Genomic DNA, 230,686 nt, shown 5'->3' with positions numbered 1-230,686 from the left:
GTGTATCGACCGACCGGTGGCAGCGATGTCGATAGCGATGTCCGGGCAGCTTCGATCGAGGGCTGCAGTCCGCGTGACGATGGTTCAGGTCTTTGTATGCAGAAAAGCGAATTATTGCAATCAGTATCGAGAAATTTCGGCTGATTGTGTACAATTTGACCGAGCGGAGGCCTGGATGTACCTCGTTATGGTCTTGGTCGATGCATGGCCCGTTTCATGGGCCTCGCGGGCGATTGGACGGACGTCACCTCGGGTATTTTTTCTCGTCAATCGCCGAAACTGGCTCGGCTTCGGCGCCGGTCCGACCTCGTTCATTCCGCGTGCCGTACCTGCGTGTTCGGCAGAACATGTCTCTGCAGAGAGAAAGTTTCTACTATTAGTGCAGCTTAAGAGATTGCGTTTCTGGCTTAGCGATCGATAGATTGCCCTTGACTCGACGCCATGTATGCCTGTTCAATGCTCAGGACCACAGTTTCAATGTGGGTCAGGTCACAACCCCGAAGGGACGTACTGAAGATGTTGAGGAAAGCTGCTCCAGCCCTCGCAATCGCCACAATGCTCACGTTGACTGCTTGCGGCGGGTCGGCCAGTGGAGACTCCGCAAGTGCGGATGGGGTCAAGACCGGAAAGGGCGTCAGCGACAGCGAGATCAATCTTGCGATCCTCACCGACTACTCCGGTCCACTTGCCCAGCCCGCAACCTCGGGTTCGATCGGCTTGGAAATCAAGCTGGACCAGGTCAACGCCGCGGGCGGGATCTGCGGGCGTCAACTCGTCCTGCACAAGATGGACACCAAATACGACCCTCAGGTCACCACCCAGCAGTATCGCGCCATCGCGAACAAGGTTGTGATGATCCCGCAGCTGATCGGCACGTCCTCGCTGATGGCGGTCAAGGACAGCATCGCGAAAGATGACCTGCCGACCTTCTCGGCATCGCTCAACACAGCAGCGCTCAAGCTCGAGGATGTCGCGATCTACACCCCGCCCTTCGAGGTCGAGCTGATCAACGGCCTGGTCTGGGCCGCGCAGAAGGCGGGTGCAAGCTCTACCAACCCGCTCAAGGTCGCCGTCGTCGCACCGGCGGACGAGTACGGCACGGGATACGCAGACTCCGTCAAGTTTGCCGCGGAACAGATCCCCGGCGTCGAGGTCGTCGCCAGCCCGACGTACAGCCCCGCTGACAACGACTTCACCGCTCAGGCCACCGAGTTGAAGAACTCCGGCGCCACGGTCGTGATCCTGGCCAACACCATGGCCCAGACCGCGGGGCTGGTGGGACAGTCCGCCCAGCTCGGTTATTCGCCGCAGTGGATCGGTTACTCGGGCGCCTGGAACGCCGCGCTGGCAAAGCCGCTGGCCGGCTTGACCGACAACTTCTACGTTTCGGCGAGCTACGGAGCGCTGAACGATGACGTTCAGGGCATCAAGGACATGAATGCCGCTCTGGCGCAGTACGCGCCGAACGAGAAGCCGAGCAACTTCCAGGTTGCCGGTTGGTTGAGCGGCACTGCCACCGCGGCTGTGCTGGAAAAGGCCTGCGCGAACAAGGATCTCACCCGTGAAGGTGTTCTGGCCGCGATGCAGGATCTCGACATCGACTTCGGTGGCATCCTGCCGACAGTCAACCTCGGTACCGGCGACTCGATCGTCAGCTACCAGAGCCGGATGAACACCGTAAATGCCGATGGTCTGCTGATCCCCACCACTGACTGGGCCGAGACCGATCAGGCTCGCGCCTGGGGCGAGGCAAACGGTTTCTGATCGACGCACTTCGGCGCCCGTTACAGGACGGCGGCGGGCGCCTTGGCGGCGCATCAGGACAATTATTGTTCGACTAAAGGAGTAGAAGGGGCTATGGCGCTCTTCTTGCAGCTCGGCTTCCAGGGGATAGCCCTAGGAATGGTCTACGGACTGATCGCCCTCGGGTTCGTGATCATGTACAAGGGCTCACACACATTCAACTTTGCCCACGGAGAGATCGTGGCGCTAGGCGCCTACACGGTGCTGGCCTTGATGGCCTTCATGCCCTGGGGGCTGGCGTTCCTCTTCGCGGTCGTCATCATGGTGGTTCTCGCGGTCCTGATCGAGGCGGTCTTCTTGCGCCGCATGGTCGGAAAATCTGTTACCACCGTGGTTCTCGCGACGCTGGGTATCTCGATCATGCTTCACCAGGCGATCTTGATGATCTGGGGCGTCGGCACACATGGCTCGGCCGGTCCTGTCGGTTCAGGCACGGTGACTGTCGGCTCGGTAGTGCTGCCGTGGAGTGGCATTGCGACAATCGGCACCTCCGTGGTGGTTCTCGCGGGGCTGGCCTATTTTTTCCAGAAGACACCGTACGGTCTGGCGCTTCGTGCGACCGCCAGTCACCAGGAAGCGGCACTGGCGCAGGGAATCGATGTGCGACGGATGTTCGCACTCTCGTGGGGACTTGCGGCGTTCCTTGCCGTGGTGGCCGGTGTCTTCTTGGCGTCGTTCCCTCGGGTTGTGTCTCCGGCATTGGGTATCGTTGCGCTGCTTGCTATTCCCGCGATCGTGATCGGCGGCATGGACTCGCTGGTAGGTGCGATTGTCGGCGGCCTGATCGTCGGACTGATTCAGGTGATGGGTTCTTACTACCTGTCGGACATCGGGGGCGGCCGACTCCATGAGGTCTTGCCCTACATCGTCATGTTTGCCGTGCTGGTGGTCCGGCCCTACGGACTCTTCGGCAGTAAAAGCATTGAAAGGGTCTGACCGATGACAACAACTCTCGAACCCGCACCCATCGACGACGACACCGCAGGTGTTCCCGCCGAAGTCGTGCGGACCAAGAAGCGAAGCACGCGGGTGTGGGTTGCCGTGTGGGTCGTGGCGATGCTCGTTGTGCCGTGGGTGGTGCAGTCCGATCTCTGGATGGGCGTGGGAATCTTTGCGCTGATCGCGGCGGTCGGCGCACTCGGCATGCAGGTCATCACCGGATTTGCCGGTCAGATCTCGATGGGCCACGCGGTATTCATGGCGATCGGCGCTTACACCTCGGCCTGGCTCGGAGTCGACGAGGGACTCCCAGTCTGGGTGTGGTTGCCCGCAGCCGCTGTAGTTGCCGGACTCGCCGGTGGGGTGGTCGCTCCGGCGGCAGTCCGAATCCGCGGGCTCTACCTGGCGGTTGCGACGTTGGCCCTGATTTTCATCGGCACCTATGTCTGGGAAACCTGGACCAGCCTGAGCGGCGGAGTCAATGGTCGGACGGCCCCTGCGGTGGAGATCAACGGGCAGGACCTGCTGGACGGCTACTGGTCGTCGGGAGGCGAGGAGATCCTGACCTCGTTCCAGGCGTGGTGGTATTTCGCCCTGGCAGTGCTGCTCATCGTCACTGTGCTGACGTGGAACCTCAAGCGTTCGCGCCTAGGTCGCGCCTTCATGGCGGTCCGTGACCGGGACATCGCGGCGGGCGTTGCCGGCATACCTGTGACCAGAACCAAGGTCGTGGCCTTTGTCATCTCTTCGGCGTTCGCCGGTGTCTCCGGTGCGCTGCTCGTGTCCTACATGGGCTACTTCACGCCGAGTCAGTGGACGATGATGGTCTCCGTCGACTTCATCGCGATGGTTGTCATCGGTGGTATGGGCACGGTCGCGGGCGCGATCCTCGGCGCATTCTTCATCAAGGCGATGCCTGAGATGGTGAATGTGCTGTCGCCGTACCTTCCGTTTGTCTCGAAGGACGCGAGCGCCGACGGCGGCGTTACCGCGCCTCTGCTCTCACAGTTCTTGTACGGCCTTGTGATCGTGCTGGTCCTCATCTTCGAGCCCAAAGGATTGCTCGCGCTCTTCAAGCGGCCCATCGACTGGATCCGAGCCCGAATCTCCGGAGGTAGCAAATGAACTCGCTGGTCATCGACAGCCTCAGTGTCCGCTACGGCGCAGCCTCGCTGGCCCTCGAGGATGTGAGCCTGACGGTTCCCCAAGGCCAGATCGTCAGCCTCCTCGGGCCGAACGGTGCGGGCAAGTCGACGCTGATGCGGGCGGTGTCGGGTCTGCTCGGCGTGCACGGCGGCACCGTTGCCTCGGGCAGGGTCGAACTGCTGGGCAACGACGTCACCAACGAGCGCTCGTCGAAGCGCGTGAAACTCGGCCTCGCGCAGGCCCTCGAGGGTCGACAGGTGTTCCCTGGACTCACCGTTGCCGAGAATCTCGCGAGCGGCGCTTTCGTCCGTCGCTATCGCAAGGCCCAGGAACTCGAAGCGCGTGAGCGGGTGCTGCACCACTTCCCGCGTCTGGGTGACCTGATGCAGCGCAAAGCCGGTTACCTCTCGGGCGGAGAGCAGCAGATGCTCGCGATCGGTCGGGCGATGATGTCCCAGCCGAAGGTGCTTCTGCTCGACGAGCCGAGCCTCGGCCTGGCACCGAAAATCGTTGCTGATGTCCGAGACGTGATCGTCGACATCAACAAGGAAGGGACCTCCATCCTGTTGGTGGAACAGAACGCGGCAATGGCGATGGCAATTGCGCAGTACGGATATGTCCTCGAAGGTGGCCGCGTCGTCAAGGAGGGCAAGGCGGAGGACCTGCGCGGCGACGCAGAAATCGCAGAGCTGTACCTGGGTGCTTCGGCAGTGGGCGCAGCTGAGCCGCCGGCACAGGCCACGGGAATCGATACCGAAGGGGTGATCCAGCATGTCTGATCCGCGTGCCGATCTGTTGGAGATCAACGATCTGTCCCTGAGCTTCGCCGGGGTAAAAGCCATTGACGGCGTAAGCTTTTCGATCGCCGAGGGCGAGCTGTTCTCCGTCATCGGCCCGAACGGTGCGGGCAAGTCCTCGCTGTTCAACTGCATCTCCGGTGTCTACGCACCACAGTCCGGTTCCGTGCGCTTCGCGGGAGCCGAAATCCTGGGCTTGCAGGCTCACAAGATCGCGAAAAAGGGCATCGCCCGGACCTTCCAGAACGTGGAGGTCTTTCCCGCGATGACGGTGCTGGACAACCTCTTGCTTTCGCGGCACAACGCGATGCGCGCGGGAGCCTTGGAGAACATGCTGTGGCTGGGCCGCGCAGCGCGGGAGGAGAAGGCCGCGGTGGAAAAGGTTCGCGAGGTCGCTGCGCTGATGAACATCGAGCACCTGGCAGACACCCCTGTCGGATCACTACCGCACGGCACGCAGAAGCGAATCGAGTTGGCGCGGGCACTAGCGATGGAACCGCGGCTGATCATGCTCGACGAGCCCGTCGCCGGCATGAATCACGACGAGTCCGCCGAGATGACGGAGACCATTGTGCAGGTGAACCGAGATCTCGGCGTTGCCATTTTGCTCGTCGAGCACGACATGAAGATGGTCATGGGCATCTCGAACCGCGTCTGTGTTCTCAACTTCGGTCAACGAATCGCCCTCGGCAAGCCCGCCGACGTTATCCGCGACGACGCTGTCGTCGCGGCCTATCTGGGAGCTGCATGATGAAAGACGGAAAATTTGTAATCTGCGCGATTGCAGGCAGTCTCCGCGCAGACTCGTGGAATCGCAAACTTCTCGAGGCGACGGCGGCAATGGCGCCGGTCGACGTCGAGGTGCGGATCACGAAGCTGCTGGGCGAGATCCCGATGCTCAACGAAGACGATTTCGGTAACGAGGCGAACAGCGTCCATGCTCTGCGCGCCGAGGTCGAAGCCGCTGATGCCCTGCTCATCGCGACACCCGAATACAACGGCGGCATCCCTGGTGTTCTGAAGAACGCACTCGACTGGCTCTCACTTCCACTCGGACGCTCGGTGCTCGAGCGTAAGCCGGTGGCGCTGATGGGCGCGACGCCTGGCCGCCTCGGCACAGCGCGCAGCCAATTCGAACTGCGTCACACCTTCGTCTTCTCCCGGTCCCCAGTGTTGCCCGGGCCGGAGATTCTCCTCAGCTTTGCCCCCAATCACTTTGACGAGCAAGGCAGATTGACGGATCCCATCGTCCTCGAGGGGGTCGAGTTGATGTTCACGCACCTGAAGAAATACGCAAGTCTCAACGAATACGAGGTTGTCTAACCATGACCGGCACCACCAGCCCGACCGTCCACAAGGAATTTGTCAGCAGCGAGTCACCAGGCGCTAAGCGCGCGGGTGCCGGCGGCTACCCGTGTCAGGGCATTTACTACACGCCGGCCGGTAAGAAGCCGCGCATCGCAATGATCGCTACGCATTACCAGATTGATTTCTCGGAGCATTACATCGCCGAGTTCATGGCTGCGCGAGGTATTGGATTCCTGGGTTGGAATACTCGCTACCGCGGTTACGAGGAGCTGTTCAATCTCGACCAGGCTTTGGTCGACATCGGTGTGGGTGTGCGCTGGCTCGAGGAGCACGCAGGTGTGGATCAGGTTATCCTGCTCGGCAATTCCGGAGGCGGCTCGCTGATGGCGGCCTACCAGGCGCAAGCGACCTCGCCGTGCATCCGTCCCGCCCGCGACATGGAACCCGCAGTCGGAATTAACGACCTCATCCCCGGAGCTGCCTACATCTCCCTCGCCGCGCACGGCGGTCGGCCCGACGTGCTGACCGCGTGGCTGGACGCAGCAGTCGTCGACGAAAACGACCCGACTCTGACCGACCCCGAACTTGATCTGTTCAACCCCGAGAACGGTCCGCCGTACTCCGCGGAATTCATCGAGCGGTACCGCGCTGCGCAGGTTGCCCGCAACCACCGGATCACCGCATGGGCGCAGGAAGAGCTGGCTCGGATTACCGCCGCGGGTTACAACGACCGGCACTTCGGAGTCCCGCGTACGTGGGCTGACCCCCGGATGGTGGACGCGACGCTCGAGCCCAGCAGTCGGCCGGCAGGCGAGTGCTACCGCGGCCCGACTTCGGTAGCCAACCGCGAGGACCGCGGCATCGGTGCCGGGAGCACGCTGCGGAATTGGCTACACATGTGGAGTCTCGAAGAATCGCAGTGCCGTGCGGAAATGCACATGGAGAAAATCACGGTGCCTTCGCTTGTCATCAACCCTGACGGGGACTCGGGTGTGTTCCCGAGCGACGCGGACGCGCTGTTCAATGCCCTCGCGAGCGAGGACAAGTCGCGCAAGGACCTGCCCGGTGATCACTATTTCCAGGAGCCCGGGGCCCGCGCCGCCGTTGCCGATGTGATGTGCGAGTGGATTGCGGACCGTTTCCCCAAGGCGCAGTGGTGAATACGAGCGTGGACATGGATGACCTGACGCGTGCCCGCCAGCAGCACTGGGTCAGTCAGGTCGCGCGGCATGCATTTGAGCGCGGTGAACAGACGGCCGTCGTCTTCGGCGACCGCCGGATTACCTGGGCAGATCTTCAGCAGCGAGTGGATTCCGTCTCCGCCGCCCTCGCCGAGCGCGGCGTGGCGCACGGGGACCGCGTTGCTTTGCTGATGGGCAACCAGGCCGAGTACATCGAGATCATGATCGCCGCCAACCGGATCGGCGCTATCGCCGTGCCGATCAACTTCCGGCTGAGCGTCGGCGAGGTGGCGTTCACGCTCGACAACAGCGGAGCCGTCGTTCTTTTCGTGGACGAGCAGGCAAGCGCCACCGGGATCGCTGCGGTCGCGCAGGCCGCGGGTCCGGTTCAGGTCTTCCAGGTCGGCAGCGAGGGCTCTGACGGCGCATCGGCCTACGACGTTCTCCTCGCACATTCCGGTTCGGGCGGACTGGTCGCGACGATCGACGAGTGCGAACCAGCGCTGCTCATGTACACGTCGGGAACCACCGGACGGCCCAAGGGCGCCGTGCTGACGCATCGCAACTTGGCGGCGCAGTCGGCCACGAATGTGATGGCGTTCCGGTTCGAGATGTACGACGAGGTAAGCCTGTGCGCCGCACCGCTGTTCCACATCGGGACTCTTGGCCTGGTGGCGCCGGCAATCCTGATGGGCGCCACCATGGTTGTCCTTCCGAGTGTCTCGTTCAACGCCGGGGCACTCCTCGACGTCGCCGAATGCGAGCAGGTCACTTCGACATTCCTCGTACCGACTCAGTGGCAGGCGGTCTGCGACGAGCAGGAGCGGTCGCCGCGCGATCTGTCTCGGCTTCGCGTCAGTTCCTGGGGCGCAGCGCCTGCCACCGATTCGCTGCTTCGCAAGATGAGCGAGGTGCTTCCCGGTGCGTCGAGCATTGCGCTGTTCGGGCAGACCGAGATGTCCCCAGTGACATGTGTGCTCGAGGCCAAGGATTCTCGCCGTAAGTTGGGTTCCGTCGGACGCCCGGTACCCGGTGTCTGGGCACGCATAGTCGACGAAAACATGGTGGATGTGCAACCCGGTGAGGTCGGCGAGATCGTCTACCGTGGGCCGGGACTGATGACCGAGTACTGGAACAACCCGGAGGCAACGGCGCAGGCCTTCGCCGGAGGCTGGTTTCACTCCGGTGACCTGGTACGCAAGGACGCCGAGGGCTTCATCTACGTCGTAGATCGTGCGAAGGACATGATCATCTCCGGCGGCGAGAACATATATTGCGCCGAGGTAGAGAATGCACTGGCCGGCCACCCCGGCATCGCCGAGGTTGCAGTGATCGGCCAGGCTCACGAAACATGGGGCGAGACCCCGGTCGCGGTGGTCGCACTGAAACCGGGTGCGGCGGAGTTGACCATCGAGTCGCTGCGCGCCTGGGCCGGGGAGAGGTTGGCGCGCTACAAGCTTCCGACCAGCCTCGTGCTGGTCGATATGCTGCCGCGAAACGCGTCCGGCAAGGTCACCAAGAATGTTCTGCGCGCTCCTGCCGTTACGCTACCTGCGTGACCGCAAAGGAAGATACAACTGCGAACCGACCGCAGTACCCGATCGAGTCTGTCGACAACGCCCTGCGAATCCTGCTGCTGCTGGGCGAGCGTCGCAGTATCCGGCTGACCGAGGTGAGCGAGTACCTTTCGGTTGCCTCGTCGACCGCGCACCGACTGCTGGCGATGCTTCAGTACCGCGGATTCGTCCGTCAGGTCGAGGGTTCACGGGCTTACGAACCGGGCCCCGCCCTGACGACGATCGCGTTCGCGGTCCTGCGCCAAACAGACGTCAGGGCCCGTGTACATCCAGTGCTCGAACGGCTTTCGGCCAGCCTGGGTGAGACGGTTCATCTGGCTCGCCTCGACGGGAACACGGTGACCTTTGTGGACTCGGTCGAGAGTGCACGAGCGGTGCGCGTGGGGTCCCGCATGGGGATGACCATGCCGGCGCACTGCACATCGTCCGGTAAGGCGCTGCTCGCTACGCTCGATGACCGTGCGGTACGCGAGCTGTACCCCGATGAGAAGCTGAAGGGCCTTACGTCACACTCGATTACCAAGCGGTCGGCGCTTCTGCGCCAGCTCGCGGAGGTTCGCCGGGTCGGGTTTGCCACTAGCAACGAAGAGTCCGAGGATGAAGTTACGTCGGTGTCGGTCTCGCTCGGCGAGTACGGCGGGGCGCGCTACACGTTGAACGTGTCCACGCCCAAGAGCCGGATGTCCGACGTGACCCGTGAAGAGATCGCCGCCGCCCTGGCCCAAGCAGTAGACGAGGTTGCAGCATTCTTCCTGTGATCTCTGCACGGAGCGAATCTTCCTGCGCAGCAGGGTAGACCAAGGAGTGCAGCCCCGCCGATCCAATCGATCGGCGGGGCTATTTCTTGTGATCAGAACCAACCCGGCCCTGCCACTTTGCTTTTCGGTAAAGGTGACAGGGCCCGCGAAAGGTTACGCCCTAGTCCGAGATCCAGACCTTGTCGAAGAGCGTCAATCCATCCATGCCCGACTTTGCGTCGTGGACGTTAGGTGCCCAGGTAATGAAGTTTGCGCCCGAACCCAAAGGCAGGATCGGCACATCCTCGTTGAGGATCGTCTGCATCTTCTCGAATCCAGCCCGGCGCTCGTCTTCTGTGCCGGCAGTTTGAATCTGAAAGATCACTTCATCCATAGTGGGATTGCTGTAGCCACTGACGTTTTGACTGGATCCAGTCGTGAGCAGGCCTTGAAGGCGCAGGAGCGGGGCGGAGTCGGGCACCGCTGTGCCGGCGACGCTCACGTCGAAGTCATGGGTGACATAAAAAACTTTGGCGATGTCGTTCTTTGTTGCATTGGGCTGGATTTCGACTTCGAAGCCGACATTTTGGAGCAGCGACTGCATCGCCAACGCCAGGTCGGTCGATGCTGGATCTGACAGCGCGGCGAACGTCAGTTTTCCATCGTATCCGTCTGCTTTTGCCTCATCAACGAGCTTGCGAGCGGCCTCGATGTCCGGAGTAGGGCCCGGGATCGACCCATGCATAGTGGACCACTCCTGGAACATTTCGAGTCCCGGCGAGTTCAGGCCCTTCCTGGACCGTTCATTGATCACGGTGGGGTCGATCGCTTTCGCAATTGCCTGTCGGACCCGGATATCGTGCGCCGCACGACCTTCCCTGATATTGAGAAGTCCGTTGTCGACCATGCTTACCGGCTCGTAGTAACCGGGGAAATCGGCCCGCATCGTGTCGATGGCCTCGCCTCCCCTCAGATACGCCATCTGCACCTCACCAGCCTTGAGCGCGTCGACCATCGGCTGCTCGCCTTGAAGGTCTACAAACTTGAGTTCGCCAATTCGCGGCTTCCCGCCCCAATAGTCTTCGCGTGGCGCAAGAACGAGTTCAAATCCGGGATTGACGGACTCAACAGTGAATGGACCAGCTCCGATCGGTTCGACAAATTTCCCGTCTCTGAACGAGTCGGAGTGGGTAATCATGCCGAAACCTGAGGTCAGGAGGGTCGGGAAGTCACTCCACGGATTCTTCAGGTTATACGTCACGGTACTGGGGTCGGGCGCCTCGACAGACCGCACGTTGGCCCGGAACTGATCGCTGTTCGTGGCATTGCCCTCGGTCATACGATTGGTGCTGGCAATAACGGCCGACGCGTCCAGAGTGTCGCCATTGCTGAACGTGACCCCGTCACGAAGTCTGACGGTCCAGGAGAGTCGATCAGGAGCCTCTGTGATCGACTCGGCTAGCTGAGGCACAATTTCTGCGGATTCTGGATCCCATCGCACCAGGACGTCGTAAATGGCAGCCATTTCCGTACCTCCGAGCCAGGCAGACGTCCTGCCCTTGATCGGGTCAAGGGTATTGGTCAGCGAATGCGATGCATAAGTCAAAGTCGCACTTTCCATAGCGCGTCCCGGATCCGACTGCTCGCCAATCACCCCAGCCCTCACGAGCTTTGGCGCGCCAGTGGCATCCGATGAGCCGGCGGAGGACGCGCATCCGGCGGCTAGGAGCCCGCAAGTCGAAATGAGGGCCAAGGCGGTTAGCGTCCGCCGATAAGTTATTCGCTTCATTGCCATCCTTCGGAGGGTGTGTCTACAGATCTGACTGCGCGTTCACGCTGAGGCTGGGAATTGGATGCCGTCGGCCCCGACGAACCCCAAGGGAGACTCACATCACGTCGAACTTAGCAGAAGTAAGTTCTTTCTGAGAGAAAAATGGGGAGCTGGAGGGGTCTCAGCGGCCTTTGTGATCTCGGTACCGAATGAATCTTCCTGCGCAGCAAGGCAGGACACGAAACAGCCCCGCCGAGGGGATTGGATCGGCGGGGCTGTTTCGTGTGATCACGTTCTTTCAGGCAAAGACCTTGCGGAGTTGGCCTGCGTCCAAATACTCCTCGATACGGCGAACCTTTCCGCTGTCGACAAATACCCGGAAGACCGTGGGGACGTTGACGGTCTTGTCCCCGATAGTCGCCCGGATGACGTGTTGACGCAGGAAGCCGTCCTCGAGGACAGTGCAGCGCGGGTTGTCATAGTGGAACTCGTCGTAGCGGGTGGGAATGCCGGAGAGGATGCGCAGATTGTCCTCACGGGACTGCTCGGCGTTGTCCCAGTTGTGCCAGATTTTCACGTCCGAGTGATAGATCTTGTCGAGGACGGCGACATTGCCGAGAACCAGGGCTCCGAACATCTTGTCGGCGAGATCGAGCATCTCGCTCATTTGGCGGCGCCAACCGGGGCGCCGAGGCCGCCGTCGGCGGTCCGGGGCGCGTGCTTGACGTCGTCCTCGCGCAATTCGCGAGTCCAGGCCGCGAATTCGAGCAAGATCCCGTCCGGGTCGAAGAAATAGATCGACCGCACGAAGGTCGAGTCGCTCTCTCCGAAACTGATCCCACGCTCGGACATGTCGTGGTTGAGCATCGGTCCGGTCTGGACGCCCTTTGCTTCGAGCTTGGCCTTGTACTCGTCGAACTTGTCGAGCGGGATCTTGAACGAGACGTGATTCATCGAGCCGTGCGCCGACGCGATTTCCTTGCCGATGCCGGGAATGGCCGCGGGCGCCGCGATGCCGGGAGCGTGGGGGGCGGCATCGGCGAACCAGAAGAACGCGATGAACTGGCCGCCGCCCATGTCGAAGAAGAAGTGCTGGCCACCACCAGGCAGGGAGAGCGTCATGGACAGCTTCATGCCCAGGACGTTGGTGTAAAAGTCGACGGTGCGCTCCATGTCCTGGCACACCAGCGCCAAGTGACATACGCCGCCGAGTTCAAATTCTGTATTTGTCATTTCACACTCTCTTTGCTTTGTGACGCGCATCGCGCCGCTGCCTCGATTCGACAGTATTCCCAAGTGTTCGGTTCGTCAAGATCTATCGATCGCTAGATGACGAACAGATGGCTGATCGTGATCAACGCTTGCGTGATATTCCTTCGAAGGCCTTGTCGCGGTTCGCATCAGCTGAAGACGACGTCAAGCTGGCCACGGTCGAAGTACTCCTCGATGCGGTGGATCTGCCCGCCCTCGACGTACACGCGTAGGACCGCGGGGACATTGACGGTCTTCTTGCCGACAGTCGCCTTGATGACGTGTTGGCGGAGAAATCCGTCTTCGACAGCGGTGTGGCGGACGTCCACATAGGCAAAAGCGTCGTAGCGGCCGGAGATTCCGGCGAGGGTTGCGAGGTTGTCGTCCCGGGATTGGTCCAGGTTGTCGAAGTTGTGCCAGACGGTCACGTCGTCGCGATAGAAGCCGGCCACCGCGTCGATGTCACCACCCTCGACGGCGTTGAAGAACCGGTCTGCGAACTCGAGGATGTCGCTCATTGCGGTGCTCCTGACTGGACGCCACGGAAGGCGTCGAACTTGCGAACAGGGGAAGGGGGGACTGTGACGTACATCGCTTATGCGTCCCAGGAGGACCGTATTACCAGCTGTTCGGTTCGTCAAGATCTACCGATCGCTAAATTTCGAACGTCAGCTGACGGATGCGTGCGACAGTGGTTCTATCTCCATGTCATGACAGATCGTCGTCCGCCATAACGGCCGTCCAACCAGGTGGTCGAGTGTCGGCGGGATAGCGTGGTACTCATGGTGCAGGCGGGACGAATCGTTGGAGACGGGCTCGGAGCCAGGATGCGCGCGGCGAGAATCGAGCGCAAGGTCGGGCTCCGTCAGCTAGCTCAACAAATAGGCATGAGTGCGTCCTCACTGAGCGAGTTCGAGAACGGGAAGAGCCTGCCGGGTGCGGAGCGTCTGGAGGCACTCGCGAAGGCGCTCGGGGTAGAGCTTGATCTGCGTCCACCTGAGCCCACCGGACCGCGGTTCGAGGACTGGCGAGACTTTGAACGGTTGGACCTCACCCCGGTCTTTCGGGCGGCGCTGGATGTCTTTGTGGAAGTGGGCTACCACGCTGCGACGGTCAGGATGATTGCCGACCGGTGTGGCTTGTCGATGGCTGGCGTCTACTACCACGTGGAAAGCAAGGACGCTCTGCTCACCGAACTGCTGCAGGGCGCGATGGCAGAGCTCATAAGCCGATGCGTGGCTGCAGATGCCGAAGCAGAATCGCCTGATCAGCGTGTGGCCAATCTTGTCGAGTGCGTAATCCTGTTCCACACCCACCGACAGGCCTCGGCCGTGCTCGCGTCCACAGAACTCCGTTCGCTCGACGAGCCTGGCAGGTTGATGCATCTGCAGTTACGACGGCAAGTTCGGGAGATCGTCCAGTCGGCCGTGGAGGCGTGCCGTGATGCGGGGCGAGCCGGAACCGTCCCGGCGACGTCAACCGCCACAGCGATCGTCACGATGTGCGTTGCCGTTGCGGATTGGTACCAACCGGGGATCAGCCCGTCGCCGGTCGAAATCGCGAGGGAGTACGCCGATCTTGCACTGGCCATGGTTGATGCAAGATCTACCGGTGCTCGATGACGCATTCGCTCGCCACCTGACGAGATGGTTGAGAGTGTCGTAGCTGCTTCAGGTTTCGGGCTCATTCCTTGACTAACGCACTTGGCCTATGCAATTCTAGGTGCAGAGAGAGCTTCTGCATTGCAGAATAATGCAACTGATGGGCGTTAAGCCTCACCAAATATCAAGTCCAGGCGGCACGTTCAGGGCTCACGACAACCCGGGATGCGGTTCGCGCATGGAGTCAGCATCCGGACCCTCCTAGGTCGCCCGCACTAGCACTGGACCCGAGGAGTGAATAATGACCACAATTGTCAAGGGACACCCGTCGACGAATGACGACTCGTATCAGCTCAACACGACTACGCTGATCCGCCACTCGGCACGTAACTATCCTGAGCGGGAGATCGTCTACCGCACCGGCGACGGCGGATGGGATCGCTACACATACGCCGACGCCTATGCGCGTATTAAGCGGATTGCGAACGCCCTGACCAATCTGGGTGTAGCACCCGGCGATGTGGTGGGGATCCTGGACTGGAACACCAAGCGGCACTTCGAGCTTTACTGGGCCATTCCCGGCACCGGAGCGGTGATGCTGCAGATGAACCTGCGCCTGGCTCCCGAAGATGTGGGTTACGTCGCGACGCACGGCGGCGCGTCCGTCGTCCTGGTTGACGAGAGTCTGCTGAGCGTCGCGGAGTCGGTGGCACCGTTCGCGCCGGAGATTACCTGGGTGGTGATGTCCGACAAGCCTCTCGCAGAGGTTGTCACCACGTTGCCGAATGTGCGCCATTTCGAAGACCTGGTAGCGACTGCGTCGCCGGAGATCGACTGGCCGATGATCGACGAGAGCTCCGCCTACAGCGCCTGCTACACGACCGGGACCACCGGTCGGCCAAAGGGCGTCTACTACTCGCATCGAGCGATCTACCTACACACTCTGACGCAGGCCTCGTCCTACGGGATGAGCGCCGCTGACGCGGTCATGCTGATCACGCCGATGTTCCACAGCCAGTCCTGGGGTCTGCCGCAGTCCGCCGTCTACGTCGCAGCCAAAATTGTTCTCCCCGGACGCTATTCGGCAGGGGACACTGACATGCTGGCGGACGTGATGATCGCCGAAGGTGTGACCGTAGCGAACGGTGCGCCGGCGATCTTCCAGCCGATGCTCGACTACATCAAGACGCTTGACGTCAAACCGGACTTCAGCCGGACCCGTCTGCTTTCCGGCGCTACCGAGCCGGCGCTCACACTCATGCGCGGGTTCTACGACTTGACCGGTGCCGACTTCATTCATGCGTACGGGGCTACCGAGACTGCCCCGATGGCTTTCGTGAACTACGGCCGTAAGGTCACCTTGCAGGGCAACGTCACGGAAGACGAATGGTGGAACATCAAGCGCTATCAAGGTCTTCCCGCGGGTGGTGTCGATGTGCGAATCGTCGATCCCGAAGACAACGACTTGCCGCACGACGGCAACAGTCAGGGCGAGGTCCTGCTGCGGGGACCGTGGATCACCGCGCGATACCACAAGCTTGATGACGACGCCGACCGATTCCTGGACGGTTATTGGCGAAGCGGCGACATCGGGACTATCGATGAAAACGGCTATCTCAAGCTAGCTGACCGGCTCAAAGATGTCATCAAGAGTGGCGGCGAATGGATTTCGTCGATCGATATGGAAAACGCGATCATTGCCCACCCCCGGGTCGCTGAGGCCGCAGTGATCGGTGTCGAGCATCCGAAATGGCAGGAACGTCCAGTCGTCATCATGGTGACCACCGACGGTGAGGACGTCGCGCTGGGCGAGGTCCACGCGCTGCTCGAAGGCGCATTCGCCAAGTGGCAGCTTCCCGACACGATCCTGTACGTCGACCAACTCCCACGGACCAGTGTCGGCAAGCTGGACAAGAAGGTCATGCGCGTTCAGCACGGTGACCTCTATCGGAGCGTCTAGACGCTGTTGAAGCCCGGGCAGTGCGATTTTTGCACTGCCCGGGCTTTGTTGTATTTGTCTGTTACGCAATATTTTTCGCTGTTCTAAAATGTCGGAGTCTATTCTTCACAGTAGAAATGCTTTCTGATAGCCTCGTCACACGAGTCGCCGGTAGTGCCTCACATCACCCATGAATCAAGGAGCGTCAGTTGACCAAGCGGATTGCCTACGTGGAGTTGAAAACCAGTCAGCAGACGAGTCCGGTCCCCGAGCATCTGATCGCGCCCGGCTACGCCGTCGACTTGGTGCAGACGGAAATCCGGGTAACCCCCGTTGACGCAGCAGACCTACTGCTCTCCGATGTCGCCTACGGGGAGGCCGCGATGCGGGCCGCTCGCAACGGGTACGACGGCGTGCTGATCGGCGGCGTACCGGACTACGGTCTGGCCGCCGTACGCGCGACTACCGACATTCCGGTGGTCGGCAGCGGCGAGGCCAGCCTACTGGCAGCAGCGGCGCTCGGCGAAAAGTTCAGCATCGTCACGATCTGGCCGGAAACGATGGACTTCGTCTACGATCGCCTCCTTCGTGATAATCCCATTGGGCGGCAGTGCATCTCGGTACGTTACGTCTCGACGCACGCCGAGCAGAGCACTCTGGCCGAGGACGACAACTTCCTTACCCAGATGAAGGCCGGGCGCGAGCACATGATCGAGCGCATCCTTGCCGAAATCGAGCTTGCGGTGAAGGACGGCGCCAAGTCGGTCATCCTGGGCTGCAACTGCATGAGCCCGGTCGCCGAAATCCTCGCTGCCCGCTCGAGTGTCCCCATCGTGGACCCGACCACGGCCGGCTACCGGCAACTCGAGACGATGATCGCGCTCGGCTTGCGCCCGGCACGGGACCCACGGGTGTCACTATCGGAGCGAGCGGATCTCTTCGCCGAGATGGTGCAGGCTGCGGACCTCTCGCTCGGGGCAGAGCAGGAAGACTGCCCCGTGTGTGTCCTTCACGACGATGGCACCGCGTCGTGTGACCTGCCGGCAAACGTGCCCGCCGAAGTGTAGGGCGGAACCTGAATTCGACGCGGCTTTCCTCGCAGCGGACCACCTGCGGTCATATTCGACCGCAGGTCTTCCGTGGTTCGGGCACACCTCGAGGTCCTGCACACCGAGTTCTACTGAGACCGCGGCTGTCGGGGGGCTATGACAAGATCGGTGACATGACTCAATTCAGGCGAGCGTGCATGGTGCGGCGGGCGGTGGGCGCGGAGCACCAACCGTCGCCCCGGTCCGTCCTCATTCGGGGGTAGCGGTCGGGGCGCACGAACGTGAAAGGCGCTGCCTTGTCCCGAACTGATTCACACGCACCGCTGTGGGTTCGCATCACTCGCCGTGAGTTGGGTGTCGAACCCGCCCACGATCACCGCGATGGAATCTGCGATCTGCCGCCTACCCCTTCATCCGATTGGTCGCCGCGGTCGCCGGGCACTTGCTATTGGACATTCGCATACACCGGAATCCGGATCTGCTCCTGTTCACTCTGCTACGACAGTGCCGGCCGCCGGAATGATCTCCAGCGGGAACGGCGCAGCGCGGCATCTCGAATCTCGGCTGATCTGCGGCGTTGGCAGATCGGAGATGCCGCCGCATTCGACGACGTCTCCACGCCTCATCGCCGCCGCGATTGGTGGTGACGGTGCGACCGTCAGACCAGTGAACCCTGGTTGTTGAGAACCAGACCAGCTCGGGGCCAGTCGAATCGGAGCAATTTTCCGGTACTCGACGCGGTCACGAATGCCGTGCGCATGTCCTCTCCGCCCCAGCAGATGTTGGTGATGCCCGGGTCGCCGTCGGTGTCGATGCTGAGGAACTCGACCAACTCGCCGTCCGGACTGATCACGCAAATGCCGGGCGTGGCGAGAGATGCGACGCAGATATTGCCATTGGCCTCGACTCCGAGCGAGTCGAAGTAACGGAAGTCGGGTGATCCCCAGAGGAAGTTGCCCCCGCCGGAGCCGGCGAGCGTACGGCCACCGACGATCTCGCCGGGAGCGGTAACGTCCCACCACCAGACCCGCGCGGTGAACGTCTCACTGACGTAGAGGCGTGTGCCGTCGGGGGAGAGGCCGATTCCGTTGGGGCCATGCATTTCTGAAGCAACGAGGCGGATCGACGAACCGTCGCTCGTGCCGTAGAAGAGGCGGCCGTGATCGTTGCCTCGGTCGTTGCTCTTGCCGTGGTCCGTGAAGTAGAAGCCGCCATGCGCGTCGAAGACGATGTCGTTGGGGCCGCGGAGTGGGATGCCGTCGCACTCGGTGTACAGGGTCTCGACCTCGCCGGTTTCGAGATCGACAGCTTGAATGCTGCCGCCCGTGTAGTTCTCGGGGGTGCCGCCCGCGAAGACGTAACCATACGCCTCCGTGGCGATCATCCCTCCGCAGTTGGCGATGTATGCGCGGCCGTCTGGGCCGATAGCGGTGCCGTTGGGGCCGCCGCCGACCTCCGCGACCACAGTGTTGGTGCCGTCCGGGGTTACTCGCGTGAGTGTTCCGCGGTGAATCTCGACGACTAGTGCGTCGCCGTTCGGCAGTGCAACCGGGCCCTCCGGAAATTTCAGTCCGGTGGTGACAACTGTGAAAGACATCGGGTGCTCCTCGGTTCGTGTACTGCGGGAGTTGTTGTGCTGCTGGGGTGTTGGCGTCAGTTGGATGCGAACTGATCGCGCAGGACGTTCTTGCGGATCTTGCCGCTGACGGTTTGCGGCATTTCGTCGATGAAGATGACCTTGCGGGGCTGCTTGAAGGCGGCGAGTTGCGAGCGGCAGCTGCTGACTACGTCGTCCTCGGTCAGCGTGGTGCCGGGCTTGCGGACAACGACGGCAGTGACAACTTCGCCCCACTTGTCGTCGGGAGTTCCGATGACTGCGGCCCCGAGCACATCGGGGTTGGTGTAGATCGCGTTCTCGACCTCGCTCGAGTACACGTTCTCACCGCCGGAGATGATCATGTCCTTGGCTCGATCGACGATGTAGAGGAACCCCTCGTCGTCTTGACGGGCGAGGTCGCCGGTGTGGAACCAGCCGCCCTCGAATGTCTGCGCGTTCGCCTCGGGATTACCGAAGTAGCCCTTGGTTACCTGGTCGCCCTTGACGACGATCTCACCGATCGTGCCTGTGGGGCAGTCGTTTCCGAGCGGATCGACGACGCGTACATCTACCAGGGACATCGGCTTGCCGACGGCATCGAGCAGGTGCTCTTCCCCGTGTGCCGCCCTGATGTGTGCAGCCTTGTCGAGCGTGAGCATATTGCCGCCGAGTTCTGTCATGCCCATGCCGGCGTAGACGACGGGCCCGAACCGGTCGATAGTCTGGCGCAACACATCTGCCGGGATTTTCGACGCCCCGTACCCCATCCACTCCAGGCTGCTCAGGTCGTAGTCGTTGATCTTCGGGTGTGTGAGCAGCATTTGCATCATGGTCGGAGCGAATCCGCCACTGGTGACGCGGTTGTCCTGCACCAACTGCATCCATCGCTCCGGGTCCCAGCCCGACATCATCACTACCGAGCCGCCACGGAACTGGTGCAGCGGGGTCAGGTAGCCCGCGATGTGGCACAGGGGCATGGCGTTGAGGAAGCAGGTTTCGGGCTTCGGGTCGTATTCGATCGCCGACTGGATCAACGCGGTGTTGAGGTTGCGATGGCTCAGCCGGGCCCCCTTGGGCTTACCCGTTGTTCCGCTTGTGTACAGGATCCACGCATCATCGTCTTCGCTGATCTGCAATTGCGGGGCAATGGTCGACGCGGACCGGAGGACGTTCTCGTAGGCCGTGAAGCCTGTGGCGGGCTCGCCGATCACGATAATGTGCTCGACGCTCGTGAGCTCGGATCGATAGTCGGCAATTACCTCGAGATACTTCGACTCCACCATCAGCACTCGGGCCCCGGAGTCGTTGAGGATCCAGACCCACTCTTTTGGGTGCAGGCGGTAGTTGAGCAGAGTCAGGACCATGCCTGCAGTCGGGACGCCGTAGTAGGCCTCGATGTACTCGAGATTGTTTTCGGACAGCAGCGCAACTCGATCGCCAGGGGCTGCGAGGCCGCTCAAACCGTTCGCCAGGCGCAGGGCGCGCTGGTGGAGCTCGCCATAGGTCCGGCTATCGGATCCGTCATCCATCGCGAGTGCAGTCTTGTGGGGAAAGCGAGCGGCGTTCCGCCGTAGAAGATCGCTGTACAGCATGTGGGGCTCCAGTCGAAACGAGGCCAAGCGGCCAGTAATTGCACACAATCTAACTCAAGAGTGCCACAGATCACAAGTATGTGCACCATGCGGTCGAAACAAGATGTCCGATAGTCGACAAGTTGAGCGAGGGGCGACTTGAGCGATGATTCCCGTGGTCCGACACTTGAAAAGACATAGCCGAGCAAGTGCATTGCCGCGACTGTCAGCCACGACGGATTGCTTGTGGGTGAGGTTCCGGTCAGGTCCCGATCCATTACCTCGCGGTCGTGCACACTTGTTTGTATACAATAATCGTGGTCGGTGCAGATTTTGCCGAGCAGTGTTCAGACGAAAGGGATTTGCCGTGGAGATCGTGGAGGTGAGCCCGCGCGACGGGCTGCAGAACGAGGCGGTGCACGTTTCGACTGCGGACAAGATTGCGCTGATCGAGCGCGCCATCGCTTCCGGTCTGCGGCGCATCGAGGCCACCAGCTTTGTGCATCCGGCTGCTGTACCGCAGATGGCCGACGCGGAGGCTGTCATGGCAGGGGTGCCGCGTCGTGCCGATGTCTCGTACAGCGGCCTCGTACTCAATCGCCGTGGCTTTGATCGTGCCGTGGCTGCGGGCGTGAACGAGGTGAACTGCGTCGTGGTGGCGTCGGAGACTTTCAGCGAGCGCAATCAGCGAATGTCGGTCGCGGACTCGGTGCATATTGTGCGCGATCTTGTCGACGATGCCCGCGTCGCCGGTGTTGGGGTATCGGTCACCATCGCAACCGCATTCGGTTGTCCGTTCGAGGGTGAAGTTTCCGAATCTGCAGTTCTTGCCCTGGTCGAGCAGATAGCTGAGTTGGGAGTGGACGAGATCGCGTTGGCCGACACGATCGGGGTGGGTGTACCCGCCCAAGTCGCCCGACTGTTTTCAGGGACCGCGGCGATCGCGCCGGGAATTCGGTTGCGCGCCCATTTTCACAACACTCGCAACACCGGATATGCCAACGCTGTCGCAGCTATCGACTCGGGGGTGACGGTGCTGGATTCCTCGATCGGCGGGATTGGCGGATGCCCCTTCGCGCCGGACGCCACCGGCAACATTGCGACCGAGGATCTGGTTTATCTCCTCGATCGCAGTGGTATTGCCACGGGCGCTCTGCTGCCCGAGTTGATCGAGGCGTCAGACTGGCTCGGCGGGGTACTCGGCGCTCAGGTTCCCGGCCAGCTCGCCCGGGCCGGCGGTTTCCCAGGCTGAGACGCCGAACAGCTCGTCCACCTCGTCACTGCTGGTTGCTGCGAGGTGGGCGAGAAGTACGTCGCGCCCCTGGAGGACGTGTTCGTGCATCAAGGCGGACGCCCGGGGGCCATCGCCGGCGACAATCGCGTCGCGTATGAGCTGATGGAACAAATGTGACCGCTCGGTCTGGGCGCGATCGTATTGGCGGAACGCCTGGAAGACCAACGGAACGTCAGTGGTTCGTTCAAGCAGGCGGCTTAGCCGCTCATGCTTTGCCGCGGCCATGATGGCCCGGTGGATTTGGCTGTTTGCCGTATCCACCGCCCGAACCCGTTCAACGGCGTCGACCGAAGTGAGTGTCAGTGCGAGTGCAAAATCCTCGATGCCCGCGTCGAGAATCTTCTGCGTGGCAGGGTCGATGCGCTCGGCCGCCAATTCAGCGGCGTACGCCTCGAGGCGGGCGCGAAGTCCGTACAAGTCAGACACATCTTCCATCGACAGGGTTCGCACGATGGCTCCCCGGTTTGGCTCGCTGAGCACAAGCCCTTCGGCTTCGAGTCTGCGAAGTGCCTCGCGGACAGGTGTGCGGGACAGCGAGAACTGCTCGGCGATCCGCTGTTCGATCAGGCGCTGGCCGGGCTTGTAGCGTCCTTCGACGATCGCCTGGCGGATTTGAGAGTAGGCGGCCTGACCCGGTGCCTGCGGTGTGGTTGCCACGGTGCCTCTTCGTTGTATGTGGGGTTGATGCACAGCAAAGCCTATCCCGTCGACAATACGATTTTTGTATGCAGGAGTGGCGAGTTCCGGGCATATTATCGATTGAATGTCGCAGATTGTGTACAATTTTGCCATGACTACAACATCCGGGCCGCTCAGCGGCCTGCGCGTGCTCGAACTGGGAAACTTCATCGCCGGTCCCTTTGCCGGGCAACTCATGGGGGACTACGGGGCTGAGGTACTCAAGATCGAAGCGCCCGGGTCCGGCGACTCGATGCGGCGGTGGGGTGTCACGATGGAAGGCGAAAGCCTGTGGTGGCCTTCGATTGCGCGGAACAAGAAGTCGGTTGCAATCGACCTCCGTCAGCCCGACGGTCGCGAGTTGGTGCGCAAACTGGTCGCCGAGGCCGACATCGTCCTCGAGAACTTCAGGCCGGGCACGCTTGCGAAGTGGGGGATGGACTACCAGTCACTCGCGGAAATCAACTCACGCATCATCCTTGTTCACGTCTCGGGGTTCGGTCAGAACGGGCCACGCTCGACGGACGCCGGTTTCGGCAGCGTCGGTGAAGCGATGGGCGGAATCCGCCATACGACGGGCAATCCCGGACTACCCCCGACCCGTGTGGGCATTAGCCTCGGCGACTCGTTGGCGGCACTGTTCGCGGTGATCGGGACCCTTGCCGCAGTCCACGAGCGCTCGGTCAGTGGCCGAGGTCAGGAAGTGGACGTAGCGATCTACGAGGCAGTGGCTGCCCTGATGGAATCGACAATGGCTGACCATGAAATCGGTGGCATCACCCGTGGACGCACCGGATCGGTTCTGCCGCGCGTTGCACCGTCGAATGTGTATCCCACGTCGGACGGAGCCGAGGTGATCATTGCCGCCAATGCCGACACCGTTTTCCGCAGGCTTTGCACTGCAATGGACCGCGCCGAGTTGGCCGATGATCCGAAGTTCGCGGAACACGGGCCGCGAGGTGAGAACATGGCCGAGATCGACGCCATCATCGGTGCTTGGACATCGACGATGAGCGGCGATGTGTTGTTGAAGACCATGGAGGACAGCGGAGTTCCGGCCGGCCGGATCTACACGGCCCCGGACATGCTCGCCGATCCGCACTATGCCGCGCGAGAGATGGTAGTCCGCCTCGTCAACCAGTTCGGTGTTGCAGTTCCCGCCGCAGGCGTTGTACCCAAGTTTTCCCGGTCACAGACTGCAACTCCCGAGCCCGGGCCGGGTTTGGGCGAACATACCCGCGAAGTTCTCGCCGCACTGGCCGGTATCGATGACGGCGAATGGGCCGACTTGCAGTCGGCTGGTACCGCTGTTCAGGCGCGCAGCTGACATGAAGTTCTCGTCCACGCCGTAGACGTGTGGGTGGGCCTCGAGCGTAATCGCTCGAGGCCCACCCCGTATAAGTCCATCCGGCTAGGGCAGCGCTGCGAGCGCTTCCTGCAGGCCCGGGTAGGTGGGATCTTCGGCGAGAACTCTCTCGATGCTCTTGCGCGCGGCGGCTTTCCGATTCTGGGAGAGATCGACTTGCGCTCGTTCGAGCAGCGCACGGTGCCGTACTTCGGAAGCGCGGGAGCGCACCCGCAGTGCTTCCTTGAAGCTTTCGCGTGCGGCCTCGTTGTATCCGAGTTGTGCGAATGCTCGCCCGCGCAGCGCGAACAGCAGTGCGGTGGCGTCGTCTTCGTTGGTGACGCCGTTGGTCAGATCGACGACGTCCTGGTGCCGGTCGGCGGAACTGTAGAGGTCCGCCAACGAAAGTGCTGCGTGGGCTGTGGGGGTCGCGTATTCGACGGTCCAGATCGCGGCGGGGAGGTCGCCGGCGCTTTGGTGCAGTTCGGCGGCGGCGAGGATAAGTACGTCGTCACTGATGCGCAGGGCAGCTGTGACGCCGTGGACGATCTGTACCGGCCACCTGCGTTCGGCGAGGTATCGCTGCACGAACGGATCCGCGGACAGGTCGACATGTTGGGCGACGACCCACCCGAGTAGCGAACGCGCTCGTTGGGCGGCGGCAGGGTTGGTGTCGGCGAATTCGAAGTGCAGCAACCCTTCCAATGCTGCGGCGAGGATCCGTATGTTCGGGGCTACGTGCTTGTGGCGTTGGGCAACGCCGACGTAGTCGGCTGGTGTCCGAGAGTGCAGGATCTGGAACAGTTCGCGCTCCCAGGCCGGTGCATGCGGAGGCGGCATCAGTGGTGGGGGCGGTACGGGTGGGAGCTGGGGAACCGGAGCTGCCGCGGCAGTAGGGGTTCGGCGGCGGGGTGCGGTCGACGTACTTGTCGATCGAGATCTGTTGCCGCCGACCGTCGATTGATGCGAGAGCCCAGTACCTGGCACCGACAGGGTGCGGCTGACGCGGCCGTTGGCGTGCTTGGTGATTCGGGCGCCCTTGACGCCTGCGGAGTAGCCGATGCCGCTGCGACTGACATTGACGCGGACACCGGGGACGATCTGGATGCTTTTGCGGAATCTGAAACCCATGATCGGCTCCTACAGTTCGTATCCGGCAGGGACCGGTGGGTTGGACCAGTTGATGGTCGGCGGGCCGTTGACTACCGGTGCGGCAGCGGGCTGCGATGTTTGGGCGTCGATGTTGTCGTCGACGGTGACACCGAAATCGCGGGCCAAACCGGCGAGCCCGTCGTGATAGCCCTGACCGACCGCGCGGACCTTCCAGTGGTGGTCACGGCGATAGATTTCGACGGTGACAGCGGCGGTTTCGCTGCTCCAGTCGTCGATGGTGAAAGCGGCCAGTGCGCTGCCGACTGCGTCGTAGACGGCGATGTCGGCTTGTCCCAGGTCGGCGAGGGTTGCCGGCGCCGCCGCATCGAGACTGAGGACGATCGCGATGCGCTCGATCTCCGGATCGAGGCGCTGCAGGTCCACGGTGATGCAGTCCTCGACGGAAGTTCCCGCACTTCGTTTTCCGGCGTAGTGGGTGGAATCGTCTCGCGACTCGGCCTGGTTGTAGAACACGAAATCGAAGTCACCACGCACCTTCCCGTCGGGGGTGAGCAGGAGTGCTGATAGGTCGGCGTCGATCGCTGGTCTTTGGTGCCATGTGCAGCGCACAGTGACGTCGGCCTGATCGAGTGGGGCATTCTGTCCCTTGCTCAACTGCACGTGATGCGCACCCTGGTCGTACCGGCTTCAGCTACATCAAATCAGGGGGACCGTCATGATTGCTAACGGGTCGCCGCACGACGACGAGGGTCTCCGGTCGTGATTTCACGACCGGAGACCCTCGTCGTCCGGCAATCTGAGCCCGAGTTTCGATCACACCTGCGGGTCGACGGTTCCCGTCGTCAATGACGGTGCACCTGCGAGCAGCGGGCCGAGATCAGTGATCGCTCCCTCGCCGGCGCGGAACTTGCGGTACTCGGCGTCATGATCGGCCGATTCCCAGGTTTCGATAAATCGCCACGTGGTGGGATTCTTGCTGTCGACGACTGTCTTCACGGAAATGCAACCGGGGAATGCTCGCGTTTCCTCGAGCACTCGCGTCATCACCGTACGTGCGGAGTCGAGGGAATCCGGCTTGAATGAAAGTTCCAGGATGGCAACAAGTTCCATGTTCAGTCCTTACCTAGTAGATGTCCTTGATGAAGACTAGCGGGTCATTCTCCGGCAAGGTCGGCAGAGAGGTCGGCGACTACGACGCCCTCGGGTATTCGGACTTCTTCGATGAGTTCGGGGCGGTCGTCGAATTCGAGTTTCAGAGCCCGGCAGATGGTGGCGTGCATGTCGTACATGCAGGTGATGTACGTCAGTTCCATGATTTGCTTGTCGGACAGGTGCGCCTTGAGGACGGCAAAGACCTCGTCGGGTACGCGGCCGCCGTCGTAGACGAGTCCGTCGGTGTAGGCGAGGACGGCGCGTTCGATGTCGGTGAACAGGTCGCTGATCTGCCAGTGGGGTAGGGCCGCGATTTTCTCTTCGGTCATGCCGAGTGAGCGCATCTGCTTGCAGTGCTGAGAGAAGACGAACTGGCTGCCCCGTGCGTATCCGGCGCGGGCCTGACCTAGTTCGCGCAGCAGCGGGTCGAGGTCTGCGTTGCGATACAGGGCGAATCCTCGTACCGCGTGGCGGAAGACGTCAGGGGATTGGGCGAAGACGGTCCACCAGTCGCCTGGGGTGGCGTGGATGGTGCCGTGATCGACCGCGGGGTCTTTGTCGGCGCCGAACAGGCGGTCGTAGAAGAAGAGGATCTTCTCGTCGGTGACCTCGGCGCGGGGGATTTCACGAAGGCGGGGCATGAGTGGATCCTTTCGGGATGATCAGGAAGCGCTGGGAACGTTGCGGTCTGCGGCAGTCTTCGGCGTGTGTGCGACGTCCGATTCGGTGAATTCCTTGGTCCAGCAAGCGAATTCGAGAAGTACACCATCGGGGTCCTGGAAATAGAATGACCGGACGAAGGTGCCTTCATGGATCTCTCGCGACGCACCCTCCGGGCTGTCGTCGTGGTTGAGCGTGATGCTCAGTGGCACGCCGTCGGCCTTGAGCCGCTTGCGGTACTCGTCGAACTTCTCCGGTGGGACGGCAAACGCGACGTGATTCATCGACCCGACAGCGCTGACGAGCTCGTCCCGGTCAGGCAGTCCGGCGGGGGCGGAGATTCCGGGAACTGCGTCGGGTGCATCCGCCAGCCAGAAAAACGCCAGCGTGTCGCCGTTTCCACAATCGAAGAAGAAATGCTGTCCGAGGTTGCCGGGAAGATCGAGCGTCTTGACCAGCGGCATACCCAGAGTTCCCGAGTAGAAGTCGACGGTGCGCTGCATGTCCGAGCACACAAGCGCGAGATGGTTGATTCCGCGGAATTCGAACTTCGGATTGGTGACGGTCATTGCGGGCCTTTCTGGGGTGAATCGGTGAGAGCGGGACCATAAAGTGACTTGACAGTCATGTCATGTTCTTGGATAGTTTGTCCATGAGTAAGTCATCTGTCAACACCTCACTCCGGGCGGGCGAGGTGGGAGGCCGTTCGGATTTCTCCGTCCCGGTTATGGCTTGCGTGTTGTAACTGCCTCGAGGAGAATCATTTTCGCATGAAAGACTTCGCAGATCGGTTCTTCGCCGCAGTCTCCGGCGGCGATGAAGCGACACTCACCGAACTGTATGCGCCGGACGCGCGCATCTGGCACAACGACGACGGACAGGAGCAGACCGTCGAGGAGAACCTCCGAACGTTGCGGTGGCTCTCCCGTACTCTCGCAGACTTTCGCTACGAGGACGTCCGACGCTACGTACTGCCAGACGGATTCGCGCAACAGCACGTCGTACGCGGCCCCCTCCCCGGACACGGCCCCCTCGAGGTGCCGGCCAGTCTGTTCGTCCGCGTCGAGAATGGGCGGATCTCTCGGATCGACGAGTACGTCGACTCGGCCGCCACCCGGCCCCTGCAACTCGCTGCTGCCACAAGGAGGCACCCATGACTGTGAACCAACCCGAAGGCGATATCGCCGAACTGCGCACTCGGTTGCGCGCATTCATCGACGACGAGGTGATCCCCGCAGAACCCGTCCTCGCGAAAGAGGACGAGGTTGCACACAAAACACTCGGGCAACTGCGCTCGCGCGCAAAGGAACTGGGCCTGTGGGCGCTCGGGCACCCGGCAGACGTCGGCGGTGGGGGAGTTCCCTTCCTCGACTTCGTGTTCCTCAACGAAGTCATCGGCAGATCCGAATTCGGCCAGCTGGCAGTCGGCTCGGTGTCGATGCAGGACACTCTGATGCTGCACAAGCATGGAACCGAAGAACAGAAGCAGCGATGGATCCCGCCGATCGTCGCGGGGGAGTTCCTGCCGTCGGTCGGTTTGACCGAACCGGACACTGCTGGCTCCGATCCCACGCTGATCGAGACCCACGCGGAACTCGACGGCGACACGTGGGTCATCAACGGGCACAAGTGGTTCACCACCGGGGTGGCAGATGCGGGGTACTGCTCGGTATTCGCTCGAACCGAGCCGGATTCGACGCCGCGGCATTCCCGGATCAGCGCGATCATCGTGCCGACCGACACGCCAGGATTCGAGATCGTCCGCTCGATACCGACCATGGGGCACGATCCAAGCGATCACTACGAGGTTCGTCTCACCGATGTCCGCGTTCCGTCGGCCAACCTCCTCGGTGAACGGGGTAAGGGGTTTGTCGTCGCTCAGGACCGACTGGGCCCCGGCCGGATCTTCCACTGCATGCGCTGGCTCGGCCAGGCGCAGCGTGCATTCGAATTGATGTGTGAGCGCGCGAACACCCGCTACGTACACGGGTCACTGCTCGCCGAGAAGGGCGAAATTCACCGGTACATCGCGGAATCCGCAGCGCAGATACACGCAGCCCGCCTGATGACCCTCGACGCGGCCCGTGTGATGGATGCCGGCGAGGATGCTCGCATCCAGATCGGTCTGGTGAAGTTCTGGGGTGCTCGGATGCTGCACGACGTCGTCGATCGCGCGATCCAGGTGCATGGCGCACTCGGACTGACCTCCGACACACCGCTCGAACGGATGTACCGACAAGCACGTTACGCGCGCGTCTACGACGGTCCGGACGAGGTGCACCGCATGTCGACCGCACGTCGACTGCTGCGCGATCCAGGCGCAGCGCCATGGCTGTGACTCATGCCGCCAGCAGCCTTGGTGACGGAATCCGCGTCGCACTGAGCGACTCCTTCGGCGACGAGATCACTGTCGGGGAACCCCGACAGTTGACCGGCGGTGCGAGCCGTCAGATCTGGGCGGTCGACGTTCGGGGCGTAGATGGTCAATCGCAGGACGTAGTGCTGCGCCGGGACCCACCCGGGCACGGCGACGCAGACCGGATGCGGGCAGAGGTGGCATGCCTGCGGGCGGCCTCCGCAGTCGGGGTTCCGGTTCCCACCGTCCTCGCATCAGGGGACACGGCACCGGGCATCGATGCTCCGTATCTGGTAATGGACATGATCGTCGGTGAGTCGATCCCGCGTAAATTGCAGCGGGATTCCGCGTTCGACGAGGTGCGGTCTCATCTCGCTGAGGACATGGGTTACGTGCTCGGACAGATTCACCGTGCGGACACCGGCACTCTCGGGATGCTCGACGCCGGCGACCCGCTGGACGCGATCGAGGCCGTGTACCGGGATTTGGAACAACCTCGCCCAGCCGTTGAGGTCGGACTGCGCTGGCTTCGGGAGAATAGGCCTGCCAGGCGCCCGAATGCTCTGGTACACGGTGACTTTCGACTCGGGAACGTGCTTGTCGACGGCGGGGGAATCCGCGGCGTGCTGGACTGGGAACTCGCCCATCTGGGTGATCCGATCGAAGACCTCGGCTGGCTCTGCGTGCGTGCGTGGCGGTTCGGCGCGGAGCCGCCGGTTGCGGGCATCGGTACGCGCGAACAGTTGCTCGACGGTTATGAACGCGCCGCGGGAATCCGGCCGTCCGAAGCTGAACTGCACTGGTGGGAGGCGTACGGCACGCTGCGGTGGTTGGTGCTGAGTCAGTTTCAGTCGCAGCGGCATCTGAGCGGCGCCGAGAACTCGATCGAACTGGCCGCGATCGGGCGGCGAGTGTGTGAGTCGGAGTACGACCTGCTCCTGATTCTCGGTCTGCTCGACAACATCGAGTCGCTACCGGACGACACGGCGCCGTCGGTGCACGACCGTCCGAGCATGTCGGAGATCCTCGAACTGGTCACCGGCACTCTTCGCGATGACGTCGCCCCAGTGCTTGACGGGGCGCATGAACGGGAGCGGTACCTGCTCCGCATCTGCGTCAACCTGCTGGGGATAGCGGGACGGGAGCTCAGTGCCGGAGATCGCACAGGCGAGGTGACGGAATTGCTTGCAGCACTCGATTGCACATCGGAAGCAGATCTTGCCGATCGAATTCGTACCGGCGTCGTCTCGTACGCGGATACTGCCGTCCGCCAGTTGATCTCGACTGCCGTGCTCACTCGGCTGCGGGTGGCGAACCCCCGCCACGTGCTCCGTCCGTCGCAGACTTGATCCCGGACCAGGCTCGCCCCCTCCAGTGCTACGTGTCTACGCTGGCGGGGGGGGGCGAGCGGGTGTGTCCACCGAGGGAACATGACTTGACAGTCATGTCAGTTTATTGGACACTCACGAGGGTGAGCAAGTCATCTGCCAGTACACCTTCCGTACCGCCACCCGCTGACACCCTGACCGCGCGGGGTCGAAAGACGCGCGACGGTTTGCTCGATGCAGCGCGCAAGGTCTTCGAAGAGGTCGGGTTTCTCGATACTCGAGTCGAGCAGATAGTCCAGGAAGCCTCCGTCTCCTACGGGACGTTCTACCGGTACTTCGAGTCGAAAGACGATGTGTTCCAGGAGCTGAGCATCCGGCTCTTCGAGGACGTACACCGCCGTGAACCTCTCGACTCCGACCTGTCGCCGGCCGCCAGGCTCATCGCAACCAACCGGTTGTACTACCAGGCATATCGCAGAAACGCGAAGTTGATGGCCATCGTCGAGCAGGTCGCGACCTTCAATGCCGAATTTCGCGCACTTCGGCACGAGCATCGTCGACAACTGATCGAGCGAACATCCCGTGCAATCGCTCGGTGGCAGGTCCAAGGCCACGTTCGTGAGTCACTCGATCCGGTGATGGCCGCCCGCGCCATGTCCGCGATGGTCGACCACACGCTGTATTTGTGGCTCGTTCAGGGCGACGAAGCAGATGAGGAGATCTTGCTCGATACCCTCGATCAGATGTGCATCGGGGCGCTCGGCCTCGATGTTGCCTCCACATAGCCCTCCACATAGCCCTCCACATAGCCCTCGCGCATCGATCCTCACGGTGTGGATTCACCGTGAGGATCGATCCGTGGTCACGTGAGCGTCGTGCGCATCAGTCGATCTCGTTGCGGGACAAGGTGTCACCGAAACTCTGCGGCGATGTCCCGGCCGATGATTTCCTTCATGATCTCGGTAGTGCCGCCGTAGATGGTCTGGATCCTGGAGTCGACGTAGGCGCGGCCGATCGGGTACTCCATCATGTACCCGTACCCACCATGCAACTGCACGCAGCGGTCGACAACACGCTTCTGAAGTTCGGTCGCCCACCACTTGCTCATCGACGCATCCACTGCCGTGAGCTCACCGGCATTCAGTGCGAGAACGGCGCGGTCGATGTGCGATTCGGTGACCTCGATCTCCGTGCGCATCTCCGCAAGGGCAAACCGGGTGTTCTGCAGATCGCCGATCGGCTTTCCGAATGCCTTTCGCTCGAACACGTAGTTCTTGGTCCACTCGTAGGCAGCACGGGCAGCCACGATTGCAGACACTGCAATGGAGATCCGCTCGAGCGGAAGGTTCTCCATCAGATGAAGGAATCCCTTTCCTTCGGTACCGAGCAGGTTGTCGGTGCGAACGCGCACGTTCTCGAAGACCAGTTCTGCAGTGTCCTGAGCAGCCAGTCCGACCTTGTGGAGCTTGCGCCCGCGGGTGAATCCGGGAGTGTCACGTTCAACGGCAATCAGAGAGAAGCCCCTCGACCCCGCCTCGGGGTCGGTCCGGCACACGACGATCACAAAATCGGAGTGGATCCCATTGGTAATGAACGTCTTCTGGCCGTTGATCACCCACTCGTCGCCGTCCCGTACCGCAGAAGTCCGAACTCCTTGCAGATCCGACCCAGCACCGGGTTCGGTCATCGCGATTGCGCCGATCACCTCACCACTCGCCATCCGGGGCAGCCAGCGGGCCTTCTGCTCTTCCGTGCCCAGATGCAGGACGTACGGGATGACGATGTCGTCGTGCACGCTCAACCCGGAGCCGAACGATGTAGTGGCCGTGCGGGCGATTTCCTCGAAAACAACATTCCGGAACCGATAGTCGGTGACGCCCGCTCCGCCGTACTCTTCGGGAACGCTGAGGCCGAGGATGCCGGAAGCGCCGGCGGCGAGCCACGCACTGCGGTCGATGAGCCGATCCTCTTCCCATTTCGCGTAGTGAGGTTCGATCTCACGGGCCAGGAATTCGCGGACGGTTGCGCGGTAGTCCTCATGATCGGCTTCGTAGTGCTTGCGTTGCATCGGGTATCTGCCTCAGTCTCGGTGTTGACACGTAGGGTGTTGCTGAAACCCGGCCTGGGCCGGCCGGGTGATTGCGTTGTAGCGGAAGGTAACTCGAACAAGGTGGTACGGACAGCAAACCGAACCCCCGTTGAAAGTTCGGGCCGACTGATCGGCACATCCTTACCTGGGGTCGGCCATGAATCTCATCCAGTCACGGCCACCCTATCTAGCGCACGCTAAGTGATTCTAGCGTGCGTTGAATTACTCCGTCGACGCAGTCGGTGGCCCGCCGGCAATCGGACAGTGTCGACGCGCCACGACGCTGAATGTCACTCGCGACTCTCCCGAGACGAGATGTCGGTAGAAACGAAACTGCCCGGCGACCGTCGGATTCGACGGTCACCGGGCAGCGACGCAATACGTAAGGGGTGGGGATCAGCGCAGGTACTGTCCGCACACCGGCCATGCGCCGGCACCCTGACCTGCGAGGACGTTCTCCGCGACACGTTCCTGTTCTGCCTGGCTGGCGGTGTGTGCACTGCCCGAGCCGCCGTAGGCCTGCCACGTGCTCTGGCTGAACTGGAGTCCGCCGTAGTAGCCATTGCCGGTGTTCGCGCCCCAGTTGCCCGACGATTCGCATTCTGCGACGCCCGACCAGTCGTGGCCGGCAGCAGATGCGGTGCCGGTGCTCAGGCCGAAGACTCCGGCAGTGAGTGCGCCGGCGGTAGCGACGGAAGCAAGGACGCGAGTAACAGTGTTGTTCTTCATGTAAATGAATTCCTTTCAATTTCCGCCAGCGGAGGACGGTGACCGTCTCAGCTCCCACCACAAAGGGATGTTGTCGAATCCGAATCACGGGGTGGGGCTGGCGGTGGCGATCCGGTAATGCCCGGCTGCTTGGGCTCACTCCAAGGTAGGGGACTATCACGGATTGGTCACGGGTAGGCGTGTCGGTGCCTGTTTGTGCAACGTATGTGCATCAGAAGGTGTTATTGCAGGTCGATCGCCGTTATTCGGGCCCGCAAAGCGTTACAGAATCAACCTGAAATGTGATGTATGTCATAACGATGACGGTCTTCAATGGCCCGAAATATGCCCGTTGAGGGTGAGAAATGACGCGGAATCGACTGTTTCGAGGTTCAAATTTAGTCGACCGACCGACCAGATTTTCGTTGCAGGACAGAAGAATTGGCATGGATCGATCACGTGCGTCCGCAGATGCTTTGGTACGAAGTGTCGCGGCGGCGGAGATTCTCTCGCGGCGACAGGGGCGTGTCCTCGACAGCCGACACGGCTAGAGTTCGTCGCGATCGGTCGATCCGGTCTACCCGTCGACACATCTTTGTCGGACACTAAATCGCACAGATCTGCTGAAATATCCCCAAGGAATGTTGTCAGTTTTCAGAAGACGACTGCACGCTCGGCGAAAGCGTGATCACCGAGTCGTTCCCCTGTCTGACTGCTGAACCTGGAGTCCGGGAATTGACCGGTGTTCCTTTCGAAGCCACTGCGTCCATTAATCGTTTCTTCCTGAGCCACTTAGTGTTGAGACACTTCGTTGATGTTGTGCGGGGATGACCAAGGGGGATGAAGTGTCGAAGATCGTGCGGTTGCTCGACAGTGAGGTCGTTCAGCGATGGGCAGCTACGGTCGCCACAATCGGATTCTCCCTCTCTGTTCTTCCTTCCCGCGTGGGTCAGGCTGCCGAACACCCCTCGGTGTGGAACTGGGTTGTCGTCGTAGTCGTAGTGGGAGGCATCGTTTCCTTCGCGGTTAATGCCGTCGCTATGTGGCGCAAGCGTTTGGCCCGAGGAACCAAGCCTGATCACACGTTTGTTGCACCCGAGGATGTTCCGTTCTTGGATGTGGAGTCGGCGATCGAATCGGCAACGGACCGGATCTCGGCGATCAAGGCGTTGCGTGAACAACATCGGGGTCTCGGATTGAAGGTCGCTGCGGATCTCGTCGACGCAGCTCTCGATGAACGAAGCGAATGACCGGAGCAGCACTCGGTAGCCGCCCGCCGAGCTGACTCGTCCCAGATTCGTTCGGTTCTGGTGCAGTGATCAGTGAGACAGTCCCAGATTCGATCTTGGTCTCAACAGATCAACGCATCGATGGGGCCTTCCATCCTTGTCAGGTGTAAGGCCACATCGTCAGTATGGAGGCGCAGACAGATTGGTCAGCTGCCGAATCAGAATAGGTGGAGTGATCCGAGGGAACCGGTGACGGTGAAGGTGCCCAACCCTGTCGAGGCGTATCTAGTGTCCGTCGACGGCGAAGCGGCGTTCGTTGTTACCCAGGGAGCGGTATTGATGGGCGAACCCGACCTAAGGGCAGCGGCACCTGGCCCTCGATATAGTCGTCATTGCTCTGACCGGGCACGAAGATGTGCGCGCTCACCTTGCTGGCCGAAGAGGATGATCAGCTCAGCAGATGCGTCATCTGCGGTCGAAAACCAGTGCGGGACATGGGTATCGAACTCTGCTGCTTCGCCCGGGGTGAGGACCAGATCCTGGTCTCCGAGAACAAGTCGTACCCGCCCGTTGAGTATGTACAGCCATTCGTACCCTTCGTGCGACGCGAGGGTAGGTGTATCACCGAACCGCGCCGCCGGAATGATGAGCTTGTGGGCCTGTACTCCTCCAGCGCGGCGAGTGAGCGGTAGCCATGTCATCCCGTATCGGGTCACCGGCTGCAGATGAACCCGCGGATCGCCTGTCAACGGGCCGCCGATCAGTTCGTCTACCTGCATCCGGTACGTCCTTGCCAGAGCGAGTAAATGTTCAAGTGTCGGTTGACGATGTCCAGACTCCAGCCGAGAGAGGGTGCTCTCTGAGATCCCGGTGGCTGCGGAGAGGTCGGAGAGAGTGGTTTCGCGTTGCTTGCGAAGGACACGTAGCCGGGGTCCGACCGCGCTGATGGTCTGCTCCAAGTAGGTGCTCAGGTCGGAGTTCATGCCTACATCTTGACAGATCGGCAAGGGAAGTTGTCATCAAGGATCCGGGCAGTTCATATTCATCGTGGAGGTACTCACAATGAACGGACAAAAAATGAATAATCGATCCCGTACCTGGGATGTTGCAGTGATCGGTGGCGGTGCAGCCGGGCTGAGTGCAGCGGTCACACTGGCGCGTTCTCGCCGCTCGGTGATCGTCGTCGATACCGGACGCCCCCGCAACGCGCCTGCTGCGGGAGTGCACAATTTCCTGACTCGGGACGGCATCTCGGCGACAGAGTTGACCGCTGTCGGTAGAGATGAACTGACGTCTTACGGCGGTACGGTGATCTCCGGAAGTGCTGTTGCCGCCGAGCGGACCGATATTGCCTTCACCGTTGATTTGGCCGATGGGCAGAAGGTGAGCGCCCGGAAGCTTCTGGTCGCAACCGGACTCGCCGACACACTGCCCGACATCGCTGGTCTGCGTGAGCGGTGGGGCCGTGAAGTGCTGCACTGCCCGTACTGCCACGGATGGGAAGTGCGAGACCAGGCCATCGGGGTCCTCGGCACTGGGCCAGGCGCCGTGCACCAGGCACTGATGTTCCGCCAGTTCAGCGAAGACGTCACTTTGTTTCTGCACACAGCTCCGGAGCCAACCGAGCCGCAGTGGGAAGCGCTCGCCGCCCGCGGAGTCTCGGTTGTCGACGGCCACGTAACCGACGTACTCGTCGACAACGATCGCATGTCGGGTGTGCGGTTGGGCTCGGGCGACTCGCGCACCCTCCAGGCATTGGTGGTTGCGCCATTGTTCTTCGCGCACTGCAAGGTGCTCGAGTCACTTGGGCTCAAACCAAGAGAACAGAGAGCGGGTGAGGCGCTCCTCGGTGCCGTATTCGACGCGGATTCGAGCGGAGCTACGGAGGTGCCCGGCGTCTGGGTGGCCGGAAATGTCACCGATATGTATGCCGGAGTTGTCAATTCGGCAGCGGCAGGATTCACTGCAGCGGCGGCGATCAATGCCAACCTCCTCGACGAGGACGTGCGTCGCGGCGTCGGCGATCGTGGTGCCGCTGCCGCCAACTCATCCTCCAACCAGACTGCCCCCACAGCACCTGCTGCATTTTCCGCCGCGGCGGAAGCGGAAGTGTGCGAACGAGTCCTCGGCGAACGACGACACGGATTGTTCACCGAACCGAAGGCATGACAGTGACCAAGCATGTAGATAGCGCTACCGCCCCACACTCCGCAGATGCGTCCGAGTCGTTTTGGGAACCGCACTACCAGAAGAATATTCGACCGTGGACGGGTTTACCCAATGCCGCCCTCGCCGATATCACCGCCGACCTGACTCCTGGATCGGTACTCGATATCGGCTGCGGCGAAGGCGGGGACGCACTCTGGCTCGCAGGCAGAGGGTGGACGGTCACGGCCATCGACGTTTCCGCCACTGTTCTCGAACGTGCGCGCGCCCAAGCTGCCGAACGTGGCCTCACGGCCAACGTGACCTTCGAGAAATACGATGCTTCACAGTCCTTTCCGGACGGATCGTTCGATCTGGTGTCCGCACAGTACTTCCACACCCCGATTGGCATCCCCAGAGAACAGGTCCTCGCCAGAGCAGCAGTGACCGTCGCACTGCAGGGTGTGCTTCTGATCGTCGATCATGCCTCGACGGCCCCCTGGTCGTGGAACCAAGACTCAGACACTCGGTTCCCGACACCACAAGACACCCTGGCAAAGCTCAACCTCGACAACAATCACTGGCAGCCGATACGCGTCGAAGCAGCACAGCGAACTGCATCAGGGCCTAACGGGCAGACGGCCACCGTTACCGACAACGTCATCGCACTCCGCCGTGTCGACCGTTAGAACTCACCACTCACACATCGGACTCAGTTCACTCAAACACTGGAACCAGGAACACATCTGGTCGGATGTCGATACGCCACACGCCCCGGGTCGAACTCCCGCATTCTATGGAAATGGAGGGTGTCGCGAGAGATGCGGGCGATCGCGGTCAGGAGTACCTCTTGGAGCTCCGATGGGGGCGCGAATGTGAATCTGACATCCATGTTCCGGTGCGGGTTGTGCGTACCGTCCGTTTGTAGGTGGAGGCTCGGAAGCGGAAGTCGCACTGGACGACTCTCCGCTTGCTGAAGTCCCGGTCAGCAAGCGGAGAGTCGAGCGCTGGGCGTATATGCGATCAGCGTCCGCGGCTGGGGAAGCGTGGGGATTCGCGGTTGGCGAAGGCCGCTAGGCCGGCGCGGGCGTCGGCGGAATCGAATGCTTGCTGCCCGTACAGTGCTTCGGCATGAAATGCCGCTTCGAGTGGCATGTCGCCGAGCTGGAGTACGGAGCGTTTGACTACATCGAGTGCGTTGCCGGACAGTGTCGCGAGACGGTCCGCCCACCGCATCGCGGCATCGAGAACATCGTTGGGCTCGACTACCAGGTTCACCAGACCCATGCGGTACGCCGTGCCAGCATCGACACGGTCGCCGAGTAGAAGCAGTTCCATAGCGTGTGCGTATCCGATTTGCCTGGTCAACCGTGCGAGGGTGCCGCCGGCGGGTACAACGCCGATCCCAACTTCGGGCAATGCGAACTGTGCAGTGCGAGAAGACACCCGTAGGTCTGTCGAGAGCATGATCTCGAACCCACCACCGAGCGCGAGTCCATTGATCGCACAGATCACCGGTTTGAACAACCGGGTGTGCTTCTGATGCGCGCCGTCCCAATGCGAGATGTCGAAATAGCCCTCTGCCAGGGCGGGGATCGATTCTGAGAGGTCGGCACCGACGCAGAAGGCCCGATCGCCGGCGCCGGTGAGAACCACCGTGGCGACGGAGTCGTCACACCTGGCTGACTCGAACGCTTCGGCCAGTTCGTCGTACATCGTCAATGTCAATGCGTTGAGCTTGTCCGGGCGGTTGATCGTGACCAGTGCTGTGGGTCCATGTTTTTCATACGTGATCGACATCAGAGTGCTCCTACTGATCGGAGTTTCTCGATGTGCTCGGGACTGTAGCCGGCGAGTGCTTGAAGGACCGGATCGGTGTGTTCGCCGACGAGATTGGCACGACGAGCGGGGGTTGCCGGTGTGACGCCGAGTTTGATCGGTTGCCCGAACATCCGAAGGTGTCCGAACTTGTCGTAGTTCACATCGACGATCATTTCTCGCGCAGCAGTCTGCTCGTCGGTGACGACCTCGTCGATCGTCTTGATCGCCGTCATTGGCACCCTCTCGCCTGCCATATCCTCAAGCTCGCTTCGTGTCCGATCGGCGAACCATTTGTGTAGGAGCGGGCGGACGCGACGCTCGTAGGTGTCGCGGTCGAAACGTTTGACCATGGTGTCGATTTCGGGATCAGTCGCAGCTTCGGGCTCGTTGAACATTTCGCAGGTGATCGCCCAGAACTTGTCAGTGTATCCGCCGAAAAACACATCGCCGTCCTTGCAGGGGAACAACTCGTACGGACGAACGAACGGATGCTCATTGCCGAGACGACCTGCGATCTCCCCGTCGACGGTGTAGTTGACGACAGCTGTTTCGGTCATTGCCACCACACTGTCGACCTGTGCGACATCCACCAACTGCCCCACTCCGTGCTGTTCGGCGTGCCGCAGTGCAGCGAGTGTTCCGATGACACCGAACATGGTCGCCGACAGGTCGCCGATGATGGTGCCGACCCGCAGTGCAGGACGATCGGATTCACCGTTCATCGACCACAACCCGCCAGCGGCTTGGGCGGTGTTGTCGTATGCGGGGCGGCGGCTGAGGGGGCCGGTTTGTCCGTAGCCGGAGATTGCGGTGTACACCAGTCGTGGGTTGATCGCTTGCAAGACGGAGTACCCGAGGCCGAGCTTTTCCATGGTTCCGGGTCGGAAGTTTTCCACGAGGATATCGGCTTTGGCCACGAGATCTTTGAGGACCTGCTTGCCCTCGGGTACAGCGAAGTCGACGGTGATCCCGAGCTTGCCTCGGTTGTATTGCGCGTAGAAGGCGCTGAGTTCCTCGTCCTCGTGTTTCAGGAACGGTGGGAAGGTGCGCGTGTAATCAGGGTCGCGCGGGTTCTCGACCTTGATAACAGTCGCTCCTAAGTCCGCCAATATCTGCGAACAGTACGGTCCTGCAACTACTCTGGAGACATCAAGGACCACCACACCTGAAAGCGCACCGTTTCCTACTTCGCCAGCCAGTAGGGTCTCGGGTGTGCTCATTGCTATGCTCCGATCTTCGACAGGGTGACGCCTTCGACCTTGATCCGGGCGTCGAGTTGGGTGCCGCAGTCCGGGCAGTAGAGCTCTTCGAGGTTCACAGTGCCGATCTCGTTGTTGCGGTGCCGGATACGTACTCCGAGGGCTTCCATGGATTCGGCGGCCACAGAAGTTCGAGCGTGGCAGCCATCTCGCCAGGAGTCAGCCGATCCGAGGTTACCGGTACACGACGGACATTCCCAAAAGCTTCCGTTGCGTGTGGGCGAGACGGGGCCGGAGATCAGATCGTCGCGGACGCTTCGTGTCGGCGTGGTGCCGATCCGTGCAGCGCGCATCTGACTGCGGAGTTCGATCGTTGCGGTGTCGTCAACATTGCCATCTACATTGAGGCCCACACCGTAAACGTCGTGTGCAGCGGCGGCCGTGATGTAACGATCGCGTACGTCCTGCGCCACGGTAGTGGCCGAACGGAGGAGTGGATCGCCGTATCCGCCGCCGCCGGCGCACCACTGCACGAACACGTCGCTCTGATGGACTGTCAGACCAGTGTGGTTGATGTCGAGGAGTTGGCGTTCGTCGGAGACGAGGTTGGTCTCTGTAGGGACTACGCCCTCGTCGATGAGCGAGTTGGCGTTGGTGCCGCGCCAGATTTCGTGTCCGCTACCACCTCCGGGAAGTCCGCCTCCGAATCCGTCGGCGGGTACCTGGGCGGTCGGCGAAAACACTGTTTGCACAACCTCTTCGGCTCCGCGAAGCGTCCACGCGAACTCGGCTCCGAGGCCGCCGCGGGTGCGGCCGTGTCCGCCACTGGGCAGAGACAGTCTCTTCCAGAGGTAGTGCACCGGGTAGAGCATTTCGTTCATCTCCACGTCGGGGAGCATGTTGTTGACCTGGGTCATCATGCCGGCGCAGTCCAGGCCGTCCGATTCTGGTTGGGCACCGGCGCCCACGGCGCCGCCGTCCATGTTGAACAGCACGGTGTAGTTGCCGTCGTCGGTGTTACCTGACGAGATGCCTCCGGTCCAGGAGTCTGCCCACACACCCTGGGTGCGATTGCGGATGATCTCGTCCTCGCTGAGGCGGCAGCTCTCGTTGAGCAGTTTCGTCACCACACGGCTGACACGAGCTCCCGTGGTGAGGTGGCCGTTGCTGATGGGGGCGGGAGGAACCGGGTCAACGATACTGCCCCGTCGGGTCTTGACCTCGAATGCGGCGACGACACCTTCGTTGAAGGGAACGTTCCACGCCAGGATCGGGACGATCGCGCTGGCGACGCTGCCGAGCAGTGCTCCGTAAGAGCAGTTGACGAAGCCGCCGGTTTGGTCGCTGGAATCGGTGAAGTCGAACGTGACCTGGTCACCGGACTTGGTCATGACGCAGTGCACGCGGTACAGGTCGTTGTCGTGGCCATTGTGCTCGGTCCACTCTTCCGCTTCCCACCGTCCGTCGGGCAGCTTGGCGATGCGCTCGCGCATCACCTGTTCGGAGAGCTGGAAGCTGAGTTCGGAGTACTCGTGGAAGGTGTCGAGGCCGAACTCGTCGATGGCCTCGAGCATCCGTTGAATGCCGGTGTTGTTGCTCGCTACCAGGCTTCGGACGTCATTCCAGTACAGGACCGGCACACGCACGTTGTTCAGAAGTAGCCGCTTGGTGGACTCGACCGGAGTGCCGGCCTCGAAGACCTTGACTCCTGGTGGAATGCGGACCGCTTCGCTGTAACAGTCCAGTGCGGCGGGTGCGAATCCGCCCGGTGTCATACCGCCGACGTCGACGAGGTGTGCTTGTGACTGCGCCCAGGCGATCAACTGGCCCTTGTAGAACACGGGGGAGATGACGGTGGTGTCCGGCGGATGGCTGGATCCGGAGGTGTGGGGGTCGTTGCAGATGAAGGCGTCGCCCGGCTGCAGTTGCTCATCGCCGATGGTGGCGACCAGGTTGCGGACTGCTACGCCGCCTGAGCCGATGTGGAACTGGACGTAGTCGGAGTAGCTGTAGATGCGGCCGTCCGGGGTGAACAGTGCGGTGTTGAAGTCGCCTGCTTCGGTGATCACAGGTGATCCGCTCGAGCGGATCATCGCGATGCCCATCTCCTCGACAATGGAGTCGAGTCGCATGCGAATCACTTCGAGCGTGACGGGGTCGTACGTGGGCAGTGACGTGTTTGCGTCATGTGTCGTAGTCATGTCAGGTGAACTCTTCCTCGTCAGTTCGAAGCCAGGCGGATCAACAGGTGGTCGGCGCCGTTTTCCACGACTGCGCCTTGCGGGATGAAGATGGTGGTGTCGGGTTCCTCGAGAATGCAGGGACCGTGGAATGGTTCGGTCAGTGCCGTGGCGTTGCGGTGTACGTCGACGGTGATCCGTTCACCGGTCATGGGGTCGACGATCTCGCGTGAATACGCGCTGTGCACGCCTTCGTTCTTGCTCGCCTGTACGTCGAGGACTTCGCTGACGCCAACTGCTCGGACGCGAGCATTCATCAGGACGACTTCTGCTTCCGCCCACGCGGTGCCCAGCCCGAATTCGGCTTCGTAGTCCTCGATGAACCGCTGGCGCAGGACGTCCTTGTCGCTCTCGGTGAAGGCTTCGGCGGGCAGTTTGGTGGTGACCTCGAAGATCTGGCCCGCGAACTTCATGTCGGCTTCGCGGTACAGTTCGCGGCGATCCGCGGCGATACCTTCGGTTTCGAACCAGGCCTGTGCGCGTTCTTCGAGAGCTGCAAATGCGCCTTCGAGTTGGGTGGCGGGCATACCGAAGTCCCACGGTGTGGTCTGCACGATCGAGTAGACGCTGTCGGCGTGCATGAGTCCGTAGGCGGAGAAGACCGCAGCATTGCGCGGAACGATGACCTCGTGAACGCCCGCTTCGGCTGCGATGGCCGCTGCGAAGAGACCGCAGGCGCCGCCGAACGCCACCAGGGAGAAATCTCGAGGATCGTGGCCGCGGTTGACTGTGATCTTGCGCAACGCGTTCGCCATCTGCGAGACGGTCAGGCGGTAGATGCCGTGGGCCGCTTGATCTGTGGTCAGGTGCAGCGGCTCGCCGACCTCCGCATCGATCGCGGCGCTCGCCTTTGCGGTGTCGAGTTCGACGGTGCCGCCCAGGTAATAGTCCGGGTTGAGCAGCCCCATCGTCAGCGTCGCGTCGGTGACGGTGGGTTTGAGGCCGCCGAGTCCATAGCACGCGGGCCCGGGAGTCGATCCTGCGCTGTGCGGACCCACTCGCAACAGCGCTCGTTCGTCGACCCAGGCAATAGAGCCGCCACCTGCGCCGATCGATTCGATATCGACAGCTGTCAGGCTGGTGGGCCACTCGCCGACCTGCGCCCGAGGTGAGACCCGGAACTTGCCGTCGACGATGGCTGCCGCGTCGAGGCTGGTACCGCCCATGTCGGCTGTGAGGATCTTGTCGCGGCCCAGTTGTGAGCCGAGCAACCGCGCCCCGGTCACACCGCCGACGGGACCACTGTTGAACATGGCGATGGGAGCTTTGTTGGTTTCTTCGACAGAGAGGAAACCACCGTGGACCTGCATGATCTGCACTCGGCACTGAAGTCCTCGCGCCTTGAGATCCGCTGCAAGATGCCCGAAGTGCGAACTGACAATGGGTTTGACTGCGGCGTCGAGCGTGGTGGTAATCATGCGCTCGTACTCGCGGTACACAGGGGTTAGATCACTCGATGTCGAGTACGGAAGATCTGGATGGTGCTTGTCCAGGTAGCTTCCGACGGCCTGCTCGTGAAGGGGGTTGCGGAATGACCACAGGAAACACACCGCGATCGCTTCGACGCCGGCGGCCAACAGTTCCTCGACTGCTGCTGCGATGTCTTCTTCCTTGATCGGTGCGACGACGACGCCTTGAGAGTCCACTCTCTCATCGATCTCGTAGATGTTCGATCGCGGGAGGATATCGGCGCGTGGGTGCAGTTCGTGGGGATCGCGTTCACTGCCACGAGCTGAGCGGCTGATCCGGAGAGTGTCACGAAATCCGGCTGTGGTCAGCAAACCGACCGGGGCGAATTTGTACTCGTCGACCGCGTTGGTGACGATGGTATTGCCCAGCGCGAACCGGGTGATCTGCGCGAAGAAGTCCGATTCGGAAAGACCCAGACGCTCGCGTAGGACGGCGAGCGCGTTCAAAATTCCGGTGGTGACATCGCGGGTAGAAAAGGCCTTACCCCGAACCGTCCGACCGTCGGCGATGGCAACCGCATCGGTGAACGTTCCACCGACGTCGATACCGACATGTATCTGCATTGCTACTCCTCGTGCATTGGAAAAGATGAGGTGTGGATGTGGATGGGCCCGGGTCGCTTTCGCCTCGACAGAAGAGGGCCGATAGCTGTGTGTTACCCATCACAGTAGGATCAAGCCGGCAGCTAGTCGATGGGGGTTCAACCCACAAACTGATGCAATAAGTGGGGCAATGACACAGTGGGTGAATATTTGCAATATCCGCTATCTTCAGGAAACCGTGGCTACGTCACGTGTTGGACGCAGCATCGGCCTCCGGGGAACCTGGACGGATGCCGCTGCATTACCGGCGGGACCTCGATTGCATCGCGGTTCTGTGTCGATTGGGAGAAACACTGGTGATGGATTCTCGGACCAAGCCCCCTGCACTGGGGATCCTGATCGATGTCGTAGTCGGCAACCTCGCCATCGATTCGCCCGAGGTCGGTGCGTTGTTCGAGCGGTTCCGCGTTCACGCGCCGGAGCGGGCAGCATTCGCCGAGAAAGTACGCCACCATCAAGGGGAGCTCACTCGCCTACAACGGCGAGAACGTGAACTCGGAGTGTTGTTCTCGAGCGCGCGTGAACTCGCCGAACTCCGTGATATCGACGCGCTCCTCGAGCGGTTGGTGAGCCGCGCCCACGAGATGATGGGCACCGATGTCACCTACCTGTCGGAATTCGATCCGGCGACCCGAGAGCTGAACGTACGCAAGACAGTCGGCTCGGTGACGGCGCAGTTTCAACATCTGCGCGTTCCGCCCGGTATGGGATTGGCCAGCCAGGTCGCGAATTCCCGTTCAGCGCAATGGGTTCACAACTACCAGGAGTGGGTCGAGGGGGAACACGAAACGCGCATCGACGACGCGGTCTCGGCCGAGGGAATCGTGTCCATCCTCGGGGTGCCCATGCTGACCGAAGGGCAGGTTCTGGGAGTGCTGTTCGCCGCCACCAGAACTGAGCACACCTTCACGCCGGAGGAGATTGCCATGTTGTCCGCACTCGCAGATCATGCGTCGGTGATACTGCAGACCGCGAACACGCTCGAACGGATCCGCCGTTCCGAAGACGAGGCCCGCACGGCATTGGACCGGCTTACCGAGTACCTGGAAGTGCGGGATCGGTCCAATGTCGTGCACCAGGAACTCATCGACGTACTTCTGGTGGGCGGCGGGTTCGAGCAGGTTTCGGGCACTCTGTCCACTGCGCTCGGTCGCACGGTCACGATCGTCGATCGAGATCTGCGCCCGGTCGCGGCCTCGGTGTCGACCTCGACCTCGACCCAGGATTCACTGTCCTTGCCGTCGAGACATTCTTTGCCGTCGAAGGTTCTCGACGCTGTCATGACCAGTCGTACAACCGGGCATTGCGTTCGCGTCGACGACACCAGCACACCGATCGTCGCTGCTATCACCGCAGGCAAACTGTATTTCGGCGCGGTACTGATCAGCGGCGGTGAATCCGATCTCGGGCCGGTCGACGAACGAACTATCGAACGTGCCGCCCAAGTGGGAGCACTGTTGGTGCTGCAGCAGAATGCCGTTGCCGACGCAGATCTGCGTGCCCGCGTGGAGTTGGTCGCCGACCTTCTCGACCCCACACCGGAGCGGCGCCGCGACCTGGATCGGCGTGTGCGTGCACAGAACGTCACTCTCGGCGCGCTCGACTCGGTCGTACTTCTCTCCGTCCCCGCCGACGACCGCGGCGCCGCCGCCCGTGCCGCAACAGGGTTCGTCGGCGATCACGGTCTGGTCGGTGAACATGCCGGGATGGTCGTGGTCATCCTTACCGCCACCTCTCCGTCCGGGATCGCCGCGGACCTGCGTAATTACCTACGAGATACGCTGCACAGTCCGGTGCTGGCGATCACGACACCGACCGCGTCAACCCCGGAGTCCCTTCCTGCCCGCTTCGAATCCGGGCTTCGCACCGCACGTCTGCTTGCGGCACTCGGGACGACAGACGCTGCGGTCAGTAGCAATGCGTATTTGCCGTACGCGCTGTTATTCGACACAGATGCACGGACCTTGAATGCGTTCATCGACGAGACGATCGGCCCTGTCCGTGACTACGATTCGCGCAAGGGCTCCGACCTGCTCTCGACCCTGCGGGCATTCGTGCGCAACGAAGCTAGCCCCACCAAGACCGCGAGGGCGCTCAACTACCACACCAACACAATTCTGCAGCGTCTTGATCGATTGAAGTCGCTCCTCGGCGACGACTGGCGAAGCGACGAGCACCTGTTTCGGATTTCTGCGGCGGTCCGTCTCGACGAGCTACGTAGGCAGTGATGATCACCCATCAAGTCAGTGAATCTATGGGTTTTCGGTACATACCTGCACGCCGAGAACCGTCCTACTGTGTGAAGCGAAGCACATAACAGGGTTGACTTCGGAACAGACAACGTCCGAGCGCCCGCGAGTACGTGGAGGAACGCCAGTGCCCGTCAACAGTCGCATCCCCGGCTTGAAGGACTCGAGCGCGCAGGAGCGCCGCAAGGTTGTCGCCGAGCGGACAGGCCTGTCCGACCTCGACGTCGCCGTCTTCGATCCCGAACAGGGGCTCGGTGTCGAGCAGGCCGATCACATGATCGAGAACGTCGTCGGTGTCATGGGGATCCCGGTGGGTATTGCCACGAACTTCACTGTCAACGGGCGTGACTACCTCGTGCCGATGGCTACCGAGGAGCCGTCGGTGGTTGCGGCCGCCAGCAACGCCGCCCGAATGGCGCGAGTACACGGTGGATTTCACACGTCGAGCACTGATCCGGTCATGCAGGCTCAGATCCAAATCCTGAACTGCCCCGACCCTGAAGCCTCCCGGCTTCGGGTGCTCGAAGCCGGTGCGGAGATCATTGAACTGGCCAATGCCCAAGACCCGATGCTGGTGCGGTTCGGTGGCGGCGCCCGTGAACTCACCGTGCGACTGGTGCCGACCCGCACCGGGGTGCACGTCGTGGTGCACATCCATGTCGATGTGCGAGATGCCATGGGCGCCAACGCCGTTAACACCATGGCCGAGGCAATCGCTCCGCGGCTGGCCGAGATTTCCGGAGGTCGCACGTTGTTGCGGATCCTGACTAACAAGGCGGATCTCCGCATCGCCCGGGTACGAGCAATCTTCGACAAGGAATTGCTCGGCGGCGACGAAGTAGTCGATGATATCGTGCACGCCTCTGCCTTCGCCGAGGCTGACTCCTACCGGGCCGCGACCCACAACAAAGGGATCATGAACGGCATCACGGCCGCCGTGTTGGCCACCGGTAACGACACCCGAGCCGTCGAGGCAGGCTGCCACTCGCATGCCATCTCCGCCGACGGCCGCTACACGGCACTCTCGCACTTCGAGAAGACTGCGGACGGCCATCTCGCGGGCACTCTCGAAGTGCCGATGGCCGTCGGGTTGGTCGGAGGCGCCACCAAGGTCCATCCCGTCGCGCAAGCCGCGGTGAAGATGCTCGGCGTCTCCACCGCCTCGGAGCTGGCAGACGTGATCGTCGCCGTCGGACTCGCACAGAATCTAGGTGCCTGCCGCGCGTTGGCAGCGGAGGGAATCCAACGCGGTCACATGAGCCTGCACGCTCGCACCATCGCCGCGTCCGCTGGCGCCACCAGCGACGAAATCGATCTCGTGGTCAAGAGGCTCATCAACGACAAGAGCATTCGCGTCGAACACGCCGAAAAAGTCCTCGCCGATCTCCGATCCGGGCACTGACATGACTACCTCGTCAGCCGATGGCGATACGGTGTGGCGGCCGGTGCCCCACGAATTCACCGACCCCACACTGCCCAGCGCCGTCCGAGTGTATGAAGTCGGACCCCGCGACGGACTACAAGCCGAATCGGCCACCGTCCCTATCGAGGTCAAGGCCGAGTTCTGCCGTCGCCTGGTCGTTGCCGGTGTCCGATCGCTCGAGGTGACGAGTTTCGTTTCCCCGAAATGGATCCCACAACTCGCCGATGCGGAAGAACTCATGGCGGAACTCGACTTACCGGACACTGTCCGTCAGGTCGTACTGACCCCGAATGTGCGCGGGCTCGAACGTGCGCTCGCCTCAGGTGCTAAAGAGGTCGCCGTATTCGTCAGCGCCACCGAGACTTTCGCCCGCAAGAACCTGAACACCACTATCCTCGGCGCGCTCGACAATGCGCACCGGGTAATCGCAGGTGCGCAGTGTGCCGGCGTCGGCACCCGCGGATACATCTCGATGTGCTTCGGGGACCCATGGGAGGGGAAGGTCGATCCTCGCCGCGTCGCCGATATCGCCGCGGAACTGATGGCCATGGGATGCTCGTCGATCTCGCTCGGCGACACGATCGGTGTCGCCACCCCAGGGCATGTCCGTGCGGTGCTCGACGCAGTCTTGGAGAAGGGAGTTCCAGTCGACTCGATTGCGGGGCATTTCCACGACACCTACGGCCAAGCGCTCACCAATGTCTATGCGGCATTGAGGTTGGGGGTCACTGAATTCGACACTGCAGCAGGGGGTTTAGGTAGGTGCCCGTATGCTCGCGGGGCGACGGGCAACCTCGCCACCGAAGAGTTGGTGTGGATGCTCCACGGTCTTGGCATCCGTACAGGTATCGACCTCGATGTACTCACGGACACCTCGCAATGGATGGCCCTGCATATCGGGCATCCCAGCCCGTCTCGCGTAGCAACCGCACTGACCGCAGCCCGCTCTTAGTGTCGTCCTCGATGTCCTCAGGTCACTAATATGCGGGTACAAGGGAGCATCGAATGAGTTGTAGGAGCTCCTGAACGGGTTCCCTTCGGGCGCGACGGGTGTGTACACCGAATACTTGTCGGGACTCCTATAGATTGGCCCTGCCATTCCTCGACCTTCCGTCGCTGATCACCGATGGGGTGTCGTGCCGAGTACACCCCATCGGTCAGTCGAAGTTTGGTCGGCGCATTGCTTGGGTCTCCTTTGGTGGAGGCAAGTCCGATCCGCAGCGTTCATCCGAACGTGCAATGGTCCATCGGGAACGCATTCTGGCGCTTGAAGATGTTGTTGTACAGCCTGATTCAAGATAATTCGCAGACTCCGATTCGTTGCAAGACCGTAGCAACTCTGACTGCTCTCGGTCCGCTCCACTCAGATCGAGTTTCTCGAAAAGTACGTCGCCGCAGCCTTCGGGCTGTGCCCACAGACGGTGATGGTCACGGCATAACGGCCTGAGGCCCTCGCTGTGCCTGCTTCGACCGCACACCCCAACGTTCAAGGTTTGACGAACCTTCTTTGCAGGATGCAAGTTCGAAGTGTTGATCATCTCCGTTAGTCCGACTTGACGACAGCAGTGGCACAGGACGTTGGCGTTGCCGAGCGGTGATGAACGGCCGAGTCAACTCGACATAGCAACGGGTGCCTTCGAATGCGCAGCGCGGAAGGAAACACGCTGTGCGAGTTCGTGACGAGAACAATTCGAGGGCAATCGCATGATTCCTTTCGGATAGCGGATGTAAAGACCGTTCTCCAAAATTGCTCTACGCGAGGGATGTTCGAAATCGCATCTCGGCTTCATCGTCGACGCCAATATCCTCGCGCGCAGTTTCTCCGCCCATTGATATGAGCATGAATGACGCTGGAACATCCTGTCCACCAGCCGGACTCCCGAGCGTGGACGTGTTCTGATGACCATACGGGGCAGTGTGAGATCTACCCATTTTCTGTAGCAATTGACGTGCGAATCGCCCGTTCCAAGGGGTGGTTGCCGACCGTAAAGTGACCATTACCACACGGCGGGTGGTCTTCATCGTGACTCATCAAGGTAAATAGACCCAGATGGCCGTACCCCTGCCCCTTGCCAGGAAGTAATTACATGGATGCGACACCGTTGTCCGAGCAAGTCCCTTCATCAGTCGGGAAAAATCAACAGACCGAGACGAACTCTCAGCCGAGTCGTATGCGCGCGATTGTCGCGTCTAGCTTGATCGGTACGACGATCGAGTGGTTCGACTTCTTTGCCTATTCGACCGCTGCGGCGCTGGTTCTGAATGCTCTTTTCTTCCCTACCTACGATCCAGTTGTCGGCACCGTTCTGGCGTTCGGTGGTATCGCAGTCGGCTACTTCGGTAGGCCCCTCGGTTCTGTCGTGTTCGGGCATTTCGGGGACAAGATCGGACGCAAATCAATGCTTGTCATCTCACTTATTGCGATGGGTGGGGCGACGTTTGCGATCGGACTATTGCCCACCTATGAGGCAATCGGTGTTGCAGCACCGATTCTGCTCATGGTCTTGAGGTTCGTTCAGGGATTTGCGCTGGGCGGGGAGTGGGGTGGTGCTGTCTTGATGGTCGTCGAGCACTCACCTGAGAAGAAACGAGGACTGTTCGGTAGTGCTCCACAGTCAGGTCTCGCACTCGGTTTGACCCTGTCGACGCTAACCTTTCTGGCGCTCGGGCAACTGCCCGATGATGACTTTGCGAGTTGGGGTTGGCGAATTCCGTTCCTGCTCAGCGCCACACTGGTTATCGTGGGGCTTGTTATTCGACTCAAGATCTCAGAAACCCCAGCCTTCAAAACGCTTCGAGAGTCGGGCACACGAGTCGACATGCCCATCGTTGAGACGCTTCGGAACCATTGGAAGCCGGTTCTGCTTGCCGCGCTGTGTTTTGCCAATGTGGGTGCGATTTTCTACGCGCTGTTCACATTCAGTATCACCTACGGCACCACATACATCGGGCTCTCCCGCAACACGATGCTCCTGGTCGCTGTCGCCTGCTCGGTCGTGGCTTTCTTCGGGATTCCAGTAGCCGGTGTGTTGTCCGATCGGTTCGGACGTAGGGCTGTGTTCATGACTGGGATCGTGCTAACCATCGTGATCGCCTTCCCCATGTTCTGGCTGATCGACAGTGGAAGTGTTCTATTGACGGTGACCGGTTATTTGCTGGCCACGGTCGGGTTCTGTGCGTCATACGGAACTTTAGGCGTCTTGTACGCGGAGGCGTTCACTGTATCGATTCGCTACACAGGTATGTCTTTGGCATTGGGCATCGGAACGGTTCTCGGATCTGCATTCGTGCCGATCATCTACCTTGAGCTGTTGTCGATCTTCGATGGCTCGTGGGCAATCAGCCTCTATATCGTGTTGACGGGCGTGATTTCGGCGTTCGCGGTTCGAGCTTTGACTGCCGATCAAGGTTGAACCGACGTGGTACGGATGGGCGGTTCGGGCTATCGGATTCCTATCAAGGGGCAGTCGCTCCGTTCTTGGGATAGTAACTTCGAACCCCGGTTAAATCTCCGTGCGACGGTCTTTCTCAGCGGAAAGACGCGATCATGCGCGTCGGTTCCATTCAGGGACGGATGCCTCTATGACGGGTCGGGCGTCGGTGCTGCGAGGTTTCCGCCGGCGCCGACTCGTTCGGTGCCGTTGGGCCCGAGTATCGCTGCGGCCCCGAATCCCATCACAATGACAATCAGATAGAACATGCTGCACAGTCCGACTGTCCAGCCGATCGAATTCGGGCTGTGCCGGCATCCGGGACAGTGACGAAGCGGATCAGGATGTGTGGCCATGCCGGCGGTGCCGAGTGCAAATGCCAGTGAGTAGGAGACCAGGTTGAGTGCTCCGGTCTGGCCAGAAATCAGACCAGGGGAGAGGATCGCGTCGCCCGCTGCCGCATTTTCAGTGGCACCGGAGAGCATTCGGGGCAGGCTGAAACCGAATTTGGTGAGGCACGCCTACGCCGACTCGGTCGCCCTGCGGATACAACCCGGCGATGGCGCCCTGTGTATTCTTCCCGTCTCAGATGTATTCGGATTCAACACGGCGCTGGCGGGTGTACCCGTCGTCAGAGGCCGACAACGAGTGGGGCGTTCACGTCGAGCACCCATTCGTTGAGCGACCCGTCGTACACCCTCACGTTGCGGTACCCGAGCAAAGTGAGGGCGAAGGCGTCCAGGCTCGCCGAGATCCCGCCACCGCAATAGGTGATCACCGGCTCGTCCTGGTCGGCTAGTTCGTCGAATTGTGTTGTCAGTGCAAGAGTTCCGGTCTGAGGGGAGAGCATGTCGGCGGCGGGCACCGAGACAGATCCCGGTATGCGACCAGGACGGCCACGAAAACCGCTGTCTACCTCAGGGTTTTCCGGCGGGAGGGCGCATACGAGCGTTCCGCGTAGTTCTCCGTTGACGACGGCCAGGACATCGGCGCGCTCGACGAAGAACCCGTCGCGTGGCTCTGCGACAAAGATCCCGGCGTCGACCGGCGCTGCGAGCCCTGATTCCAGGGTGTGGCCGGCCGCCTTCCACGCCTGTAGGCCGCCGTCGAGCACTGCGACTCGGTCGTGGCCGAATGAGCGGAACAACCACCACAGGCGTGCAGAGAACGCATTGATGGCATTGTCGTACAGTACTACTCGGGAGTCCGGGCCGATTCCGAGTGCGCGTGCTGCAGTCTGGAATCCGTGGGAATCCGGGCGCGTGAACACCAACTGCGCGTCAGGGGAGGAGAACGCTTCGAGCAGGTCTGCGAATCTTGATCCCGGGATATGCTCGTGTTCGAAGCTTTCTCGGCCGCTGCGCCATTCGACGCCACCGCCGCTACGGGCGACGCTCAGCACAGTGGTGTCGATTGTGATGATATCGCCTTCCGGCAGTGTTGACGCAAGCCATTCGGCGTCGACGAGTGCGGGTAGTTCGTTGACGCTCACGCTGTTTGTCCCGCTAGGTTGTGGGCGCGGCGGCCTGGATGGTCGATCGGCAGCTGGGGGCCGGTGCCGGTCAGTTTCTCGCGTAGCGTCCTCGCAATTGAATGGTCGGTGGCGGGGATTACGAGTAGTCCGCGTGCGCGTAACTCTGGCACGACGTACTGCACGAAATCGTCCAGGCTGTGCTGGCGCAGCATGTATGCGACGTTGAATCCGTCGACTCCAGTCTCGTCTCGGAACCGTTCGAGCTGGTCGGCGATCTCGGCACCAGTTCCCAACTGCACGTTTCCTTCTCCGCCGAATGCATAGGCGCGTAACAGGTCTCGTTTGGTGAAGCGGCGCCCGGACCGGCTCAGTCGGCGCAGGTAGTCCGCTGTGTGCTGGGATGTCTGTCCCTTGACAGGCAGGTCGTCGAGATTGATCTCGCCGGTATTCGGCAGCGCATCCACGTCGATGCCTGCCCATTGTTTCAGCACGAACGCGGCGCTCCCTTCGTCGTGGTGATCGACGAAGTCCTCGTATTTGCGTTCCGCATCGGCGCGGGTTGGGCCCACCACCGGAATGATGCGAGGGAGGAAGCGCAGGGATTGGGGGTCGCGCCCGTGCTTCTCGGCGCGATTGCGTATGTCCGACACAAGGAACGAGGTTTCCTCTGCGCTTGCGGCGTTGAGGTATACGACCTCGGCGTGAGTCGCCGCGAACTCGCGGCCTCTCTCACTGGATCCGGCTTGGAACAGCACCGGTGTACGTTGCGGAGACGGTGCGAATACGGGAATCCCCTGAACCGAGAATCGAGGGCCGCGGTGGTCGACCGGTCGGACCTTGTCGGAATCGATGTACACGCCACTGGCCGCATCACGGCGCACGGCGTCGTCATCCCAGCTGTCATTCCACAATGCGTAGGCGACGGCGAGGAACTCGTCACCTCGGTCGTAGCGATCGTCATGTTCGAGTAGGTCTGCGAGTCCGTGGTTGAGCGCTGCCTGACGGGCGTTGGTGGTCACCATGTTCCAGCCCGCACGGCCGCCGGTGAGGTGATCGAGCGTTGCAAACTTTCGGGCCAGCCGATAGGGGTGGTCATACGTGATCGAGGAGGTGACGACGAACCCGAGTCGCTCTGCTGCCCGCGACATTCCCGGAATCAGGTAGGTCGGGTCGATACGTGGCCCGAACCCCTGACGCAACTGATGTTCGTGTTGGGAGGGTATGTCCGAGCCGACCGAAGGCATGTCGGCGATAAACAGTGCTGCGAAGCCGGCGTCTTGGAGTTGTCGTGCCAGGGCGTTCCAATAGCTGGGCTTCTTGAACAGTTCCGGCTCGAAGTCCGGGTGGTTCCACAAACCGCTGTCGGCGGCCGGGCCGGCCTGCTCGACGTAGGTGAGAATAAACGGTTTGGTCATGGTGTCCTCACTGCTGAACTCGCCCGGCGCCCCGGGTGGTTGTCGGGTAGGCCCGGACCCCGGCCGGTGAGCTTCTCACGCAGGGTTCCAGCGGCGTATTCGGTCTGCACTCTGCCTCGCTTCTGCAATTCGGGAACGACGTGGTCGACGAAGTCGTCGATGGTCCCGGGTTGGACGACCGATGCCACATTGAATCCGTCGGCGCCGGTGAAATCGATGAATTCTTCGAGTTCGTCGGCAACCTCTTCAGGTCCACCGATTGTCAGCGCACTGGTGCCGAATGCGAAAACCTGGGCGAGTTCGTCACTGGACCAATCGCCACCAGGCTTCTGACGCCTTAGTGATTCGACGAGACCGCGCGTATCGGACTTGGACGCAATTCCCAGTAGTTTGTCCTCGCCGGCTTCGGCGAAATCGATGCCGGTCCATGCTCCGAGTAACGTGAAGATGCCGTCGGTGCTGGAGAAGCGCAGAAAGTCCCGAAAACGACGGTGCGCGTCAGCTGTATCGGCGCCGACGATCGGTGTGATCTTGGGGAAGAACAACACCGAGTCGGGATCGCGGCCCAGTTTTTCAGCCCGCTGACGGACGTCGTCGACGATGAATTTGGTGGCCTGCATGGTCGGTGTATTCAGGAAGACAGCTTCGGCGTGCGCTGCGGCGAATTGTCGCCCCCGCTCAGAGCTTCCGGCCTGAAAGAGAAGCGGAGTGCGTTGGGGCGTCGGATCGATGGTATGTACACCCGGCACTGAAAACCATGTGCCGCGGTGCTCGATTCCCTGCACGAGTGCGGGGTCGGTGTACACACCAGCGGCCTTGTCGATGACAACCGCGTGATCTTCCCAACTGCGTTCCCACAGTTCGTATGCGACGTCGAGAAACTCTTCGCCTCGGGCGTACCGATCTTCGACGTCAACCTGTGTGGAATGCCCGTGCAGTCGGGCCGCACTGTCGAGATTCGAGGTCACGATGTTCCATCCGACGCGACCCTCGGTGAGAAGATCGAGCGTCGAAAGGGTTCGGGCAACGGTGTACGGGTTCTCGTACGTCGTCGATACCGTGACTGCAAACCCGAGGTGCTCGGTCACTTCTGCCATCGCCGGCACCAGATAGGTGGGGTCGTGGATCGGTACCTGGATCGCCCCGGTGAGCGCCGGCGCCGGGTTCCCGTGGTACACGTCGTAGAGGCCGAGCATGTCGGCGAAGAACACGGCGTCGAACCGGCCGCGTTCGAGGGTTCGGGCCAATCGAACCCAGTAATCGAGGCTGGTGAATTCGTGCGCATGGTCGTCGGGGTGTGCCCAGAGCCCGGGCGAGACGGTGGGTCCATTGACGGTAACCGCGTTGAGGCGGATGCGTTTGCTCATGACGCGGGCAGGAAATCGGTGGTCCATGCGCCGTCGAGGGCGCTACGGTCGGTGACCGTTCCTTGCCTCAACTGCAGCTCGTAGATCGCGTCCCAGCGTTCCTGGGTCTGCCAACCGAACTGGTGCGTGTCGGCGTCGCCGCTCCAGATGTACGGAACCTGTGCTGTGAATTCGGCGACGATGTCCTCAATCGAGCTGTCCTCGATGTAGGCGGAGAGGATGTCGGCGGCCTTCTGCGGCTCGTCCCGAATGAAGTCCCAGCCCTTGACTGTGGCAGCGACGAACTTCTCTACCAGTTCCGGATTGTCGTCGATCAGTTTCCGTGTAGTGAAAAGAACACTGCCGTAATCATTTTCGGATATCCTCGGAATCGTTCCCACCGTGATGCCCTGCGCTGTGAGGGTTGCCGGCGTCGATGTTGCGTAGCCCTGCGCAACAGCATCCGTATCGGCTGCGAACGGCGCGTAGCTGCCCTGGAACTGCACCGGGCTCACCTTGTCGAGATCGAATTCCTTGACGGTGAGTTCCCAGTCACCCGAGGACGGCTGGGTGTAGACGGTACGCCCGTTGAGGTCCGCGAGGGTCTTGATGTCTGCTCCGGCGTGGTACACGTACACAGCAGGACTCTTTTGCAGGGTCGGCGCCAGAGCGACGACGTCGATCCCCTTCTCCCTCGCCTGCAGGAGCGGGCCGCCGTATTCGAGGCCGAAGTGCGCGCCGCCACCGGCGACGATCTTGACGCTCGACGCCTCGGTGCCACCGGGTTGCACGGTGACGTTCAGACCCACGTCGTCGTAGTAGCCGTTTTCGAGGGCGATGTACGCGCCGGCATTAGTGGGTTGGGCGAGCCAGTCGAGGGCGATGGTGACGTCAGTTTCGGAGTTATCGGCGGTACCAACGGCGTTGGAGCAGGCGGACAGCGTGAGTGCTGTTACGAGTACGAGCGGAGCGAGCAGACGTGTGCGCTTCATGAGAGTTCTTTCGGAGCAGTGGGTGACGGATGTAGACCGGCAATGAAAGAGGCCGGTCAGGAGGCGGAGGACATTTCCGATTCGTGCCATGACGAAAGGAGGAGTCGGCCGAACCATTGGACGATTTGGAAGAACACGATTCCGAGTGCGGCACACGCGAGGCCTGCCGCGAAAAGTAGCGGTGTTTCGAATCGGCTGGCCGATTTGGTGATCAGAAAACCGAGGCCTGCTCGGCCGCTTCCGATTCCGGAAATGTATTCGGCGACGATGACGCCGATGACCGACATAGTGCTCGATACGCGCAGGCCTCCGACGATGTACGGCATGGACGCGGGGATCCGTAGCCTCACCAGGGTTTGCCACTTCGACGCATCGAGTAGCGCGAACAACTCGACCATCCGCCGGTCTGCGGAACGTAAACCGATGAGCGTATTCGACAGCACGGGTACGAACGCCATGATCGTGGCAATGATAACCACCGAGGTCTGGGTGACTCCAAACCAGATGATGATCAGAGGTGCCGTCGCAATACTCGGGATCGTTTGCAGCAGAATCGCATAGGGGTAGGCGCTGAGTTCGATTATGCGGTGACTCGATAGCAGGAATGCACCGAGAATCCCCACTGCGGCACTGACCACGAATGCAACCACAGCTTCGGTTCCTGTGATGACGAACGCGGACAGGATCAACCCGGCATTCTCTGTCGCCGCGTCAAGTACGTCCGACGGGGCGGGGAAGAGGTACTCGGGAATCTCGCGAACCGTGCATACGACCTGCCAGAGAGTGATGACCAAAACAGCCAACAGAAGCGGAAACACTATGGGAGCCAAGTTGATACGCCTCGATGTACGTCGACTGGGGCGCGCGTGTTCGGACTGCGAGGGTTCGATCGAGTCCGCGATGTCAATGCTGATGGTCATATCGCTATCCGTCCGGCATTGTTCTCGAGCGCTGCAGAGATACGGGAAACGCTCGCGGTGTATTCGGAATCGCTGCGCACCTGATCGGCAGGAAGCGCACCAACCGGATTGTCGAATTCGGCGACGACGCGGCCGGGCCGGGAGCCGAGGACAGTGATCCGAGTGGACAGGAACGCCGCCTCGAAGACGTTATGGGTCACGAAAACGACAGTGAGACCAGGGGTGTTCTGCCAGATCTTCTTGATTTCGGCTTGCAGGTCTTGACGTGTGATTTCGTCGAGCGCTCCGAAAGGTTCGTCCATGAGCAGCAAGCTCGGATCGAGGGTGAGTGCGCGAGCAATCGACACACGCATCCGCATACCGCCCGAGAGGTGGCGAGGCAGGTCACGCCTGCGGTCCGCGAGGCCGACGACGTCGAGGGCACGGTCAACCGCTGCATTGATCTCCTTGCGTGGGCGGCCGGCCAGGCTCAGGGGTAAGGCGACGTTCTTGTGCACGGTAGCCCACGGCAAGAGCGTTGCGTCCTGAAATACGTAGGCAATTCGGCCACTACGTCGAGCCTGCTCAGGCGCGGTGCCGAAGACCGAAACGTCACCTGCAGTTGCGGTGTCGAGAGCAGCGATCAGTCGCAGGACAGTGGACTTGCCGGAACCGGACGCGCCCAGCAACGACACGAATTCCCCGGCCGCGATATCGAGGTCGAGGCGCTCGAGTGCTGTGGTGCCGGTGGAGAAAACCTTCTCCACACCGGACATGCTCACGACATGACGTGTGTGGGCGTAGCTGTCTGTAGTCACCGGTTGCTCCTCTCTCGTCCACGTCGGCTCGCATTCGATGCACGAGACGGTCCTCCACCCGAATGTAGGTGGAGCACAGTGGTGGTCACGCGAGAGTGTGTAGCTCTTGCCCCCTCAGTCCGGTTGTCGACCGAGAGCTGGACACGCACTGGTGGAGCGCGCATCGGAGTAACGTCACCGTAAATTCCAGCAGGCATCGAACCTACGAGGCCTACTGGAAGAAAAGAATAAACGGGTGGTTGCCCGAATGTAAGCTCTGAAATCAGGCTGATTGGAAAGCTGGCCGGATTCGGAGATCTCAGCGTCTGCCAAGTAACGCTCCCCGATTGAGCCTCACATTCCCCGGGGCAGCAGCGGGGTATTCATGAAACGTGGTACCGGATCGGTGAACTCAACGTCTGCACGCGTCTGGTGCTGCCGGAGGTCGGCATGAACTCAGCACGGCAGAAACCGAAAACTCGGCGGAGGAAAGAACAGCCGTTCGTCCCCGACACCAATCATCAACTCTCGAAAAGTTGTTCAGACAACCCGCCGATCGTCGTTTCGAGACAGAAAACCTCTGAACGGATCGGGTATGGCGTGGAAAGAAACACCTTAGGCAACTCGATTGGTGGGAAACGCCCAACTGCGGGGCTTCGTCACCTACAAAGCGAGAAAGCAAATCGGATCTCGCAGTGCAAAATTCCGCCGCCCACTGGTCGCGGACGGCTCATGGGGAACACGACGCAGCCCGCAATATTGCTTCGCTCGCCCCCGTACGGTCAGGGCGCATTGTCAACCCGTTTACCGCACCGCGCCTCTCGCCGCCGGTAAGAAGGTGAGCATCAAATCCGGCCCTTTAGATCCGAGCAGTCGATCCTTGAGCCAGTTACTCCTAGGAAAGAAGTCTCCTTCCTGATGGATTCGCAGAGCGACGAACGGTGTAGCTCCTCAGAGTGAGGGTTCTTCGTCACCACATAGTTGACGAGTCAGTCACACCAACGGGCTCGCTTCACCGAATCATCACGTCAATCTTGTCACGCTCGAACGCATTTTAGATTGAGGAGATCACATGGCGAAAACAGATCACGGCGACGACGCCCCGAAGGCTGGGCATCCGGGCCCGACAGACAAGGGTGGGAACGGAGGTATGGCTACGCGCGAGCAGGCGGCTGACTCGGTTCCGAATTCAACTGATGAAAAGGACGAGCGTCAGACGTAGTTCGAATCGATCAGTTGCCTTGAATCTCGACTTTCGTTGTGGCGGTGCGCAAGAATCGCCGGTTGTATGCCGGTGTTGGCGTCGCACTGAAAAGAGTGCGCCTCGGTGGGAGCAATTGACGGGTCATCACACCCACCTGTGGTCGAAGACTTGATTGGTCAGGCGTTGGAGTGATCGGGTTTCCCGTCGGCGGGGTAAACCCGAGAGGATTTCGCGACGCTGATTCTAGCGTTTTGAGGGAGCTCACCGGTGCTCGTGGTGGACCTTTTGCGCGCCGGTGGGAGAAGATCGACAACCCGCGTCACGAGGCGAAGGATCGCGTCCGGATGGCGAAAGCGCAACGAGCGCTGGCGAAAAAAGAGAGAGGGGTCCGCAAACCGGGCGAAGGCCCGGTTCAAGGTTGCGAAAATCTATGGGCGCGTTGCCGATCGGCGACGCAACCATCTGCGCACACTCTCCACTCGACTGGTGCGCGAAAACCAATTGATTGCCGTCACGAGGTTGAGCCTGCGGAACATGCTGAAGAACCGCAGTTTGTCTCGGGTGATTTCGGATGCGGCGTGGTCAGAGTTTTGGCCGATGCTCATATACAAGGCTGGTTTGTATGGCTTCGTTGCTCCGTGGAGTCACTAAACGGTGGCGGTCTGAGAGAGGCACCAGGGCGGTCTCTTGTGAAGGGAGCACCACCGTCGATAGCAGTTCACACTGCGAGCAACCCTGATACGCCAGCCGGGACAGTTCAGTCAACCTGTGGGCAGCGCAGCGACTGCGGGGTTAGATTTGACTCCAATTGAGGTCAGTCATTGGCGCCGGACTGTCACCTGAAGGGTCCACTGGCGGTCCTCCCGACGGATGGGGGAGAGCATGGATGAAGCAAAGAAGATTCTTCGCGACGATGCGGTGAACCGGGGAACTGCATTCACACAAGAGGAGCGTGCATCACTTGGCCTGGTAGGGCGGTTGCCATCAGCGGTCGAGCCCCTTGATCAGCAGGCGAGACGCTCATACGCACAGTTGCAAAAGCAGTCAACGGATCTCGCGAAGTACATCTACCTTGATTCGCTCCACGAGCGCAACGAAGTCTTGTACTACCGCGTGATTGCGGATCACCTCTCGGAATTGCTGCCCGTCGTGTACGACCCGACCATCGGGGACGCGATCGAGCAGTGGTCACAAGACTACCGCCAGTCGCGTGCAGTGTACCTGTCGATCGATCACGTCGACGACATCGAAATTGCCTTCGCCACAATGGAATTGGGTCCGGATGATGTGGACCTGATCGTCTGCTCCGACGCTGAGGAGATCCTCGGGATTGGGGACTGGGGCGTCAACGGTACCGACATCGCCGTGGGGAAACTGGCGATCTACACCGCCGCAGCCGGCATCAACCCCAGCCGCGTCATCGCGGTGAATCTAGATGTGGGGACAAGCAACGAAGCGCTCCTCAACGACCCGTTCTACCTTGGGAACCGACACAGTCGCGTCCGGGGGGAGAAGTACGACAAGTTCATCGGAACCTACCTAGGGACAGTGGAGAAGCTCTTCCCGAAGGCACTGCTGCATTTTGAGGACTTCGGCCCCTCCAATGCCCGCCGTATCCTCGTAGACCACGCCGACAAGTACCGCATTTTCAACGACGATCTTCAGGGAACCGGCGCCATCGTCATGGCGGCGGTCATCTCGGGGCTGAAGGTCACCAAACAGACGTTCGCGGATCAACGACTTGTCATCTTTGGCGCTGGCACCGCCGGCACGGGCATGGCCGACCAGATCTCCGCCGCGATGAGCCGCGCCGGGCTCAGCGATGACGAGGCCCGCGCTCGAGTGTGGCTTATCGACCGCGACGGCTTGGTCACCGACGATATGCAGGACCTGCCCGACTACCAGCAAGCCTATGCCCGGCCAGCACACGAACTCGCCGATTGGGGCGGGCGCCCTATCGACCTTCTGACGGTGGTCCAGCACGTCAAACCCACCATCCTGATCGGCACTTCGACCGCGCACGGAGCTTTCACGCAGGACGTCGTAGAAGCGCTCAGTGGCGGGGTTGAACGCCCCATCTTGCTGCCGCTCTCGAACCCGACCAGCCGTATAGAGGTCATGCCCCAGGACGCCATCTTGTGGTCCAAAGGGCAGGCGTTGATGGCGACCGGGATACCGATCAAACCGGTCGAATACAACGGCGTCACTTATCGGATCGGTCAATGCAATAACGCTCTGCTCTATCCAGGCCTAGGCCTTGGCACGATCGTGTCCGGTTCTCGTCACGTAACCGATGGCATGCTCCTTGCAGCTGCGGTCGCGGTCGCCGGTCAGGTGGATGTCTCGGAGCGGGGAGCGTCCCTCCTCCCCGACGTCGAAAACCTTCGTGCCTCGTCCGCGACGGTGGCTGTGGCGGTCGCGAAGGCAGCAGCCGATGACGGCGTCGCCACCGTGACCCACGACGACTTGGTACAGGCCGTTCAGGATGCGATGTGGCTGCCTGTGTATCCGGCCACCCCTCAAAACAGCTGATCCTGGACAACTCAGATAGGCAGGTTGCCGATTTCTCCTAATGGCGAAACAACGCGTCGAGATGCTGCGTTAATCGGTTGGCTATGGGAGGTGAAGTTGCATCCGGGTGGCGGCCACACCGCCTCTCGGCGCGAGGCTCGGCGTGTTGACTACCTGGCACGTTGTCGCTGTTGAGGCATGGCCTGGTGTCAGTGCCGTTAGGCCGGGCTACGCAGGTATCCGTCGATGAGTATGTCGAGACCTTCGAGATAACCATCGGTCGTCGTCCCGGCCGGCCAGTCTTCGAGCACCTCGTTGAGTACGGGTAGTTCCGCGGGCCCGATTTCTCGGATCTTGATCGCAAGAGGTGACACGCTGCCTTCGGGTCGCGCGCTGTCGTCATAGTTGTTGAGCAGTGCGCCGAGCGTGTAGTTCCACAGCGCTCGGTAGACCAACAGTGCGCGGCGTGGAGACATGCCCAGTTCGACACACGCGGCCATGGCTCGATCGACCAGGACGACGGCGCCGCTCCCGCCGCGCCCGCCGCGCTGAAGCAACTCGATGATCCAGCGCTCCGATGCCAGCGTTTCGAAGATCGCGGTGAAGATCAAGCGAATCCGCTCGACCTGATCCTGTGGCAGGACCAGCGAACCGAGGTCTTGTGAGTACGCATCGAGAACCGCGCTGATCAGCTGTTCCTTGTCGCCCACGTGCCGGTACAGCGCCATCGGTGTGGTGCCGAGCGACGTCGCCAACGCTCGCATGCTCAATGCGTCGGCGCCGCCGGACTGAAGTTGCCGTTTCGCCTCTTCGACTATCTGCTCCGACGTGATCGTCGGGGGACGTCCGAGCCGCGGCGATCTCGGTTCCATCTTTTCGGCCATGCATCGATTGTGCGCGCCCCTGCTACGGCGCTCTCGCCCGGGGAACCTCTTGCATCTCGGTCGACAGCAAGGTAAACCTAACTACTTATGAGAACATGTATACAAATGAGGTGCCTGCAATGACAACATCAACACGGGCGGTAGCCGCGCCTGCCCTGGTCCTCACAGCCGCCGCGGCAGCACAGTTCCTGGTCGCCTTCGACATGTCGGTCATCAACGTCGCGCTACCCGACATCCAGGAATCACTGAACTTCTCCGACGCCGGGCTGTCCTGGGTCGTCAACGCGTACGCCCTCGCCTTCGGCGGATTGCTGCTTCTCGGCGGCCGACTGTGCGATGTGATGGGCACTCGCCGGGTTCTGGTCGCCGGACTTCTGCTGTTCGCCCTCGTCAGCATCGTCGGCACCTTCTCGGTGTCCGCCGAGATGCTTGTCGGCGCTCGGGCACTTCAAGGCGTCGGCGCTGCGATGATCGCGCCGGCCGGGCTCGCCGCCCTCAGCCAGGCCTTTCCCACCGGACGCGCCAGGGCCAAGGCATTCGGCATCGGCGCAATGTCATCAGCACTGGGCGGTGCACTCGGTGTAGTACTGAGCGGCATTTTGACCGAAGGACTCAGTTGGCGATGGGTGATGTTCGCCGGCGCACCGGTGGCCCTGATCGCCGCAGTTGCCGGTACCCGCGGCCTGCCTGCCGGCCAAGCCGCTAGAGGCGGCTCCCTAGATCTCCCCGGCGCCATCTTGGCGACGGCCGGAATCACCGCCCTTGTCGGCACCGTCATCGCCACTGAATCACATTCCTGGACTTCGGGTTACGTGCTGGGTGGATTCGCTCTCACGATCGCCCTGCTGACCGCCTTCGTCGCGGTCGAAAGCCGCTGCGCCACACCACTGGTACGACTGTCCACCCTCCTTCGGCCCCGAATCGGACTGGCCAACGCCATCATGTGCCTGGTGTGCGCGGCACAGTTCAGCGCGTTCTTCTTCGTCTCGCTATTCCTGCAACGCGGACTGGGCTATTCGCCGACCACCACCGGTCTGGCGTTCCTGCCCTTCTGTTTCGGCCTGGTCATCGGCATCCTCGCATCCACCAAACTCCTTCCACGCTACGGAGTTCGGCCGCTACTCGTAGTCGGAACAGCGGTCGCAGCACTCGGGACTTTCATCTTCTCGACCATGAACCTCGACAGTCCCTTCTGGGCTGTCATCCTGGTGCCTTCGCTTCTGGCGAGCATCGGCATCGGCCTGTCGTTCATGCCGCTCAGCAACGTCGCCACCGCCGACGCTCCTCCCGAAGAAGTCGGCATGGCATCCGGGCTGCTGAGCACGTCGCGTCAGATCGGCGGTTCACTCGGACTAGCCGTTCTCGTGAGCGTCGCCGCGTCCTCGACGGCACGCTCGGACAGCGCGCCGACCGAAGCACTGGTTTCCGGATACTCCCAAGCCCTCTTCGTTTGCTCCGGCCTACTGCTGGCCGGCACCCTCCTGTCCTTCTTCTTCCCACGAATGGATCGTTGACCTCAGATGTTCACCACCCGAACCGCATTCGGCATCGTCTCGGCGCTCCTCCTCGCCGTTGCCAGTGCAAGCGCGTGCAGCAGCTACTGAGAACTTGATCGACGACGACCTGAGGCTCGAGAACTGACTTCACTTCCCGGCGAGTGATCTAACATGGCGTGGGAACCGATCAACAGTAAGTCCGAGGCATCCCAGCGCGGGGACGCAACTGAACGTTGTGTTGACGAATTTATGAAGATTATGTCCTGCGGTGCGGTCAGGAAGAGGGTGTTGGTTGCTTTGAGGATTGTTGGAGGAAGGGGCGCGGCCAGGCACTTAGAGCAAGCACGGCGAGGGTTGTCTGAATGATGCCGGTGGCGAAGTAGATGCCGTGCAGCGGCGACCAGACGAGGATGATGGCGATTTCGACGAAGACCCAGATCATCATGATTAGGCCGGCCGCGGCGTGTAGACCCCACGCCAGTGCGAACCTGCCGTACTGAGCAACGAGCGTGGTTGCCTGGCTTCCGCCGACGATCACGCCGAGGATGATGCCTGGCCAGAAGTAGGAAGTGAAGATGGTTCCTTGGATCCATTCCGGAGGGAGGCCGAACCCGCCACCAATGGTTAGTCCAGCCATTCCGAGGAGGGCGGAGAGCAGGTTGAACCATGCGACGACGGACAGGCTGATTCGGAGCGGGCGCGGAGGGAGCGGCGCTGGTTTCATGACTGTCACGATAGAATAATGCCGCTCATGCGACGCATCCGCTATTTAGTGGGTTGGTTAAGTTGCCGTGGCTGTAGCTCATGTTCCGATTGATCCACTGGTTTTTATTGCCGCTCAGGGCATTTCGGGTGTCCGGCAGGAGAAACTATCCAGTTTGTCGATGGTCAAAACGAACACCCAAACCCGTAGAAATGATCTGAGAGCGATCCGGTTAAACAGGCCAAAACGTGGTGCCGTGGCTGTGGCTTCACAATGTTCGGGGCAGATTGTGCGCTTGCTCGTCCGGCATCGTCAGATTCGTGATTGCCACGTAGGTGTCGGGAGCGTAGGTGTCGGGCAGCGGGTTTCCGCACGTCCCGTCAACGGGAAGAGCGGCCCTTGCTGAGTTTCCTGCGTCATCGACCAGCCACATAACGGGAGTGGGAATTGTGCCGTCGGTAGGGCATTCGCCGAACCACGGTCATTTGGTCGAAGCGCGACTAAGTTAAGTTGCTCGACTACCGCGACGAAGTTGCCGAACCCGCTGGTCTGGCGCATAAGTGCGCAGCGGCAATCGTCGGTGTACCCGCTGAATTCGCACACCACTGCCGACGTCGGGCTCAGCGAGGACAACACTGCGGATGCCATGCATGTGGGCTGTCCGATCGCCACTCCAAGCGGTACTGGTGCCGGATTTCGTCGTTCGTCGAGCACTCCGAAAAACATTGCTCCAAGAGCAAGGAGATTTGCACAGGTCCCGGGCGCTCTCAACCACGTACGCAATCGCCGCATAGCTCACACTATGGGCAACTACTGGCATTGAACTGATATCCCGAACGCCACACCAGGGGAGTGCTAATGACTGAGACGGTAGGGGGATTCGGCTATGTGCCGAATCCTATTTTCCAGCTGATGCAACGTCATCGTGAGCGAGGTCCTCATGTGTGGCCGCGGGGTAGTACACGGATGCTGCGCCGAAGGAAATGGCTGAGATTGTCAACGCAGGCCAGGCGATACTCCACCCATCGGCTCCTGCAACGGAGAGCGCAGCAGTGACGATCATCGCGACCACCACAGCCGTCGACGTTGCGAATGCGAGCCGCCACGTCGTCGGTGCCGCGGCGCGGACGTGTCGCTCGCCGACCGCGAGGACGCCCTTCCCCGTCATGATTGCTGCCATTCCCAACAGCCCGCCGGCAGGCAGCGAGCACAGCGACCCCAGGCAGATCGCGGTGAGAACACTACTGACATCACTGGAATCTGCGAAGAGAAGCGCGAAGTAACTTCCGAATACAGTTCCCACGACCAGCGGCCACGCCATCGCTCGGCTCTGCCAGGAAACGTCGGAACGAGTCATACCGCGACGATACCGATCGGGTGGCAACGTCCACCTCGAATCACCTGACGATCAAGCCGCGTGCCAAATAATTCGGTAAAAAACGTGCCAAATAATTTCGGGAGTCACAGGTAAATAGGGGTTTCCGGGACCGATCACGTCCTCGATTTGCAGAGTGACGCTCTGGCGGCCATTCGATGTGATCGAGGGTGGGAAGAAGCGGCGAGTGGCGCCAAGGACGATCGCCCGGTCCTGCTCGATCTACTCAGTCACCTTCGGGCCGGTGACACCCTCGTCGTCTGGCGACTGGACAGGCTAGGTCGGTCACTCAAGCATCTGGGCGAAACTGTCGAGGACTTGCAGCGGCGCGGCGCGGCTTTCCGCTCGTTGACGGAGTCGACTGACACGTCATCGGCCGGCGGAATGCTCATCTTCCAAATCTTGGGCGCCTTAGCACAATTCGAGAGGACGCTGATCCGGGCGCGCACGGCGCAGGTTTGGCGCCGGCTCGCGCTCGTGGTCGTATCGGCGGGCAGCCCAAGCGAATTGACCCAGCGAAAGCTCGTATCATTCGTCAGGTGATCTGGATTGGCACACCCAGGATGGAGATCGCGAAGGTCCTTGAGGAACGCGACCACGTCAGGGTCGGCGTTGCCGGGGTTGGCCAGGTTGGTGCTCACTCAGCTCACTTGGTGGTCCCGTCGCCTCCACGCTGTCGACCCCTATCAGGGTTGATGTGGAGTCGAACGCCCTTATAGGCGACTGTGTACGGCACATCGTCGTCGTTGTCCGGGTCGCCGGAGCCCGCAGGGTCAGGCAGTTCCGCGATCTGCTCGATGACGATCTGTGCTCGCGCCGCACCGGGATCGAACATCTCCTGAAACGGCCCGACGAACGACCCCCCAAGGCCGCGGCTCTTCGCCCGGACCGCCGCCCACCAGAGCAACGGCAACGGGCCGAACATGGCAAACAGCAGTAAAAACCCCAGTCCCATGTCCACGAGCGTACCGACCGACCGCTATCAAACGGGCTCACGTCAGTGCGACAATCCCGGTACGGTTCGGTGTCCGCATGGTGTCAGGAGGAATGTTTCACGTTTCGAATACTGCACACCGCCAATCGACCTCTTAAGTCGTCACTGATCAGTTCAGCCTGGAAGTAATGACTGATGATCGCAGGTCGCTGGATCTGGTTCTTCCGTTGCCGTGGGAATGGCGAATAGCGTTGTCGAAAGCAATCCCTTGCGAACTCGTCGGCGTACAGCGCCATCGGGTTCTCTCTGACTGGTACACGACGAAGCCCGCCGACACCCGGAGATATCGAGTGGCTTCCAAAGAGTCGGTGGCCGTCTTGCGCCTCTCGGCACCCCGTCGAGGTGCCGCTATTCGATACAGATGCATCAATGTTGTATCTGACTGAACGGGAACCGAGTCGGGTTAACGGCACACTCGATAGACGGTTTTGCGCGTCGATGTTGGTCAGACTGATTCTGCGCTGTTTGCTGACTCGACGAACCGCGACCAGTACGGGACGCTGATAGTTCGGGGGGAGAGTGCCTTTCGGCCCTGTCCGGACAGCAACTCGTTGGTGAGGTATTCGAGTAGGTTGGCCCCGTAGTAGATGATGTCGGTCTGCCACACGGAGAACACCGGTGATTCTGACGGTGAGGGCGCGGCGGGGGTGAAGCGGTGCGCGTAGATCGGAATGAGGCGCGGCCACCCCCTGAGTTCTCGGCGCACCGTTGTGGCTATGTCCTCGGTTGAGGAGGGCAATGTGCCCCACGATGGCGGCCAGAACGGCGGACTCTGATGCAGTGCATCCCATATGAATCCTTCGGCAACACTATCTAGCCATGTCTCCAGCTCGAGGTCGTCGCCGTTTCGCCAGTCCGGCCAGCGGTCACCGAGCGGTAAGGCAGTGGCGAGCAGGCTACGGTGATCCGGATTGAAGTGAAATCCGAAGCGTTCGTGGACAGAGTCGAATTCAGATTCGGTTAATCCGGGGCCGAGTTCGATTCCGGCGTCGTTGAGCAATGCCGCTGCTTCGCGCCCGATGAGTGCCATCCGAGGAGTTTCGCAGATATCCACGAAGACCGGGAATACTGCACGTTTCGAATGTGGCACCTCCTCCAGTCACAGTGGAGGTAATCCGCTCTATAACCAGTCAGTCATCCTCGACAGACGGTTGATCTGCTTCCTCAGTGATGCGGGTACTCGCGGACAAGTTCTGGATGTTTGGCACGCAGATAGTGGCCGCTCAGTGTGACGCGTTCTGCTGCCAACCACGCCCATGCCGACCTGTCCCACTCGGCCAGTTCGGTAACAATGTCCGCGACAGTGACTGTGCCACTCTCACTTTCGCGCAGAACGACAGTGGGATCGTCCCAGTCGATTTCTGCGGCCTCATTGTCCAGTGTCCCGTGCGCTGCGATGACGGCGAGGTCCATATCTTCCGAAAACGTTCCGAATTGGACTTGGCGCTGAAAGTCGTTGTCCGCGACCATATCAAAGTCCAGTGCCGCGACTAACCAGCGGCGAGGATGGAAGAGCTTGGTTCTCACGAAGACTTGATCGCAAGAGATGGAAAGTATTCGAATCTGTGGTCCGAGCGCTGCGGCGCGGTGGGATGGCGGATCAACACGGCTCGACCGAACAACGGCAAGCCGACGTCAGAACAACGTCGATCCTCGGGGAATCCCGCGCGACGATCGATGAATTTCGTGTCGATCACGTCACGCCCTGGCGCGAGGGCAGTTCGGCGACCGTGACTGTGCGCGGGCGATCGTCGATCGGCTCCCGTTCGGCGGCAACATCATCGAAACCGACTCGCGCATGGCCGAGCTCAGCAATCCGCCTGATCCATGCACCAAGGGGTCCAGATCAAGCCGCCTTACCGGATCTGAATGAGATTGACATATTTCCTGAGGCGCCACCTAGCGTTGAAGCTATGTTGCATCCTGCCGTTCCAGCCAGTTCAAGATTGCTTGGTTAGTTTCCTTGGGCCTTTCTTGTTGGATCCAATGACCGCAGTCAAGATTGACTACTTCTACGTTGGGCACGAACTCTGTCAGTTTTTCAGACTTCGCGATGGCGTCGCGGTCGCCGTAGATCATGAGTGTGGGCTGTTGGATGATTGGGTTCACGTCTGCCAACACATGCCAGTTGCGGTCCAAGTTTCGGTACCAATTGATACTGGCCGTGAATCCTGTCGATTCGAAGGCGGAGACGAAAACGGCCAATTCGCTATCGCTCATCAGAGGCTCACCGAGCGGCGTCTCTGCTCTGGCGAGATCGATCAGCGCCATACCCGGCTGAGGCTCCCTGAGGGGTTCGTTCTTCCGGTACATGTTGCGGAGGAACCGGAAGGTGTTGTCTTCGAACACGGCGTCCGCGACGCCCGGCTGTCGATTGAAGTGGACGAAGTAGAAGTCACCGCCAAGCACGGCTTCCATGAACTCAATCCAGGGCTGCTCTCCGCGATCCTGGTAGGGCAAGCTCAGGTTGATCACTTTGTTTACCCGGTCCGGGTGCAACAGGGTCAGGCCCCACACGACAAAGGCGCCCCAATCGTGACCGACAAAGGTGGCATCTTCGTAGCCGTAGTGATCGAGAAGTGCGATGAGATCACCCGCCAAGTGTTCAATGTCATAGTCCGTCACTTCGATCGGACGTGATGAATTGCCGTAGCCGCGCTGGTTCGGGACGATGACGTGGTAGCCCGCCTCGACAAGGGCGGGCACCTGGTATCGCCAAGAATAGGCGTGCTCTGGCCACCCGTGACACAGCACGATGGGTTTCCCGGCATTGTGTCGCCCTGCTTCGAAGACTTCGAGTTCCACGCCGTTGACTGGGATAAGGACGGGCTTGGGGAAGTCGGATGGATTCACGGATTCTCCTTTGGGTTGATTACCGATCGTGTGTGTGGAATGACCGGTTGCCCCGACGATAGGGAACATTGCGGACACATCGTGTCCTCGATTGTTGGCACACTGAAGAAATGCGGAACGATCCAACAGGTAGAGCGCTGCAGCTGCTGTCGCTCCTGCAGACTCATCGTTTCTGGCGCAGCGCCGAGCTCTCCGCACGACTCGACGTCACGGAGCGAACGGTGCGCCGCGACGTTGATCGCCTCCGCGACCTCGGCTATCCGGTCGATTCCACGTCGGGAAAATATGGGGGCTACCGACTTGCAACAGGCGCACACGTGCCGCCCCTGGTTCTCGACGATGACGAGGCCGTCGCGGTAGCCGTCGGGCTACGCTACGCCGCTGAGGCAGCCATCGACGGCATCGAAGAAACGTCGCTGCGCGCGCTGACGAAAATCGAAACACTCCTGCCTCATCGCCTGCGCCGACGTGTGTCGGCGCTACATTCGAGCGTCATTTCGATGCGGCGGGTGGACGACAACGACATCGTTGATCCCGAAGCACTCAGTGTGCTCGCCGCGGCATGTCGCGACCATGAGCATGTGCGTTTCGACTATCGGCGAGGTGATGGCGAGAGCAGCAGACGGTTGGTCGAGCCGCACCAACTTGTCACGGCAGGACGACGTTGGTACCTCCTGGCATGGGACCAACATCGTGGTGACTGGCGAACTTTTCGGCTGGACCGACTCTGGGAGCCCCAGCTGGCGGGCAGTCATTTCACACCACGCGAGATTCCGGGTGGTGATGCGGCTGGCTTCGTCGCGAGCTCACTCGGCTCGTCGCCCCGTCACCTCGATGCGAAACTCGTCATCGAAGCCACGTTCTCCGAACTCGAGGGTGTGCTCCGATGGATTGACCACACACCAATCGAGTTGGGGCCGAACTTCAGTGTGGTCGAGATCCGCGGTGAAGATCTCGGCCGGCTCGCCATGACGGTTGCTCGCATTGCGCTCACCGCTCCAGTGACAGTCATCGAACCAGCCGAGCTCGCCGACACCGTAAGGCAGCTCGCCATTCACCTCAGAATCTCGCCACCATGCCGGTCCCTCGTCTATCGAGATACGTGTCCGTTTCGCTCTGAGCCAGGAGGATAAATGACCACTTCGAAATCGCCGCCACCGGTCTCCGCCCACCCCCCAACGTGGAAATTCGACTACCCGATCATCCATGCCGAGACTCGGGAACAGTGGCGAACTTGGCTGACGCACAACCACAAATCGGCCCGAGGTGTGTGGTTGTGCTCCTGGCGCAACACCGCCGGCCGTCAACGCTGCCCGTACCCCGAGGCCGTCGAGGAAGCCATCTGCTTTGGTTGGATCGACTCCACCAACACCATCCTCGACGAAGAGCGTGGCTTGCAATTGTTCACGCCGCGCAGACCCAAGAGTTCTTGGACCCGGCTCAACCGCGAACGCGCAGCCGATATGGAGGCGCGCGGTCTCATGACCGACGCTGGGCGCCACGCCATTGCTGCCGCGAAAGCCAACGGCTGGTGGACGATTTCCGACCAAGTAGAAGACCTCGAGGAACCGTCTGACTTGAAGGCGGCGCTGGATCGAGACCCGCGAGCTCGAAGCAACTGGGACGGTTTTCCGCCCAGCGCCCGTAAACAGATGCTGTGGTGGATCGTCAGTGCCGCTCGAGACGCAACACGGGCAAGTCGAATCGCCCATATCGTCTCCGAAGCGGCCATCGGTCAACGTGCCCGCGGCTGATCCGCAATTCGCTCGTGCCCGGAGCGAAGCCGTAGCGAGCTTCGGATCACTCGGCGACGCAACAGGTAGCGCCGCACAAGTCCTGGTGCCCGGAGTCAGTCAACCTGTGGGCCTGGCAACGCCGAGGGACAGCGCGCCCATGATTTTTGGTACACCCTTCTGATAGAAGGTGTCGAGGGCGTGGATCTCGAAGCCCGCGGTTTGCACGAGCGTCGGGATCTTGCGCGTGAGATGGCAGCCGCCTGCGACTGCTTTCTGGATCGGTTCGAAGCGGTGCTGCCAGCGTTGCACTTTCTCGTCCGGGGCAAGACCGTGTTCAACGAAATGCAGGGTTCCGCCGGGCTTGAGAACCCGTCGCACCTCGCGCAGCGCGGCGCCCGCGTCGGGGATAGTGCACATCGTCCACGTGGAGAGTGCGGCGTCGAAGGTGTTGTCGGGGAAGGGAAGTGACTGCCCGTCGAGTCCGGAGCGCTCGACGGGCACGGGTGACGCAGCGAGCCGTGTGTCCGCTAGTTTCCAGCCGAGGTCGGCGGGTTCGACGGCGCTGACCGAATCGATGGAGTCTGGGTAGAACGGGACGTTGAGACCGGATCCGAACCCGATCTCGACAACGCGACCATGCAGGTCGGCGCAGACTCGCTTGCGCGAGGGTTCGGTCAGCGACATCCCGCAGGTTGCGTTCACCAGTCGCGGAACGATGTGATCCTCGTAAAACCTCATGTCAGCCTCCCCGTTGTGTGGTTGCTGTACATCCAGCATTCCAGAATCCCGACGAATGTTGCACTGGCGACTTTGCAACGCGCTGGTGCCGATGTTGAAACGGGGTAACCGTCGAACGGGGACGGATTCGGAGAGGACAGATGATGACTGACAATCCACGATCAATTGCTGAACGCACCAGAGAGGTTCCCCCGGGTGACGGACAGGAACGATTCGCCGGCTACGGGGTGATGGGACAACCATTCGCTAGTGGCCACTACTTGGCGATGCGGCATTTTCCCGCCAGCTCGGTCGGTGCCGGGTACGACTCGGTGTGGCATCGAGACCCCGACGGACGTTGGATCATTTACAGCAGCAACTCGCCCGAGAACAGTTGCGCCCGATACTTCGGCTCGGATCTCGCCGACGCGCGAACAGCGGACATCAAGGTGACGTGGACGGGCCCGTCCGCCTTCACGGTCAGGGTGGACGAGACACTCGTGTGGGAACTCGACGTGGGCCGATCTGCGGCAACCGCCGTGATGACGGGCATGGGCAAGCTGATGCCTGGCGCGATGTGGCGCAGCGATGGCGTGATGTCCGCGATGGGACGGGCCGCTGGACCTGCGCTGGGTGTCGGCCGGGTGAAACTGACCGGGACCACCTCGAACGGTCAATGGTTCCGAGCGAATCCTCGGATGTTGTGGACCGTCGACCGGAGTCGAGCGAGTTTCGACGGGGTCGATATCGGACCGCCAGGTCCGCTACCTGTGCAGGCACGTCTCGGAGATTTCTGGCTGCCGCAGAAGGGGATGTTCGTCGTGGGCGAATCCTACTTCGAGCCCTACGACGCCACTCGACATCTGCCGGCCCATCCGAAAGGCTGAGTCGCATCAGCCCGGTCGGCCCGATAGGTTTACGCGGTGCCTATCTCCGTGCTGATTGTCGATGACCAGGAACTCATGCGTATGGGGCTCAATATGGTCCTCGCGGCACACGAAGATATTTCAGTGGTCGGTGAAGCCGGGGACGGAGCGGCTGCGCTTGCCTCGGCGATCGCACTGAAGCCGGATGTCGTGCTGATGGACGTCCGAATGCCGATTGTCGACGGCGTCAGTGCAACCGAGCAGATTCTGGCGTCGGGGATCGAATCGCGTGTTCTTGTGATGACGACGTTCGATCTCGATGAACATGCACTCGGTGCGTTGCGGGCAGGTGCCAGTGGGTTCCTGCTCAAGGACACTCCACCCGAGGACCTCGTGTCCGCAATCCGCAGTGTTGCGGCCGGCGATGCTGTTGTGTCACCCAAGGTGACGCGAAGATTGTTGTCTCGCTTCATCGTCGACGGTCCGGCGCCACGGCGAGATCCGATCGTTCTGGACGTGTTGACCGAACGTGAACGGGAAGTGCTCAGCCATATCGCGGCGGGGCGATCCAATACGGAGATTGCCCAGGAACTGTACTTATCGGAGTCGACGATCAAGTCTCATGTGGGACGCATCCTCACGAAGCTGGATCTTCGCGACCGCGTGCAAGCTGTCGTGCTGGCCTACGAGACCGGGCTGGTGACTCCGGGCTCGTAGGCCGATACGAACTCAGGCGTCGAAGGAGCCGACCGTCGGAAGCACGATGCAGGACTTTCCGTCGGTGTAGTCGACCTTGCCGAATATCGCGGCCAGGACCTTGCCGTCACCGGTGTCGACGACCTTCGACAACAGGGGAGTGTCCACGACCGGGAGGGTCTCGTCCAGAGGAACAATTCCGCCCTTGAATGTGCTGGTGTTGATCCACGCGACACTCAACTCGGACGTTTTCGGAATCCCCACGTATGCGGGAATGGCCTGGAAGCGAAGCTGGTTGTCTTCCACCCACGGTGGCAGCGGGTAGTTGGGGCCGGATTGTGCCGTTGCCAGCGTCACCGTCGCCATCTGTCCGTCGAGCCCGCAACCAACCGTCGGTGCGGGATACATGAACGGCGCCGGTGTCGTGAAGCCGAGATCAACGCCCAATGCGTCAGCGATCTGGTCAGCTGCCGCCGTGCCGATCAATTGATTCAATGCAGCGGTTGCCTCGGGCGAGATTGCGCCGGCTTGATCGATCAGTGCCGCGAGGTCGGTGGGCACATTGATCTCGATGGGCACCGTGAACTCGGCAGGTGCCTGCGGATCTGCCGCCGCAGAACCGGCTCCGACCAGGGCAGACCCTGCAGTCAGGGCTACGACGGCGGCAGCGCCGGCCAGCGCAGCGGGTAGACGCCGGGAAAGTCTGTTGCCGGGGAGTCGGCTCATGTCGGGCTCCTTCACGTTCACTAGGTCCGCTGGAAAGCGGGTGAAACGACTTGACCACACACAGAGTCTAAAGGTCAACTTTAGGGTTAGATCGTTAGCGGAGCGTTAGTTAACGTCGCGCACACCCGGCGTGGTGGGGAAGTGACTCACTACACAGGCAATGTCGGGCGCTCGGGAGAAAAACCGAACCGTCGTGCGTTGTAGTGGTAGACCGTCTGAAAGGGGACGTCATGATCGCCGCCATGTTCCTGCTTTACGTGATCGTCGAGATCGCCGCACTTGTCATCGTGGGCAACGCCATCGGCATTGCCTGGACAATTCTGCTGTTCCTGGCCGGTTCACTGGTCGGGATGGTGCTCATGCGTTCGCAGTGGCGAAAAGTCATGGACGGATTCCGCAAGGCAACGCGAGGTGAAGGTTCACCGTCGCTCGCCGTGGCAGACGGCGCGCTCGTTGCTACTGGTTCCGCGTTGATGTTCGTTCCCGGTCTTGTCACATCGGTCCTGGGTCTGCTCCTACTGATTCCCCCGACCCGTTGGGCACTGCGTCCTCTTGCTGTCCTCCTGGCAGGCCGGCGGGCAGCGGCGTTCGCAGCGGGCGGTGACGCCTTTGCAGGCACCGTCGGATACGCAGCCCGGATGCGTGGAAACGGTGAGGTCATCGACGGCGAGATCATCGTCGAAACACCTACCGCGACCACCGAATATGTGGCCAGCAACGGCAAGGAACTTGTCCTTGAGGGTGAGATTCTCGACACGGATACACCCACCCGTTCGCGGGGGCCGCAGTACTAACAGGCAGACTTGGCGCTCGTGACTACTCGATTGCTGGTCAACGGCCGGATCTACAGTTCCTTTGCACCTGACGCGACTTCGCTCGCCATCACCGACGGCACCGTCGTCTGGGTAGGTGACGAACGCGCCGGACGCGCATTGCATCCCGGCGCCGAGATCGAAGATCTGGACGGTGCGTTTGTCACTCCCGGTTTTGTCGATACTCACGTCCACATCACTGCGCTCGGATTGTCCATAGTCGGACTTGATCTTGTCGGCGCACAGTCGCTCGACGAATGCCTTTTGCGTGTAACGGCATTCGCCGACGCCAATCCCGACGCCGTCATCTGGGGGCACGGTTGGGACGACACCGAGTGGGCCGATCAGACTGCGCCCTCGACGGCTGACCTTGATGCCGCAGCACCGGGGCGCAAGGTGTACCTCTCCAGGATCGACGTGCACTCGGCAGTGTGCTCGAGCACGCTGCGGGACGGGATCGATGGACTGGCAAACGAGGCCGGTTACTCCGCCGACGGCCCGCTGACTTTCGAAGCCCACCATCTCGCCCGCGCCGCCGCACGCAACCTCCTCACGGCAGATCAGCGCGCCGCCGCCCGCACCGCCGCTCTCGATCTCTGCGCCTCACGCGGAATCATTGCCGTGCACGAGTGCGGTGGCCCGGATATCTCCGGCCTCACCGATTTCCAGGAACTCCTCGCCCACGATCACGGCGTCGAGGTCCGCGGATACTGGGGTGAGCACGTCAGTACCGCGGAGGACGCTCGAGCGCTCCTCGACAAGACCGGCGCGCACGGACTCGGCGGTGACCTCTTCATCGACGGTTCGCTGGGATCGCACACTGCGTGGCTCGCCGAACCCTATGCAGATCAACCGGATTCGACCGGAAACGCCTACTTGGGCGTCGACGCCATCGCGGCGCACGTACGGGCATGCACCCTCGCCGGAATTCAAGCCGGGTTCCATGCAATCGGTGATGCCGCCGTCTCGGCCGCTGCGACGGCATTTCAGCAGGTTGCCGACGAACTCGGCGGACCCAAGGTCGCCGCACTGGGTCACCGTCTCGAGCACGCCGAAATGATGTCTGTCGCCGACGCCGAAACCTTTGCCGCGCTCGGCGTCATTGCCAGCGTCCAGCCGGTCTTCGACGAATTGTGGGGCGGCACCGACGGCCTGTACGCGACGCGACTGGGCGGCGAACGTGCCGTTGCACTCAACCCGTTTGCCCCGGCCGCATCCAAGGGCGTATCCCTCGCATTCAGTTCCGACGCACCGGTCACTCCGGTGGAACCGTGGGCTATGCTCCGCGCCGCAGTGCATCACCGCACCGACGGAAGCGGCATCTCACCTCGAGCGGCCTTCTCGGCCGCAACCCGCGGCGCCTGGCGCGCCGGTGGAGTCCGCGACGGCGCGGCCGGAACACTCAACCCGGGTGCGCCGGCGTCGTATGTCATCTGGGAAGCGGGAGACCTCGAGGTAAGCGCGCCGGCCGACTCGGTCCAGCGATGGTCGACCGATCCGCGCTCGCGTGTCCCGGCGCTACCGAGTCTCGACGCCGACGCGCAGGCACCGGTGTGTGTTCGATCGGTGCATCGTGGACGCGTCGTTTATGAGCGTTGAGTCACCCGCCGGGCAGCGGTCTCGGATAACCGAGATTCTGACCCGTTCGGTGTGGTTGCGGTCGCTGTACTCGGCAGCGGGTGGATATCTGATCTTTGTGGGGTTTCCGCCGCGGCCTCTGTGGTTTCTCGCACCGGTGGGCATTGCACTCCTCACGTGTGTGCTGACGAACTTCGGCCGCGGGGGACTGCGGCTGCGAGCTGGATTCGGATACGGCTACCTGGCAGGTCTCGGCTTCCTGATTCCACTACTACCGTGGATCGGGGTATTTGTCGGCGCAATGCCGTGGATCGCCCTTGCCGCCGTGGAGTCACTGTTCATCGGATTGTTCGGGCTCCTGGCAGTTTTGGTGTCTCGGTTACCGTGGGCTCCGCTCTGGATTGCCGCAATCTGGTCATTGACCGAATGGCTGCGCTCCAGTGTTCCGTTTGGCGGATTCCCTTGGGGCAGGCTTGCTTTCGGCCAGTCCGAAGGTTTACTGCTTCCGCTGGCCAGCCTCGGCGGAGCGCCGCTGCTCAGTTTCGGGGTGGCCCTGACCGGCACCGGTTTGGCTGCCGTAGCTATTGCCGTTGCAGGCAAACGCTGGGACAGGGGATTTGTCGGAGCGGTTGCCGCATCCGTCGTACCTGTTCTGCTGGCTGTTGCCGTGGCGCCGTTCCTCGCAACCATGGACTCCGGCGAGAAGACGATCACCGTCGCGGCAATTCAGGGAAGCGTCCCGCGGTTGGGGTTGGACTTCAATTCCCAACGCAAGCAGGTGCTCGACAACCATGTTGCCGAAACTCTGAGGCTTGCTGACGAGGTCGACGCCGGACGCGTCAAACAACCCGACATTGTCATCTGGCCGGAAAACGCCTCCGACATCGATCCGCTGCGCAACGTGGACGCAGCAGCCGACATCACTCGCGCTTCCGTATCGATCGGTGCGCCGATCCTGGTCGGTACCGTGCTGGTCAACGCCGACCGGACAACCACGAACTCCGTGATCGTCTGGGACGGAAACAAGGGTCCGCAGGAACAGCACGACAAGAAGATCATCCAACCGTTCGGCGAGTACCTGCCGTATCGCGATTTCTTCCGGAAGTTCTCCGAGTACGCCGACCGCGCCGGCAACTTCGTACCCGGCGACGGCAATGGCGTTGTCCACGCCGCGGGTGTGCCCATCGGCATCGCCACCTGCTACGAAGTGGCATTCGACCGGGCATTCCAGGAATCAGTGCGCAACGGAGCGCAACTTCTTGCCGTACCGACCAACAACGCCACTTTCGGCGATACGGAGATGACGTACCAACAGTTGGCGATGTCGCGAGTTCGTGCTGTCGAACACGGCCGAGCCGTGGTCGTCGCAGCTACCAGCGGTGTCAGCGCCATCATCTCGCCGGACGGTTCCGTCACGTCGGAAACCGACTTGTTCGTACCCGAGTATCTGGTTGCGGATGTGCCGCTGTCGACCGACACCACCCTTGCAACGAAGCTTGGCCCCGCGCCCGAGGTCGTCCTGTGCCTCCTCGCTGCGGGCTCAATAGTGATAGCAGTAATTTCCCGACGACGTGAACCCTCCCTTCCCGAAACAGGAGAGAGCAATGACTGACGTAACCAAGGGCTCGAAAACCGATCTGGTGGACGCGAGCTACACCATCGCGCTCGACACCGGAAGCATTCGTGGTGTGGTGGATATCGCGGCAGTTCTGCTCGGCGCCGACGGGAAAGTCCGAACCGACGACGACTTCGTTTTCTTCAACAACCCGAAAGCCCCCGGCGTTGCACTCGTTTCGGACGAGACGATCACCATCGACCTCGCCGCTCTGCCTGCTGATGTTCACCGCGTGTTGATGACCGGCAGCACTGAAGCGCAGGGAAAGAACTTCTCGGATGTCACTTCCCTCCGCGTCGACGCCCGTGGATCGTCGCAGCAGTTGTCTTTTGTGCCAACAGGTTTGACTACCGAAACGGTGCTGCAGTTGGTCGCCTTGTATCGCCGCGGCGCGGGTTGGCGTCTCGACGCCGTCGGACAGGGATACAGCGCCGGATTGGCGGCCTTTGCCGCTGAACACGGTATCGACGTCGATGACGACGAGCCCGCTACTGTTGCGGCTCCTGAAGCACCCGTAGCCGCTCCCGCCCCCACCATCAGCTTCGAGAAAGTCTCCGTCAGCCTCACCAAGGATTCACAGGACAAGACAGCGCGCATCGACCTGCGTAAAAGCCAAGGCGATCCCAGTTGGGTGTTGACTGTCGGCTTGGAATGGGATGGGCGCGGGGCGACGTACGACAAGAACGGCAAGGTCAAGAAGTACGGCGAAGGAGACCTCGACGTCTACTTCTTCTGCCGCAACGAGGAGACCAACGACTACGTCGTCATCAGCGGTGAGCCGAACCATCGAGGTGGACTCGAAACCTGGCCGCACATCTACCACTACGGAGACAGCGCCGGACCGGGCAAGGGGAAGAAGCCGGCCGTCGAGCAGGTTCGTGTGCTGCCCCACGAGAACGGCGATCTGCTGGTCAACGTTTATCAGAGCGTGGACAACGGGGCCGGTGCAATCGATTCGTTCGGCAATCCTCGCGTCGCCATTCGGTACGGCAAAGCCGGTAAGGACGGACTCCCTGGTTCGGACGCCGACGAGATCCTCGTGTACGTCGGCAACGGCAAGAACTCGTTCTGGGCGACCGTCGCGCACATCGATGTGCAGGACGGTGTGCTGACCGTCGACGGGGAGACGCGCTACAGCCGAACTCTCAGTGAACGCATGCCCGGTCTGGACGCCGACGGTCAGTGGGTGCAGCGCCCCAAATCAGGCCCGACCGGACGCAGCAAGAAAGCGAACAAGGGCGTCGGACTGGACAAGTACTCCGGGCCGTGCGATTCGGGGCGTAAGAAGCGCCGTTAGGGGCAAAGCCCCTGTGCGCCTTTCTGGTAGCCCCCACTACCAAAAAGGCGCACAGGGGGCTTCGCCTCCTTCATTATCGGGTATTCGCCTTGACACCTAGTCGAGCAAAGGGCGTTTCCTATGATTGAAGATCAGAGTGTCAGCCGTAAGACGAGCGTTGTCGATGCTGTTCTACGGTCTCCACTTGCGGGATTGTCCCCGTGGATTCTGCTCTCGCTATTGTCCGGACCAGGACGATTCGAGGAATCCGCTGCAGCGGCGCTCGGACTATCTCTGCTGATACTGGCCGCAAATCATCGGCGGGGCGGCACTCTGAAACTGCTGGAACTGTTCGATGTCCTCTTCTTCGGCATACTCGCAGGAATTGGACTGTTCGCATCGGCAAATACGATCGAATGGTTCGAATTGTGGGGCGGTGAGCTCACCAATATCGCGCTTGTTGTCTTCGCTTTCGGATCGATACTGCTGCGCAATCCGTTCACCATGCAATATGCAAAGGAATCCACTCCGGAGGAGTACTGGACCACTTCGCTTTTCTTGCGGATCAATTACGTCATCACCGCGGTCTGGGCGCTGGCCTTCACCTGGTCTGCGATTGTCGGACTGATCGGTGACGCAGTGCTGGGCGACAGCGGCAATTTCTGGACCGGTTGGATTCTGCAGTTGGCTGGCACGTTCTTCGCTATCTCGTTCACCGAGTGGTACCCGAGCTACGCCCGGAGCAAGGCCGGCCAAGCACTCGGGTTTCCGGTCGAGCCGCCGGAATCGATTGCTCGACTGTTCGATTTCGTGCCAGTTTTCGTAGCAGTCACCGGCATGGCGGGACTGGTGACGGATTCGACGACGGTCGCTCTGGGCGTCGGGTTGATCGTGGTGGGGGCGGCGGGATACGTGGCGATGCGTCGCTGGACCGCGTAGGCGCAATCGGCGAAGGAGCTGGGCCCCTTTTCCTCGAGTGAGCATGGTTTTCTGGGCGCTGGAGCCTGTGCTCACTGAGCAGAAACTGTGCTCACTCGCATACCGGCCGTACTCCATCCGTGACGTTTGGCAGCCGAGCCGTCAGGGGATACAGCAAACACTGGTACAGATATCCGTGCCGATGGCTTTCCCTGCCGAACAGTGCGAGGAAGGCTACCGGCACGGCGCTTGTCTGATCGATGAAAACTGCTGAGCGGGAACGCTTTCGGATGACATCGGCGTCGAAGAAGGGTTCGTGGACAATGACTGCAACACAAGGACCACATCGGCATCGAATGCAACGAGAAAGACCGCCCGGCACCTGGCCGGACGGTCTTCGACGTGCACATTGTGGTGCTAGTGCATCACGCTCCGCGGCGCTTGGCCTTCAGGAGATCGAGACGCTCTTTCAGAAGTTCTTCGAGTTCTTCGACGGAACGACGCTCGAGCAGCATGTCCCAGTGGGTACGCGGCGGCTTGACCTTCTTGGCTTCGGGCGCAGTGCCCTCCATAAGGGAACCCTCGAGGCCGTTGCGGCACATCCACGTACCGGGGATCTCGGCGTCGTCGGCGAACGGGATGTCAAAGATCTCACCGTTGTCGCACTTGTACTTCGCCATACGACGGGGGGCGAGGTCATGGTCACGGTCGGTCTCGTAGCTCACAGCTCCGAGTCGGCTACCTCGAAGTACGCGATCTGCCATGGTGGTGTCCTCTCTTCGTTCGTCACCGCTGGTGGGCGCCCGGTGTTGGGGAGTAGACGCTCACACTCATCTACAACGCCACGAGCACCGGATTGGTTCCCGTGTGGCGAGAAGACGCAACCTCCCCATCTTACCGGGTCCCGCGCGCTCGCATCCGAGCGGACATCGAGGGCGTCTGAATCTCGAGTAAAGTGTCATCTCATGACCTCGAGCACGCGCCCCAGAAGCGCCGGTAGTCCTTGCGCGTGGTGCGGTCGTGGCGTAGCGGCAGTCGGCGTCGGCCGTCGCCGCCGGTACTGCTGCCAGTCGTGCCGCCAGCGTGCGTACGAGCAGCGTAATGCGGTGAAGGGCACCAGCGTTCCCGCGGACGCGGTCATCCTGACGGCCACCGAGGCCGTCGAGTTGGTGGACCGAATGTTCGAAGTTCGTTGCGCTGCTGAAGACGTTGCCACTGCTGTCGCTGAGGGCGCCGATACTACCGAGCTACTCGCCTTGTGTGAGCAGCTGACGGTGCTCGCACGCGAGGCCGAACGTTTTCGATGAACGCCTGATTTCTTTCGATCGACGAGGTGTTTCGATCCTCCCCGTCTGGGCAATCACTTTGTAGCTGTGTGCGCGCCGCCGTGAATATGCAGTGGGCGCACGAGGCGACACAACTTCAATCCTTCAGTTCGGACCTTCGGGGAGGTTCGAACTCCGAGCCGACCCATTAATCGCGATCGACGCGATGTGCGGTGGCTCGAACAGGGTCGTTCATGGTTTCCACTCTCGATATCGAGGCGGTGCGATGTACTTCTTCAATCCCCGAACCACACCTTTCGATCGCCACTCCCGGCGAAGCATGCGGGGGTGGTTGTGATGGGTACCGACAATCGGGATGAGCAGTCGCGAACTCTGCCTGCCGGGGCGTTTCCGTTGTCCGCGGTGCAGCGGAGCATGTGGTTTGCGCAGCAGTTACACCCGGCGGTTCCGTATTTCATCGCGCAGTACATCGAGATACACGGCGACCTGGACATCGACTTGTTGTCGCGGTCTGCGGTGGCGGCGGCGCACGAGTTCGAATCACCGTTCCTGCGGTTGATGTACCCGGATGGCGAGCCGTGCCAGATCGTCGACCCCACAATCGGCGCGGAGATCGACTACTTCGACTTTCGAGAATGTGACGATCCGCGCGAAGCTGCTGCGGAGTGGATGGACAACGATCACGCAACACCGCTCGATTTGACGCGAGACCGTCTGGTCGAAATGACGATCCTGCAAACGGGGGATCGAGATTACCTGTGGTACACGCGAATTCACCACGTAGCGCTCGACGGATACAGCGGCATGACCATCGTCAACCGCATAGCGGCGCTCTACACCTCAGAACTCGAGGGGCGTGAGCCCGCGCCCAACAAGGCGCTCGATGTGGTGAAGCTGTCGGAATTGGACCAGGCGTATCGGGCGTCGAGTCGATTCGATGCTGATCGGCAGTACTGGGCCGAGCGCATCGCGGGCGTGGATCACGGATCGACACTCACGGGCCGGGAAGCACCACCTCGCGCGCATTCTCGGATTGTGACGGATGCGCTGTCGGAAACGTCCGTCGCAGCTCTGGACGAGTGGAGTGCACGTTCGGGTGCAACGCCGGCGGCTGTGCTGATTTCGGCGTTGGCCTGCTACCTATCGCGTCGTACCGGTTATCGGGACGTGTTGATCAACTTGCCGGTCTCGGCTCGCACCACAGCGCCGTTGCAGCGCTCGGGCGGCATGTTGGTCAACGTGGCTCCGCTGCATATCGAGGTGCTCCCGGGTGACACTGTCGATGATTTGGTGGGGCGAGTGCAGCTCGAGCTACTCGGCGCGCTTCGGCATCAGCGGTGCAGCCTCGAAGACATTCGCCGGGATGCCGGACTGTCGATGGAGGATCAGCGACTGTCCGGGCCGATGATGAACGTGATGCTCTTCCGTCAGGAAATCACCTTGGGCCCGATGGTCGGCGAGTACCACATCGTGACGTCGGGTCCGGTGGAAGACCTGCTGGTCAACATCTATCAGAGCGGTAGTCCCGTCAAGACGCTGATCGAGTTCCGCGCCAATCCGGATCGTTACGAGCGCACCGAACTCGAAGAGCACCACGCAGATTTTGCGGAGTTGATTCGTGAGTTGATCGCGGTTGGTCCCGGCACACCGCTGGATCACGTACATCGCAGGACGGCTGAGATCGGTAGGGAGCGCGCGCGGGCTCGTGAGCTCGAGCAGTTCTGGGCCAGGGAGATGACGGACGCCCCCGAAGGCGCGTCGGTGGTGCTTGATCGTCCACGCACCTCGGATCACCGCGAGGAGATCGGAACTCTGCGCACCCCGATCGCACCCGAGTTGCACCAGCGCATGCGGGCAGCGGGCACAGACGTGTTCAGTCTGGTTCACGGCGCCCTGGCCATCGTGCTGTCTCGGCTGACAAACACCGACGACATCGTGATCGGTGCTCGATTTGCGCCGGGCGCACCCGTAGTGCCGCTCCGCAGCGCAGTCGATCAAGCGCATTCGTGCGCCGATGTATTGAATGATGTTGCAGACCATGATGTTACGGTCCGCGACTACAGCCAGGGCGTAGTGGACACCGCCGGACTGCATGTCGTCCTGACCGACGGTCCTACCAACCGCACAATCGAGGGCGCAGACCTTTCCATCGGTGTGGTCGACGACGCGGGAACGTTGACGTTGGACGCCGCCTACGACCAGGATGTCCTCGACGAGCGCTCCGCGCAGCAGGTGCTCACGCGAGTGCTGCGGGCATTGGGCCGGGCGCTGGAATCTCCCGGCATGGCAGTGGGTGATCTGCCGATACTCGACGAGGCCGAAGGGGAATCGCTCCGCGCAGTTCCCGGTCCCGCAGCGGCGTCCCCTCGCACTCTCGCGCACATTCTGTGCACCGCTGCACAAGTGAATCCGGACGCCGACGCGGTAGTCGTGGGCGATCAGGCACTGACGTACCGAGACCTCGATGCCCAGTCGAATGCGCTGGCGCGAGAGTTGATTGCGCGCGGAGTCGGCCCGGGGACGTATGTTGCGCTCGCACTGGCACGTTCACGAGAATCGGTGATCGCTACCTGGGCTGTGGCGAAGGCCGGTGGCGCATTCCTTCCCGTCGACCCGCACTATCCGTCCGACCGGATCACGCACATGCTGACCGACTCCGGGGCGACACTCGGGATCTGCACCAGTGATGTCCGGGGCGGATTGGGGGACACTGTCGACTGGCTGGTGCTCGGCGACCTGGAGCACCGTTCGAGCGCAGCTATCACCGACGCCGATCTGCTGAGGCCGCTGCGACTCGACGATCCGGCCTATCTGATCTACACCTCGGGTTCGACCGGCGTGCCCAAGGGCGTTGTGGTCACGCATCGCGGTGTGAGCAGTTTTGCCGAGGAACTACGAATCCGTTTCGGTACCAGCCCCGACGCACGGACCCTGCACTTTTCTTCCCCCAGTTTCGACGCGTCCGTTCTCGAACTCCTGCTTGCGTTCGGAGCCGCGGCGACGATGGTGATCGCACCGCCCACGGTCTACGGCGGTGAAGAACTGGCGGAGGTCCTGCGCGCGGGCAAAGTGACGCACGCATTCATCACCCCGGCTGCCCTCGCGACTGTTGATCCGGACCACTTGCCCCTGCTGCGTGTGATCGCCACGGGCGGTGACGCGTGCTCGTCGTCGCTTGTCGAGCAATGGTCCGGGCACCGGTTGATGTTCAACGCGTACGGACCGACCGAGACGACTGTTGTCGCCACCATGGCCGGTCCGCTGCGCAGCGACGTTCCGGTCACGATCGGTCGACCCGTGCGGGGAGCGTCGGCGATGGTGCTCGACGCACGGTTGCACCCCGTGCCGATCGGGGTGGCCGGCGAGTTGTACGTCAGTGGTGTCGGCCTGGCCCGCGGCTACCACGGACAGGGCGCCACGACGGCTCAACGTTTTGTCGCTGCCCCGAACGGGGAAGCCGGCGAGCGGATGTACCGGACGGGTGATCTGGTTCGTTGGACTGCCGACGGTGAGTTGGAATACCTCGGCCGCAGTGACTTCCAGATCAAAGTCCGCGGATTCCGGATCGAACTCGGCGAGATCGACGAAGTGCTGCGTCAGCATTCGAGCCTCGACGACGTGGTGACTGTCGGGGTGAGCGGCAGCAGCGGACAGACAATGCTGGCGTCGTACGTCACGGCAGCGCCGGGGATGCGTATCGAAGTGCCGGAGGTGACGGCGCATGCTGCGGCATCGCTGGCACCGCACATGGTGCCCTCACGCATCGTGGTGCTGGACGCGATTCCCCTGACACCCGCCGGGAAGATCGACCGCAACGCCTTGCCGGCAATCGACGAGGCGTCGGGGATCGGCGAGTACCGCGCACCGGAAAGCTCTACCGAAAAGCGCGTCTCGGCTGTGTACTGCGATCTCCTCGGCATCGCCCGCGCCGGCACGAATGACAGCTTCTTCGACCTCGGCGGCGACTCGCTGATTGCCACGCGGGTGGTGGCGCGGGTGAACGGTGCGCTCGGCACGTCCCTGAGCGTGCTCGATCTGTTCGAGGCGCCGACCGTGTCCGGGTTGGCTGCGCGCGCGGATTCCTCGGATTCACGTGAGACTCTCCTCCCGCCGTTGACGAGGATCGAGCGTCCCGAACCGATTCCGGCGTCACTGGCGCAGCAGCGCATGTGGCTGATCAACCAACTCGACCCGGCGTCGCCGGCGTACAACATTCCGATCGCCGTCCACTTGACGGGTCCTCTGAATGTGGCGGCATTGTCGACAGCCCTGCGGGATGTCCTGATCCGCCACGAGTCCCTACGCACGGTGTTCCCGGCCACTGCGTGGGGTCCGGTGCAGAAGGTGCTCGACGTCGCCGATGTGAATCCGGAACTGACCGTCGAGACGACTTCCGCCGGCGCGATGCGTGCCCGAGCCGAAGAGCTGGCGCGGCTGGGGTTCGACGTCACGTCGGCGCCCCCGGTGCGTGCAGTGTTGCTCGAAGCCTCCGAACACGACCACGTGCTGGTTCTGGTGGTGCACCACATCGCCGCCGACGGTCTGTCGATGACACCGTTGGCCCGCGACGTCATGGTGGCGTACTCGGCCCGGGAGTCCGGACGGGTTCCGGCGTGGTTGCCGCTCGAGGTGCAGTACGGCGATTTCAGCGAGTGGCAACGCCGTGTGGTCGGTGATGCGGCAACACCCGATTCGATACTCGGCTCGCAGTTGAATTTCTGGCGCGGGGAACTCGCTGCCCGCGACGACCTTCCGGAACTTCCGATGGATCATCCGCGCCCGGCGCGTGGATTCCTGCGCGCCCACGACGTGAACTTCACGGTCGATGCACCGACCTATCGCCGTGTTGCGGCTATCGCTGCCGAGCACGATGCCAGCGTGTTCATGGTGGTGCATGCAGCGTTGGCGGTCCTCCTCGCTCGGGAGTGCGGCGGGAACGACATCGTCATCGGCACACCCGTAGCGGGGCGAAGTGAGCGTGCGCTCGACGACGTCGTCGGCATGTTCGTCAACACGTTGGCCCTGCGCACCGTCATCGACGCGGCCGCGAGTTTCGAAACCGTCGTATCCCGCACGCGCGCCACCGATGTGGCAGCACTGCGGCACAGCGACGTTCCCTACGACGTGCTGGTGGACGCTCTGAGCGGTGACTCGCCGCTGTTCCAGGTCATGCTTGTCATGGAGGGTGCAACGCCCACCGAGGTTGCTCTGCCGTCCCTGACCGTCTCGGTGGACGAATTAGACACCGGCGCAGCAAAATTCGATCTCCAGGTCATGGTCACCGAGCGCGGTGATCACCTGGAGGGGAGATTGAACTACGCAAGTGATCTGTTCGACTCCGACACCATGTCCGGATTGGCAGATCGGTTTGTCTCTCTTCTCGACACAGCGACTCAGAAGCCGGATTCCGTCGTCGGAGACATCGACCTGTGCGCAGTAGGCGAGCGCACGTTGGTCCTCGAGCGGTGGAACGCGACGTCGCGACCGCTCGAGGCACTGCCCCTGGACGATCTGACACGCGCCCAGGCCGAGCGAACTCCCGAAGCCGTCGCTCTGCGCTTCGGCGACGCCGCTCTGACCTACGAACAGTTCGACAATCAGGTGAACGCACTGGCTCGGACGTTGATCGCCCGCGGCGTCGGGCCTGATCAGCGCGTGGCGGTGGCGCTGCCGCGCTCGCTGGAACTGTTGGTGGCGATCCATGCGGTGATCCGCAGCGGCGGCGCATACGTCCCGGTGGATCCGGACCATCCGGAGGAGCGAATCCGGTACGTGTTGTCCGTGGCATCACCGGTGTGTGTCCTCGGCAGCAGTGGACATCACGGGCACCTCCCGACGGATATAGACGTCCTCGACGTCGACCTCGAGGCGTCGCCGACCCCTCCGGTCACCGACGCCGACCGGATTGCTCCGCTCCACCCGGACAACATCGCTTACGTCCTCTTCACGTCCGGATCTACCGGTCGTCCGAAAGGTGTTGCGGTATCGCATCGTTCGATAGTCAACCGGCTGAAGTGGATGCAAGGCGCCTACCCACTGGAACCGTCGGATGTCGTGGTGCAGAAAACGCCGATCACCTTCGACGTCTCGGTCTGGGAACTGTTCTGGCCCCTGCAGACCGGTGCGGAGTTGGTGATCGCGGCGCCGGACGGTCACCGCGACCCGACCTATCTCTCGACGTTGATCGCCGAATCTCGGGTCACCGTGGCCCACTTCGTTCCGTCCATGCTCGCCGAGTTTGTTGCCGTCGCATCGCGCGGCGACTGCGCAACTCTGCGCCACGTGTTCAGTAGCGGCGAAGCACTGCCTCCGGCCACGGCGATGGCCCTGACCCGCGTGAGTGACGGCGCCCTGCACAATCTGTACGGCCCCACAGAGGCAGCTGTGGACGTCACCGCGTCCGAATACCTGCCGGGCCCGGGAGCGTCGGTTCCGATCGGCGCACCGGTCTGGAATACCCAGGTCTACGTGCTCGACTCGCGCCTGCATCCGGTTCCGGTCGGCGTTCACGGCGAGTTGTACCTCGCCGGCGTCCAGTTGGCGCGCGGCTATTTCGGCAGAAGTGAGCTCACCGCCGACCGTTTTGTGGCCGATCCGTACAGCCGAACCGGGGCCGCCCGCATGTATCGCACGGGCGACATCGTGCGGTGGCGGGTGGACGGTCAACTCGACTACATCGGCCGAAAAGATTTCCAGGTCAAGATTCGTGGTCTGCGGATCGAGTTGCCCGAGGTCGAATCGGCGATACTGCGCACCCCGGGGGTAGCGCAGGCAGCGGCCCGTGTTCATCACGACGACGTGCTCGGCGATTCTCTTGTCGGATACGCGATCGGCGACAAGGGGGCTGCTCTCGACCCGGATCGGATCCGGCAGGTGCTTCGGGACGAACTTCCGGCGTACATGGTGCCGTCGTCGATCATCACGATGGACGCTTTTCCGCTCGGTTCCACCGGAAAACTCGATCGAACGGCGTTGCCGGATCCCACCTTTACGAGCACGCGTGCATATGTCGCACCACGGACGCCGCTCGAACAGACCATCGCAGACATCCTCGCTGATCTTCTCGGTACCGACGAGATCAGCGTCGACGACAACTTCTTCGACATCGGCGGCAACAGCCTCATCGCGGCCCGCGCGATTGCCCGTATCAACGACGCGTTGGGGGTGAGCCTGTCGATTCGCAGTATCTTCGACGAGCCCACAGTCGAAGGCTTGGCAACAAACTGCGAGAGCGCGGCGCGCGCAGCGACAACGCTTCCACTGGAACCGCAGGCGCGTCCGGACCGAATCCCGTTGTCGCTGGCCCAGAAGCGGATGTGGTTCGTCAACCAGTTCGACATCAGCTCGTCGGCGTACAACGTGGCCATCGCGATCCGGATGCGCGGCGACCTCGATCACGGTGCCCTGCAGAATGCGCTCGGCGACGTACTCGATCGGCACGAATCGCTGCGCACGTCGTTCCCGATGGTGGACGGTGTTCCCGCTCAGATCGTCGTTCCGGCAGGCGATGCGTTGCCGTCGCTACCACTGCTCCGCTGCGCGCCAGCAGAGCTCCGCAGCCGGATCAACGACGTGGCCACGGCAGGATTCGACGTCACCGCCGCACCGCCGATCCGGGCGGAACTGATCCAGGTTTCGACCGACGAACATGTCCTCGTTGTGGTCGTGCATCACATCTGCGCGGACGGTTTCTCGATGGCGCCGCTGGCAATCGACGTGATGACCGCGTATTCCGCGCGCACTCGGGGATTCATGCCGAATTGGGCACCGCTGCCGATCCAGTACGCAGATGTTGCGTTGTGGCAGCAGAGCGTTCTCGGCGACGTCACCGAGAGTGGAAGCGAACTGTCCCGCCAGCTCGACTACTGGACACACCGACTCGAAGGGCTCCCCGAAGTACTGCAACTGCCGACGGATCGACCCCGTCCGCGCGTTCAGGATCTGTCCGGCGCCGTTGTACGGTTCGAGATCGACGCGGACGTGCATCGACGGTTGCTTGCCACCGCGCAGAATTCTCGCAGCAGCCTCTTCATGGCGATGCACGCGGCATATGCGTTGCTGCTGGGACGACTGTCCGGGATGGACGACATCGCGATCGGTTCACCGATTGCCGGCCGAGGTAACGCGCTGCTCGACCCGATGGTCGGCATGTTCGTGGGAACACTGGTCCTGCGCACCGGGTTCGACCCCGCTCGTTCCTTTGCCGACGCTCTCGAGCAGGTCCGCAGTGTCGACCTGGACGCCTTCGACAACGCGGACATCCCGTTCGAGCGCGTCGTGGATGCCCTGGCGCCGCAGCGGTCGACGTCGCACTCTCCACTGTTCCAGGCGATGCTCGAGTTCAAGAACACCGAGCGGCCGACATTGACTCTCGACGGCCTGGACGTGGACATTCTCGACCTCGAAACAGTGGTGTCCAACTTCGATCTCCAGTTGACGCTCGCCGAGAAGTTCGACGAGCACGGCGAACCGGCGGGGATCGAGGGCGGATTCACCTACGCGAGCGCATTGTTCGACAGCGCCACCATCGAGCGCTTTTCCGAGTACCTGCTCCGAATCACCGACGCGGTCACCCGGGATCCACATGCGCCCGTTGGCGACATCGACTTGCTCGGCAGCGCCGAGGTGCGCGCCGCCGACACGCGAGCACTTCCCGAACCTGCGCTTCTGCCGGACTTGATCTCGGCGAACTACCGTAGCGATTCGATCGCGCTGGCCTTCGATGGAATCGAGATCGCCTACGAGGCTGCCGATCGGCACGCCAATCAACTTGCGCGAGTGCTGATCTCGCACGGAGCAGGCCCGGAGACCGTCGTGGCGCTTGCCTTGCCGCGATCGGCGACGTCCGTGCTCGCGATCTGGGCGGTCGCTCGAACCGGTGCAGCGTTTGTTCCCGTCGACCCGTCGTATCCGGCAGACCGGATCAAGCACATGATCACCGATTCCGGCGCGTGTGTAGTCGTGACCACCACGGCCGACACACACACCATTCCGGCGGACGTGAGCACGGTTGTTCTCGACACGATGGAGGTCCGCGCAGAATGCGCTGCCGCATCGGACGCGCCGATCCGCGATTCCGAACTCCGCGGGCCCCGATCCCTCGACCACGTTGCCTATGTCATCTACACGTCCGGCTCGACCGGACTGCCCAAGGGCGTCATGGTCACCCACCGTGGCCTGGCAGCACTCGCGGAGCAGGAACGCACCACGTTCGGGGTCGATGCACACTCGCGGACTCTGCATTTCAGCTCACCGAGCTTCGACGCTTCGGTCCTCGAACTGCTGCTCGCGGTGTCCGCGGGCGCAACAATGGTGATCGCACCGCCCTCGATCCTGGGCGGCGACGAACTCACGGCTCTGCTGCGCGACGAGCACGTCACTCACGCGTTCATCACACCCGCCGCTCTGGCAACCGTCGACGGAAGTGTCCTGGGCGAACTCGAGGCTGTCGGGACCGGCGGCGACGTCTGCCCGCCCGAACTGGTAGCTGCCTGGGCACGCCAGGGGCGGATCATGATCAACGCCTACGGGCCGACCGAATCGACCGTCGTCGCGAGTATCACCGAACCGCTGACGCCGTCGCGGCGCGTCAGTATCGGACGGCCGTCGCTCGGGATCACCGCATCCGTCCTCGACGCGCGACTACACCCCGTGCCGATCGGTGTGGCCGGCGAGCTGTACGTCAACGGCGACGGTGTGGCCCGCGGGTACCGGAACCGAACCGCCGTCACAGCCGAACGCTTTGTCGCCGATCCCGCCGGAGCCCCAGGCAGCCGGATGTACCGGACCGGTGACCTGGTCCGCTGGAACGGTGAAGGGGAACTCGAGTACCTCGGTCGCAGCGACTTCCAGGTCAAGATCCGCGGCTTCCGCATCGAACTCGGCGAGATCGAAACGGCACTCACAGGGTGCCCTGGTGTGGCTCAAGCTGTCGCGACCACGGTCGAGCGTGACGGCGGACCGGCACGGATCGTCGGATATGTCGTTGCCTCGGATACCGACGTCTCGCTTCTGAGTCCGGATGACGTCATCGCGGTGGTCAGCACCCAACTGGCCCCGCACATGGTGCCGTCGACGGTTGTCGTCCTGGACGAATTGCCGCGCACGTCCAACGGAAAGCTTGATCGCCGCGCACTCCCGGTCCCGGACTTCGCTGCCGCCCGAACGCATTCGCGAGCAGCGGAAACCGAACTCGAGACGGCTCTCGCCGCATTGTTCGCCGACGTTCTCGGGCTGGATTCGGTAGGCGTGGACGATTCGTTCTTCTCACTCGGCGGCGATTCGATCATGTCGATCCAACTGGTGGCTCGCGCTCGCACGAGCGGCATCGTGTTCTCGCCGCGTGAGGTGTTCGAAGCCAAGACCGTCGCCGCACTTGCGGCAGTGATCGAGCTCGCCGAAGACGCCGCACCGCTCGTGCTGGAGGAACTGCCGGGAGGGGGAGTGGGTTCGATGCCGCTCCTGCCGGTTGCGCACTGGTGGCTCGATCGATTTGCCGTGAACACGGCAGGACTGGACTCGTTCTCGCAGTCCACTCTGCTCAACGCCCCCACTGCTCTGCATGGCATCGAACAGCTCACTGCCGCAGTACAAGTCGTTCTCGACCGCTACGGAACGCTGCGCGCTCGACTCGAACTGCAACCGCACCGGGCGCTGGTCGTCGGCGAGATCGGGAGCATCGACGCGGCCCACGTGTGCCGACGCGTTCAGGTGGACGCCGAACCGGGAACGTCGGAGTTCGACGAGGCGATCGTCACCGCCCTCGACGACGCCCGCGACGCGTTGGATCCACGAAACGCGTCGATGATCAAGGTCACCTGGTTGTCCGGCCCCACCGGCGCCGGACGCTTGCTCCTGGTCATTCACCATCTTGCAGTGGACGGTGTCTCCTGGCGGGTACTGGTACCCGAACTCGCGGCAGCCTTCCATCAACTCGACGCCGGACTCACCCCCGCCTCGACGTCGACCCCCGGTGAGACGTCCCTGCGGCGGTGGGCAACCGCCCTCGCGGAGATCGCCCCGACCCGTCGCAGCGAGATAGACCTGTGGCGTTCCATGCTGGCCGGAGCGGACCCGCAAATCGGTTCGCGGCCGCTGGACCCGCACCTCGATACCGGCCGGGCGTTGGCGCGCGTAGCCGTCGAGGTTCCGGTGGACGTGTCCGAGACCGTGCTGACCGCCTTGCCCGCGCTGTATTCGGGCTCGGTCAACGACGGACTGCTCGCTGCGCTGGCGCTGGCGGTGACGCAGTGGCGATCGTCTCGCGGAGTTCGGGCCGACGACGTGCTGGTCTCGTTGGAGGGACACGGTCGCGAGGCGCACGTCGTCCCCGGTGCCGATGTTCTGCACACGCTCGGCTGGTTCACCACCGTGTTCCCGGTGCGGGTGGATCTATCGGCAGTCGATACCGCCGCACTGCTGTCCGGGCAGGAAAATGCCGGACCGCTTCTCAAATCGGTCAAGGAACTGCTTCACACAATTCCCGACAGCGGCATCGGATACGGACTGCTCCGCTATCTCGACGATGTCGGGCAGCAACAACTGTCGGGACCGGACTCGCCTCAGATTTCCTTCAACTACCTGGGCCGATTCGGCGGCTCCGAATCTTCTCACGACGGCGACTGGGCGTTGGCATCGGACGTCGATCTGGAAGCATCCGCGCGGGGATCCGACATGCCGCTCGCGGCCGTCCTGGACGTCAATGCCGTCGCCACCGACATCGACGGGCGACCACAGTTGTCGGCTACGTGGGCGTACCCGTCCGGCGTTCTGTCAGACGGCGATGTCCGGGAGATCGCGGACTTGTGGGTATCGGCGCTCACCGCACTGGCCGCCCACGCCGAGAATTCCGAACGCGGCGGGTTCACCCCGTCGGATCTCCCGCTGGTGGAACTCGATCAGAGCGCTATCGACCGCTTCGAGGAGCAGATCCCCGATCTGGCCGACATCTGGTCACTCTCACCCCTGCAAGCCGGGTTGCTCTTCCACGCGCGGTACGCCGAACACACCGTCGACGCGTACACCGTGCAGTTGACCCTCGACCTCGAGAGCGTCGAACCCGCGCGTCTCCATCGCTCCGCGCAGGCACTGCTCGATCGACACGACAACCTCCGCACCTCGTTTGTCACCGACGAGGCCGGCAACTCCGTGCAGATCGTCCACGCGAATGCGGTTGTGCCGTGGACCGAGATCGACATCTCCCCGCTGCCGCTCAGCGAGCAGGACACAGAATTCCGCGAACTGCTCCGAGCAGATCGCGTCCGCGGGTTCGACATGGCCACCGCGCCGTTGCTGCGTTTCCTGCTCCTACGTACGGGGGAGACAACCTACCGACTCATTCTGACCAACCATCACATCCTCCTCGACGGTTGGTCCATGCCGTTGCTGCTGCGGGATCTGCTGACGCTGTACGCGACGGACTCCGACCAAAGTGCCCTCTCACGCGTCCATCCGTACCGTGACTATCTCGAATGGCTCTCACATCGCGACACCGAGTCGGCTTTGACAGCCTGGTCGCACGCCCTGGCCGGGATGGACGAACCGACCTTGGTCACGCATGCCCACACGGCCGAAGAACTGACCACTACATCGCGTGACACCTTCCTCGAACTCGATGTCGCGCGAACCGAAGCCCTGCGCGGGTTCCTTCGATCCCGCGGACTGACCATGGCATCACTGATCCAGGTGGGCTGGGGACTCGTGTTGAGCGAGTTGCTCGGCCGCGACGACGTGATCTTCGGCGGCACGGTGTCCGGGCGTCCACACGAGGTGCACGGTATCGAATCGATGATGGGGTTGTTCATCAACACCGTTCCCATCCGGGTGCGACTCGACGCACGAGAGTCTTTGGCCGAGTTGTGCATTCGCGTGCAGAGTGAGCAAACTGCGCTGCTCGACCACCATCATGTCGGTCTACCGGACATCTCGGCCGCAGTGGGCAGCGCAGCCACGTTCGACACATTGACCGTCTTCGAGTCGTACCCGGTCGATCGCACCGGGTTGTCCGCCGGAATAGACATCGCCGGAATGCACGTACTGGACGTGCATGACGCGCAGGACGCCGCGCACTACCCGTTGGCCGTCATCGCGTCCACCGACGGCGGCATGTTCAAGCTCAAGTTCGAGTACTTCCCGGGTGCACTCGCCGATCGGGACGTCGACGCGGTAGCCGACCGGTTGATGCGGACCCTCGAACTCATTGCCGCGCATCCCGACTTGCCGCTGGCTCACCTGTCCCTGATGCCCGAGCAGGAAATGCGCGAACTGGTTCCGGCGTACGGGACGCCGGGCGGGTCGAATCGCACTCTTGCCGAACTGTTCACCGACGCCGCGGCCCGTTTTCCGGATCGGATCGCACTGACCGCCGGCACGCGCCAGGTCACCTACCGCGAACTGGACAACGCATCCGATCGCCTTGCCCGGATGCTCATCGCCGATGGTGTCGCGGCTGAGGATCGGATCGCGATCGGCGTCAGCAGGTCCGTCGAATCCGTCGTCGCGATGTGGGCGATCACGAAGGCCGGCGCCGCCTTTGTTCCGGTAGATCCGCGCTATCCACGTGAGCGAATCGAGTTCATGCTCGCCGACTCCGCTGCACACATCGGCATCACCACCACCGAGCACTCCGGTGACCTACCCGCCGCTATCGGATGGATCGAACTGGATTCACCCGAAACGCAAGCGCGTCTGGCCACCTTGGCATCGGGCCCCAGCGTTACCCCCACGCGCTTGGGCAACGCGGCGTACGTCATCTACACCTCGGGATCGACCGGACAACCCAAAGGCGTACTTGTCACGCACTCCGGCCTCGAGAACTTCGCCGACGAGGAACGTGAGCGTTTCGGGATAGACGAGCAGTCCCGCACCTTGGCATTGTCCTCGCCCAGTTTCGACGCTTCCGTTCTCGAATACCTCCTCGCGTTCCCCAACGGTGCCACCATGGTGATCGCGCCGACCACCGTGTACGGCGGCGAGGAACTCGCCGCAGTCCTGCGCGATGAGGCGGTCACCCACGGATTCATCACCCCGGCCATGCTCACCTCAGTGGATCCCAGCGGCATCGACGCGTTGACGTGCGTGATCGTCGGCGGTGAAGCGTGCCCACCGGAACTGCTGCACACCTGGGCACCTGGGCGCTCCTTCCACAACCTGTACGGGCCCACCGAAACCACCATCGGCGCCAACATCAGCGACCCGATACCCGCCGACGGCACCGTCGTCCTGGGTGGACCGATCCGAGGCGTGCGCGAACTGGTCCTCGACCGACGCCTCCAGCCGGTGTCCGTTGGAGTGCCCGGTGAGTTGTACATCGCCGGCGCCGGACTGGCGCGCGGCTATCACCAGCGTGCCGGGCTGACCGGCGAGCGCTTTGTCGCCGACCCCTACGGGGAACCAGGGGAGCGGATGTACCGCACCGGCGACGTCGTACGCTGGCGCGCCGACCGTACCGTCGAATACCTCGGCCGCAGTGACTTCCAGGTCAAGATCCGCGGCTTCCGCATCGAACTCGGAGAGATCGACACCGCCCTCGCCGCATTGCCTGGCGTCGAATTTGCCGTCACCCTCGCCGTTCACGGACCGGCCGATCAACAGGCACTCGCGTCGTACGTCCTGATCGACAGCGATGCTGCGGTGACCGTCGCCGACGTCCTCGCACACGCACGTGAGCACCTGCCCGCGCATATGGTCCCCGCCAGTGTTGTTATCCTGCACGACATCCCACTGACCGGCACCGGAAAAGTCGACCGGGCGGCCCTACCGGAACCGCAGTTCGACACCGCGGGCGGAGAATTCACGGCCCCGACCACCGAGTTCGAACGACTGATTGCCGCAGCATTCGACGAAGTCCTCGAATCGGGACCGATCGGTCTCGACACACACTTCTTCGACGCCGGCGGAAACTCGCTCACCGCGACTCGCGTCGTCGCACGGGTGAACGCCGCGCTGGGCTGCGACATCGGCGTCCGGACCCTGTTCGACGCCCCGACGGTACGGGCACTGGCACACGCCGCCCAGAACGCCGGCCGCGACCTCACCGCGCGAGTGCCACTCACCCCGATCGAGCGCCCCGAACCCATCCCGGTATCCGTCGCGCAGAAGCGCATGTGGTTCCTCAACCAATTCGACATCAGCTCACCGGCATACAACATCCCACTTGCCGTCACCCTGACCGGAGAACTCGACCACGACGCGCTGACCCGCGCTTTCGACGACGTCCTTGACCGCCACGAAAGCTTGCGGACGATGTTCCCCGCCACCGCCGGAACACCGACGCAACGCATCGTCCCCGTCGATGACGTTCCACTGAATCTGGAACCGGAACCCGTCGCCGAGCAGGATCTGATCAACCGCATCCTCGAATTCGGATCAGCAGGCTTCGACGTCTCACGCGCTGTCCCGATTCGCAGCACACTGCTCGAGATCGCCCCGGATCGCCACGTTCTTGTGGTCGTGGCTCACCACATCATCGCCGACGGGTTCTCCATGAGCCCCCTCGCGCTTGATGTTGCCACCGCCTACGCCGCACGTAGCACCGGCAGCGCGCCGACCTGGGCCGAACTACCCGTCCAGTACGCGGACTTCACGCTGTGGCAGCAGGCGAACCTCGGTTCGGAGGAGGACGCGGACTCGGAGATCTCCCGTCAACTCGACTACTGGACACACCAACTGGCGGATCTGCCCGACCCTATCAATCTGCCCACCTCGCATCCCCGTCCGGCAAAGCAGTCGATGCAAGGCGCCGTGGCGGCGTTCGAGATTCCGGCGAGCACCCACCGACTCCTCTCCGATGTAGCCCGCCAGCGCGGCGTCACCATGTTCATGGTCCTGCACAGCGCTTACGCGGCACTTGCTGCCCGACTATCCGGCCAGAGCGACATCGTGATCGGAACACCCATCGCCGGACGCGGTGAAGCCGAACTCGATCACCTCATCGGCATGTTCGTGAACACCCTGGTCCTGCGCACACCGCTCTCACTCGACTCCACCTTCGCCGACCTGCTCGATCAGGTGCGCGAGATCGACCTCGGTGCGTTCCAGCACGGTGACCTACCGTTCGAGCGACTGGTCGACACACTGGACCCTGAGCGCTCCACATCGCACACTCCGCTGTTCCAGATCCTCCTCGAATTCCGCAACAACGTGGTGCCGACACTCGAACTTCCCGGACTGAGTGTGTCCGGAGTGGACATCGAACTCCCTGTCGCCAAATTCGATCTGCAACTGTCGGTCACGGAACGGTACGGGGAACACGGCGCTCCCGACGGCATCGACGCCGAGTTCATCTATGCCACAGATCTTTTCGATGCCGATCTCATGGAAACCTATGCTCGCCGGTTTGTCGAACTGCTCACCGCCGCCGCACAGGAGCCGACAACCAGACTCGGCGACCTCGACATCCTCGACGACAACGAGCGCCGCACAGCGCTGACCGAATGGAACACCGCAGGATATGCGTCGCTCACCGCAGACGACACCATCGCAGATCGCTTCTACGCGAGCGTCGCGGCGCATCCCAGCGCCGCTGCGGTCGGTGACGGCACCACGTCACTCACTTATGCCGAACTCGACGGCCGCGCGAATCGACTCGCCAGGCTGCTGATCGCCCAGGGGATAGGACCGGAATCCGTCGTCGGCGTCGCACTGCCCCGCACCACCGAACTGGTGGTCGCGCTTCTTGCCGTGATCAAAGCGGGTGGCGCCTACCTGCCCATCGACGTCACCTACCCGGAAGAGCGCATCCGATTCCTCGTCGCCGACGCACAACCCGGTGCCCTGATCACGTCCGACGAGTTCCGGCGGATGTTGCCCGACGGCCTCACAGACGGTTACAGCCTCCCGGTGATCGAACTCGGGACACCGGAAACAGGCCTGCGTCTCGAGCATCTTGCGCCGTCCCGGATCACCGACGCGGACCGCCTGGCTCCACTGCGCGGCGGCTCGATCGCCTACATCATCTACACCTCCGGATCGACCGGACAGCCCAAGGGCGTGCTCGTCTCACACCGCAACGTCCTCACCCTCATGGACAACGCGTCCCCGACATTCGGCTTCGACCACACCGACGTGTGGACGATGTTCCACTCCTACGCCTTCGACTTCTCCGTCTGGGAACTGTGGGGCCCGCTCCTGCACGGTGGCCGCCTCGTTGTGGTGGACTACTACACAACCCGCTCACCGGACATGTTCGACGAATTGTTGCGCCGCGAAGGCGTCACAGTCCTCAACCAGACACCCACCGCGTTCTACCAACTCGCAGAAGCCGACCGCGGTCATCACCCAGCACCGGGCGAACCAGACCTCGCACTGCGCTACGTCATTTTCGGTGGAGAAGCACTCGACCTCGGTCAACTACGAAAGTGGTTCGACCGCAGACCCACAACACCTGCACTGATCAACATGTACGGCATCACCGAGACCACCGTCCATGTCAGTCGCATCGCCTTGACCCGCGACGACGCGCATCGCGGCTCCGCCAGCATCATCGGCCGCGGACTACCGGGAATGAACGTCTACGTCCTGGACCAGCGACTACGCCTGGTACCGCCCGGCGTCGTCGGAGAAATGTATGTATCCGGTGACCAGATCACCCGCGGGTATCTCGGCAAGCCCGCATTGACCTCTACGCGGTTCCTACCCGACCCTTTCGGTGGCTCGGGGGATCGAATGTATCGAAGTGGGGACCTTGCGAAGTGGAACGACGCGGGGCAGCTGGAGTATGTGGGACGCAGCGATTTCCAGGTGAAGGTGCGTGGTTTCCGCATCGAACTCGGTGAGATCGAAGCCGCCATGCTCCGCTGCCCCGGCGTCGCGCAATCCGTTGCCATCGTGCGCAGCGACAGTGGCAGCTCGAGAATCGTCGGATACGTTGTGCCCGAAGCTGGAGCGAGCATCGATTCCGAGGCAGTGACCGTCTCCGTGTCCGCCGAATTGGCGTCGTACATGGTGCCGACGGTGATAGTGGTCCTGGACGAGCTTCCGCTGACCGTCAACGGGAAACTTGATCGGGGACATCTCCCGGCTCCCGATTTCACCGTGCTCACTCTGGGGCCGACGTCTAATCGAAGCCCTTCCACCACAACAGAATCCATGCTCGCCGATCTGTTCGCCGACGTTCTCGGCCTACCATCGGTCGGCATCGACGATTCCTTCTTCGGCCTCGGCGGCGATTCGATCATGTCGATCCAATTGGTCTCGCGGGCCAAGGACGCCGGACTGGCCTTCACTCCGCGCGACGTGTTCGAGGCAAAAACCGTGGCCGGACTCGCGCAGGTGGTCCGCAGCGAACCCGTCGAAACCGCACCCGCACTGGAGGAACTACCCGGCGGCGCAGTCGGAACAATGCCGCTTACCCCGATCATGACATGGCTCCTCGAGCGCAGTGGTGGTGATCTCGAACTGATCCGCAGCTACAGCCAGAGCGCGCTGCTCTCTCTGCCTCGTCACACCATCGCCCGTGCACTCGATGACGCCCTGCAATCCCTGCTCGACCATCACGATGTGCTGCGAAGCCGACTCGACACCGGCACACACAGCCTGATCGTCGCCGAACCAGGAACTGTGCGCGCATCTGATGTACTGCACCGCCTGGAGATCAGTGCAGATCAAGGGCCGCAGTTCCGCCGCACCGCCGAAGAAGCAATGGCATACGCGTCGAGTCGCCTTGATCCCGAGAACGGAAAGATGATCGCAGCGGTGTGGCTCGATCCTGTCGGAGCCAGCGCCCGTGGCCGGCTACTCCTGGTGATTCACCACCTCGCCGTCGACGGTGTGTCGTGGCGTCTACTCGTCCCCGATCTTGCGACCGCGTACGCCGCTGCCGAAGCTCGCACTCCGGTCACGCTGCCCGCAGGTGGGACGTCGATGCGCCGGTGGGCAACCGGCCTCGCCGAACAGGCACCCGCGCGCCGCGCAGAACTCACGCGCTGGGAAGCCACCGCCGGCCGCGACGCACTGCTGGGAAACCGGGCACTCGACCCGGCCGTCGACCTCGGTTCGACCGTGGAAAAGATCACCGTCGACATCGACTCCGCGGTCACCGACAACATTCTCACCGCCGTTCCGCACCTGTTCGGCGGCTCGGTGAACGACGGCCTGCTCGCAGCACTGGCACTGGCCGTGACCGGGTGGCGTCACTCGCACGGCAAGCGCGGCACCGATGTCCTGATCAATCTCGAAGGCCACGGACGTGAGGAAGCCGCTGTACCGGGAGCTGACCTGTCCCGAACCGTCGGCTGGTTCACCACCATCTTCCCGGTACGACTCGACCTCGCCGGCATCTCCGTCATCGACGCTCTCTCCGGCGGCGACGCCATCGCGTCGGCAGTGAAATCGGTGAAGGAAACGCTGCTCGCCGTACCGGACAACGGCATCGGGTTCGGAATGGCCAAGTACCTCGACGACGCCCGATCACTGCATGAACTCCCGGCGCCGCAGATCTCGTTCAACTACCTCGGACGACTCGGTGGTACCGAGACCGGCAGCGAGGAAGTTCCGTGGTTGCCAGTGCCGGGAGTAACCCTCGACGAACCACACAACGGACAACTCCCGGCCGCGTCGGTGCTCGACATCAACACCGTGGCCACGGACAGCGGCAACGGTCTGGTCCTGTGCAGCACCTGGGCGTTCCCGGGAGGAATCCTCACCGCTACCGACGCGTCGGAGCTAGCTGAACTGTGGACCCGCGCCCTGACCGCGCTCAGCAACTACGTCGAGCAGACGCACACCCGGCAACTCACCCCGTCGGACGTCGACCTCGTCACTCTCGATCAGCCTGCGATCGAACACCTGACCACACGATTCCCCGATCTTACGGACGTCTGGTCCCTCTCGCCGCTGCAATCGGGGCTGCTTTTCCACGCGCAGTTCGACGACACCGGCATCGACCCGTACATGGTGCAGTTGACGCTCGAACTCGGCGGCCGCATCGATCACGGGCGGATGCAACGCGCCGCAGCGGCATTGCTCGACCGTCATCCCAGCCTGCGAGCCGGATTCATCGCAGCGCCCGGCGGGCGCGCGTTGCAGATCATTCGATCCGACGTGACGGCGGACTGGACGGATGCGGACCTGTCACATCTCCGGCCTTCCGAGATCGAAGCGGAGTGGACACGCCTCCTCGAGGCCGACCGCTCGCAGCGTTTCGATATGGAAACAGCGCCGCTGATCAGGTTCATGCTCGTCCGCATCAGTGACGACTCGGCCCGACTTGTCATCACCAACCACCACATCCTGCTCGACGGATGGTCGACGCCCCTCGTGCTGCGCGACCTGCTCACGCTGTACGCCACCGACGGTGACCCCGAGATCCTGCCCCGCGCACCGCACTACCGTGACTATCTCGCCTGGCTGACCACCCGCAACAGCAACACATCGCTCGAAGCCTGGCGAGGCGCTCTGCAGGGGATCGACACACCAACGCTGTTGGGCGCGTCCACCGACGACCCCGAGCAGACAAGTGAGGTGTGCTCGGTCAGTCTCTCGCCCGAACGCACCGATGTTCTCCGCACCTTTGTCCGCTCGCACGGACTGACCATGGCAACGGTCGTTCAGGCCGCGTGGGGAATTGTGCTGGGGGAGTTGCTCGGCCGCGACGACATCGTATTCGGTGGAACCGTCTCCGGGCGCCCACCCGAAGTGTCGGGCGTCGAGTCCATGGTGGGCCTCTTCATCAACACGGTGCCCGTACGCGTTCAACTGAACGCACGAGAATCACTGTCCGAGTTGTGCGTTCGCATCCAGGGCGAGCAAGCTGACATGCTCGATCACCACTACGTCGGACTCACCGACATATCCGCAGCGGTGGGCCCTGCCGCCTCCTTCGATACCTTGACGGTCTTCGAGTCCTACCCGGTCGATCGCGCCGGACTGTCCGCCGGTACCGATATCGCCGGCATGCATGTCCTGGGAATCGACGGACGTGACTCCGCCCACTACCCCCTGGCAGTGGTCGCCTCCGAAGATCGAGCCCTCCACATCAAGATGGAATACCAGCCCAGCCAGTTCACCGAGCGTGACACCGAGATCATCGCCGAACGCATACTCATCGCGATCGAACGTATCGCGGCGACGCCGGACGAACCACTGTCCTCGATGCACATCCTCACCGAATTCGAGAGCCGCGACCTGGTCCCCGTCTTCGGCGCCCCCGGGCGATCCACTCGAACACTCCCCGAGATATTTGCCGACGCCGCCGCAACGTTCCCCGAACACATCGCACTCTCGGCCGGCGAACGCGCACTTACTTACCTGGAACTGGACCGCAAATCCAACCAGTTGGCCCGCGAACTCATCAAGCGCGGCGCCGGCCCCGAAACCGCCGTCGCGATCGGTATTGCCCGCTCGATCGAATCGGTACTCGCGGTATGGGCCGTCACCAAAACCGGAGCAGTTTTTGTTCCCGTCGACCCCAACTACCCAGCCGACCGCATCGAACACATGCTCACCGATTCGAAAGTCCTGCTCGGCCTCACTGTCAGCGAGTCCGTCGACTCACTCCCACCCGCGGCGCCGTGGCTCGTCCTCGACGAAGAACCCTTCATCCGGGACGTCTCCCTCGCCTGCACACTCCCGATCAGCCAGGACGAACGACTGGGTGCAATCGACCTGAACAACGCCGCCTACATCGTCTACACCTCGGGTTCCACCGGGAAACCGAAAGGCGTCGTCGTCACCCATTCCGGCCTGGACAGCTTCGCGCTCGACCAACAACGACGCTTCCATGCCGACCACACTTCGCGCACATTGCATTTCGCGACGCCCAGCTTCGACGGCGCGATCTTCGAATACCTCCAGGCATTCGGCGTGGGAGCCACGATGGTGCTGGTGCCCACCGATATCTACGGCGGCAGCGAACTTGCCGAGCTCATCAAAACCGAACACGTCACACACGCCTTCATCACCACGGCCGCCCTTTCCACCGTCAACGCCGAAGGACTCGACGAATTCCGGCACGTTGTTGTCGGGGGAGAGGTCTGCCCACCGCACCTCGTCACGCAATGGGCCCCTGGACGTGAGCTCGCCAACGCGTACGGACCTACCGAAACCACCGTCATGGCCGACATCAGCGAACCCATGACCGTCGGCGCACCCATCACCATCGGCGGCCCCATCCGAGGCGTCAGCGAAATCGTCCTCGACAGCCGTCTCCAACCCGTACCTGTCGGCGCGCACGGCGAGCTGTACATCGCCGGCGTCGGTCTCGCCCGCGGCTACCACCAGCGCACCGGGTTGACCAGCGAACGGTTTGTGGCCAACCCCTACGGCAAGCCAGGGGAGCGGATGTACCGCACCGGCGACATCGTGCGCTGGCGCGCCGACCACACCATCGAATACGTCGGTCGCAGCGACTTCCAGATCAAAGTCCGCGGCTTCCGCATCGAACTCGGCGAAATCGACACCCAGATAACGTCCATCGACGGTGTCACCAACTCCGTCACCCTCGGCGTCGAAGGACCAGGGGGAGCGACCGTCCTCGCGTCGTACCTCACCGTTTCCGAAGGATCCGACCTCAGCCCCGCCGCCGTCGTCGCGCACCTGTCCGGACGTCTGCCCACCCACATGGTGCCGACCAGCATCACCATCGTCGACGAACTACCACGCAACGCCGTGGGAAAGATCGACCGCAGCGCACTACCCGCTCCGGACTTCACCGCGCCGGCCACGGAATTCCTGGCAGCCCGGACACCACTCGAACGGCAGATCGCAGCAGTGTTCGCCGACATCCTCGACCTGGACAAAGTTGGCGTCAACGACAACTTCTTCGACCTCGGCGGCAACTCGCTGATCGCCACCCGCGTGGTATCCAGGCTGAATACCGCCCTCGAACTCGACCTCGGCGTGCGGACGATCTTCGAATCACCCACCACCTCGCAGCTGGCAGTACTGATCTCCTCGCAGCGGGAAGAGGGACCGTCGACCAGCATCCACGTCCCACTCGTTCCGTTCGAACGGACCGGCAACATTCCGCTCTCGCTTGCCCAGAAGCGGATGTGGTTCCTCAATCAATTCGACACCAGCTCAGCCGCGTACAACATTCCGTTTGCCGTGCGATTGACCGGTGACCTCGATACAAATGCCATGAAAGCCGCGATCGTCGACGTCGTCGGACGCCACGAAAGCCTACGAACCGTCTTCCCGACCGCGAACGGCGAACCGTTCCAGAAGGTGCTCGACGTCGCCGACGCCCTACCCGCCGTCGCTACGGCAACGGTCGGACCCGACGATCTCTTCAGTCGCATCAGCGAGCTCGCTCAGGAAGGGTTCGACGTAGCCAACGAACTTCCGCTGCGCGTCACGCTGTTCACGGTCGACACCACAACCGACGAGGCCGAACACGTCCTGTTCGTCGTGGTCCACCACATCTGCGCGGACGGGGCATCCATGGCTCCACTCGCACGCGACGTCATGACCGCCTACCTGTCCCGAACAGCCGGCATCGCACCGGCCTGGGAGCCGCTACCGGTCCAGTACGTCGACTTCACACTGTGGCAGCAACACGTCCTCGGCTCCGAATCCGATCCCGAATCGATCATCAGCAGCCAAATCGCGTACTGGGACGCACAACTCGCCGGGCTCGACGACGTCATCGCGCTACCAGCCGACCACCCCCGGCCGCTCCAACAGACTTTCCACGGTGACCGCTTCGACTTCCAGATCAACGCGGACACCCACCGTGCACTCACCGCGCTGACTCGTGAACAAGGCGTCACGATGTTCATGGCACTACACGGCGCGCTTGCCGTGCTCCTGGCAAAACTCTCCGGAGCTGACGAAGTCAGCATCGGCACACCCATCGCCGGACGAGGAAAAGACGAGCTCGAGAACCTCGTCGGAATGTTCGTCAACACACTGGTCCTGCGCACCCCCGTGAATCAAGATCAGACGTTCACCGAACTCCTCGACGGCATCCGCGACACCGATCTCGCCGCCTACCATCACTCGGATCTGCCATTCGAACGACTCGTCGACGTTGTCAATCCCACCCGGTCCACGTCGTACTCACCACTGTTCCAAGTCGCACTCGAACTGCAGAACAACGAGACGGTGGCGCTCGAACTACCCGGACTCACCGTCGAAGCACTCGGAACAGAATCCAAGACCGCAAAGGAAGACCTCGAACTGGTCGTCAACGAATCCTTCGACGCAGCCGGACAACCTGATGGAATGTCCGCGGCCTTCATCTTCGCCGTAGACCTCTTCGAACCCGACACCATTCACGCGTTGGCGCAGAGGCTCCAACTGATCCTCGACACCGTGGTCGGCAGCACCGACATCCACGTCGCCGACATCAACATCCTCGGCGCCGACGAGACCGAATCACTTGTCCCCGCATTGGGCGCCGACGCGACCCGACCGCGCACCTGGCCCGAAATCCTCGAGACCGCTGCCGCACTGAACCCCGACGCGCCGGCAGTCTCCAGCCAGGAACGCACCATGACCTACCGAGAACTCGACACCGAAGCCAATCGACTGGCACGAGTGCTCCGCGCCCGGGGAATCGGTCCGGAAGATTACGTTGCACTCGCGCTGCCACGATCGGCCTCGGAAGTCGTCGCGATCTGGGCCGTCGCCAAGACCGGCGCCGCCTACCTGCCCGTCGACCCGAACTACCCGCACGAACGCATTACCCACATGCTCGACGATTCTCAGGCGGTCCTCGGATTGACCGTCGCAGCACAGCACGCGAAGCTGCCCCCGAACATCGACTGGATAGTCGTCGACTCCGAACAGACCGCCCGCGAACTCACATCTCGGAGTCCCGCCCGATTCACCGATGCCGAACGCACCATGCCTCTACGCCTCGGGCACCCCGCGTATCTCATCTACACCTCCGGATCGACCGGAAAACCGAAGGGCGTCATCGTCACACACCTCGGCCTGTCCAACCTCAACGCCGAAGAGCACCAACGCTTCAACGTGCAGACCAACTCGCGCATCGCGCACCTCGCATCCCCGAGCTTCGACGCGTCGGTCTTCGAACTGATGATGGCGTTCGGCAGCGCCGCGTGCCTCGTCATCATCCCGCCGGCCGTATTCGGCGGATCCGAACTTGCCGAGATCTTCTCGGGCGAACACGTCTCGCATGCTTTCATCACGCCTACCGCGCTGAGCTCGATCGAAAGCTCGGCACTACCGGAGCTGCAGGTACTCGCAGTCGGCGGCGAAGCGTGCCCCACCGAACTCGTCGACACCTGGGGACGCGACCGGCGGATGTTCAACGGTTACGGACCCACCGAATCCACCATCCAAGCCGCCGTCAGCACGCCCATGCGGCCGGGGAAGAACATCAACATCGGTCGCCCCGCCATCGGTTTTGCCGGACTGGTACTCGACACTCACCTGCGGCCCGTCCCCGTCGGCGTCATCGGTGAGCTCTACGTCACCGGCCCAGGTCTCGCGCGTGGCTACCACCGCCGCCCCGGACTTACGTCCGACCGCTTTGTCGCGGACCCGTACGGCGAACCAGGCCAACGGATGTACCGCACGGGCGATCTGGTTCGCTGGAATGCCGATCACGCCCTCGAATACATGGGACGAAGCGACTTCCAAGTCAAGGTACGCGGATTCCGCATCGAACTGGGGGAGATCGACTCCGTTCTCACGTCACACCCGTCCGTGTCCTTCGCCGCAACCCTCGGCCAGGAAACACCGTCCGGCGACACCATGCTCGCGGCGTACGTTCAGCCCGTCGACGGACACACCATCGCGGAAGCCGAACTGCGGCATCATCTCTCGTCCAGACTTCCCGCACACATGGTTCCCGCGGCAATCATCGTCGTCGACAAGATCCCGATGACGCCGGTCGGCAAACTCGATCGCCGCGCACTCCCGACACCCGATTTCGAGAACCGCAACGTGCCGTACGCACCGCCCACAACCCACACCGAGGAAGTTGTGACCGAGGTCTTTGCATCCGTCCTCGGCGTCGACCGCGTCGGTATCGACGACAACTTCTTCGACCTCGGCGGCAACTCCATCGTCGCAACGAGGATCACTGCCGAACTCGACGAACGAATCGGCCGACGCGTCCGCCTGCAAGCACTTTTCCTCGACCCCACACCCGCAGGCGTTGCCCGAGCCGCAGACCAGGCGAATCAACCCGCCGACACGTCCGCCTTCCTCGCTCCGGTTGTCACTCTGCGCGCAGGCGGCACCAAACCTCCGCTGTTCTTCATCCATCCCGGCATCGGGTTGGCTTGGGGATACGCAGGATTCGCTGCGCATGTGGACCCAGATCGCCCTCTCTACGGCCTCCAACTGCCGTCCCTGAGCGGAGGACCCAGCTTCAGCACCCTCACCGAACTCGCTCAGAACTATGCAGACCGCGTCCAATCACTTGCACCCAGCGGGCCCATCCATCTGGTCGGGTGGTCACTTGGCGGCGTCATCGCCCACGCGGTGGCCCACGAACTCGAGAAGCGACACGCGGACGTCTCCACTGTTGCGATCCTCGACAGCTACCCATCCGCGGACAACGATCAACCTGTCGACCTCTCCGTCGCCGAATTGGTCGCAGGACTCGGATTGCCGCCGGGGGAGACAAACGTCGCGACGTTCGACGACGCTGTCGACCTCCTCGAGCGAACACTCGGGCCCGGCACCGGTATCGAGGCCGATCACCTCGCCCGGATCAGCGACGGCTATTCCCGCTCGGTCGCACTGGTGAATGCTCACCGTCCGCCGTATTTCGGTGGCGACATCGCATTTTTCATAGCCGGACAATCTAGTGAAAACGGTCATAGTGTCGACGAGTGGCGCGCATATGTGGGCGGTGCGATCGCAGCCGACACCGTTGACTGCGCACACAACCAGATGATCGACGCAGTGCCGTCCGCATACATAGCGGCAGCGTTGCGAGAGCATCTCATCTAGGACGATGCATGAAACTGGTAGCCGCTGGGTACTACTACGCACTAAGGTGCAAAGTGGCACCTACGGGGGAGTTTGTGCCTGCTCGACAAACAGGTAGAGGGGAAACAATTGAAATTCAGGACTCGACGGATGCTTGCTGGACCGATGCTGGCGACGGCGCTCGCAGTGCTTACGCTCTCCACGACACCGATAACAGCGTCCGCTGCGCCGGCCTCTCTGGATCCAGATCCGTTCTACTCACAAACCGAAGCCGCAACCGGTCCCGTCGGCACACCCATCTCCGTCCGACGAGCCCCTGACCTCTTAACCTTCCCAGGATCCGCAGTCTGGCAGGTGAACTTCAGATCGCTGAACTCGGCAAACAATCCGATCGTCGCGGTCACCACCGTCATAATCCCTCCCAACCACACACCAGACGGCCCGCTGTTGTCGTATCAACACATCGTCAACGCACTGGGCACTGAATGCGCACCGTCACGAGCGCTCTACAGCTCTGACCCCAGGAGCACCTACCGTGAAGCCGTAGCGCTGAACATCGCCCTTCAACGCGGCTGGGCAGTTGCGCTTCCTGACCATCTGGGTCCCACCAGCGCGTACGGCGCCGCGCGACTCGGCGGACAGATCACTCTCGACGGAATCCGCGCTGTGCAGAAGTTGCCCGAACTCGGGCTCACATCCAGTCCCGTGGGAATCGCGGGATACTCGGGTGGCGGTATGGCAACAGCGTGGGCCGCAGCGCTTGCACCGACATATGCCCCTGAAATCAACATCGTCGGCGTTGCCGAAGGCGGTGTACCCATGAACATCACCAAGATGGCAAACGCCCTAGGCCGCGATCCTCACCCGGCATTCGGTCTCGCATTTGCAGCCGCACTGGGTCTCGAACGCGAATACCCGACCGAACTGCCACTAACCAGCCAACTCAACGGTCTAGGACATGCTCTGGCTACAGACTTGACCAACGCCTGCACAACCCAACTCCTCATCACCGGAGCCGGGCGAAGCGCCCTCGACGTAGCGCTGTCGACATCGATGCTGGACAACCCCGACGCCATCAGCGTCATGAACGACAACAGCGTGGAACTCTATCCCGGAGTTCCGACGGCACCGATATACGAATGGCACAGCGCCACAGACAATCTCATTCCGGTCGACTCCGTCGTGGCAACCATGGCCCGATACTGCGCAGCAGGCGCGACCATCCAAAGCGTGTTGGGCCCCAATCTGGATCACCTCACCGTGGGAGCCATCGGGCTACCGGCCGCGGTCGACTATCTGCAAGACCGATTTGCCGGCCGACCGGCACCGAGTAACTGCTGACATGAGCGTTCCGTGGCCAAATCTCGCTCGCGGTGGCATCGTGAAGTCATGAATGATGCGGACGATACCGGCGCAGCAGCCGAAGGTAACTACAGCCTCGATCCAGACGACCAACTGCAACCAGAAGACACTCTGATCGACCGAGGCGTTGACGACATCCTCGACGAAGGGATTTCGCCGCCTGAGCGTCCCTATGCCCTCGGCGATTCGGAAACGGGGGAGACCCTCGACGAGCGTCTTGCCGAAGAAGAACCCGACCCTGCGGCCAAGCTGGGAGATCCGTTATTCGAGCAAGGGGACGCGGAAGACGCTGTCCGCGAAGCGGAATTCCCACCGGACCGTGAAGTGGGCACACGCCGTGCGGGACGCCTTGTTGCCGAGGACGAAGGGCGATACGAGGACGAGGAAAGCAACTTGGTCGCCGAGGACGTCGGTGTTGATGGAGCGGCCGCCTCTGCGGAGGAAGCTGCGATTCATATCATCGAGGACTAGGTTGTTCGAGGGTTGACGGCTACGGCGACGTCATCACGATTGTGTGGACGTGATTTCCGCCCAGTCGTTTGCTCTCGTACATCGCGGAATCGGCGAGACGATGAAGCGCGTCGATTCCGGCTTCCTCGGCGTCCGAATCCAGCCAACTGCCATTGTGGATCGCGATCCCGATACTTGTAGTCGATCGTGGTTCGACAATCGGTGTATTCATTGCGGGGTGGATTCGCGAGATCAGATCACCGACATCAGAGAGCGGCATGATCTGAACCACGATGAATTCGTCACCGCCGACTCTGGCAATTGCCGCATCTGCTCGCGCCCACGCGGTCAATCGATTTGCCGTTCGAATGATGACGCGATCACCGACATCATGTCCGAAAGTGTCGTTGAATTGCTTGAAATTGTCGATGTCGATGACAACCACCAATAGTGACTGGCCGATGCCGGACTTGGATCGAATCAGCTCCGCTGTGCGACGAGCAAGACCGCGGCGATTGAGAAGATCTGTCAGGGGATCGAGCTCCGACCCTTGGGCGTCGTTACTCAGAAGGATCAATGCAATCTGCGTCAGGAACGGAACAACGCTGATGACGCTCACCGCAAAGAGAATTCGCCCAAAGGTATCGAAGAATGTCGTCGGTTCTTCGGTGAAAACACCGCAGCATGCTGCGACGACGATTGTGATCGAAAACAGCAGGTGAACCAGGTGAGCACGCATGTTGTGGAAGAAAGCGATATACGTGCCCATCAGCCCGAACACCAGTGATCCGAGAAGTCGCTGATCAAGATCCGCTTCGGTGAGCACGATAATGGCGATCGACACATCGCTCGCGATGACAAATTGAAGCGAACGGTTTCTGGTAGTCGTGAATACCGGGTATGCCAATCCGCCTATCAGCGCGAGTACACCGATCATCAAGTCAAGCGGAATGCTGCTTACTTGATCGGATGCCGTTCCCAGTCGTTTTCCCACAACGGTGACTCCCATGGAAAAGACCATGAGGCCGATAAGTATTCGTGTGGCCTCGAGGAATCCGTTGCCACGAAGCAAACGGGTAAATCGATCAAACTGGTCAGGCATAGCAAGCCAGCGTTCGACCACTTCACGTATGGGGTTCACTGAGGACGTAAGCCTCGCGAACTCGTGAGCGGAAATTCAGGCATGCTGACAAGTTTAGTCGGTTATCGAATTTCTTAGAGCTTTCTGATCACCCACCAGAAAAGCTCAATATGTCACAGTGACGTATTGAGCTGGGGGACGCGGACCTTGGCAGCTGCCGACCACTAGCCGGAATCCCGCCCAGGCCCGTCAGTATGCCTAGGTCTGGGCCAGACGGCGTTGGTTGCCGTGGGCCCGTGGGGACGGGGCGTGGCGGCGCCGGCAGATCCGAGTCGGCGACCGATTCCACAGGGCCGCGGCCAGTCGGACGCGCGGATACTGACGGGATGAGTGCGTGTCCGTATAGGCACACAGGCATGACGAGAGATTGGGTTCATTCAGGCCATCCGACACATATCCGCAGGTCGGTAATTTGCCGATAATCTACATTATGTCAAGTAGTAGGGATCTGAGTACCTGAAGGACCTTCCCCGTAGATCAGACGTAGATCGAGCACGACGGTTCTGACACGCTCGTTTCCACATCTCGACCTGGAGTCGACGCAGCAACGACGGATGTTGCAGCGGACGGTCCAGGATCTTGCCGCGCGCATCGCGGCGTATTCGGATGAAGGAACTGCAATCCCACAACGCGAGCGCATCACCGTCGCCATACGCCGTTCGGTAATGAATCCCGCTGACGGAATCGCCGGCCGGTTGATCTTCGAATATCGCGCGAGCCCATTCCTTGAGTTGATGCTCTGGGTTCTGCGCCCTGAGCGCGCCCATCCGGATCCAGCGCCCCGCGGTGGTGGACACGACACCACTGCCACGGCTCCCCTGGTCCTGATCGAACCCATTGCCACAGAACGCCACCTGGAGACATCGGCCGCTGCGGCGACTCGAGGGATTTCACCATGCAGCGGCAGTCATTCAGCCTCGGCAAGATCTGCGACCAGATGCAGGCGTGCGCGCCGCGCTTTTGGGGTGGAACCACCGGCACTGTGCTTCCGTGTGGCAACCATCAGACCCTCCCTGCACAAGTTATGAAAGTTAACCGTGTTGTGAACTACGCCGCGCCGGACCATCAGCGCACGACTACGCGGTTACAGGCGACTAGCTTTGGTACATGGATACGGTTTCGATGATGCTGGGCTCGCCTCGTGGTCGGTTTTTCTGTGCAAATATCGGATACGCCTGCAGTACGCACGAGTTGGCGTCGCGTTATGGTCTGCACTCCACACTCGGCGACGTTGTTGATGTCCTCGCTAACGTGGACTTCGGAGCCGTTGCCGCACTGTCCGAAATCGAAATTCTCGACCGGTTCGCCTATGCCGTGGATTTTGCACGCTACTGGCAGCCGCCGGACGAAGAGGACATCGTGTTGGTTGTCCCCCAGGTTGTCGAGCTTCTCCGACCCATCGCGCATGCAGTCTTGGCGTCACCGCATACCCAGTGGTGGGCCGAGCCCGTCGACCTCGTCAACCAACGAATGGTTCAGAAGTACGACCGTACCGATGACCCAGACGTGACGCCCCTGCACATCCGGAAGTTCGAGGACGGACTGGAGCAGTGGCGAGCGCACACGCTGGACTATGAAGCGACGTTCGTCGAGTATCTGAAAGCGGATCCTGACAGGCAGATCGGCGGTGAATGGTGGTCGATCCCAGCCGCGAACGGGGCTTACGACACCACTCGCGCCCAGGACGTCCTCGGAGCCGTCGAGTTGATGCTCGTTGAGGACAGCCCGGGATGGAGTTTCGCTCACGTGTGGCCGGTGAGCATCGACAGAACATCTCGGGTGTACGAGATCTCGAGTCCTGCGGACTGGGCTCACCTCGTCGACACCTATCCCCTCGCTGTACCGGCATCGCGTCGTTCCGTTTGGTACGACACCACGGGCGAGTATCACGACTGGTTCATTCCGGATTGGAGCAAGGTAGTCAACGACTACGACGCAGTTCACCTGAGCATGATCGGCTATCTCACCACTCCGGGTATCACGATTCCTCTGTCCGCCCGCTCAGGTGCCACCGTACTTGCGGGCTGGAATCCCGATACCACATTCTGGCTGAACACCAGTTTTATCACCGTCGACGGCAACATGACCGCCTGGCGCCCGAACTCTGAAAATCTCTGGGAGCCAGTCTAATCGGCTGGTGCCTGCGATCCTCGGGCGACCTCGACCGCAGCACTCATTTTCGTCAAGAACTCGCCTATCGTCGTCAATTGCGTCGGCGAAAAGGATTCCAAGACGTCGGTGGCCTGGCCGATCAGCGGTCCGAAAAATGACCATCCCAGATTCTTGGCGCTATCGGTGACATCGATAATCACGCGTCGACGATCACTCATGTCTCGTTCTCGAACCACCAGGCCGCGTTGTTCCACACGGTCGATCAATGCTGTTACCGACGCGGAGTTCAAACCCAGTTGCTGCCCCAGCCATCCCGGCGTGGCTGGTTGTCCCGCGCGTTCAGCGTCAAGAAGGCTGATCAGCGCTCGCACATCTGTGGAGTGAAGTTGATGCTGCGCTGCGAAGTTCGCACCGAACAGATCCAGCTGCACGACCAACGCCCGCAGTAGATGCACCATCTCGTGACCGCTGGTAGTCGACTTATTCGTGTCGGTCACTTCCACTCCTCCGCTCGACGCAATTAGTTCCATTGTCTATTATCTCGACTATCGAGATAAATGAGGATGGAGTTCTCAATGCCTGCATCATCGATCGATCAGTTCGCGGCAACCGATAGCGGTGTGGCCTTCTACGCTGCCTACGATTCGGTACTGTCCACCTGGCCGGACGACACAACTTCTATTGAGATCGAATCCGACTACGGCACAACTCATGTCAATGTATGCGGCCCTGAATCAGGCCCTCCGGTCGTTCTTCTACCAGGAGGTGGAGCAACATCGACCGTGTGGTTTGGCAATGTGACTGCGCTCAGCGGACAGAACAGAGTCCATGCAGTGGATCTGATGGGAGATGTCGGACGCAGCACCGCCCACGGCAAACCGATGAAGACTGTCGATGACCTGCGTGACTGGCTGAAGAGCGTCATAGACGGGCTAGACCTCGACTCCCCCAGCATCATCGGCCACTCGTACGGAGCCATGATCGCCTTGGCCTACGCGCTACACAATCCCGACAGAGTGAGTCGGCTCATATTGATCGACCCCAATTCCTGCTTTGCCGGCATGAGGATGCAATACCTGGTGCATGCACTACCAATTCTTTTGCGCCCGAACGAAAAAAGGGAACGGACGTTCATCGAATGGGAAACCGGTGGTGCATCGCTGGATGAGGACTGGATGTCACTCCTCACTCTTGGGGCAGCACACTTTCCAAAATCGAAGACGATTGTGCCGAAGCGCCCCGGCAGGAAGAAGTTGGCGGGGTTTTCCGTCGACACCACGGCCATCCTGGCGGGACGAAGCAAAGTTCATGACAGCAGCCGAGTTGCGGCTTTGATACGTGCATCGCTCCCCCACGCGAAGACTCTGATTCTCGCTTCGGCGACACACCACGCACTTCCGATGGTGCCGGCACAAGAGCTGAACGCCGCACTGTGCTCCGCACTGGGGCGCTAGTCAGTCAGTGCTTGTGCTCTTTCACCGTGGAACAAGACAGAATATTCGCAGATCGCGGTCCGTACGATCTCGATATCTCGCATAGGCCTCACCGATTGCAACGAACCTTTCGAAGGTGCACTCTTTCTCCGCGCCTAACAGCGGTGTCGCTTCCACCGGTACATCCACACCGCCAATGGTGACGGTGGCATGGGTGTTGACCAGCAGGTTGTTCGACCAGGCCGGGTGATGGTCCTGACCGAAGTTGCTTCCCACGACAAACAGTTGACCGTTTTCGCGGACGTATGTCAGCGGAGTTGTGTGAGGTTGCCCGGTCTTTCGGCCGACTGTCGTCAACAGCAGAAGTGGCAATCCGAGCGGCCCGAGGATCGTGTACCGACTCTTACTGCGTTGCAAAATCCACCGATCCAACGGTGTTGCAGTACGAATGAGCCACGATCCGACCTTGCTCGACGCGAAGACAGTGACGGGTTTACGCAATATGGGCCTGTCATGGCTCCACCTGACGTCAGGAAACGAATCTGCCGGGTGGCTCGGATTGTCGCGATTCTTGTCCACAATCGTTCCTCGGTTCGGAATAATTCGCGCCGCTAGACGCGCTCTCCCCCGGATCCAGCTTCCTCAATTCCATCGCAGCCGATGTTTACGCACAAGGGTTCGTCAAACATGCGAAATCGTGACAGGTCGAACCCTGTTGTCTGTGCGTTGTGCCCGACTTTTTTGTGGGTTGGTGAGGTGTGCGTGGACTTGTGTTGTGGTGTTGTGCACGTTATTGACCACATGCATTCGGGAAATTAGGTGGTTCCGTCACCGTCCGATATAAGGCAATCGGAATAAAGAAATCAACGACAAGACGCCAATTTTTTAGCGAGCTGTCCTGTTCGATCAGCCAACCGCGATCGAAAACCGCACTATCACATGGGTTTTCTCGGAAATTGGGCCGACTGCCACTCCCCCCTGAGCGCTGCACGACACTACCTCAATCACTCCCCCAGGCTTGCCGGCGCCCGGTCCACGAGTTCCTCCCCTTCCCCGTGAACCGGCCCGACTACCCTTCAGTTGGCCGGCATCTCCCAGGGCGTGTCAGGCAGTACGTGCCCGGTCTCGAGCAGCGACTTGAGGTTGGACAGAATTGCCGGCCAGCCCCGGGAAATACTGCTGTGTGCTTCCTCGTCAGCAAGGTTTTCGTGCACTACGGTGAGGCGAACAATCGAGCCGTACGGTTCGATTGTGTACGTCACCCGGGAGGTAGTGTCCTCGCTGGGATTGTCAGGAGACGCCCATGATGTAACCAGCCGGCTCGGCGCGTCACTTTCGATGACAGTGCCCACGACATCAGCGATACCGGAACCATCGGCGCGGCGGTGCTCCCACGAGGATCCGACATTCCAGTCGGAGACGTTCTGGTGCCCCCAATACGCCGCCGTGAGGTCAGCGTCGGTGAGTGCTCGCCACACCGCTTCCGGTGTGCTCTCGATGTAGGTGACGTATTTGTAGGTGGGCTTGACGGTCATTTCTGCCTCCGCATGTCGTTTGATTGCACTCAGCGCCTGAAGTCGCGAGTGTTCGAAAGTGTCAATCCATCGTTCGCGAATCTCCTCGAGTGGAACAGGATTGAGATAATGACGCTTCTCTCGACCATGGCGCACGTGGCTCACCAGATTTGCCGCCTCGAGCACGGCCAGGTGTTGGGTTGCAGACTGACGTGTCATCGTCACGCGCTCACATAACTCCCCCAGCGTCTGACCATTGTCTTCGCGCAGGCAGTCGAGAAGGAACCTGCGCGTTGGATCAGCCAGTGCTTTGAAAACCAGGTCGGTAGATGACGCCATGGACACATGATATGCAGGCAAATGACTGCATGTCTAGCGTTGCACAACAAACCAATCAGTTCGAATTTTCGAATTTCGGCAAACCACAAGGCCAAATCGAGGCCGACCGTCGAAGGCTTGAGCACTAGCGTGGAGGTAGCAACCGAAGCTTCTGTTCAGCGCCGCAGCGCTGCTGCCGAAATCGGAAGACCCGTTGCCACAAGACGGTCGCACACATCCGCTGGCGTCCCCGGAGGATTTCGTCATCCCGCTGCAGTCGCACTGACCGCCTGATGAACCCGCACCCCGTCGAGGTTGAACAAATCCATCACGAACTCGTCCGGATGCTTGGCCTCGACGCCGAATTGGGCGAGTTCGGATTCCGGAAAGTCCCGCAGATTCGCGGTGACAATGACCTGGGCTCCCGCTCGGATCGCTGCGGCAAACACATGCCGATCATTGACATCAGGCAGCGTCAGGGCGGGGATGAGTTTTTCGTAACCAGTGATCAGACAGTCCGGAACCGCGACATTCATCAACTCACGCAACTTGTCCAGTTTCGCGATCGGGATGTCCGGACGGTCCTGCGCCAAGTTCCCGAAAGCTTCGTCGAGAATGCGGTCTGTCCAACGGGCAAGAACAAGCCCGGTCTACGCGAGCCGTATCAACACATCTCGTAGAACATTGGGGTACAACACGTTTGCGTCGTACAACACGGTGAAGGTCACGTCAGTACAGCCCGAGCTCTTCCGTGTGAGCTGCCAACTCGTCGGCGGCACTGCGCGCGGCGCCAAGCTGAGACCGCCGATAGGCAATCAGCGACGATGCGAGGATCCGGCGATGACGCCCGACCAACCGATACTCGATCTGTCGTTCGTCGAGCAGCTTGATCACATGTGGGCGAGAGACATTGAGCATCTCGGCGGCCTGCTGCGTGGTCAACTCGCCATGCGCCGGGACGACCGTGACACCTTGCCCGGCAGCCATATTCGCCAACACATCCCGGATCAACTCGAATGCTGCACGTGGCAAATGTAGCGACTCCGCAGTGCCCGCAACCTTGAGTTCAAGCGTCTCCCCCACGTCGGGTTCGACACCGCGCAGCACCTGCAACGCCTGACGCGCCTGTTCCTGCTCGATGACACTGGAACCATCGACACCTCGAGGCTCCGGTGGTCGACTGATCTTCCATATCCTCGGCTGACGTCGAGAGGGGGTCTTCTTAAGGGTGACCGGCCCCATTCGTGAGTCGGGACTGGCTCACCACCCTGAACTCCCAGGTGATCCGAAGTTGCTGGGCGTTAAGGAGAAATTACCCGCAGCCAGAACGAAACCCAGAACGAAGTCCAACGAGGTGCCCACAAAGGAGTCGCCAAAGGAGTCGTTGACCGCTTGAGGGGCCGAGGCGCGCGCCCCGATCGGCGGGATCATCATCCCTATCGGGAGGGTGCCCGCAGGTAGGTTGAGGACGGCGTTGATGTCGTAGACGGTGTTGTCGGCAGTGTTGGTCACCGAAAACGAGACGCTGCCGAAGTCGGTGACCGGACTATCTGCTGACGCGGTACCAACTGCACTGCCGAGGGTGATCCCGACAGCAAGTGCGCCGGCTCCAAGCAACGAGGTGGTCCGGGACCAACGAGCGGGCGTTTCGAGACCATTCACAGATGTACTCCTTTTCGTGGTGACAGCTTCCGTGCACGCGAGGCGGAGCAGCCACGAGATTGCAACCATTACCGAGGAAGATAACGGACATTCACCTCATAGCGGGGTAGTTCAACACGAAGTGTTCCGCCACTGAATGCGAAGCTGCTGCACGCATCAGGTGGCGATGGGAGCGCCGTGGCGGCTACGACAGGTACGGCACCAGCGGCAGGTTGAAGAACCAGTTGGCCAGACCGACGAAGATCGGCTCGAGCCACGGCCGGACCTGCGGACCCATCCACCAGTACGGGTCCGGTCCACCCGGCGAGGCGGCAGCGAACCCACCGCCGAGGAACAGTGCCAGGACAACAGTGGCGACGACAGTCAGAACCCGCGCTCGTGTCATACCTGGGGTATCGCGCGGCAGTCCTCTGTCCGTTACCGGCGCGCCCACCGGTAACTCTAAGGCGGTCGGTTTCGAGTCCTTCTGAACGCAGATCTGTCTAGCGGAGCTGCTGTACATGATCAACGAGAAAGCTGAGAAAGTAGAGAACTTCCCTAAGCATGCGCGGAGGTGCGCTGCGCGTCACCGAGTGCGGTCCGCGCGCGGCGGGTGAAATACGTCAGTCGGGCGCGTGCCAGCGAAATTCCGCGCAGCTCCTGTCCTGCCCTGATCGAGAGTCGATCACGATCGAGGAACAGCGGAACCATGACCAGATCCCGGTAGAGCGAGTGCATGCGCGGGTGATCCGCCAACCACAGCGTCCATCGCCACCACAGACGTGCCGACGCAGTTACGCCGACAACGCTTGTGCCGAAGACTGATTCCACGGCTGCCAACTGCACGGTGACGGCCCGGCGAACGTCGCGCGCCATCCGGCGGCTCGCCAATGCGTGGCCGATCGACGGATCATGAGCAAGTAGATATCCGACGTCGAAAATACTGTTCAGCGCTAGATCAGCGCGTACCAATGCCCGGTCGGCAAGGCGGGCATGGGAGATAACGTGCAGGGCCACATCGTCAAGCGCGAGTTTCGGGCCGGCCGACGACACGATGTTCTGCACCGCACGCTCTCGGGTGAGCGCGTGTCGGGCAAAGCGCGGCAGAAGGTGTGCGTGGATTTCGACGGAACCATGTCGATCGTCTCGAAGCAGCGCTGGTTCCTGATGGTCGTCGTGATCGATGGAATCTGCGGACACCTCGTCGGAGCGCACCATGCGGTATCCGTGGTTGATGATCGCGTCGTTGGCGGGGACCGCGTGAGCAAGGTCCACGACAAGCAGATCTATGTCGGTCATCCGCCGCGCCGCGGGATTGGGCCAGATGTTGCGTTCGAGTAACGCCGCGCCTTTGAGTGCAACAGTGGGAAACCCCTTGTCGCGCAGCATCTCCTGAAGTTCAGCCCGCTGAGATTCCAGATCGGCGATTCGCAGCGTATTGCGATGATGCACCAGGCTCAGTGTCAATTGTGGGCTGGATACGTCGGCGGTCGATGTTGCCAGCATCGTTGCAAAACTCGGAGACAGAATCGAGGCGAACTCAGCGTCGACAGCGGCCGCGGCGAGTAGCGGTAGCGCCTTGTGCCGCGCGGCAACGTCGATAAGACGCGGCCAGTCGTCATCACTACATGAACGGATGACCTCAGCGCCGTCCTCGGCGTCGAGCATCGCGATCAGATACTGCGTGTCACGCACGACGCCACCAATTCCTCGACGGCCGCGATCCCGGAATCCAGGTGCTGGCGGGTCAAACTGAAGCACGCCGTATTCGACAACAGCGCTGCGATGTTTCGGAGCGTCAGCCGGTGATTGTCTGACCACAGTGCGGATTGTTCGGCCAACGATTGCAAAGCTACGGCGGTGGGCACTGGCTCAACACGCGTCGTGTCGCTCCACCCCTCGAGGATCAACAGCACATCGATCCCCCGCAACCCGGCCACGACGTCAGGTGGCGTGGGCAATGATGTCGGGTCAAGTGCCCACACCGGGGGTTCATACGGCAGATGCAGCAGCTCGCGGCTGCTGATCTCCGGCAATACATCGAACGTGCCCGCCTTGACGTGGACGCGGCGCGGTAGACCGACAGCTTCTTCACCTCGGATGAAGACGCCCTCGTCCGCGTGAAGCTGTGCGCCCCGCAGGGCGAGCGCCAACGAAAGCGTGGTCTTCCCTGCCCCCGAGTGCCCGGCAATCGCCACCCGCACGCCGCCACAATCCACCAGAGCAGCGTGCAACCGCGTCCACTGGTCGATGCGAGCCGCGGTCATGACATCGCGGTGCACGGTGCGATAGATACTCTCGGCGGCCTGCAGACCGTCGAGTCCGACCAGGTTTTCACGGGTCGCATCGATTGTGGAGCGGATGGTCGCATCCCATCGCCCTGGCACCGATTCGCTGGGCACAACGTGCGCGTCTACCCGGTGGTTCGCAGACCACGGGCTGGCAACCTTGTGTTCGACGACGCGAACTTCGGGAACCGCGGTGCCCGTGACGTGTGCGTCGACCCATAGGTACTGCGAACGGATGTTCTCCGCACCGCCAGGTGTCACCTAGGACCTCACACCAACAACCGTGACGTGTTCAGCTGTCCGTAAGTTTCAACGACAACGGATTGCGCTTCAACAGTGGGGATTTCGAGGACTTCGGCGACAGCGTCGACTATGTCGCCGACAGTCCGCCCGTCGCACAGTTCCCAGACCAAGGTCGCAACGGGATTGAGGTGATGCGCTACCTCACTGGAGCTGTCGTAGAGAACAACTCCGTCAGCAAGATCATTGCTTTCCACGCTGTGTGCGCGCTGCGGCCGGGTGTCTACGAGCAATTCGGTCAAGGGAGCCTCCCGTGGATGTGTTGTGCAATCAGAGTGTGAAGCGTCGTGAGTATTCGGATTCGAGTGCGCCTGAACGGAGCAAGGTCCGGTTGGTGGCGATACCTGGCGACAACGACAGGCAGGTCAGCATGCCTGACGCGCCGGCATCCACTACAAACTCAGCGAGGGAACGATATCGACCAGCCCACTGCGCAAACTCGGCGGATTGCGATTCAGGATCGGGAATGGCGACAAGTAGCGTCTCGTACGCACGAGAATTCACAAGTACCGCATGCACCCCACGGTTTTCCGCGCTGACTCGAATCAACGAAGAATCACCAAAAAGGGTTCCGTCGTGTGACTTCGGATCATGGCCGAGATGCACCACGTCCCACTCGAGATTGTCGAGTTCAGTGCGTGCTGAGTCGAGTATCAACGACGACACATCGAGCAGATCGAGATTGTCGGCCGCGACGAGAACCGAACCCCATTCTTTCTCTGCTGCCCGTGTGATGGCACGACGCCAGGAGACCGCAAATCCGATTGCCGGGTTCGCGCGGTCCTCGTACGCCGAAATTCTCTCTACCCCAGCGATGTTCGCGAGTCGATTGAACTTCCGCCACGAGTGCGACCAGCTTTCGCGGTCCGTATCGAGATTTACCAGGGCCACTCCCATGGTGGCCACCGAATCATCGCCGGAGGTTGCCCGGCGGCGTGCCAGATCCTGTTTCAGCGTTACAGCGCTCGCCCCCTCAGAGACGAGCCAAACCGGCAGGGAGAACTCATCCTCACCCATGCGGGTGATGCAGTCGGACAGCCGGTCACGCAAACGCTCGTAGGCACTACTGCGCACGATCAACACCGCACCGGACACGTCATTTTCGGCCCCGTTGATAACTGCACAATCGACGTCTTCGGCGAGATCGATCATGACGTTTCGAAGTTTGTACGGCAGCGCACCGTCGATGACGTTGTGTTCCGACAGGAAGACCACGGACTTCCAGCCCAACAGAATCGCCTTGTCGATTCCTGCGACAAACGCACTCGCCGGTCGCCACGGATCCTCGGTGTCTTCCGCTGGCACGACTCGGTGCACTGCAACATCGACCGACTCGGCCTCGGCTAGGCACGACCGCCATGGCGCGACGCGGCAATCGTCACTCAGGACGAGCAGACCACCGAAGATCAGCTCGGGCTTCTGCACGCTCCGCTCGGCGCGCTCACGAATGCACGGGTACGAGTTACCCAGATGTTTGGAGAACTGACGGTGTACAGACTCGACATCCCAACCGATCTCCTGCCAACCGAGGAGGTAATTGTGAATCCGGTCGTCCCAGTTGATGCGATACGGCACCCCGGCCGGGCGTTCGAATCGGTGCAACCAGCCGAATGACGGCAAGCACACCACTTTCCCGCCGTTGATCCGGAATTTTTCGTGAATATAGCCCTCTTCACCACCAAACCCGGTGAAGTGCGAGTTCAGTCCGGGCCACGCCTCACGTCGACACGCAAACGACCCCAAACCTTGCATGGGGATCTCGAATGGAACGTCGGGGTTTTCCTTCGCCCGCGGATCGACACCCCAGGCGCCGAACATCCCTCGCCGCCAGACCGGCTCCATGTGTGTGGCCGCGATGTGTGACGAGTCCTGCGACAGCATCGGGCCCTGGATCAGATCATCTGTTTCCGGATGCGCGTCGAAGTAGTCCAGCAGCGACTCCAATGACCCAGGAGACAGGATCACGTGGGAATCGAGCACTAAGACGTACTTTCCAGTTGCCTTGCGGAACAGCACATCCCGAACGGCAGTCGAACGTACCTCGGTGAACGGTATATACCGGAACCGGTCCACGTACTTCGCGAAGGATTCGAGCATCGGTGCCGGCAACCCCTCGGGGAAATTGTCCAACAACACGAACTCGACTCGATCGAGGACTTCACGATGGTGAGTCAATATCGAGTGGATAGTGAAATACGCGCCATCGAAATCGTCATACGTCGCAATTGCAATCGTCAGATCCACTGGATTCCCGTGAGGCGGTGTCTCCTTCACCTTCACGGTGCCCGCGCTCTGAAGTTTTTTCAGAGCGCGGTGCAGCGCGGCATCGAACTCACTCATCGTGTGGGTAGCCCCTCGTAATCGACAAGGATCAGGTCGGCTCGGTGGGATTTGTGGGTACTGTCGGGATTGTAGGTTCGGTCGGGTCAGTCGGAGCTGTTGGCTCGGTGGGGTTGGTGGGTCCCGCCGGGATGGTGGGTTCCGTCGGCACCGTGGTGGTTGTTGTGCCGCCCGAACCCGAGGAACTCCCCGACGATCCCGAGCTACCCGAACTGGATCCCGATGAGCCGGAAGATCCGGAACTACCTGACGAACCTGATGACCCCGAAGAACCAGAGCTACCCGAAGATCCCGAAGACCCGGAACTGCCGGGCTGACCGGATCCGCTGTCGCCCTGACCCGGCTGGCTGCCTTGACCGCCTTGGCCGTTCTGTCCTTGCTGACCACGATTCGGCAGACCCGACAAGTTCGGTGTGTCTCCCGATGCAAATGCCGGTGCGGCACCACCCAGGCTGATGGACGTCACTACCGGAACTGTGACCGCAGAAGCTGCAAGCACAGTTTTCACAAATTTCCGTCGATCTACCGGAACAGTCTGAAAAGCATCGCCACCCACGGGTGTCCTCCCGAATCCATTCATTCACGCTCAATTGACCTGTTTGCGACAAAGCTAGCATCCATCTAGCGAACAAACCGACCCAAAACGCTGATTTTGGTCGAATTCAGCAATCTTTTCTAATCCCTCTGCGGGTTTCGTTCGATTACCGAACCAATCCTCATTTCTCCCTATGTCGTAATTGTCCGATTCTGTAAATGGGGATTCCCTGGACGCCGATTGGACGTTCGGGCAGATTCTCATGATCGCGAATCACCCTTGTAGATACTCTGTTTCAGGCAGGATGCCGTTCCAACGGTGGACCAAGAGGGGCGTCACCTCGGCCGAACAGTCGAAGCGCTTACCGCGTCGCGACAAGAATCATGCGTTCGGTACACCGGACCGCCACGGCACATCTGTGAGGACTGCATACTTTCGGCAACGCCGACGGCAAACCATCAGCGATAACTGACCGACCAATACGATAGCTGGCCCGTCGCGATCCGCGCTTCCAATCGGACCGTAGGCGGAACCCGTAATTCACAGTGCGCTCCGGCGCGCCACGACGGGGTTATGCCGACGAATCCACGGCACATCAGTACCGTGATGTGAGCGAGCCAACTTTTGGCATTAAAAGGAGAGGGTCAACACATGGACTTGGCAGCAATTGGTGTGGGCGTCGGGTACGCGTCTGTCGCGTTGTCGATCTTGGTTTTCGTAGGCGGTTGTATCGCCCTGTTCATCCTGTCGATTCGGCAGTAAACCGGCGCTCTCGCGCTCGGCGCGATCATCCAGCCGTTCCTACTTGTCCGATGCGGCAAGTAGGACCCTGGGGACACTTCACTTGATCGATTCCGGAAGAGTCGGACATCTTGCGGACTCGCAGAGAACCTCAGCGTAGGTGGGACTACCGTAGAACCGTCGTCTACAACTCGAGGAGCACGGAATGAGCATCCAGTCGGTTGAATCGCACCGCCACCGCGTCGTGGTGATCGGTTCCGGCTTCGGTGGATTGTTCGGCACACAGGCTCTCAAAAAAGCCGATGCCGAAATCACGATGATTGCGCGCACCACCCATCATCTTTTCCAACCCCTTCTCTACCAGGTAGCCACGGGAATTCTGTCCGTCGGCGATATCGCGCCGGCAACCCGATTAGTACTCCGCAAGCAGAAAAATGCGCAGGTACTGCTCGGTGAGGTCGAGACGATCGACTTGGAGAAGAAGACCGTAACTTCACGGCTGTTGGAACGGGTTACCGTGACGCCGTTCGACAGTTTGATCGTCGCTGCGGGCGCCGGACAGTCGTATTTCGGAAACGATCACTTTGCCGAATTCGCGCCAGGTATGAAAACAATCGATGACGCGCTCGAGTTGCGCGGTCGCATTCTCGGCGCGTTCGAGCAGGCAGAACTGTCGGACGATCCCGCCGAGCGCGCGCGCCTGCTCACGTTTGTTGTTGTCGGCGCAGGCCCGACGGGTGTTGAGCTCGCGGGTCAGATCGCGGAATTGTCGCGTCGCACCCTCGATGGCGCATTCCGGAAGATCGATCCCCGTGAGGCTCGGGTAGTTCTCCTTGACGGTGCGCCCGCTGTGCTTCCGGTCTACGGCGGCAAGCTGAGCCGCAAGGCCGCAGAAACGCTCGAGGGCCTCGGCGTCGAGATTCAGTTGGATGCCATGGTCACTGACGTCGACAACGACGGACTGATCATCAAGGAGAAGGACGGCACACTGCGCCGCATCGAGTCGCAGTGCAAAGTGTGGTCGGCCGGTGTTCAGGCGAGCCCTCTCGGCAAGCAGCTGGCAGAGCAGAGCGGCGGCGAGACAGACCGCGCCGGTCGGGTCATGGTCAACCCGGATCTGTCGCTGCCGGGTCATCCCAACGTGTTTGTTGTCGGCGACATGATGTCGCTGGACAAATTGCCGGGCTTGGCGCAGGTTGCGATGCAGGGCGGCAAGTACGCTGCCAAGCAGATCAAAGCCGAGATCGACGGACAGGCACCCACTACTCGCGTTCCGTTCAAGTACTTCGACAAGGGAAGTATGGCCACCATTTCGCGATTCAGCGCGGTGGCAAAGGTGGGCAAGCTCGAAATCAGCGGTTTCATCGGCTGGGTGGCGTGGTTGGCCATCCACCTGTTGTATCTGGTCGGTTTCCGCTCACGTGTGTCCACGATCCTGTCGTGGACGGTGACGTTCTTCGGCCGTGGCCGTGCTCAGATGGCGTCGACCGAGCAGCAGGTGTTCGCGCGAAATGCCATGGGCGAGTTGGAGAAACACAACAAATCCAAGGCGGCGGTCGAGAGCGGAAAAGGCAAACCGGAACAGGCTGCCGGCTGAGCCTCTCGATTGACACGGAAAACGGCGGTGGAATCTGATTCCACCGCCGTTTTGTTGTCCTCGGACCTCGCCGTCGTCAGTTGCCGATCGCTGAGGTGTCCGTGATGTTCGCAAGGCGCACCTGCCCCTTGGACACCAGTCGACCTTGCTCATCGGTGATGCGCACCTCCCACAACTGGGATGTACGACCGCGATGAATCGGGTTGGCCTCCGCGGTCAGCGTCCCTTCGCGTGTCGCGCGCAGGAAATCGGTGTTGTTGTTGACGCCGACAACGTGTCCGCGCTCCCCCAGCCACACCGTGCCGCCGATGCTGGCCAGTGATTCCACTACGGAGCAGTACACGCCGCCGTGCTGGATACCGGCCGGCTGGTGAAGCGTCGGCTTGACCGTCCACTGAGCGCGAACTCGATCTGGTGTCACGTCGGTGTATTCCAGCCCGATGGTGGCGTCGAAACCGGTTCCCAGCAAGCTCTTCATGTCTGCGATGTCAGCTGTGTCGGACATGCCTTCTCCATCTGTGTTTCCCGTGGCGCCGGTGCGGCGGCCGCTGACTACTTGCCTACACCAGCCGTAACTCGAGCGACGATTCAGGTCCGTAAAGACGAACAGGCGGGTTCCGCATCGTGACGATGCGGAACCCGCCATGGGAAGGACCGGGAGTCTCTGCAGCCCTCAGGACTCCGGCGCGGTCCGGCAGTTTCTTGAACTCGGCGGGTTGTTCTCCCCGCTTTGCATTGCTCAATCATAGGCAAGGTTTACCTAATTAAGCAAGCGTTTCGTCAAATTGATTCCAACGGGGGCGCACTGCGATCTTCCGACGAGACCGCACCGGCACTCCGGCGCCGACAAATGCGTCGAGCAGTCCCTGACCTCGGCGCTGCGCTGCCGTTTCGCCGCCACCCGCGAGAATCGGGACGTACGCAGTTGCTCCCAGGATGGCTTCGCCGACCAAACCCCAGAATCGATAGGGATCTATCGGCGCGCAACGAGATACAGCGGCGAGCACTGCATGCAGGGCTCCAAGGCACCTGTGCGCGGTCCAGACGAAAAGCGCTTCCTCACAGGGCATGCCGACAACGCCATCCCGGCCGTACTCGGTACCGCCCGGCGCCACGCGCAGCGTTTCGTCAACCACGCCTGCCCAGTCGATACCACTGTCGCTGTCCATATGTATCCAGAGGTTCTCGAGACCTGGATCCCACGCCGAGCCCTCCGCCACAATGGAAGCGGTTACCCTGCCGACAACGGCGTGGATCAAGGACGTCGCAACCTGGATTGCCGCGGCCTCCGGATTGTCCAGGTCCTGGAGAGATCGCAAATACAGCTGTTCGACTCGTTCACTGTGCAGACCGGTGCTCAGTTTCCACCATCGGCGTTTGCCCTCACCAGCCATGGCAGCAACTGCATACACGCGCGGGTAATCGGGGTTGAGCCCCCGTAAGCGTGTGCAGGTGCGGCTGAATGCGTCAGTCCGGAAATCCAAGTCACGAATCTGCACATGCTCGGTGGTGAGGGTCATGGTCACCATGCACTCCAATCGGCCGTAGGGGTCTTACACACTCAACATAGGTTAGCCTCACCATAATTCAAGAGTAAAGATCTGTGAGCCTCAGCACGCATATTCGGTCCGGAAACCAACCCGCGCGAGGTTCCCGGGGATAGGGTTCCGTAACCTAAGATCTGAAATCCCTGCGAGCCAAGACCAGGAGTTCGATCCACCAGTGACCATGACCGACACGCCCGGGAGCGAACATCCGCGCGGGCCCAGCGAGAACTACGGACGACGTGTCGTACCCCGAGGACCGGCGCCCGTCCGATTGCGCATCCTTGCCGGACTGTTCGACGTCGCAATCATCGCGCTCCCTCTCGTGATCGGCTGGTACATAGTCCAGTCCTTGCAGGACGACAACGGCGGCGGTGAAGCTGATCGCGCAGTGTTCGGCGGGACAGCAATCGCCATCGCTATCGGGCTTCTCATCTGGAACTTCGGATTCCGTGAGGGCACGAATGGACGAACGTCCGGAAAAGGTTGGGTCGGCCTGATCACCCGGGATGCACAGAACAAGCAGCCCATTGGCGTCAGACGCGCACTCTTGCGCCCGATCAACCGATCCGGAATCGACGTTGTCCGCGAAAGCACCGCTCGCGACGAGGGGTTCGCCGAACTCGAGCGCGACAACTCGGTATCAGCCACCCGCAGGCGTCGTCTCATCGGTCTTGCAGTTCTGACCGTCCTTCTGGTGTTGGTCATGCTTGCCAGCATCGCGGTCGGTGCGCGTCCGCTCACTTTTGCCGAGATCTTCCATGCAATCTTCAACTCCGACGGATCGCAAACCGACATCATCGTGCGAACTCTGCGCGCGCCGCGAACAATCCTGGGCTTGGTTGTCGGCATCGCGCTGGGAATCGTCGGTGCACTCATTCAGGGGCACACCCGAAATCCCCTTGCCGACGCCGGCCTCCTCGGCCTCAATGCCGGCGCTGCGTTCTTGGTTGTCATGTCGATCTACCTGTTCGGGTTCACCGCACCGAGTCAGTACATGTGGTTTGCATTCGCTGGTTCGTTCATCGCGAGTGTTGTCGTATTCGGCTTGTCATCCATCGGCAACGGAGGTTCCAGTCCGCTCAGCCTGGCTCTCGCCGGGGCCGCTGTCGCGTTCTTCCTCCAGGCCATGACCAATGCGGTGATCATCCTCGACCAGGCAAGCCTCGACGCGTACCGATTCTGGGTGGTCGGCTCGGTGTCCGGACGCGGATTCGACGTGTTGTGGCAGGTGCTTCCCTTCCTGGTCGTCGGTCTCGTCATTGCTCTCGCGAGCACGCCAGGACTCAACGTCCTCAGTCTCGGCGACGACGTAGCCAAAGCGCTCGGAACCAACATTGTCTTCAGTCGCACTCTCGGCATTGTCGCGATCACCTTGCTGACCGGCGCCGCCACCGCTGCCTGCGGACCTATCGCCTTCATCGGCCTCGTCGTGCCACACGTTGCCCGGGCCATCACCGGCCCTGATTACCGTTGGCTCGTCCCGTACGCGGGTCTGCTCGGCGCGATCATGTTGATAACCGCCGACATCATCGGACGCGTTGTCGTCCGTCCGGGTGAACTTCAGGTCGGAATCATTCTGGCGATCTTCGGTGCGCCGTTCTTCATCGCTCTCGTACGGCGCAGGAAGTTGGCAAGTCTGTGACCATCACACAAGGCAAGGTTCTCCGGGGTGAACCTGGTGCGCTCCCCCGAACTGTTCCCTCCCGCAAAGCGATTCGTGTCGGTTCGTTCTCGCTGGTGTATCGCCCGCTGGCGGTGTCGGTGTGCGTTGCACTGACTGCCGCACTGTTCGTGCTGATCTGCCTGAGCGTCGGACGCGGCGACTACCCGATCTCCATCCCCGATGTGATTTCAGTTCTGTTCGGCGGCGGCACAAAAACCCAGAACCTCATCGTCTTCGATCTCCGCCTGCCCCGGTCACTGACAGCTCTGTTCATCGGTATGGCACTCGGCATCGCCGGCGCGATCACGCAGACCATCGCCCGCAATTCACTCGCCAGTCCGGACATCCTGGGTATCACCGCCGGTTCCAGCGCCGCCGCTGTCGCACTGATCGTTCTCGGTGGTGGCGGATCGTTTGTGGGTCTGCTTGCGACACTCGGCATTCCGCTGGCAGCGCTGGCGGGCGGGCTACTGACCGCCGTGGTCATCTACACGCTGGCGTGGCGCAAAGGCGTCGAAGGATTCCGTCTGATCCTGATCGGCATCGGCGTCAACGCGATGTTGGTGGCAACTACCGGGTGGCTCCTGATTTCAGCCGATATCAACGATGCGTCCCGGGCCCAGGTATGGCTGAACGGCTCGCTGAACGGAGCGACCTGGAACCAGATGTGGCCGGTTGCCGTCGCGGTGGTAGTTGTCGGTGGATACGCCGTGATCGCGTCGTTCACCATGGGTGCACTGCGATTGGGCGAGGACAACGCGACGTCACTGGGCGTGCGCCTTCAGTCGTCACAGGCCAAGCTCCTGCTCTCGTCCGTCGCATTGGCTGCGATCGCCACCGCCGCTGCCGGGCCTGTCGGCTTTGTCGCCCTGGCTGCTCCGCAGGTAGCGATGCGCTTGGTGCGATCTGCCGGCCCCCCGATCGTCGCGTCCGCGCTCACCGGCGCTGTGCTTGTTGTCGGCAGTGACGTGATCGCCCGCACGGTTCTTCCCGTCGAATTGCCGGTCGGCATCGTGACATCAGCGCTCGGCGGACCGTTCCTGCTCTACCTCTTGGTTCGTAACAATCGGAAGGTCACAGCATGACCACGTTGTCCCAGTCCGTCGACGCCCCCGCACGTCTCGTCGCAAAGGATCTCACCCTGGGTTACGGGGATCGCATCATCGTCGACGGTCTTGATCTCGAAATCCCGACCGGCGTGATCACGACGGTCATCGGACCGAACGGCTGCGGTAAGTCGACGCTCTTGCGTGCTCTGGGACGACTGCTCAAGCCCAAGAGTGGGTCGGTTGTGTTGGACGGCAAGGCAATCAGCTCGATGAAGACCAAGGACGTCGCACGAGTGCTTGGCATGTTGCCGCAAACTCCAGTCGCTCCCGAAGGGTTGACCGTCGCCGATCTGGTTGCGCGTGGCCGCCATCCCCACCAGTCGTGGATCCGTCAATGGTCGGCAGACGACGAAGGCGAAGTAGCTCAGGCGCTCGAGTTGACCGGGGTATCAGATCTTGCAGATCGTCCGGTCGATCAGCTGTCCGGCGGTCAGCGGCAGCGGGCGTGGATCTCGATGGCGCTGGCGCAGGGCACAGATATCCTTCTGCTCGACGAGCCAACGACCTACCTGGATCTTGCGCACTCCATGGAGGTTCTCGACCTCGTTGATCAATTGCACGAGGAGATGGGCCGCACTGTGGTCATGATCCTGCACGATCTCAATCTCGCGGTGCGCTACAGCGACCATTTGATCGTGATGCGGGACGGCGCCATCGTCGCCTCGGGAGTTCCGAAAGACATCATCTCTGCGGAACTGCTCCTCGAGGTGTTCGGTCTCGAAGCCGCTGTCATCGACGACCCGGTCTCGGATCGCCCGCTGATCGTGCCCATCGGAACTCGACATGTTTTCGGTACCGTCGGCGGGCCGGCCGCACAGCCTTCCTGACGGCATTCGCTCATCGACCGATGATCGTCCGCACCAACTTCACTCCCTGACCGAGCGACACGGTAGGCAGGTACGCCCGCCCTACTGCGTTGCCGATACTCGGCAGCGCGGCAGGATCGGCGAACACCATGTGCATGGGCACATATCGCGGCTGGAACTTCGATTTGAAGGCCAGCAGCGAGCGGAAACCGTACACGGGTTCGAGGGTGCGCCCCAAGAATTCGAGCACGTTGTCCATCACGCCGGACAATGTCATCGCTTCCAGCTCAACCGAATCCGAGCCGTCATCCGTCGCGACCTTCGCCAGCGGGGCACCCGAGAGACTCAGGAATTCGACTCCCTCGGATTCCAAACTCAGGGCAGCCGACGCGATCAGGAACTCCATGGTCGGCCTGAAACCCTCGGAACGGCGCCGCATGAAGTCGAGAGTCCAGCCCACGATTCGGCCGTCCCGGTACACGGGCAGCCATGATGTGACACCGTGGACCGTGCGTTCCTCGTCGATCGCGATCAGGCATCGCACGTTGTCGTCGTCGATTTCATTGAGTCCGCCGAGCGTGAAGCCCATTTCCGGCATTCCCTTGTCTGCGACCCATTCCTCGGAAATCGCGACAATCTGATCCTTGACGGCGATCGCGGCGTGCGGATAGTTGATCCATTCGGCCGTGATGCCGGACTTCTTCGCCCGATTCAACGCCGTTCGAATGTCCTGGAATCGTTTACCGGTGAACGCGATCTCGCCCAGATCGAGAATCGTTTCCTCGGCAACCTGCAGGCCGCTCCACCCCATCGAATCCGTAATCGCTCGAACGTCGTCGGTGACCGAGTAGAAGCACGGGATCCAGCCGTTTTCCGTAGCGAATTCTGCAAACTCGCCGATGGTGTCTCGCAGGTGACCGGGTGGCCCCACCGGGTCACCGGTAGTAAGAGCCACCCCGGAAATAACGCGGTACGCAACGTAACTCGAGCCGTCCGACGAAAACCAGAAGGTATTTCCCGTCCACGTCGTCATCCACGACAGCGGGCTTCCGGTTCCGGCGATCAGCATCGCTCGGGCGCGCGCGGCGTCCCGCGGATCAAGTGCGTCGACGGGTTTGCGGAACGTCACGAACACGAGAATCGATGCGGCCATCCAGAACACCACACCTGTCCATTCGAACAACAGAGTCGCTTCGATGTCGACGGGCAGAAGCCGCGGATCAACCAGTTGCAGATAGACAGGCGGCACCAACCGTTGCGGAAAATCAGCCAGAAGTAACGCGACGCTCGGTTCGCGGTCGAACCCGTGGCGCGCAACCATTCCCCCGCCCACGTACACCACGATCAGACCGGCGAGTAGCGCTAAGAGTGACACTGCCAGTTTCCGATAGGTTCCGGCCGGAGCGGACACGTCGAAATATCGCCGCGTGAGGATCAACATGATCAGGACGAACAGTGGGGTGAGGAACGGCACCAACGTCCGATACACGTTGGGGTCACCGATGCCGTAGAACAAACTCTCGCTGTCTGCTGCATCGACGAACCGGATGACGAAGTTCCCGATCGAGAGAATCAACAGGATCACCTGCGCGCACACCGTGGCGATCCAGGCGAAGCGCCGGCCGCGCCGCAAACCGTCGCTGAGCACGAGCACGAAGATCGAGGGCATGAGCGAGAGCAACGTCGGCCCGATCCCGGACAAGCGCAGTTCCAACAATCCGCGTCGGCAATCCGGGTCGGTCGACGACTCGGCACACAGGTCGCGGACCTCGGCCACTGTCCAGGGAACACCGCGGAACAGATCGCGGAGAACAGCCAAGGGTCCCACTGCCTCCGGGGAGAGTGCCGCGATCATCGGCCCGATCGCACTCGCCGCGACAACTATGGCCACCAGCACGCGGCCTTCCCGCTGAGTCCCGACGATTCGGTCACCGCGCGCTGACCTACCGACGATCCACGCACCGATCACCAACCCGACCACACCGGCGAAGAGGCGGATGACGTCCTGAAGTTGCCCACTGAACAACGCGAGCGTGATGGTGAGAGCGAGAACGCCCACGCGGATGCGTCGACGCCACAGCGTTCCCATGTTCGCGGTGGCGACCATCAGAGCCCCCACGACCCAGGCGCTTGCGCCCACCGCGGCTCCCGAGTGGAGGCGAAACCCCCAGCTGGCGTCGACAACCTTGGCCAGCGACGCCCACCCCAGCCCAAGGATCACGCCCAGTATCTGCGTTGTGACCGCCGCGATCGCGAGTTTCACCGTGCCCATGCGTCGTTCGAGGGGTGCGGCGACAACGAGCAACAGCACGGTCGCGCCGATGTACCGCAGAAGGTTCCCCTCCCACAGCGCAGATGTCAGTGGTGTCCATAGTCGCCCGTGTTGCAGCGAACCCATTCCGACGGCAATCTGGTGAGCCAGCGATCTCGACGGCCCATGCACAAGGCTTCCCGTCGCCGCACCCAGAACCCACGTGATGACCACGATCGACGTCGTCATCGGGGCATCCCGAATTCCGAAACGAACAAGCTCCCGGGCTTTACCCCCGTACGCCGACAGTCGGGTCGAGAGAGGCGTGGACTCAGAGGAACTGTCGATCTTCATCTGCGCGCGACTACTTTCTACTGATCGACTCTGCTCTGACGTGGCCACGGTCTCCATCCACGTTATCTGTCCTACAGCTCACTATGTCCAATACCACACTGATTGATCCGCCCTTACTACTACCAGTAGTACGTATTTCGTCGTGGAAGTCCGTAGAATCGAAGAATGGCAGGTCTAGGTGAACTCGAACGCGCGGTTATGGATCATTTGTGGTCTACAACCGAACCCCAAACTGTGCGACAGGTGCATGAAGCACTCGCAACACATCGCGAACTGGCGTACACGACGGTCATGACCGTCCTGCAACGACTCGCGAAGAAGCACCTGGTGATTCAGCAACGTGACGATCGCGCACATCGCTACCTCCCGGTGAACAAGCGTGAAGAGTTGGTCGCGAGCCTGATGGTCGACGCTCTGGCTCAAGCGCCGGAGTCAGACGGTCGAGCCGCAGCCCTGGTTCACTTCGTCGGCCAGGTCAATGCCGACGAGGCTGACGCTTTGCGCGAAGCACTTGCCGCTCTCGAGGTGCGCGAATCCGCGAAAAAAGATGTGCGGCCGTAGATTTTCTAGGCCTAACTGATTTCTTCGTGCATGATGACTAGGTCATGAACGCCACCACTGCACTGGTTTTCGGAATCCTCGCGTTGTTGCTAGCGGGTCCGGTACCAGCACTCCTGAGCCGCTCCACGTGGCCGTACCGGGCGCCGCGTGCGGCTCTCGTCCTGTGGCAGGCCATCGCGCTTGCCGCGGTGTTGTCAGCTTTCAGCTCGGGCTTGGCCATTGCCAGTCAGCTCCTGGTTCCAGGACCGGACGGACGACCGACCACTGCGCCGACCGCTGAGATCGACGCTCTTGGTTTGCCACTGTGGATTCTGTACGTCGTGGTATTTGCGCTCACCTTGCTCATCGGCGCGAAACTGATTTTTTCGATCCTGCAAGTGGGTGTACGAACTCGGCGGCGACGCGCACGCCACCGCATCCTCGTGGATCTACTCGACGACTGCGCCATGCCCGCCGCGGTGGAGCGCACCCCGGACCTGCGCGTTCTCGATGTCGAAGAACCCATCGCGTACTGCCTGCCCGGAATACGTCAGCGGGTGGTCCTGAGCCAAGGAACGTTGCAAAACCTCGATCATGCCGAGGTCAAGGCAATTCTCACGCACGAGCGTTCACACCTGCGCGCGCGTCACGATCTGGTTCTCGAAGCATTCACCGCGGTCAACCATGCGTTCCCCCGGTTCGTCCGTAGCAAGTCCGCCCTCGGATCCGTCCAATTGCTGGTCGAATTGCTGGCCGACGATTCCGCGGTTCGCGTCACGGGCCCGACTCCCTTAGCCCGGGCACTGGTCGCGTGTGCAGGTTCGACCGCACCGCGTGGCGCCATGGCAGCCGGCGGTCCGTCGACGTTGATCCGCGTCCAGCGACTCTCGACAGACGCTGCCGATCCCCGTGTTGCGGTATGTGCCTACCTTGCCGCCATCACGATTCTGGTTGTCCCCACGGTCGCCGTCGCAGTGCCATGGCTCACCGAACTTCGCTTACTTCTCAACGCGTACTAAGGTCTTGACCAGCAGAACGCGCTGTAGTAGTACAGGTCACACGCGGGGTTACCTGACTTCCCGGCAGCGAGTGGCGTACAGTAGAGCCCGGCCACCATCGTGGTTCATCAACATTTAACGGCACACAGCCCAATTCCCCGCAGTATGCGTTCGGATTGCCAGGTGACATGTGCCCTGGCTCGTCCCTTTGCGAACTGTGTCGTGTGTTCAAGCATGACTTCTTCCGCTCCGCGACGTGCCCGTAGTCCGGAGAGGTTTCCGCGTGACCAACGCTGTCCAAATGTCGTCTTCTGAGAACATCGCAGAAGATGTCGTAGTAACACCCGCCGCTGAAGACAAAGCCGCCACCGGGGCCGTCTCAGCTGAGCCCACCATCACTTTTGCCGAAATCGGCCTGCCCGAGCAGCTTGTTGCCGCCCTGGCCCGCAACTCCATCACCAGCCCGTCGCCCATCCAGGCTCAGTCCATCCCGGACGCGCTTGCCGGCACCAACGTTCTGGGCCGCGCACAGACCGGATCGGGCAAGACCCTGGCCTTCGGTCTGCCGATGCTGACCCGCCTGTCACGCCACGAAGATCGTCCGGCCGCGAAGCGTCCTCGCGCACTCGTGCTGGTCCCGACCCGTGAACTTGCATTCCAGGTGGTCGACTCCCTGAACTCCTACGCCGGTGCTCTCGGACTCACGGTCCGTCCCGCCGTCGGTGGTACTCCGTTCGCCAAGCAGGTCGATCAGCTCCGCCGCGGCGTCGACGTCCTCGTGGCTACGCCGGGTCGTCTGGGCGATCACCTGCGCCAGGGCACCTGCATCCTCGACTCGGTGGAAATCACCGCACTCGACGAAGCCGATCAGATGGCGGACATGGGCTTCCTGCCCGAGGTTCGCTCGATCCTCGGTGAGACCCCGGCCGACGGACAGCGTCTGCTGTTCTCCGCAACTCTCGACCGTGAGGTCCAGTCGCTGGTTCGTCAGTTCCTGGCCAACCACGTCACCCACTCCACCGAAGACGGCCGCGCGAGCGTCGACACGATGGAGCACTACGTACTCCTCGTCGATCGCGGGCAGAAGGACTCTGTTCTCGCTGAGATCGGCGCCCGTGACGGACGAACCATCATGTTCGCCCGCACCAAGCTCGGTTGCGAAGGCATCACCGATCGCCTCCGCGCAGTCGGAATCGCCGCAGAGTCCCTGCACGGCGGCAAGGCACAGAACCAGCGCACCCGCGTCCTCGAGCGTTTCAAGAACGGCCGCACTCCCGTCCTTGTTGCCACCGACGTCGCAGCCCGCGGCATCCACGTCGACGGCATTGACCTCGTCGTTCATGTCGACCCCCCGGCCGATCACAAGGATTACCTTCACCGCGCAGGCCGTACGGCTCGCGCCGGTGAGAAGGGAACTGTCGTTGCGATCGTTCTGCCGAACCAGAAGCGTCAGTTCAAGCGCCTGACCGGAATGGCGGGCGTCAACGCCGCAGCCGTTCCCGTCACCCCGGGTTCCGCCGAGCTCGCTCGCATCACCGGAGCCAAGAAGCCCACCGGAGAACCGTTGCGCGAGAGCTCTTCTCGTGGCGAGCGCTCCTTCGGCGACCGCGGTGGTTCACGCGGTTACCAGGGCAACCGTGAAGGTGGTGGCTACCAGGGCAACCGCTCTTCCGGTGGTTACCAGGGAAATCGCTCGTCGGGTGGATACCAGGGCAACCGCGACAGCAGCGACCGTGGCGGATACCAGGGCAACCGCTCCTCGGGCGGCTACCAGGGTGATCGTTCCTCGGGTGGATATCAGGGCAACCGTGACGGCGAAAGCCGCGGCGGCTACCAGGGCAACCGCTCTTCAGGCGGCTACCAGGGCGATCGTTCTTCCGGTGGATACCAGGGCAACCGCGACAGCAGCGACCGCGGCGGATACCAGGGCAACCGCTCCTCCGGCGGCTACCAGGGCAACCGCGACAGCCGCCCTTCGTACGGAGACCGCGACAGCCGCCCCTCCACCGGCTACCAGGGAAATCGCTCGTCGGGTGGATACCAGGGCAACCGTGACGGCGAAAGCCGCGGCGGATACCAGGGCAACCGCGACAGCCGCCCGTCCTACGGAGACCGCGACAGCCGCCCCTCCACCGGATACCAGGGCAACCGCTCGACGGGTGGATACCAAGGCAACCGCGACAGCAGCGACCGCGCAGGCTCGACCAGTGGCGGCGGATTCCGCAGCCGCACCGACCGTCGTAGCTACGACGGCTTCGACGGACCGAAGCGCGATCAGCGGTAATACACTCGCTGAGCTGCGGCTCACCAACTGAATATTGATCACACTCCGGCCACGCCGGAAGCTGTATCGAGACGGATGCAGGTCACTGCAATAAAGTGATCTGCATCCGTGTTTTGTATGCACGGTCTGATGTTCACGCGCGTCGCGGCCGCACAGTTTTTCGGCTGCGCCAGGCGCAGGATTTCACAGCCGCGGACCGAGAGGGAAAGCTGTAAGCATGTCAACCACTAGCACCGAATCACCCCGGGCACAGATCGGCGTCACCGGACTGGCCGTCATGGGTTCGAATATTGCCCGCAATTTCGCCCGCCACGGTCACACCGTTGCCTTGCACAACCGCAGCATCGCGAAGACCGATGCGTTGATCGCCGACCATGGTTCCGAGGGCGACTTCGTGCGCACCGAGACTGTCGAGGAATTTGTTGCCGCGCTGCAGAAGCCGCGTCGCGTGCTGATCATGGTCAAGGCCGGCGCGCCGACCGACGCTGTGATCGAAGAGCTCGCCAATGCGATGGAGCCGGGCGACATCATCATCGACGGCGGCAACTCGCTGTACACGGACACGATTCGCCGTGAGGCCGCTATCCGTGCGCGTGGACTCCACTTCGTCGGCGCTGGTATCTCCGGTGGCGAAGAAGGCGCGCTCAACGGTCCCTCGATCATGCCGGGCGGTCCGAAGGAGTCCTACGAGGCTCTCGGCCCCCTCCTCGAATCCATCTCCGCTCACGTCGACGGCACCCCGTGCTGCACGCACATCGGTCCGGACGGCAGCGGTCACTTCGTCAAGATGGTGCACAACGGCATCGAGTACGCCGACATGCAGCTCATCGGCGAGGCGTACAACCTCTTCCGTGACGCTCTGGGTTACGACGCCGGCCAGGTCGCCGACGTCTTCACCGAGTGGAACAAGGGCACGCTCGAGTCGTACCTGATCGAGATCACAGCCGAGGTTCTGCGTCAGGTCGACGCCGAGACGGGTAAGCCGCTGGTCGACGTCATCGTCGACGCTGCCGAGCAGAAGGGCACGGGCCGCTGGACGGTCAAGTCCGCTCTGGATCTCGGAGTACCGGTTACCGGTATCGCCGAGGCCGTGTTCGCTCGCGCACTCTCCGGTAGCCGCACGCAGCGCGCCGCAGCTCAGGCTCAGGGCTTGGCTTCGGGTTCGCTCGGTGACAAGCCTGCTGATGCCGAGCAGTTCGCCGCGGACATCCAGGCAGCGCTGTACGCCTCGAAGATCGTGGCATATGCGCAGGGCTTCGACCAGATCGCGGCCGGTAGCGCCGAGTACAACTGGGACGTCAAGCCTGCGGATCTGGCAACGATCTGGCGCGGTGGTTGCATCATCCGCGCGCAGTTCCTCAACCGCATCAAGGACGCGTTCGACGCTGATCCGTCGCTGCCGAGCTTGATTCTCGCTCCGTACTTCCGTGAAGCCATCGAAGCAGGAATCGACAGCTGGCGTCGTGTTGTCGCCACCGCGACGATGCTCGGCATCCCAGTGCCGGCATTCGCGTCGTCGCTGTCGTACTACGACGGACTGCGCGCGGAGCGTCTCCCGGCTGCGTTGACTCAGGGTCAGCGTGACTTCTTCGGCGCTCACACCTACGAGCGCATCGACAAGCCCGGCAAGTTCCACACGTTGTGGAGCGGCGACCGTAGCGAAATCGAGGCCTGATTCACACCCGGTATCGGTAGACGCGGTCACCTGCGTCTACCGATACCCGGTAGCCTGGACAAATGCCGAAATCGACGATCGACTCGCCCACATCAACCGAAGGGCGCTCGTTCATCGACCTCGGAATCCCCGCTGTGATGGTGCACGCACTGCGCCGACACGGGATTGATGCTCCGTTCCCCATCCAGGCTGCCACGATTCCCGATGTGCTGGCAGGCCGCGACGTTCTGGGGCGTGGCGCGACAGGTTCCGGCAAGACTTTGGCTTTCGGGCTTCCCATGCTGGTCCGCCTCAAGGGCGGCGCAAGCAAACGCAATCGCCCCCGCGGATTGGTGCTCGCTCCCACCCGCGAACTGGCAATTCAGATTCACAAAGCGCTCGACGACGCGGCCACCGAGGTCGGCTTGCGGGTAGCGAGCGCGGTGGGCGGCGTCCCGATCAAGCGTCAGGCCGACATTCTGGCTCGCGGGGTCGATCTGCTGATCGCCACGCCTGGCCGGTTGCTCGATCTGCTCGAGCAGAAGTCGGTGATCCTCGACGACGTTGTGATCACCACGATCGACGAAGCGGACCACATGGCAGACATGGGCTTCATCGACGAGGTTGCCAAGATTCTCGACACGACTCCGAAAGATGGTCAACGCCTTCTCTTTTCGGCAACGTTGGACGGCAAGGTCGACGATTTGGTCGCAGGCTACCTGCGCAACCCGGCATCGCACGCCACCGCTCCCCCGGTTGCGACGGTCTCCACCATGGAACATCACCTGCTGTTCGTGGACCAGGTGGACAAGAGATCCGTTGTCGCACATATCGCTTCGCGTGCGGGACGAACCATCATGTTCGTCAAGACGAAGCACGGCGTGGATCGTCTTGCGCAGCAACTGCATTTGATCGGCGTGTCCGCCGGAGCCCTGCACGGCGGAAAGACGCAGAACAACCGGACCAAGACCCTCGCGTCGTTCTCCGACGGCACGACGCCGGTCCTGGTGGCTACCGACGTCGCCGCCCGCGGCATCCATGTCGACGACGTGACGCTGGTTGTCCATGTCGATCCGCCCGCCGAGGCCAAGGATTACCTGCACCGCGCCGGTCGTACGGCCCGCGCAGGTGAATCGGGTGTTGTCGTGACGATCGTGACCGACGAGGAACGCGCGGGGGTCGAGAAGCTGACCAAGGCGGCCGGCGTGAAGGTTCACAGCGTTCGGGTCCGTCCAGACGATCTGGAACTCACCCGCATCACCGGAGCCATGGAACCGACGGGAATCCCCGTCGCAGCTCCCGATACGACCATCGAGGTCACACACACGGCCAAGCGTGGGCGCCAGGAACACGACACTGCTGGCCGCACAGCTGCCGGCGGCCGGATGAAGAAGGACGGTGACAAGCGCGCTGTTGCGTCGCGCCGGGTCACCGATCCCAAGACGGTGAAGAAGATTCGCGCCGACGGCACTCCCGTCCCCACACGTTCGGAGCGCCTCGCGTCCAAGGGGCTCACGCCGCGCCGCGGAACAGGTACACCGAATTCGGGTCGCCCGTCTGCCGGAAAAGCCGGAGGCAAACGCGCACACTGAGATCTATGGGCGATCTTCCACTGATCTCGATCATCTGCGCACTCGCTGCCGCACTGCTCTTCGCGTGCGCGTCGGTAGCTCAACAGCGGGCCGCGTCGTCGGTGCCTGAGGGCGGCGCGCTGGTGGCGTCGTTGATCCGAAGTCCCCGGTGGTGGGCCGGCCTGATCGGCGACGGCGGCGGTTACGTCATGCAGGCCCTCGCGCTGGCACTCGGTTCGGTGTTGGTGGTGCAGCCGTTGATCGTGTCGTCCTTGTTGTTCGCGCTGCCGCTTTCGGCAAAGTTCTCGGGGATCCGGATCACTCGAACGGCTTGGACGTTTGCGGTCATGCTTGCCATTGCCCTGGCCGTCTTCCTGGTAGTCGGTGATCCCACCGAAGGCGACAGTAATGCTCCGTGGTCGGACTGGGCGGTGCCGCTGGCGATCACGGTCGGAGTGGCCGTCGTTGCCACCATCGGCGGCTTGTCCAAACTCGATGCCGGATGGCGCGCGCTGCTTCTCGGAGCCGCAGCGGGCATCTACTTCGGTATAGCCGTCGCATTCACGAAATACGTGACCGAGCTTCTGGAGCACGGTTTTGTCGGCGTAGTGAGCGCGTGGCAGACCTGGGCTCTCATCGCGTCGGGTGCTATCGGCGTGTATGTGCAGCAACGAGCGTTCCAGGTGGGTCCGTTGTCTGCGTCGTTGCCGGCCTTGACCATCGGCGAACCGATCGCGGCAGTGTTCCTCGGTATGACGGTTCTCGACGAGCGACTACGAGTCGAGGGCCTCGGGATTCTCGTCATCGGTTGCGCGGTGGCCGTCATGATCGTCACCACCATCGCGCTCTCGCGGTCGCAAGGACGCGAAACAATCGGCGTAACTGCGCCGTCGCCGGTAAGCTCGTGAAACGTGCAGTTCCTCGAAGGGCAACGCCCCCCATACGACCTGACCTACGACGATGTCTTCCTCGTCCCCAACCGGACTGACGTGACGTCCCGGTTCGACGTCGATCTTGCGTCGGCCGACGGCTCGGGAACCACCATTCCGGTTGTCGTCGCCAACATGACCGCAGTCGCCGGTCGCCGAATGGCCGAAACTGTCGCCAGGCGCGGCGGGTTGGTCATCATCCCGCAGGACATCCCCACCGAAGCGGTCGCCGAAACGGTGGCGTTCGTGAAGAGCCGTCATCTCGTCGCCGACACTCCGGTGACCCTGAGCCCCGAGGACGCTGTCTCCGACGCGTTGGCCTTGCTGCCCAAACGGGCGCACGGCGCGGTTGTCGTCGTCGAGGACGGCAAGCCGCTCGGCGTGGTCACCGAGGCTGCCTGCGCGGACGTCGACAGGTTCACTCGCCTTCGTACCGTCGCGATCACCGACTTCGTCACAGCACCGGTCACCGCAACAACGCGTGAGGTGTTCGAACTACTCGAAACCAAGCACGATCCGCTTGCCGTCATCGTCAACGACGACGGCACACTCGCCGGAGTCCTGACTCGTACCGGTGCAATTCGTGCCGGGATCTACGACCCCGCCGTGGATGCCAACGGCGCGCTGCGCGTTGCCGCGGCGGTCGGGGTCAACGGCGATGTGGGTGCCAAGGCCAAAGCGCTGGTCGACGCCGGCGCCGACGTCATCGTCGTCGATACCGCCCACGGGCATCAGCAGCGCATGATCGACGCACTGACCACGCTCAAAGCTCTGGATCTCGGTGTGCCTCTGGTGGCCGGAAACGTGGTCTCCGCGCAGGGCACCCGTGATCTCATCGCCGCGGGCGCCGACATCGTCAAGGTCGGTGTCGGACCAGGCGCGATGTGCACAACACGCATGATGACCGGCGTCGGACGACCGCAGTTCTCGGCTGTTGCCGAATGCGCCGCGGCAGCACGCGAATTGGGCAAACACGTGTGGGCTGACGGTGGAGTGCGCCATCCGCGCGATGTAGCGCTGGCTCTGGCTGCGGGCGCGTCGAATGTCATGATCGGCTCGTGGTTCGCCGGCACGTACGAGTCGCCGGGCGATCTCAAGGTCGATCAGGCCGGCAACGCGTACAAGGAGAGCTTCGGTATGGCGTCCAAGCGCGCCGTTGCTGCGCGCACCGCCACCGAGACGGCTTTTGATCGCGCCCGCAAGGGTTTGTTCGAGGAAGGCATCTCGAGTTCACGCATGCGACTTGATCCCGAGCGTCCCGGCGTCGAGGATCTGATCGACCAGATCTGTTCCGGTGTCCGCAGTACCTGCACGTATGCCGGGGCGCGTTCACTCGAGGAACTGCACGACAAGGCAGTCCTCGGCGTGCAGTCTGCAGCCGGATTTGCCGAGGGACGGCCACTTCCCGCCGGCTGGTGAATCGGTAATTGTGACGAACGGCGGGTGCTCGGCTCCCAAAGCCCGGGCACTCGCCGGTATCATCGAACTTGGAAACAACAAATGAAACTCGGTCGGGTGCCAATCGGCAACCCGACCGAGCCCGCTAAAGCCGAGAAGTCATCGGCCCGACGAGAGGAACCCGGTGCCCGAGGCACCCACACACTTACCCGGCGCAACACCCGTCGTCATATCCGAGGAATCATCTGATTCCGCTGGTTCGGAGGGCTCCTCTAGCGAGCCGGGAGACAAACCCGGCGCACTTCGCTCTCCACTTGGGTGGCGATGATCGATGGACATCGCATTCACCATTCTCAGCCTGCTCGGCTTCATCGCACTGACCGCAGGCACCGCCCTCTTCGTGGCGGCAGAATTCTCACTTACCGCGCTCGAGCGCAGCACCGTCGACGAAGCTGCTCGTGACGGCGACCTCCGTTCGCGTCAGGTCCAGCACGCACACAAGACGCTCTCGTTTCAGTTGTCCGGTGCGCAGCTCGGCATCACGATCACCACACTCATCACCGGTTACCTGGCCGAGCCTGTTCTCGCCCGGTTCATCACTCCGGTCGCGAAGGCCGTCGGGCTGAGCGAATCAGCAGCGTCCACAACGTCATTGATCCTCGCCTTGGTTATCGCGACCTCGTTCTCGATGATTTTCGGTGAGCTTGTCCCCAAGAACCTGGCGATTTCCAAGCCGATGCCGACAGCCCGCGCCACAGCCGGTTTGCAAGCCGGTTTCTCGCTGGTCTTCAAGTGGGCGATCAACGGTCTCAACGGAACCGCCAACTGGATCGTCAGGCGCCTGGGCATAGAGCCTGCCGAGGAACTGCGCTCGGCACGTTCCCCGCAGGAGCTCGGCTCGCTGGTGCGCACGTCGGCGCAGCGTGGTTCCATCGACGCGGGCACTGCGCTTCTGGTCAACCGGTCGTTGCAGTTCGGTGAGCGCACAGCGGAAGAACTCATGACACCCCGCGTGAAAATCGAATCACTCGAGTTGTCGGATACCGTCGCCGATCTCATCGTGACGGCATCCCGTACCGGCTATTCACGGTTCCCCGTTGTTCGCGGTGACCTCGACGACACCGTCGGGGTTGTCCACATCAAACACGCGTTCACGGTTCCCGCCGAGCGACGACGCACGACGCGAGTCGACAGCCTCGCGCAGCGCGTGCCGGTTGTCCCGTCGAGCCTCGACGGTGACGCCGTCATGGAACGCATCCGCTCGGACGGCATGCAGGTCGCACTCGTGGTCGACGAATACGGCGGAACCGCCGGCATCGTCACCATGGAAGACCTCATCGAGGAAATCGTGGGCGACGTGCGCGACGAGCACGACGAACCTGAACTCGACGTCCAGCGCGTCGGCGACGGATGGTCCTGCTCCGGGCTCCTGCGCATCGACGAAGTCACCTCAGCTACCGGGTACACCGCACCCGAAGGCGATTACGACACCCTCGGCGGCTTGGTGCTCACCGAATTGGGACGCATCCCCGACGAGGGCGACGAAGTGGCATTGCCCGACGTCGACGCGTCCGGCGATCACCGTGGCAAATGGATTGCGCGAGTCACCTCGATGGACGGCCGTCGTATCGACCGCGTGACCATCACTCCGGTCCCCGCCGATGTCGAACCCGAATCAGCAGCAGAGCGCACAGAGGAGTCCGACGATGAATAACCTTCTCGGCGTTCTCCTCACCGTAGTACTGCTGGCAGGCAACGCGTTTTTCGTCGGCGCGGAATTCGCGCTGATTTCTGCTCGCCGCGACCGACTCGAAGCGTTGGTCGCCCAGGGCAAGAAGCGGGCACTCACCGTCATCAAGGCCGGCGAGAATCTGTCGCTCATGCTCGCCGCGGCGCAGCTAGGCATCACGATCTGTTCGATCCTTCTCGGTAAGGTCGCCGAACCCGCAATCGCGCATCTCCTCGAGGTGCCGATGGAAGCGGCCGGCCTGCCGGACGGATTGCTGCATCCGATTTCGTTTGCGATCGCACTGTCGTTGGTGGTTGTGCTGCACATCCTGCTCGGTGAGATGGTGCCCAAGAACATCGCGCTGGCTGGTCCGGAGAAGACTGCGATGCTTCTCGTGCCGATCCACCTGGCGTTCATCAAGATCGCGCGCCCGATCATTGCGTTCTACAACATCTGCGCTAACGGGATTCTGCGTCTGTTGCGAGTCGAACCGAAGGACGAACTCGATGTCACCGTCTCGGCGGTGGAGTTGTCCGCGATGATCGGTGAATCCCGCTCCGAAGGGCTTATCGACGCCGAAGAGCACCGCCGGTTGAAGCAGGCCCTCGAATCGACCGATCGCACGGTGTCGGAAGTGCTGATCACTCTCGACAAGGTGCGGACCATCCCGCTGACCCCGACCGGCACCACGCTGGGCGACATCGAGCGGGCCGTCATCGAAACGGGCTACTCGCGCTACCCCGTCCGAGCTGCCGACGGCACTCTGGCCGGATACGTGCACCTCAAGGACGTGCTCGACGAGGTTCTCGACGAAGCTGCCGGGCCGGATACCGTCGTACCCACGTCGGATATCCGTCCGTTGCCCGTCGTTCCGCTCAGCACGCCGCTCGCCGAAGCGTTGGCAGGCCTGCGTCGCGCCAGCTCACACCTCGGTGCCGTCACCGATGCCGACGGCGTTGTCATCGGCATCGTGGCATTGGAAGACCTCCTCGAGGAGTACGTCGGCACCGTCCGCGACGGCACTCACCGCGGAACCGATGCTGTTCCGGGACAACGGAACAACTGATCCATGACACGTTCGGTGGAAACACTCGCGCTCGCACATGGCGAGTGGACGGCTCGGCAAGCTCTGCACTTCGAAAAAGTGGAGCAGCTTGTCGGGCCGCACCGGGCGCGTCGCAGTGCCGGTATTTCTCACCCGGTGCATGATTTCCTGTTCACGTACTACAACTTCAAGCCCGCGCAGCTTCGACGCTGGCACCCCGGATACGGCGTAGCGCTGGAGGCCGGATCCGAGTACGCAGAGTTCTCGGGGTATCGCGTCGACGAATCCGGTTGCGCGAGCGTCGATCGATCCGTGCTCGAGCGTCGACTGCCCACGGTCGAATTCGTCTGGAATCTGTTGAACCAGACCTCTTCGCGCCCCGCGGTGCTCGGTTGCTTCGGTTTGCACGAGTGGGCAATGGTGTACCGGGGCGGCGAGGAAGCGATCCGCCATCAGTCTGTTCCCCTGCGACTGGGATTCGCGGGTACCGACGCCGTAGTGGAATCCTTGCCCCTCAAATGCACTCACTACGACGCGTTCCGCTTCTTCACTCCGGACGCGGCTCCGAAGAATGCGCTCAACCTGATTCGCGACACGCAGATCGACTACGAGCAGCCCGGATGCCTGCACGCCGGGATGGATCTCTACAAATGGAGCTTCAAACTTCTGCCGCTCGTCGATTCCGATCTGGTGATGGCCTGCTTCGAGCACGCACTCCTGGCGCGTGAACTCGACATGCGCGCCAGTCCCTACGATCTGCGCGACTACGGATACTCCCCCATCGCCATCGAAACACCGGCTGGCCGTGCCGAATACGTGCGGCAGCAACAGCAGTTGGCGGAGAGGGCCGCCCCGCTGCGCGCTACGCTGGCCGAACGGTGCCGGGACCTGCTCGGTCGCTGACCTCCCGAAAGGCATCGAATGGAGCACGGTTACGGGTTCTATCTGGACGAGTACCAGCGCGATGTCGGAGCGCACGTCCACTCCTCGATCACCTGTCCCGAGTCCGGGGGTTACCTCTCGGCGCACCTACCGGTGTTCGACCTCGCCGCCGGATCAGTGGCCGCTTTTGCGTCGGCGATAGACCGCTCTCCCCTGGTTGATCGCACGCCATGGACCCTCGATCCCGAACGCATCGCCGCGTCCTTCTCCAGTGACCGACTACTGCGGATAGGCGGACAACCCGTCGACGCGTTCTCGGCGTACTCGGGCTTCTTTGCCGCCCGCGACGGCTGGGTGCGCACCCACGGCAACTACCCGCACCATCGCGACCGACTACTGTCCATCCTCGAACTGGGTTCCAGCGCAACCAAAGACGATGTAGTGCAACGGATATCCGCGATCGACGCCATCGAGATCGAACAGCGCGCCGCAGACGCCGGGGCTATCGCTGTCCGTGTCCGTACCGAGAACGAATGGCGTCTGAGCGAGCAGTACGCCACAGCGCGGTCGGCGCCGCTCGTAACCATCCGAGTCCGGGACACCGAAGGATCACCCACGCATTCGCCCCGATTGCGTGTTCTGGACCTCACCCGCGTCATTGCCGGACCTGTCGCAACACGCGCGCTGGCTCTACTCGGCGCCGACGTCCTGCGCCTGGATCCCCCAGGCATGCCGGAGATCGAATGGCAGCACCTGGATACGGGGCAAGGGAAGCGTTCGGCACTTCTCGACCTGAAGAGCGAAGAAGGCTCCGCACGTTTCCGCGGACTTCTCGACGCCGCCGACGTGCTGGTGACCGGGTACCGGCCAGGCGCCCTCGAGGCACTCATCGGGCACGAACTCCCCGCGCACCTGATTCACGGACGGGTCAGTGCGTGGGGCTGGGACGGACCGTGGGCAGATCGACGCGGATTCGACTCCATCGTGCAAGCCGCGTCGGGGATCTCGTTCCTCGAAGGTGGTGACAAGCCTGGTGCGCTCCCGGCCCAAGCGCTCGATCACGCAACCGGATACTTCCTCGCGGCCGCCGTCGTGGACGCGCTGACCTTGCGGAGACAGGACGGGCTCGGTCGCGATGTCGACGTGGCACTAGCTCGGACCGGGGTCCGACTGCTCGATGCTCCGGGCCGAACCCTGCAACCTGGGCCGGCCAGGATGCCAGGGCCAGATGTTGTTGTCAGTCATGGTGAAGTCACCACCGCGCGGCCGGCGCTGGCCGAGTTCGACGACTATCCGCGACCAGCACAGAAGTGGGGCAACGACGTTGCCGCGTGGGCGCGCTGAGATAGTGACGCATACAGGGCAAGATGGACATGTGAAGTCGCATACGTACACCCTGGATCTGCAATGGACAGGCGATCTGGGAACCGGAACATCCAGTTCACAAGCCTATTCGCGGGACCATTCCGTATCAGCTGCGGGCAAACCCGAACTCCTCGGCAGTTCCGATCCCGCTTTTCGTGGCGACCCGGAGCGGTGGAACCCCGAAGAACTGCTGGTCGCATCGCTCGCTCAGTGCCACATGCTCTGGTATCTCGGACTGGCGGCCGCTGCCGGAGTCGTTGTGCTCGACTACACAGATCAGCCGGTCGGCACGATGATCGAGGAGGCGGATGGTGACGGCCAGTTCATCGAAGTAACCTTGCATCCAACGGTTTTGGTGTCCGACGCATCGATGGTCGACAAGGCTGAGGCTCTACACGGCCCCGCTCACGCGAAATGCTTCATCGCGCGGTCCGTGAACTTCCCTGTCCTGAACGCGCCTACCACTGTGGCGGCTACTGATGAATAACCGTCACAAGCTGATTGTCGACATCGACACGGGCATCGACGACTCGCTGGCCCTGCTGTATCTGCTGGCCAGCCCCGAAGCCGAGATTCTCGGGATCGCGAGCACCGCCGGAAACGTCCCTGTGGAACAGGTCGCGGCAAACAATCTCAATTGGCTCGAGCTGTGCGGAGCCCCCGACATCGAGGTTGCCCTGGGCGCCACCGTGCCCCTGGTGATCCCGCTACGGACCACCGAGGAAACCCACGGACCGCAAGGTATCGGTCATGCGGTACTCCCCGATTCCGGGCGAGAGTTGTCGGTACGTACCGCCACCGAATTGTGGGTGGACCTGGTTCGTGAATATCCCGGTCAGATCACAGGTCTGGTGACCGGTCCCCTGACGAACCTTGCCCTCGCGATCCGGATCGAGCCCGACCTCCCACGTCTGCTGAATCGATTGGTCGTGATGGGCGGATCGTTCAACTACCCGGGAAACACCACGCCTACCGCCGAATGGAACGTCTCCGTCGACCCACACGCAGCGAAGGAAGTGTTCGACGCGTTTTCCGGTGTCCCGGCGCACCGGCGTCCGATCATTTGTGGACTCAATGTCACCGAGTCGATCGAGATGTTCCCGGAACACGTCCGTCGGCTTGCCGAAGCGGCTGGGAGCACCCCGGCCGAGATCATTTCCCCGGACGACGGACCGGACGTCCGCAGCGCCGCGTCCAACAGCGTCATCCGGCACCTGTCCGACGCCATCCGGTTCTACATGGAGTTTCATCGGGAGTACGACCAGGGATTCCTCGCGCACATGCACGACCCGTTTGCCGCTGCGATTGCCCTGGACCCGACGATGGCCACACTGAGGCCGGCAACCGTGGATGTCGAAACCGAGAGCCCACTTCTGATCGGAACCACCGTCGCCGACTGGGTCGGACACTGGAAACGTGACCCCAATGCGGACATCGCCATCAGCACTGATCCGGTGAAGTTCTTCGATGAACTTGTCCAACGGGTGGGACGGTTCGCTCGCGCCGTGGGTTGAAATTCGCTGTCAACGGTTATGCTCGCTAGGAACAGAACCCACAAACGAGATAAAAGGACCCCACCGTGCAGATATCCAGCTCCGATGCCTCGCCGGCATTCGCGCTCGGATTGATGGCGTTCTGGCCCACTCGTCGTAGCGCATGCTTCGATCAGGCGTGTTGCTGAGCGGCGATTTCTCGCTGCCTGCACCCCTGACTTTGTCGCTTCTTCGCTCGGAGTCTGTCTTCTCATGTTCAACCTGCTGTTGTTCACACTTGTCGGTGCCGGCGCTCAACTTGTCGACGGCGCACTCGGAATGGCGTTCGGTGTCACCGCAACCACCCTGCTGATGATCGGCGGGCTCGGGCCTGCCCAGGCCAGTGCCGCTGTGCACCTTGCCGAGGTCGGAACTACCTTGGCTTCGGGTCTGTCGCACTGGAAGTTCCAGAACATCGACTGGAAGTTGGTCGCCAAGCTCGGTGTTCCGGGTGCAATAGGCGCATTTGCCGGTGCGACGGTTTTGTCCGGCCTGTCTACCGAAGCAGCGGTCCCCATTACGGCGACAATCCTCCTCGCGATCGGTGTCTATGTCGCGCTGCGTTTCTCGGTCCGCCCACCCGCGACCGCCCATGCTCGCAGTACACCGCACACTGCTCGGTTCCTATCCCCGCTCGGTCTGTTCGGAGGATTCATCGACGCCTCCGGCGGCGGCGGTTGGGGCCCTATCACCACCAGCACCCTGCTCTCGCGTGGCAAAACTGCTCCGCGCACCGTGATCGGTTCGGTCAGCGCGTCGGAGTTCCTGGTCGCATCAGCAGCGTCGTTGGGCTTCCTCGTCGGGCTTGGCCGCGAATCTGCCGGTAATCTCCTGGTTGTCGCCGGCCTGGCACTCGGCGGAATCATCGCAGCTCCAGCCGCCGCCTGGCTGGTCAGTAGAGTTCCCGCCACCTTGCTCGGCACTGCCGTCGGCGGTGTGATCGTGCTGACCAATACGCAGAAACTGTTCAAGTCCTTCGACATCACCGGCGCTGTGACGGTGCTCGGATACGTCGCAATCATCGGCGCCTGGGCCGCGTTGCTGGTCTACGCGTGGCAGCGGTCCAAGCTCACCGCAGCCGAAGCCCAAGGCGAGTTCGCCGGTATCGAACTGGCCGTCGAGAAAGAAATCACGGAGCCGACGGTCGCGCCCGAGAAGCGATAAGTTCAGCTGCCGAAGAGCGATCCCGTCTACGAACCGGCATTCTACGAAGAAAGACGACGAAGTCGGAATATCCCTCGTTCACCCGATTAACACCGGCTAGGATCCTTGTGAACAAACGGCAGTAAACGACAAACCGTTCACATGGCGCGAAAGCTGCCGATATAAGGAGTCCGCTCTGGTGATCGGTAAGGACCGCCACAATTGGTCGTCAATTCCTGACCGGCGCGCCCACCCCGAGTCGATTTCGCACCAGCCGCAATTCACGAAACTCGATAAATATGCCGCGCTGACCATTATTCGCGCACCGATCGGTTACGGGAAATCCACCCTGGTCGCCTCGTGGTTGCGCACCATTCGCGCGACTGAGCGCATTTCCGTCTGGATCCCTGAGCCCGCTCCATCCATGACGGCTCGTGAATACTGGGCACACGCGCTGCAAAGGTTCGTCAGCGCCGGAATTGTCTTGCCGAATCCTGTGATCGAGCAAGAGCAAGACCCATTCACCGCGATAGTTCGGATGCTCCGCGACAACTCGCGCCCGGTCATTCTTGTATTGATCAGGCCGGACAAAGTGGATGGCAAGTTGGACGAAAGCCTCGCCGACCTCGTCAAGTATTGCCGATGCGTCAATCTCGTTGTGACCTTGACGGGGCGCACCGTGTTCCCCGAACCTCATTTGCTCGATCTCGATCAGGAATCGATCAGCGCGCACGACCTTCTCTACACGCTCGAGGATACGACGAGCGTTCTCGAAGGTTCCGGTGCACATATCGTTCCCGGCGAAATCGAACATATTTACTCAATGACCGGCGGGTTGCCAGTTTTGGTACGCCGTTCGATTTCGGTACTCAAAAACCTTCCAACGCAGGTCGGACGCGAACACCTTCTCCGGCATAACCTACGACGAGTAATCCAGCACTACACCCAGGAATCTATCGCGGCCGAGGCGCACCTGGTCGGACACTACGATCTTGTCGTCGCTACGGCAGCAGCCCGTGAGCTCACCGTTGATACCGTCATGCACTTGCTCGAATCTTCCGAATCCTCTCAGCGCATTCGGGATCGACTCATTGCGCTCGAAGCTGCCGGGGTTCTCTCGTATGTCGACACCGAGGTCGTGGAAACCTGGAGACTGGCACCGGCGATCCGACAATCCATCCTGACGTCCCAACCCTCCGGGGGAAGTGATCCGGCCGCTCGCCTGTCATACCTATCGCGCGCTCAACTCGATGCCGGACAACACGCGTCTGCGCTCGATTATGCAGTCGAGGCACAGGACTGGGCGCTGGCAATCGACATTCTCGACAAGCACTGGGCGACGATGATCGCGGACAATCTCGAGTTGGTTCGCTCTGCCTTCCAGCAGATTCCGCCCGAGTCCACCGACAAGCACTCGAGCTTCCGGGCCGCACGCAATCTGTACCTGCAACATCCCGACGAGCAGGTGACCTTCGGGACCTCACTCCCCGATTCGGCTGATGAGTTACGCGAACTCGGGGCGAGTGCCGATGCCGTGTCAGCTCTCACCATCGGTTGCATCCAGGCTCTGATGCTCATGCACGTCGGCGAATACGATCGCGCTGCAGATGTCACCGTGCGTCTGATCGAACTGAGCCGCTACATCACTGAGACCGATCGGCACGACATCAGCGATCGGCTTTCCACCATGCGAGCGCAATGGGCAATCACCTTTCAACTGAACGGCCGACTTGCCGAATCGACAGGCCTAGCGCGAATGGCCTACTGGAGCGGGAAATCGCAGCGCATCGACTACATCGCGCGAAGCGCCGCCGGCACAGCGGCACTGAACTGGGCGGTAGTCGGTGAACTACGCCGCGCACGGCAATGGTTGGATCTCGAAAACCAACATCGAAACGTCGAGATAAAGATGCAATCCCAGGTCAAGGTTGCCGGATTAACGGCCGGCGCCTTGGTGTCCCTCGATTCACTCGATTTCGAAGATGCCGAACGGGCACTGACCGAACTTGGGCACCCCACCGAGAACGATGCACTCTATGCGGACGAATTCTGGGCGTTCACCGTCTACGCCCGCAGTCAGTTCGCCCTCAGCAACAGTGACGCGTTCTCAGCGTTGTCGTTGCTGCGCAGAACAGTCGCTGCCCACTCCGCGCAGTGCAATCCGACGTCCATTGCCGAGCCACTGATGCTGTCCACCGAGATCGATCTACTTCTAGCCCTCGGCGAAGGAAACCAGGCCGCGTCACTTGCAGAGGGCATCGCCGATCCTGGAAGCAGCCCGTGGACCCTGGTGTCGGTCGCACGCGTGCGACAGCGTATGGGCCAGAACAAATCGGCGATCATCCTGTGCAATCAGTACCAGTGGAATGGCGAGCCGTGCCCGCGCGCACAGATGGAATCCCTTCTGGTTCAAGCAGTTGCACATTCGGAACTCGGTGAGCATCATCGTGCAATCGAGGCGTGGTCCTACGCCTGCGCTATCGCAGACCAGACCGGACTGTTGCGCCCCTTCTCGACCATCGCCGCCGAAGATATCGAGAAGCTGGAAGCGGCCGCATCCACGCGATCGAAGGCACTCGAGAAATTTACGAATGTCGTTACCCCGGAATCGTTTCCGAAGTCCGTGCACATTGTCATCCTGACCGGTGGAGAACAACGGGTCCTCGCACTACTTGCCCTCGGCATGACCTCCGTTTCGATGTCCAGACAACTTCATGTCTCCGCCAACACGATCAAGTCGCAATTGCGTTCCCTGTACAAGAAACTGGACGCACACAATCGCGACGAGGCACTGGCGAAGGCACATGCATTACAGCTCCTCTGACGTTCGACATCGGTCGTCTCACGGACTCTGTTGTGCACCGCACCTGCAGAAACAGCACGGTCGTTGCACCTCCTCGAAAATGAGGAGTCGCAACGACCGTGCCTGACTTCTAGTGCTACTTGTCGCTTCCGTCGAATGCGTCCAGAATCCGTTGAGCAGCCAACGCCGCAGTCAACGATCCTTCGCGTACGCTTCGTTCGACATCGGCACGAATCGCGCGAACGTGCTCGTTGGCCGAAAGTCGGCGCAGCAGTTGGTCGTTCACCATCGTCCAGGTCCAGTCGACCTGTTGCTTCCGACGCTTCTCCTCGAACTGACCCGCCTCGGTCAACACCTCACGGTGCTTGGTGACAGTTCCCCAGAACTCGTCCAGGCCAAGACCTTCGAGACCGCTCATCGTGATGACGGGCGGCTTCCAGATAGCGTCGTGCGGGTAGATCAGACGAAGCGCTCCCGCAAGTTCGCGGGCAGCGCCCTGCGCCTCGCGCTCATGCTTGCCATCGGCCTTGTTGACCGCGACCAGATCTGCGAGTTCCAGAACACCCTTCTTGATGCCCTGCAACTGATCTCCGGTACGAGCGAGGGTCAGGAACGTGAAGCAGTCCACCATGTTGGCAACAGTGACTTCGGACTGCCCGACACCCACTGTCTCCACCAGGATGACGTCGAAACCGGCAGCTTCGAGAAGCACGATGGTCTCGCGGGTTGCCTTGGCAACACCACCGAGCGTGCCGGACGTCGGTGATGGCCGGATGTACGCGTTCGGTTCGACGGTAAGCCGAGCCATGCGCGTCTTGTCGCCGAGAATCGAGCCGCCGGTGCGGGTGGACGACGGATCGACCGCCAACACCGCAACCCGATGTCCCTTGCCCAGCAAGTACATTCCGAGCGCGTCGATGAACGTCGACTTGCCGACGCCGGGAACGCCGGTGATGCCGATGCGGTGCGCTCCCCCGGCTTCGGGCAGCAACTTCAGCAGTAGTTGCTGCGCGAGCGCCCGATGATCGTCGCGTGTGGATTCGACGAGGGTGATCGCCCGGGCGAGGCCGGCGCGCTGATTTGCGCGCACGGCCTCGGCAAGGGAATCAACAGATGGCCTAGCAGCCTGCGTCGGCGTGTCGATGGGCTGTGCCATCTTCAGTCAACCCCTTCTCAGCTGCGATCGTGGCCCAGTTGGACGGCCAGCTTCTCCAACAATCCGCTGGCAGCGTCGGCGATGACGGTTCCGGGCGGGAAGATGGCAGCAGCGCCGGCTTCGTAGAGTTCGTCGAAGTCGCCGGGCGGGATGACTCCGCCGACCACGATCATGATGTCGGGGCGACCGGCCGCAGCCAGCGCTTCCCGCAGTGCCGGCACCAAGGTGAGGTGACCGGCTGCCAACGACGACACACCGACTACGTGGACGTCGTTGTCGGCCGCCTGATTGGCGACCTCTTCGGGGGTCTGGAACAGCGGTCCGACGTCAACGTCGAATCCGATGTCCGCGAAGGCCGTGGAGATGACCTTCTGGCCACGGTCGTGACCGTCCTGGCCCATCTTCGCAACGAGGATGCGGGGACGACGCCCCTCGTCCTCGGCGAACTTCTCGACCAGTTCCATCGCTTTGCTGATGTTGCTCACCGATCCTGCCTCGTCTCGGTACACACCACTGATGGTGCGGATCTCGGCCTGGTGGCGTCCGTACACCTTTTCGAGGGCGTCGGAAATCTCGCCGACGGTAGCCATAGCGCGAGCGGCAACAACTGCGAGGGCGAGGAGATTGTTCTCCATGCCGCCTTCGGTGGATGCTGCGGCGCGGGTGAGGTTCGCGAGTGCGGCCTCGACGGCTTCCGGATCACGTTCCGCGCGAAGACGAACCAGCTTCTCGAGCTGTTCCTTGCGCACCTTGGAGTTCTCGACCTTGAGGACTTCGATGGTGTCGACCTCGTCGGGAACGTACTTGTTGACGCCGACGAGCGGCTGCCGACCGGAGTCGATGCGTGCCTGGGTGCGGGCGGCAGCTTCCTCGATCCGCAGCTTCGGGATGCCTTCGTTGATGGCCTGAGCCATTCCGCCGGCTTCCTCGACCTCTTCGATGTGCTTACGTGCCCGGTTGGCGAGCTCGTTGGTGAGCCACTCGACGTAGTACGAGCCGCCCCACGGGTCGATGGGCCGAACCGTTCCGGACTCCTGCTGCAGCAACAACTGGGTGTTACGGGCGATACGCGCGGAGAAGTCCGTCGGCAGAGCGATGGCTTCGTCGAGTGCGTTGGTGTGCAGCGACTGGGTGTGTCCTTGGGTGGCAGCCATGGCCTCGACGCAGGTTCGCGGAACGTTGTTGAAGACGTCCTGCGCGGTCAGCGACCAGCCCGAGGTCTGCGAGTGGGTACGCAGCGAGAGCGACTTGGCGCTCTTGGGATCGAACTTGGCAACAAGCTCGGCCCACAGGAGGCGTCCGGCGCGGAGCTTGGCGACCTCCATGAAGAAGTTCATGCCGATGGCCCAGAAGAAGGACAGGCGCGGTGCGAACTTGTCGATGTCCATACCGGCGTCGAGGCCGGCGCGAATGTACTCGACGCCGTCAGCGAGGGTGTACGCCAGTTCAAGATCGGCCGTCGCTCCGGCTTCCTGGATGTGGTAACCCGAGATGGAGATGGAGTTGTACTTCGGCATTTCCGCACTCGAGTACGCAAAGATGTCCGAGATGATCCGCATCGAGGGCTTGGGCGGATAGATGTAGGTGTTGCGAACCATGAACTCTTTGAGGATGTCGTTCTGGATCGTTCCGGCCAGCTTGTCCGGGGTGACACCCTGCTCACCTGCCGCAGCAACGTACAGCGCGAGAATCGGCAGCACAGCGCCGTTCATCGTCATCGAGACCGACACCTGTGAGAGGTCGATACCGTCGAAGAGCTGACGCATGTCGAGGATGGAATCGATTGCGACACCGGCCATTCCGACGTCACCGGCAACGCGGGGGTGATCGGAGTCGTAGCCGCGGTGCGTGGCGAGGTCGAACGCGACCGACAGGCCCTTCTGACCGGCCGCGAGGTTGCGACGGTAGAACGCATTGGACTCGGCGGCAGTAGAGAAGCCGGCGTACTGGCGAATGGTCCACGGCTGGTTCACGTACATGGTCGGGTACGGACCACGCAGGAACGGTGCAGCACCCGGGAAGCTGTCGAGCGGGTAACCGGACTCGGCGGCGGCCGCGCGGTCTGCGCCGGTGTACACCGGCTTGACGTCGATACCCTCCGGCGTGGACCAGACAACCTGCTCAGCGGCGTAGTTGTTGGCGGTGGCACCCTCTTCGATGAGGGCCTGTGTCTGCTCGACCGACGGTGGTGTGGGTGCCGGAGACTGCGGGTCCTCGAGTGGGACCTCGGCGAAACTGCCGATCACGTGCTTGACCTCTCGTGTCGTCACTTGGAGCTTCCCGTCTCGATGAAGTCGAGCAGTTCGGTCAGAGCCGATACTGCGTCGATGCGGGCTGTGAGGAATCCGTCCGGACGCGAATCGCCCGCGGCATCGCCGACGGCCTTTTCCGGGCCGGCCAGCAGCACCTTGGTGATACCGGCAGCGCGCAATTCTGCGACGGCCGCTGCGGCGCTCTCGCCGTAACGCTTATCCGTGCCACACAGCACGGCGACGGTGGCGCCGGATGCCTTGACTGCAGCGGAGATGGCTTCTGCGCCTACCTCGAGCGGGCCGGGGTTGACTGCGTCGATACCGCCCGAAGCGAGAAGGTTCGACGCAAACGTGGTGCGCACATTGTGTTCTGCAACCGAGCCCAGCGGCGCGAGCAGCGCAGTGGGGCGGGCGCCGCCGGCAGCGAGGAATGCGTCCGAGCGGTCACGAAGCGCTTCGAACGCAGCCGCGTACCGGGCGACGGACTGGCCGGGCTCGACGGCTTCGGCGGAAAGCGGTGTTTCGCCGAGGTTCGGGAACTCGTTGACACCGGTGACCGTGGTCTTGCGGTGTGCGATGTCGGAGTCACGCTTGGCCTTGGTAGCGGCGATGCGATCGGAGACGATTCCCGCTTCGAGTGCAGCCAGATATCCGCCGGCTGCTTCGATTTCCTGGAAGAACTCCCAGGCAGTCGCGGCGATCTGCTGTGTCAGGTCTTCGACATACCAGGAGCCGGCCGACGGATCGAGCACGCGGCCCAGGTGCGACTCTTCGAGCAGCAACAACTGTGTGTTGCGGGCGATGCGTGAGGAGAACGACTTGCTGACGCCGAGGGTGCCGTCGGCCAGGGCGACGTCGAACGGAAGAACCGTCACCGCGTCTGCTCCACCGACACCGGCGCCGAATGCGGCGAGGGTGGTGCGCAGCATGTTCACCCAGGGATCACGCTGAGCCATCATCGCGGCGGACGTGACAGCGTGCTGTGGTGCGCCGCCGAAGTCGGATGCGCCGCAGACCTGAGCGATGCGGGCCCACACGAGACGTGCGGCACGGAACTTCGCGATGGTCTGGAACTGATCGTCGGTTGCCGAGTAACGGAAAGCCAACTGCGCCAACGCAGCACCGATGGTCAGATCGCCGTCTGCGGTAAGCGTGCGGAGGTATTCGAGACCGGCTGCGACGGCCGCTCCGAGCTCCTCGGCGTCACCGGCGCCGGCATTGTGGAATGCCGTGCCGTCGACGGTGATGGCCCGCACCGATTCGGCGCGAGCGTCAGCGGCGACAGCTAGCTCGACTGCTTCTGTCAGCTCGACGTCGGCTGCGCCGGAGAAGGAACTCGTCAGCGGTGCCGTGCCGAGGTTGATGCGGATGCTTGCGCGATCGCTGACTCCGTCACCGGCTTCAGCGCGGGCATCGAGCAGTGCCAGGATCGCGCGGGCGGCGGCGCTTGCTTCGGCGCCGGCATCGAGTGTGAGCGGAGCGAGATCGAGGAGCACGCCCTCGAGCGCCGAATTCAGATCGTCGACGGAGACGCCACCGAGTCCGGCTTTGAGCCAGATCGCACTGACACCGTTCTCGAGTGCGTCGAGGATGGTCCGGTTGGTGTCTGCGGCGGAAGCGGTTCCGAACTGAGCCGAAACCAACCAGCCTGCATTGACGTCGCGATGAGCGTCGACTCCGCGGACGTACGGGAAGCTACCGGGCAGGGTCTGCTCGGGGCGCTCGTCGCGTGGGCTGTAGAGCGGTGCGACAGTGACGCCGTCGTATGTGACGGTTTCGAGCAGTTTCTGCGGCTCGGGGCCTAGTTCTGCGGCGTCGACTCGACGGGACTTGGCGAGCACTCCGGCGACGGAGCGTTGCCACTCCGCATATGCCTGCTCGACAGCCTCGGCTTCTGAAGCTAATGACACTGTGTCCGCTGCCTCTCGTTGTGCGTAAGCGTTATACCTGTTATCGGAACTGTTCATCGAATTGCTCGTTATGGCTGTGATGCTAACCCGACTTCGGACGTGCTTATCGTGAGGATCACGTCACGTTCGCGGCGAAGGGGTCTGCTAAGGCCGCCCGACAACTTGCCTACCGGCTGGTACGGCAAGGATTGGCGCGCAGCCCCGATCCTTACCTAGCGATTGTTCAGCGCGTTTACGAGTTACCGGCGAGTTGGTTTCACTGGGCGGGACCTACTGCGTCACCCACACCCGAAGGGTAGTGGTTTTCATCACATCACGCTGGTAGGGGCACCCGGTTTCCGGACGACTGGGCCGCATACGTCGGGATTCCTCACGCGCACCGGTAACCTTGTGCCCTGTGATGGGGCGCCTGCTGGACCGAAGATTGATCGCGATTGTCCTGCTGGTACTCGCGCTCTTCGTGGCGGCATTCCTTGCGCCGCACCCGTCGGTATCTCAGGTCCGGGAGTGGGCAGATTCCATCGGACCAATGTTTCCGCTCGTGTTCTTTCTTGTTCATTCCCTGGTTACCGTCGCGCCCTTTCCTCGGACGGTGTTCACCCTCAGCGCCGGCGTGCTGTTCGGATCGGCGACAGGTATCGCTCTCACCGTCGCGGCAACCACGGTCAGTGCCATCCTGGCTCTGTATCTCGTCCGCGCCATCGGCCGAGAGGTGGTCTGGCAACGGATATCGAGTCCGACAATCAGGCGAGTGGACGAGCGGATCGAGAAACGCGGATGGCTGGCCGTTGGGTCCCTGCGCTTGATCGCGTTCGTCCCGTTTTCAGTGGTGAACTACTGCTGCGGCATTTCGTCGATCCGCCTGGTGCCCTACGTGATCGCCACAGTGGTGGGAATTTTGCCCGGCACGATCGGAATCGTCGTACTCGGCGATGCCCTGTCCGGCGAAGCCGACCCTCGCTTGCTTGTGCTGTCAGGAATCTGCATTGCCATCGGCATCGGCGGATTGCTGTTCGACGCTCGCAAGACATCTGTGGAACTGCACCAACCGTCCGATGGCCAAGCTCTGACGGGTCAAACCCTGGAGGTTGATAGTGAGAAGTCAACTTCTAAAGATTGACATAGAGAAGTCAACCTCTTAATGTTGACTCATGTTCGTACTGACAGTCGACCAGCGCAGTAGTCGTCGCGACGTCGACCGTGTCGAGGAAGTCCTTCGGGATCTCGCGTCCGCTCCCCTCGTTCGAGGGTTCGAACGGACAGCAGGCGACGAGATTCAAGCAGTCACCGACGATCCCCAACTCCTGGTCCACCTGGCGCTCGAACTACTGCGACGCGAATACTGGAGTGTCGGAATCGGAATCGGCCCCGTCGAAGAACCACTTCCCGCCCAGACTCGCGCCGGGCGTGGTCCGGCATTCGAAGCGGCACGCATCGCCGTCGAACGTGCCAAGAAAGCCCCCGCGCGTATCTCCGTCGAGCAGGCCCCAGCCGACGGCGACCTCGCCGAACTTGCCGCGGACATCGACGGCGCCCTGACCATGCTTGGCACGATCGTGCTTCGGCAAACACCTGACGGACGTGCGGCTATCGCATTGATGGACGACGGCCTCACCCAGGCCGCCGCCGCCGAGCGGCTCGGAATCACCAAGCAGGCCATGTCGAAACGCCTGCTCACCGCCGGCTGGCAAGCCGAACTTGCCGGCCGACGACTCTCCCAGCGGCTACTTGTCCGAGCCCAGACCTACACTGCTCGCACCACACACTGACAGGGGCGCATTACATGGTTGTTCTGGCACTGATCGCGCTCGCAGTTGCAGCCGCAGCACCGCTGGTCACGGCTGCGCTGCCAAAACTGAGCGGCGGCCACGTCCAGGTTCCCGAATGGGTATCTGCCACCGTGGCTCTACCCGCCCTCGGGGTTGCGGCGCTGGCCGCCAGTCGGACCACACCGGTCACGGGATTTGCGCTCGGAGCGACACTTGTCCTGTGTGTCCTGGCTTCGGCCACGGCGGGTGCTCCCGTGGTTTTGGCCACGTTCAAGGTTGCGAGACGGCAACCGGACGGCAGCCCCGCACCCAACGCTGGTCCATTGCGCGGTGGCCGCGTCATCGGAGTCCTCGAGCGCATCGCCGTCGCAGTGTCCATTCTGGCTGGGTGGCCGGAAGGTATCGCAATCGTGTTGGCAGTCAAGGGATTGGCCCGGTATCCCGAACTGCGTGAACCCCATGCCTCGGAACAGTTCATCATCGGAACCTTCGCCAGCGTTCTCTGGGCGATTGCTGTCTGCGGAACAGGAAAAGCGCTGATCACGTAGTTCTAGTGATCAGCGCTTTTCGAATTCATTCAAATATTAGTGACGCGGTCCGCCCTCCGGCGGTTGGTCTTGATACGGGTATTTCTGCTGGAATTCTCCAGGTTCCGGCTCCTGCTGGAACTGTCCGGACCATTGGCTTTCACCTGGTGCCGGCAGCGCCGGGTCGGTGAACTGCGGGGCGCTTTCGCGCTGTGCGCGAACCGCTGCCGCAGGATCCTCTACCGGTGTCCGGGCCGCGATTTCCGCAGCGCGGACAGCTTCGGCGATAGCCGGGTCGGACTTTGTCTCGAACCATTCGGCTACCTCGTCGGAATCGTCCTCCGGGCTGGGCAGGTTCTCTTCCGCCGCGGGCGGTTCGTACCGGAACACGCCGTCATCGCCTGGTGCACCCAGTGTTTTTGCGAAGCCCTTGAGTGCGTCGCCGAAATCGCTCGGCACCAGCCACACTTTGTTCGCGTCACCCTGCGCCATCTGAGGCAACGTCTGAAGGTACTGGTATGCAAGCAGTTCCGGCGTCGGCTTACCCGACTTGATGGCGGCAAAGACCTTCTCGATTGCCTTGGCTTCACCTTGCGCCTGCAGATACTTGGCAGCGCGATCACCCTGCGCGCGAAGGATTTGCGACTGACGCTCGCCCTCGGCGTTGAGAACGGAGGCCTGCTTGTTGCCTTCAGCTGACAGGATCTGACTCTGCTTCGCACCCTCTGCCGTCTTGATCGCAGCTTCGCGGTGCCCCTCAGCCGTGAGAATCATGGCGCGCTTCTCGCGGTCGGCCTTCATCTGCTTTTCCATCGACTCCTGAATCGACGGCGGCGGATCGATGCTCTTGAGTTCGACGCGTGCGACCCGCAGGCCCCAGCGGCCGGTTGCTTCGTCGAGCACACCACGCAACTGACCGTTGATGGAGTCACGCGAGGTCAGCGTCTCTTCCAGCGTCATACCGCCGACGACGTTACGCAGAGTCGTAGTGGTCAACTGCTCGACCGCGGCAATGTAGTTGCTGATCTCGTACACCGCAGCCTGCGGATTGGTGACCTGGAAATACACCACGGTGTCGATGGACAACGTCAGGTTGTCCTGCGTGATCACCGGTTGCGGGGGGAAGGACACAACGCGTTCACGCAGATCTACCTTCGCTCGCACCCGATCCGCGAAGGGGATCAGAAATGTGAGCTGACCCGACACTGTTTTCGAGTACCGACCGAGTCGCTCGATGACCGCGGCTTCTGCCTGCGGTACCAGTGCTACCGATTTCGCAACCACCAAGATCACGAAAAGCACCAAGACACCAAGAACTATAAGTGCTGCCATGTTTTTACGGTCCCCTCCAGACAACTGCTGTTGCCCCGTTGATTTCCATCACCGTCACCGTTGTCCCCGCCGGATACACGTCAGCGCTGTCGAGCGGGCGAGCCGTCCATATCTGACCGTCCAGCTTGACCTGACCGGCATGCTCGCCGACCTCTTCGAGAACGACGGCACGTTTACCTTCGAGCGCTTGAATTCCCATCGGAGTGGGCGGCGGAGTCCCGAAGCGTCGCAACAGGAAAGGCCGAACACCGAGAATGAGCACTCCCGAGAACACGCCGAACATGACGGCGTCGACCCACACGGGAAAATCGGTGACCGAACTGACACCGGCAGTAGCAAGCGCCCCACCGGCGAGCATCAGCAGAAAGAAATCTCCTGCCAGTGCTTCCGCGCCGGCGAGCACAAGTGCCCCGACAAGCCAAAGAAGTGCAGCCACAACACCATCTAACCAGAGAGTGTGATCTGCGCCGCGCCTACGTCAGGTTCGGCTCGGTGACAAAATCGACAAGCTGTTCGACGGCTCCGATCAGCGGAGCTTCCAGATCGCGGAAGCTCTCCACCGCGTTGTAGACACGTCGCCACCCTTCCTGAGGTGTCCCCCAGCCGAGTTCGCGGCAAATCCCCGTCTTCCAGTCCTCACCGCGCGGAATCTTCGGCCAGGCAGCAATTCCGACGGACTTGGGCCGGACCGCTTCCCAGACGTCGATGTACGGATGGCCCGTCACCAACACGTTCGGGCCGAGGCCCTGCGTCAGTTGCGTTTCCTTCGAGCCGGTAACCAGGTGATCGACAAGAACACCGACTCGTCGCCCGGGACCTGGGCCGAACTCCGCAAGTCGCTCCCCCAGGTTGTCCAAGCCCTCGAGGTGTTCGACAACTACACCTTCGACGCGCAGGTCGTGTCCCCACACCCGTTCCACCAGGGCTGCGTCGTGGACACCCTCCACCCAGATCCGGCTGGGAAGTGCTGTGCGAGCGCGTAATCCTTCAACCCGGGTCGAGCCTGACGCGGACCTCGCCGACTGTGCCGACGCCGCCTTCGGTGCCGGTCGCACCAACGTCACGGGTGCGCCGTCGATGAGGAATGCAGCCTCACGCATCGCAAACAGTCGCTTCTGCGAGCGGCCGTCCTCGAGCCGAACAAAATCACCGTCGTACGTGCGCTCGAATCCGACGACCGCGCCGCAGAATCCCGTTGCCGCATCCTCGACGACGAGGTCGCGCTCGGCCGCCACCTGAGGCACTTGACGTTTCTGGGTGCGGGCATGGCCCGCGAAGATGTCACCGTATCCGTTTCCACCGCTCACGCCGGATAACGCTAGGTGACAACGCCCAAGGGGCACAGGTTGCCACGCCGAACTAAACTCTTCTGTCATGAGTTCTCCCAGCGCAACGCTCACCGTGTGGGCAGCATCATGGCTCGCCGGCGACAGCGCCCCGGACGACGTCATCGATGCGCTCGTGGCGTGGGCGCCGATGCATTTGATCGGTGCCGCCGACGCGGATACCGCGTCGGCCCTCGGACTCGACTGGCCGGGCATCACCGACGGTGGCGCGCCGATGTTGCTCCGGGTGCTGCGACGCGCCGGGAACATCTCTCCGACCGACTTACGATTGGCGCTACCTGCCCCGGGTGATGTGCGCGGGCTGCCTGCCGGTACGGGCTTCGCCGCAGCCGCGTTGGGCGCCGGTGAGGGTGTTCTGGTCGGCGCTGCGGGATCTGCGGGAATCGGGCTTGTTCCCGTGCATGAAGGTCCCGACGTTCTGCGCTGGACGGTGTACTCCGTGCCGACCGTGACGGGGCCGGCCGAGTATGTCGGTCTCGGAGAAGCCGAATATTCGATGCGCGAGGCCGTTCGCGACGCCGCCGCGGCACTGCTGTCGCTTCAGACCGTCCCCACCGGCACGCCGGGTGACGATGCCCGGGCAGCAATTGCCGATGCACTCTCCGACCTGGCGCATCACCGCTACCCCGATTCCCTTGCACCTCGGGCGCTGCGAGTCCTCGACAGCGCCGATCAGGTTGCCGCTATTTTGACTGTGGCCGAGCATGATTCGACCAACCAACCACCCAGCATCTCCGCTGTCCATGCCCGAGAATCCTTGTTGCGGCCGCTGTGGGCCGCGGTGCGATCCGCCCGAACAGCAGCGGTGGCGAGTGCCTCCTCACACCACCCGGCGGGCGAAAACTAGACAGCGACAGTCACCGATCACAACTTGCGAACGAATTTTCGACGTTTCTCAGCGAACCCGTTGCGATCACCGAACATGTCGCTCTTCATTTCCTCGAGTTCCCGCTGTTCGTACGGCGCGACCGGATCGAGTGCGAGCCGCGATCGTTTCTTCTCGAGCATCGCTTTCCGCCGATCCCCGACGAGAAGGTCTGTTGCGATCTTGTTCAGCCACGACTCGAAAAGCATCGGATCGCGAGGCCCGATGGCATCAACAAGTCCGATCTGTCGAGCCTGACCGATGCTGATGGGTTGACACTCCGAAAGCAGCCGCCGAGCCTGGTAGTCACCAACCCGGACGGGAAGCGTGTACGTGTGCAATTCCGAGCCGAACAAACCCATCGTGGCGTAGTGCGGATTGAGAACTACACCGTCCCGGGCTGCGACGACGTCGGCACCGAGTGGAAGCATGACGCCGCCGGCGCCGGCATTTCCGGTGAAGGCGGCAACGATCACCTGGTCGACGCAATTGACGATCTGGTTCGCGACCGAGTTGATGGCCTTGATGTTCGACCACGCTTCACCGGCCTGATCGGCGGCGGCCTCGATCACATTGAGGTGAATACCGTTGCTGAATCCGCTGTAATCACCGGTCAACACCAAAACCTTGGTATCAAGTTCGATGGCCCAGCGCAGACGATCGGCTAACCGTCGGCACTGCGCGGTGCTCATCGCGCCGTTGTAGCAACGGAAGGAGAGGTAGCCGATGTCGCCGTCCCGGTGGTAGTCGATACCCGGGTAGCGACTGTCTTGCACCTGCGGAACAAAGGTGCCTGGGCGAACCACGGCTGTCGCCGGGAGCTTGAAACCTGCCGGACCTTCAGGGCGCGCTTGGCCGATCCAGACGGTCCCGGCGCCGGTGGCAACACGGATTGCCTCGTGGTGATACTCGAGAATGGTGCCGGGGTCGGCGTCGACATGAGCGTCGAGGTGTGCGTCGTAGACAAATACACGGTCGAGTCCCAATTCGGTGTTCACACCGGGAAAACCGTCCGCCGCATTGATCGCGCGCATGATGCTCGGTGCGTCCTGTGACCACGAGAATGCGCGATCTGCTTGTTTCATGACCGGCCGCGTCGTCGCGGACGCTACCGGCCGCGGTACCGATTCCGAGGTAAGCGGCACAAAACCCGGAGTTCCGAACTTGTCGACTACTTCCTGGATGCACTCCACCGCTGCGGCGGTAACCGCATCGTTGTAGACCGCAGATTTGGGGACACCGGCGCACAGGTCGAAGGTTCGCCACGCCCACACCGGTCCACCGTCGAGTTCCTCGCGAGCTTGTAATGCGGTGACGCCCCAGGTGCTCTCGCCATCCGCGATCGCCCAGTCCAGCGAAGAGGGACCTCGATCCCCTGGCGGTCCGGGATGGATGATGATCGTCGTCCATCTTCGCCAAATCTCTTCCGGTATATAAACTTTCAGATACGGGCAGATGATGAGATCGAAGTCGTCAGGTGCAGTGGCCACGAGCGCCGACTCCGCGTCCGACACCACTGCCGTCCGCACTCGATGGCCGGCCTCGCGTAACACCAGCGCCGCCCGCTGCGACAGCCCGTTGTCCGAGGTGACAAGAAGTAGCACCGTGCGCCTCGGCGTCGGCGACTCGCTTGGCTGGTTTCGGGCAAACAGGCCAGCAGCGAGAGTGCGCAATCGCTGCCCGCTCACCCACCCGCCACGTTGCCTAGACGTTGCTGGTGGTGACATCACGTTATTCGAGGCAACCGTCAGCGACACAGCTGACGACATCGCCCTGGGGGTCGAAACCATGAATTCCCCTGCTTGCATAGTCGGGTATCAACGGCGTAGACCAGGCTCCCCCAAGCACGACCAACGCACCGATAGGTTGAAGTAGGTACTTGGGGACCATATACCTACAGTCGGTTTGTTTCAACAGCTACTATCAAGCAAACAGTTTGCTGGAGCTGACGTCAGGGAGTTTTGTGGTTGATCGCAATATGCCGGTCGATTCGAATGTGCTCATCAAGCGTCGGGTACCGCAAGCCTGTGTCCTGCCCGTATCCCTGACGACGCAACCACGCCAGAACATCTCCCCAGAACCAGATGCCACCCGCCACCGAGTTGTAGGGAACCGGGAAGGGCGTCGACGCTTGCCGAACTCCGCGCACCCACTGCCCGACGGCTTGCCGCGTGACACCAGCACGATCTGCGATGTCCTGCCGGGACACCAGATCCGGATGAGTCCGCTCGGGTCGCACACCGGAGCCGGCAAGTTGGTCGACAAGAGTGATCGCGGTCGTCGCCGCCCGCATGCCTTCCGCGGTGAGAGTCAACAACTGCAGACCTTTTCGCTCCTCCACCCGTCCACCCAGGGACTTGGCGAGCATCTGTTCCTGCGAGAGCGTCAGCAAGGGAACGATAAACGTGAATTCGTAACGCTGGTACAGATCATCGGCCACTCCACCAACATAGCCGCACGCTGCACTGTTTCCAGATGGACACACCCCCAGGTGCGCGATTCCCGCACAATAGTCAGATGATCGACGTCGACGACGCCCAGTTCGAGGACATGGTCAAACGCGCCTTGGACACCTTGCCGCCCAAACTCGGTCGCGAAATGGCCAATGTTGCGGTGACCGTTCAACTCGAAGGTGGCCCACCCGGACTGCTCGGTTTGTACCAAGGAATTCCGCTCACGAAGCGAACAACGACCTACGCCGGTGTACTTCCCGACCGCATCACCATCTACCGTCGATCGATCTGCTCGATCTGCTCCACCGAAGACGAGGTTGTCGAGCAGGTACGACGCACAGTGATCCACGAGATCGGTCATCACTTCGGCATCGGAGATCCCCGTTTACGAGAGCTCGGTTGGTGACATCACACTCACATAGGCCACGAAAATGAGCTAGAGGTTGATAATCGCCGAATAGTCATGTCAGCTGTACCGACACGCCGCAACAACTGAACATCTACAGGAGTTCACATGGTCAACCTGATCCAGATCGCCCCGAAGAACACGCCGACCTTCGCCATGAGTCGTCAGAAGGCCGCCGAACTGTTGGGCATCTCGGTCGACAGCGTGGCCTTCCTCCTCAAGTCCCGGTACCTACCCGATTTGGATGCCGGCCGACTCATCACGATGGCAAACCAGCCGTGGATGTACACAGACGGCGACTATCCGGTCCTGCAGCAGGGCGCGTCCGAGCTTGCCCCCAAGAAGTTGGTCCCGCCGCGCAAGTACATCGGCGAGAGTGCAGCGCACTCCGACGCCGAGTGCGTGGAAGCAAACCAGGGAGTGTGGGCCGGATTCAACGTCGACCATGTTCTGGCCGCTCGTTTCCTGCCGGTCACACTGCGCAAGTTTCCGGTATCCGTCCTCCAGATCCACGAAGCAAACCGGGGCGACGAAGAGAAGGTGTCGTTTGTCGCAACGCTTGCCGGACGCGTCCGTGAACTAGGTGCGCCGTCGCTCAACTACATCGATCCGTCGCTGAGTGCCGAAGACCAGGCGATCGTCGCCGCCCTGCTGACCTCACGAAGCACGTCGACGGTGCCAGGCCCGTGCGGAAAGCTGAAGCAGCCCAACGCATAGCTCGAAGCGCTCAGCGCTTAGGTCGCTGCACTGCGGCACAACAGTTGACCGCGCAGGAAACGCCGTTGGTGGTCGAGCCGAGCAACGGCTCGACCCCGAGGCGGAGCGGCGGCTCACCGGCCAGACGTTCGGAAATGAGCGTCGGTACCAATTGAGCAAAACGTGGGTCCTGGCCCGGCGTCGCCGCCCGCACAAAATCCATTCCGAGTTCTGCGGCTTTGTCCCTGGCCTCGGTGTCGAGATCCCACACCACTTCGAGGTGGTCGGAGACAAACCCGACAGGACATACGATCACCGCGCGAACATCCTTGGTGGACAACATATCCAGATGATCGCAGATGTCAGGGTCGAGCCACGGCACCTGTGGCGGGCCGGATCGTGACTGCCACACAAGATCAAAATCATCGACGCCCACAGCGCCGGCAACCAGGCGCGAGGCTTCAGCGACCTGACGGCTGTACAGGTTGCCGCCCAGCTCGGGCGGTCCGGCATTTCTGTCGGCGGCGATCGGTACCGAATGCGCCGTGAACACCAGCCGAGCGTCGTCGCGAGTCGCCTCGGGCAGAGCCGCGCGCGCCGCCCGGATTCCGTCGGCAAACGCGCCGATGACCAGGGGATGGTCGTAATACTGACGAAGTTTGGTCAATGTCGGTGCGCCGTCACCGACCGCTTCACGAGCACGGACGATGTCCTCGTGGTACTGACGGCACCCCGAGTACCCGCCCCACGCCGACGTGGCAAAGACGGCCGCGTTACGGATACCGTCGTCGCGCATCTGTGCCACAGTATCCTCGACCATGGGGTGCCAGTTGCGGTTTCCGAAGTAGATCGGAAGATCCAGCCCCGCCGTTGCCAGTTCACCCCGGACTCGCTCGATCAAATCTCGATTGAGTGCATTGATCGGTGAAACTCCACCGAAATGCATGTAGTGCTCAACGACCGCATCAAGACGCTCAGGTGGAACTCCCCTTCCCCGCGTGACGTTTTCGAGAAAGGGTCGAACGTCCTCGGGTTTTTCGGGACCGCCGAACGACAACACGAGAAGAGCATCGAACTTGTCGTCCACACCAACAGTCATGCCTTCAATCTTGCGCGATGCCGATCGGCAGACAAAACCCGGGTACGCACTGTTGTAGTAGAACTAACTGTAGTAGAACTAACAAGGCTTTTCGCGAGGCGGATTGTCGCCGTCGTGCGTCCGAACTCTCGCCTCGGCATACGCGGCGAGGGTCGATTCGCCGATAGTTGCGGTGGCAGGGTGGAACTCGATGCTCACCCCATGCGCGGCGAGGAGTTCGTCGGTCCAGTAGTCGCGAATGCGCGGGTCGATTCCACTGAGGTGCAGCTGACCGCCAACCGCGTCGAGTCGACGAGCATAATCCGCGACGATGGTGAAGAACGTTGCGCTTACCGTCGTGCGCCCCCTCAGCCGCAGGATCACCACCGGCGACCTCGCACCGGCGGGATCCGGCAGATGCGCCGCAAGCGTGCGCGCTCCCGCGTAGAACAGGCTGCCGTACACGTCGAGTATCACGATCTCGTTGTCGGAGAGTTGTTTCGGTGCGCTCGCCTCGACCAGTTGGTTGCCGTCCACCCGCAGGCGGACCACCTTGAGGTCGATGGCTTCCTGGTTCAGCTGCAGGATCAGTGAGAGCGCGACCCCGATTCCCACCGCGGCTGTGACCGGCAGCAACAGCGTCGCCATCAGCGTTGTACCGAACACGACCCGGGAGGTATATCCGCTGCTCCAGATGGCCGACAGCTTGGCCGGATCCAGGGACCCGGCAGCTGCCACAATCAGGACAGCTGCGAGGGTTGGCATGGGCACTTGCCCGACCAGTCCCGCGAAGGCTGCGAGCAGGACAACCAGCCACAAACCCGACCAGATCGCTGCCCAACGGGTACGGGCACCCGCTGTGCGATTGAGCGCAGTCTGCCCCACCGATCCTCCGACTGGCATCCCGCGGAGCAAGGACGCAGCGACGTTGCCGACACCTTGCGCAGTGAAGTCTTGATTGGCGGACGAGCGTGAGCCGTCCGGATTTGGGGCGGATTCGGCCACTCCGGCACCTTGGACCAGCACAATGACCGCCACCGTCAGCGCGCCACTGAGCAGGGCGGGGCTCAGCACGGTCAGATCGGGAAGACCCGGGATCGGGAATCCAGTGGGGATAGTCGCGATGTCGGAAACGCGGCTCACCGAATCCCAACCCAACGCCACCACAAGAACGGTCGGCACGATCAGCGCAACCAACGATGCGTATAACCGCAACCGGGTCTGTCCCAACGTCCACATGAGTATCAGGGCACTGACGCCCACCACCGCGGACCGCCAGTCGATCTCCCCCGGGTGCGTCAACACATTCACTGCCTTCGCGAGCGCAAACCCGCCTTCCGCGTCTACCCCCAACAGCGCCGGGATCTGACCGAACGCGATGTTGGCCGCAACCCCGAGCAGAAATGCGGTCATCACGGAATGTGAGACGAAGCGCGTGTATCTCCCCAGCCGCAAGACGGCGGCCACGATCATCACGCCACCGGCGACGAGGGTAAGCATCACCAGAGCCGCAGATCGGTCCTCATCGGGGATATCCGTCAGAGCCGACCCCGCAGCCAGTGCTGAGGCACTCGTGGTGGTGACCACCATCAGACGGGTACTGGTGGACAATCCTCCGAATACCCGGCCGGCCATGCTCGCATAAAGACCGTGCAGCGGACTCACTCCGGCGAGCACACCCGAGGCCATACCGTCAGGCACGCTACCGATCGCACCGGGAAGACCCGCGATCACATCGGCTCGGGTCATTCGCTCGCGCGGCAGCAGAGCACGTATGCGACCCAGAACTGCGCTCATGTAGCCCCGAGATACGACATGTGGCGCCCTTCGTCCGGGAGGTGATTTCGTGATCCCATCGTCGACCACGGGTGCACTGTCCCGCCTCATCCCGACCGGGTGAAGCGCCGCGGGCTTTCTCTTCGAGAACTCCGCAGGATCACAGCGGCGTGAAGTTCTCCAATGCAGCCATCGCATCGAGCTGTTCGAGATAGTGCGCCAGTGATCGATGAACTGGGCGGAACGGGACCATAGTGACGCCTGCTTCGTCCATCTCGGCAAGCGTCTCTTCCACCTGATCAGGGTGCGCGGCCGGGTCCAGAGAGTCCGCACCGCAGATAACCTCGAAGCCCGCGGGACGCTCCGGAAATCCTGCCAACATTGTTCGGAGGGTCTCCATGTCCGGTGCGCCGGGCATCCACCCGTCACCGAGCGTCACAGCCCGCCGCAACGCGCGCTTGCTGTGCCCACCGACCCAGAGCGGCACGCGCGGTTGGATCGCGTGGGGATCGATGATCAATCCCTCGAAATCGTAGAACTCGCCGTGATACTCCGGTTCGAGCTGTGACAGCGATGCGCGTAGCGCGCGCATCGCGTCATCTGCGCGCGGGCCTCGTCCTTCGAATGGCACACCCAGTGCCTTGAATTCCGCCTCGACGGTCCCTACGCCCAAGCCCAGAACCACGCGCCCGCCGCTCATCCGGTCCAGAGTCCCGTATCGCTTGGCGATCTCGAGGGGATGGTGGTATCCGAGGACAAGGATGTTCGTCACTAGGCGTAGGCGCTCGGTCTTTCCAGCCAGATACGACAGGGTTGCCAGAGGATCCCAATAGCGCGTTCCGCGCCCATTGGGCAGCTGAGGCGACCATACGTCGGAGGGCATACCGATGTGTTCGCTACAGGTGACGAAATGGAAGCCACGCCGATCGGCATGCTGCGCAACCTCTGCGACTTCCTCGATCCCCGCGCCCAGTTCCCAATCCGCCGTCCGGCCTGGGATGACGCTCACGACCGGTGTACTGATGCCGATTCGCATCGATGCAACTCCTTCGACTGTGCACCGGCACGTAAGGGTGACGGCCGCTCTCGGAGCTGAACGTACCAGAAGAATGAACGCTGTTCATTGTGGATCCAGGGCTCGTCTACCCGAGCGGTTGAGCACCTCGTTGTGCGAGCATGAGGGCCATCAGTCCGGATTCCTGACTCTGGGTGGTGATCATGTCGCGGGCGGATTGTTTGACCGGACCGTCGGCTAGAAGTTCGTCGGCCGCCTGGGCCATGACGATCCCGCCACGGTGATGACGCTCCATCAACTGCAGGAACAACACTTCCGCATCAACCCCCGTAGCTGAGGTGAGAGAGTCGAGTTCGGCCATGGTTGCCATCCCCGGCATCGACGCCTGACCGCGAGTTGCGTCTGATGTCACAACGCCATGGTGCGCAGCAAGGTCCGTCGAATTCGACGCGGTGTGCATCCATTCCATCGGAGTGCGACTACCCGGGGTCACGTTCACGAGTCGCAGCCAACCGAGCATCATCCCGATCTCGGTCCGCTGCGAATCGTCGATCTGTTGCGCGAGCCTACTCACCGCTGGATCGACATTCGTGTTCAGTCGCTGGGCGATGAACAGGGCCTGCTGGTGGTGCGCGACCATATCGTGAACAAACCCGATTTCGTTGTCGCTCAATATCTCTGCAGGCGCAGCCTGCTCCGTGAACATCAGCGGCCGCAGCGCCGCACCGAGCACAACCAGCATCACCGCAAGGCAACCGAACGCTGCGACGCGCACTACCCGCGTCGTCGTCATGAACCGACGGTCGAGTGCTGATCAGCCGGTGGCGAGTAGACGTCGGGATCCAGTTGCAACGCCATGAACCCGTTGTCCGCGCACGTCACCCACAGCTTGCTGCCGCGCCACTCCGGCGCCGAGAAGCACCAGTCCGTGGAGATGTCGCCTTGAGTGAGCATCCCGCTTCGCGCGCTGAGTGCTTGGTTCGGGTCGAATTGACCACTGAGAATCGACTGGCCGATCGCGGGCGCGCTCAGCAGCGGAACGCCCAAGATCGACGCCAATGCGTGCGGTGAGTTTGTCAACGCAAGATTGTCCCCCGTCTTCGCCGGCGGGTTGTAGTAGGCGATTTCCCGGACGTCGAACGGGTCGCGGACATCAAAAACCCTGATCCCGGACGATATCCACCCGCACGCGAGAGCCGTGGGATTGTCCGGGCGGTCCGCTGCGCAGTAGTGCGATTCGTAAGCAAAGGCCGAACCGCCGGACGCTGACGCGAGCGAGGAGTCCTGATTCTCGGGAAGGTTGATTTCGAGCTTGATCGAGTTGGCGATCTCCGGTCGGGCTGCGTCGGAGACGTCGATGAGTTTGACGCCGCCCGAACCGCCCTCGTCGACGGTGAACAGATACGGTGCGCCGTCGTAGTTCACCGGAATACTGTGCTGCGTCGCCCATCCGTCGGTCCACGAAAGCTGAGAGAGTTGGCGAACCTGAGGATTGGGGTCACGTCGCTGCACCGCACTGACGTCGAGTACGTGGATGCCGCCCATATTGTTCGACAGGTACAGCTGATTCCCGTCGTCGCTGACGCCGATTCCGTGGGTCGAGAGACCGATCAGGTCCTGCCACACCACCTTCGGGGTGGAGGGATCGGTGAGGTCGACAGCGCTCACGATGCCGGGCGCGGTACCGGAAGACCAGTAGGTGTTGCCGTCCGGGGAGAACCCGCCCTCATGCGATGTAATGGGAAGGAGCATCCCCAGATTCGTTCCCGGTCCCGGATTGAGCAGTTTCGGATGAGCGCAATCGGAGATGTCGTATACCGACATCATGCCAACGCCGGTCAACAGGGGAACTCCCGTTCCCACCAAGAGTTTTCGCTGCGTGTTGACCTTGAGGCTCTCCCACGTTCCCGCGAGCATGGCAGGTTCGGTCAGCGTTGCAGTGAGTTTCGGGTTTGCCGGGTCGGAGGCATCGATAACCTGCACGCCTTGTGCGGGTCCGAGGAGATTTCCGGGGAAGAAGCTGCCGACATACGCGCAGTTCTCGAAACTGGTTGAGGTGATTCCGCCGCCACGGCCTTCGTACCCACCCAACCGAGAGATGTTGCAGCTGTAGCCCGTTCGACTGCGTCCGCTGTTACGGTCTTCAGCTGGTGCATCGCCCTGCAATCCGGTTTCCGGCTGAGAATCCTCGTTACAACTCGCGCGCTCGACCGCATCGCTGCCGACGGCATGGGATTCGTACACCGTACCTGGACTGGATTCCGGCGCCGCTGCGGCGCCGACCACTGGAAGTAGCAGTACGGCCGCCGCGGCAACAATCGCGGACCTGACCGTTCGACGAGCGCTCAGCGGTTTCATCTCTGCCCAACCCCCTGTGTATCGGGCGTCGGCGATACTCGACCGTATCTCCCACCTACCGACGTCCTGACCGAATGTCCGGTTCCCTGGGGAAGTGTGCGTGATGCACGCCACTCTCGTCAAGAGTGAACGCGACTCTCCATCAGATACCGGAGGTCTCAGGTATTTACCAAGTCAGCGTCGAACTTCAACGAATCGTTCGGGTTGATCGGGAACGATTCGAGGTCGGGGCATGCCAGGATCTCTTTCGCGGCGGCCCGACTGCACCCCACGAGAGTCGAATCAAAATCGACCTCTGTGGCAATGCACCACGAATGGTCCTGCGGCCACACGAGATTTGCTGACGGCGTCCAGGGCTTTGCACCGATCAGGTCGGGGATAGTCGACGCTTCACGAAGGGATCCTGACAGCACAACATAGTCCCGTCCGGGGTGCCGCAGCCGCGGTCCGGAGATCAGTTCCCGGGCGAGCGAAACAACGGGTGCGGGGCGAGATTGTTTCTTTCCGGCGCTGTAGATCGCCGTAGCTCCGGCATGAAAGAAGCCATTGCCCTCCCACACCGCGAAGTAGGCATCGTCCGGTGAATTCGTATGGCCCGCAAGAAGATCGACAAGACGCTGATTGTCGGGCGGATCGAGTGAACCGATATCAGGCTCACCGCCGTCCCAGAGCTCGCTGCGCGGATTCACGGAATCAGTGGCGTCGATCAAACGCCACCATTGCACAAGCGGATGAATCCGCCGACCGGTTACGGCGGCAACATCACGCCAGCGGACCACGTGAGTGCCGTCGACGTCGACGGGATGGAGGACTCGCACGTACGCGTCGAAACCCGAAGGTACAACTGCCGTCAGCGCACCCGACAACCGTTGTTTGATCCAGTCACCGACCGCCACGTCGTCGACTGGTTCCATCATCGATGTCCCCCGTGTTGATGTCCCCCGTGTTCGCCCTCACCTGGACGTAGCTCGTCGAGCAGGCAAAGGCGAACCGGATTCAAACTACTAACCCACCATTGCGTGGAAACCGCCGTCGACGTAAATGATCGACGCAGTTGTGCCCGGCAGCCAATCCGAGAGAACGGTGCAGACCGTCTTCGCAACGGTTTCACGATCTTCGACGTCCCAGCCGATGGGCGCCGCACTGTCCCAGCCGGTGTTGAGCTTGTCCAACTCGGCACCCGGGCCGGTGCTGTCGCCGGCAATTGCCTTGGCTGCGAGCGTCTTGATCGGGCCCGACGCAACAAGATTGGAGCGGATGCCACGAACGCCGACCTCTTTGGCGACGTACCGGTTCACGGCCTCGAGGGTTGCCTTGGAAACACCCATCCAGTTGTAGAACGGCATCGCACGCGACGGATCGAAGTCCATACCGACGATGGAACCCTTGTCGTTCAGAACCGGCAGCAGCGCCTTTGCGAGGGCACTGTACGAGTAGGCGGACACCTCGAGAGCAACAGCCACGTCACTCCACGGCGCGTCCATGAACGGGCTGCCCAGGCACGAGCGCGGGGCAAAGCCGATGGAGTGGACAACGCCGTCGATGCCCTCCGGAGCCAACTCGCGGACACGATCGGCCAAAGTGGCCAGATCTTCCGGGTTCTGGACGTCGAGGGAGATGGCCGGCGGCACCGGCTGCGGTAGGCGCTGAGCAATGCGGTCGATCAGACGCAGACGATCAAAACCCGTGATCAGCACCTTGGCGCCCTGCTCCTGCGCAACCTTCGCCACATGGAATGCGATGGACGAATCGGTGATGATGCCGGTAACGAGAATGGTCTTACCCTCGAGCAAGCCGCCCATGAGTTGTCCTCCTGAAGTGAGACGTACGAAGTGAAAGGAAAGTGTGGAAGCGGGGACTAGTGCCCCATACCCAGTCCACCGTCAACCGGAATGACGGCGCCGGACACGTACGCCGAATCGTCGGAGGCCAGGAAACTCACTACTGCCGCAACATCTTCCGGCTTGCCGGTGCGCTGAAGCGGAATGTGTTCGGTGGCCTTGTCTTTCACGTCGTCGCCCAGCGCTGCGGTCATGTCGGTCTCGATGAAGCCGGGGGCGACCACGTTCGCCGTGATCGAACGGGAGCCCAGTTCACGGGTCAAGGACCGGGCGATACCGACGATGCCCGCCTTGGAGGCCGCGTAGTTGACCTGCCCGGGGCCACCGGCAAGCCCCACAACCGATCCGAGGAAGATGAAGCGTCCGAAACGCGCTCGCAGCATCGATCGCGTCGCCCGCTTCGCAACCCGGAACGTACCCGTCAGGTTTGCGTCGATAACACTGGTGAACTGATCTTCCGACATGCGCATGATCAGGGTGTCGTCGGTGACACCGGCGTTGGCGACGATGACCTCGACGGGGCCCTGATGTGCCTCGACCTCTTTGAACGCGCGGTCGATCGACTCGGAGTCGGTGACGTCGCAGACAACACCGAAAAGGCCTTCGGGTGCACCGCTGCCGCGGTGTGTGACGGCGACCTTGTGTCCGTCTGCGGCCAAACGCTGCGCGACAGCCAGGCCGATACCGCGGTTACCGCCGGTAACCAGAACCGAGCGTGGAGTGGTGACGGTCCGTTCTGACACCACTGGGGTGGAAGGGGTAGACATGGCGATCAACCTATCAATTCCAGGGCCGAGTTCCGGCAGTAGTCGGACAAACGAAAATGGTGCAGGGTCATGGCAGCCTTTGGCGAGTGACCAAGGCAACGGTCAAACCTGCGGTGGCAAACAGAACTCCGAGAATCAGCCACGGCTTGCTTGCATCGCCGCGGGTGGTCTCGAATCCGATCTGCTCTTCCAGCGTGTCGTACACCGCACGCAACTCTTCGAGGCTGGATGCGGTGAAAAAACTTCCCCCGGACAGATTCGCGATTTCCTTCAGCGACGCGTCGTCAACAGGAACCGGAATGCGATCACCCTCGATTTCGACCCGACCGTATGTCGTGCCGAACGAAATCGTCGAGATCGGAACACCTTTGTCTTTGGCCTGACGTGCTGCGGTGAATCCGCCGCGCGGGTCATCCGAATTGTCGGGGACCGTCTGCTTACCGTCGGAGAGCAAGACAATCCGTGCGGGCGGAGCCTGATCACTCCCGCCGAGAACGGCGGACAACGTGTCGATCGACTGCAGTGACGTGAAGATCGCTTCGCCGGTCGCGGTCCGCTCGCTGAGCTTGAGATTGTCGATGGCAACTTTGGTCGCGTCGCGATTTGTCGTGGGAGACACCAACACCGAAGCAGTTCCGGCAAACGCGACCAGTCCCAGGTTGATGCCAGGCGTCAAACCGTCGGCAAACGATTTGGCCGCCTCTTGAGCGGCCGCGAGACGTGTCGGTTCCACATCGGTGGCCTGCATCGACAGCGACACGTCGATCACCAGGATGACGGTTGCCCGGTTCCGCGGAACCTTCTTGTCCGCTGTGGGGCCGGCCAACGCTACCGTGAAGAACACCAACGAGATCACCATCAAAATGGCGGAAACGTGGCGCCACCGGCCCGGTCGTGACGGCGCCACCTTCTCGAGGAGATCGAAGTTGGTGAACCGCAACGTATGTCTCTGACGCTGCTTCTGCACATAGACGTAACCGGCTACCAATGCGGCGATGACGACCAGGAACAGCAGCCACCACGGCGCAGTGAATTGAGAAAGACTCACGAACGAACGCCCCCAGTTCCGGCGCCGACACCGAAGCTGTGACGGCGTGCCGAGATGAATCGAACCACGTCGGCGATCCAGTCACGATCGGTGTGCAGTGACATGAGCGGTGCCCCACACCGGCGCAGTGCCTGCTGAACCTCGACGCGATGCTCAGCGGCTGCGCGCGCAAAATCCGCGCGCAACTGCGGAGTGGTCGAGAACTCGCGCGTGCGACCGGATTCCGGGTCATGCAACACGACGTCACCGACATCGGGCAGTTCGAGGTCGCGCGGATCCACCACTTCGATCCCGAGCACGTCATGACGACCGGCAATGGCGCGCAACGGACGTTCCCAATCCGTCGGGCCGAGGAAGTCACTGATCACGACGGCCAAGCCGCGCCGACGCTGTGGGCGTCGTAGCGCCTCGATTGCGCCCACCAGATCTCCGCGCACACCGTCCGGCGCATGGGGGGTGGTCGCGATCTTACGAAGCATCGCCTGAGCGTGGACGCGGCCTCCCCTGGCCGGAATCCGTGTCATCTGCGCGCCGGTGGAAATGATTGCGCCGACGCGATTGCCGCCCGAACTGGTCAGGTGGGTCACCGCAGCAGCGGCTGCCACAACCAAATCGCGCTTCTCACAACCTGCGGTACCGAAATCGAGGCTCGCGGACAGGTCGATCACCAACCACGTCTCGAGTTCGCGATCGGCTACCGACTGCCGCACATGTGGGTGCGTCGTACGAGCGGTGACAGACCAATCCATCTGTCGCACATCGTCACCGGGCTGATACTCGCGAGCCTCGCCGGGTTCGGAACCGGGACCGGGGATGAGCCCGAGATGATCACCGTGCAACACCCCGTCGAGCCGGCGGCGGACCGTCAACTCCAGTGTGCGCAACGCAGCGGTCAGTCGTGGGTCACGAAGTTCACCGGACTCGAATGACGGCGGTGCACCGGCATGACCGGGAAGGTGACTTTCCGTCACTGCGGGCGACTCATCGGATCAGGGCTCATGAACTGCGCGCCGTTTCCCGCGGGATTGAACTGCGGTGCGCCCTGCTGAGGTTGCTGCGTCGGCTGGCCTACCGGCTGTCCCGGTACCGGTTGTGGTCCCGCGACAGTGGGCACCGGGCGCGCGGCGATCTGAGGCAGACCGACCGTCTGCAGGACCCTCGTGATGACGGCGTCCGGAGTGACCTCGTCGGCGAGTGCGTCGTACGACAACACGAGCCGGTGGCGCAACACGTCCGGGATGACCTCGACGACGTCCTGCGGGACAACGTAATCGCGGCCACGCACGAGGGCGAGCGCTCGGGAGGCTGCAATGATGCCGAGTGTTGCACGCGGCGACGCACCGTAGGCGATCCAGCCGGCAACGTCGTCGAGGCCGAATTCCCTCGGCGTACGGGTGGCCGCGATGACCCGAACCACGTAATCGACCAGCGCGTGGTGGACGAAGACGGTGCTCGCGACGCGCTGGAGCCGAACCAACTCTTCGGGACCGAGAATCTGGTGGGGTTCCGGCGCGGCGACGCCCATCCGGTACACGATTTCGCGTTCTTCTTCGACGGTCGGGTAATCGACCAGGATCTTGAACAGGAAGCGGTCACGCTGCGCTTCCGGGAGGGGATACACGCCCTCGTTCTCGATCGGGTTCTGCGTCGCCATGACCAGGAACGGGTCCGGCATGTGGTAGCGCTTGCCACCGATGGAGACGTGACGCTCGGCCATGACTTCGAGCAACGCAGACTGCACCTTTGCCGGTGCACGGTTGATCTCGTCGGCCAGGACGAAGTTTGCGACCACTGGTCCCAGTTCGGTGTCGAACTCTTCGCGTCCCTGTCGGTAGATACGCGTACCGATCAAGTCGGTGGGTACGAGGTCGGGGGTGAACTGCACACGGGAGAACGATCCGCCGACCACCTTCGCAAAGGTTTCGACGGCCAGCGTCTTCGCGACACCGGGAACGCCCTCGAGCAGGACGTGTCCCTTGGCCAGTAGCCCGACGAGTATCCGTTCGACCAGTCGATCCTGGCCGACGATGACTCGTTTGACCTCGTAGATCGCTCGTTCCAGTGTCTGGACGTCGGCGGCGAGCGACGGAGCTACCCCGTCGGAATTTCCACTCGCCTTGTCTACGTCGACCGATCCGATCGAATCTTCACGTGAGGTCACCAAGAATCCATCGCTTTCACCTAGAAAAGTTCCGACAGTAACGTGTTCCCCGCCAACTATTCCAGGTAGTTGCTCGTGATGCCGCAACACCACGTCAACACATGCAACGAACCGGGCATCGAAGCATGAACGGGTTCAGCCTTCTCGCGAGTTCAGGACACCAGCCGCACGGCGTATGGTGTCATTCCACCCCAGCGAACGGGGGAAACTTTCACACTGGATCCGGACTGCGGTGCTTCGAGCATCTGCCCGTCACCGAGGTACAGCGCCACATGCTGACTCGCGTTCGGACCGTAGAAGATCATGTCGCCGCGTTTCATCTCGGACGACGGAACCTGCTTGCCCGCGGTGTACTGGTAGCCGGTGTAATGCGGCAACGAGATACCGATTCCGGCAAACGCGTAGATCATCAGGCCTGAGCAGTCGAACCCGATCTTGTTGAAGTCGCCGTAGCTGTCCGCGACTCCGCCGTCGCGAATACCGCGGGTCGGCCCGTTCTCGTCGCCGCCGCCCCAGGCGTACTGGATGCCGATCTGCGACATACCGCGGTCGATGACGGATTCGATTGCGGCGCTTCCGGACACCGAAGGCACTGTCGGCTTGGGAGTTGCCGGTTTCGGAGTTGTGGGCTTCGGTGTTACCACCGGAGTGTCGGAATCCGAATCGGTGCTCGTGTCCGTCGATGTCTCGTCGTCGTCATCGGGGATGACTGTCGGCGTCGGATCTTCGACGGCAGTGTGAGGGCGCTGAGCAGCAGCCAACGCAGCGGCACGGTCCTTGGCGGCCTGATCGGCGGCAGCCCTGGCGGCGGCTTCCTCAGCCGCTTGCTTGGCAGCCGCTTCGAGTGCGGCCTGATGAGCTTCTTCGGCCTTTCGCTGTTCGTCCCACGTCGCGTATGCCTGGCGCTGCCCCTGCAAACCGGCAACAGCGTTGCGCGCCGCATCGAGTTGGGCTTGCGCGGAATTGCGCTCCGATTCGATGGACGCCTTCTTGGCTACCTGCTGGTCGAGTGCGTTGCGGGCGATCGCGATGGCCTGCTCGGCAAGTGCCTGAAGATTGGCGGCAATTTCGGCGGCCGCGTCGGCGTCGAGCTTGGCTTGCCTGGTCGCCGAGTCCTTGTTCGCCTGTTCGGTCCGAGCGCGCTGCAAACCGTCGAGCACGGCGCGTTGGGTGTTCGAGAGAAGTTTGAGGACCTGCGCTCGATCGAGGACGTCGCCCGGGCCCTTGGCGTCGAGGAACGACGAGATGGACGCGGTATTGGTGCCTTGGACGTAACTCGATCGGGCGTACTTGTCGAAATCGCTCTGCGCCACGTCGATCTGTGCGCCGGCGTCCCGAAGTGCTTGTTTGGTGATGCCGACGGCTTGGGCTGCGGCATCGGCGGCGCCTCGAGCGTTCTGCAGGTCGACGAGTGTCTTGTTGACGTCTTCGCGTTTGACGGCAACTTCGTTGTCGAGTGCGGACAACTGCTCATTTGCCGCGGCAACCTGGTTGATGAGGGCGCTGACCGTGCTGACACTCGATGAAACCTGCGAATCTGCGGACGCGATTTCGGAGTCACTGGGATTGGGCGGAGGCGGCGGGACCGACGCTCCGACACCCGGGTTTCCGACAACCAGGGCAGTGACGATGCCCGCACCGATTACCAGCTGTGCCAGGCGGGACGACGCTCGGGAAGGTTTACGACGGCCGAATCCGCCTCGTGTTACTTGGCTCACAAATAACTCTCCCTCGCGTGTACGCCACGGGCCCGCTGGGTCGCCGATCCGTGCGGGGAGGGAATGCGCAGGAAGCTATGACGCCACGTGGCGCCACCAACAAGATGCAGCGAAGTAGCTACCGCTTGTCGCTAACCCGCCGTTCGGGGGCAACGCTCGGCGCCGCCCGGTTTCGGGTGGCGTCGCGCGTAGTCCGTCGAACAACAGCCATCTTTCTGCGACACTTCTTCCCCAAAAAGTGCCAGTTGTACCGTACGACACTTGAGAGAACTTTGGAAACTTTAGCCCCAAATAACACATCGGGTATTTCACCAGGTGGATTGCTGTATCCAGACGAAAAAGCAGGTACTCACCACAAATGCTGGTGAATACCTGCTAGTCGAAATTCAGGAACGTGCGCGCTGGACTAAGCAGATCCGGCGTGTCCGACGGCCAGTTCCGAAGGTTCGCTCACCTGCTCGGTGACCGCGGGTTCGGGGCTCCGACGCCATTTGACGGCAAAAGTAATTGCCGCCGCGATCGCCACAATCGCCACCAACAGGACCGTGTACAAGGCCCACGGCGGACCCGGTTGGACAATCTCATGGGAAAAGCGATCGGCGATCGCAGCAGAACTGTCCCCGAACGAGCGATCCTGCGCGGTCTCGAGCTGTACTCGACTGATCGAATCGCTGGAACTGCCCATCCAGTCCGGACTCATCACCAAGATCGTGCCGCCCTCGGATTCGCCGACCGTCGTCGCCAGATCCCGAAGGTCGGTGTCGCGGGAAGGATTGGCGTCGAGAACGATCACGCTCAAATCGATCCCGCGCTCACGTGCGTCGGCGACGACATTCACCAGTGCAGGGACATCGGCAGCCGGTGCGGAAACCCCATTCTGCGCAACGTCGGCAACCACGTCGTCGACATCGACGTCCGATGGGACTGCGGCATGCAGAGGTAGTGCGGCGTGCAGCGGACCGCTCGCATGCAAGGGCGTGAAGACCAAATGTGTAGGAGCAGACATCTCTCATCCGGGTGCAGTTCGGTGCTCGTTCACACGCGAGTGTGCGAATGAATCCGAGGTCGTTATCGGGCGGTCTGACCGCGACGGGCCTGAATGCACCCTACTTGAGGTTGAGTGCGAAGCCCGCGAGTCTTCGACACTCCGCACAATCCGTTGTGGGTCAGCTCACCCAGTCAACCCTGCGTTGCGCAGGTCCTGAGACTGCGTGAAGATTGTTTCGGTCAAGTTGCCCCGAAGTCTCACAGGACAAGCGTACTGTTAGACTTCAGACCGAGAGGTACCTCGCCTCGACCGAGTCCACTTCAGCTCCGATGTTCGGACAGTTCTCACGTGAACTGTGCGATTGGCGTGAGCTGTCACCGGATACGCCGAGTTGTAAGTACCTCGCTTCAGCTGCCGACACAGCCCCGTCGGTGGCGACCCTCATAGACGAGTGGAGCAGACGTGAGCACCAGTATTGATTCGTTCGGAGCAAAGGGAACCCTCGAGGTCGGTGAGAACTCTTACGAGATCTTCCGCCTCTCGGCCGTCCCCGGCACCGAGAAATTGCCTTATTCCTTGAAGGTTCTCGCCGAGAACCTTCTCCGCACCGAAGACGGTGCCAACATCACCGCGGATCACATCCGCGCCATCGCAAGCTGGGATCCCTCAGCTGAGCCGAGCATCGAAATCCAGTTCACGCCTGCCCGCGTGATCATGCAGGACTTCACCGGCGTTCCTTGCATCGTCGACCTCGCCACCATGCGTGAGGCTGTCACCACCCTCGGTGGCGACCCGAACAAGGTCAACCCGCTCTCCCCCGCCGACATGGTCATCGACCACTCGGTCATCCTCGACGTCTTCGGCCAGGCCGACGCTCTCGAGCGCAACGTCGACCTCGAATACGAGCGCAACGGCGAGCGTTACCAGTTCCTCCGTTGGGGTCAGGGCGCATTCGACGACTTCAAGGTCGTCCCCCCGGGAATGGGAATCGTTCACCAGGTCAACATCGAGTACCTGGCACCCACCGTCATGTCCCGTAACGGACAGGCATACCCCGACACCTGTGTCGGCACCGACTCGCACACCACGATGGTCAACGGCCTCGGCGTGCTCGGCTGGGGCGTCGGCGGCATCGAGGCCGAGGCAGCAATGCTCGGTCAGCCCGTCTCCATGCTCATCCCCCGCGTTGTCGGCTTCAAGCTCTCGGGTGAGATCAAGCCAGGCGTCACCGCAACCGACGTCGTGCTCACCGCAACCGAGATGCTCCGTAAGCACGGCGTCGTCGGCAAGTTCGTCGAGTTCTACGGCAAGGGTGTCGCCGAGGTTCCGCTCGCGAACCGCGCAACCCTTGGCAACATGAGCCCCGAATTCGGTTCCACCGCAGCGATCTTCCCGATCGACAGCGAAACGATCGACTACCTGCGCCTCACCGGCCGCAGCGACGAGCAGCTCGCTCTCGTCGAGTCGTACGCCAAGGAACAGGGCCTGTGGCACAACCCGGACCAGGAGCCCGTCTTCTCCGAGTACATCGAGCTCGATCTGGGAACCGTTGTTCCCTCGATCGCCGGCCCGAAGCGCCCGCAGGACCGAATCCTGTTGTCGGACTCCAAGCCTGCGTTCCGCAAGGACATCCACAACTACGTGGAAGACAACCAGCCGACCGAGCACACGCAGCTCGACGAGGCCGTCGAAGAGTCCTTCCCCGCTTCCGATCCCGCAGTGCTCTCGTTCGCTGACGACGGAGCGGTCGACGTTCTCTCGGCTGCGAACGGTGCGCATGGCCGTCCGAGCAAGCCGGTAGTCGTCAAGTCCGACGCCGGTGAATTCGTTCTGGACCACGGCGCCGTGGTTGTTGCCGGCATCACGTCCTGCACCAACACGTCCAACCCGTCGGTCATGCTCGGCGCTGCACTGCTCGCACGCAACGCCGTCGAAAAGGGCCTTGCCACCAAGCCGTGGGTCAAGACCAACATGGCGCCCGGTTCGCAGGTCGTCACCGACTACTACGAGAAGGCCGGCCTGTGGCCGTACCTCGAGAAGCTCGGCTACTACCTCGGCGGTTACGGCTGCACCACGTGCATCGGTAACACCGGACCGCTGCCCGAGGCAGTCTCGAAGGCCATCAACGACAACGATCTCTCGGTCACCGCGGTGCTCTCGGGTAACCGTAACTTCGAGGGTCGCATCTCCCCCGACGTCAAGATGAACTACTTGGCTTCCCCGCCGCTCGTGATTGCCTACGGCCTCGCCGGAACCATGGACTTCGACTTCGAGACCGACTCGCTCGGTAACGACACCGACGGAAACCCCGTCTACCTCAAGGACATCTGGCCGTCCACGCAGGAAATCGAAGAGACGATCAAGTCCTCGATCGACCAGGACATGTTCCGCAAGTCGTACGCAACCATCTTTGCGGGCGACAGCCGCTGGCAGAACCTCGAAACACCGAAGGGCGACACCTTCGAGTGGGACGCGAACTCCACCTACGTGCGGAAGCCACCCTACTTCGACGGTATGACGATGGATCCGGCTCCGGTCAAGGACATCAAGGGCGCTCGCGTCCTCGCACTGCTCGGCGACTCGGTCACCACTGACCACATCAGCCCGGCAGGTCCGATCAAGGTCGGCACCCCCGCCGCGCAGTACCTCGACTCCCATGGCGTCGAGCGTGCAGATTACAACTCGCTCGGATCGCGTCGCGGTAACCACGAGGTCATGATTCGCGGAACGTTCGCGAACATCCGTCTGCGTAACCAGCTTCTTGATGACGTCTCGGGTGGATACACGCGCGACTTCACGCAGGAAGGCGCACCGCAGGCATTCATCTACGACGCGTCGCAGAACTACCAGGCAGCCGGCATCCCGCTGGTCGTCCTGGGCGGCAAGGAGTACGGCTCCGGATCCTCGCGTGACTGGGCCGCCAAGGGCACGAGCCTGCTCGGCGTCAAGGCCGTCATCACCGAGTCGTTCGAGCGCATCCACCGCTCCAACCTCATCGGCATGGGCGTTGTCCCGCTGCAGTTCCCGGTCGGCGAGTCCGCAGGGTCGCTCAAGCTCGACGGCACCGAGACCTTCGACATCGAAGGCGTCGAGAAGCTCAACGAGGGCGTCACCCCGAAGACCATGAAGGTCACGGCAACGCGCGAGAACGGCGAGAAGGTCGTGTTCGACGCAGTCGTACGCATCGATACCCCCGGTGAAGCGGATTACTACCGCAACGGTGGCATCTTGCAGTACGTGCTCCGCAACATGATCCGAGGCTAGTTCGCCAGCCTGCCTTTTCCGCACGGCGGACTCAGCGACCTTGCTGAGTCCGCCGTGTGCGTTTGGTATCGGTTCACGGGTGGTGCCAACTCCGAACAAAGAGTCGGCATCGTGGAGATGCGCGAGACGAGGACAAGAACGTGCCCAAGGTCAGTGAAGACCATCTCGCGGCACGGCGCAGTCAGATCCTTGACGGTGCCCGCCGCTGCTTTGCGGAATACGGCTACGACGGCGCCACAGTCAGAAGACTGGAAGATGTCACCGGGTTGTCCCGAGGCGCGATCTTTCATCACTTCAAGGACAAGGACGGACTTTTCCTCGCGTTGGCGAGCGAGGACGCGAGCCGCATGGCCGACGTCGTCGCCGAAGAGGGCCTTGTGCAGGTGATGCGCGACATGCTCGCTCAGCCCGACCAATTCGATTGGCTTGGCACACGCTTGGAAATTGCCCGGCGACTGCGGACCGATGCGGATTTCCGTGCCAAATGGTCACAGCGGTCGGCGGAACTCACCGAGGCGACCAGCGCTCGTCTGGCCTTCCAGAAATCTGCCGGGCGGTTGCGTGACGACGTACCCACCGACGTACTGATCGGCTATCTCGATCTGGTGATGGACGGTCTGGTGGCCCGAATCGCGTCGGGCCACGCCGGCAACAATCTGTCGGCGGTCCTCGATCTGGTCGAGGAATCGGTGCGTCGACAGGACTGAGGGACTGCGCCCCTGTGCGCCTTTTCGGTAGTGGGAGCTACCAGAAAGGCGCACAGGCGGTTACGCCAGCTGAATCAGCTCGAGGTATTCCTGCGACCAGTGATCCTCGTTGCCGTCGGGCAGAAGGATGACGCGCTCGGGGTTGAGAGCCTCAGCCGCACCCGGATCGTGAGTCACCAGGACAACGGCGCCGGTGTAGCTGCGAAGCGCGTCCAGGACCTGCTCGCGGGAGATCGGGTCGAGGTTGTTGGTGGGCTCGTCGAGCAGCAGGACGTTTGCAGCGGACGACACGAGGCCGGCCAGTGCCAGACGGGTCTTCTCACCACCGGAGAGTGTGCCTGCCGGCTGTTCGAGCTGCGGGCCCGTGAACATGAATGCACCCAGGAGCGAACGCAGTTCCTGCTCCCCCGTGTCCGGAGCGGCGTGACGGATGTTCTCCCACACCGAATCGTTGTCGTCGAGGGTGTCGTGCTCCTGCGCGAAGTAACCGATCTTGAGTCCGTGACCCGCGATCAGCTCACCCGCATCGGCTTTCTCGGCGTTCGCGAGGATGCGCAGCAGGGTCGTCTTGCCTGCACCGTTGAGTCCGAGGATGACAACGCGGGATCCGCGGTCGATCGCCAGGTCGACGCCGGTGAAGATTTCGAGTGAGCCGTACACCTTGGTGAGGTTCTTGCCCATGAGCGGAGTCTTGCCGCATGCTGCGGGCTCGGGGAAACGGATCTTCGCGACCTTGTCGGACACGCGCTCGGCATCGAGGTTGGCCATCAACTTGTCTGCGCGCTTTGCCATGTTCTGAGCGGCAACAGCCTTGGTTGCCTTGGCGCCCATCTTGGCTGCCTGGATGCGCAGAGCGCCGGCCTTCTTCTCGGCGTTGGCGCGCTCGCGGCGTCGACGCTGCTCGTCGGTTGCACGGGCGTCGAGGTACTTCTTCCAGTTCATGTTGTAGATGTCGGCTTCACTGCGCACGGCGTCGAGGAACCAGACACGGTTGACGACGTCGTTGAGCAGATCAACATCGTGACTGATGACCACAAGGCCACCCTCGTGATTCTGGAGGAATCCGCGCAGCCACGTGATGGAGTCCGCGTCGAGGTGGTTGGTGGGCTCGTCGAGGAGCAGAGTCGTGTCCGAGCGCGCGCCGCTGCCATCGGACGCGGCAAAGAGAATTCGAGCCAACTCGACGCGTCGACGCTGACCACCGGACAGCGTGCTCAGTGGCTGGCCGAGGATGCGATCTTCGAGGCCGAGGCTGCTGGTGATGCGTGCAGCTTCACTCTCGGCTTCGTAGCCGCCCAGGGAGGAAAAGCGGTCTTCGAGCTGACCGTACTTCTTGACTGCCTTGTCCTGTGATTCCTGGTCGAGAACCTCACCCATGAGAATCTGCTGCTTCTCCATGTCACGGAGCATCGTGTCGAGGCCACGGGCCGAGAGGACACGATCCTTGGCGAGCACGCTCAGGTCGCCCTCTTTGGGGTCCTGCGGCAGGTAGCCGAGGTCGCCGGTCCGGACGACCTTGCCCGCGTACGGCTCGCCCTCACCGGCGAGGAGACGCAGTGTGGTGGTCTTGCCTGCACCGTTACGACCGACCAATCCGATGCGATCACCGGGCTGAATTCGCAAGGACGGACCGGGCGCCGTGAGAAGGGTGCGGACACCGGCACGAACTTCGAGGTCAGTGGCGGTAATCAAGCAGAACTCCTCAGAACTAAAGACAACTACGGGCAAACGTGTCCTGACGGCAGACACAAGAACTTCCAATTTTACCGTGAGCTGGGGCCATCTCCGACCAGCGGCGTGTGAATCCGCTAACAGTGGGAGATCTGCGATGTAGATGGAATCCTCGGGGGATGACAACCCGAACAACCGCCGCAGACGTCGTCATCGTGGGCGGCGGGCCGGCCGGGCGGGCGCTGGCGACGAGATGCGTCGCCCACAATCTGTCGGTCATTTTGATCGATCCGCACCCCACGCGAGCGTGGACGGCAACGTATGCGGCCTGGCTCGACGAGCTTCCGGCGTGGTTGCCGGACGCGGCCATTTCCAGTCGTATCGGTCGCCCGTCAGCGTGGGCGCAGCGACCCACAACGCTCGATCGCACTTACTGCGTATTGAATACATCGATACTGCAATCAATACTGTCGACCGGATCTGCGCAGGTCATAGCCGGGAGAGCCACTAATGTGACTACCCACTCCCTCACCTGCGCTGACGGGACCCGTATCGGCGCACAGGTCGTGGTCGATGCCCGTGGAACACCACCAACTCCCAGAACGGCACAGCAAACCGCCTTCGGAATCGTGGTCGATCGCGCCGCCGCGGAGCCGGCACTCGACGGCAACGCAGCCTGGTTCATGGACTGGCGACGAGACAACGGCACCGCGGAAACCGCAGAGCCGTCGTTCCTCTACGCCGTCCCCCTCGACGCCAACCGGACGCTCCTCGAGGAGACGTGTCTTGTAGGTCGACCGCCCCTACCGCTCGGCGAGCTGAAACGGCGACTGCACATTCGGCTCGGCAATCGCGGCGTCACCGTTGCGGAAGACGCCCCCGTCGAACGTGTCCGGTTCGCTGTGGAATCGCCACCGCGTCGGCGCGGTGATCCCTTCCGATTCGGCGCACGCGGCGGACTGATGCATCCCGGCACCGGGTACAGCGTCGCCACGGCTATGAACGAAGCAGACGCTGTTGCTTCGGCGATTGCCCGCGGCGACGACCCTCAGCACGCACTGTGGCCGCGAGCGGCTCGAGCTGTCGCAGCACTGCGGCGAGTAGGTCTGAGCGCACTTCTCACGCTCGAAGCCGCTGACGTCGAAACGTTCTTTGCGACGTTCTTTGCGCTGCCCGTCGAACAGCAACAGGCCTATCTGTCGGATCGCCGCGATGCAGCCGCTACGGCGAAGGTCATGACGTCACTATTCGCCGCCTCACCGTGGCGGGTGAGACGAACATTGATGGGCGCGCCGCTTTCAGCGTTGAGGTCGAAATAACGGCGGTCCAAGTAACGGTCGTTGATAGCGTCACTACATATCGCCTCACCGATCACTGGAGTTTCCTTGTTCATTCTTTATGCCGTTGTTGCCGTGATTCTGACTGCCACTCTCGCCGGATCTGCCTATCTCGACATCACGCGCGAAGAAAAACTCGTCGACACCCTGACCGGATTGGGCGTTCCCGAAGAATGGATTCCCGGGCTCGGCGTCATCAAGCTGATCGGCATCGTCGGCCTGCTCGTCGGGCTTGTGGTGCCGGCGATCGGCATTGCCGCTGCCATCGGGCTGATCCTGTATTTCATCGGCGCCGTCGCCGCTCACCTGCGATCGGGCGACCAGAACATCGTGCCTCCGGCGATGCTCGGGCTCCTCGCCGTTGCCGCCTTGGTGCTGCGTATCGCGTCGTCCTGACCCGCCGACGCGGTGATCGCGAACAACAATTCGACATCGCACCCATTGTTTTCTCTCGCGCAATTGCGTTGCAGCGACCATCATGGGAACCATGCGATCGATTTGGAAAGGCTCGATAGCGTTCGGTCTGGTCAATGTTCCGGTCAAGGTGTACTCCGCAACAGAAGATCACGACATCAAGTTCCACCAGGTCCACGCCAAGGACGGCGGCCGGATCAAGTACAACCGCGTGTGCTCGGAGTGCGGAAACACGGTGCAATTTGCCGATATCGACAAGGCATACGACGCCGAAGACGGGACGCGTGTTGTCCTGACCGACGAGGATTTCACGAAGCTGCCGGCTGCGGAAAAGCATGAAATTCCGGTGCTCGAGTTTGTCGCGAACGAGCAGATCGACCCCATCCTTTTCGAGAAGAGTTATTTCCTCGAACCGGACTCCGCGTCACCGAAGGCATACGTCCTTCTCTCGACGGTGCTCACGGAGAGCGATCGCACTGCGCTTGTCCACTTCACACTCCGGCAGAAAACGCGTCTGGCGGCGTTGCGCGCCAGGGACGGCGTCCTGGTAATTCAGACCCTGCTGTGGCCGGACGAGGTTCGCGCTGCCGAGTTCCCCTCGCTCGACGGCGCAGAGAAGCCGAAGCCGAAGGAACTCAAGATGGCGCAGACACTGGTAGACAGCATGGCGGGCGATTTCGACCCGACCGAATTCACCGACGACTATCAGCTTCAGCTTCGCGAACTGCTCGAGAACATGATCGAGAGCGGCGGCAAGAAGGTCATCCCCGCAGCCGAGGTCGAACAAGGCGGCGAGGACGCCGACGTCGTCGATCTGGTGGCAGCACTGCAACGAAGCGTCGACGAGGCAAAATCCAACGCGTCGAAGACCAAGACCCGCAAGCGCGCCTGAGCACCTACCGCCGAATGTCCTGTTCGTCGATCAAGGCATCGAGTTCAGCGTCGACGTCGGTGCTTCGATCACCACCCGACGCAACGGCCAGTTTCACCGCGGGCCCGATCGCCGCCAGCCCGACGTCGGTAAACATGTCCGCGTGTGAGGTGGGGACCGGACGGTCCACGATCACGCCGGTTATGAACGGTCGCCACGCCGACGCAGTGCGCAGTGGGTCGACGGTGTCCGTGTGTGCCGAGAAGAACAGCAGATCACCGACGAATCTGCCGGGGCGATACCGATGTGCAAGGTGCGCCCCGGCGCAGTACTCGTCGTACAGTCGCTCGATCGTGTTGCTGGAGGCCAACGGATGATCCCCGATACTGCGACGGAGTAACACTTCCGCAGCCGCGGGAGTCAACTCCACCGCATCAGGGACCGCTATCCCCAGCCCCGCGACCAATTCCGCGAGTGTGGGTTGCGCTCCGTCCATTGACGGATCCTCGAGCACGAAACTGTCCAACAGGACCAGTTCGGCAACGCTCTCCCCCAATGCCTGCAGCTGCACGGCAGCAGCGTGCGCGATCAGTCCCCCGATCGACCATCCGAGTAGGTGATATGGACCGTGCGGCTGGACTCGGCGGATCTCCGCGACATATCGCGCCGCAAAATCTTCGATCATCTCTGCCCGGAATTCCGGGTCCGTGAGGATCGGCGACTGCAGGCCGTACAACGGTCGGGCTGGATCGACGTACTGAGCCAACCCGCCGTAGCACCAGGCCAAGCCGATCGCGGGATGGACGCAGAACAGCGGTTCGGCTTCCCCTGAGGTTCGGATAGGCAGCAGAACCGACAGTGCTGATGCATCCGGCTCGGACGAGTCGGCGTCGGCAAGCTTGCGGGCCAGCGCCTCCGGCGTCGGATCCGAGAACAACCACCCAACGGGAACTGCGCTCCCGGTCCTCACCTCGATCGCAGCTACCAGACGTGTTGCCATCAGCGAGTTTCCGCCGAGATCGAAGAAGCTCGAATCTGCGTGGACCATGTCGACGTCGAGTTCGAGTACGTCGGCGAATGCCGCGCACAGTGCGATCTCCGCGGAACCCTCCGGCCTGCGGCCGCCGTCGTCGTCCCACGTGGGGGTCGGGAGCGCTGAGCGATCGACCTTGCCTGCCGGCGACGTCGGGATCGAGTCGATCGTCACGAAGGCGGACGGCACCATATGCGTCGGCAACAAGCGAGCGGCATGGCGGCGCAACATTGCCGAATCGATACTTCCGCCGACGGCAGGGACGACGTACGCCACGATCCTGGAATCGCTGCCGGCCCCCACGACGGCCGCGACGGCTGCACGGACCGACGGTTCCGACGCCACGACCGTGTCGATTTCTCCCAGCTCGATACGGAACCCACGCACCTTGACCTGGTGGTCGCCGCGTCCGAGGTAGTTCAACGAACCGTCGCGGTCGCTGCGCACCAGATCGCCGGTGCGGTACATCCGCGCACCTGCCTGGCCGTGCGGGTCGGCAACAAACCGTGTTGCCGTCAACGCGGGACTACCGAGATACCCCCGCGCAAGTCCGGCCCCGTTGACGTACAACTCCCCGACGAGTCGCCCGGGTACCGAGTGGAGGCGCGAATCGAGAACACGCGCGGCGACGCCCCGGATCGGGCCACCGATCGACACCGGATCCCCGACGCTCAACTCGTCGCTGATCGTGACCGCGACCGTGGCCTCGGTCGGACCGTAGGCGTTGAACATCCGTCGCCGTGGGGCCCACTGGGATACGAGCTCGGCTGAGCACGTATCGCCGCCGACGATCACTACGTCGAGCTGATCGAGTCCGCTGGGATCAACCGTCGCCAGGGCCGCGGGGGTGACAAACGCGTGCGTGACGGCGCAGCGCTGCATCACATCTCGCAGTTCGGCGCCGCCGTACACCGTCGAGGGTGCAATCACCATGGTTGCGCCTGCGCCGACGGCAAGCAGCAGTTCGAGAATCGACGCGTCGAAGCTGGGAGACGCAAAACTCAGGGTGCGGGAATCAGCGCTCACGCCGAATCGCTCGCGTTGTTCCTCCGCAAAAGCTGACAGTCCCGCGTGGGTGACCAACACGCCCTTCGGTTTTCCGGTGGAACCGGACGTGTAGATCAGGTAGGCCGGGTGATCGAGCTCGACCGACACCGGACTCACGTCTGCGCCGCCGTCGGTAAGTTCGAGCGACTCGAGTGTGACCCACCGCGATGTGTCCGGCAGGTCGGCGACATAACTGCCGGCTGTCAGTCCGAGAACGGCCGCGCTGTCGCGAAGCATGTGTTCGATGCGTTCGGCCGGATACGCCGGATCTACCGGCAGGAACGCCGCGCCGGTCTTGGCTACAGCCCACACTGCGATCACGTAGTCGACGGACCGCGGAAGTGCAATCGCGACAATCGTTTCCGGGGCAGCGCCACTCGCTGCCAACACGCGGCACAGAGCGTCGGATCGGCGATCGAGTTCGCCGTACGTCAGAGCGTCGGATCCCGCCGCATCGATCAATGCCAAAGCCAACGGATCGGACGCAGCTCGGGCGAGAAGCTGCGGCAACGTCGCGGGGTCGCCTGCTACGTCACCGCGCACAGCACTGGACTCATTCGGTCCGAGGAGGTCCACGTCGCCGACTACGACGGTCGGATCGGCAGTCACCTCGGCGACAAGCGTCTCCAACATCGTTGCAAACGACGCAGCGGTATCTGCGTCGAGCAGATCCGTTGCATAGGTCAGGGACGCGGTGTACCCGGCGCCCTCTGCGTCTGTCTGTTCCACGACCGTGAATTGCAGATCGAACTTCGCGACGTCGGGCGTGATCTCCTCCGCGCGGACGCTCAGTCCGGGCAGTTTCCACGCCACCTGATGAGCGGCGTGGAAGGAGAACATCGTCTGGAACAACGGATGGCGGTCGGTTGTACGCGTCGGCGCAACAACCTCCACAACCTGTTCGAAAGGAATGTCCGTGTGGGCAAATGCATCCAGGTCAACGGCGCGAACAGTGCGTAGTACGTCGACGAAGGTCGCAGCGGGATCGACAATCGTGCGCAGTCCGACGGTGTTGACGAACATTCCGACCAGATCGTCGAGAACTCGGTGGCCACGTCCGGCGACCGGCGAGCCGATCACGACGTCGCTGCTGCGACTCACGCGAGACAGCAGCACGGCGTACGCCGCGTGCAACACCATGAAGGGTGTCGCTGCGTTAGATCCGGCAAGGGCTTCCACTGCGGTGCGAATGTGCGACGGCAGCGCGACGGTGACGTGCGCACCAGCCAGCGATTGAGTGAGCGGGCGCGGCCGATCAACGGGGAGATCGATCAACTCGGGTGCCCCGCGCAAGGTTTCCCGCCAGTACGACGCCTGCGCGCCGAGCACACTATCGGGGTCGTCCGCGCCGCCGAGAGCCTGGCGTTGCCACAGGGCGAAGTCGGCGTAGTGCACGTCGAGGGGTGTGAAGTGCGGAGCATGCCCGGAGCATCGCGCAATGTAGGCGGTGAGCACGTCCCTCATCAAGGGCGCGACGGACCATCCGTCAGCGGCGATGTGGTGCACGACGATGACAAGAGTGTGGCGATCCGGTGCGGTCTCCATCAGTAGTGCGCGGATGGGTGCTTCGGAGGTGACGTCGAAGCCGCGAGAAGCAAATTCGGCGGCAATCGACACCGCCCCACGGGCGCCTTCCGTCTCGAATTCCACCGCGGTGACGTTGCTCTGCACCACCTGATGCGGCCCGGTATCCGAGTCGGGGAACACCGTTCGCAAGATCTCGTGACGCTCGATCACATCGAGCACCGCAGCTTCGAGAGCCGGCACGTCGAGGCTGCCGTCGAGTGAGATTGCCGCCGGAACGTTGTACGCGGGTGAGGCCGGATCGAGTTGGTTGAGGAACCAGATGCGTGATTGCGCGTACGACAGTGGAATTCGTTCGGGGCGCTTGCTGACAGTGATCGGCGGCAGCGCCAGGACCGAAGCCGTTGAATCCAGCGCAGCTGCGAGGTCTCGGATGTCTGGGTGTTCGAACAGCATGCGGACCGGAACGTGGCGGCCCAGTGATTCGCCGAGACGCGCAACCAGCCTGGTCGCGAGCAGTGAGTTGCCGCCGAGGTCGAAGAAATTGTCCAGGGCGCCGATGTCCTCGGTACCGAGCAGTTCTCCGAACGCGTCGGCGACCACCAGTTCGGTTGCCGTGACCAGGGGCGCCACCGTTCGCTCGATCGTGCCAAGCACCGGGGCCGGTAGTGCGGCGCGGTCCAGCTTTCCGACGGGGGTGAGTGGAACGTGGCCGATCGGAGTGATCGCCGATGGCACCATGAATGCCGGCAGGGAACGGCGCGCATGGCTCAGAAGCTCTTCCACCGCAACTGTTTCCGTCGACAGCACCACGTACGACGCCAATATCGTCTCGCCGGCCGGGCCGTCCACACCCACCGTGACGGCAAATTCGACGCCGGGATGGCTGCTGAGAACCGAATCGATTTCGCCGAGTTCGATGCGGAACCCACGAACTTTCACCTGATGATCGGACCGCCCGACGTAGTCGATGGTTCCGCCGGCAGTCCACCGCACCAGGTCACCGGTCCGGTACATACGAGTTCCACTGGGACCGAATGGCGCCGCCACAAATCGCGATGCGGTCAGCGCAGGCTGATCGTGGTATCCGCGGGCCAGTCCGAGACCGGCGATGTAGAGCTCACCCGTCACACCGACCGGAACCGGGTTTCCGGATCCGTCGAGAACGACAGCCGACACCCCGCGGACCGGTCCGCCGATGGTGACTGGCTCCCCCACTGCCAACGCGTCGCTGATGCACACCATGACCGTGGTTTCAGTGGGGCCGTAGCCGTTGAACAACCGACGGCCCGGCGCCCATCGCTGCACCAGTTCGGGCGGGCATGCCTCGCCGCCGACAACGATGGATTGAAGTACATCGAGCCCGGTCGGATCGACCGAGGCAAGCGCTGCCGGGGTGATGAAGGCGTGCGTGACGCCTTCACGGGCGATGAGCTCGGCCAGATCTTCACCGCCGTACACATCGGGTGAGGCAATCACCATCGTGGCGCCGGCATCTATGGCAAGCAGTAGTTCGAGGATAGAAGCGTCGAAGCTCGGTGACGAAAAATGAAGGGTCCGCGAGGAAGCGGAGATGCTGTATCGCTGCGTTTGTTCTGCGGCTAGCGCACTCAGTCCGCGGTGAGTGACGCTGACGCCCTTGGGTTTACCAGTCGAGCCCGACGTGTAGATGATGTATGCAAGGTTGTCGGCTCGGATAGGTGCTGCTGGAACCACCAGTTCGCGCGAATCAGCGACAATCTCATCCATTGTCAACCACGGCACGGATCGTGGAAGCGACTCGAGCACAGATGTTGTCGTCAATCCGCGTGAAGCCCCGGAATCGGTGAGCATGTGCAGGATTCGATCCGCCGGATATCGCGGATCGACGGGAACAAAGGCCGCCCCGGTCAATGCCACGGCCCACAGCGAAACTATCGAGTTGACGGAACGCGGAATCGCAATCGCCACAATGTCTTCGGCGCCGATTCCCTCCGTGGTCAACCGATGCGCGACCGCTGACGCACGGGAATAGAGTTCGCGGTAGCGGATGGTCACATTTCCCGATCGGAGCGCAACCGAATGTCCGGCCTCCGTTGCCGTCTGGGTGAAGATGTCCGCCAAGGTGCGCGATCCGACCCAAGCCGGCCCGCGAACCGGCATCAGTGACGCCCGCTCGTCGGCGGTGAGCAGTTCGATATCGGCGATCGTGGTACTCGGATCGGCGATTACGGCCCGCGCTACCGACTCGAACCGTGCGGCAATCCGAGCTGCTGTCTCCTCGTCGAACAAGGCGTGCGCGAAACGCAGGGAGCCGGTGATCTCCGGGTTGTCGGAATCACCCGCCACGAGCGTCAGTTCGAGATCGAATTTCGCTGTCGCAGGTTCGAGTGGCTCCGCGTGAAGATGGACGCCATGCACACTCACCTGCGGAGACACAAGATTCTGATGGTACGACAGCATGACCTGGAACACCGGATGACGCGGCGTCGACCGGTCGAGATCGAGTGCGTCCACCAGCACGTCGAAGGGCAGATCGGCGTGTTCGAATGCGGCGAGGTCGCTCTCGCGTACGGCGTCGAGCAGGTCCGTGAACGGCGCCCGGTGATCAACCGCTGTGCGCAGCGGCAAGGAGTTGACGAACATTCCGATCAGCGCATCGAGTTCGGGGCGTCCACGGCCGGCTACCGGTGTTCCGATCACCACGTCGTCGGTCGCGCCGAGGCGTGCAAGAACAAGTGCAAACATCGCGTGCAGGACCATGAACTGCGTTGTTCCGGTGTCACGGGCCAGAACGCCGATGCGCCTGCCTGCATCGCAGTCGAGGATGACCGGGACGGAACCGACCGCGGTGGTGGACTCGGATCCTCGTGGACGATCCTTGGGTAGGCGCAATTCGTCCGGCGCGCCGGCCATTGCCGCCGTCCAGAATTTCAGCTCACGAGAAACCACGCTTTCCGGATCGTGTGCATCACCGAGAACGGTGTGCTGCCACAGCGCGTAATCGGCGTACTGCACGTCCAGCGGCATAAATACCGGTGAGTCCCCCACTGCGCGAGCCGAATACGCAGCAACGAATTCCGCAGCAAACGGGGTCAACGACCAACCGTCGAAGGCAATGTGGTGGATAACCACCACCAGACGATGCACGTCCGGGCCTTCGCGTACCAGCAGCGCCCGTAGCGGAAGGTCCGCACTCAGGTCGAAACCTCGACCTGTGAACTCGTCTACCGTGGTGTCGGCATTACCGGTGCACTGCTCCACCGCAAAATTCACGTCGGCCCGCGCGCGAATGATCTGAACGGGACCGTCAGCGTCATCGACATAGACGGTTCTCAGTGCTTCGTGACGTGCGATGACATCGGACAATGCCGCTTCGAGGGCGTCGACCGACACGTTTCCGGTAATCCGAATCGAGAACGGAATGTTGTAAGCCGGCGAAGCCGGATCGAACCGGTTGACGAACCACAGTCGCTGTTGCGCGGCCGAAAGCGGCACGCGATCAGGGCGGACAACGGCCGTGAGAGCCGGGCGATCGTCCGAGGCTGCGACGCACGAAGCGAGACGCAGTGCCAGACCTTCGACGGTGGGGTTCTCGAAGATCGACCGCACCTCTACCGCGATACCCGTCACGGCGGTCAATCGTGCGGTGACCTGCGTAGCGATCAGCGAGTTGCCACCGAGATCGAAGAAACTGTCGCTTGCTCGCACGGCGGTCACATCCAGAAGCGCTGCAAAGACATCCGCTACTGCCTGCTCCAGACCCGGCTCCGGCGCGCGCCCGGTACCGAGGATTTCACGCGCGAGCGGCGTGGGTAGCGCCCGGCGGTCCAGCTTTCCTACCGGCGTCAGCGGTATGGCGTCGATGGCGGTGATGGACGACGGAATCATATAGCGGGGCAAGGTTTCCCCGAGCAACCCGAACAGAGCTTCGGTGTCGCGGTTCTCGCCGTCGCGGTGCTCGTCACTGAACAGCACGTACGACGCCAGTGCGGTCCCCACGGAGGATTCGACGGCGATTGTTGTTGCGAACTGTACAAGCGGAGATTCCATCAACGCGGCGTCGATCTCACCGAGTTCGATGCGGAATCCGCGGATCTTGAGTTGATGGTCGCTGCGCCCCACGTAGCGAAGTGTGAGGTCCTTGGTCCAACGAACGAGGTCCCCGGTTCGGTACATCCGTGCACCGTCGGTCGAATACGGATGTGCGACAAAACGATCCGATGTCAATCCGGCACGTCGATGGTAGCCGCGAGCCAGCCCCGGTCCACCGATGTACAGCTCGCCGACGCCGCCGACCGGCACCGGTTGCAGCCGCGAGTCCAGGACAACGGCGTCGACACCGCGGATGGGTCCGCCGATGGTGATCGACTCACCGGGTTCGATCTGGTCGCTGATCGCCACCATCACCGTGGTTTCGGTGGGCCCGTACCCGTTGTGCAGCCGGCGTCCCCGGCCCCAACTCTCGACGAGTTCCGGTGTGCAGACGTCGCCGCCGACAACAACACATTCAAGGTCGGAGATACCGGCGGGATCTACCGTCGCGAGTGCTGCGGGTGTGACGAAGGCATGGGTCACCGCGCTCGTTCGAAGGAACTTCCCAAGCGCCTCGCCGCCGTAGATGTCGGCCGGCGCGATCACCATCGTCGCGCCGGTGGACCCCGCGAGCAGAAGTTCGAGTACGGCACCGTCGAAGCTCGGTGACGCAAAATGTAGGGTCCGGGAATTCTCGGTGATCCGATATCGATCCTGCTGTTCCCGCGCAAGATTGGCCAGGCCGGAGTGCGTCACGACGGTGCCTTTCGGCACACCGGTCGATCCGGACGTGTAGATGATGTACGCAGCAGACGCTGGTGTGGTCGATGTGGAGTGCTCGTCATGGCCGATCGGAGAGTCCGGATACGCCGCGACCTCCGCCGCGATGTCCGGGTCGCGAAAGTCGATCCACGCGGCAACGCTGCCACCTGCGGCAGCGTCGACTGATCTGATGCCGATCCGCGCTCCGGAATCCTCGAGCATGTGCGCCACGCGATCTTCCGGGTACCGCGGGTCGACGGGAACGAAGACTCCACCGGATTTGGCGACTGCCCACACTGCAAGAACCGAGTCGACCGACCGCGCAACTGCCAGCGCTACCGGCACTTCGCCGCACACGCCCAGGTCCATGAGGTATCGAGCGATCCGATTGGATTCACTGTCAAGCTCGCGGTACGACAGTGCGCGCTCACCGTCGTCGACGGCAATCCGGTCGGGATATGCCTCTGCCGTGCCGCCGATAATCTGCGCTAGCGTCGCATCGGGCAACCCTGCCTGACCGCGTCGTGGCAGTACGGCGGCGCTTTCACTGTCACTGAGCGTGTGAAGATCACCGACCCGAGTTGCCGGGTCGGTAACGGCGGACTTCACGAGCGTCATGAAGTTCTCGGCCATCGCTTCGATGGTCGACGCGTCGAACAGGTCGGTGGAATAGGTGAGGGTGGCATCGATTCCGTCTGGTCGCGCAATCCCCTCGATCTCGGCTTCGTGTCGTTCGGCGATCGTCAATTCGAGATCGAACTTGGTCAGGCCGGTATCGACCGCACGAGCCGCCATCGAGATCCCGGCGATTTCTCCCGTGTGGGTCGTCGCGATCCGCGAGGTGATTGCCACCTGGAACACCGGGTTGTGCGACGAGGAACGATCGATTTCCAGTGCGTCCACCACAACGTCGAATGGCACGTCTGCGTTCTCGAAAGCGTCGAGGTCGATACTTCTGACCAGTTCGAGGTACGCGTGAAATGTCATGCCGCGATCGATGACCGTCCGCAGAGCGAGTGTGTTGACGAACATGCCGACGATCGGATCCAGAGACCTGTCCCCTCGACCAGCGACCGGCGTTCCGACGACGATGTCGTCCGTACCGCTGTACTTGGCCAGTAGCAGAGCAAAGCACGCATGCAGAGCGATGAACGGCGTGGCGCCGTGGTCTGCGGCCAGAGCCGTCAGTTTCTGATGGACGGGCGCATCAATCCTGAAGTCCACGTGCGAACCGCGCAGCGACGGCGCGATCGGGCGAGGACGATCGATCGGCAGATCAAGTTGTTCGGGTGCGTCTGCGAGTTGGCGAGTCCAGAACGCAATCTGTTCGGATGCAAGCGAATTCGGGTCGGCGACTTCGCCAAGGTGCTGACGATGCCACAGGGCGTAGTCGGCGTACTGGACGGTTAGCGGTTCCCACATCGGAGCGTGGCCGGTGACCCGAGCGGCGTAGGCGCCGGTGAGATCGGCGGCCAGCGGAGCAAGTGACCAACCGTCCGCCACCATGTGATGCAGGACAACCACCAGGACATATTCGTCGGTATCGGCAACCTGGATCAGCAGGAACCGCACCGAAGATTCACGCACCAGATCAAAACCGGCCGAAGCAAATTCGAAGATCCGGTCGTCGAGCAAGCGCCGTTCGACGCCGATGGATTCCAGCGCCTCGAAACTGTCACCGGGATCAAGAATCTCCTGAACTGCCTGGTCGGCGCGTTGAGGGAACACGGTGCGCAGCGATTCGTGCCGAGTGACGACATCGATCAGGGCTTGCTGCAGCGCTGCAGTGTCGACGTTGCCCCGCAGCGATATCGCAAACGGAATGTTGTACGCACCGGACTCCGGCGCCACTCGCCCCAGGAACCACAGTCGCTGTTGTGCGGGCGCGAGCGGTAGCGTCTGCGGACGTGGTTCAACCCGCAGGGCACCGCTGTCCGGCGTCTGAGTTGCGTGTTCTACGCTCGCGGCAATTCCGGAAACAGTCGGGTGGTCGAACAACGCCCGCAAGGGCATTCGCACGCCCGTTGCCTCGGCCACCCGGGCAACCACCGTCGTCGCGGCCAATGAGTTTCCGCCGAGATGGAAGAAGTTGTCGTCGAGCCCGAGTGGGCCACTGCCAACAATGTCGGCAAGAACAGCGGCAACCGCAATTTCGGTCGCAGTAGTCGGTGACCGGAACGCAGCCTGGGAACCCAGGATCGGTGACGGCAGGCTGCGTCGGTCAAGTTTTCCGTTGGTGGTCAAAGGAATTGCGTCGATCACCATGAACGCGTCGGGAACCATGTACGTCGGGAGCATTCCAGCAGCATGCATTCGCAACGCCTGGTCGTCGACGGCGTCGGCTGTGGTCACATACGTGACCAGAACATCACCGGCCGGTGTGGGTGCCACCACCGTCACGGCGTCGTTTACTCCAGGCGCAGCGAGGATTACGGCGTCGATCTCACCGAGTTCTATCCGGAAACCACGAATTTTGACTTGAGCGTCATCGCGACCGAGATACTCGAGCCGGCCGGGTTCAACCCAGTGAGCCCGGTCTCCGGATCGGTACAGCCGCCCTCCGCCGGCGTTGAACGGGTCGGCGACAAACCTGCAGGCCGTCAGGTCCGGACGCCCGAGGTAACCGCGAGCGAGCTGGCCGCCGGCAACGTAGATCTCCCCCGCAACACCCACTGGGACGGGTGAGAGGTGGTCGTCGAGCAGGTAGACCCGAAGCCCGTCGATGGCGTCACCGATCTGGCTGCCGGCCGCTGAGCGTGCGTGTGTACTGCCCAGTTCGAGACGAGTGACGTGCACCGTCGTTTCGGTGATCCCGTACATGTTGACAAGAGTCGGTGCCGAGTCGCTGTGATTGTCGTACCAGCGCCCGAGGCGACGCAGGTCCAGTGCTTCACCGCCGAAGATCACGTACCGGAGCGCAGTCGGAGACACTGCACGCGTGTCCGCCTCGATGTACTGGTAGAACGCCGACGGTGTCTGATTCAGCACGGTGACGCCTTCTTCGGCGACAAGGGCACGGAAGGCATCGGGATCACGCGAAAGGTCGTGGTCGACAAGTACCAGCGTTCCGCCGTTCAGCAGCGCTCCCCACAATTCCCACACCGAGAAGTCGAAGGCAAACGAGTGGAACATCGTCCACACATCGGTGTGGTCGAACCCGAAATCACGACTTGTGTTCTCGAACAGTCGCATCACCGCTGCATGAGTTACGGGGACGCCTTTCGGCCTCCCGGTCGAGCCCGACGTGTAGATGACGTAGGCCAGGTTGTCGGCGCTGTGAAAACCCGAGAGGTCGCCGAGAGTGTCGGCGGAGAATTCGGCGGATTCGACCCCGACCACCACCGCGCCAGAAATCTCGGCGTCGGAAATGATGCACACCGGCTTCGCGTCGTCGATCACAAAACTCACCCGATCAGCCGGGTGCGCACGATCGAGTGGGAGATAAGCACCGCCGGCCTTCAACACGGCTACTACGGCGACGATCATGTCGAGCGATTTCGTCAGCATGATGCCGACCAGTGATTCGGGCCGCACACCCTCCTGGATCAGCTTGCGTGCCAGCCGGTTCGATCGCTCGTCCAGCACTCGATACGACATCCGCTCGGTGCCGCACACCACCGCAACAGCGTGTGGCAGGTTCCGCACTTGACCGGCAAGGACGTCGGTCAGTGTACGAACCGGAGTTGGCGGCCGCACCGGCCGTACGAGCGCACCTCGCTCGTCGGCTCGCAGTAGCGCAACAGCCCCCAAAGCCAAGCGAGGTGTCGTCACCAGCGCGGTCAGGATTCGGTTGAAGCGGTCTGCGAGATCCTCGGCAGCTCGCTTCGAACCGAGCCAGTCCACAACCCCGGTGACAGTCCGGTCGCCGCTGCCGTCACTGCCAGCCGGGACCGTCAGCGAGACAACAAGGTCCGGGTCGGTGGCGATGTCGGACCCGATGGGCACCCCTACTATCAGCCCGGGAAACCTTGGGTGCGCGTCGAGTGCTTCATCGAAACACAGCATCGCCCGGAACAAAGGTCCGCGCTCCACTGTGCGACCGTCCCCGAGGGCTGCGGTGACCGATGTCAGAAGGGTGTCCGCACGATCGAATGCTTCGACAGCGACGCCATCCACGATCTCGACCAATTCCGCGAGCGTCGCGGAGGTCGACGCTTCGGTTCTCAGGACCAATTGATTGGCGAACATCGATACAAAATCGTCGGGACTCGGCGAACCGTATCCACGCACCGATACCCCGATTGACACTTCTTCGGCCGAGCCGTGGCGTCGTAGCAGGCCAACCATCGCGGACTGCAGCAGCACGAACACACTCGTATCCGTCGCTGCGGCCATCGACTCGAGACACCGGAACACATCGGATTCGATCGCGACGGGCGCCTGAGATCGAATCCCGTCCGCCGACACCGGCAGCCCCAGTTCTTCTGCAGGTGTCGAAAGTTTCCGCGCCCAGTATTCGATATTTTGCGAATGGCGAACATTGTCGACCCAGCTCCGCGCCCCGTGAAAATCTATATCCGACAATCGGGTATCAGGACCAGCGGCGCAGAACAATTCGAGGAAATCGAGGAACCCACAATGGTGGGCGGTGAGGGTCTCGTCGGTATAAAGATCCGGGTTGGCCGCAAAATCGATCTGGATGTCGGTGGTGGACGGCTGGTAGACGTTGACCGACAGATCCTCCACCGGGCCCGTCGAGATCACCCGGAGTTCACCGGCGGCGGCGCCAAGAGTAATGCCGGAATGAAAGAGCATCAGATTGATCAGTGGTCCGTGAAATCCTCGACCATCGGCCATGGCCCCAGTACCCGCGTTGAGATCTCGTCGCAGATCCTCGTGCCGATACTTCTGATGACGCAACGCGCCGGTGAGTTCCAGTTTCACCTCGCGGAGCACGTCACCGACGCAGTAGTTCGGGTCGACCGTCGCCCGCAGCGGTACAACGTTCGACATCATTCCGCCGGACCGTCTGGCAGCCTTTGTCGTGCGTCCGGACACGGGCAGACTCAAGACCACATCTCTGGTGCCGATCGTGCGGGCCAGGAACGCGGCCAAGGCTCCGATCACTACTGACGCGGTTGTGACGTCATGAGCGTCCGCGACGATTGCGATGGTGTTTCGCAGCGCCGCAGGCACAGTTGCAGATCGGATCCGGGCCCACGACTGCGCTGGCGCCGTATTGCGTGCAAGTGACGTCCCGGACGGCTGATCAGCCATCTTCGTGTTCCAGTACTCCCGATCGCGGTTCCATCGCGTCGAACCCAGGTAGTCGGATTCGGACTGGACCAGAGCGGGGAGCGACGCTGTTTCCTGGTCGGGAACCGGTTCGTTCCGAACGGATGCGGTGTAGATCTCGGCTGTGCGATTCATCATCGACATCGCGCCGAACCCGTCGAGAGCCACGTGATGAATGCGGCTGTACCAGTAGTAACGGTCCTCCGCAAGCACGAGAACTGCCATCCGCACCAGACGATCGACGAAGGGATCCATGGGGGTGGTGTGTTCGCGGTGCATCCAATCCTGGGCTGCCGCTTCAGGATCCGACTCTCCGCGCAGGTCCACCACGTCCAGCCGGTCATCCAGGTTCACGTCGAGCCATTGCCGTGGCGTGCCGTCCACCTCGACCAATCGGAGATACCCCGATCCGATCTCACGTCCGGTTTGCTTACTCGCCGCGGTCAGTACGGCAATGTCCAACGGTCCGTCCACATCGACGTACTGCGCAATGGTGACCGGAATTTCGGGCCTCAGCTGTTGCGCGACAAGTAAGGAAAGTTGTGAAGGGGACAGCGGGAAAGTGTCGGACATTCTTCCTCGATTGGGGCTACCTTCCACACGGATCTCCCTTGAACGAAATAGTCGTGACACACGAGCAAAAACGCACCAGTCAATAGGCCGAGCCAAGAAAGGAGCAAATGCCGAAAGCTGACAAATTGCCCACTTGAGATCTCATCGTGACTATCCGTCGCGGCGTTACCACACAGATATATGAGAGCGGATCACAAATGCGGCAAAACAGGACTATCGTCCTGCATATAATGGCGAAAAGTCCCGCGGTAAACAAACTGGCGGGTCAGATACCCTCACCATAGGGCACCAAACGTCACAGGTCTTTGTGCGCCAGATCCACGGCCTCGAGCGTCAGGCGAGAATCATCGACCATGGCGCGAAGTATCCGCTGAAACCGGAATGCAAGATCACGGGCCTCTGTCGGCGGAGCAATGCAGTTCACGTAGCCGACGGCTCGGGAACTACCCGTCTGACTCGGTAGCGAGATGTACAGTTCTGGCATGTCGGCAAGTTCGAATCCGACTGGCACCCCGCCCATCACGGCCCGGAACCGTGGATGCGTATCCATCGGCGATTGCGCAAATACCAGTGTCCTGAACAGCGGACCGTAGTCGAGTGAACGACGCTCGCCCAGCGCAGCCGCCACCGCGGACAACCGGATATCCGCGTGGATCAGCGCGTCGACAACTGCATCGTCGGTCCGCTCGATCAACCGGGTCAAACTCTCCGCGGTGTCGATGGTCAAACGAAGTACGACGTGATGGGCGTACATCGAGGCAAAGTTGTCCGGGTGCGGCGCACCATACCCTCGAAGCGGGACCCCGATCGAGACCTCCGAGACTGAACCTCGTCGACGCAGCAATCCTGCGACGGCCGCGTGATACAACACGAACATGCTGGTGCACATCGATGCTGCCAGCGATTCGAGCTGTCGATACAGCTGTGGGGAGATGATGACCGGCGCCGAGGAACGCTCACCTGCGAGCATAGGAAGCAAACCCAACGTCGGGGCGGGTGTCGACAACGCCTCACGCCAATACTCCAAGTTACGGGCCTGCAACCCAGCTGAATCCGGTGTCGTGTCAGCTCGCGGATCGACATCCGCCACGAGGGTCGCCGCGTCGCTGGAACCGATCAAGGCAAGAAGTTCACAAAAACTGCGATGGTGCTCGGTGAGGATTTCCTCGGAATACAGATCAGGATGCGCTGCAAAATCGACCTGAATGCCGCTCGTTTCGGAGTGCGACTGGAGCGTGACATCCAAATCTTCGACGGGGCCCGCAGACTCGAGATGCAGCACACCCCGCGCGTCGCCAAGCGTGATTCCAGATGGAAACAGATTCAATGCCAGAACCGGTGCGCGATTCGGTTGCTGGTCGCGGTAGCGGCGGTGCCGAATCGCACCCACCAATTCGACTTTGACTGCCCGCACCAATTCACCAATTCGGCAGTGCGGATCGAGCATGACGCGCAACGGCACGATATTCGACGCGCTTGCACCGGCCACCCGCGCAGTCGACGACGTCGGCGCCGGCGTCGGAATTCGAAGAACTACATCACGAGAACCCGTCATGCGCCCGAGATACAAGGCAAATGTCGCAATGAGCACCGTGGACAGGCTCACGCTCTCCGCTTCGGCGATGCCTTCGAGAGAGGCAATGACATGTCGCGGCACAGTTCCGGTTCGGACGTTGGGCAATGCCACAGCCGTCGCGGTTTCAGCCGCCAGCGACATTCGGGTCGGCGCACCCGCAAGCGTTGCGTCCCAATACTTCTGATCCTGGATCCAGCGTTTCGACACACGGTAGCCGACCTCGGTGTCGACTGCCGTACGAGGCGAATATGGCGAATCCGGAGCCGTGTTCCGCACGGCCGCGGTGTAGATCTCGGCCGCTCGAATCATCATCGACCGGCAGCCGGCAACATCGAGCGCGATGCGATGCACTCGGGCGTACCACAAGCAGTGCTCGTCACCCAGAACGAGAATGGCCCACTGTGCCAGTTGCTCGGTCGACGGGTCCATCGGCCGAGCCGATTCGCGCTGCATCCAGTTCCGGGCCACGGTGTGTGGATCCGATTCGGTTCGAAGATCTACCACGTCGAACGAATTCGCGCCCCGCTTGCCACCATGACTCATGACAACACCCTGCGCCGGTAGCAGTGATCGGCATCCGAATTCACGGCTGGCGAGTGAACTAGCAGCTTTCAGGGTGTCGACGTCCAGTTTTCCTGCGACGTCCACGTAGTGGCTGACCGTCAGTGGAACGTCGGGCCGAGAATGCTGCGCCTCGAGAAGTTCCTGCTGCTGCGGCGAAAGAACCGTGAGTTGACCCTGACGAGACGACCGGCGATCGCGCGAGGTTCCGAGAGCACGGTGTCTATCGGAACTGCCTTTCACGCGGATCTCCCTTGGGATGTTCGGTACGAAAACAGCAAAATGCCTTCGCTGGTAAATATCGCGCGAACACATAACTCCGTTACCGGACATAACGCCTAACGCCGGCACCTTGGTCAGGTACCGGCGTCAGAGGGGAAAAGCATCAGTGGATCAGACTGTGAAACCCAAAGCTCGAAGCTGTTCGCGTCCGTCTTCGGTGATCTTGTCCGGGCCCCACGGCGGCAGCCACACCCAGTTGATCTTCATGTCGGTACACAGGTCGCTGCGAACCAACGCGCCGCGAGCCTGATCCTCGATCACATCGGTCAGCGGGCACGCCGCCGACGTCAGCGTCATGTCGATCGTGACAACGCCGTCGTCCTCGAAGATCCCGTACACAAGACCGAGGTCGACGACATTGATTCCCAGTTCGGGGTCGACAACGTCGCGCATGGCTTCTTCGAGTTCGTCGAGTCGTTCCGGTGAGGGCAGTGTTCCGGAACCCTGCGCGCCACCGAATTCCGCAGTGGAATCGGGATTGGGGTTCACCGGAGCGGTGGCCTCGGACTCCTGTGTTGCTTGTGTCTCGGTCATGATCCCTGTCCTCTAGTCGTGTCGACCAAATCACTGCTGTTGTCTCGAGCATTCACGGCACCACCGTCAACAATCTGGACAACTGCATCCTTGAACGCCATCCATCCGAGCAACGCGCACTTCACACGTGCCGGGTACTTCGAAACTCCCACAAAGGCAATGCCGTCACCGAGAACGTCTTCGTCGCCCTCGATCTTGCCGCGACTGCTGACCATCTCGTTGAAAGCTGCCACGGTCTCGAGCGCATCCGTGACCTTCATGCCGATGACAAGGTCGTTGAGCACCGACGTCGACGCCTGGCTGATCGAACAGCCCTGACCGTCGTACGACACGTCAGCGACGGTGTCGTCGTCCGCGATGTGCACGCGCAGTGTTACTTCGTCGCCACAGGTCGGGTTGACGTGATGAACCTCGGCGCCGAACGGCTCACGAAGGCCGCGGCCGTGCGGATGTTTGTAGTGATCGAGGATCACTTCCTGATACATCTGCTCCATACGCATGATTCAGTTCAACTCCCCTGCAACACCGAAAAATTCCTGGGCACGCTTGATCGCCGCAACCAGCACGTCGATTTCCTCAGCGGTGTTGTAGAGGGCAAACGACGCACGGGCCGTAGCCGCGACCCCGAGGCGGCGGTGCAGTGGCCAGGCGCAGTGGTGTCCGACGCGGATGGCTACACCCTCGTCGTCGAGAATCTGACCGAGATCGTGGGCATGGATGCCGTCGACGACAAACGAGATTGCGCCGCCGCGGTTTTCAGCGGTCTGCGGACCCACGATGCGTAGGCCGTCGATTGTCGAGAGCTTCGCGAGTGCGGCTTCGATCAACGCATGCTCGTGTGCGGCAATCGCATCCATTCCGACATCGCTGAGATAGCGCACCGCAGCACCGAGACCGATTACCTGCGAGACCATCTGCGTGCCTGCCTCGAACCGCTGCGGCGCCGGCGCGTACGTGCTGGCTTCCATCGTGACGGTTTCGATCATCGATCCGCCCGTGATGAACGGAGGCATCGCTGCCAACAGGTCGGCCTTGCCGTACAGAACACCGATACCGGTGGGGCCGAGCATCTTGTGACCCGAGAATGCCGCGTAGTCGACATCGAGTGCATGGAAGTCGACTGCCATATGCGGAACCGACTGGCACGCATCGAGAACCACCAGAGCGCCGACCGCGCGGGCCCGCCGAACCAATTCCTCGACGGGCGCGATCGCGCCTGTCACGTTGGACTGATGAGTGAAGGCAACAACCTTGACGGCGTCGGTCAATTCGAGCGAATCGAGATCGATCCGGCCGTCGTCCGTGACCGCGTACCACTTCAACGTAGCGCCGGTACGCCGCGCAAGTTCCTGCCACGGAACAAGATTGGCGTGATGCTCGAGTTCGGTGATGACGATTTCGTCGCCAGGCCCGACGTGCCGATCAAAGCGGTCGTCACCGAGAACGTATGTCACCAGGTTCAGCGCTTCGGTGGCGTTCTTGGTGAAGACGAGTTCGTCGGAATCAGCCCCGACGAACTCCGCGATCAAAGCTCGCGCGTCCTCGTAGGCGTCGGTAGCCTCTTCGGCCAGCTGATGAGCACCCCGGTGAACCGCTGCGTTGCACGTGGTGAGAAATTCCCGCTCGGCGTCGAGCACCTGGAGTGGCCGTTGCGACGTGGCACCGGAATCCAAGTACACCAAAGGTTTTCCGTCGCGCACCGTACGTCCCAGGATAGGGAAATCTTCCCGAATCCTGGTGACGTCGAGCTCGCGCACCGAGGTGGTCATCGCGCTTATGCTCCCTGGGTTGCTGAAGCGTCCGCTGTGAAACGAACGTAGCCGTTGGTCTCGAGCTCATCGGCCAATTCCGGTCCGCCGGACTCGACGATGCGGCCACCGACAAAGACGTGAACGAAATCGGGAGCGATGTAGCGCAGGATGCGCGTGTAGTGCGTGATCAGCAGAACGCCGCCGTTCTCGCGCTCCTTGTAGCGGTTGACGCCCTCGGAAACGGTGCGCAGCGCGTCGACGTCGAGACCGGAGTCGGTCTCGTCGAGGATCGCGATCTTCGGCTTGAGCATGCCCAACTGAAGGATCTCGTGGCGCTTCTTCTCGCCGCCGGAGAAACCTTCGTTCACGGAACGCTCGATGAACGCGGGATCGATCTCGAGCTCGTTGAGAGCTTCCTTCACTTCCTTGACCCAGTGGCGAAGCTTGGGGGCTTCGCCGCGCACTGCGGTAGCTGCGGTGCGCAGGAAGTTGGACATGGAGACGCCGGGAACCTCGACGGGGTACTGCATCGCCAGGAACAGGCCGGCGCGAGCGCGCTCGTCGACGCTCATCTCGAGGACGTTCTCACCGTTGAGGGTGATGGAACCGGAAGTGACCTGGTACTTCGGGTGACCTGCGATGGCGTACGACAGCGTCGACTTGCCCGAGCCGTTGGGGCCCATGATCGCGTGCGTCTCACCGGAGCGGACCGTCAGGTCGACACCTTTGAGGATCTGGATGGGCTCGGCGTTGGCGTCGCTGTTGGCAACCTCGACGTGCAGGTCACGAACCTCGAGGACCGAGGTGGCCGGTGTGGTGCTGTTGTCACTGGTAGACATGAAATTCCTTCAAGATGAGAAGTATGAGGGCGGTCAGGAGCCGACTGCTGCGAGTTCGGCTTCGACTGCGGCTTCGAGGCGATCGCGCACCTCGGGAACAGCGATCTTGTTGATGATCTCGTGGAAGAACCCACGCACGACCAGACGGCGTGCCTGATCCTCCGGGATGCCGCGAGCGCGCAGGTAGAACAACTGCTCGTCGTCGAAACGACCTGTAGCGCTGGCGTGTCCGGCTCCGACGATCTCGCCGGTCTCGATCTCGAGGTTCGGCACCGAGTCGGCGCGTGCACCATCGGTGAGGACGAGGTTGCGGTTGAGTTCGAAGGTGTCGGTTCCCTCGGCTGCCGCACGAATCAGAACGTCGCCGATCCACACGGTGTGCGCATCAGGCTTGCTCGAATTCGGATCGCCCTGGAGTGCGCCCTTGTAGACCACGTTGGACTTGCAGTTGGGCTGGCTGTGATCCACGAGCAGACGCTGTTCCAAGTGCTGTCCGTCGTCAGCGAAGTACACACCGAGCAGTTCGGCGTCGCCACCTGGTCCGTCGTACTTCACCGTTGCCGAGAGACGAACGAGGTCGCCGCCAAGGCTGATCGCCGTGTGGCGAAGAACTGCATCGCGGCTGAGGCGAGCGTGATGCGACGTGACGTGCACGGCATCCTCGGCCCAATCCTGAACTGCGACGACGGTCAGGTGCGCACTGTCGCCGAGTACGAATTCGACGTTCTCCGCGAAGGTTCCGCTGCCGCGCTGATCGAGGACAACGGTCGCCTTCGCGAACTGAGCCAGACGAATCTGGGTGTGACCGTAGGCAACTGTGTCGGCGCCTGCGCCTGTCATCGTGACGACGACGGGCTTCTCGACCTCGATCTCGGCTCCGATCGAAATGACCGTCGCTGACTCGAAGCTCGAGTATGCCTGCGCTGCAATGCGATCGGCAGGGACGCCGGCCTTGCCGAGGCGCTCGTCGTCGCGGCCGACAGTCTCGACGGTGACATCGCTACCGGCCTCGACGTCGACCGTGATCTGAGCGTTGGCAACGGCACTGCCGTCGTGCAATCCGCGCAGACGACGCAGCGGGGTGAACCGCCAGATCTCGTCACGTCCGCCGGGAACCTCGAATGCATTGACGTCGAACGAGGAGAACTGCTCACCCTTGTTCGTGATGGGTGAGCCTGTGGCTGCACCCTTTACAGGAGCGGTCGGGTTCTCCCCGACTACAGCTCCGATGACACCGGTCTCTGGCGTGGTCACTAACCCACAGCCCCTTCCATCTGAAGTTCGATAAGGCGGTTGAGCTCGAGCGCGTACTCCATCGGGAGTTCCTTCGCGATGGGCTCGACGAATCCACGGACGATGGTGGCCATGGCCTCGTCCTCGGTCAGACCACGGCTCATCAGGTAGAAGAGCTGATCGTCGCTGACCTTGGAAACAGTGGCCTCGTGGCCCATCGTGACGTCGTCCTCGCGGATGTCGACGTACGGGTAAGTGTCGCTGCGGCTGATCTGGTCGACAAGCAGAGCGTCACACTTGACGGTCGACTTGGAACCGTGGGCACCCTTGTTGACCTGCACCAGACCGCGGTACGACGCGCGTCCACCGCCACGGGCGACGGACTTGCTGATGATGGTGGACGACGTGTGCGGAGCCAGGTGGAGCATCTTGGCGCCGGTGTCCTGGTGCTGTCCCTCGCCCGAGAATGCGACGGAGAGAACTTCACCGCGGGCGTACTCGCCCATCAGCCATACGGCCGGGTACTTCATGGTGACCTTGGAACCGATGTTGCCGTCGATCCACTCCATGGATCCGCCGGCTTCGACCTTGGTGCGCTTGGTGACCAGGTTGTAGACGTTGTTGGACCAGTTCTGGATGGTTGTGTAGCGGCAGTGGCCGCCCTTCTTCACGATGATCTCGACAACTGCCGAGTGCAGTGAATCGGACTTGTAGATCGGCGCGGTGCAACCTTCGACGTAGTGCACGGAGGCATTCTCGTCGACGATGATCAGGGTGCGCTCGAACTGACCCATGTTCTCGGTGTTGATGCGGAAGTACGCCTGCAGCGGGATGTCCACGTGGACTCCCGGCGGAACGTAGATGAACGAGCCACCGGACCACACCGCGGTGTTCAGCGCGGAGAACTTGTTGTCGCCGGCCGGGATGACCGATCCGAAGTACTCCTTGAACAGCTCCGGGTGCTGCTTGAGACCGGTGTCGGTGTCGAGGAAGATGACGCCCTGCTGCTCGAGATCCTCACGGATCGAGTGGTAGACGACCTCGGACTCGTACTGAGCGGCAACACCGGCAACGAGGCGCTGCTTCTCCGCCTCGGGGATGCCGAGCTTGTCGTACGTGTTCTTGATGTCCTCGGGCAGGTCTTCCCACGACTCGGCCTGCTTCTCGCTGGACCGGACGAAGTACTTGATGTTGTCGAAGTGGATACCTTCGAGGTCGCTGCCCCAGTTCGGCATCGGCTTCTTGTCGAAGGTGCGCAGAGCCTTGAGGCGGATGTCGAGCATCCACTCCGGCTCGCTCTTCTTCGCGGAAATATCCCGCACGACAGCCTCGGAGAGTCCGCGCTGTGCGCTGGCTCCGGCTACGTCGGAATCGGACCAGCCGTAGCCGTAGTGACCGAGGGAAGCGATGGCCTCTTCCTGCGAGAGCGGCTCGGTGCCTGCAGCTGCAGTGGTAGTCGCCTGGTCTGATGTGACGGTCATGCGAGCTCCTTCCGGAGTCTTGTTACTTGACGGCTGCTCCGCCGCGACGAGGGCTGAATTCGACGCGAGGAACATTTCTGACTGTGAAGAACTAGCGAAAAACTTTGGGAACTAGCGGATCGGGAGGTTTCATCTACTCCCGTTCGATACGAGGGGAACGTGTGTCGTGCAGGCGCAGTCACCGTTCGCGATGGTGGCCAAACGCTGAACGTGCGTGCCGAGCAGTTGCCGGAACGCTTCCTGTTCCGCGTCACACAGTTCCGGAAACTCCTCTGCCACATGGGAAACCGGGCAGTGGTGCTGGCAGATCTGCACGCCGTTACCCACCGGCCTGGTCGACGCGGCAAATCCGACGGCGCTGAAAGCGTCGGCGATGGCATCTGCCGTCTCCGCAACGGCGCCGAGGTCGGCGGGATCTGCCGGTTCGACATCTCCCACAATTGCCTGGACCCGCCGCTTGGCGAATTCCTCGATCGCGGCGTCTCCACCGATTTCGCGGAGTTGGCGCATTGCTGCCCCGGCAAGATCGTCGTACGCGTGACCGAGACGCCCACGTCCAGTGGCGGTGATCTGAAATTGCTTGGCCGGACGCCCGCGTCCACGCTGACGGAGCGACGACGCGGATGCGGCGCGGGCTTCACCGGACTCGATCAACGCGTCGAGGTGACGCCTGACACCGGCCGCACTCAAACCGAGTCGCGTGCCGATTTCGGAGGCTGTAATGGGCCCTTCTTCGAGGAGCAGTTTGACCACCGCTGCCCGAGTCTGGCCTTCGACACCCACCGCTACCGGCATTACGACAGGACTCTGCGAGGCAGCTGCAGTGGACTGACCTGCAGCTTCCTTGCTTTGAGTGCGAGTCGCATTTCTTTTCACAACACAAGTGTGACGGAATTCTTTTCGCAGGTCTACTAAGGGCAACCTGCATTACATTTGGGAATAGGCGGACTGCCCGCATTGTTCACAGTTGTCCGAGCCCTGCGCACGAGCCGCTAGGCTTCCTGGGTGCCGCAGACCCCCACGCAGAAGACGACCGCGCAGTCGACCCGCGCGATCCTGCTGGACAAGCCGAAACAACTTGTCCTCTCCACCCTCGGTGTCCGGCCGTTCGGATCCAAGCCCCGGCAATCCGTGATGGCGACGCTGCACGGCGACGAGGACGAGCGCCCCGGCCTGAACGAGAAGGAGACCGCTCAGCTTCGCGGAATCAGGCGTTTCGGCGCCACAGGCACCGTGTTGATGGCGGTTGGCGCACTCGGTGCGGGTGCGCAGCCTGTACTCCAGAATCCGACGGCCGGACTACGGGTGCTGAGTCTCCCCGGACGAATGCCGACTGTCTCGTTGACGATGACAATGACCGGAACTGTTCTGGTTGTCCTGGCGTGGCTCATGTTGGGCCGATTTGCCGTCGGTGATCTGCGAACTCGCGCCGGCGCGCCGCGCCGCATGAGCAGATCACAACTGGACCGCACGCTGTTGCTGTGGATTTTGCCGCTGACCGTCGCACCGCCGATGTTCAGTCGCGATGTGTATTCGTACCTGGCGCAGAGTGAGATCGCGGCACGCGGACTCGATCCGTATCTCATCGGCCCCAAAGCCGCGCTCGGCGTCGATCACGTGCTCACCAGAACTGTTCCGACGATCTGGCGTGACACCCCGGCACCGTACGGACCGTTCTTTCTGTGGCTTGGACGCGGCATCAGTTCACTGACCGGCGACAACATCGTTGCCGGAATCTTCCTTCATCGCCTGCTCGTTCTGGTGGGCGTTGCGTTGATCGTGTGGGCACTGCCCCGCTTGGCCAAGCGGTGCGGTGTCTCTGCGGTCAGCTCCCTGTGGCTCGGCGCCGCCAATCCCCTCCTGCTGTTCCATCTGGTTGCCGGCATTCACAACGAAGCCCTGATGCTCGGTCTCATGCTCGCCGGAATCGAGGTGGCGCTGCGCGCGGTCGAAGGCGCCGGCCCGATCCGAGGTCGCTCGCTTGCTCTGTTGATAGCCGGTTCCGGCCTGATCGCGTTATCGGCGACCGTAAAGATCCCGTCCCTGCTTGCACTCGGTTTTGTCGGAATGGCGTTGGCCCGCCGGTGGGGCGGAACCTGGAAGTCCTTCTTCTCGGCGGCGCTGCTGCTCGCCGGCGTGACCGTTGTCGTGATCGGCGTCATCAGCGTCGCCAGTGGCTTGGGTATGGGTTGGATCAACACGCTCAACACCGCAACAGCCGTGCGAAGCTGGATGTCGATACCCACGCTTCTTGGCGTCGGGACCGGATTGGCCGGAGTGCTTCTCGGACTCGGCGACCACACGACGGCGATTCTCACCATCACCCGCCCGATCGCATATCTGGTCGCAGTGCTGATCACGGCCAGAATGATGGTCTCCGTCTACATGGGACGCCTCCATCCCGTCGGCGGGCTCGGAATCGCCCTCGGCGCGATCGTGCTGCTCTTCCCGGTTGTGCAACCGTGGTACCTGCTCTGGGCGATACTCCCGCTCGCAGCCTGGGCAACCGCTCCGATATTCCGCGTCCCTGCCGTGGTGTTCACGTCGATCGTGAGCGTCATGCTCATGTCGAACGGCGCCGAATACCTGCCGTTCATGATCGTCCAAGCGGTCGTCGCGACGATCATCACCGCTTTCGCGTTGATCTACCTCACCCGGAATTCCCTGCCCTGGCGTAGCGAGAAACCAGTAGCGGAAATCACGAAAACCAGACCAGTGGACGAAGGCAACTCTGCCGGGGCTTACGCTGATTCTCCGTGACCTCGAGTGCAACAAGATCGTCGACGCCTGCCGTGCGGATAGAAGGCGTCGTCAAATCGTTTGACGGTGTTCGTGCCGTCGACGGTATCGATCTCACCGTTGAAACCGCGCAGGTCGTTGCCCTTCTCGGCCCCAACGGCGCTGGTAAGACCACTACGGTCGAGATGTGTGAAGGCTTTGTCACCCCTGATTCCGGAACGGTCCGAGTACTCGGACTGGACCCGATCGCCGATTCCGGTGAAGTTCGTTCGCGGATCGGCGTCATGCTCCAAGGCGGCGGCGCGTACCCCGGCTCCAAAGCCGGCGAAATGCTCGACCTCGTGGCCTCGTACTCCGCTGATCCTCTCGATCCCACCTGGCTTCTGTCCAAGCTCGGATTGACCGACGCACGGCGAACTCCGTATCGACGGTTGTCCGGTGGCCAGCAACAACGCCTGTCGTTGGCCTGTGCACTGGTGAGCCGACCGGAACTTGTCTTCCTCGACGAACCGACTGCAGGCCTCGACGCCCAGGCCCGTCTCCTCGTGTGGGAGTTGATCGATGCATTGCGCCGCGACGGTGTCAGCATTCTCCTGACCACTCACCTCATGGACGAAGCTGAAGCACTGGCCGACGAACTGGTCATCATCGACCACGGCCGCATCGTCGCATCGGGCACTCCCGCCGAAGTCACCAGCAAGGGAGCCGAGGGTCAATTGCGACTGACCACGATGTCCGGACTGAGTGTCGATTCACTTGCACTGTCCCTCGCCGGGGAATTCCGAGTGAGCGAAGCCAATCCGGGGACATACTTGATCGAAGGCTCGATCGAACCGTCGACGGTGGCGACGGTGGCGACATGGTGTGCCGAACAAAATGTCCTGATCAATGACATTCGCGTCGATCAACGTAGTTTGGAAGACGTCTTCCTCGAATTGACGGGTCGTGATCTGCGGGGATGACGGGAAACAAGGTCGTGAACAAAGCCGTGTCGAATAGCCAGAACAATGCTTCGGCGAACAGCGCCCGGGACCGACGGTTGGCTGACAATCGCTTCGAGCCCGGTACGTTCTCCCCCGATCCTCGCCCCAACTCTGCGGCGAAGATGATGGCGGCTCAGACCAAGCTCGAATTGACGTTGTTGCTGCGCAACGGCGAGCAGTTACTGCTGACTATGCTGATTCCCATCACGCTGCTGATCGGACTGTCCCTCCTGCCCCTGGGCGATCTGGGGGATTCAAGGGTCAGCAAAGTATTGCCCGGCGTCATGATGGTGGCGGTGATGTCCACCGGATTCACCGGGCAGGCAATCGCAGTGGGCTTCGACCGCCGATACGGCGCACTCAAACGTCTTGGCGCTACACCACTTCCGCGGTGGGGAATCATCGCCGGCAAGAGCGCAGCCGTCATCATCGTCGTGGCATTGCAATCGGTCATACTCGGCCTGATCTCCCTGGCGCTTGGTTGGCGCCCGACGCCGACGGAACTGGCGATCGGCGCGGTGGTCATCGCGCTGGGAACCGTTACCTTCACCACACTCGGACTGCTCCTCGGCGGCACATTGCGTGCGGAAATCGTTCTGGCACTTGCCAATGTCCTGTGGTTTGTGATGGCAGGCATCGGCAGTGTCGGACTGATCAGCGAAGACATCCCCGACGCGCTGCACACCTTGGTACGCCTGGTTCCGTCCGGCGCCTTGGCCCATGCACTCGACTCGGCCCTCGCGTCCTCGATGGACTGGTTCTCGATCGTCGTGCTGCTCGTCTGGGCTGTGATCGGCGGAGCCTGCGCCGCACGGTGGTTCAAATTCACGTGAGCATTTCGCGGAAGGCACTCCGGATAGCCGGCGCAACCAGTGCGCTGATGCTACTTGCTGCCGTTCCGTCAACCGCGTCGTTGCCGACTGCGGGCCCGCTGGCACCGGCCAATCCCTACCTCGGTCCGGTCGGCACAGCAACGATGCACGGCGACGCCGGTTCGTCCGACGTCACGCCCCTCCCAGGGCCGGGCATCGAACCTCACGAAGTCACCGCGTTTCCTCTGATGTCGGCGTGCCCGACAATCTTGCAAGGTTCCGACGGCCTGATCGTCTCTCTGTGCACCACGATGCTCGGTCAGATCCCGACCATTCACCTCATCGATCCCAAGGCCGAGGCGTCACCGTTCGGCCGATCCGTCGCGCAGTTGCCCCTGGCTAAGGGCAGCCTGCTCGGTGGCGTCTACGCATACCTCGACCACGAGAACCGACTGGTTGCCGTCGACGGCAATCGTCAACTCGTTCGCATCGCGCATGCTCAGAACCCCGACGGAACCTGGCGTCTGGAACTCTCCGACGTCATCGACCTCTCCGGGGTTGTCGCAGCCGACGACAATGTCACCGGGCTGGCGCCGGACTGGACCGGCAATGTCTGGTTCGCGACCGGCCACGGCACCGTCGGCGTTGTCGGCACCGATCGAATCGCTCACACCATCGACCTCCCCGAAGGCGAACAGGTTCAGAACAGTATTTCCACCTCGCCCACGGGAACGGCCGTCGCCACCACTCATGCGCTGTACCAACTCAGCCGCAAGGGCGACGATATCGCCGTCGATTGGCGTCAGCCGTACAACCGCGGCCCCGCAAGGAACCCTGGCCAGTTGAGTTGGGGAACAGGATCGACACCCACGTACTTCGGGCCGTCGACGGGCAGTGATTTTGTCACGATCATCGACAACGCTCACCCGACTGTCAGCGTCCGGGTCTATCGGTCAGATACGGGTGCCGAAGTATGCTCCCAACCCGTCCTGACCGCAGCCGGCAAGGACGGCTCACCGAGCGGCAGCGAGAACTCCCCCATTGCGATCGGCCACTCCATCTACGTAGCCGGCACCTACGGGTATCCGTATCCGACCACACCGGAAGGCGCCGGTCCGGCAGTTCCCGCCACCGCACCCTTCAATGGCGGAATGACGCGCGTCGACATCGATCCGGTTGGCTGTCATGTTGTGTGGGACAACACGATTCGAAGCTCCGCAGTCCCGCATCTATCCACGGCTGACGACAACATCTACACAGTGACGCGCAACGGCTCAGCCGATACGACGCCACTCGACGGGTACTCCTTTGCCGTCATCGACTCGAAGGACGGAACCCAGATCGGGTCCACGACGATGCCGGCCACCGCGGTGCACGACACCCTGCAGATGTCGGCCCTCATCACCGCGTCCGGCGAGTATTACCAGGGAACGATTTCCGGAATTGTGCGCGTTCGCGCGTACTGACTCAGGACACCGAGGACCCCCCGCCGCGCTCGACACCTATCCCATTCACATCAGCAGGATTGAGCGCGTCGGCTTTAACAGCAGTATGAAACCGCTGGATGCGAACGCGTCGGGGCGGTGGGCAACCACTGCACATGCATCTGTTCGTGTGCCAGGCTCAGATCATGATCTGGTATCAGAGATTCATGCCGCCCGTCGCCAAAGAGTTGGGTGCAATCGCACACGGTCCGATGCTGTTGGCCCAAGTGGAAGGCGTGACTGTGGGACTACGGTCGATTGTGGCCTACACATCGGGGCTTGAACTCGCAGTTGTCGTGGTAGCGAAAGGCGTTCACGCTGACGCGCTACGACGTCAATACGCAGCGCCGGCGATCACCGATCCTGAAACCGGCCGACGCCGACCCGGCGAGACGCATGGGAGACCTTTACGGTTGAGAGCTCTCGAGGACTCGGTGCTTCAACCCATTCGGCACAGAGATGGCCAGGGATACGAGAACTCCGAGATGCAGCAGCGCGAGTACCTATTTGAGCTGACGCCATTGCCTGACACAGAGGATCTACCCCTCCTCGCAGAGTGGCCAGAGATCGGTCTCGGACCTGTCACTACTCACCTGAAGCTGCCTCCACCCGCCGTACTGGCGGCAGCGATCATTCCACTGCCGTAGTCCCTGAGAGACCGGCGATTCGACCTGCTCCTCGACTGTCACAGGTCGGCGATGATCGAGATCCTCAGATCCGCCGCATCACCGAAACAACTTTGCCCAATATGGTTGCGTGGTCGCCGTCCATGACCTGGTATGCCGAGTTGCGGGGCTCGAGGTAGACGTGGCCGTTACGGCGTCGGAGCACCTTCACCGTGGCCTCACCGTCGATCATCGCGGCCACTATCTCGCCCGAATGGGCCTCGTCCTGACGGCGCACCACCACAACATCGCCATCGCAGATCGCGGCGTCCACCATCGACTCACCGCGCACTCGCAGCCCGAACACAGTTCCGGAGCCGACAAGTTCGCGCGGGAGTTCCAATACCTCGTCAGTGTGTTCTTCGGCGAGAATCGGTGCACCGGCCGCGATATCGCCGACCACCGGCACCTCGACACTGTTGTTCGACGAACCCCCCTTGATTCCGACCAGGAAGGGCCGGACGTCCAGTTGCCGAGCCATCGCCGTGCCCCGGCGGAGGAATCCCTTTTCCTCGAGGCTCTTGAGGTGTTTGGATACCGACGACGTCGACCGCAGACCTACCGCGTCCCCGATTTGCCGGGTGCTCGGCGTGGATCCGTTTGTGGTCACCCAGTCCCGAATTGTGGCGAGAATCTGCTGCTGGCGGAGCGGGAGGGTGGAGGCGTCGAGGCCACCGAACATGTCGAGTTCGTCGTAATGCGTCACTCGGAGAATCGTAGTGAGGGGTGCCGACAGTCTTCTGCACTAGGGCGGGCTGCCCCGACGACAGGGGGCAGACGCGGAGCGGGCTGCCCCAACGACAGGGGGCAGACGCGGAGCGGGCTGCCCCAACGACACTGCGTAGTTGTTGGGGAACTACCATCGTTGGCGTGGTGAATCGTGTGTATGCCGGATTTTTGAGCTTGGTGGATCGCCTGCCTCTCCCCTCGCTGAAGACGCAGAAGATCATCGCGTTCATCGTGATCTTGACCCAGGGCGGTATTGCTGTCACAGGTGCGGTTGTGCGTGTGACTGCGTCGGGGCTGGGTTGCCCGACCTGGCCGCAGTGCTTCCCGGGCAGTTTTGTTCCGGTCGGCCATGGTGAGGTCGCGATCATCCATCAGGTTGTGGAGTTCGGAAACCGGCTGCTGACCTTTGTGGTTGTGATTGTCGCGGCTGCGATCGTCCTGGCTGTGACGCGTGCGCGTCGTCGCCGCGAGGTTCTGGTGTACGCGTGGATGATTCCGCTCGGCACGGTCATTCAGGCGATCATCGGCGGAATTACCGTCCTCACAGGGTTGCTGTGGTGGACGGTTGCTATTCACCTGGTTGCGTCGATGCTGATGGTGTGGATCGCGACGGTTATGTACGCGAAGATCGCCGAACCTGATGACGCAACCACGCTGATCGTGATGCCGAAGCCGCTGCGCTGGCTCGCGGCACTGAGTGGTGTGGCTCTTGCCGGAGTTCTGGTCGCGGGAACGCTCGTGACGGGTGCCGGCCCGCATGCCGGCGACAAGAGTCTTGACCGGACGGTTCCCCGCCTCGAAGTCGAGATCGTCACCCTGGTTCATCTGCATTCACAACTACTGGTCGGCTATCTGGCCTTGGTCGTCGGTTTGACGTTCGGCCTTTATGCGGTCGGAACATCCGCTGCCGTAAAGAAGCGCCTGCATGTTCTGCTGGTCCTGATTGTTGCCCAGGCGCTGATCGGCGTTGTTCAGTACTTCACCGATGTACCGCAGATCCTCGTGATCCTGCATGTCGCGGGTGCCGGTCTGTGCACGGCAGCAACGGCGGCGGTGTGGGCAGCCGGAAAGGTCAGACAAGACGTTCCGGCAGCATCCGCAGTAGCGGCCTGAAACCACCTGGCGGTCAGCGAACCATCCGCTCCCTTGCGGTGTCGCGTCGCTTCCCCACCGGCACGGACGTAGTGGCCTCAGCCAACCCCATGACGGGCATGTTCACGTAGACCGATTCGTGCTGCCCGCTTCCGACGCGGTATGTCTCGTGATAGACGCCCACATCGCCACTCTTGCCGACGCGCCGGTTGAATGCCCTCCAGGCCGGCAAATGTGGATCGTTCGGGTTCTTCGCGAACGCTTCGAGGTCGTCGAAGCTTCGCCAGTACTGGATCACGGTAATCGTGCGCCCACCCCAGGACATTCGTGCCCCGAGCATCCCCTTGTCCGGCGATCGCTGCAGTTCTCGAAGCATTCGAGGCATCGCAACAAACGCGCCGAACCACTTGTGGATCTTCCAGAGCTTGTTGAATCTCATGCCGATGATGAAAACCACAAACTGGCCGTCGACGTCCGCGGTATATCGGCCGTTCTGAACTTGATGTCGATTCATGAGAACCCTTCCATCGCAGCTTCATGTTGCCCATTACGGATAGTGACACTATCTATAATGGATAGTGCTACTATCCAAACGTGAAGTCAAGGGCAAATCTGTGAGGATCTCCGAGCTCAGCGCCCGAAGCGGAGTATCAATCGCTTCGATCAAGTACTACCTGCGTGAGGGCCTGCTCACCAGCGGTCAACAATCAGCCACCAATCAGGCCGACTACGGCGAGTACCACGCGAAGCGACTACGACTGATTCGTTCCCTGATCGACATCGGTGGTCTGTCGATATCGAAAGTTCGAGCCACGTTGGCTGCGATGGAAGACGAAACAGCCCCGATGCACGACGCATTCGGGGCGGTGATGCACGGACTCGACGAAATTCCGACCGGCGACCTGTCCGCCGATGTCATGGCGGCGTACGACGAGGTGCAGGTGTGGCTGAGGCACAGGAATTGGAAAATCGAGGATGACGCTCCAGCGGCGTACCGACTCGCGGAACTCGTCGCGACTCTGCGCCGGTTCGGCTTCCCGGCAGCGGTATCGGATTTCGACAATTCCGCGGACTTCGTCGAGAGAACAGCCGAAGCCGAAGTTCACTACGCTCGATCCATGCCGGATCGCACCGCTGCCGTCGAGACCATGCTCATCGGGACGGTGATCTACGAGCGAGCTCTAGTCGAAGTGCGGCGGCTTGCGCTCGAAGGTGCCAGTTTCCGACTTGACGAAACCAACTAGATAGACCAATTGCGGCGAAGTTCCTGCCATCAGCTGCCGGAATTCGCCGCAATCAGTTTGTTCAGGCGCCGTTGCGGGCCTTCGGGAAGCGCGTCTGGTGGGCAACCCACCCGGCCATCTTCTTGAAGTGGCCGTCGGCCGGCGTGACGATGCTGGTCAGTTCACGTTCCCACTCGGCAACGGTGACGTTGTCGAAGGACGCGACGACGGCATTTGCCGTAGCAAGATCCTTGACCACCTGGTCGCCGAGAATGCCGTCGGCACCCACGAGAGTGATGCGCACTCCAACAACGCCGACGGGCTGAATGACGGCGCTTGCGGTGCCGCCATGTTCGGCGACGAACTTGGTGATCGCTTTGACCGTCGACTTCGGAAGTTCCGGCGCGGTCGCGGACGGTGTGGCGTCCGACTTCTCGGTATCGGTGCTCATAGCTCGACAATACTGGTCGGTAGTCCGGCCGCAACATGAGGCATGGCCTGAGTTGACGCGACCTCAGGTGTAGAACAGACAAGATGCGAGCCATCTATGTTTCCGAGACCGGCGGACCAGACGTTCTCACGCTGTCCGAACAACCCGAGCCCACGATCGGTGCACACGATCTCCTTGTCCGCACCGAAGCCATCGGCATCAACTTCATCGACACGTACTTCCGAATGGGCATGTATGCACGGGATCTCCCCTACATCCCCGGCGACGAGGGAACCGGGATCGTCGAGGCAGTCGGCTCCGAGGTAACGGAGTTCACTGTCGGCGAGCGGGTGGCATGGGCGGCAGCAACCGCAAGCTACGCCGAAAAGGTGGCTGTCGCGTCCACTGTTACAGTAAAAGTTCCCGACGGTGTCCCTGCGCCGGTTGCCGCGTCAGCACTCCTGCAAGGCATGACCGCGCATTACCTCTCCAAGTCCACGTACCCGATCCAGCCGGGTGACACGGTGCTTGTGCACGCCGGTGCCGGCGGCGTCGGATTGATCCTCACGCAGATGGCAGTGAGTCTCGGCGCCAAGGTCATCACAACGGTGTCGTCAGATGCCAAAGAGCAACTGTCCCGCGAGGCCGGTGCGTCGGAGGTTTTGCGATACGAGGACGACATTGCGGCCCGGGTACGTGAGTTGACCGGCGGTGAAGGTGTCGCGGTGGCCTACGACGGGGTGGGTGCAACGACGTTCGATGCAAGCCTGGCGTCGGTACGAATCCGCGGGACCGTCGCATTGTTCGGGGCTGCCAGTGGCGCTGTGCCGCCGGTTGATCCGCAGCGGCTCAACAGCGCGGGTTCACTGTTCCTGACACGGCCGACGTTGGCTCATTACATTCGTACGCCGGAGGAACTGCGGTGGCGGGCCGGCGACGTCTTCGACGCCATCGCTGCGGGCACCTTGAAGATTCGGGTGGGTGCGCAGTATCCGCTGGCAGATGCTGCCCAGGCTCATCGTGATCTGGAAGGCCGGGCAACTACGGGATCGATCGTGCTGATTCCGTAGGTTCGTGACTGCAGTCGGTCAGCTGAACATTTCGCTGATCGTCTGCAGTCCCAGCACCGAGTCGATAGCTAGGCCCACGAACAGCACGGACAGGTAGTTGTTGGACTGCAAGAAAAGCTTGAGTGGCTTGACCTCTGCGCCGCCGCGGACTCCGCGGTACAGCTGGTGAGCGAGGAGCAAGAACCAGGCACCGGCCAGCAGAGCAACGATCGCGTAGACGAGACCGGCTGCGGGAACGAGAATCAGGCTGGTGACAACCATTGCCCAGCTGTAGAACAGGATCTGCTTGGTGACGTGCTCTTCGGTGGCGATGACCGGGAGCATCGGGACGCCGGCAGCCTTGTAGTCCTCTTTGTAACGCATCGCGAGAGCCCACGTGTGGGGCGGCGTCCAGAAGAAGATGATCAGGAACAGAACAAACGGTTCCCAGCTGAGCGAACCGGTAACAGCGGCCCAACCGACCAAGACGGGCATGCAGCCTGCGGCGCCGCCCCAGACGACGTTCTGCCACGTACGACGCTTGAGCACCATGGTGTAGATCAGGACGTAGAACGCGATGGTGATGACAACGAGGACACCGGCCAGCAGGTTGGCGCGCCACCACAGCCACGCGAACGACGCCAGTCCGAGCGCAAGACCGAAGACCAGCGCGTTGCGCGTCGGGACGGCTTCTCGGGCCAGCGGGCGCTTGGCAGTGCGCTTCATGACCTTGTCGATATCCGCGTCGACGACGCAGTTGAGGGAGTTCGCGCTCGCGGCGCCCATCCATCCACCGAACAAGGTGCTCAGCACCAACCACAGGTCGACATTTCCGCGATCAGCCATGAGCATCGCCGGAATTGTTGCCACCAGGAGCAATTCGATGACTCGCGGCTTCGTGAGCGCGATGTAAGCCAGAACCTTCCCCATTGCGCGACCCAGAACGGTGTTCTGATTGGTCGCCCGCGGGGCTGCTCCGGGGCTGCCGAAGCCATGTCCGCTCGGCTGTTGCCCTGTCCGCACGTTCTCTCCTTGCACCACGCGTTACCGCACTATCTCTTCACGACACACTGCTGACACTTCTCTGGACTATCGCATTTGCTACTACGGACGATGGTAGACCGCGGTCATCGTGGAACCGAATCGACCCGGACAGCCAGGACCATTAGGCTAGGTGACGCAGCGGAGGGACACCTCTCCCTCGCAATCCACGTACACAATGTCAGGAGACATCTGCCAGTGTCGATCACAGACGAGATCCACGTCCTCACACAGCCAGTCCACCCCTCGGACTGGACCGACCTGGACACGAAGGCTGTCGATACCGCCCGCGTGCTCGCCGCCGATGCGGTTCAGAAGGTCGGCAACGGCCACCCCGGAACCGCAATGAGCTTGGCGCCGTTGGCATATACCTTGTTCCAGCGTGTCATGCGCCACGATCCGTCGGATGCGGAATGGGTCGGGCGCGACCGCTTCATCCTCTCCTGTGGCCACTCTTCTCTGACGCTGTACACGCAGCTCTACCTCTCGGGTTACGGCCTCGAACTGGCAGACCTCGAAGCTCTCCGCACGTGGGGCGCCCTCACACCGGGTCACCCGGAGTTCGGTCACACTGTCGGCGTCGAGATGACGACGGGTCCGCTGGGCCAGGGCCTCGCGTCCGCAGTCGGCATGGCAATGGCTGCTCGTCGTGAGCGTGGATTGTTCGATCCGGAAACCCCGGTCGGCTCCTCCCCCTTCGACCATCACATCTACGTGATCGCGTCCGACGGTGACATCGAGGAAGGCGTCACGTCCGAGGCGTCGTCGCTTGCGGGTGTCCAGGAACTGGGCAACCTCATCGTCTTCTACGACGACAACAAGATCTCCATCGAGCACGACACTACGATCGCTCTCGGCGAAGACGTCGGCAAGCGTTACGAGGCATACGGCTGGCACGTTCAGCATGTCGAAGGTGGCGAAAACGTCTCCGGCATTCTCGACGCAGTTGCTGCGGCCAAGGCCGTCGTCGATCGCCCGTCGATCATCCTGCTTCGCACGATCATCGGTTTCCCCGCTCCGAAGAAGATGAACACCGGAGACGTTCACGGCTCCGCTCTCGGTGCCGACGAAGTTGCAGCGGTCAAGGAAGCTCTCGGCTTCGATCCGGCCAAGTCGTTCGACGTCGACGCCGACGCATTGGCTCACGCCCGTGAGGTCGTCTCCCGCGGAGCCGACGCGCACAAGGCGTGGCAGGTCGAGTTCGACGCTTGGGCGTCGCGTGAGTCCGAGCGCAAGGAACTGTTCGACCGCTTGTTCGCCGGTGAGTTCCCCGCCGGTTGGGCCGACGCTCTCCCGACATACGAGCCCGACGCCAAGGGCGTCGCAACTCGTAAGGCTTCCGGTTCAGCGCTTAACGCACTCGGCCCGATCCTGCCCGAGCTGTGGGGCGGCTCCGCCGACCTCGCCGGCAGCAACAACACCACCATCAAGGGTGCAGACTCCTTCGGTCCGTACTCCATCTCCACCAACGACTGGAACGCAAAGCCGTACGGCCGCACGCTCCACTTCGGTATCCGTGAGCACGCGATGGGCTCGATTCTCAACGGCATCGCGCTGCACGGCCCGACCCGCCCCTATGGCGGAACGTTCATGGTGTTCTCCGACTACATGCGTCCGGCTGTTCGACTCGCCGCTCTCATGAAGACGGCTGTCACCTACGTGTGGACCCACGACTCCATCGGACTCGGCGAAGACGGCCCGACGCACCAGCCGGTCGAGCACCTTGCTGCTCTGCGCGCCATCCCGAACCTGTCCGTTGTCCGTCCGGGTGACGCCAACGAGACGTCGTTTGCCTGGCAGGCAGCCCTCGAGCACAAGACGGGCCCGACCGCTCTGGCACTCACCCGCCAGGATGTGCCGGTTCTCGAAGGCACCAAGGAGAAGGCAGCCGAGGGCGTCAAGCGCGGCGCATACGTGCTCGCCGATGCCGCCAACGGTGCTCCCGAGGTCATTCTGCTGGCCACCGGTTCCGAACTGCACCTCGCCACCGAGGCTCGCGAAACCCTCGAAGCTCAGGGCGTCGCAACGCGTGTTGTGTCGGTTCCGTGCCTCGACTGGTTCCTCGAGCAGGATCAGGCATACCGCGACGAGGTCATTCCTCCGGCCGTGCGTGCCCGCGTATCCGTCGAAGCCGGTATCGCAATGCCGTGGTGGCGCATTCTCGGCGACGCCGGCCAGGCCGTCTCGCTCGAGCATTACGGCGCTTCCGCCGATTACAAGACCTTGTTCCGGGAGTTCGGCATCACCGCCGACGCGACTGTCGAAGCCGCGCAGCGCTCCCTCGCCGCTGTGAAGGGATGATCTCGATGACACAGAATGTGAACACCGAAAAGCTGTCCGCCGCAGGCGTTTCCATCTGGCTTGACGATCTTTCGCGAGATCGCATCCAGTCCGGAAACCTGCAGAACCTGATCGACACCAAGTCCATCGTGGGTGTCACCACCAACCCGTCGATCTTCCAGGCAGCCCTGTCCAAGGGTTCGGACTACGACGCGCAGGTTCGCGAGTTGGCCCAGCGCGGCGCCGATGTCGACGCCACCATCACGGCGGTCACCACCGACGACGTGCGCGCAGCGTGCGACATCCTGGCTCCGCAGTTCGAGGCGTCGAACGGCGTCGACGGCCGCGTGTCCATCGAGGTTGATCCTCGCCTGGCACACGACACCGACGCGACTGTCGCGCAGGCCATCGAGCTGCACAAGATCGTCGATCGCCCGAACGTCCTCATCAAGATCCCCGCGACGCTGGCCGGCATTCCCGCCATCGCCAAGGTGATCGGTGAAGGCATCAGCGTCAACGTCACGTTGATTTTCTCGGTCGAGCGCTACGAAGCCGTCATGGGTGCGTACCTCGACGGTCTGGAGACCGCGAAGGCTGCGGGCCGCGACATCTCGTCCATCGAGTCGGTGGCGTCGTTCTTCGTTTCCCGCGTGGATTCCGAGATCGACAACCGCCTCACGGCGATCGGCACGCCGGAGGCTCTCGAGCTTCGCGGCAAGGCTGCACTCGCAAATGCTCGTCTGGCATACAACGCATACCAGCAGGTCTTCGAGGTGCAGCCGCGCTTCCAGGGACTCCTGGCTGACGGCGCCAAGGCCCAGCGTCCGCTGTGGGCGTCGACGGGCGTGAAGAACCCTGACTACCCGGATACTCTCTACGTCACGGAGTTGGTTGCGCCCAACACGGTCAACACCATGCCGGAGAAGACGCTCGACGCACTTGCCGACCACGGTGAGATCACGGGCGACACCGTCTCGGGCACCGCCCAGGAGTCGCAGGCAGTGTTCGATCAGCTCGCAGCCGTCGGCATCGATCTCGCGGACGTGTTCAATGTCCTCGAGACCGAGGGTGTCGACAAGTTCGAGGTGTCGTGGAACGAGTTGCTCGACGCGACTGCCGAGCAGCTCCGCGCAGCAACCCAGAAGAGCTGAGCCTGTGAGCGATTCCGCGGCGGCATCAGATTGGGTCAACCCCCTCAGAGACAGCACGGACAAACGTCTTCCGCATATTGCCGGGCCTTGTGCCCTGGTGATTTTCGGGGTCACCGGTGACTTGGCGCGGCGCAAGCTGATGCCGGCCATCTACGACCTTGCCAACCGAGGGCTGCTGCCGCCCGGATTCGCTCTGGTCGGGTTCGCCCGGCGCGACTGGACTGACGCAGACTTCGCACAGGTAGTTCTGGACGCGGTCAAGGACGGTGCTCGCACCAAGTTCCGGCAGAGCGTGTGGGAGCGGCTGGCGGACGGCATCCGATTCGTCAAGGGCAACTTCGACGATTCCGAGGGCTTCACGAACCTGGCCGATACTTTGGCCACACTCGACACCGAGCGGGGAATCGGTGGAAACCACGGCTTCTACCTCGCGATCCCGCCGGATGATTTCCCGCAGGTTCTCGAGCAGTTGTCGTCGTCCGGGCTTGCCCAAGCAGAAGAAGGCCAGTGGCGACGCGTTGTCATCGAGAAGCCGTTCGGTCACGATCTCGAAAGTGCTCGTGAACTGAACGCTGTGGTCAACAAGGTGTTCCCCGAGGACACGGTCTTCCGTATCGACCACTACCTCGGCAAGGAAACGGTTC

Annotated in this window: 172 protein-coding genes and 3 pseudogenes (1 of these 175 only partly in view); 87 read left to right on the top strand and 88 right to left on the bottom strand. The window is 62.0% G+C overall.

Going from position 1 to position 230,686, the window contains the following annotated elements:
- Window positions 1–516 precede the first annotated feature (516 nt).
- The 9 genes from C7T36_RS23300 to C7T36_RS23260 all read left to right on the top strand — a co-directional run bounded on the left by C7T36_RS23300 (window position 517) and on the right by C7T36_RS23260 (window position 9,509).
- Window positions 517–1,764: an ABC transporter substrate-binding protein gene (locus C7T36_RS23300; protein WP_162487750.1), complete on the top strand. Its 1,248-nt coding sequence runs from the start codon at window positions 517–519 to the stop codon at window positions 1,762–1,764.
- A gap of 93 nt (window positions 1,765–1,857) precedes the next feature.
- On the top strand, window positions 1,858–2,739 hold the full coding sequence (locus C7T36_RS23295) for a branched-chain amino acid ABC transporter permease (RefSeq protein ID WP_033231997.1): 882 nt from the start codon (window positions 1,858–1,860) through the stop codon (window positions 2,737–2,739).
- A gap of 3 nt (window positions 2,740–2,742) precedes the next feature.
- The gene (locus tag C7T36_RS23290; RefSeq protein WP_052683551.1) at window positions 2,743–3,867 is read left to right on the top strand and encodes a branched-chain amino acid ABC transporter permease; all 1,125 of its coding nucleotides are present in this window, start codon (window positions 2,743–2,745) and stop codon (window positions 3,865–3,867) included.
- A complete protein-coding gene (locus C7T36_RS23285; RefSeq protein ID WP_045067796.1) occupies window positions 3,864–4,667 on the top strand; it encodes an ABC transporter ATP-binding protein in 804 nt (267 codons plus the stop codon). Before C7T36_RS23290 ends, C7T36_RS23285 begins: the two co-directional genes overlap by 4 nt.
- Window positions 4,660–5,436 (top strand): ABC transporter ATP-binding protein, encoded by a 777-nt coding sequence (locus tag C7T36_RS23280; RefSeq protein WP_045067795.1) that lies wholly within the window; start codon window positions 4,660–4,662, stop codon window positions 5,434–5,436. Before C7T36_RS23285 ends, C7T36_RS23280 begins: the two co-directional genes overlap by 8 nt.
- A complete protein-coding gene (locus C7T36_RS23275; RefSeq protein WP_045067794.1) occupies window positions 5,433–6,008 on the top strand; it encodes an NADPH-dependent FMN reductase in 576 nt (191 codons plus the stop codon). The genes C7T36_RS23280 and C7T36_RS23275 overlap by 4 nt, the downstream gene beginning before the upstream one ends.
- A 2-nt stretch (window positions 6,009–6,010) precedes the next feature.
- Entirely contained in the window at window positions 6,011–7,153 is a 1,143-nt protein-coding gene (locus tag C7T36_RS23270) for a hypothetical protein (RefSeq protein ID WP_033231999.1), read from the top strand.
- 14 nt (window positions 7,154–7,167) lie between these two features.
- Window positions 7,168–8,733 carry a long-chain-fatty-acid--CoA ligase gene (locus C7T36_RS23265; protein ID WP_045067793.1) on the top strand — a complete coding sequence of 522 codons (1,566 nt, stop codon included), beginning with the start codon at window positions 7,168–7,170 and terminating at the stop codon, window positions 8,731–8,733.
- Window positions 8,730–9,509 carry an IclR family transcriptional regulator gene (locus C7T36_RS23260; protein ID WP_033232001.1) on the top strand — a complete coding sequence of 260 codons (780 nt, stop codon included), beginning with the start codon at window positions 8,730–8,732 and terminating at the stop codon, window positions 9,507–9,509. The genes C7T36_RS23265 and C7T36_RS23260 overlap by 4 nt, the downstream gene beginning before the upstream one ends.
- A 160-nt stretch (window positions 9,510–9,669) precedes the next feature.
- Here C7T36_RS23260 and C7T36_RS23255 read toward each other — a convergent pair whose 3' ends face one another.
- The 4 genes from C7T36_RS23255 to C7T36_RS23240 form a co-directional block, all read right to left on the bottom strand.
- Window positions 9,670–11,109 (bottom strand): ABC transporter substrate-binding protein, encoded by a 1,440-nt coding sequence (locus tag C7T36_RS23255; RefSeq protein WP_052683549.1) that lies wholly within the window; start codon window positions 11,107–11,109, stop codon window positions 9,670–9,672.
- Between the two features lie 448 nt (window positions 11,110–11,557).
- Window positions 11,558–11,926, bottom strand: a complete 369-nt coding sequence (locus C7T36_RS23250; RefSeq protein ID WP_045067791.1) for a nuclear transport factor 2 family protein — start codon at window positions 11,924–11,926, stop codon at window positions 11,558–11,560.
- Entirely contained in the window at window positions 11,923–12,492 is a 570-nt protein-coding gene (locus C7T36_RS23245) for a VOC family protein (RefSeq protein ID WP_045067790.1), read from the bottom strand. Before C7T36_RS23245 ends, C7T36_RS23250 begins: the two co-directional genes overlap by 4 nt.
- Window positions 12,493–12,659: 167 nt before the next feature.
- Window positions 12,660–13,028, bottom strand: a complete 369-nt coding sequence (locus C7T36_RS23240; RefSeq protein ID WP_045067789.1) for a nuclear transport factor 2 family protein — start codon at window positions 13,026–13,028, stop codon at window positions 12,660–12,662.
- A gap of 264 nt (window positions 13,029–13,292) precedes the next feature.
- Between C7T36_RS23240 and C7T36_RS23235 the strand changes: the two genes are divergently transcribed.
- The 3 genes from C7T36_RS23235 to C7T36_RS23225 all read left to right on the top strand — a co-directional run bounded on the left by C7T36_RS23235 (window position 13,293) and on the right by C7T36_RS23225 (window position 17,117).
- The gene (locus C7T36_RS23235; RefSeq protein ID WP_106939797.1) at window positions 13,293–14,132 is read left to right on the top strand and encodes a TetR family transcriptional regulator; all 840 of its coding nucleotides are present in this window, start codon (window positions 13,293–13,295) and stop codon (window positions 14,130–14,132) included.
- A gap of 280 nt (window positions 14,133–14,412) precedes the next feature.
- Entirely contained in the window at window positions 14,413–16,071 is a 1,659-nt protein-coding gene (locus C7T36_RS23230; RefSeq protein ID WP_045067788.1) for a long-chain-fatty-acid--CoA ligase, read from the top strand.
- 188 nt (window positions 16,072–16,259) lie between these two features.
- Window positions 16,260–17,117, top strand: coding sequence for an aspartate/glutamate racemase family protein (locus C7T36_RS23225; protein ID WP_045067787.1), 858 nt, complete (start codon window positions 16,260–16,262; stop codon window positions 17,115–17,117).
- Window positions 17,118–17,587: 470 nt separating this feature from the next.
- Here the strand turns inward: C7T36_RS23225 and C7T36_RS30280 are convergent, their stop codons facing one another.
- From C7T36_RS30280 to C7T36_RS23210, 3 genes are read right to left on the bottom strand one after another with little or no spacing between them, the layout of a single operon-like run.
- Window positions 17,588–17,725: a hypothetical protein gene (locus tag C7T36_RS30280; RefSeq protein ID WP_162487749.1), complete on the bottom strand. Its 138-nt coding sequence runs from the start codon at window positions 17,723–17,725 to the stop codon at window positions 17,588–17,590.
- A 32-nt stretch (window positions 17,726–17,757) separates the two neighbouring features.
- Complete coding sequence (locus C7T36_RS23215; protein ID WP_045067785.1) at window positions 17,758–18,696, bottom strand: SMP-30/gluconolactonase/LRE family protein; 939 nt, start codon at window positions 18,694–18,696, stop codon at window positions 17,758–17,760.
- A 56-nt stretch (window positions 18,697–18,752) separates the two neighbouring features.
- Window positions 18,753–20,288, bottom strand: a complete 1,536-nt coding sequence (locus tag C7T36_RS23210; protein ID WP_045067784.1) for a class I adenylate-forming enzyme family protein — start codon at window positions 20,286–20,288, stop codon at window positions 18,753–18,755.
- Between the two features lie 346 nt (window positions 20,289–20,634).
- On the opposite strand from C7T36_RS23210, the gene C7T36_RS23205 reads away from it, so the two are divergent.
- Complete coding sequence (locus C7T36_RS23205) at window positions 20,635–21,519, top strand: hydroxymethylglutaryl-CoA lyase (RefSeq protein WP_045067783.1); 885 nt, start codon at window positions 20,635–20,637, stop codon at window positions 21,517–21,519.
- Here the strand turns inward: C7T36_RS23205 and C7T36_RS29935 are convergent.
- Complete coding sequence (locus C7T36_RS29935) at window positions 21,445–22,218, bottom strand: GntR family transcriptional regulator (RefSeq protein WP_052683547.1); 774 nt, start codon at window positions 22,216–22,218, stop codon at window positions 21,445–21,447. The genes C7T36_RS23205 and C7T36_RS29935 overlap by 75 nt on opposite strands.
- Before the next feature lie 133 nt (window positions 22,219–22,351).
- On the opposite strand from C7T36_RS29935, the gene C7T36_RS23190 reads away from it, so the two are divergent.
- Entirely contained in the window at window positions 22,352–23,566 is a 1,215-nt protein-coding gene (locus tag C7T36_RS23190) for a CaiB/BaiF CoA-transferase family protein (RefSeq protein WP_045068132.1), read from the top strand.
- Between the two features lie 84 nt (window positions 23,567–23,650).
- Here C7T36_RS23190 and C7T36_RS23185 read toward each other — a convergent pair whose 3' ends face one another.
- The 5 genes from C7T36_RS23185 to C7T36_RS23165 all read right to left on the bottom strand — a co-directional run bounded on the left by C7T36_RS23185 (window position 23,651) and on the right by C7T36_RS23165 (window position 27,078).
- Entirely contained in the window at window positions 23,651–24,715 is a 1,065-nt protein-coding gene (locus C7T36_RS23185; protein ID WP_052683546.1) for a DUF4236 domain-containing protein, read from the bottom strand.
- A 9-nt stretch (window positions 24,716–24,724) separates the two neighbouring features.
- Complete coding sequence (locus C7T36_RS23180; protein ID WP_052683545.1) at window positions 24,725–25,357, bottom strand: TerD family protein; 633 nt, start codon at window positions 25,355–25,357, stop codon at window positions 24,725–24,727.
- Between the two features lie 153 nt (window positions 25,358–25,510).
- Window positions 25,511–25,807, bottom strand: a complete 297-nt coding sequence (locus C7T36_RS23175; RefSeq protein ID WP_045067782.1) for a putative quinol monooxygenase — start codon at window positions 25,805–25,807, stop codon at window positions 25,511–25,513.
- Window positions 25,808–25,851: 44 nt separating this feature from the next.
- Entirely contained in the window at window positions 25,852–26,490 is a 639-nt protein-coding gene (locus tag C7T36_RS23170) for a carboxymuconolactone decarboxylase family protein (protein WP_033232012.1), read from the bottom strand.
- A 21-nt stretch (window positions 26,491–26,511) separates the two neighbouring features.
- Window positions 26,512–27,078 (bottom strand): VOC family protein, encoded by a 567-nt coding sequence (locus C7T36_RS23165; protein WP_033232013.1) that lies wholly within the window; start codon window positions 27,076–27,078, stop codon window positions 26,512–26,514.
- 201 nt (window positions 27,079–27,279) lie between these two features.
- Between C7T36_RS23165 and C7T36_RS23160 the strand changes: the two genes are divergently transcribed.
- The 4 genes from C7T36_RS23160 (at window position 27,280) to C7T36_RS23145 (ending at window position 30,978) form a co-directional block, all read left to right on the top strand.
- Window positions 27,280–27,666: a nuclear transport factor 2 family protein gene (locus tag C7T36_RS23160; RefSeq protein WP_045067781.1), complete on the top strand. Its 387-nt coding sequence runs from the start codon at window positions 27,280–27,282 to the stop codon at window positions 27,664–27,666.
- Entirely contained in the window at window positions 27,663–28,847 is a 1,185-nt protein-coding gene (locus C7T36_RS23155) for an acyl-CoA dehydrogenase family protein (RefSeq protein WP_175393646.1), read from the top strand. The genes C7T36_RS23160 and C7T36_RS23155 overlap by 4 nt, the downstream gene beginning before the upstream one ends.
- Complete coding sequence (locus C7T36_RS23150; RefSeq protein WP_052683544.1) at window positions 28,838–30,214, top strand: phosphotransferase family protein; 1,377 nt, start codon at window positions 28,838–28,840, stop codon at window positions 30,212–30,214. The genes C7T36_RS23155 and C7T36_RS23150 overlap by 10 nt, the downstream gene beginning before the upstream one ends.
- A 122-nt stretch (window positions 30,215–30,336) precedes the next feature.
- Entirely contained in the window at window positions 30,337–30,978 is a 642-nt protein-coding gene (locus C7T36_RS23145) for a TetR/AcrR family transcriptional regulator (protein WP_045067780.1), read from the top strand.
- A 125-nt stretch (window positions 30,979–31,103) separates the two neighbouring features.
- Here the strand turns inward: C7T36_RS23145 and C7T36_RS23140 are convergent, their stop codons facing one another.
- A complete protein-coding gene (locus tag C7T36_RS23140; protein WP_045067779.1) occupies window positions 31,104–32,261 on the bottom strand; it encodes an acyl-CoA dehydrogenase family protein in 1,158 nt (385 codons plus the stop codon).
- Window positions 32,262–32,684: 423 nt separating this feature from the next.
- Window positions 32,685–33,011 (bottom strand): annotated as a pseudogene (locus tag C7T36_RS23135) (transglycosylase family protein); the annotation flags it as partial.
- Between the two features lie 806 nt (window positions 33,012–33,817).
- Here C7T36_RS23135 and C7T36_RS30275 point away from each other — a divergent pair.
- Window positions 33,818–34,240, top strand: a complete 423-nt coding sequence (locus C7T36_RS30275; RefSeq protein WP_052683543.1) for a hypothetical protein — start codon at window positions 33,818–33,820, stop codon at window positions 34,238–34,240.
- Window positions 34,241–34,608: 368 nt separating this feature from the next.
- On the opposite strand, the gene C7T36_RS23125 is transcribed toward C7T36_RS30275, so the two are convergent.
- On the bottom strand, window positions 34,609–35,202 hold the full coding sequence (locus C7T36_RS23125) for a helix-turn-helix domain-containing protein (protein WP_045067778.1): 594 nt from the start codon (window positions 35,200–35,202) through the stop codon (window positions 34,609–34,611).
- 94 nt (window positions 35,203–35,296) lie between these two features.
- Here C7T36_RS23125 and C7T36_RS23120 point away from each other — a divergent pair, with 94 nt between their 5' ends.
- Both C7T36_RS23120 and C7T36_RS23115 read left to right on the top strand, forming a co-directional pair.
- Complete coding sequence (locus C7T36_RS23120) at window positions 35,297–36,388, top strand: NAD(P)/FAD-dependent oxidoreductase (protein WP_045067777.1); 1,092 nt, start codon at window positions 35,297–35,299, stop codon at window positions 36,386–36,388.
- Between the two features lie 2 nt (window positions 36,389–36,390).
- Complete coding sequence (locus C7T36_RS23115; protein WP_239654736.1) at window positions 36,391–37,053, top strand: class I SAM-dependent methyltransferase; 663 nt, start codon at window positions 36,391–36,393, stop codon at window positions 37,051–37,053.
- Window positions 37,054–37,387: 334 nt separating this feature from the next.
- Here the strand turns inward: C7T36_RS23115 and C7T36_RS23110 are convergent, their stop codons facing one another.
- From C7T36_RS23110 to C7T36_RS23095, 4 genes are read right to left on the bottom strand one after another with little or no spacing between them, the layout of a single operon-like run.
- On the bottom strand, window positions 37,388–38,164 hold the full coding sequence (locus C7T36_RS23110) for an enoyl-CoA hydratase/isomerase family protein (RefSeq protein ID WP_045067775.1): 777 nt from the start codon (window positions 38,162–38,164) through the stop codon (window positions 37,388–37,390).
- Window positions 38,164–39,405: a CaiB/BaiF CoA-transferase family protein gene (locus C7T36_RS23105; protein ID WP_045067774.1), complete on the bottom strand. Its 1,242-nt coding sequence runs from the start codon at window positions 39,403–39,405 to the stop codon at window positions 38,164–38,166. Before C7T36_RS23105 ends, C7T36_RS23110 begins: the two co-directional genes overlap by 1 nt.
- Before the next feature lie 2 nt (window positions 39,406–39,407).
- Window positions 39,408–41,585, bottom strand: coding sequence for a hydantoinase B/oxoprolinase family protein (locus C7T36_RS23100; protein WP_045067773.1), 2,178 nt, complete (start codon window positions 41,583–41,585; stop codon window positions 39,408–39,410).
- Window positions 41,586–41,605: 20 nt separating this feature from the next.
- Window positions 41,606–43,657, bottom strand: a complete 2,052-nt coding sequence (locus tag C7T36_RS23095; protein ID WP_045067772.1) for a hydantoinase/oxoprolinase family protein — start codon at window positions 43,655–43,657, stop codon at window positions 41,606–41,608.
- A 338-nt stretch (window positions 43,658–43,995) separates the two neighbouring features.
- Between C7T36_RS23095 and C7T36_RS23090 the strand changes: the two genes are divergently transcribed.
- The 4 genes from C7T36_RS23090 (at window position 43,996) to C7T36_RS23070 (ending at window position 50,781) form a co-directional block, all read left to right on the top strand.
- The gene (locus tag C7T36_RS23090) at window positions 43,996–45,924 is read left to right on the top strand and encodes a GAF domain-containing protein (RefSeq protein ID WP_045068115.1); all 1,929 of its coding nucleotides are present in this window, start codon (window positions 43,996–43,998) and stop codon (window positions 45,922–45,924) included.
- 148 nt (window positions 45,925–46,072) lie between these two features.
- Window positions 46,073–47,347, top strand: a complete 1,275-nt coding sequence (locus tag C7T36_RS23085) for a hydroxymethylglutaryl-CoA reductase, degradative (protein ID WP_045067771.1) — start codon at window positions 46,073–46,075, stop codon at window positions 47,345–47,347.
- 1 nt (window position 47,348) lies between these two features.
- Window positions 47,349–48,320, top strand: coding sequence for a hydroxymethylglutaryl-CoA lyase (locus tag C7T36_RS23080; protein ID WP_084702821.1), 972 nt, complete (start codon window positions 47,349–47,351; stop codon window positions 48,318–48,320).
- 1,243 nt (window positions 48,321–49,563) lie between these two features.
- On the top strand, window positions 49,564–50,781 hold the full coding sequence (locus tag C7T36_RS23070) for an MFS transporter (RefSeq protein WP_162487748.1): 1,218 nt from the start codon (window positions 49,564–49,566) through the stop codon (window positions 50,779–50,781).
- Window positions 50,782–50,963: 182 nt separating this feature from the next.
- On the opposite strand, the pseudogene C7T36_RS23065 reads toward C7T36_RS23070, so the two are convergent.
- From C7T36_RS23065 to C7T36_RS23030, 7 genes and pseudogenes are all read right to left on the bottom strand, one after another.
- A pseudogene (locus tag C7T36_RS23065) lies at window positions 50,964–51,314 on the bottom strand (cation acetate symporter); the annotation flags it as partial.
- Between the two features lie 116 nt (window positions 51,315–51,430).
- Window positions 51,431–52,291 carry a sulfurtransferase gene (locus C7T36_RS30270; RefSeq protein WP_045067768.1) on the bottom strand — a complete coding sequence of 287 codons (861 nt, stop codon included), beginning with the start codon at window positions 52,289–52,291 and terminating at the stop codon, window positions 51,431–51,433.
- Window positions 52,288–53,688: an NtaA/DmoA family FMN-dependent monooxygenase gene (locus C7T36_RS23050; protein WP_045067767.1), complete on the bottom strand. Its 1,401-nt coding sequence runs from the start codon at window positions 53,686–53,688 to the stop codon at window positions 52,288–52,290. Before C7T36_RS23050 ends, C7T36_RS30270 begins: the two co-directional genes overlap by 4 nt.
- Window positions 53,685–55,055, bottom strand: coding sequence for an LLM class flavin-dependent oxidoreductase (locus C7T36_RS23045; RefSeq protein ID WP_045067766.1), 1,371 nt, complete (start codon window positions 55,053–55,055; stop codon window positions 53,685–53,687). The genes C7T36_RS23050 and C7T36_RS23045 overlap by 4 nt, the downstream gene beginning before the upstream one ends.
- Window positions 55,052–56,026 (bottom strand): ABC transporter substrate-binding protein, encoded by a 975-nt coding sequence (locus C7T36_RS23040; RefSeq protein ID WP_045067765.1) that lies wholly within the window; start codon window positions 56,024–56,026, stop codon window positions 55,052–55,054. Before C7T36_RS23040 ends, C7T36_RS23045 begins: the two co-directional genes overlap by 4 nt.
- A gap of 56 nt (window positions 56,027–56,082) precedes the next feature.
- Window positions 56,083–56,946, bottom strand: coding sequence for an ABC transporter permease (locus C7T36_RS23035; RefSeq protein WP_052683542.1), 864 nt, complete (start codon window positions 56,944–56,946; stop codon window positions 56,083–56,085).
- Window positions 56,943–57,743, bottom strand: coding sequence for an ABC transporter ATP-binding protein (locus C7T36_RS23030; RefSeq protein WP_239654734.1), 801 nt, complete (start codon window positions 57,741–57,743; stop codon window positions 56,943–56,945). The genes C7T36_RS23035 and C7T36_RS23030 overlap by 4 nt, the downstream gene beginning before the upstream one ends.
- Before the next feature lie 1,051 nt (window positions 57,744–58,794).
- Here C7T36_RS23030 and C7T36_RS30265 point away from each other — a divergent pair.
- The 3 genes and pseudogenes from C7T36_RS30265 (at window position 58,795) to C7T36_RS23020 (ending at window position 61,458) form a co-directional block, all read left to right on the top strand.
- Window positions 58,795–58,944 (top strand): hypothetical protein, encoded by a 150-nt coding sequence (locus C7T36_RS30265; RefSeq protein ID WP_181317502.1) that lies wholly within the window; start codon window positions 58,795–58,797, stop codon window positions 58,942–58,944.
- A 281-nt stretch (window positions 58,945–59,225) separates the two neighbouring features.
- A pseudogene (locus C7T36_RS23025) lies at window positions 59,226–59,553 on the top strand (transposase); the annotation flags it as partial.
- A 255-nt stretch (window positions 59,554–59,808) separates the two neighbouring features.
- Window positions 59,809–61,458 carry an NAD-dependent malic enzyme gene (locus tag C7T36_RS23020; protein WP_045067762.1) on the top strand — a complete coding sequence of 550 codons (1,650 nt, stop codon included), beginning with the start codon at window positions 59,809–59,811 and terminating at the stop codon, window positions 61,456–61,458.
- A gap of 197 nt (window positions 61,459–61,655) precedes the next feature.
- Here the strand turns inward: C7T36_RS23020 and C7T36_RS23015 are convergent, their stop codons facing one another.
- Window positions 61,656–62,321 carry a TetR/AcrR family transcriptional regulator gene (locus tag C7T36_RS23015; protein WP_052683541.1) on the bottom strand — a complete coding sequence of 222 codons (666 nt, stop codon included), beginning with the start codon at window positions 62,319–62,321 and terminating at the stop codon, window positions 61,656–61,658.
- 119 nt (window positions 62,322–62,440) lie between these two features.
- Here C7T36_RS23015 and C7T36_RS23010 point away from each other — a divergent pair, with 119 nt between their 5' ends.
- Window positions 62,441–63,835 carry an MFS transporter gene (locus C7T36_RS23010; RefSeq protein ID WP_084702815.1) on the top strand — a complete coding sequence of 465 codons (1,395 nt, stop codon included), beginning with the start codon at window positions 62,441–62,443 and terminating at the stop codon, window positions 63,833–63,835.
- A gap of 256 nt (window positions 63,836–64,091) precedes the next feature.
- On the opposite strand, the gene C7T36_RS23005 is transcribed toward C7T36_RS23010, so the two are convergent.
- Both C7T36_RS23005 and C7T36_RS23000 read right to left on the bottom strand, forming a co-directional pair.
- Window positions 64,092–64,541, bottom strand: coding sequence for a hypothetical protein (locus C7T36_RS23005; protein ID WP_239654733.1), 450 nt, complete (start codon window positions 64,539–64,541; stop codon window positions 64,092–64,094).
- Window positions 64,542–65,418: 877 nt separating this feature from the next.
- A complete protein-coding gene (locus C7T36_RS23000) occupies window positions 65,419–65,877 on the bottom strand; it encodes a hypothetical protein (RefSeq protein WP_045067761.1) in 459 nt (152 codons plus the stop codon).
- Between the two features lie 147 nt (window positions 65,878–66,024).
- Between C7T36_RS23000 and C7T36_RS22995 the strand changes: the two genes are divergently transcribed.
- Window positions 66,025–66,438 carry a recombinase family protein gene (locus C7T36_RS22995; protein ID WP_052683540.1) on the top strand — a complete coding sequence of 138 codons (414 nt, stop codon included), beginning with the start codon at window positions 66,025–66,027 and terminating at the stop codon, window positions 66,436–66,438.
- Window positions 66,439–66,541: 103 nt separating this feature from the next.
- On the opposite strand, the gene C7T36_RS22990 is transcribed toward C7T36_RS22995, so the two are convergent.
- From C7T36_RS22990 to C7T36_RS22970, 4 genes are all read right to left on the bottom strand, one after another.
- Window positions 66,542–66,850, bottom strand: a complete 309-nt coding sequence (locus tag C7T36_RS22990) for a hypothetical protein (RefSeq protein WP_045067760.1) — start codon at window positions 66,848–66,850, stop codon at window positions 66,542–66,544.
- 484 nt (window positions 66,851–67,334) lie between these two features.
- Window positions 67,335–67,919, bottom strand: coding sequence for a hypothetical protein (locus tag C7T36_RS22985; protein WP_045067759.1), 585 nt, complete (start codon window positions 67,917–67,919; stop codon window positions 67,335–67,337).
- A 134-nt stretch (window positions 67,920–68,053) separates the two neighbouring features.
- Window positions 68,054–68,416: a hypothetical protein gene (locus C7T36_RS22980; protein WP_239654732.1), complete on the bottom strand. Its 363-nt coding sequence runs from the start codon at window positions 68,414–68,416 to the stop codon at window positions 68,054–68,056.
- A gap of 384 nt (window positions 68,417–68,800) precedes the next feature.
- Complete coding sequence (locus C7T36_RS22970; RefSeq protein WP_045068098.1) at window positions 68,801–69,742, bottom strand: alpha/beta fold hydrolase; 942 nt, start codon at window positions 69,740–69,742, stop codon at window positions 68,801–68,803.
- A gap of 110 nt (window positions 69,743–69,852) precedes the next feature.
- Here C7T36_RS22970 and C7T36_RS22965 point away from each other — a divergent pair, with 110 nt between their 5' ends.
- Together C7T36_RS22965 and C7T36_RS22960 are read left to right on the top strand one after the other, a co-directional pair.
- On the top strand, window positions 69,853–70,875 hold the full coding sequence (locus tag C7T36_RS22965) for a YafY family protein (protein WP_045067758.1): 1,023 nt from the start codon (window positions 69,853–69,855) through the stop codon (window positions 70,873–70,875).
- On the top strand, window positions 70,876–71,496 hold the full coding sequence (locus C7T36_RS22960; protein ID WP_045067757.1) for a YdeI family protein: 621 nt from the start codon (window positions 70,876–70,878) through the stop codon (window positions 71,494–71,496).
- A 99-nt stretch (window positions 71,497–71,595) separates the two neighbouring features.
- On the opposite strand, the gene C7T36_RS22955 is transcribed toward C7T36_RS22960, so the two are convergent.
- Window positions 71,596–72,216, bottom strand: a complete 621-nt coding sequence (locus C7T36_RS22955) for a class I SAM-dependent methyltransferase (RefSeq protein WP_045067756.1) — start codon at window positions 72,214–72,216, stop codon at window positions 71,596–71,598.
- 143 nt (window positions 72,217–72,359) lie between these two features.
- Between C7T36_RS22955 and C7T36_RS22950 the strand changes: the two genes are divergently transcribed.
- Together C7T36_RS22950 and C7T36_RS22945 are read left to right on the top strand one after the other, a co-directional pair.
- Window positions 72,360–73,082: a hypothetical protein gene (locus C7T36_RS22950; protein ID WP_045068095.1), complete on the top strand. Its 723-nt coding sequence runs from the start codon at window positions 72,360–72,362 to the stop codon at window positions 73,080–73,082.
- Window positions 73,083–73,118: 36 nt separating this feature from the next.
- The gene (locus tag C7T36_RS22945) at window positions 73,119–73,778 is read left to right on the top strand and encodes a response regulator transcription factor (protein WP_033232028.1); all 660 of its coding nucleotides are present in this window, start codon (window positions 73,119–73,121) and stop codon (window positions 73,776–73,778) included.
- Between the two features lie 12 nt (window positions 73,779–73,790).
- On the opposite strand, the gene C7T36_RS22940 is transcribed toward C7T36_RS22945, so the two are convergent.
- Window positions 73,791–74,483 carry a hypothetical protein gene (locus C7T36_RS22940; protein WP_045067755.1) on the bottom strand — a complete coding sequence of 231 codons (693 nt, stop codon included), beginning with the start codon at window positions 74,481–74,483 and terminating at the stop codon, window positions 73,791–73,793.
- 230 nt (window positions 74,484–74,713) lie between these two features.
- On the opposite strand from C7T36_RS22940, the gene C7T36_RS22935 reads away from it, so the two are divergent.
- From C7T36_RS22935 to C7T36_RS22915, 5 genes are all read left to right on the top strand, one after another.
- Entirely contained in the window at window positions 74,714–75,277 is a 564-nt protein-coding gene (locus C7T36_RS22935) for an FxsA family protein (RefSeq protein ID WP_033232029.1), read from the top strand.
- An 18-nt stretch (window positions 75,278–75,295) separates the two neighbouring features.
- Window positions 75,296–76,894: an amidohydrolase gene (locus tag C7T36_RS22930; RefSeq protein ID WP_033232030.1), complete on the top strand. Its 1,599-nt coding sequence runs from the start codon at window positions 75,296–75,298 to the stop codon at window positions 76,892–76,894.
- Window positions 76,884–78,485: an apolipoprotein N-acyltransferase gene (gene lnt / locus C7T36_RS22925; RefSeq protein WP_045067754.1), complete on the top strand. Its 1,602-nt coding sequence runs from the start codon at window positions 76,884–76,886 to the stop codon at window positions 78,483–78,485. The genes C7T36_RS22930 and lnt overlap by 11 nt, the downstream gene beginning before the upstream one ends.
- Window positions 78,478–79,785 carry a TerD family protein gene (locus C7T36_RS22920; RefSeq protein WP_033232031.1) on the top strand — a complete coding sequence of 436 codons (1,308 nt, stop codon included), beginning with the start codon at window positions 78,478–78,480 and terminating at the stop codon, window positions 79,783–79,785. Before lnt ends, C7T36_RS22920 begins: the two co-directional genes overlap by 8 nt.
- A gap of 120 nt (window positions 79,786–79,905) precedes the next feature.
- On the top strand, window positions 79,906–80,703 hold the full coding sequence (locus C7T36_RS22915; RefSeq protein ID WP_033232032.1) for a hypothetical protein: 798 nt from the start codon (window positions 79,906–79,908) through the stop codon (window positions 80,701–80,703).
- A 404-nt stretch (window positions 80,704–81,107) separates the two neighbouring features.
- Here C7T36_RS22915 and C7T36_RS22905 read toward each other — a convergent pair whose 3' ends face one another.
- Window positions 81,108–81,446: an RNA polymerase-binding protein RbpA gene (locus C7T36_RS22905; RefSeq protein ID WP_033232034.1), complete on the bottom strand. Its 339-nt coding sequence runs from the start codon at window positions 81,444–81,446 to the stop codon at window positions 81,108–81,110.
- 201 nt (window positions 81,447–81,647) lie between these two features.
- On the opposite strand from C7T36_RS22905, the gene C7T36_RS22900 reads away from it, so the two are divergent.
- The 4 genes from C7T36_RS22900 (at window position 81,648) to C7T36_RS22885 (ending at window position 110,651) form a co-directional block, all read left to right on the top strand.
- Window positions 81,648–81,989, top strand: a complete 342-nt coding sequence (locus C7T36_RS22900) for a hypothetical protein (RefSeq protein WP_033232035.1) — start codon at window positions 81,648–81,650, stop codon at window positions 81,987–81,989.
- A 315-nt stretch (window positions 81,990–82,304) separates the two neighbouring features.
- Window positions 82,305–108,839, top strand: coding sequence for a non-ribosomal peptide synthase/polyketide synthase (locus C7T36_RS22895; protein WP_045068092.1), 26,535 nt, complete (start codon window positions 82,305–82,307; stop codon window positions 108,837–108,839).
- A gap of 129 nt (window positions 108,840–108,968) precedes the next feature.
- The gene (locus C7T36_RS22890) at window positions 108,969–110,159 is read left to right on the top strand and encodes a lipase family protein (RefSeq protein ID WP_045067752.1); all 1,191 of its coding nucleotides are present in this window, start codon (window positions 108,969–108,971) and stop codon (window positions 110,157–110,159) included.
- A gap of 48 nt (window positions 110,160–110,207) precedes the next feature.
- Window positions 110,208–110,651, top strand: a complete 444-nt coding sequence (locus tag C7T36_RS22885) for a DUF5709 domain-containing protein (protein ID WP_033232036.1) — start codon at window positions 110,208–110,210, stop codon at window positions 110,649–110,651.
- A 19-nt stretch (window positions 110,652–110,670) separates the two neighbouring features.
- Here C7T36_RS22885 and C7T36_RS22880 read toward each other — a convergent pair whose 3' ends face one another.
- On the bottom strand, window positions 110,671–111,732 hold the full coding sequence (locus C7T36_RS22880; protein ID WP_045067751.1) for a diguanylate cyclase: 1,062 nt from the start codon (window positions 111,730–111,732) through the stop codon (window positions 110,671–110,673).
- A gap of 467 nt (window positions 111,733–112,199) precedes the next feature.
- Window positions 112,200–112,568: a hypothetical protein gene (locus C7T36_RS22875; RefSeq protein WP_181317501.1), complete on the bottom strand. Its 369-nt coding sequence runs from the start codon at window positions 112,566–112,568 to the stop codon at window positions 112,200–112,202.
- A 310-nt stretch (window positions 112,569–112,878) separates the two neighbouring features.
- Here C7T36_RS22875 and C7T36_RS22870 point away from each other — a divergent pair, with 310 nt between their 5' ends.
- Window positions 112,879–113,901: a hypothetical protein gene (locus tag C7T36_RS22870; RefSeq protein WP_045067750.1), complete on the top strand. Its 1,023-nt coding sequence runs from the start codon at window positions 112,879–112,881 to the stop codon at window positions 113,899–113,901.
- Here C7T36_RS22870 and C7T36_RS22865 read toward each other — a convergent pair.
- Window positions 113,898–114,341 carry a MarR family winged helix-turn-helix transcriptional regulator gene (locus tag C7T36_RS22865; protein ID WP_045068090.1) on the bottom strand — a complete coding sequence of 148 codons (444 nt, stop codon included), beginning with the start codon at window positions 114,339–114,341 and terminating at the stop codon, window positions 113,898–113,900. The two genes, C7T36_RS22870 and C7T36_RS22865, sit on opposite strands and share 4 nt — an antisense overlap.
- Window positions 114,342–114,458: 117 nt before the next feature.
- Here C7T36_RS22865 and C7T36_RS22860 point away from each other — a divergent pair, with 117 nt between their 5' ends.
- Window positions 114,459–115,337, top strand: coding sequence for an alpha/beta fold hydrolase (locus C7T36_RS22860; protein ID WP_045068088.1), 879 nt, complete (start codon window positions 114,459–114,461; stop codon window positions 115,335–115,337).
- 21 nt (window positions 115,338–115,358) lie between these two features.
- On the opposite strand, the gene C7T36_RS22855 is transcribed toward C7T36_RS22860, so the two are convergent.
- The 10 genes from C7T36_RS22855 to C7T36_RS22810 form a co-directional block, all read right to left on the bottom strand.
- Complete coding sequence (locus C7T36_RS22855) at window positions 115,359–115,895, bottom strand: nitroreductase/quinone reductase family protein (protein WP_045067749.1); 537 nt, start codon at window positions 115,893–115,895, stop codon at window positions 115,359–115,361.
- Between the two features lie 497 nt (window positions 115,896–116,392).
- Window positions 116,393–117,151: a metalloregulator ArsR/SmtB family transcription factor gene (locus tag C7T36_RS22850; protein WP_204368994.1), complete on the bottom strand. Its 759-nt coding sequence runs from the start codon at window positions 117,149–117,151 to the stop codon at window positions 116,393–116,395.
- A gap of 260 nt (window positions 117,152–117,411) precedes the next feature.
- Window positions 117,412–117,741, bottom strand: a complete 330-nt coding sequence (locus tag C7T36_RS30660) for a hypothetical protein (RefSeq protein WP_239654731.1) — start codon at window positions 117,739–117,741, stop codon at window positions 117,412–117,414.
- A 136-nt stretch (window positions 117,742–117,877) separates the two neighbouring features.
- Entirely contained in the window at window positions 117,878–118,255 is a 378-nt protein-coding gene (locus tag C7T36_RS22840) for a helix-turn-helix domain-containing protein (RefSeq protein WP_258190631.1), read from the bottom strand.
- A gap of 153 nt (window positions 118,256–118,408) precedes the next feature.
- Window positions 118,409–118,810 (bottom strand): hypothetical protein, encoded by a 402-nt coding sequence (locus tag C7T36_RS22835; RefSeq protein ID WP_045067747.1) that lies wholly within the window; start codon window positions 118,808–118,810, stop codon window positions 118,409–118,411.
- 184 nt (window positions 118,811–118,994) lie between these two features.
- Complete coding sequence (locus tag C7T36_RS22830) at window positions 118,995–119,195, bottom strand: hypothetical protein (protein WP_045067746.1); 201 nt, start codon at window positions 119,193–119,195, stop codon at window positions 118,995–118,997.
- A 152-nt stretch (window positions 119,196–119,347) separates the two neighbouring features.
- A complete protein-coding gene (locus tag C7T36_RS22825; protein WP_045067745.1) occupies window positions 119,348–120,484 on the bottom strand; it encodes a nucleotidyltransferase family protein in 1,137 nt (378 codons plus the stop codon).
- Window positions 120,463–121,338 (bottom strand): hypothetical protein, encoded by an 876-nt coding sequence (locus C7T36_RS22820; RefSeq protein ID WP_239654730.1) that lies wholly within the window; start codon window positions 121,336–121,338, stop codon window positions 120,463–120,465. The genes C7T36_RS22825 and C7T36_RS22820 overlap by 22 nt, the downstream gene beginning before the upstream one ends.
- A gap of 8 nt (window positions 121,339–121,346) precedes the next feature.
- Window positions 121,347–121,619 (bottom strand): PqqD family protein, encoded by a 273-nt coding sequence (locus tag C7T36_RS22815; RefSeq protein ID WP_045067744.1) that lies wholly within the window; start codon window positions 121,617–121,619, stop codon window positions 121,347–121,349.
- 28 nt (window positions 121,620–121,647) lie between these two features.
- Entirely contained in the window at window positions 121,648–123,717 is a 2,070-nt protein-coding gene (locus C7T36_RS22810; RefSeq protein WP_045067743.1) for a glycosyltransferase family 2 protein, read from the bottom strand.
- Window positions 123,718–123,824: 107 nt separating this feature from the next.
- On the opposite strand from C7T36_RS22810, the gene C7T36_RS22805 reads away from it, so the two are divergent.
- Both C7T36_RS22805 and C7T36_RS22800 read left to right on the top strand, forming a co-directional pair.
- Window positions 123,825–124,034: a hypothetical protein gene (locus C7T36_RS22805; protein ID WP_218020267.1), complete on the top strand. Its 210-nt coding sequence runs from the start codon at window positions 123,825–123,827 to the stop codon at window positions 124,032–124,034.
- Window positions 124,035–125,198: 1,164 nt separating this feature from the next.
- On the top strand, window positions 125,199–126,590 hold the full coding sequence (locus tag C7T36_RS22800; RefSeq protein ID WP_045067742.1) for an NAD(P)/FAD-dependent oxidoreductase: 1,392 nt from the start codon (window positions 125,199–125,201) through the stop codon (window positions 126,588–126,590).
- 76 nt (window positions 126,591–126,666) lie between these two features.
- Here C7T36_RS22800 and C7T36_RS22795 read toward each other — a convergent pair whose 3' ends face one another.
- Window positions 126,667–127,095, bottom strand: a complete 429-nt coding sequence (locus C7T36_RS22795; protein WP_033232047.1) for a PaaI family thioesterase — start codon at window positions 127,093–127,095, stop codon at window positions 126,667–126,669.
- Between the two features lie 259 nt (window positions 127,096–127,354).
- Window positions 127,355–128,110 (bottom strand): hypothetical protein, encoded by a 756-nt coding sequence (locus C7T36_RS22790; protein WP_045068080.1) that lies wholly within the window; start codon window positions 128,108–128,110, stop codon window positions 127,355–127,357.
- Between the two features lie 208 nt (window positions 128,111–128,318).
- Here C7T36_RS22790 and C7T36_RS22785 point away from each other — a divergent pair, with 208 nt between their 5' ends.
- The 3 genes from C7T36_RS22785 to C7T36_RS22775 are packed head-to-tail and all read left to right on the top strand — an operon-like array spanning window position 128,319 to window position 131,736.
- Complete coding sequence (locus tag C7T36_RS22785; protein ID WP_084702879.1) at window positions 128,319–129,779, top strand: iron chelate uptake ABC transporter family permease subunit; 1,461 nt, start codon at window positions 128,319–128,321, stop codon at window positions 129,777–129,779.
- 2 nt (window positions 129,780–129,781) lie between these two features.
- Window positions 129,782–130,885, top strand: a complete 1,104-nt coding sequence (locus C7T36_RS22780) for an iron chelate uptake ABC transporter family permease subunit (RefSeq protein ID WP_045068076.1) — start codon at window positions 129,782–129,784, stop codon at window positions 130,883–130,885.
- Window positions 130,882–131,736 (top strand): ABC transporter ATP-binding protein, encoded by an 855-nt coding sequence (locus C7T36_RS22775; protein ID WP_045067741.1) that lies wholly within the window; start codon window positions 130,882–130,884, stop codon window positions 131,734–131,736. Before C7T36_RS22780 ends, C7T36_RS22775 begins: the two co-directional genes overlap by 4 nt.
- Window positions 131,737–131,746: 10 nt before the next feature.
- Here the strand turns inward: C7T36_RS22775 and C7T36_RS22770 are convergent, their stop codons facing one another.
- Window positions 131,747–134,320 (bottom strand): rhomboid family intramembrane serine protease, encoded by a 2,574-nt coding sequence (locus tag C7T36_RS22770; RefSeq protein ID WP_045067740.1) that lies wholly within the window; start codon window positions 134,318–134,320, stop codon window positions 131,747–131,749.
- 165 nt (window positions 134,321–134,485) lie between these two features.
- Here C7T36_RS22770 and C7T36_RS22765 point away from each other — a divergent pair, with 165 nt between their 5' ends.
- The 15 genes from C7T36_RS22765 to C7T36_RS22695 all read left to right on the top strand — a co-directional run bounded on the left by C7T36_RS22765 (window position 134,486) and on the right by C7T36_RS22695 (window position 154,214).
- The gene (locus C7T36_RS22765; RefSeq protein WP_033232050.1) at window positions 134,486–134,881 is read left to right on the top strand and encodes a BlaI/MecI/CopY family transcriptional regulator; all 396 of its coding nucleotides are present in this window, start codon (window positions 134,486–134,488) and stop codon (window positions 134,879–134,881) included.
- Between the two features lie 44 nt (window positions 134,882–134,925).
- Window positions 134,926–135,879 (top strand): M56 family metallopeptidase, encoded by a 954-nt coding sequence (locus C7T36_RS22760; protein WP_033232051.1) that lies wholly within the window; start codon window positions 134,926–134,928, stop codon window positions 135,877–135,879.
- Between the two features lie 280 nt (window positions 135,880–136,159).
- Complete coding sequence (locus C7T36_RS22755) at window positions 136,160–138,142, top strand: DEAD/DEAH box helicase (protein WP_239654729.1); 1,983 nt, start codon at window positions 136,160–136,162, stop codon at window positions 138,140–138,142.
- Between the two features lie 217 nt (window positions 138,143–138,359).
- Window positions 138,360–139,817, top strand: a complete 1,458-nt coding sequence (gndA, locus tag C7T36_RS22750; protein ID WP_033232053.1) for an NADP-dependent phosphogluconate dehydrogenase — start codon at window positions 138,360–138,362, stop codon at window positions 139,815–139,817.
- A gap of 62 nt (window positions 139,818–139,879) precedes the next feature.
- A complete protein-coding gene (locus C7T36_RS22745) occupies window positions 139,880–141,388 on the top strand; it encodes a DEAD/DEAH box helicase (protein WP_045067738.1) in 1,509 nt (502 codons plus the stop codon).
- Between the two features lie 5 nt (window positions 141,389–141,393).
- Window positions 141,394–142,275: a DMT family transporter gene (locus C7T36_RS22740; protein WP_033232055.1), complete on the top strand. Its 882-nt coding sequence runs from the start codon at window positions 141,394–141,396 to the stop codon at window positions 142,273–142,275.
- Between the two features lie 3 nt (window positions 142,276–142,278).
- Complete coding sequence (locus C7T36_RS22735) at window positions 142,279–143,715, top strand: GuaB1 family IMP dehydrogenase-related protein (protein WP_033232056.1); 1,437 nt, start codon at window positions 142,279–142,281, stop codon at window positions 143,713–143,715.
- Window positions 143,716–144,025: 310 nt separating this feature from the next.
- A complete protein-coding gene (locus tag C7T36_RS22730; protein ID WP_045067737.1) occupies window positions 144,026–145,408 on the top strand; it encodes a hemolysin family protein in 1,383 nt (460 codons plus the stop codon).
- Window positions 145,401–146,489, top strand: coding sequence for a hemolysin family protein (locus C7T36_RS22725; RefSeq protein WP_045067736.1), 1,089 nt, complete (start codon window positions 145,401–145,403; stop codon window positions 146,487–146,489). The genes C7T36_RS22730 and C7T36_RS22725 overlap by 8 nt, the downstream gene beginning before the upstream one ends.
- 3 nt (window positions 146,490–146,492) lie before the next feature.
- A complete protein-coding gene (locus C7T36_RS22720; RefSeq protein WP_045067735.1) occupies window positions 146,493–147,371 on the top strand; it encodes a hypothetical protein in 879 nt (292 codons plus the stop codon).
- Between the two features lie 18 nt (window positions 147,372–147,389).
- Window positions 147,390–148,694: a CoA transferase gene (locus C7T36_RS22715; protein ID WP_045067734.1), complete on the top strand. Its 1,305-nt coding sequence runs from the start codon at window positions 147,390–147,392 to the stop codon at window positions 148,692–148,694.
- A 31-nt stretch (window positions 148,695–148,725) separates the two neighbouring features.
- Window positions 148,726–149,202: an OsmC family protein gene (locus C7T36_RS22710; RefSeq protein WP_033232061.1), complete on the top strand. Its 477-nt coding sequence runs from the start codon at window positions 148,726–148,728 to the stop codon at window positions 149,200–149,202.
- Window positions 149,195–150,229, top strand: coding sequence for a nucleoside hydrolase (locus tag C7T36_RS22705; RefSeq protein ID WP_045067733.1), 1,035 nt, complete (start codon window positions 149,195–149,197; stop codon window positions 150,227–150,229). The genes C7T36_RS22710 and C7T36_RS22705 overlap by 8 nt, the downstream gene beginning before the upstream one ends.
- 231 nt (window positions 150,230–150,460) lie before the next feature.
- Entirely contained in the window at window positions 150,461–151,411 is a 951-nt protein-coding gene (locus C7T36_RS22700) for a sulfite exporter TauE/SafE family protein (protein WP_033232063.1), read from the top strand.
- 178 nt (window positions 151,412–151,589) lie between these two features.
- Window positions 151,590–154,214 (top strand): LuxR C-terminal-related transcriptional regulator, encoded by a 2,625-nt coding sequence (locus tag C7T36_RS22695; protein ID WP_045067732.1) that lies wholly within the window; start codon window positions 151,590–151,592, stop codon window positions 154,212–154,214.
- 115 nt (window positions 154,215–154,329) lie between these two features.
- Here the strand turns inward: C7T36_RS22695 and meaB are convergent, their stop codons facing one another.
- Genes meaB through mutA form a run of 3 tightly spaced genes read right to left on the bottom strand, consistent with a single transcriptional unit; the run spans window position 154,330 to window position 159,511 of the window.
- Window positions 154,330–155,349, bottom strand: coding sequence for a methylmalonyl Co-A mutase-associated GTPase MeaB (meaB, locus tag C7T36_RS22690; protein ID WP_045067731.1), 1,020 nt, complete (start codon window positions 155,347–155,349; stop codon window positions 154,330–154,332).
- Between the two features lie 17 nt (window positions 155,350–155,366).
- Complete coding sequence (gene scpA / locus C7T36_RS22685) at window positions 155,367–157,619, bottom strand: methylmalonyl-CoA mutase (RefSeq protein WP_033232065.1); 2,253 nt, start codon at window positions 157,617–157,619, stop codon at window positions 155,367–155,369.
- Window positions 157,616–159,511 carry a methylmalonyl-CoA mutase small subunit gene (gene mutA, locus C7T36_RS22680; RefSeq protein WP_045067730.1) on the bottom strand — a complete coding sequence of 632 codons (1,896 nt, stop codon included), beginning with the start codon at window positions 159,509–159,511 and terminating at the stop codon, window positions 157,616–157,618. The genes scpA and mutA overlap by 4 nt, the downstream gene beginning before the upstream one ends.
- A 400-nt stretch (window positions 159,512–159,911) precedes the next feature.
- Between mutA and C7T36_RS22675 the strand changes: the two genes are divergently transcribed.
- The 3 genes from C7T36_RS22675 to C7T36_RS22665 are packed head-to-tail and all read left to right on the top strand — an operon-like array spanning window position 159,912 to window position 161,828.
- Window positions 159,912–160,631, top strand: a complete 720-nt coding sequence (locus C7T36_RS22675; protein WP_045067729.1) for a TVP38/TMEM64 family protein — start codon at window positions 159,912–159,914, stop codon at window positions 160,629–160,631.
- Between the two features lie 31 nt (window positions 160,632–160,662).
- A complete protein-coding gene (locus tag C7T36_RS22670; protein WP_045067728.1) occupies window positions 160,663–161,280 on the top strand; it encodes a MarR family transcriptional regulator in 618 nt (205 codons plus the stop codon).
- Window positions 161,281–161,294: 14 nt separating this feature from the next.
- Window positions 161,295–161,828 (top strand): hypothetical protein, encoded by a 534-nt coding sequence (locus tag C7T36_RS22665; RefSeq protein WP_045067727.1) that lies wholly within the window; start codon window positions 161,295–161,297, stop codon window positions 161,826–161,828.
- 36 nt (window positions 161,829–161,864) lie between these two features.
- Here C7T36_RS22665 and C7T36_RS22660 read toward each other — a convergent pair whose 3' ends face one another.
- From C7T36_RS22660 to C7T36_RS22650, 3 genes are read right to left on the bottom strand one after another with little or no spacing between them, the layout of a single operon-like run.
- A complete protein-coding gene (locus C7T36_RS22660) occupies window positions 161,865–163,139 on the bottom strand; it encodes an SPFH domain-containing protein (protein WP_045067726.1) in 1,275 nt (424 codons plus the stop codon).
- A 4-nt stretch (window positions 163,140–163,143) separates the two neighbouring features.
- A complete protein-coding gene (locus tag C7T36_RS22655; RefSeq protein WP_033232071.1) occupies window positions 163,144–163,575 on the bottom strand; it encodes an NfeD family protein in 432 nt (143 codons plus the stop codon).
- 37 nt (window positions 163,576–163,612) lie between these two features.
- Entirely contained in the window at window positions 163,613–164,446 is an 834-nt protein-coding gene (locus C7T36_RS22650; protein ID WP_033232072.1) for a DUF3097 domain-containing protein, read from the bottom strand.
- Between the two features lie 67 nt (window positions 164,447–164,513).
- Here C7T36_RS22650 and C7T36_RS22645 point away from each other — a divergent pair, with 67 nt between their 5' ends.
- Entirely contained in the window at window positions 164,514–165,332 is an 819-nt protein-coding gene (locus C7T36_RS22645; RefSeq protein ID WP_045067725.1) for a hypothetical protein, read from the top strand.
- Window positions 165,333–165,349: 17 nt separating this feature from the next.
- Here C7T36_RS22645 and C7T36_RS22640 read toward each other — a convergent pair whose 3' ends face one another.
- Complete coding sequence (locus tag C7T36_RS22640; RefSeq protein WP_239654728.1) at window positions 165,350–167,038, bottom strand: enoyl-CoA hydratase-related protein; 1,689 nt, start codon at window positions 167,036–167,038, stop codon at window positions 165,350–165,352.
- Between the two features lie 263 nt (window positions 167,039–167,301).
- Window positions 167,302–167,790: a transcriptional regulator gene (locus C7T36_RS22635; RefSeq protein ID WP_033232075.1), complete on the bottom strand. Its 489-nt coding sequence runs from the start codon at window positions 167,788–167,790 to the stop codon at window positions 167,302–167,304.
- Window positions 167,791–167,867: 77 nt separating this feature from the next.
- Here C7T36_RS22635 and C7T36_RS22630 point away from each other — a divergent pair, with 77 nt between their 5' ends.
- A complete protein-coding gene (locus tag C7T36_RS22630; protein WP_033232076.1) occupies window positions 167,868–168,209 on the top strand; it encodes a metallopeptidase family protein in 342 nt (113 codons plus the stop codon).
- A gap of 108 nt (window positions 168,210–168,317) precedes the next feature.
- Window positions 168,318–168,926: a hypothetical protein gene (locus tag C7T36_RS22625; RefSeq protein ID WP_033232077.1), complete on the top strand. Its 609-nt coding sequence runs from the start codon at window positions 168,318–168,320 to the stop codon at window positions 168,924–168,926.
- 10 nt (window positions 168,927–168,936) lie between these two features.
- Here the strand turns inward: C7T36_RS22625 and C7T36_RS22620 are convergent, their stop codons facing one another.
- The 13 genes from C7T36_RS22620 to C7T36_RS22560 all read right to left on the bottom strand — a co-directional run bounded on the left by C7T36_RS22620 (window position 168,937) and on the right by C7T36_RS22560 (window position 183,673).
- Entirely contained in the window at window positions 168,937–170,004 is a 1,068-nt protein-coding gene (locus C7T36_RS22620) for a ferrochelatase (RefSeq protein WP_045067722.1), read from the bottom strand.
- A gap of 78 nt (window positions 170,005–170,082) precedes the next feature.
- The gene (locus C7T36_RS22615; RefSeq protein WP_045067721.1) at window positions 170,083–171,780 is read right to left on the bottom strand and encodes a SulP family inorganic anion transporter; all 1,698 of its coding nucleotides are present in this window, start codon (window positions 171,778–171,780) and stop codon (window positions 170,083–170,085) included.
- A 139-nt stretch (window positions 171,781–171,919) separates the two neighbouring features.
- Window positions 171,920–172,795 (bottom strand): LLM class F420-dependent oxidoreductase, encoded by an 876-nt coding sequence (locus C7T36_RS22610; protein ID WP_045067720.1) that lies wholly within the window; start codon window positions 172,793–172,795, stop codon window positions 171,920–171,922.
- Window positions 172,796–172,901: 106 nt separating this feature from the next.
- Window positions 172,902–173,567: a DUF305 domain-containing protein gene (locus C7T36_RS22605; RefSeq protein WP_045067719.1), complete on the bottom strand. Its 666-nt coding sequence runs from the start codon at window positions 173,565–173,567 to the stop codon at window positions 172,902–172,904.
- Entirely contained in the window at window positions 173,564–175,132 is a 1,569-nt protein-coding gene (locus tag C7T36_RS22600; protein ID WP_045067718.1) for an LVIVD repeat-containing protein, read from the bottom strand. The genes C7T36_RS22605 and C7T36_RS22600 overlap by 4 nt, the downstream gene beginning before the upstream one ends.
- A gap of 158 nt (window positions 175,133–175,290) precedes the next feature.
- On the bottom strand, window positions 175,291–176,049 hold the full coding sequence (locus C7T36_RS22595) for a hypothetical protein (RefSeq protein WP_045067717.1): 759 nt from the start codon (window positions 176,047–176,049) through the stop codon (window positions 175,291–175,293).
- 87 nt (window positions 176,050–176,136) lie between these two features.
- A complete protein-coding gene (gene inhA, locus C7T36_RS22590; protein WP_045067716.1) occupies window positions 176,137–176,934 on the bottom strand; it encodes an NADH-dependent enoyl-ACP reductase InhA in 798 nt (265 codons plus the stop codon).
- Between the two features lie 56 nt (window positions 176,935–176,990).
- On the bottom strand, window positions 176,991–177,740 hold the full coding sequence (gene fabG1 / locus C7T36_RS22585; protein WP_045067715.1) for a 3-oxoacyl-ACP reductase FabG1: 750 nt from the start codon (window positions 177,738–177,740) through the stop codon (window positions 176,991–176,993).
- 67 nt (window positions 177,741–177,807) lie between these two features.
- The gene (locus C7T36_RS22580) at window positions 177,808–178,788 is read right to left on the bottom strand and encodes a VWA domain-containing protein (protein WP_033232085.1); all 981 of its coding nucleotides are present in this window, start codon (window positions 178,786–178,788) and stop codon (window positions 177,808–177,810) included.
- On the bottom strand, window positions 178,785–179,759 hold the full coding sequence (locus C7T36_RS22575; RefSeq protein WP_045067714.1) for a DUF58 domain-containing protein: 975 nt from the start codon (window positions 179,757–179,759) through the stop codon (window positions 178,785–178,787). Before C7T36_RS22575 ends, C7T36_RS22580 begins: the two co-directional genes overlap by 4 nt.
- Window positions 179,756–180,928: a MoxR family ATPase gene (locus tag C7T36_RS22570; RefSeq protein WP_084702877.1), complete on the bottom strand. Its 1,173-nt coding sequence runs from the start codon at window positions 180,926–180,928 to the stop codon at window positions 179,756–179,758. The genes C7T36_RS22575 and C7T36_RS22570 overlap by 4 nt, the downstream gene beginning before the upstream one ends.
- A gap of 173 nt (window positions 180,929–181,101) precedes the next feature.
- Window positions 181,102–182,667 (bottom strand): NlpC/P60 family protein, encoded by a 1,566-nt coding sequence (locus tag C7T36_RS22565; protein ID WP_045067712.1) that lies wholly within the window; start codon window positions 182,665–182,667, stop codon window positions 181,102–181,104.
- Window positions 182,668–183,073: 406 nt separating this feature from the next.
- Window positions 183,074–183,673, bottom strand: coding sequence for a DUF6676 family protein (locus tag C7T36_RS22560; RefSeq protein WP_045067711.1), 600 nt, complete (start codon window positions 183,671–183,673; stop codon window positions 183,074–183,076).
- A 444-nt stretch (window positions 183,674–184,117) separates the two neighbouring features.
- Between C7T36_RS22560 and acnA the strand changes: the two genes are divergently transcribed.
- Together acnA and C7T36_RS22550 are read left to right on the top strand one after the other, a co-directional pair.
- Complete coding sequence (gene acnA, locus C7T36_RS22555; protein ID WP_033232089.1) at window positions 184,118–186,919, top strand: aconitate hydratase AcnA; 2,802 nt, start codon at window positions 184,118–184,120, stop codon at window positions 186,917–186,919.
- Between the two features lie 140 nt (window positions 186,920–187,059).
- Entirely contained in the window at window positions 187,060–187,626 is a 567-nt protein-coding gene (locus tag C7T36_RS22550) for a TetR/AcrR family transcriptional regulator (protein WP_033232090.1), read from the top strand.
- Window positions 187,627–187,686: 60 nt separating this feature from the next.
- Here the strand turns inward: C7T36_RS22550 and C7T36_RS22545 are convergent, their stop codons facing one another.
- A complete protein-coding gene (locus tag C7T36_RS22545; protein ID WP_033232091.1) occupies window positions 187,687–189,318 on the bottom strand; it encodes an ABC-F family ATP-binding cassette domain-containing protein in 1,632 nt (543 codons plus the stop codon).
- 158 nt (window positions 189,319–189,476) lie between these two features.
- Between C7T36_RS22545 and C7T36_RS22540 the strand changes: the two genes are divergently transcribed.
- The 3 genes from C7T36_RS22540 (at window position 189,477) to C7T36_RS22530 (ending at window position 191,940) form a co-directional block, all read left to right on the top strand.
- The gene (locus C7T36_RS22540) at window positions 189,477–190,616 is read left to right on the top strand and encodes a lycopene cyclase family protein (RefSeq protein WP_045067710.1); all 1,140 of its coding nucleotides are present in this window, start codon (window positions 189,477–189,479) and stop codon (window positions 190,614–190,616) included.
- A 66-nt stretch (window positions 190,617–190,682) separates the two neighbouring features.
- A complete protein-coding gene (locus C7T36_RS22535) occupies window positions 190,683–191,030 on the top strand; it encodes a DoxX family protein (RefSeq protein WP_045067709.1) in 348 nt (115 codons plus the stop codon).
- Between the two features lie 82 nt (window positions 191,031–191,112).
- Window positions 191,113–191,940: a Ku protein gene (locus C7T36_RS22530; protein ID WP_045067708.1), complete on the top strand. Its 828-nt coding sequence runs from the start codon at window positions 191,113–191,115 to the stop codon at window positions 191,938–191,940.
- Window positions 191,941–191,944: 4 nt separating this feature from the next.
- Here C7T36_RS22530 and C7T36_RS22525 read toward each other — a convergent pair whose 3' ends face one another.
- The 9 genes from C7T36_RS22525 to C7T36_RS22485 form a co-directional block, all read right to left on the bottom strand.
- Complete coding sequence (locus C7T36_RS22525) at window positions 191,945–206,107, bottom strand: non-ribosomal peptide synthetase (RefSeq protein ID WP_239654727.1); 14,163 nt, start codon at window positions 206,105–206,107, stop codon at window positions 191,945–191,947.
- A gap of 295 nt (window positions 206,108–206,402) precedes the next feature.
- Complete coding sequence (locus tag C7T36_RS22520; RefSeq protein ID WP_045067706.1) at window positions 206,403–208,487, bottom strand: condensation domain-containing protein; 2,085 nt, start codon at window positions 208,485–208,487, stop codon at window positions 206,403–206,405.
- 150 nt (window positions 208,488–208,637) lie between these two features.
- Window positions 208,638–209,060, bottom strand: coding sequence for a metal-sulfur cluster assembly factor (locus C7T36_RS22515; RefSeq protein ID WP_033232097.1), 423 nt, complete (start codon window positions 209,058–209,060; stop codon window positions 208,638–208,640).
- The gene (gene sufU / locus C7T36_RS22510; RefSeq protein WP_033232098.1) at window positions 209,057–209,560 is read right to left on the bottom strand and encodes a Fe-S cluster assembly sulfur transfer protein SufU; all 504 of its coding nucleotides are present in this window, start codon (window positions 209,558–209,560) and stop codon (window positions 209,057–209,059) included. The genes C7T36_RS22515 and sufU overlap by 4 nt, the downstream gene beginning before the upstream one ends.
- A 3-nt stretch (window positions 209,561–209,563) precedes the next feature.
- Window positions 209,564–210,829, bottom strand: coding sequence for a cysteine desulfurase (locus C7T36_RS22505; protein ID WP_045067705.1), 1,266 nt, complete (start codon window positions 210,827–210,829; stop codon window positions 209,564–209,566).
- Between the two features lie 5 nt (window positions 210,830–210,834).
- Window positions 210,835–211,650, bottom strand: coding sequence for a Fe-S cluster assembly ATPase SufC (sufC, locus tag C7T36_RS22500; RefSeq protein ID WP_033232100.1), 816 nt, complete (start codon window positions 211,648–211,650; stop codon window positions 210,835–210,837).
- Window positions 211,651–211,683: 33 nt separating this feature from the next.
- Window positions 211,684–212,904: a Fe-S cluster assembly protein SufD gene (gene sufD / locus C7T36_RS22495; RefSeq protein WP_045067704.1), complete on the bottom strand. Its 1,221-nt coding sequence runs from the start codon at window positions 212,902–212,904 to the stop codon at window positions 211,684–211,686.
- Window positions 212,904–214,364: a Fe-S cluster assembly protein SufB gene (gene sufB / locus C7T36_RS22490; protein WP_033232102.1), complete on the bottom strand. Its 1,461-nt coding sequence runs from the start codon at window positions 214,362–214,364 to the stop codon at window positions 212,904–212,906. Before sufB ends, sufD begins: the two co-directional genes overlap by 1 nt.
- 129 nt (window positions 214,365–214,493) lie before the next feature.
- Entirely contained in the window at window positions 214,494–215,159 is a 666-nt protein-coding gene (locus C7T36_RS22485; RefSeq protein WP_080711642.1) for a metalloregulator ArsR/SmtB family transcription factor, read from the bottom strand.
- Window positions 215,160–215,369: 210 nt separating this feature from the next.
- On the opposite strand from C7T36_RS22485, the gene mptB reads away from it, so the two are divergent.
- The 5 genes from mptB (at window position 215,370) to C7T36_RS22460 (ending at window position 221,029) form a co-directional block, all read left to right on the top strand.
- Window positions 215,370–217,124, top strand: a complete 1,755-nt coding sequence (mptB, locus tag C7T36_RS22480; protein ID WP_045067703.1) for a polyprenol phosphomannose-dependent alpha 1,6 mannosyltransferase MptB — start codon at window positions 215,370–215,372, stop codon at window positions 217,122–217,124.
- Window positions 217,121–218,065, top strand: a complete 945-nt coding sequence (locus C7T36_RS22475; RefSeq protein WP_045067702.1) for an ABC transporter ATP-binding protein — start codon at window positions 217,121–217,123, stop codon at window positions 218,063–218,065. The genes mptB and C7T36_RS22475 overlap by 4 nt, the downstream gene beginning before the upstream one ends.
- Window positions 218,062–218,919 carry an ABC transporter permease gene (locus tag C7T36_RS22470; RefSeq protein WP_080711635.1) on the top strand — a complete coding sequence of 286 codons (858 nt, stop codon included), beginning with the start codon at window positions 218,062–218,064 and terminating at the stop codon, window positions 218,917–218,919. The genes C7T36_RS22475 and C7T36_RS22470 overlap by 4 nt, the downstream gene beginning before the upstream one ends.
- A 47-nt stretch (window positions 218,920–218,966) precedes the next feature.
- A complete protein-coding gene (locus C7T36_RS22465) occupies window positions 218,967–220,364 on the top strand; it encodes a hypothetical protein (RefSeq protein WP_267951253.1) in 1,398 nt (465 codons plus the stop codon).
- A 134-nt stretch (window positions 220,365–220,498) separates the two neighbouring features.
- Complete coding sequence (locus C7T36_RS22460) at window positions 220,499–221,029, top strand: hypothetical protein (protein WP_045067701.1); 531 nt, start codon at window positions 220,499–220,501, stop codon at window positions 221,027–221,029.
- Between the two features lie 64 nt (window positions 221,030–221,093).
- On the opposite strand, the gene lexA is transcribed toward C7T36_RS22460, so the two are convergent.
- Window positions 221,094–221,753, bottom strand: coding sequence for a transcriptional repressor LexA (gene lexA / locus C7T36_RS22455; RefSeq protein WP_033232108.1), 660 nt, complete (start codon window positions 221,751–221,753; stop codon window positions 221,094–221,096).
- Between the two features lie 164 nt (window positions 221,754–221,917).
- On the opposite strand from lexA, the gene C7T36_RS22450 reads away from it, so the two are divergent.
- A complete protein-coding gene (locus C7T36_RS22450; protein WP_172935494.1) occupies window positions 221,918–222,889 on the top strand; it encodes a heme A synthase in 972 nt (323 codons plus the stop codon).
- Window positions 222,890–222,902: 13 nt separating this feature from the next.
- Here the strand turns inward: C7T36_RS22450 and C7T36_RS22445 are convergent, their stop codons facing one another.
- Complete coding sequence (locus C7T36_RS22445; protein WP_045067700.1) at window positions 222,903–223,382, bottom strand: DUF4188 domain-containing protein; 480 nt, start codon at window positions 223,380–223,382, stop codon at window positions 222,903–222,905.
- A gap of 100 nt (window positions 223,383–223,482) precedes the next feature.
- On the opposite strand from C7T36_RS22445, the gene C7T36_RS22440 reads away from it, so the two are divergent.
- Window positions 223,483–224,112: a MerR family transcriptional regulator gene (locus C7T36_RS22440; RefSeq protein WP_045067699.1), complete on the top strand. Its 630-nt coding sequence runs from the start codon at window positions 223,483–223,485 to the stop codon at window positions 224,110–224,112.
- A gap of 61 nt (window positions 224,113–224,173) precedes the next feature.
- On the opposite strand, the gene C7T36_RS22435 is transcribed toward C7T36_RS22440, so the two are convergent.
- The gene (locus C7T36_RS22435; protein WP_033232110.1) at window positions 224,174–224,542 is read right to left on the bottom strand and encodes a hypothetical protein; all 369 of its coding nucleotides are present in this window, start codon (window positions 224,540–224,542) and stop codon (window positions 224,174–224,176) included.
- 83 nt (window positions 224,543–224,625) lie between these two features.
- On the opposite strand from C7T36_RS22435, the gene C7T36_RS22430 reads away from it, so the two are divergent.
- A complete protein-coding gene (locus C7T36_RS22430) occupies window positions 224,626–225,591 on the top strand; it encodes a quinone oxidoreductase (RefSeq protein WP_045067698.1) in 966 nt (321 codons plus the stop codon).
- An 18-nt stretch (window positions 225,592–225,609) separates the two neighbouring features.
- Here the strand turns inward: C7T36_RS22430 and C7T36_RS22425 are convergent, their stop codons facing one another.
- The gene (locus tag C7T36_RS22425; protein WP_045068066.1) at window positions 225,610–226,593 is read right to left on the bottom strand and encodes a heme o synthase; all 984 of its coding nucleotides are present in this window, start codon (window positions 226,591–226,593) and stop codon (window positions 225,610–225,612) included.
- A gap of 216 nt (window positions 226,594–226,809) precedes the next feature.
- On the opposite strand from C7T36_RS22425, the gene tkt reads away from it, so the two are divergent.
- The 3 genes in view from tkt to zwf are tightly spaced (at most 5 nt apart) and all read left to right on the top strand, a layout consistent with a single transcriptional unit that may run on beyond the window.
- Window positions 226,810–228,912: a transketolase gene (gene tkt, locus C7T36_RS22420; RefSeq protein ID WP_033232113.1), complete on the top strand. Its 2,103-nt coding sequence runs from the start codon at window positions 226,810–226,812 to the stop codon at window positions 228,910–228,912.
- Between the two features lie 5 nt (window positions 228,913–228,917).
- Window positions 228,918–230,042, top strand: a complete 1,125-nt coding sequence (gene tal, locus C7T36_RS22415; RefSeq protein ID WP_045068064.1) for a transaldolase — start codon at window positions 228,918–228,920, stop codon at window positions 230,040–230,042.
- A gap of 4 nt (window positions 230,043–230,046) precedes the next feature.
- A protein-coding gene (gene zwf, locus C7T36_RS22410) for a glucose-6-phosphate dehydrogenase (RefSeq protein ID WP_033232114.1) crosses the window boundary here: on the top strand, window positions 230,047–230,686 show its start. The gene runs 905 nt beyond the window's last position; 640 of the gene's 1,545 nt are visible here — the first part of the coding sequence; its start codon is at window positions 230,047–230,049; the stop codon falls past the right edge of the window.

Origin of the sequence: Rhodococcus sp. AD45-ID, assembly GCF_003023755.1 — a bacterium.
Taxonomy (GTDB): Bacteria; Actinomycetota; Actinomycetes; order Mycobacteriales; family Mycobacteriaceae; genus Rhodococcus_F; species Rhodococcus_F globerula.
This window is presented reverse-complemented; position numbering and strand designations above follow the sequence as displayed.

Coding starts and splice junctions, on each gene's coding strand:
- C7T36_RS23175 (WP_045067782.1), bottom strand. CDS start 25,807: ATGGAACTTGTTGCCATCCTGGAACTTTCATTCAAGCCGGATTCCCTC.
- C7T36_RS23100 (WP_045067773.1), bottom strand. CDS start 41,585: ATGACTACGACACATGACGCAAACACGTCACTGCCCACGTACGACCCC.
- C7T36_RS23120 (WP_045067777.1), top strand. CDS start 35,297: ATGAATAATCGATCCCGTACCTGGGATGTTGCAGTGATCGGTGGCGGT.
- C7T36_RS22870 (WP_045067750.1), top strand. CDS start 112,879: ATGGATACGGTTTCGATGATGCTGGGCTCGCCTCGTGGTCGGTTTTTC.
- C7T36_RS22645 (WP_045067725.1), top strand. CDS start 164,514: ATGAGTTCTCCCAGCGCAACGCTCACCGTGTGGGCAGCATCATGGCTC.
- C7T36_RS22935 (WP_033232029.1), top strand. CDS start 74,714: ATGATCGCCGCCATGTTCCTGCTTTACGTGATCGTCGAGATCGCCGCA.
- C7T36_RS22515 (WP_033232097.1), bottom strand. CDS start 209,060: ATGACCGAGACACAAGCAACACAGGAGTCCGAGGCCACCGCTCCGGTG.
- C7T36_RS23210 (WP_045067784.1), bottom strand. CDS start 20,288: ATGCTGTACAGCGATCTTCTACGGCGGAACGCCGCTCGCTTTCCCCAC.
- C7T36_RS23215 (WP_045067785.1), bottom strand. CDS start 18,696: ATGTCTTTCACAGTTGTCACCACCGGACTGAAATTTCCGGAGGGCCCG.
- C7T36_RS22705 (WP_045067733.1), top strand. CDS start 149,195: ATGAATAACCGTCACAAGCTGATTGTCGACATCGACACGGGCATCGAC.
- C7T36_RS22895 (WP_045068092.1), top strand. CDS start 82,305: ATGGGTACCGACAATCGGGATGAGCAGTCGCGAACTCTGCCTGCCGGG.
- C7T36_RS22675 (WP_045067729.1), top strand. CDS start 159,912: ATGGGGCGCCTGCTGGACCGAAGATTGATCGCGATTGTCCTGCTGGTA.
- C7T36_RS22785 (WP_084702879.1), top strand. CDS start 128,319: ATGACCGACACGCCCGGGAGCGAACATCCGCGCGGGCCCAGCGAGAAC.
- C7T36_RS22795 (WP_033232047.1), bottom strand. CDS start 127,095: ATGTCCGACACAGCTGACATCGCAGACATGAAGAGCTTGCTGGGAACC.
- C7T36_RS23020 (WP_045067762.1), top strand. CDS start 59,809: ATGGATGAAGCAAAGAAGATTCTTCGCGACGATGCGGTGAACCGGGGA.
- C7T36_RS22940 (WP_045067755.1), bottom strand. CDS start 74,483: ATGAGCCGACTCCCCGGCAACAGACTTTCCCGGCGTCTACCCGCTGCG.
- C7T36_RS22775 (WP_045067741.1), top strand. CDS start 130,882: ATGACCACGTTGTCCCAGTCCGTCGACGCCCCCGCACGTCTCGTCGCA.
- C7T36_RS22465 (WP_267951253.1), top strand. CDS start 218,967: ATGCTACTTGCTGCCGTTCCGTCAACCGCGTCGTTGCCGACTGCGGGC.
- fabG1 (WP_045067715.1), bottom strand. CDS start 177,740: ATGTCTACCCCTTCCACCCCAGTGGTGTCAGAACGGACCGTCACCACT.
- C7T36_RS23230 (WP_045067788.1), top strand. CDS start 14,413: ATGACCACAATTGTCAAGGGACACCCGTCGACGAATGACGACTCGTAT.
- C7T36_RS22665 (WP_045067727.1), top strand. CDS start 161,295: ATGGTTGTTCTGGCACTGATCGCGCTCGCAGTTGCAGCCGCAGCACCG.
- C7T36_RS22880 (WP_045067751.1), bottom strand. CDS start 111,732: ATGCCTGACCAGTTTGATCGATTTACCCGTTTGCTTCGTGGCAACGGA.
- C7T36_RS22860 (WP_045068088.1), top strand. CDS start 114,459: ATGCCTGCATCATCGATCGATCAGTTCGCGGCAACCGATAGCGGTGTG.
- C7T36_RS23035 (WP_052683542.1), bottom strand. CDS start 56,946: ATGACCATCAGCATTGACATCGCGGACTCGATCGAACCCTCGCAGTCC.
- C7T36_RS23150 (WP_052683544.1), top strand. CDS start 28,838: ATGGCTGTGACTCATGCCGCCAGCAGCCTTGGTGACGGAATCCGCGTC.
- C7T36_RS23045 (WP_045067766.1), bottom strand. CDS start 55,055: ATGAGCAAACGCATCCGCCTCAACGCGGTTACCGTCAATGGACCCACC.
- C7T36_RS23110 (WP_045067775.1), bottom strand. CDS start 38,164: ATGTCGATCACGTATGAAAAACATGGACCCACAGCACTGGTCACGATC.
- C7T36_RS23185 (WP_052683546.1), bottom strand. CDS start 24,715: ATGGGTTTCAGATTCCGCAAAAGCATCCAGATCGTCCCCGGTGTCCGC.
- C7T36_RS22900 (WP_033232035.1), top strand. CDS start 81,648: ATGACCTCGAGCACGCGCCCCAGAAGCGCCGGTAGTCCTTGCGCGTGG.
- C7T36_RS22740 (WP_033232055.1), top strand. CDS start 141,394: ATGGGCGATCTTCCACTGATCTCGATCATCTGCGCACTCGCTGCCGCA.
- C7T36_RS23250 (WP_045067791.1), bottom strand. CDS start 11,926: ATGAGCGAGATGCTCGATCTCGCCGACAAGATGTTCGGAGCCCTGGTT.
- C7T36_RS23245 (WP_045067790.1), bottom strand. CDS start 12,492: ATGACAAATACAGAATTTGAACTCGGCGGCGTATGTCACTTGGCGCTG.
- C7T36_RS23015 (WP_052683541.1), bottom strand. CDS start 62,321: ATGGCCGAAAAGATGGAACCGAGATCGCCGCGGCTCGGACGTCCCCCG.
- C7T36_RS23290 (WP_052683551.1), top strand. CDS start 2,743: ATGACAACAACTCTCGAACCCGCACCCATCGACGACGACACCGCAGGT.
- C7T36_RS30280 (WP_162487749.1), bottom strand. CDS start 17,725: ATGAGGCGTGGAGACGTCGTCGAATGCGGCGGCATCTCCGATCTGCCA.
- C7T36_RS22960 (WP_045067757.1), top strand. CDS start 70,876: ATGACCACTTCGAAATCGCCGCCACCGGTCTCCGCCCACCCCCCAACG.
- inhA (WP_045067716.1), bottom strand. CDS start 176,934: ATGGGCGGCTTGCTCGAGGGTAAGACCATTCTCGTTACCGGCATCATC.
- C7T36_RS22715 (WP_045067734.1), top strand. CDS start 147,390: ATGGAGCACGGTTACGGGTTCTATCTGGACGAGTACCAGCGCGATGTC.
- C7T36_RS23235 (WP_106939797.1), top strand. CDS start 13,293: ATGGTGCAGGCGGGACGAATCGTTGGAGACGGGCTCGGAGCCAGGATG.
- sufU (WP_033232098.1), bottom strand. CDS start 209,560: ATGCGTATGGAGCAGATGTATCAGGAAGTGATCCTCGATCACTACAAA.
- C7T36_RS22755 (WP_239654729.1), top strand. CDS start 136,160: ATGTCGTCTTCTGAGAACATCGCAGAAGATGTCGTAGTAACACCCGCC.
- C7T36_RS22985 (WP_045067759.1), bottom strand. CDS start 67,919: ATGGCACTCATCGGGCGCGAAGCAGCGGCATTGCTCAACGACGCCGGA.
- C7T36_RS22470 (WP_080711635.1), top strand. CDS start 218,062: ATGACGGGAAACAAGGTCGTGAACAAAGCCGTGTCGAATAGCCAGAAC.
- C7T36_RS22460 (WP_045067701.1), top strand. CDS start 220,499: ATGCATCTGTTCGTGTGCCAGGCTCAGATCATGATCTGGTATCAGAGA.
- C7T36_RS22560 (WP_045067711.1), bottom strand. CDS start 183,673: ATGTCTGCTCCTACACATTTGGTCTTCACGCCCTTGCATGCGAGCGGT.
- meaB (WP_045067731.1), bottom strand. CDS start 155,349: ATGGCACAGCCCATCGACACGCCGACGCAGGCTGCTAGGCCATCTGTT.
- C7T36_RS23240 (WP_045067789.1), bottom strand. CDS start 13,028: ATGAGCGACATCCTCGAGTTCGCAGACCGGTTCTTCAACGCCGTCGAG.
- C7T36_RS23125 (WP_045067778.1), bottom strand. CDS start 35,202: ATGAACTCCGACCTGAGCACCTACTTGGAGCAGACCATCAGCGCGGTC.
- C7T36_RS23170 (WP_033232012.1), bottom strand. CDS start 26,490: ATGCCCCGCCTTCGTGAAATCCCCCGCGCCGAGGTCACCGACGAGAAG.
- C7T36_RS23300 (WP_162487750.1), top strand. CDS start 517: ATGTTGAGGAAAGCTGCTCCAGCCCTCGCAATCGCCACAATGCTCACG.
- C7T36_RS23005 (WP_239654733.1), bottom strand. CDS start 64,541: ATGAAACCAGCGCCGCTCCCTCCGCGCCCGCTCCGAATCAGCCTGTCC.
- C7T36_RS22730 (WP_045067737.1), top strand. CDS start 144,026: ATGGACATCGCATTCACCATTCTCAGCCTGCTCGGCTTCATCGCACTG.
- gndA (WP_033232053.1), top strand. CDS start 138,360: ATGTCAACCACTAGCACCGAATCACCCCGGGCACAGATCGGCGTCACC.
- C7T36_RS23155 (WP_175393646.1), top strand. CDS start 27,663: ATGACTGTGAACCAACCCGAAGGCGATATCGCCGAACTGCGCACTCGG.
- C7T36_RS22540 (WP_045067710.1), top strand. CDS start 189,477: ATGACAACCCGAACAACCGCCGCAGACGTCGTCATCGTGGGCGGCGGG.
- C7T36_RS22530 (WP_045067708.1), top strand. CDS start 191,113: ATGGGAACCATGCGATCGATTTGGAAAGGCTCGATAGCGTTCGGTCTG.
- C7T36_RS23295 (WP_033231997.1), top strand. CDS start 1,858: ATGGCGCTCTTCTTGCAGCTCGGCTTCCAGGGGATAGCCCTAGGAATG.
- C7T36_RS22915 (WP_033232032.1), top strand. CDS start 79,906: ATGATTGAAGATCAGAGTGTCAGCCGTAAGACGAGCGTTGTCGATGCT.
- C7T36_RS22955 (WP_045067756.1), bottom strand. CDS start 72,216: ATGAGGTTTTACGAGGATCACATCGTTCCGCGACTGGTGAACGCAACC.
- C7T36_RS22595 (WP_045067717.1), bottom strand. CDS start 176,049: ATGATGGAACCAGTCGACGACGTGGCGGTCGGTGACTGGATCAAACAA.
- C7T36_RS23165 (WP_033232013.1), bottom strand. CDS start 27,078: ATGACCGTCACCAATCCGAAGTTCGAATTCCGCGGAATCAACCATCTC.
- C7T36_RS22800 (WP_045067742.1), top strand. CDS start 125,199: ATGAGCATCCAGTCGGTTGAATCGCACCGCCACCGCGTCGTGGTGATC.
- C7T36_RS23040 (WP_045067765.1), bottom strand. CDS start 56,026: ATGAAGCGCACACGTCTGCTCGCTCCGCTCGTACTCGTAACAGCACTC.
- C7T36_RS22865 (WP_045068090.1), bottom strand. CDS start 114,341: ATGGTGCATCTACTGCGGGCGTTGGTCGTGCAGCTGGATCTGTTCGGT.
- C7T36_RS30275 (WP_052683543.1), top strand. CDS start 33,818: ATGACCAAGGGGGATGAAGTGTCGAAGATCGTGCGGTTGCTCGACAGT.
- C7T36_RS23000 (WP_045067761.1), bottom strand. CDS start 65,877: ATGACTCGTTCCGACGTTTCCTGGCAGAGCCGAGCGATGGCGTGGCCG.
- C7T36_RS22885 (WP_033232036.1), top strand. CDS start 110,208: ATGAATGATGCGGACGATACCGGCGCAGCAGCCGAAGGTAACTACAGC.
- C7T36_RS22830 (WP_045067746.1), bottom strand. CDS start 119,195: ATGACACGAGCGCGGGTTCTGACTGTCGTCGCCACTGTTGTCCTGGCA.
- C7T36_RS23190 (WP_045068132.1), top strand. CDS start 22,352: ATGACTACAACATCCGGGCCGCTCAGCGGCCTGCGCGTGCTCGAACTG.
- C7T36_RS22435 (WP_033232110.1), bottom strand. CDS start 224,542: ATGAGCACCGATACCGAGAAGTCGGACGCCACACCGTCCGCGACCGCG.
- C7T36_RS23010 (WP_084702815.1), top strand. CDS start 62,441: ATGACAACATCAACACGGGCGGTAGCCGCGCCTGCCCTGGTCCTCACA.
- C7T36_RS22605 (WP_045067719.1), bottom strand. CDS start 173,567: ATGACGACGACGCGGGTAGTGCGCGTCGCAGCGTTCGGTTGCCTTGCG.
- C7T36_RS22760 (WP_033232051.1), top strand. CDS start 134,926: ATGAACGCCACCACTGCACTGGTTTTCGGAATCCTCGCGTTGTTGCTA.
- C7T36_RS22430 (WP_045067698.1), top strand. CDS start 224,626: ATGCGAGCCATCTATGTTTCCGAGACCGGCGGACCAGACGTTCTCACG.
- C7T36_RS22670 (WP_045067728.1), top strand. CDS start 160,663: ATGTTCGTACTGACAGTCGACCAGCGCAGTAGTCGTCGCGACGTCGAC.
- C7T36_RS22965 (WP_045067758.1), top strand. CDS start 69,853: ATGCGGAACGATCCAACAGGTAGAGCGCTGCAGCTGCTGTCGCTCCTG.
- C7T36_RS23270 (WP_033231999.1), top strand. CDS start 6,011: ATGACCGGCACCACCAGCCCGACCGTCCACAAGGAATTTGTCAGCAGC.
- C7T36_RS22445 (WP_045067700.1), bottom strand. CDS start 223,382: ATGAATCGACATCAAGTTCAGAACGGCCGATATACCGCGGACGTCGAC.
- C7T36_RS22725 (WP_045067736.1), top strand. CDS start 145,401: ATGAATAACCTTCTCGGCGTTCTCCTCACCGTAGTACTGCTGGCAGGC.
- lnt (WP_045067754.1), top strand. CDS start 76,884: ATGAGCGTTGAGTCACCCGCCGGGCAGCGGTCTCGGATAACCGAGATT.
- C7T36_RS22890 (WP_045067752.1), top strand. CDS start 108,969: ATGCTTGCTGGACCGATGCTGGCGACGGCGCTCGCAGTGCTTACGCTC.
- C7T36_RS22990 (WP_045067760.1), bottom strand. CDS start 66,850: ATGGGACTGGGGTTTTTACTGCTGTTTGCCATGTTCGGCCCGTTGCCG.
- C7T36_RS23275 (WP_045067794.1), top strand. CDS start 5,433: ATGATGAAAGACGGAAAATTTGTAATCTGCGCGATTGCAGGCAGTCTC.
- C7T36_RS23265 (WP_045067793.1), top strand. CDS start 7,168: ATGGATGACCTGACGCGTGCCCGCCAGCAGCACTGGGTCAGTCAGGTC.
- C7T36_RS22505 (WP_045067705.1), bottom strand. CDS start 210,829: ATGACCACCTCGGTGCGCGAGCTCGACGTCACCAGGATTCGGGAAGAT.
- C7T36_RS22720 (WP_045067735.1), top strand. CDS start 146,493: ATGACACGTTCGGTGGAAACACTCGCGCTCGCACATGGCGAGTGGACG.
- C7T36_RS22600 (WP_045067718.1), bottom strand. CDS start 175,132: ATGAAACCGCTGAGCGCTCGTCGAACGGTCAGGTCCGCGATTGTTGCC.
- C7T36_RS22810 (WP_045067743.1), bottom strand. CDS start 123,717: ATGAGTGAGTTCGATGCCGCGCTGCACCGCGCTCTGAAAAAACTTCAG.
- C7T36_RS22745 (WP_045067738.1), top strand. CDS start 139,880: ATGCCGAAATCGACGATCGACTCGCCCACATCAACCGAAGGGCGCTCG.
- C7T36_RS22525 (WP_239654727.1), bottom strand. CDS start 206,107: ATGTCCGACACTTTCCCGCTGTCCCCTTCACAACTTTCCTTACTTGTC.
- C7T36_RS30265 (WP_181317502.1), top strand. CDS start 58,795: ATGGCGAAAACAGATCACGGCGACGACGCCCCGAAGGCTGGGCATCCG.
- C7T36_RS23160 (WP_045067781.1), top strand. CDS start 27,280: ATGAAAGACTTCGCAGATCGGTTCTTCGCCGCAGTCTCCGGCGGCGAT.
- C7T36_RS22660 (WP_045067726.1), bottom strand. CDS start 163,139: ATGGCAGCACTTATAGTTCTTGGTGTCTTGGTGCTTTTCGTGATCTTG.
- C7T36_RS22630 (WP_033232076.1), top strand. CDS start 167,868: ATGATCGACGTCGACGACGCCCAGTTCGAGGACATGGTCAAACGCGCC.
- C7T36_RS23140 (WP_045067779.1), bottom strand. CDS start 32,261: ATGCAACGCAAGCACTACGAAGCCGATCATGAGGACTACCGCGCAACC.
- C7T36_RS22610 (WP_045067720.1), bottom strand. CDS start 172,795: ATGCGAATCGGCATCAGTACACCGGTCGTGAGCGTCATCCCAGGCCGG.
- C7T36_RS23095 (WP_045067772.1), bottom strand. CDS start 43,657: ATGCAGATACATGTCGGTATCGACGTCGGTGGAACGTTCACCGATGCG.
- C7T36_RS22620 (WP_045067722.1), bottom strand. CDS start 170,004: ATGACTGTTGGTGTGGACGACAAGTTCGATGCTCTTCTCGTGTTGTCG.
- C7T36_RS22905 (WP_033232034.1), bottom strand. CDS start 81,446: ATGGCAGATCGCGTACTTCGAGGTAGCCGACTCGGAGCTGTGAGCTAC.
- C7T36_RS22700 (WP_033232063.1), top strand. CDS start 150,461: ATGTTCAACCTGCTGTTGTTCACACTTGTCGGTGCCGGCGCTCAACTT.
- C7T36_RS23050 (WP_045067767.1), bottom strand. CDS start 53,688: ATGACCAAACCGTTTATTCTCACCTACGTCGAGCAGGCCGGCCCGGCC.
- sufC (WP_033232100.1), bottom strand. CDS start 211,650: ATGTCTACCAGTGACAACAGCACCACACCGGCCACCTCGGTCCTCGAG.
- C7T36_RS23080 (WP_084702821.1), top strand. CDS start 47,349: ATGACTACCTCGTCAGCCGATGGCGATACGGTGTGGCGGCCGGTGCCC.
- C7T36_RS23105 (WP_045067774.1), bottom strand. CDS start 39,405: ATGAGCACACCCGAGACCCTACTGGCTGGCGAAGTAGGAAACGGTGCG.
- C7T36_RS22770 (WP_045067740.1), bottom strand. CDS start 134,320: ATGAAGATCGACAGTTCCTCTGAGTCCACGCCTCTCTCGACCCGACTG.
- C7T36_RS23255 (WP_052683549.1), bottom strand. CDS start 11,109: ATGGAAAGTGCGACTTTGACTTATGCATCGCATTCGCTGACCAATACC.
- C7T36_RS22920 (WP_033232031.1), top strand. CDS start 78,478: ATGACTGACGTAACCAAGGGCTCGAAAACCGATCTGGTGGACGCGAGC.
- C7T36_RS23280 (WP_045067795.1), top strand. CDS start 4,660: ATGTCTGATCCGCGTGCCGATCTGTTGGAGATCAACGATCTGTCCCTG.
- C7T36_RS22765 (WP_033232050.1), top strand. CDS start 134,486: ATGGCAGGTCTAGGTGAACTCGAACGCGCGGTTATGGATCATTTGTGG.
- C7T36_RS22615 (WP_045067721.1), bottom strand. CDS start 171,780: ATGAGCGCAGTTCTGGGTCGCATACGTGCTCTGCTGCCGCGCGAGCGA.
- sufB (WP_033232102.1), bottom strand. CDS start 214,364: ATGACCGTCACATCAGACCAGGCGACTACCACTGCAGCTGCAGGCACC.
- C7T36_RS22625 (WP_033232077.1), top strand. CDS start 168,318: ATGGTCAACCTGATCCAGATCGCCCCGAAGAACACGCCGACCTTCGCC.
- tal (WP_045068064.1), top strand. CDS start 228,918: ATGACACAGAATGTGAACACCGAAAAGCTGTCCGCCGCAGGCGTTTCC.
- C7T36_RS22950 (WP_045068095.1), top strand. CDS start 72,360: ATGACTGACAATCCACGATCAATTGCTGAACGCACCAGAGAGGTTCCC.
- C7T36_RS22485 (WP_080711642.1), bottom strand. CDS start 215,159: ATGCCGGTAGCGGTGGGTGTCGAAGGCCAGACTCGGGCAGCGGTGGTC.
- C7T36_RS23090 (WP_045068115.1), top strand. CDS start 43,996: ATGGATTCTCGGACCAAGCCCCCTGCACTGGGGATCCTGATCGATGTC.
- C7T36_RS23285 (WP_045067796.1), top strand. CDS start 3,864: ATGAACTCGCTGGTCATCGACAGCCTCAGTGTCCGCTACGGCGCAGCC.
- C7T36_RS22790 (WP_045068080.1), bottom strand. CDS start 128,110: ATGACCCTCACCACCGAGCATGTGCAGATTCGTGACTTGGATTTCCGG.